158 protein-coding genes and 2 tRNA genes are annotated in these 186,833 nt (G+C 51.9%); 96 read left to right on the forward strand and 64 right to left on the reverse strand.

Annotated elements, in window-relative coordinates; genetic code table 11:
- Positions 1-162 precede the first annotated feature (162 nt).
- Both RDO88_RS05120 and RDO88_RS05125 read left to right on the forward strand, forming a co-directional pair.
- Entirely contained in the window at positions 163-1,974 is a 1,812-nt protein-coding gene (locus RDO88_RS05120) for a family 20 glycosylhydrolase (protein ID WP_307758352.1), read from the forward strand.
- A gap of 31 nt (positions 1,975-2,005) precedes the next feature.
- Complete coding sequence (locus tag RDO88_RS05125; RefSeq protein ID WP_307758353.1) at positions 2,006-4,015, forward strand: helix-hairpin-helix domain-containing protein; 2,010 nt, start codon at positions 2,006-2,008, stop codon at positions 4,013-4,015.
- Between the two features lie 17 nt (positions 4,016-4,032).
- Here RDO88_RS05125 and RDO88_RS05130 read toward each other — a convergent pair whose 3' ends face one another.
- The gene (locus RDO88_RS05130; protein WP_307758494.1) at positions 4,033-4,353 is read right to left on the reverse strand and encodes a cupin domain-containing protein; all 321 of its coding nucleotides are present in this window, start codon (positions 4,351-4,353) and stop codon (positions 4,033-4,035) included.
- Positions 4,354-4,654: 301 nt separating this feature from the next.
- Here RDO88_RS05130 and RDO88_RS05135 point away from each other — a divergent pair, with 301 nt between their 5' ends.
- From RDO88_RS05135 to RDO88_RS05150, 4 genes are all read left to right on the forward strand, one after another.
- Positions 4,655-5,428: a radical SAM protein gene (locus tag RDO88_RS05135; protein ID WP_307758354.1), complete on the forward strand. Its 774-nt coding sequence runs from the start codon at positions 4,655-4,657 to the stop codon at positions 5,426-5,428.
- Positions 5,429-5,573: 145 nt separating this feature from the next.
- On the forward strand, positions 5,574-7,433 hold the full coding sequence (gene ftsH, locus RDO88_RS05140; protein WP_374043906.1) for an ATP-dependent zinc metalloprotease FtsH: 1,860 nt from the start codon (positions 5,574-5,576) through the stop codon (positions 7,431-7,433).
- A 38-nt stretch (positions 7,434-7,471) separates the two neighbouring features.
- Positions 7,472-8,092 (forward strand): DUF308 domain-containing protein, encoded by a 621-nt coding sequence (locus RDO88_RS05145; RefSeq protein WP_307758356.1) that lies wholly within the window; start codon positions 7,472-7,474, stop codon positions 8,090-8,092.
- 25 nt (positions 8,093-8,117) lie between these two features.
- The gene (locus tag RDO88_RS05150; protein ID WP_307758357.1) at positions 8,118-9,002 is read left to right on the forward strand and encodes a helix-turn-helix domain-containing protein; all 885 of its coding nucleotides are present in this window, start codon (positions 8,118-8,120) and stop codon (positions 9,000-9,002) included.
- Here RDO88_RS05150 and RDO88_RS05155 read toward each other — a convergent pair.
- From RDO88_RS05155 to RDO88_RS05165, 3 genes are all read right to left on the reverse strand, one after another.
- Positions 8,999-9,898 carry a DNA/RNA non-specific endonuclease gene (locus RDO88_RS05155; protein WP_307758358.1) on the reverse strand — a complete coding sequence of 300 codons (900 nt, stop codon included), beginning with the start codon at positions 9,896-9,898 and terminating at the stop codon, positions 8,999-9,001. The two genes, RDO88_RS05150 and RDO88_RS05155, sit on opposite strands and share 4 nt — an antisense overlap.
- A gap of 117 nt (positions 9,899-10,015) precedes the next feature.
- Positions 10,016-10,900, reverse strand: a complete 885-nt coding sequence (locus tag RDO88_RS05160; RefSeq protein WP_307758359.1) for a TraB/GumN family protein — start codon at positions 10,898-10,900, stop codon at positions 10,016-10,018.
- 81 nt (positions 10,901-10,981) lie between these two features.
- On the reverse strand, positions 10,982-11,335 hold the full coding sequence (locus RDO88_RS05165) for a DUF3836 domain-containing protein (RefSeq protein ID WP_307758495.1): 354 nt from the start codon (positions 11,333-11,335) through the stop codon (positions 10,982-10,984).
- A 312-nt stretch (positions 11,336-11,647) separates the two neighbouring features.
- Here RDO88_RS05165 and RDO88_RS05170 point away from each other — a divergent pair, with 312 nt between their 5' ends.
- Together RDO88_RS05170 and RDO88_RS05175 are read left to right on the forward strand one after the other, a co-directional pair.
- Positions 11,648-12,130 (forward strand): sigma-70 family RNA polymerase sigma factor, encoded by a 483-nt coding sequence (locus RDO88_RS05170; protein ID WP_307758360.1) that lies wholly within the window; start codon positions 11,648-11,650, stop codon positions 12,128-12,130.
- A 13-nt stretch (positions 12,131-12,143) separates the two neighbouring features.
- Positions 12,144-12,725, forward strand: coding sequence for a hypothetical protein (locus RDO88_RS05175; protein ID WP_307758361.1), 582 nt, complete (start codon positions 12,144-12,146; stop codon positions 12,723-12,725).
- 19 nt (positions 12,726-12,744) lie between these two features.
- Here RDO88_RS05175 and RDO88_RS05180 read toward each other — a convergent pair whose 3' ends face one another.
- From RDO88_RS05180 to RDO88_RS05190, 3 genes are all read right to left on the reverse strand, one after another.
- On the reverse strand, positions 12,745-14,295 hold the full coding sequence (locus RDO88_RS05180; protein ID WP_307758362.1) for an AAA family ATPase: 1,551 nt from the start codon (positions 14,293-14,295) through the stop codon (positions 12,745-12,747).
- A 235-nt stretch (positions 14,296-14,530) separates the two neighbouring features.
- Positions 14,531-16,207, reverse strand: a complete 1,677-nt coding sequence (locus tag RDO88_RS05185; protein ID WP_307758363.1) for a sulfate permease — start codon at positions 16,205-16,207, stop codon at positions 14,531-14,533.
- Positions 16,208-16,301: 94 nt separating this feature from the next.
- Positions 16,302-16,601 (reverse strand): DUF4884 domain-containing protein, encoded by a 300-nt coding sequence (locus RDO88_RS05190; RefSeq protein WP_205094729.1) that lies wholly within the window; start codon positions 16,599-16,601, stop codon positions 16,302-16,304.
- Between the two features lie 245 nt (positions 16,602-16,846).
- Between RDO88_RS05190 and rbr the strand changes: the two genes are divergently transcribed.
- Positions 16,847-17,425, forward strand: a complete 579-nt coding sequence (gene rbr / locus RDO88_RS05195) for a rubrerythrin (protein WP_307758364.1) — start codon at positions 16,847-16,849, stop codon at positions 17,423-17,425.
- Positions 17,426-17,672: 247 nt separating this feature from the next.
- Positions 17,673-19,661 (forward strand): glycoside hydrolase family 97 catalytic domain-containing protein, encoded by a 1,989-nt coding sequence (locus RDO88_RS05200; RefSeq protein ID WP_307758365.1) that lies wholly within the window; start codon positions 17,673-17,675, stop codon positions 19,659-19,661.
- 309 nt (positions 19,662-19,970) lie between these two features.
- Here RDO88_RS05200 and nadB read toward each other — a convergent pair whose 3' ends face one another.
- Positions 19,971-21,563, reverse strand: coding sequence for an L-aspartate oxidase (nadB, locus tag RDO88_RS05205; RefSeq protein ID WP_307758366.1), 1,593 nt, complete (start codon positions 21,561-21,563; stop codon positions 19,971-19,973).
- A 100-nt stretch (positions 21,564-21,663) separates the two neighbouring features.
- On the opposite strand from nadB, the gene RDO88_RS05210 reads away from it, so the two are divergent.
- Complete coding sequence (locus RDO88_RS05210; protein WP_307758367.1) at positions 21,664-22,068, forward strand: PH domain-containing protein; 405 nt, start codon at positions 21,664-21,666, stop codon at positions 22,066-22,068.
- A gap of 118 nt (positions 22,069-22,186) precedes the next feature.
- Positions 22,187-22,930: a LytTR family transcriptional regulator DNA-binding domain-containing protein gene (locus tag RDO88_RS05215; protein WP_307758368.1), complete on the forward strand. Its 744-nt coding sequence runs from the start codon at positions 22,187-22,189 to the stop codon at positions 22,928-22,930.
- Positions 22,931-22,945: 15 nt separating this feature from the next.
- On the opposite strand, the gene RDO88_RS05220 is transcribed toward RDO88_RS05215, so the two are convergent.
- Complete coding sequence (locus tag RDO88_RS05220; protein ID WP_307758369.1) at positions 22,946-24,157, reverse strand: hypothetical protein; 1,212 nt, start codon at positions 24,155-24,157, stop codon at positions 22,946-22,948.
- A gap of 5 nt (positions 24,158-24,162) precedes the next feature.
- Positions 24,163-25,479 carry a DUF4270 family protein gene (locus RDO88_RS05225; RefSeq protein WP_307758370.1) on the reverse strand — a complete coding sequence of 439 codons (1,317 nt, stop codon included), beginning with the start codon at positions 25,477-25,479 and terminating at the stop codon, positions 24,163-24,165.
- Positions 25,480-25,712: 233 nt separating this feature from the next.
- Between RDO88_RS05225 and RDO88_RS05230 the strand changes: the two genes are divergently transcribed.
- Positions 25,713-26,780 (forward strand): kelch repeat-containing protein, encoded by a 1,068-nt coding sequence (locus tag RDO88_RS05230; protein WP_307758371.1) that lies wholly within the window; start codon positions 25,713-25,715, stop codon positions 26,778-26,780.
- Between the two features lie 34 nt (positions 26,781-26,814).
- Positions 26,815-27,144 carry a DUF4907 domain-containing protein gene (locus tag RDO88_RS05235; protein ID WP_307758372.1) on the forward strand — a complete coding sequence of 110 codons (330 nt, stop codon included), beginning with the start codon at positions 26,815-26,817 and terminating at the stop codon, positions 27,142-27,144.
- A gap of 214 nt (positions 27,145-27,358) precedes the next feature.
- Here RDO88_RS05235 and RDO88_RS05240 read toward each other — a convergent pair whose 3' ends face one another.
- The 4 genes from RDO88_RS05240 to RDO88_RS05255 form a co-directional block, all read right to left on the reverse strand.
- A complete protein-coding gene (locus RDO88_RS05240; RefSeq protein ID WP_307758373.1) occupies positions 27,359-27,571 on the reverse strand; it encodes a hypothetical protein in 213 nt (70 codons plus the stop codon).
- Positions 27,572-27,687: 116 nt separating this feature from the next.
- Positions 27,688-28,449 (reverse strand): EFR1 family ferrodoxin, encoded by a 762-nt coding sequence (locus tag RDO88_RS05245; RefSeq protein ID WP_307758374.1) that lies wholly within the window; start codon positions 28,447-28,449, stop codon positions 27,688-27,690.
- Between the two features lie 61 nt (positions 28,450-28,510).
- The gene (locus RDO88_RS05250; protein ID WP_307758375.1) at positions 28,511-29,515 is read right to left on the reverse strand and encodes a zinc-binding dehydrogenase; all 1,005 of its coding nucleotides are present in this window, start codon (positions 29,513-29,515) and stop codon (positions 28,511-28,513) included.
- Between the two features lie 28 nt (positions 29,516-29,543).
- Entirely contained in the window at positions 29,544-29,924 is a 381-nt protein-coding gene (locus RDO88_RS05255) for a winged helix-turn-helix transcriptional regulator (protein ID WP_307758376.1), read from the reverse strand.
- A gap of 194 nt (positions 29,925-30,118) precedes the next feature.
- On the opposite strand from RDO88_RS05255, the gene RDO88_RS05260 reads away from it, so the two are divergent.
- The 3 genes from RDO88_RS05260 to dacB all read left to right on the forward strand — a co-directional run bounded on the left by RDO88_RS05260 (position 30,119) and on the right by dacB (position 34,969).
- Complete coding sequence (locus RDO88_RS05260; protein WP_307758377.1) at positions 30,119-32,017, forward strand: thioredoxin-like domain-containing protein; 1,899 nt, start codon at positions 30,119-30,121, stop codon at positions 32,015-32,017.
- 28 nt (positions 32,018-32,045) lie between these two features.
- Positions 32,046-33,395, forward strand: a complete 1,350-nt coding sequence (lpdA, locus tag RDO88_RS05265) for a dihydrolipoyl dehydrogenase (RefSeq protein WP_307758378.1) — start codon at positions 32,046-32,048, stop codon at positions 33,393-33,395.
- A 104-nt stretch (positions 33,396-33,499) separates the two neighbouring features.
- Positions 33,500-34,969: a D-alanyl-D-alanine carboxypeptidase/D-alanyl-D-alanine-endopeptidase gene (gene dacB, locus RDO88_RS05270; protein ID WP_374043901.1), complete on the forward strand. Its 1,470-nt coding sequence runs from the start codon at positions 33,500-33,502 to the stop codon at positions 34,967-34,969.
- Between the two features lie 3 nt (positions 34,970-34,972).
- On the opposite strand, the gene trpA is transcribed toward dacB, so the two are convergent.
- From trpA to RDO88_RS05310, 8 genes are all read right to left on the reverse strand, one after another.
- Positions 34,973-35,752, reverse strand: coding sequence for a tryptophan synthase subunit alpha (gene trpA, locus RDO88_RS05275; RefSeq protein WP_307758380.1), 780 nt, complete (start codon positions 35,750-35,752; stop codon positions 34,973-34,975).
- 11 nt (positions 35,753-35,763) lie between these two features.
- Positions 35,764-36,759 carry an anthranilate phosphoribosyltransferase gene (gene trpD / locus RDO88_RS05280; protein ID WP_307758381.1) on the reverse strand — a complete coding sequence of 332 codons (996 nt, stop codon included), beginning with the start codon at positions 36,757-36,759 and terminating at the stop codon, positions 35,764-35,766.
- A 276-nt stretch (positions 36,760-37,035) separates the two neighbouring features.
- A complete protein-coding gene (locus RDO88_RS05285; protein WP_307758382.1) occupies positions 37,036-37,620 on the reverse strand; it encodes a gamma-glutamyl-gamma-aminobutyrate hydrolase family protein in 585 nt (194 codons plus the stop codon).
- A 27-nt stretch (positions 37,621-37,647) separates the two neighbouring features.
- Positions 37,648-38,265, reverse strand: a complete 618-nt coding sequence (locus tag RDO88_RS05290) for a phosphoribosylanthranilate isomerase (RefSeq protein ID WP_307758383.1) — start codon at positions 38,263-38,265, stop codon at positions 37,648-37,650.
- A complete protein-coding gene (gene trpC / locus RDO88_RS05295) occupies positions 38,262-39,098 on the reverse strand; it encodes an indole-3-glycerol phosphate synthase TrpC (protein ID WP_307758384.1) in 837 nt (278 codons plus the stop codon). Before trpC ends, RDO88_RS05290 begins: the two co-directional genes overlap by 4 nt.
- Positions 39,099-39,115: 17 nt before the next feature.
- On the reverse strand, positions 39,116-40,513 hold the full coding sequence (locus RDO88_RS05300; protein ID WP_307758385.1) for a chorismate-binding protein: 1,398 nt from the start codon (positions 40,511-40,513) through the stop codon (positions 39,116-39,118).
- Positions 40,510-41,700: a tryptophan synthase subunit beta gene (gene trpB, locus RDO88_RS05305; protein ID WP_307758386.1), complete on the reverse strand. Its 1,191-nt coding sequence runs from the start codon at positions 41,698-41,700 to the stop codon at positions 40,510-40,512. The genes RDO88_RS05300 and trpB overlap by 4 nt, the downstream gene beginning before the upstream one ends.
- 334 nt (positions 41,701-42,034) lie before the next feature.
- Positions 42,035-42,997: a helix-turn-helix domain-containing protein gene (locus RDO88_RS05310; RefSeq protein ID WP_307758387.1), complete on the reverse strand. Its 963-nt coding sequence runs from the start codon at positions 42,995-42,997 to the stop codon at positions 42,035-42,037.
- 295 nt (positions 42,998-43,292) lie between these two features.
- Between RDO88_RS05310 and RDO88_RS05315 the strand changes: the two genes are divergently transcribed.
- The 3 genes from RDO88_RS05315 (at position 43,293) to RDO88_RS05325 (ending at position 49,081) form a co-directional block, all read left to right on the forward strand.
- Positions 43,293-44,402 carry an efflux RND transporter periplasmic adaptor subunit gene (locus RDO88_RS05315; RefSeq protein ID WP_307758388.1) on the forward strand — a complete coding sequence of 370 codons (1,110 nt, stop codon included), beginning with the start codon at positions 43,293-43,295 and terminating at the stop codon, positions 44,400-44,402.
- Between the two features lie 94 nt (positions 44,403-44,496).
- Positions 44,497-47,691, forward strand: a complete 3,195-nt coding sequence (locus RDO88_RS05320) for an efflux RND transporter permease subunit (RefSeq protein ID WP_307758389.1) — start codon at positions 44,497-44,499, stop codon at positions 47,689-47,691.
- A gap of 28 nt (positions 47,692-47,719) precedes the next feature.
- Positions 47,720-49,081, forward strand: a complete 1,362-nt coding sequence (locus RDO88_RS05325; protein WP_307758390.1) for an efflux transporter outer membrane subunit — start codon at positions 47,720-47,722, stop codon at positions 49,079-49,081.
- Between the two features lie 92 nt (positions 49,082-49,173).
- Here RDO88_RS05325 and RDO88_RS05330 read toward each other — a convergent pair whose 3' ends face one another.
- Entirely contained in the window at positions 49,174-50,670 is a 1,497-nt protein-coding gene (locus tag RDO88_RS05330; protein ID WP_307758391.1) for a succinate CoA transferase, read from the reverse strand.
- Between the two features lie 67 nt (positions 50,671-50,737).
- The gene (locus RDO88_RS05335) at positions 50,738-51,151 is read right to left on the reverse strand and encodes a hypothetical protein (protein WP_307758392.1); all 414 of its coding nucleotides are present in this window, start codon (positions 51,149-51,151) and stop codon (positions 50,738-50,740) included.
- Positions 51,152-51,683: 532 nt separating this feature from the next.
- On the opposite strand from RDO88_RS05335, the gene miaB reads away from it, so the two are divergent.
- Both miaB and RDO88_RS05345 read left to right on the forward strand, forming a co-directional pair.
- Complete coding sequence (gene miaB, locus RDO88_RS05340) at positions 51,684-53,057, forward strand: tRNA (N6-isopentenyl adenosine(37)-C2)-methylthiotransferase MiaB (protein ID WP_307758393.1); 1,374 nt, start codon at positions 51,684-51,686, stop codon at positions 53,055-53,057.
- A 329-nt stretch (positions 53,058-53,386) separates the two neighbouring features.
- Positions 53,387-54,070 carry an MIP family channel protein gene (locus RDO88_RS05345; RefSeq protein ID WP_072546439.1) on the forward strand — a complete coding sequence of 228 codons (684 nt, stop codon included), beginning with the start codon at positions 53,387-53,389 and terminating at the stop codon, positions 54,068-54,070.
- 3 nt (positions 54,071-54,073) lie between these two features.
- Here the strand turns inward: RDO88_RS05345 and RDO88_RS05350 are convergent, their stop codons facing one another.
- The 6 genes from RDO88_RS05350 to RDO88_RS05375 form a co-directional block, all read right to left on the reverse strand.
- Positions 54,074-55,027: an acyltransferase family protein gene (locus tag RDO88_RS05350; RefSeq protein ID WP_307758394.1), complete on the reverse strand. Its 954-nt coding sequence runs from the start codon at positions 55,025-55,027 to the stop codon at positions 54,074-54,076.
- A 98-nt stretch (positions 55,028-55,125) separates the two neighbouring features.
- Positions 55,126-55,575 (reverse strand): DUF3836 domain-containing protein, encoded by a 450-nt coding sequence (locus RDO88_RS05355; RefSeq protein WP_307758395.1) that lies wholly within the window; start codon positions 55,573-55,575, stop codon positions 55,126-55,128.
- Positions 55,576-55,852: 277 nt separating this feature from the next.
- The gene (locus RDO88_RS05360) at positions 55,853-56,551 is read right to left on the reverse strand and encodes an outer membrane beta-barrel protein (RefSeq protein ID WP_307758396.1); all 699 of its coding nucleotides are present in this window, start codon (positions 56,549-56,551) and stop codon (positions 55,853-55,855) included.
- A 60-nt stretch (positions 56,552-56,611) separates the two neighbouring features.
- Positions 56,612-57,682, reverse strand: a complete 1,071-nt coding sequence (locus RDO88_RS05365; protein ID WP_307758397.1) for a DUF4848 domain-containing protein — start codon at positions 57,680-57,682, stop codon at positions 56,612-56,614.
- A gap of 30 nt (positions 57,683-57,712) precedes the next feature.
- Positions 57,713-58,105: a DUF3244 domain-containing protein gene (locus RDO88_RS05370; RefSeq protein WP_307758398.1), complete on the reverse strand. Its 393-nt coding sequence runs from the start codon at positions 58,103-58,105 to the stop codon at positions 57,713-57,715.
- 125 nt (positions 58,106-58,230) lie between these two features.
- Positions 58,231-59,973, reverse strand: coding sequence for a hypothetical protein (locus RDO88_RS05375; RefSeq protein WP_307758399.1), 1,743 nt, complete (start codon positions 59,971-59,973; stop codon positions 58,231-58,233).
- A gap of 385 nt (positions 59,974-60,358) precedes the next feature.
- Between RDO88_RS05375 and RDO88_RS05380 the strand changes: the two genes are divergently transcribed.
- From RDO88_RS05380 to tyrS, 16 genes are all read left to right on the forward strand, one after another.
- Positions 60,359-61,261: a methyltransferase domain-containing protein gene (locus RDO88_RS05380; RefSeq protein WP_307758400.1), complete on the forward strand. Its 903-nt coding sequence runs from the start codon at positions 60,359-60,361 to the stop codon at positions 61,259-61,261.
- The gene (locus tag RDO88_RS05385; RefSeq protein ID WP_276828653.1) at positions 61,258-62,139 is read left to right on the forward strand and encodes an ABC transporter permease; all 882 of its coding nucleotides are present in this window, start codon (positions 61,258-61,260) and stop codon (positions 62,137-62,139) included. The genes RDO88_RS05380 and RDO88_RS05385 overlap by 4 nt, the downstream gene beginning before the upstream one ends.
- 38 nt (positions 62,140-62,177) lie before the next feature.
- Entirely contained in the window at positions 62,178-62,441 is a 264-nt protein-coding gene (locus RDO88_RS05390) for a DUF3098 domain-containing protein (protein WP_307758401.1), read from the forward strand.
- Positions 62,442-62,464: 23 nt separating this feature from the next.
- Positions 62,465-63,265: an undecaprenyl-diphosphate phosphatase gene (locus RDO88_RS05395; protein WP_307758402.1), complete on the forward strand. Its 801-nt coding sequence runs from the start codon at positions 62,465-62,467 to the stop codon at positions 63,263-63,265.
- A gap of 30 nt (positions 63,266-63,295) precedes the next feature.
- Entirely contained in the window at positions 63,296-64,009 is a 714-nt protein-coding gene (truB, locus tag RDO88_RS05400; protein ID WP_307758403.1) for a tRNA pseudouridine(55) synthase TruB, read from the forward strand.
- Between the two features lie 34 nt (positions 64,010-64,043).
- On the forward strand, positions 64,044-65,102 hold the full coding sequence (gene queA, locus RDO88_RS05405; protein ID WP_307758404.1) for a tRNA preQ1(34) S-adenosylmethionine ribosyltransferase-isomerase QueA: 1,059 nt from the start codon (positions 64,044-64,046) through the stop codon (positions 65,100-65,102).
- Between the two features lie 79 nt (positions 65,103-65,181).
- Positions 65,182-65,691 (forward strand): 2-amino-4-hydroxy-6-hydroxymethyldihydropteridine diphosphokinase, encoded by a 510-nt coding sequence (folK, locus tag RDO88_RS05410; protein ID WP_307758496.1) that lies wholly within the window; start codon positions 65,182-65,184, stop codon positions 65,689-65,691.
- On the forward strand, positions 65,688-66,716 hold the full coding sequence (locus RDO88_RS05415; RefSeq protein WP_307758405.1) for an endonuclease/exonuclease/phosphatase family protein: 1,029 nt from the start codon (positions 65,688-65,690) through the stop codon (positions 66,714-66,716). Before folK ends, RDO88_RS05415 begins: the two co-directional genes overlap by 4 nt.
- A gap of 226 nt (positions 66,717-66,942) precedes the next feature.
- A complete protein-coding gene (metK, locus tag RDO88_RS05420) occupies positions 66,943-68,235 on the forward strand; it encodes a methionine adenosyltransferase (protein WP_307758406.1) in 1,293 nt (430 codons plus the stop codon).
- 137 nt (positions 68,236-68,372) lie between these two features.
- Positions 68,373-68,963 (forward strand): TIGR00730 family Rossman fold protein, encoded by a 591-nt coding sequence (locus RDO88_RS05425; RefSeq protein ID WP_307758407.1) that lies wholly within the window; start codon positions 68,373-68,375, stop codon positions 68,961-68,963.
- On the forward strand, positions 68,963-69,700 hold the full coding sequence (locus tag RDO88_RS05430) for a DUF4271 domain-containing protein (protein ID WP_307758497.1): 738 nt from the start codon (positions 68,963-68,965) through the stop codon (positions 69,698-69,700). The genes RDO88_RS05425 and RDO88_RS05430 overlap by 1 nt, the downstream gene beginning before the upstream one ends.
- 4 nt (positions 69,701-69,704) lie before the next feature.
- The gene (locus RDO88_RS05435; RefSeq protein ID WP_307758408.1) at positions 69,705-70,454 is read left to right on the forward strand and encodes a uroporphyrinogen-III synthase; all 750 of its coding nucleotides are present in this window, start codon (positions 69,705-69,707) and stop codon (positions 70,452-70,454) included.
- Positions 70,451-70,858 carry a ribonuclease P protein component gene (gene rnpA, locus RDO88_RS05440; protein ID WP_307758498.1) on the forward strand — a complete coding sequence of 136 codons (408 nt, stop codon included), beginning with the start codon at positions 70,451-70,453 and terminating at the stop codon, positions 70,856-70,858. Before RDO88_RS05435 ends, rnpA begins: the two co-directional genes overlap by 4 nt.
- On the forward strand, positions 70,855-71,079 hold the full coding sequence (gene yidD, locus RDO88_RS05445; protein WP_374043905.1) for a membrane protein insertion efficiency factor YidD: 225 nt from the start codon (positions 70,855-70,857) through the stop codon (positions 71,077-71,079). Before rnpA ends, yidD begins: the two co-directional genes overlap by 4 nt.
- Positions 71,080-71,093: 14 nt before the next feature.
- Complete coding sequence (locus RDO88_RS05450) at positions 71,094-71,741, forward strand: TatD family hydrolase (RefSeq protein ID WP_307758409.1); 648 nt, start codon at positions 71,094-71,096, stop codon at positions 71,739-71,741.
- A gap of 78 nt (positions 71,742-71,819) precedes the next feature.
- The gene (gene tyrS / locus RDO88_RS05455) at positions 71,820-73,112 is read left to right on the forward strand and encodes a tyrosine--tRNA ligase (RefSeq protein ID WP_307758410.1); all 1,293 of its coding nucleotides are present in this window, start codon (positions 71,820-71,822) and stop codon (positions 73,110-73,112) included.
- A gap of 124 nt (positions 73,113-73,236) precedes the next feature.
- Here the strand turns inward: tyrS and RDO88_RS05460 are convergent, their stop codons facing one another.
- Complete coding sequence (locus RDO88_RS05460) at positions 73,237-74,670, reverse strand: family 43 glycosylhydrolase (protein ID WP_307758411.1); 1,434 nt, start codon at positions 74,668-74,670, stop codon at positions 73,237-73,239.
- A 10-nt stretch (positions 74,671-74,680) separates the two neighbouring features.
- Positions 74,681-77,929 (reverse strand): S41 family peptidase, encoded by a 3,249-nt coding sequence (locus RDO88_RS05465; RefSeq protein ID WP_307758412.1) that lies wholly within the window; start codon positions 77,927-77,929, stop codon positions 74,681-74,683.
- Between the two features lie 228 nt (positions 77,930-78,157).
- Here RDO88_RS05465 and RDO88_RS05470 point away from each other — a divergent pair.
- From RDO88_RS05470 to RDO88_RS05495, 6 genes are all read left to right on the forward strand, one after another.
- Positions 78,158-78,228 (forward strand) — tRNA-Gln (locus RDO88_RS05470).
- Positions 78,229-78,620: 392 nt separating this feature from the next.
- Entirely contained in the window at positions 78,621-78,905 is a 285-nt protein-coding gene (locus RDO88_RS05475; protein WP_307758413.1) for a LysO family transporter, read from the forward strand.
- On the forward strand, positions 78,895-79,515 hold the full coding sequence (locus RDO88_RS05480; protein ID WP_021848780.1) for a lysine exporter LysO family protein: 621 nt from the start codon (positions 78,895-78,897) through the stop codon (positions 79,513-79,515). The genes RDO88_RS05475 and RDO88_RS05480 overlap by 11 nt, the downstream gene beginning before the upstream one ends.
- A gap of 647 nt (positions 79,516-80,162) precedes the next feature.
- The gene (locus RDO88_RS05485; protein WP_307758414.1) at positions 80,163-81,212 is read left to right on the forward strand and encodes an adenine-specific methyltransferase EcoRI family protein; all 1,050 of its coding nucleotides are present in this window, start codon (positions 80,163-80,165) and stop codon (positions 81,210-81,212) included.
- 4 nt (positions 81,213-81,216) lie between these two features.
- Complete coding sequence (gene dinD / locus RDO88_RS05490) at positions 81,217-82,074, forward strand: DNA damage-inducible protein D (RefSeq protein WP_307758415.1); 858 nt, start codon at positions 81,217-81,219, stop codon at positions 82,072-82,074.
- A gap of 3 nt (positions 82,075-82,077) precedes the next feature.
- Positions 82,078-83,187 (forward strand): DUF262 domain-containing protein, encoded by a 1,110-nt coding sequence (locus tag RDO88_RS05495; protein WP_307758416.1) that lies wholly within the window; start codon positions 82,078-82,080, stop codon positions 83,185-83,187.
- Positions 83,188-83,200: 13 nt separating this feature from the next.
- Here RDO88_RS05495 and RDO88_RS05500 read toward each other — a convergent pair whose 3' ends face one another.
- Complete coding sequence (locus tag RDO88_RS05500; protein WP_307758417.1) at positions 83,201-84,094, reverse strand: EamA family transporter; 894 nt, start codon at positions 84,092-84,094, stop codon at positions 83,201-83,203.
- Positions 84,095-84,247: 153 nt separating this feature from the next.
- Here RDO88_RS05500 and RDO88_RS05505 point away from each other — a divergent pair, with 153 nt between their 5' ends.
- The 5 genes from RDO88_RS05505 to RDO88_RS05525 all read left to right on the forward strand — a co-directional run bounded on the left by RDO88_RS05505 (position 84,248) and on the right by RDO88_RS05525 (position 89,412).
- A complete protein-coding gene (locus RDO88_RS05505; protein WP_307758418.1) occupies positions 84,248-85,087 on the forward strand; it encodes a DUF4595 domain-containing protein in 840 nt (279 codons plus the stop codon).
- Positions 85,088-85,118: 31 nt separating this feature from the next.
- The gene (locus RDO88_RS05510; RefSeq protein WP_307758419.1) at positions 85,119-85,874 is read left to right on the forward strand and encodes an exodeoxyribonuclease III; all 756 of its coding nucleotides are present in this window, start codon (positions 85,119-85,121) and stop codon (positions 85,872-85,874) included.
- A gap of 385 nt (positions 85,875-86,259) precedes the next feature.
- The gene (locus tag RDO88_RS05515) at positions 86,260-86,901 is read left to right on the forward strand and encodes a hypothetical protein (protein ID WP_307758420.1); all 642 of its coding nucleotides are present in this window, start codon (positions 86,260-86,262) and stop codon (positions 86,899-86,901) included.
- A 364-nt stretch (positions 86,902-87,265) separates the two neighbouring features.
- Entirely contained in the window at positions 87,266-88,069 is an 804-nt protein-coding gene (locus RDO88_RS05520; RefSeq protein WP_307758421.1) for a gluconate 5-dehydrogenase, read from the forward strand.
- Positions 88,070-88,182: 113 nt separating this feature from the next.
- On the forward strand, positions 88,183-89,412 hold the full coding sequence (locus tag RDO88_RS05525) for a DUF4861 family protein (RefSeq protein ID WP_307758422.1): 1,230 nt from the start codon (positions 88,183-88,185) through the stop codon (positions 89,410-89,412).
- A 26-nt stretch (positions 89,413-89,438) separates the two neighbouring features.
- Here the strand turns inward: RDO88_RS05525 and RDO88_RS05530 are convergent, their stop codons facing one another.
- Together RDO88_RS05530 and RDO88_RS05535 are read right to left on the reverse strand one after the other, a co-directional pair.
- Positions 89,439-90,062 carry a response regulator gene (locus RDO88_RS05530; protein WP_307758423.1) on the reverse strand — a complete coding sequence of 208 codons (624 nt, stop codon included), beginning with the start codon at positions 90,060-90,062 and terminating at the stop codon, positions 89,439-89,441.
- Complete coding sequence (locus RDO88_RS05535) at positions 90,043-91,950, reverse strand: ATP-binding protein (protein ID WP_307758424.1); 1,908 nt, start codon at positions 91,948-91,950, stop codon at positions 90,043-90,045. The genes RDO88_RS05530 and RDO88_RS05535 overlap by 20 nt, the downstream gene beginning before the upstream one ends.
- Positions 91,951-92,379: 429 nt before the next feature.
- Here RDO88_RS05535 and RDO88_RS05540 point away from each other — a divergent pair, with 429 nt between their 5' ends.
- From RDO88_RS05540 to RDO88_RS05555, 4 genes are all read left to right on the forward strand, one after another.
- The gene (locus RDO88_RS05540; protein ID WP_307758425.1) at positions 92,380-94,590 is read left to right on the forward strand and encodes a hypothetical protein; all 2,211 of its coding nucleotides are present in this window, start codon (positions 92,380-92,382) and stop codon (positions 94,588-94,590) included.
- A gap of 450 nt (positions 94,591-95,040) precedes the next feature.
- The gene (locus tag RDO88_RS05545; protein WP_307758426.1) at positions 95,041-95,913 is read left to right on the forward strand and encodes a hypothetical protein; all 873 of its coding nucleotides are present in this window, start codon (positions 95,041-95,043) and stop codon (positions 95,911-95,913) included.
- 55 nt (positions 95,914-95,968) lie between these two features.
- The gene (locus tag RDO88_RS05550; RefSeq protein ID WP_307758427.1) at positions 95,969-98,089 is read left to right on the forward strand and encodes a BACON domain-containing protein; all 2,121 of its coding nucleotides are present in this window, start codon (positions 95,969-95,971) and stop codon (positions 98,087-98,089) included.
- Positions 98,090-98,122: 33 nt separating this feature from the next.
- Entirely contained in the window at positions 98,123-100,813 is a 2,691-nt protein-coding gene (locus RDO88_RS05555; protein WP_307758428.1) for a M64 family metallopeptidase, read from the forward strand.
- A gap of 106 nt (positions 100,814-100,919) precedes the next feature.
- Here RDO88_RS05555 and RDO88_RS05560 read toward each other — a convergent pair whose 3' ends face one another.
- The 12 genes from RDO88_RS05560 to RDO88_RS05615 form a co-directional block, all read right to left on the reverse strand.
- Positions 100,920-101,582 carry a polysaccharide deacetylase family protein gene (locus RDO88_RS05560; RefSeq protein ID WP_307758429.1) on the reverse strand — a complete coding sequence of 221 codons (663 nt, stop codon included), beginning with the start codon at positions 101,580-101,582 and terminating at the stop codon, positions 100,920-100,922.
- 104 nt (positions 101,583-101,686) lie between these two features.
- Positions 101,687-105,109 carry a DUF2723 domain-containing protein gene (locus RDO88_RS05565; protein ID WP_307758430.1) on the reverse strand — a complete coding sequence of 1,141 codons (3,423 nt, stop codon included), beginning with the start codon at positions 105,107-105,109 and terminating at the stop codon, positions 101,687-101,689.
- A gap of 247 nt (positions 105,110-105,356) precedes the next feature.
- On the reverse strand, positions 105,357-106,115 hold the full coding sequence (locus RDO88_RS05570) for an ATP-binding cassette domain-containing protein (protein ID WP_307758431.1): 759 nt from the start codon (positions 106,113-106,115) through the stop codon (positions 105,357-105,359).
- 60 nt (positions 106,116-106,175) lie between these two features.
- Positions 106,176-107,078, reverse strand: coding sequence for a metal ABC transporter solute-binding protein, Zn/Mn family (locus tag RDO88_RS05575; protein WP_307758432.1), 903 nt, complete (start codon positions 107,076-107,078; stop codon positions 106,176-106,178).
- Positions 107,079-107,153: 75 nt separating this feature from the next.
- A complete protein-coding gene (mnmD, locus tag RDO88_RS05580) occupies positions 107,154-107,825 on the reverse strand; it encodes a tRNA (5-methylaminomethyl-2-thiouridine)(34)-methyltransferase MnmD (RefSeq protein WP_307758433.1) in 672 nt (223 codons plus the stop codon).
- 24 nt (positions 107,826-107,849) lie between these two features.
- Complete coding sequence (locus RDO88_RS05585; RefSeq protein ID WP_307758434.1) at positions 107,850-108,329, reverse strand: VTT domain-containing protein; 480 nt, start codon at positions 108,327-108,329, stop codon at positions 107,850-107,852.
- Positions 108,314-109,309 (reverse strand): hypothetical protein, encoded by a 996-nt coding sequence (locus tag RDO88_RS05590; RefSeq protein WP_307758435.1) that lies wholly within the window; start codon positions 109,307-109,309, stop codon positions 108,314-108,316. The genes RDO88_RS05585 and RDO88_RS05590 overlap by 16 nt, the downstream gene beginning before the upstream one ends.
- Positions 109,310-109,328: 19 nt before the next feature.
- Complete coding sequence (gene purD / locus RDO88_RS05595) at positions 109,329-110,603, reverse strand: phosphoribosylamine--glycine ligase (RefSeq protein ID WP_307758436.1); 1,275 nt, start codon at positions 110,601-110,603, stop codon at positions 109,329-109,331.
- A 114-nt stretch (positions 110,604-110,717) separates the two neighbouring features.
- Complete coding sequence (locus tag RDO88_RS05600) at positions 110,718-112,976, reverse strand: DPP IV N-terminal domain-containing protein (RefSeq protein ID WP_307758437.1); 2,259 nt, start codon at positions 112,974-112,976, stop codon at positions 110,718-110,720.
- Complete coding sequence (locus RDO88_RS05605) at positions 112,960-114,396, reverse strand: THUMP domain-containing protein (RefSeq protein WP_307758438.1); 1,437 nt, start codon at positions 114,394-114,396, stop codon at positions 112,960-112,962. The genes RDO88_RS05600 and RDO88_RS05605 overlap by 17 nt, the downstream gene beginning before the upstream one ends.
- Before the next feature lie 51 nt (positions 114,397-114,447).
- The gene (locus RDO88_RS05610; RefSeq protein ID WP_307758439.1) at positions 114,448-115,350 is read right to left on the reverse strand and encodes a serine acetyltransferase; all 903 of its coding nucleotides are present in this window, start codon (positions 115,348-115,350) and stop codon (positions 114,448-114,450) included.
- 76 nt (positions 115,351-115,426) lie between these two features.
- Positions 115,427-115,903 (reverse strand): pyridoxamine 5'-phosphate oxidase family protein, encoded by a 477-nt coding sequence (locus RDO88_RS05615; RefSeq protein ID WP_307758440.1) that lies wholly within the window; start codon positions 115,901-115,903, stop codon positions 115,427-115,429.
- A gap of 218 nt (positions 115,904-116,121) precedes the next feature.
- Between RDO88_RS05615 and RDO88_RS05620 the strand changes: the two genes are divergently transcribed.
- On the forward strand, positions 116,122-118,326 hold the full coding sequence (locus tag RDO88_RS05620) for a hypothetical protein (protein ID WP_307758441.1): 2,205 nt from the start codon (positions 116,122-116,124) through the stop codon (positions 118,324-118,326).
- A gap of 28 nt (positions 118,327-118,354) precedes the next feature.
- A complete protein-coding gene (locus tag RDO88_RS05625; protein WP_307758442.1) occupies positions 118,355-119,710 on the forward strand; it encodes a zinc-dependent metalloproteinase lipoprotein in 1,356 nt (451 codons plus the stop codon).
- Between the two features lie 221 nt (positions 119,711-119,931).
- Here RDO88_RS05625 and rnr read toward each other — a convergent pair whose 3' ends face one another.
- Positions 119,932-122,088, reverse strand: coding sequence for a ribonuclease R (gene rnr, locus RDO88_RS05630; protein ID WP_307758443.1), 2,157 nt, complete (start codon positions 122,086-122,088; stop codon positions 119,932-119,934).
- A 180-nt stretch (positions 122,089-122,268) separates the two neighbouring features.
- Here rnr and RDO88_RS05635 point away from each other — a divergent pair, with 180 nt between their 5' ends.
- Genes RDO88_RS05635 through RDO88_RS05645 form a run of 3 tightly spaced genes read left to right on the forward strand, consistent with a single transcriptional unit; the run spans position 122,269 to position 125,168 of the window.
- A complete protein-coding gene (locus tag RDO88_RS05635; protein ID WP_307758444.1) occupies positions 122,269-123,195 on the forward strand; it encodes a cation diffusion facilitator family transporter in 927 nt (308 codons plus the stop codon).
- Between the two features lie 6 nt (positions 123,196-123,201).
- Positions 123,202-124,212, forward strand: a complete 1,011-nt coding sequence (locus RDO88_RS05640; RefSeq protein WP_307758445.1) for an NAD-dependent epimerase/dehydratase family protein — start codon at positions 123,202-123,204, stop codon at positions 124,210-124,212.
- Positions 124,203-125,168, forward strand: a complete 966-nt coding sequence (locus tag RDO88_RS05645) for a phosphatase PAP2 family protein (RefSeq protein ID WP_307758446.1) — start codon at positions 124,203-124,205, stop codon at positions 125,166-125,168. Before RDO88_RS05640 ends, RDO88_RS05645 begins: the two co-directional genes overlap by 10 nt.
- A 236-nt stretch (positions 125,169-125,404) precedes the next feature.
- Here the strand turns inward: RDO88_RS05645 and dusB are convergent, their stop codons facing one another.
- Complete coding sequence (gene dusB / locus RDO88_RS05650; RefSeq protein WP_307758447.1) at positions 125,405-126,391, reverse strand: tRNA dihydrouridine synthase DusB; 987 nt, start codon at positions 126,389-126,391, stop codon at positions 125,405-125,407.
- Between the two features lie 69 nt (positions 126,392-126,460).
- Between dusB and RDO88_RS05655 the strand changes: the two genes are divergently transcribed.
- The 3 genes from RDO88_RS05655 (at position 126,461) to dprA (ending at position 129,430) form a co-directional block, all read left to right on the forward strand.
- Positions 126,461-127,744: a U32 family peptidase gene (locus tag RDO88_RS05655; protein ID WP_307758448.1), complete on the forward strand. Its 1,284-nt coding sequence runs from the start codon at positions 126,461-126,463 to the stop codon at positions 127,742-127,744.
- Positions 127,745-127,860: 116 nt separating this feature from the next.
- On the forward strand, positions 127,861-128,280 hold the full coding sequence (locus RDO88_RS05660; protein WP_307758449.1) for a thioesterase family protein: 420 nt from the start codon (positions 127,861-127,863) through the stop codon (positions 128,278-128,280).
- Positions 128,281-128,311: 31 nt separating this feature from the next.
- Positions 128,312-129,430: a DNA-processing protein DprA gene (dprA, locus tag RDO88_RS05665; protein ID WP_307758450.1), complete on the forward strand. Its 1,119-nt coding sequence runs from the start codon at positions 128,312-128,314 to the stop codon at positions 129,428-129,430.
- Between the two features lie 403 nt (positions 129,431-129,833).
- On the opposite strand, the gene RDO88_RS05670 is transcribed toward dprA, so the two are convergent.
- From RDO88_RS05670 to RDO88_RS05680, 3 genes are read right to left on the reverse strand one after another with little or no spacing between them, the layout of a single operon-like run.
- The gene (locus RDO88_RS05670) at positions 129,834-130,589 is read right to left on the reverse strand and encodes a succinate dehydrogenase/fumarate reductase iron-sulfur subunit (protein ID WP_307758451.1); all 756 of its coding nucleotides are present in this window, start codon (positions 130,587-130,589) and stop codon (positions 129,834-129,836) included.
- A 35-nt stretch (positions 130,590-130,624) separates the two neighbouring features.
- The gene (locus RDO88_RS05675) at positions 130,625-132,571 is read right to left on the reverse strand and encodes a fumarate reductase/succinate dehydrogenase flavoprotein subunit (RefSeq protein WP_307758452.1); all 1,947 of its coding nucleotides are present in this window, start codon (positions 132,569-132,571) and stop codon (positions 130,625-130,627) included.
- Positions 132,572-132,625: 54 nt separating this feature from the next.
- The gene (locus RDO88_RS05680) at positions 132,626-133,315 is read right to left on the reverse strand and encodes a b558 family succinate dehydrogenase (Or fumarate reductase) cytochrome B subunit (protein WP_021846984.1); all 690 of its coding nucleotides are present in this window, start codon (positions 133,313-133,315) and stop codon (positions 132,626-132,628) included.
- 411 nt (positions 133,316-133,726) lie between these two features.
- Here RDO88_RS05680 and RDO88_RS05685 point away from each other — a divergent pair, with 411 nt between their 5' ends.
- The 4 genes from RDO88_RS05685 to RDO88_RS05700 all read left to right on the forward strand — a co-directional run bounded on the left by RDO88_RS05685 (position 133,727) and on the right by RDO88_RS05700 (position 138,969).
- A complete protein-coding gene (locus tag RDO88_RS05685) occupies positions 133,727-134,329 on the forward strand; it encodes a phosphatase PAP2 family protein (protein WP_307758453.1) in 603 nt (200 codons plus the stop codon).
- 138 nt (positions 134,330-134,467) lie between these two features.
- On the forward strand, positions 134,468-135,043 hold the full coding sequence (locus RDO88_RS05690) for a helix-turn-helix domain-containing protein (RefSeq protein ID WP_307758454.1): 576 nt from the start codon (positions 134,468-134,470) through the stop codon (positions 135,041-135,043).
- A gap of 105 nt (positions 135,044-135,148) precedes the next feature.
- Positions 135,149-137,308 carry a polysaccharide lyase family 8 super-sandwich domain-containing protein gene (locus RDO88_RS05695; RefSeq protein WP_307758455.1) on the forward strand — a complete coding sequence of 720 codons (2,160 nt, stop codon included), beginning with the start codon at positions 135,149-135,151 and terminating at the stop codon, positions 137,306-137,308.
- 14 nt (positions 137,309-137,322) lie between these two features.
- Entirely contained in the window at positions 137,323-138,969 is a 1,647-nt protein-coding gene (locus tag RDO88_RS05700) for an AMP-binding protein (protein ID WP_307758456.1), read from the forward strand.
- A 412-nt stretch (positions 138,970-139,381) separates the two neighbouring features.
- Here RDO88_RS05700 and RDO88_RS05705 read toward each other — a convergent pair whose 3' ends face one another.
- Both RDO88_RS05705 and RDO88_RS05710 read right to left on the reverse strand, forming a co-directional pair.
- Positions 139,382-139,870: an S-ribosylhomocysteine lyase gene (locus tag RDO88_RS05705; RefSeq protein ID WP_307758457.1), complete on the reverse strand. Its 489-nt coding sequence runs from the start codon at positions 139,868-139,870 to the stop codon at positions 139,382-139,384.
- A gap of 33 nt (positions 139,871-139,903) precedes the next feature.
- Positions 139,904-140,605 (reverse strand): 5'-methylthioadenosine/adenosylhomocysteine nucleosidase, encoded by a 702-nt coding sequence (locus RDO88_RS05710; protein ID WP_307758458.1) that lies wholly within the window; start codon positions 140,603-140,605, stop codon positions 139,904-139,906.
- A gap of 131 nt (positions 140,606-140,736) precedes the next feature.
- On the opposite strand from RDO88_RS05710, the gene RDO88_RS05715 reads away from it, so the two are divergent.
- A complete protein-coding gene (locus RDO88_RS05715) occupies positions 140,737-143,244 on the forward strand; it encodes a YfhO family protein (protein WP_307758459.1) in 2,508 nt (835 codons plus the stop codon).
- A gap of 189 nt (positions 143,245-143,433) precedes the next feature.
- On the opposite strand, the gene RDO88_RS05720 is transcribed toward RDO88_RS05715, so the two are convergent.
- The 5 genes from RDO88_RS05720 to aroQ form a co-directional block, all read right to left on the reverse strand.
- On the reverse strand, positions 143,434-144,663 hold the full coding sequence (locus RDO88_RS05720) for an FtsX-like permease family protein (RefSeq protein WP_307758460.1): 1,230 nt from the start codon (positions 144,661-144,663) through the stop codon (positions 143,434-143,436).
- Positions 144,664-144,672: 9 nt separating this feature from the next.
- Complete coding sequence (gene rbfA / locus RDO88_RS05725; protein WP_021847358.1) at positions 144,673-145,005, reverse strand: 30S ribosome-binding factor RbfA; 333 nt, start codon at positions 145,003-145,005, stop codon at positions 144,673-144,675.
- 77 nt (positions 145,006-145,082) lie between these two features.
- Positions 145,083-145,712, reverse strand: a complete 630-nt coding sequence (locus RDO88_RS05730) for a class I SAM-dependent methyltransferase (protein ID WP_307758461.1) — start codon at positions 145,710-145,712, stop codon at positions 145,083-145,085.
- Positions 145,713-145,793: 81 nt separating this feature from the next.
- Positions 145,794-147,254, reverse strand: coding sequence for a pyruvate kinase (gene pyk, locus RDO88_RS05735; RefSeq protein WP_307758462.1), 1,461 nt, complete (start codon positions 147,252-147,254; stop codon positions 145,794-145,796).
- A gap of 23 nt (positions 147,255-147,277) precedes the next feature.
- On the reverse strand, positions 147,278-147,712 hold the full coding sequence (gene aroQ, locus RDO88_RS05740; RefSeq protein ID WP_307758463.1) for a type II 3-dehydroquinate dehydratase: 435 nt from the start codon (positions 147,710-147,712) through the stop codon (positions 147,278-147,280).
- Between the two features lie 65 nt (positions 147,713-147,777).
- Between aroQ and xerD the strand changes: the two genes are divergently transcribed.
- The 4 genes from xerD (at position 147,778) to RDO88_RS05760 (ending at position 153,254) form a co-directional block, all read left to right on the forward strand.
- Positions 147,778-148,728 (forward strand): site-specific tyrosine recombinase XerD, encoded by a 951-nt coding sequence (xerD, locus tag RDO88_RS05745; RefSeq protein ID WP_307758464.1) that lies wholly within the window; start codon positions 147,778-147,780, stop codon positions 148,726-148,728.
- A 142-nt stretch (positions 148,729-148,870) separates the two neighbouring features.
- Entirely contained in the window at positions 148,871-150,562 is a 1,692-nt protein-coding gene (locus RDO88_RS05750; protein ID WP_307758465.1) for a tetratricopeptide repeat protein, read from the forward strand.
- Between the two features lie 116 nt (positions 150,563-150,678).
- A complete protein-coding gene (locus RDO88_RS05755; RefSeq protein WP_307758466.1) occupies positions 150,679-151,707 on the forward strand; it encodes a thioredoxin-like domain-containing protein in 1,029 nt (342 codons plus the stop codon).
- 8 nt (positions 151,708-151,715) lie between these two features.
- On the forward strand, positions 151,716-153,254 hold the full coding sequence (locus RDO88_RS05760; protein WP_307758467.1) for a YifB family Mg chelatase-like AAA ATPase: 1,539 nt from the start codon (positions 151,716-151,718) through the stop codon (positions 153,252-153,254).
- Between the two features lie 135 nt (positions 153,255-153,389).
- Here RDO88_RS05760 and RDO88_RS05765 read toward each other — a convergent pair whose 3' ends face one another.
- Positions 153,390-155,459 carry an acetate--CoA ligase family protein gene (locus tag RDO88_RS05765; protein ID WP_307758468.1) on the reverse strand — a complete coding sequence of 690 codons (2,070 nt, stop codon included), beginning with the start codon at positions 155,457-155,459 and terminating at the stop codon, positions 153,390-153,392.
- Positions 155,460-156,043: 584 nt separating this feature from the next.
- On the opposite strand from RDO88_RS05765, the gene RDO88_RS05770 reads away from it, so the two are divergent.
- From RDO88_RS05770 to RDO88_RS05790, 5 genes are read left to right on the forward strand one after another with little or no spacing between them, the layout of a single operon-like run.
- Entirely contained in the window at positions 156,044-157,051 is a 1,008-nt protein-coding gene (locus RDO88_RS05770; RefSeq protein ID WP_307758469.1) for a hypothetical protein, read from the forward strand.
- A 14-nt stretch (positions 157,052-157,065) separates the two neighbouring features.
- Positions 157,066-158,373, forward strand: a complete 1,308-nt coding sequence (locus RDO88_RS05775) for a glycosyltransferase (RefSeq protein WP_307758470.1) — start codon at positions 157,066-157,068, stop codon at positions 158,371-158,373.
- The gene (locus tag RDO88_RS05780; protein ID WP_307758471.1) at positions 158,342-158,821 is read left to right on the forward strand and encodes a hypothetical protein; all 480 of its coding nucleotides are present in this window, start codon (positions 158,342-158,344) and stop codon (positions 158,819-158,821) included. Before RDO88_RS05775 ends, RDO88_RS05780 begins: the two co-directional genes overlap by 32 nt.
- A gap of 22 nt (positions 158,822-158,843) precedes the next feature.
- Positions 158,844-160,595 carry an erythromycin esterase family protein gene (locus RDO88_RS05785; protein ID WP_307758472.1) on the forward strand — a complete coding sequence of 584 codons (1,752 nt, stop codon included), beginning with the start codon at positions 158,844-158,846 and terminating at the stop codon, positions 160,593-160,595.
- Positions 160,596-160,618: 23 nt separating this feature from the next.
- The gene (locus RDO88_RS05790; protein WP_307758473.1) at positions 160,619-161,227 is read left to right on the forward strand and encodes a hypothetical protein; all 609 of its coding nucleotides are present in this window, start codon (positions 160,619-160,621) and stop codon (positions 161,225-161,227) included.
- Between the two features lie 85 nt (positions 161,228-161,312).
- Here the strand turns inward: RDO88_RS05790 and RDO88_RS05795 are convergent, their stop codons facing one another.
- On the reverse strand, positions 161,313-161,780 hold the full coding sequence (locus tag RDO88_RS05795) for a PepSY-like domain-containing protein (protein WP_205094815.1): 468 nt from the start codon (positions 161,778-161,780) through the stop codon (positions 161,313-161,315).
- 205 nt (positions 161,781-161,985) lie between these two features.
- Between RDO88_RS05795 and metG the strand changes: the two genes are divergently transcribed.
- The 7 genes from metG to RDO88_RS05830 all read left to right on the forward strand — a co-directional run bounded on the left by metG (position 161,986) and on the right by RDO88_RS05830 (position 171,817).
- Positions 161,986-164,028: a methionine--tRNA ligase gene (metG, locus tag RDO88_RS05800; RefSeq protein WP_307758474.1), complete on the forward strand. Its 2,043-nt coding sequence runs from the start codon at positions 161,986-161,988 to the stop codon at positions 164,026-164,028.
- A 117-nt stretch (positions 164,029-164,145) separates the two neighbouring features.
- Complete coding sequence (locus RDO88_RS05805; RefSeq protein WP_307758500.1) at positions 164,146-165,747, forward strand: RNA-binding domain-containing protein; 1,602 nt, start codon at positions 164,146-164,148, stop codon at positions 165,745-165,747.
- 116 nt (positions 165,748-165,863) lie between these two features.
- Positions 165,864-167,312 carry an oligosaccharide flippase family protein gene (locus RDO88_RS05810; RefSeq protein WP_307758475.1) on the forward strand — a complete coding sequence of 483 codons (1,449 nt, stop codon included), beginning with the start codon at positions 165,864-165,866 and terminating at the stop codon, positions 167,310-167,312.
- Complete coding sequence (locus RDO88_RS05815; RefSeq protein WP_307758476.1) at positions 167,309-168,229, forward strand: beta-1,6-N-acetylglucosaminyltransferase; 921 nt, start codon at positions 167,309-167,311, stop codon at positions 168,227-168,229. Before RDO88_RS05810 ends, RDO88_RS05815 begins: the two co-directional genes overlap by 4 nt.
- A gap of 4 nt (positions 168,230-168,233) precedes the next feature.
- Positions 168,234-169,412: a glycosyltransferase gene (locus RDO88_RS05820; protein WP_307758477.1), complete on the forward strand. Its 1,179-nt coding sequence runs from the start codon at positions 168,234-168,236 to the stop codon at positions 169,410-169,412.
- On the forward strand, positions 169,405-170,577 hold the full coding sequence (locus RDO88_RS05825) for a glycosyltransferase (protein ID WP_307758478.1): 1,173 nt from the start codon (positions 169,405-169,407) through the stop codon (positions 170,575-170,577). The genes RDO88_RS05820 and RDO88_RS05825 overlap by 8 nt, the downstream gene beginning before the upstream one ends.
- Position 170,578: 1 nt before the next feature.
- Positions 170,579-171,817, forward strand: coding sequence for a glycosyltransferase (locus tag RDO88_RS05830; protein ID WP_307758479.1), 1,239 nt, complete (start codon positions 170,579-170,581; stop codon positions 171,815-171,817).
- 58 nt (positions 171,818-171,875) lie between these two features.
- On the opposite strand, the gene wecB is transcribed toward RDO88_RS05830, so the two are convergent.
- Both wecB and wecC read right to left on the reverse strand, forming a co-directional pair.
- Positions 171,876-173,006: a non-hydrolyzing UDP-N-acetylglucosamine 2-epimerase gene (wecB, locus tag RDO88_RS05835; RefSeq protein WP_307758480.1), complete on the reverse strand. Its 1,131-nt coding sequence runs from the start codon at positions 173,004-173,006 to the stop codon at positions 171,876-171,878.
- Positions 173,007-173,084: 78 nt separating this feature from the next.
- A complete protein-coding gene (gene wecC, locus RDO88_RS05840) occupies positions 173,085-174,293 on the reverse strand; it encodes a UDP-N-acetyl-D-mannosamine dehydrogenase (RefSeq protein WP_307758481.1) in 1,209 nt (402 codons plus the stop codon).
- Positions 174,294-174,438: 145 nt separating this feature from the next.
- Here wecC and RDO88_RS05845 point away from each other — a divergent pair, with 145 nt between their 5' ends.
- Together RDO88_RS05845 and RDO88_RS05850 are read left to right on the forward strand one after the other, a co-directional pair.
- Entirely contained in the window at positions 174,439-175,704 is a 1,266-nt protein-coding gene (locus RDO88_RS05845) for a glycosyltransferase (protein ID WP_307758482.1), read from the forward strand.
- A complete protein-coding gene (locus RDO88_RS05850; protein ID WP_307758483.1) occupies positions 175,697-176,443 on the forward strand; it encodes a glycosyltransferase in 747 nt (248 codons plus the stop codon). Before RDO88_RS05845 ends, RDO88_RS05850 begins: the two co-directional genes overlap by 8 nt.
- Positions 176,444-176,622: 179 nt before the next feature.
- Here RDO88_RS05850 and RDO88_RS05855 read toward each other — a convergent pair whose 3' ends face one another.
- Positions 176,623-177,330 (reverse strand): Sir2 family NAD-dependent protein deacetylase, encoded by a 708-nt coding sequence (locus tag RDO88_RS05855; protein WP_307758484.1) that lies wholly within the window; start codon positions 177,328-177,330, stop codon positions 176,623-176,625.
- Between the two features lie 144 nt (positions 177,331-177,474).
- Here RDO88_RS05855 and RDO88_RS05860 point away from each other — a divergent pair, with 144 nt between their 5' ends.
- The 12 genes from RDO88_RS05860 to RDO88_RS05915 all read left to right on the forward strand — a co-directional run bounded on the left by RDO88_RS05860 (position 177,475) and on the right by RDO88_RS05915 (position 186,810).
- Positions 177,475-178,068 (forward strand): FKBP-type peptidyl-prolyl cis-trans isomerase, encoded by a 594-nt coding sequence (locus tag RDO88_RS05860; protein ID WP_307758485.1) that lies wholly within the window; start codon positions 177,475-177,477, stop codon positions 178,066-178,068.
- A gap of 19 nt (positions 178,069-178,087) precedes the next feature.
- Entirely contained in the window at positions 178,088-178,975 is an 888-nt protein-coding gene (locus RDO88_RS05865; RefSeq protein WP_307758486.1) for an FKBP-type peptidyl-prolyl cis-trans isomerase, read from the forward strand.
- A gap of 188 nt (positions 178,976-179,163) precedes the next feature.
- Positions 179,164-179,625: an Lrp/AsnC family transcriptional regulator gene (locus tag RDO88_RS05870; protein WP_021847392.1), complete on the forward strand. Its 462-nt coding sequence runs from the start codon at positions 179,164-179,166 to the stop codon at positions 179,623-179,625.
- Positions 179,626-179,713: 88 nt separating this feature from the next.
- The gene (locus RDO88_RS05875) at positions 179,714-180,025 is read left to right on the forward strand and encodes a DUF4491 family protein (protein WP_307758501.1); all 312 of its coding nucleotides are present in this window, start codon (positions 179,714-179,716) and stop codon (positions 180,023-180,025) included.
- A 92-nt stretch (positions 180,026-180,117) separates the two neighbouring features.
- Positions 180,118-180,191 (forward strand) — tRNA-Ile (locus RDO88_RS05880).
- Positions 180,192-180,331: 140 nt separating this feature from the next.
- Positions 180,332-181,600: a phage integrase SAM-like domain-containing protein gene (locus RDO88_RS05885; RefSeq protein WP_307758487.1), complete on the forward strand. Its 1,269-nt coding sequence runs from the start codon at positions 180,332-180,334 to the stop codon at positions 181,598-181,600.
- A gap of 80 nt (positions 181,601-181,680) precedes the next feature.
- Positions 181,681-182,637, forward strand: coding sequence for a hypothetical protein (locus RDO88_RS05890; protein ID WP_307758488.1), 957 nt, complete (start codon positions 181,681-181,683; stop codon positions 182,635-182,637).
- Between the two features lie 167 nt (positions 182,638-182,804).
- Positions 182,805-183,071 carry a hypothetical protein gene (locus RDO88_RS05895; RefSeq protein ID WP_307758489.1) on the forward strand — a complete coding sequence of 89 codons (267 nt, stop codon included), beginning with the start codon at positions 182,805-182,807 and terminating at the stop codon, positions 183,069-183,071.
- 211 nt (positions 183,072-183,282) lie between these two features.
- The gene (locus RDO88_RS05900) at positions 183,283-183,768 is read left to right on the forward strand and encodes a hypothetical protein (RefSeq protein ID WP_307758490.1); all 486 of its coding nucleotides are present in this window, start codon (positions 183,283-183,285) and stop codon (positions 183,766-183,768) included.
- A 58-nt stretch (positions 183,769-183,826) separates the two neighbouring features.
- Positions 183,827-185,623 carry a DEAD/DEAH box helicase family protein gene (locus RDO88_RS05905; RefSeq protein WP_307758491.1) on the forward strand — a complete coding sequence of 599 codons (1,797 nt, stop codon included), beginning with the start codon at positions 183,827-183,829 and terminating at the stop codon, positions 185,621-185,623.
- A gap of 478 nt (positions 185,624-186,101) precedes the next feature.
- Complete coding sequence (locus RDO88_RS05910) at positions 186,102-186,287, forward strand: hypothetical protein (RefSeq protein ID WP_307758492.1); 186 nt, start codon at positions 186,102-186,104, stop codon at positions 186,285-186,287.
- Entirely contained in the window at positions 186,247-186,810 is a 564-nt protein-coding gene (locus tag RDO88_RS05915) for a hypothetical protein (RefSeq protein ID WP_307758493.1), read from the forward strand. The genes RDO88_RS05910 and RDO88_RS05915 overlap by 41 nt, the downstream gene beginning before the upstream one ends.
- Positions 186,811-186,833 lie beyond the last annotated feature (23 nt).

Below are 186,833 nucleotides of genomic sequence, written 5' to 3' on the forward strand. Positions count from 1 at the left end.
ATTGTTCCCAATCATCCCGAATTTATTTCAATCCGATTAAATAGAATTAACTAAGTGTGTGTTTATAATATATTGAATATTAGTGCATAATGCTTTATTTTTCTTTGATTTTCTATTTAATAGGATTGTTCCCAATTTGTATATTTCAAATGCGGGTCTAACTTGAAGAGCATTCAGTGTCCCGATGAGTGGAAGGCGACGGCTGCCTTGTTTGCCGATGACCTGCGCAAGACTTCTGGTCTGGATGTAGTGTTTGTACAGGAAAATCCGTCGGTAAGTGTTACGAAAAACGTTGATATGCCTGCCGAAGCCTATAAACTGGTTGTCACGTCGGGCGGCGTGAGCATCGAAACAGCCGATGTGGCCGGATTGAACCATGCGTGGAGTACCTTGCACCAGCTGGTACTGACGGCTGTCGATGCCAAGCTGCCGGCATTGACCATACTGGACAAGCCACGCTTCGGTTATCGGGGCCTGATGCTGGATTGCAGCCGCCACTTCTGGACGGTGGAAAACCTGAAGGAAACCATCGACCATCTGGCTTTCTTCAAGTTCAGCCGCCTGCAGATGCATCTTACTGACAACAACGCCTGGCGTCTGGCCATGGACAAATATCCTGAACTGACAGAAAAAGGAACGTTCTATCCCGATTTTCCTGAATTGTCGGGCAAATTCTATACCAAGGAAGACTTGAAGGAGATTGTAAAATATGCTGCCGACCGTGGCATTGAGATTGTCCCCGAAGTCGACCTGCCCGGCCATGCCATCGCGCTGATGTCGGCACTTCCGCAGCTGTCGTGCAATGGCGGGCAGTTCGAACCCTATCCCGAAGAGCGTGCCCTGAACAAGCGCAGGCGGGGAGGAGAGACCATGATCTGTATAGGCAATCCCGCTTCGCTGGAGTTTGCAGAAGAGGTGGTCAAGACCTTGACAGAAATCTTCCCGTCGCGTTACATTCACCTGGGAGGCGACGAAGTGCCTACGGCCGTTTGGGAGAAGTGTCCCAAGTGTCAGGCATTGTTCAAGCGTGAAAACATGAAACATCCGGGCGAGTTGCAGGATTACTTTACGCGCAAGTTGGGCGAGATAGTCCGTGCACATGGAAAGGTTATGGTAGGCTGGGACGAGATAAACGACCGCAATGCCGCGACACCTCAGGACATGCTGACCGTGTGGAGAGACAAGGGTACGCCCAACCAGCTGAAAGCCTTGGAGCGTAACATACCCGTCGTGATGTGTCCGCAGCATGGCTGTTACTTCGATTGGGGCTATGCCGGCAACTCAACCCGAAAAGTATACGAATGGGATCCGGTATCGGAAGAGGTGACGGCCGACAAGTTGCCGCTCGTCAAAGGCGGCCAGGCTGCTCTGTGGACGGAGCGTATCGCCACGCAGGACAGGGTGGAATGGATGCTTTATCCCCGCATGTGCGCCATGGCCGAAGTGCTTTGGTCGCCGAAGGACAAGCGCGATTGGGAGAATTTCTATGAACGCATTACGAACTTTTATCCCGTTATGGAGAAGCTGGGCATCAACTATTATGAAGACGACGCCATGAACGAGAAGGAATTTGTACCGACCGAAGAGAAACCGGCACTGGTGCGTCATGCCTTTATCGAGACCAACATCCCGACAGCCCATCCGTATCATGCAGAATATGCTTTCGACGGCAAGAGCAATACGTTCTTCTGGGGAGGCTTGTCGGTAGGTCCCGAACATTATTTCACCATCAAGCTGGGAGAACCGACAAAGGTGGAAGAAATCCAGGTGATTTCGGGCGACTCGAAAGACTACATCACCAAAGCCGACCTGCTGGTTACGGAAGACGGTGAAAACTTTGTGAAGGTCGGTACATTCAACGATTTGGGCGAAGCTTCGGCCAAGTTGGGTGGAAAGGTTATCAAGGGTGTGAAGATTCAGATTACAGGGCAACATACCTGTTGGCCCATCCTGAAGGAAGTAATCTTGAAGTGATGATTATCCGGCCCGGCGAGGGATTGCCTCTATGAAATACATCAAGATAGGAATCGGATGCATGCTGTGCCTGTGGGGCCTGACCCTGCAGGCGCAGACACCCGACCTGATGCTTTGGGAGGAAAACCTGGAGCAGCTGGCCGCCGAAGCCGAAAGTACCGACTGGGAAGACGAACTGGAGGAACTCTCCCGACGGATGAAGCAGAAGCTGAACCTGAACACGGCTACACGCGAGCAGCTGGAGCAGTTCCCCTTCCTGTCGGAAGAGCAGGTAGAAAACCTGCTGGCCTATGTCTACGTGCATGGAGCGATGCAGACGCTGTACGAACTCCAGCTGGTGGAGGAGATGGACAAGGAAACCATTGACCATCTGCTTCCCTTTGTCTGCGTCCGTCCTTCGGAGGAAGAGACGCATTATCCTTCGTTCAAAAATATCTGGAAGTATGGCAAGCACGAAGCGACAACCCGCTTCGACATTCCCTTCTACACGCGCAAGGGGTATGAGAAAGACTATCTGGGGCCTTCCGTCTATCATTCGTTACGTTACAGTTTCCGCTATGGAGACCGCCTGCAGGCAGGCGTGACGGGCGAGAAAGATGCGGGCGAGCCTTTCTTTGCCCTGCACGACCGACAGGGATATGACTATTATTCGTTTTACCTTCTGCTGAAGGGGTGGGGCAGGCTCGAAGCATTGGCCGTGGGTAACTATAAGGTAAGTTTCGGGCAAGGGCTGGTGCTGGGCAACGGATTCGGGTTGGGCAAGACCTTTTCGCTGGCTACGGCGGAGTATCGCACGGAAGGCTTCCGCAAGCATAGTTCGTCCGACGAGTACAATTATTTCCGTGGAGTAGGGGCCACTGTCCGTCTGGCTTCCCGCTGGAGGGCATCGGCCTTCTATTCGCACCGTAACCTGGACGGCGTGGTGGAGGACGGCGAAATCACTTCCATCTACAAGACTGGCCTGCATCGCACGACCAAGGAAGCGGCCAAGCGGCATGCCTTTGTGATGCAGGCGGCAGGTGGAAACGTTACCTACGAAGGTACACATCTGAAAGTGGGTGCGACAGGGCTCTATTACTTCTTCGACCGTCCCTACGAACCTGCGTTGCGTAAGTATGCCCGCTACAACCTGCGGGGCAATCATTTCTACAACGCCGGTGTGGATTATGCCTACCGTTCGGGGCGTTTCGCCTGGGTGGGTGAGGCAGCCAAGGGCAAGCAGGGATATGCCTTCCTCAACCAGCTCCGCTATCAGGCAGGCGGGCAGTATAAGGTGATGCTTATCCACCGCTACTATTCGCACGACTATTGGGGGATGTTTGCCCATTCGTTTGGAGAAAGCAGTGCTTTGCAGAACGAAAACGGCTGGTATCTGGCCGGCGAAGCATCGCCTTTTGCCCGTTGGCGTTTCTTTGCGTCGGTCGACCTGTTTTCGTTTCCCTGGTGGAAGTACCGCATCAGCAAGCCGTCGCAAGGAGTGGACGGCATGTTTCAGGTAACCTTTACTCCCAACAAACGGTGGTCGATGTACGCCAACTACCGCCTCAAGTGCAAGGAGAGGGATGTGACAGGCAGCGGCGGCGAAACCATTCTGCCTACCCGGCATCACAAGGTGCGCTATCGGCTCAACTATACGCAGGGCTTGTGGAGCCTGCGTACCACTGCCGACTACAACCGTTTTGTCCAGGCACCGCTTCAGTACAGCCAGGGATGGCAGGTCACGCAGATGTGTGGCGTGCAGTTGCCTTCTCTTCCGCTGGCCGCCACGTTGCAGGGCACCTATTTCCATACCGACGACTACGACTCGCGTGTCTATGCCTACGAGAAAGGGTTGCTGTATACCTTCTACACGCCTTCCTTTTATGGCCGCGGCTTCCGCTTCTCCGCCCACCTGCGTTACGACTTCCGCGACTGGCTGATGCTGATAGCCAAGTTCGGGCAAACCCTCTATCAGGACAGGGAGGAGATAGGGTCGGGCAACGACTTGATACGTGGAAACAAAAAGTCGGACCTGCAGGTACAAGTCCGACTGAAATTCTGATGTGTGAGCGATGACACTTATTTCTTCAGGAAATCGTCTCTGTAAGGGCTGAAGCAGTCGATAAGCAGACCTGCTTCGAGGCAGACGCAGCCATGCTCCACGTTGGGCTCCATATAGATTGCATCGCCTGCTTTCACTACCTTTTTCTCGTCGCCGACGGTAAATTCGAATGCACCGCTGGCCACGTATGTCACTTGGGTATGTTTATGCTTGTGGGCAGCTCCGATACCGCCTTTCTCGAATTTTACCTTGACCATCATGATGTCGTCGTTGTAACCCACAATCTGACGGGTGGCTCCTTCGCCGGCAGGTTCCCATTCCATGTCCTTTTCGTACATGAAGACATTGCTGCGATGCGTGATTTCCTTGGCGGTACATGTTTTTTCGGTACAAGCTTTGTCGGATGTTTCCTGATTTTCCTGCTTGGCAGGTTGTGTACAGCTGCTCGTAGCGCACAGAGCGGCAAATGCACAGGCTAGAATCTTGATCTGTTTCATTTGAATAGTGTTTTATGATATTAACTCGTTTGCAAATATACATTCTTTCAGCTGGTTTTTGAAAGAAAAGTGAGATAAATGCTTCGTTTTCTCATAAAAAGTAATCACCTTTGTTAGGAAAAATAGAATTTTGCGTAATCGTATGACTGTTATTTATCCTTCGCCCATCTTCGGGCCTGTTCACTCCCGTCGTTTGGGAGTGTCGCTGGGCATCAACCTGATGCCTGCCGACGGCAAGTTGTGTACGTTCAACTGCATTTATTGCGAATGTGGCTTCAATGAAGATTTCCGTCCGAAACTTCCCCGTCCGACGCGTGAGGAAGTGCGCCAGACACTCGAAGCCCGCCTGCAGGATATGAAGGCCAACGGTCCTGCGCCTGATGTACTGACCTTTGCCGGCAACGGAGAGCCGACGGCCCATCCTCACTTTGCCGAAATTATCGACGATACGCTGGCTCTGCGCGACCGCTATTTCCCGAATGCCAAGGTCAGTGTACTCAGCAACTCTACCTTTATCCACAAGCCTGCCGTCTTTGCCGCACTCAACAAGATAGACAACAACATCTTGAAGCTCGACACGGTGGACGAAGATTACATCCGCGACCTCGACCGTCCGACAGGTCGGTATGCCGTGGCCGACATCATTGAAGGCATGAAGGCATTCAAAGGCCGCTGCATCATTCAGACGATGTTCCTCAAAGGTGGATACATGGGCAGGGATATGGACAACACGTCCGACCGATACGTGCTCCCCTGGCTGGAGAAGGTAAAGGAGATAGCTCCCCGCCAGGTGATGATTTATACCATCGACCGCGAGACGCCCGACCACGACCTGCAGAAGGCTACGCACGAAGAGCTCGACCGCATTGCCGCGCTGGTGAAGGAGGCGGGGATTGAGGTGAGCGTTTCGTACTGAAAAAGAGGCTGTTTAAATACTTTCTTGCTTTCTTTAAACATTAAAAAGAGGCCGTAGGACTTTTAGAACATTCTTGGTCTTTTTTGGATAATCTTTTCTGTAGTTGTATTTGCGATATTTGCGAATAAAAACAGAAGTCAACATGATGAAGCAAGAAAGTCAGAACCAACAACCGAAACGGATGAATCCCTATTGGGGACTTTTGACCGGCGTTTTAATTATTCTTTTCCTTAACGGTTTGCTCGTACCCACACTGACGGGCCGTCAGATAAAGTCGGCCGACTATGGTACGTTCATAGCCAAGGTGGACAGCGGATTGGTAAAGGATGTAGTCATTGAGAGCGGGCAGATTTATTTTACTGTTCAGGAAGGTGACAAGACTTCTGCCTACCAGACGGGAGCCATCAACGATCCGCAGCTGGTAGACAGGCTTTTGGAAGCGAAAAGTCCCAATGAAGGCGGTAAGATAACTTTCAATCAGGTGATACCGCAGGAAAATTCTCCGTTGCTCAACTTTGTATTGATGTGGGTACTGCCGGGACTTATCTTTTACCTTATCTGGCGGCAGACCAGCAAAGTCATCCAGGCGCGAATGGGTAGTGGCGGTGACAACTTCATGTCGTTCGGTAAGAGCGATGCCAAGATTTATGCCGATTCGGATGTGAAGACGACCTTTGCCGACGTGGCAGGTCAGGACGAAGCCAAGGAGACCCTGAACGAAATCGTGGACTTCCTGCACAATCCCAAGAAATATACTGACATCGGAGCTTCTCTTCCCAAAGGAGCTCTGCTGGTAGGTCCTCCGGGTACAGGCAAGACACTGATTGCCCGTGCCGTGGCGGGCGAAGCCAAAGTTCCTTTCTTTGCCATTTCGGGTTCGGAGTTCGTACAGATGTTTGTCGGCATGGGTGCGGCCAAGGTGCGCGACCTTTTCCGGCAGGCTAACGAAAAGGCTCCCTGTATCATCTTTATCGACGAAATAGATGCCATCGGCAAGCGACGCGATACAGGTCTGGGTGGCAATGATGAACGCGAACAGACTCTGAACCAGCTGCTTACGGAGATGGATGGATTTGACGGACGTAAGGGCGTAGTGATACTGGCTGCCACCAACCGGCCTGAAAGCCTGGACAAGGCATTGCTCCGTCCCGGCCGTTTCGACCGTCGCATCCAGATGGAGTTGCCCGACCTCGAAGGGCGCAAAGCCATCATTGGCGTACATCTTAAGAAAGTGAAGTGCGACAAGGTGGATATGGATGTCGTGGCTCGTGCTACAGCAGGTTCGTCGGGGGCCGAATTGGCCAATATCGTCAACGAGGCTGCCTTGCGGGCCGTACGTATGGGGCGTAGCAAGGTGACAACCGCCGATTTGGAGGAAAGTGTAGAAACAGTGATTGCAGGTGCCCAGAAGAAAGGAAAAGTGATTTCGGACGAAGAGAAGAAAATTGTTTCCTACCACGAGATAGGTCATGCCTTGGTAGCCGCTTTGCAGAGTCATTCGGCACCTGTCCACAAGATTACAATCGTGCCCCGCACTTCGGGTGCGTTGGGCTATACCATGCAGGTGGATAAGGGTGAGCAGGTATTGATGAGCCGTGAGGATCTCTTCAACCGCATTGCTACGCTGACGGGCGGACGGGCAGCCGAGGAAGTGGTGCTGGGATGTATCACGACGGGTGCTTCGAACGACATCGAGCAGGCTACCCGCTTGGCACGTGCAATGGTGACCCGCTACGGCATGAGTGAAAAGTACGACATGATGGGATTGGAGACGGTAAACAACGCTTATCTGGGCGGTGACAGTTCACTGACCTGTTCATCGGAAACGGCGGCCGACATTGATCGCGAAGTACTCAAGATGATTGATGAGGCCCATCAGAAAGCTCGTAAGCTCATATCCGATCATTTGGACATCATGCACGAAGCCGCCGCCTATCTGCTGGACAAGGAAACCATTACGGGCGAAGAGTTTATGGCAATTGTATGTAAACATCAGAAGAAATAATTTTTAATATTGGGGTTATGTTGGATTCTATCATTCGTTTGGAAAAGAAGGACATCAGATATTGGTGGATTTCACTGATTATCGGTTTTTTTAGTGTTGCAGTGGGTGTAGGATGTTTTGTTACTCCCAGTGGTTCATTGGCATTGCTTACCGTTTTTTTTGTAACTGCCCTGTTGGCAGAAGGTGTATTGAACATCCTATTTGCCACGGTCAATCACAAGCGTATCAGTTATTGGAGCTGGAGCCTGGCAAGGGGTATCATAGAAGTGTTGTTGGGTATTTGGCTTGTATTGTTACCTCTGCCTGCTGTTACGACAGGATTGATTTTCCTGATAGGTTTTTGGATGTTGTTTCATTCCATCATCGGCATCGGTGAGTCGTGTGAGTTGCAACAATATGAGATCAAAGGATGGGGATGGCTGTTGGCATGTAATATTCTGAGTCTCGTTTTTTCTTTCATTTATCTGATGTCACCAGTGTTTGGAGGATTGTTCGTTGTCTTTTATTTGGGCTTTTCTTTCCTTTTCTATGGAATTTTCCGCTTTGTCCTTGCATTTAAGTTGCGTCGTTTCAACAAGGAGATACGCAGGTTGATGGAAGAAGAGGCAAAGAATGATGATGAAGATGATGGGATAGAGGATGCTGTCATCATCGGTTGAGGTAATGCTGGTAAAGGATTGGAGTGTGAAGAATATAAGTATTGACGAATTGAAGTGTCGCATAGGAGCTGGAGCTTGTTATGCGGATGATTGTCTGTTTGTGTCAGAAAGTCTGCAATACTTGTGTTGTACAGATTCTGTCAGACTGGATTTTTCATTGATGGTGTTCTGTACCTCTGGTTGTATCAGATGGGGACAAAATGGAAACATGTATTCGTTGTACGAGCATGATTTCGGTATTATCCTGTCAGGAAATCCCGTAACAAAGATGTCGGTGAGTAACGATTGTAAGATGAAGGTAGTGGGACTTTCTGACCGTTTTCTGCAACGTTTGTTTCGTAACGGTACGGATGTGTGGCATCTTGTCCGTTTTGTGAAGTCTCATCCAGTGAAGCATCTGGAAGGGAAGAACTTTGAACTCTTGTTACGTTACGTTGATTTGATAGCTACCGAGCTGGCTATCGGCGACATTATCCGTCGGGAGGAAATCATGCAGCACCTGCTTGCCGCCCTTGTTTTGGGAATGATGTCTGATATCGACCGTAGTATGGCGTTATCTTCCCCAAAAGGATCGGAAAAGGTCAGTCCTTCGGCCTATACTTTCCGACGGTTCGTGGAGGAACTTTATGCGGATAGTGGTCATCATCGTTCCGTTACTTATTATGCGAACAAGTTATGTTGTTCGCCTACTTATTTGTCGCGTTTGGTAAAAAGAATGAGCGGAAAGAAAGCACTCTCTTTGATTAATGAACATGCGATAGACCGTATTGCTTTCGAGTTAAAATATACAGATAAAACCATTAAGGAAATAGCGATGGAGTTCGATTTTCCCAATGTTTCCTTTTTTGCAAAATATGTACGCAGGCATTTGAAGTTTTCTCCTTCTATGTTTCGAAGTAAGACGCGTTAGTCTGAAAATTTCCACTCTTTCCAGTCACATGCCGCTTCCACCCGTTTCTCCACATCGTCGGGCAGGGCGGGGAAGAAATCGATGCCTGTGATACGCTCCACCTGGTCGACGGAGTTGATGTAGCTGTCCAATGGGTGGTTACCCGAGGTGTTCTTGTAGATGAAGCCGATGGCACGCGGAGGGCGGCTGTCGGCGCACAGAATGACCTTGAAGAAGGCTTCGGGCACAGTCACTTTGTGCTCTTTTCCGATGGTGCGATGTTTCTGATTGTAGAGGATGGGGCCGCAGACAATGTAGATGCGGCCTTCCTGTTCGGCCCACACGCGGCAGCGGTCTTCCAGTTCTTTCCAGTCGCCACGGTTCAGATTGTGGTGTTGGGGGCAGATGTTGGTCATGTAGAAACTTTCCTGCATGGCGCGCCAATGCCAGCGGTTGTCGGCAGCAGGGCACATGTGGCCGCGGTCCCAACCCGAACCTTTGTAGTCGTCGGTCGTGACGGCCTCGCTCTCGGGCAGGTCGGGGTCGGGCAGGAACTTGTCTGTGCGGCTTTCGCGCTCCACCAGCTTGTCGCGGTTCAGCTCCCACGCCACCCAGTTGGGCAGATTCAATGTACGGTTATAGGATACGGTATATCCCTTCCGCTTCAGGATGGTTTCGTCCGCGCTCTTCATCGGGGCGGGGATTTCAAGGCCTTGGGCGGCAGAGACGTTTGTCTGTGTTTCAGATTTGTCTGTCTGTACGGCAGACTTTATACCTTGCGGCAGACGGTCGAGGCTGATGAGCCCCGATTGCCAGGCATTGCTCAGCGGGCCGTAACCGATGAAGGCGGCACACACCAGCAGGATGAGGTACAGAAGACCTTTGGAGTCTTTCTTCTTCGTTTTTCTTTTGGGCATGACGATGAGTTTGTTCAGGCTCCAAAGGTAGTGAAAGTCGAAAGCAGAAAAAACAAGCTTGCTTGATTTTTTTGCTGAGGCGCATCCTGCCTTATCAAAAGGTAGTGAAAAATTGCGTCACTTCATCGGCTCTACCGTGTATCCTTGCACTTCGAGCAGCTTCAGCAGGCCGCGGGAGCCGGGCAGATGGCCGGCGCCTACCACGAACAGGGTGGGGGCCTGCTTCATGATGTCGGGCAGCTGGCGGGCCCAGTCGGTATTGCGGCCGTATATCAGGGCGTCTTCCTCCTGAGGCGTGCTGTCGCAGGAGTCGTTCTGCTTCTCTTCCATGATTTCAAGCAAGGTGTCGAGGTCCTGGTTCATGTAGGCCTCTGTCATGCGTTGGGCCTGCAGGATGGCATAGTCGATGGTGGTAGCCGCACAATAGAGCAGGTGGGCCTGGCGTTGCAGACTCTGCGAGCGGTAGAGGACGTCTATCTGCTGCTCCATGCTTTCCAGCTCTCCTACCTTCTTTCCAGCCTGCTTGGCCTGTGCCTGAAACCAAGTGTCGAGTTGCTCCTGCGGGTTGAAGCCTTTGACGGACTTGGCGGCCAGCGCTACAGACAGCTGGGTGGTGAGGGCGGCGGGTTTCAGCCGGTCGAACAGGGCGAGGTCCATACCGATGTATGTCTTCACGACCGAAGCGATGCTGTCGTATTCGGCCGGAGCGAAGAGGCTTTTCAGCGTGGTGTCGGCGGGAAGCATCATGGCCTGCTGCATCTTCATCAGCATGTCGGGTTTCATGGCATTCTCCATGACGAGCTCGCCATAGACCTGTTGCGTTTCGTCCATTGCCTGCTTCAGGCTTGCGATGCTGTCCTTGATGCTGAGGGGAGCCAGGTGGTGGGTACCCATGACGTACGAGGGACGGTCGAGGCTGTTGCCCGATACTTTCCATAACAGTTGCGCCTGGGCGCCGAGGGCGATGCAGAGGAGCATCACGAGTGAGAGTGTCTTTTTCATTGCAGTGTTCTTTGGGGATAAATGATTCTTTTTATAAATTGGTCGCAGAAGAGGGAAGTTTCTTGCAACTTCTCCGGCTTTTTATTTCAGCGCTTCGTTCGGGTTGAAGGTTTCCGTCTGTTGGAGAATATAGTTCTGGCGGGCGTCGCTCCACACGTAGGTCTTCTTGTCTGTCACTTGTCCCTGCGCGTTGTAGGTGAAGTCCATCTTGAAGAGGCGTTTCAGGTACTTGCCGTCTTCCACGCTGAACACCTCCTTGTTCGTCAGCCGGTTGTTTTCCATCTTTACGTTATATACTAAGTTGGTAGATACGCCTGCGGCCGAAATCAGTGAGGCCATGATGAGATTGGTAATCATATTCGTTTCAGTTTTATGAGTTAGACATTTCTTTTTCTTTGTTTCGATGTCGCAAAGGTAGGGCGGTGCGGCGGGGATTCGGGTTAACGTTACGTTAAGCTTAGGTTAATACGGGGGCAGTTGTGGAAAACTTATTCCCCAGTTGGAGAAAAAAGAAAGGACTTGCAGGCGTTTTCGGTTGTTGTCTGTGAAAGGCGGCTTTGTTTTCTGCCAGAACATTGCTTTCTTTGCCCTAAAACATTGCTTTCTTTGATGGAAAACATTGCTTCTTTTTCGGGAAGTCATTTAATTTGCCTTGCGGCTTCATGGAAGGGGAAATGATAAAAAATCGCCGGCCGCGTATAGTTTTCGGGCCGCATTGTGGTCTAACAAGTAAAAACAGCAACGGAAATGAATGCGAAAGAACAACAATTCATAACTGTCATCCGAGAGCATGAGCGGACCATCTACACCGTCTGCTACATGTTTTCGAGTGATACGGACGAGGTGAACGACCTCTATCAGGACATTCTCGTCCGCTTGTGGCAGGGCTTCGATGCCTTTGAGGGGAAGAGCGACATCAAGACGTGGATTTACCGCGTCAGCCTGAACTATTGCATCAACTTCAGCAACCGCCAGAAGAAGCGGCGCGAACGGCTGGACTTGGGCGCAGGTTTCCCTTCAGACGGAAGAAGTCTGGAAAAGAACTTGCAGATAAAGCAGCTTTATAAGCGGATCAATGCATTGGGACTGGTGGACAGAAGCGTGGTCCTGTTGTGGCTCGAAGGCCTGAGCTACGACGAGATTGGCGCTATCCTGGGTATTTCTGTCAAGAATGTCTCGTTCAAGCTGGTCCGCATCAAGGAACAACTCAAAAAAATGTCTAACATCTAAAAGTATGAATCGTATGGAAATCAATATCGAAAAAGAAATTCAGACGCTGAAATCGGAGTATAATGTGTTTAAGGAAGGGCTGGAAAAGCAGGAAATGCTGAACGAAAAGTTCTTCAAATCCCTCAGAAGACGCCCTGCGATGGCCGTCAGCAAGGAAATCAGAGACCGGATGTTGGGTGATGTCCTGACGATACCCACGATTATCGTGATTTGTATCAACATAGACTGGCCTCTGCTGTTCGGCATATTGGTGTCGTTGTGGGCTTTGGTCGATTTGGGTGTCAGCCTGTGGGTCAGCCGCAAGCTGGGCATGAACCATCTGCTGGACGACGATGTGCGGACGGTGACAGGCAAGATTGCCGGTTATCGCAAATTCTATGCAGGGTCGCTCATTGCCGCCATCATTCCCCTGACGGCTATGGTCACCTATATCTTTATGCGCCTGTATGCCTTGGCGGACGATGCTGCTACCGTACAGCTCATTACCGTGTCGGGCGTTGTTTCCATCCTTGTTGCCATTGCGATAACCCTATTGCAATATAAGAAACATGTGAGAAGATGCAGGGAACTGCTGGAGCAGTTCGAGGAACAGTAGTCGGTTTCTACATTCTCTCTTAATCTTCTACTATCCAACCTTCTATACCCCTTGTCTCTTTGCTGAAGTTCACGCCGACCTTAAACAGTTTTCGTGAATCGGAGGCAAAGGGCAGGGTATATTGTTTGTCATGAATCTGTTGCAGGGCCTCTTTGGCCGTGCCGTCCAGCTTGAACTCCATGACGTAGATGTAGCGGTCGGTCTTCACCACCATGTCGATGCGGCCGATGGAGGTATGGTATTCGGCCTGCGTATAGAAGCCCAGCAGCTTGAAGACAATGAAGAGCACGTTCTGGTAGTGCAGTTCCAGGTCGCGGGCCAGTTCGTAGGGACTGTCGGCAAAGAAACTTTGCAGACGCCGGAGGAAAGCGTCCGCGTTGCCCTGACGCACGTCCTTGACGAAGCTCATGATTTCGAACGACGGATTGCCCGTCTCCAGATGGGCGTAGCGGGGCAGGAGAAACTTGGTGAAGCCTTCTTCCACTTCCTTGTTGGGAAAGCCTAAGTAGTAGACTTGGAACTCGCGGTCGTAACCTTTGATGGTCAGATAGCCGCTCTGGTACAGGATGGGTATCGGGTTGGTATGCATCGTATCGATGCCCCCCAGTGAGTCGGCGGAGGCCATTTCCTCGGTCAGGCGGTGCAGGTCGTAGCGGCTGTGCTTGAGCAGTTCGACTAGAAAAGTGGGCGTATCGGTTTCGAACCAGTAGCTTCCGAACTTCATTTCAGCAAACGTATTGAGCAGGCTGAAGGGGTTGTAGATATCTTCGCAATCCTCCGCGAAGTGGTAGCCGTCGTACATTTTTTTCAGTTCTGCCTTGGTTTCCTCTTCGGTCAGCTTGTTTTGCTGTCCCAGTTCGATGATGTCTTCCTTGAAGTTGCTGTACAGCTCTTTTTCCGTGATGCCGCACAGGTTGGCAAAGCGGTTGGACATGGAGATGTCCATCAGGTTGTTCAGGTCACTGAACACGCTTACCTTGCTGAACTTAGTTACGCCGGTCAGCAGGGCAAACTTGATGTAGCGGTCGCAGCTCTTCATCACGCCGTAGAAAGCCTTCAGCGTATTGCGGTAGTCGGCCAGCAGTTCGTCGTTGCCGATGGCCTGGAGCATGGGCTTGTCGTATTCGTCGATGAGGACAACCACGTTACGGCCCCATTTCTCGGCCGCACGCTGGATCACTCCCTGAAAGCGTAGGGACAAGCTGGTTTCGCTGGGGCGGGTTTCGTACATGGCCTCCCAGCCGCACAAGGCGTCATTGAGGATACCATACAAGCTATCAGATGTATCATATTTCTGTGCATTCAGGTCCAGGTGCAGGATGGGATATTCCGTCCATTCCTTCTCCAGTACGTCTAGGGCAAGCCCTTCGAAAAGTTCCTTCTTCCCTTGGAAGTAGGCTTCCAGCGTAGAGATGAGCAGGCTCTTGCCGAACCGGCGTGGGCGGCTCAGGAAATAATATTGTCCTGATTTTACCAGTTTGTAAATCAGTTCTGTCTTGTCAATGTAACAGTAGTTTCCACTACGTATCTTTTCAAAGTTTTGTATGCCTACCGGATAGTTTCTTTTCATAACGCACCTGAATTTACTTGCCAATGAATCAGAGATGATATCTGTTACAAAGATAGGAATTTTTATTTCACGGACAAGCGATATTCTTTTTCTTCCTCTTTCCTTGGAGCGATACATATAGGAGGTTGTAGCTCATGGATTTAGTAAGATATAAATAAAAAACGGATGACGTGGCAGGCATTCTGAATTTTATGTCTTGCCGCGTCATCCGTTTGATGGATTGGCTTCCGTCTGTTTACAACAGCTTCTTGGCCCGCTCCAGCGCTACGTTGATGTTGGGGCAGATGTTCTCCTCACCCAGCAGTTCGTAGAAGCCCGATTTCTCCAGTACCTTGTGTACCTTCTCGTTGACACCCGAGAGGACGATGGTAATCTTTTCCTTCTGCGACATGCGGCAGAGGTTTTCCAGATTGTGGATACCTGTAGAGTCGATGAACGGCACCTTACGCATGCGGATGACACGTACTTTGGGTCGGTCGCCCATCTGCGCCATCATTTCCTCAAACTTGGTGGCGATACCGAAGAAGTAGGGACCGTTGATTTCGTATACCTCCACACCCTGCGGGATGATGAGGTGTTCCTCGCTCGTGGCGATATCCGACTCCTTGCTGGGATCTATCTCGTCTTTGATGACTGAGATTTCCGTTGTCTCCATCACGCGGCGCATGAAGAGCACGCAGGCAATGACCAGACCCATTTCGATAGCTACGGTCAGGTCGAAGATGACGGTCAGGAAGAAGGTGATGAGCAGCACCGTGACGTCCGACTTCGGATTGCGGAGAAGCGCCTTGAACGTGCGCCAGCCGCTCATGTTATAGGATACGACAACCAGTACACCTGCCAGACAGCCCATGGGGATATATTGGGCCAGCGGCATGAGCAACAGCAGGATGAGCAGCAGTACGATGGCATGTACGATGCCGGCTACGGGCGACTTGCCGCCGTTGTTGATGTTGGCCATGGTGCGGGCGATGGCTCCCGTGGCGGGGATACCTCCGAAGAGCGGAGTGATGATGTTGGCCGCACCCTGTGCGATAAGTTCCGTGTTCGAGTCATGCTTGTCGCCAATCATACCGTCGGCTACGGTAGCCGAGAGCAGTGACTCGATGGCACCCAGTACGGCAATGGTCACTGCTACGGGGAAGAGGTTCTTTACTGCCTCCCAATCCAATGCAGGGATAGCGGCGTTGGGCAATTCGGCACGGATGCTGAAACGGTCGCCGATGGTGTCGATGCAGGTGATACCGCCGTAAGTCTTCATCAGCCAGACGGCCACGGTCACCACCACGATGGCAATGAGCGAGCCGGGTATCTTCTTCGAGAACTTGGGCGTCAGGGCGATAATGGCGATGCTCACTACGCTCACCAGCGTGTTCCACCAGTTTACCGTGTCGAAGTGGCGGAAGTACACCAGCCATTTGCCCACGAAGTCGCCCGGTACCTTTTCACCACCGAACTGAAGGCCGAATACATCGGCCACCTGTGTGGTGAAGATGGTGACGGCGATACCGCTCGTAAAGCCCACGATGATGGGATAGGGGATGAACTTGATGACTGCCCCCAGCTTGAACACACCCAGCAGCACCAGGATGACGCCTGCCATCAGTGTGGCCACGATAAGTCCCGCTTCACCATATTGCTGGATAATGCCGTAGATGATGACGATGAACGCACCTGTAGGTCCGCCAATCTGCACCTTGCTGCCGCCCAGCAGGGAGATGATGAAACCCGCGATGATGGCGGTCACGATACCTTTCTCGGGCGATACACCCGACGCGATACCAAAAGCAATAGCCAGCGGAAGGGCCACAATACCCACAATGATACCGGCCATGAGGTCGGCCATAAACATTTCTTTGGAATAATTCTTCAGTGCCGTGTAGAGTTTCGGCTTGAATTCGAACGCTTTCATTTTCTGATTAGTAGAACTTTATTTTACCTGTTACGTTTGTTGTCCTTTTGAAAAGAAAGTGCAAAATTAGGTAAAATAACCCAAATGGCTGCTATTATTCCGCTTTTTTTATGAATGTGTCGTTGTTCCGATGACGGTAAGTCACCGTTTGCTGGCGTGTGGAGTCGTTAGGGATGCTGGTTGCGTCACCTTGTGTGGTGAAGTAGACGTAGCTGCCCGAATAGGTGTCATAAAAGCGGTATACGCGGCATCCGTCGTGTTCGAAGAGGTAGCTGACGGTATAGTCGGGATTGTTGACGGCTTTGCTGACCGAAACGGAACGCTGTACGAAACAGGCGGAAAAACTGATGCAGGCCAAAGCCAGCAAAAGGAGAGAACTGAGATGTATTTTCATGACCGATGGAATATTTATGAAGTTTCTATGAACCCAAAGATAGTGATATTTGTTTCTTTATAGCATGTGACCGTCGACAATTATTGTTAATGTCACAAGCTGTCCGGCGTTTGATAGATTTAATTTATGAATCGATAGAAAAATCCGATAAGGTTGGATGCAAGGCATTTGAAGCCTTTTGCCTACATTTGCAACACAGAAATCAACAAGAACAAAATATTAACCCTTTTAAAAACTGAATGATTATGACTAAGAGTATCAAAGGAACCCGCACAGAGAAGAATCTGATGACTTCGTTTGCCGGCGAATCGCAGGCACGTATGCGTTACACTTACTTTGCCAGTGTAGCCAAGAAGGAAGGTTACGAACAGATTGCCGCTATCTTCATGGAGACAGCCGAGCAGGAGAAGGAGCACGCCAAGCGCATGTTCAAGTGGCTCGAAGGCGGCATGGTAGAGATTACGGCCAGCTATCCCGCAGGAGTTATCGGTACGACGCTCGAAAATCTTCAGGCAGCCGCTGCAGGCGAGCACGAAGAGTGGTCGCTCGACTATCCCAAGTTTGCCGACATTGCAGATGAGGAAGGTTTCCCCGAAATCGCCTTGATGTACCGCAACATCGCCGTAGCCGAAAAGGGACACGAAGAGCGCTATCAGGCTTTTGTAAACAACATCCAGAACGCTACTGTATTTGCCAAGGAAGGCGAAGTGGTTTGGCAGTGCCGCAACTGCGGATTCATCTATGTAGGCAAGGAAGCTCCCGAACTGTGCCCCGCCTGCCTCCATCCGCAGGCTTACTTCGAAGTGAAGAAAGAGAACTGGTAAGATTCTGTACAGATAAATAAAGCCAATAAATAGCAAGTCCGCCATTGACAAAACCAACGTCAATGGCGGATTTCTTTTGGGAGGAATCTCAATGTGTTGAGGGTTGAATTAGGATGTTATGGGGAAATATGTATATTTGCATACGAATTAAGAGTAAGATGCGGCTCCTCCGATAACATATTCATAAGATAATGACTTCGGACGGGACTGTTTATATTTGAACCAATAACATAGAATATCAGATATCATGAAAAAAGCATTATTTTTTGCATTGTGCGGAATGTGTATCACTTCCGGCTACGCCCAAAAGCAGTATTCATTGACCTCTCCGGACGGTAATCTCAAGACGACGATTATGACAGGCGACACCTTGTCCTACGATATCCTTTACAAGGATGTTCAGGTGATGCACCGTTCTCCGGCCTATGTCACACTGGAAAATGGTGATGTTTGGGGCATAAAGTCCAAGGTCAGAAAGGTAAAGGAAAGAGAAGTGCGTGAAGTCGTCGCTTCGCCGTTTTATAGAAGTGCTGAGATAGAGGACCACTACAACGAGATTGTGCTCGAATTTGACAAGAAGTGGAAGGCAGAGTTCAGAATGTACAATGACGGTATAGCCTATCGTTTTGTCAATGAAAACAGCAAGCCGTTCAACATCAAGTCGGAATCAGTAGAATACAGATTCGACCATGATGACTTGGCCTATGTACCCTATGTAAACCGGGGCAAGGACGGGAATTTCGAATCGCAGTTCTTCAATTCTTTCGAGAATACCTATACGGAATGTAAGGTGTCGGAAGTAAATCCGGCCCGTCTGGCTTTTCTGCCTCTGATGGTACAGGCAAGCGATGACGTGAAAGTGTGTATCACAGAGAGTCATCTGGAGAACTACCCCGGCCTTTATCTGCTGGGAAGCAAGGGAGGAAGCCTTGTGGGTGTTCATGCTGCCTGTCCTTCCAAGGTGGAGCAGGGAGGGCACAACCGGCTTCAGATGCTGGTGAAGGGCCGTGAAAACTATATTGCGAAAATAGAGGGCAAACGCTCTTTGCCGTGGAGAATAGCCGTCGTGTCGGACGATGACCGCACTATCGCGGCTACCAACCTCAGTTATCTTCTTGGAGCGCCTTCCAGAGTGGATGATATCTCATGGATAAAACCGGGAAAAGTGGCATGGGAATGGTGGAACGACTGGAATCTTGACGGGGTCGACTTCAAGACCGGTGTGAACAACGATACCTACAAGGCCTATATCGATTTTGCATCCAAGAATGGCATAGAATATGTAATCCTTGACGAAGGCTGGGCTGTAAACCTGAAGGCCGACCTGATGCAGGTGGTGAAGGATATAGACATCAAAGAACTGGTGGACTACGGGGCTGAACGCAATGTAGGAATCATTCTTTGGGCAGGTTACCATGCGTTCAACAGGGATATGGAGAACGTATGCCGCCATTATTCCGAGTTGGGAGTGAAAGGCTTCAAGGTGGACTTTATGGACCGCGACGACCAGGATATGACAGCGTTCAATTACAGGGCGGCGGCCATGTGTGCCAAATACAAGATGATACTCGACCTGCACGGTACCTCAAAGCCTGCCGGCCTGAACAGAACTTATCCCAATGTCCTTAACTTTGAGGGTGTGCATGGACTGGAACAGATGAAATGGAGCCCGTCGAGCGTTGACCAGGTGAAATACGATGTCATGATACCCTTCCTCAGACAAGTGGCAGGTCCTATGGACTATACACAGGGAGCCATGAGAAATGCCACCCGGTCCAATTATCATCCTTGTAACAGTGAGCCGATGAGCCAGGGAACTAGGTGCCGTCAACTTGCATTGTACATCGTTCTGGATTCTCCGTTCAATATGCTTTGCGATTCGCCGTCCAACTATGCCCGTGAGCAGGAATGTACCGACTTCATTGCGTCGGTTCCCACCGTATGGGACGAAACCAGAATCCTCAAGGGCAAGATGGGCAAGTACATTGTAACGGCCCGTCGTAGCGGCGATACCTGGTATGTAGGCGGAATCAATGATTGGGATGCTACGGAACTTGATGTGGACTTGTCGTTTATACCGGGCGTACAATCAAAGAAAATCGAAATGTTTACAGACGGTATCAATGCCCATCGTGCAGCCCGTGATTATAAGAAATCGGAAACTTCGGTTTCGGCCGAAGGAACGGTGAAGGTCTCTTTGGCTCCGGGAGGAGGATTTGTGATGAAGATAGACTGATGTAAATTGTCAGTGAAAATAATCAGAAGATAGCAGGCTGCCCGCATTGACTGGATTCATGTCAATGGCGGGCAGCCTGTTTTTTTGATTTTATGTATTGAATTTGTTTTTACAAACTGGGGTTTTCGCCCAATCCTGTCAAAAAACGGGTTTCAACCATAAAGGCCTTATGTTTCAAACCTAAGGGGTCTATGTTTGAAACATAAGCCCCCTATGTTTGAAACATTCCCGTGAATCGTTGCCGAAACCGTCTGAGGCCGGTGAAGGGAATGTTTTTGTCTGATTGCGATTAATGTTTACAACCGGCTGTCATTTCTTCTTTCCGTCGGCCTCGTCGGCATGGTGCGGATAGTCGATGGTGTAGTGCAGGCCGCGGCTCTCCTTGCGCTCCATGGCCTGCTTCGTGATGAGGTAGCCCACGTTGATCATGTTGCGCAGTTCGCACAGCTCGCGCGTGGCCTTGCAGCGCTTGAAGAGGCGTTCGGTCTCCTCGTAGAGGATGTCCAGGCGGTTCCAGGCACGGGTGAGGCGCACGTTGCTGCGCACGATGCCCACGTACGACTCCATAATCTGGTTCACCTCCTTCATGCTCTGCGTGATGAGCACACGCTCCTCGCCCGTGATGGTACCCTCGTCGTTCCATTCGGGGATGTCTTCGTTGAAGTCGTAACGCTCCAGCACGCTCAGGGCATGCTTGGCGGCTGCGTCGGCATAGACCACGGCTTCGATGAGCGAGTTCGAGGCCAGGCGGTTGCCACCGTGCAGGCCCGTGCACGAACATTCACCGATGGCGTAGAGGCGGCGGATGCTGCTCTGCCCGTCGAGGTCCACCTTGATGCCTCCGCAGAGGTAGTGGGCGGCGGGCGCTACGGGGATGTAGTCCTTCGTGATGTCGATACCGATGCTGAGGCACTTCTGGTAGATGTTGGGGAAGTGGCGCTTCGTCTCTTCCGGGTCCTTGTGGGTGACGTCCAGATAGACGTGGTCTTCGCCGCGGAGCTTCATCTCGTTGTCGATGGCGCGGGCCACGATGTCGCGCGGGGCGAGCGACAGGCGCGGGTCATATTTCTGCATGAACTCCTTACCGTCCATCGTGCGGAGCACGCCGCCGTAGCCGCGCATGGCCTCGGTGATGAGGAACGAGGGACGGTCGCCCGGATGGTAGAGGGCCGTGGGGTGGAACTGGATGAACTCCATGTCCTTCACCGCTCCCTTGGCGCGGTAGACCATGGCGATGCCGTCGCCCGTGGCTACCAGCGGGTTGGTGGTGTGGCGGTAGACGGCCTCACAACCTCCCGTAGCCATGACGGTTATCTTGCTGAGGAAGGTGTCCACCTCGCCCGTGGCCTCGTTCAGCACGTAGGCGCCATAGCACTTGATGCCCGGCGTGTAGCGCGTCACGATGATGCCCAGATGGTGCTGTGTGATGATTTCCACCGCATAGTGGTCGGTGAATATGCTGATGTTGGGATGCCGCTTCACGGCTTCGATGAGCGAAGTCTGTATCTCGGCTCCCGTGTTGTCCTTGTGGTGCAGGATGCGGAACTCCGAGTGCCCGCCTTCCTTGTGCAGGTCGAAGGTCCCGTCTTCCTTCTTGTCGAAGTTCACCCCCCAGCTGATGAGCTCCTTGATCTGTTCGGGTGCGTTGCGCACCACCTTCTCCACGGCGGCGCGGTCGCTGATCCAGTCGCCGGCTATCATGGTGTCTTCGATGTGCTTGTCGAAGTTGTCCACGGCCAGATTGGTCACCGAGGCGATGCCTCCCTGTGCAAAATACGTGTTGGCCTCTTCCATTCCGGCCTTACAGATGAGGGCTACCGTCCCCTTTTCCGCCACTTTCAGGGCGAAGCTCATACCGGCTATTCCAGAGCCGATGACGAGGAAATCGAACTTTCTTACCATAACAATATGTATTAGCTGGTTGCAAAACTACAAAATAAGTGCGTTGTTTGTGCGCTTTGCCGCCGAAAATCCATACCTTTACCGCAAAAAAGGAGAAACGATGGACAGAGTATTCCATGCCCGTGTGGGTGCGGCCCGTTATCTGGCGCTGCTTATGTTTACGTTCATGCTGGTTTATTGCTTGTGGGTGAAGTACATCTTGATAGCTGTACTATGGGGTATCCTGTTGCTCCATTTCATCGAAAGGATCATTCATACCACCTATACGCTGACTGCCGACGGGCGGCTGGTCGTTTACGAAGGCCGTTTTTCACGCCGTCGTGAGCGCTCGCTGGCCGAGGTAGTGTCGGTAGAGCGCCGTTCGTCCATGCAGGTGGCGGGCCGTGCGCTGGTGCGCTATGTGCTGGTGGTCTATAAAGATGGCAAGCACGATGCCCTCCAGCCCGTCAACGAAGAAGAATTCATACGTGCGTTGGAGAAGCGGAGGCGGGAAACGGCTTCCTGACGCCCTGACGCAGCACCTGATGGGAATGTTATTTCATAAAGAATTTTAAATTCTTTCCTTGGCCGAGCAGTCTTTTCAAAGTCCGTACGTCTATTGTCCAAAAACAAGTCATACGGATATGAATTTGAATTGTGCCATTTTGCATGCTGATGGAGAGGTTGTACGTAGATTGGAGGAATATATCGGCAAGGTGCCATTTCTTTCCTTACGCGGTACGTATGACAATCCGCTCGAAGCATTGAAAGATTATTATGAAGTGAAGGTCGAAGTCTATTTCGTCGGTATCTGTGACCCCGAAGAGGGCGGGATAGGAGGAATGGATTTCTGCCGGATGCTGTCTTTGCCCACCCGTGTCATCTTTGTGGCCGACACCGACCGCTATGCCGCCGAGTGTTTCCGCCTCGACGCGCTCGATTACCTGGCGGGTTGTTTCGACTTTTCGGTCTTTTTCCAGTCGGTCAGCAAGGCGGCCCGCTGGTTCACCCTGCAGGCTGCGCCGGTAGCCACCGGCGAAAAGAAACGGATGCCCGACGTGCCCCAATCTCTCTACGTAAGAGCCGACAGCCGCATCGTACGGCTGACACTGAAGGAAATCCGCTACATCGAAGCCTTGGGCGACTATGTCAAGATTTATACGCAGACCGATGCGAAGTCCATCATGAGCCTTTGCTGCATGAAGTGTATGGAAGAGCGTCTTCCGGAGGGAGAATTTATCCGCGTACACCGTTCTTTCATTGTACGCAAGAACTGCATCGACACCATCGGTGCCAATACCGTCGTAGTGGGAGGCAAGGAGATCCCCATCGGCAATGCCTACCGCGAACAGGTGAAGCGTTACGTATCGAGGCTCTCCGTGCTGTAATCCTTCTTTATTGCATTATTTCAGTTTCGACCGGAACAGCCGTTCGCCGAACGTCAGGTTCAGGTTCAGGCTGAAGCGGCTTTCCTGCATCAGGTTGTCGCGCAGGTTGACCTGCTGGCGCCAGGTGGCCCCCAGCGCCAGGAATGAGTAGCGCAGGGGGAAGCTTACACCGATGTTACCCTCCAGGTAATACATTTTTCCTCCTTTCAGGTTGATATACGAATTGCTGGCGCCGATGCCTGCCATCAGTTCGGTGGAGCGTGGCTTCCGTGGCTCGGTGAGGTAGATGACACCGAGGTTCAGCTTGTGCTGGTTCTCGTACTTCATCGAGGTATAGGCCGACGTGTTGCGGCTCCAGTCCACGTAGTTGTAGTCCATGCTGACGGTCCAGTATTCGCTGCTGGTAGTCAGGCCGGCCCCGATGTGCATGGGCAGGTATTGCGTACGGCTGTGATAGTTCTTGTCCACGCCCTCGCTGGTCGACGAGTTGGAGTAGGTCAGCCGGTTGTCGTGGCCTATCTTCATCGAGGGAGCAAATACCGCTCCCACTTCCCAGCTTCTGCCCGTTCCGCCGAAACGGTAGTGCAGGCCGAAGTCGGTATAGAATGCCCGTTTGGACGACTCGTAGCGGACTGTGGCGTTTTCCTGTGTTTCGCTTTGCGTCACCGTTCCCATGACCATACCCAGGTTGAATCCTACCGAGAGGCGGCTGGTCAGTGCGAAGGCATTGGTCACGTAGAAACGGTAGAGCCCGCCTGTGCCCTCGAAGGTGGAGTAGAGATATTGGCCCGGCATGCCTTCCACCTCTTCTTCGGTCTGGATGAGGTAGCCCACACTGCTGTAGGGAGTGGCTCCTACCAGTGCATACCAGCGTGGCATGACGCGGAAGCCGAAGCTCAGCCGGTTGGGGTTGCCCGTCAGGTTGGAGCTGCGGTCGCTCAGGAAGGAGTAGCGGGCGTAGGATGCCGTCACGCCGATGTCGAAGGTAAAGCAGGTAGTGTCCATGGCCGTGATGGCGGCGGGGTTCAGGGTATTCTGGAAGCCGGGGCGGTTCAGGGCGATGCCCATGTTGCCCAGGCCGGCATAGCGTCCGCCGTCGGCCGCACTGAGTTCACCGACGCCATACATGGATGTGGGCAGGTTGGTGGTGTTTTGCGACAGGAGGTTCAGGCAGGGCAGCAGGCAGGCGCACAGCCATAGGATGATTCGGTTGTGATTGTGTTCCATCTGTTTCATTGTTCGTTGTAGATTTTGATTCGTATGTCGAGCCGGCACTGACGGTCCTGCTCGGGGTTGTTGGTGAATATCACCTGGTTGAAGGTGGTGGCCATCTCTCCCTCTTCCAGGCTCATCAGCAGTTTCTGCCGCTTGGTACCCCAGGTTCCGAAGTTGTTTCGTATGAATTCGGTCAGGTCAAACGTATAATAGGTTTCGCGGCCGTACATTTCGTCGACGGTCAGGTTGCCGGTCTGTACCGTCACACCGTCGCTGCCGTAGACGTAGCCTTCCAGCACATTGTTCTCGTCGGTGATGTAGAGGCGCAGTTCTTCGGGAAGCTGGCTCACTTCGTTGTAGCTTCGGGCCAGCGGGTAGAGGTAGAGCGTGGCGCTCTCTACGGAAACGATTTCGCCTGCGCTCTGCAGATCGTTGAGGTCGGGGAATTCAATCTGGTTGTAATAGCCTGTCAGCCCTTGCAGATAGGCCCGATAGCCCATGCTGCTGGCATGAATCAGGTTTTCGATGCCGCTTTGCAGGGTGTCAAGGGGAGTACCTGCTCTGTTTTGGTATACGCCTGTATAGGCATATTCGGTATTGACGCTGAAGGTCAGCTTGCTTTCCGTGGTCTGGTTGGAGATGTCGCGGTAGTGCAGGTTGATGCTCATCGAGGAGTCGTTCACCAGAAAGCCCGTGATGCAGCTGCCGTCCGCTTCGGCTACAAAGGCCAGGCCGGGGAAGGTTTTCTTGAAACTTTCCTGTGTGTCGAGGTAATCGTTTTCGGTCAGGATGTCGGTCAGCAGCTGGCGCCCCATGTCGTCGGGCAGGCGCACCTCCACTTCGCGCCCGCGGCCGGGCTGGGGCAGGTAACGGAAACGGGTCAGGGGGACGTCTTCCGTAGCCATGGGGGTCGTGGTGTACAGGTCCTGGTCGTTGTCCAGTACGATGGGCTGCTTCAGGCGGTAGACGGAGATGTATTGGGGTGTCAGGGTGTCGCCCCAGTAATGCCCGCTGGGTATCATGCGCAGCACGAGCGAGTCGAACTGGTAGTCGTGGCCGTCGGAGGTGCTGAAGGTGTTTTTCGTATATTCGGCATAGTAGGTGGCCGTCACGTCGCCCCAGAGGGTATCGGCGTAGTGGCCGAAGTGGCAGATGGTGTCCTCGCGTGTCTCGATGGAGTCCCGCCGGATGGTACTCAGGTCTACGGTGCAGCTGTTGTAGAAGACGTTCTGAAACGAACTCTCCACCAGGCTGCTGCCCAGACTCGAATTGTTGTCCTGGCAGGCGTAGCAGGCGAGGATGCCTGCCAGCAGGCTATACAGTAATTTTCTCATGACGCTTGGTTTTCATATTTTTCCGCAAAGGAAAAGGAAAAACAGGGTATGTTCCTACCAAAATCGGCGGGCGGGGCGTTTTTGCCGTCGAATGCTTTCGGCGGCCCCTGGAAGTGCGTTTGTCGGATATTGGGCCCTGTTGGTCGGTTCTTTTTGCATACATCCGCCGTGTGACCTATTTTCGCCCCCGAATAGTGACGGAAAAACAGTTATCAAACACTTTTAATATGTATATGAATCGATTATTATTGGGAATGATGCTGCCGCTGGTACTGATGGCTGGCAGCAGCTGTACGGACGACGACGAGTACACGCAGGGACAATGGATGAAGCGTTCGGGCTTCGAGGCCGAGCCGCGCGCCTATGCCTGCAGCTTCACCATCGGAGACAAGGGATACCTGTGCGGAGGCTTCCGCGGGGCGAACAAGGAATATATGAACGACCTCTGGGTATACGACATGAACAACAACAACTGGGAACAACTGGCCGACATGCCGACCGTGGGCCGCAAGTATGCCACGGCTTTCGCCCTGAACGGCAAGGGATATGTGACTACGGGCTCCGTGAAGGACGGCAGCTACTCGAACTACGTGGCCGACACGTGGGAGTACGATCCCTCGACAGACGCATGGACGCAGAAGGACGACTTCAAGGGCGGTCCGCGCGACGGTGCCCTGGCTTTCGTCGTTGGCGGCTATGCCTACGTGGGTACGGGTTACAACGAAGACACGCAGGGCAGCTACAAGGACTTCTACCGCTTCGACCCCAATGCGGCGGCCGGCTCGCAATGGACCAAGGATGCGGGCAATGGCGGTGGTCCCGAGAAGCGGGCCTACGGCACGGCCTTTGTCATCGACGACGTGGCCTACGTGTGTTGCGGTACGGACAACAGTACGAACCTGACCGACTTCTGGAAGTTCGACGGCTCGACGTGGACACAGCTGCGCGACATTGCCAACACCAACGACGACGAAGACTATGATGATGATTATGCCATCGCCCGCTACAGTACGGTGTCGTTCGTCATCGACGGCTATGCCTACATTGCCACCGGCTATCGGAGCGGTGTGACGGCCGACTATTGGAAGTACGACCCCGACCAGGACCTGTGGTACGGCGACTCGGACGACGACTTCACGCCGCTGACCGATGTGCACAACAACTACTCGGGTGCCTCCTCGCGCGACGGAGCCGTATCCTTCTCCAACGGTGAGCGTGGCTTCGTCCTGACCGGCCAGTCGGGCGGAAGTTATTTCGACGACGTCTATGAGCTGCTTCCCGACGAGCAGGAAGAAGTGTGATTTCATCCACTGGATATTAGGTATAAATTAGGTTATGGATAAGATTGGGTGGATAACAAGGACAGGCGTGCTGCTCTTCGTGGCGGCATGCCTGTCTGCCTGTCGGGGCGGCACGTCGTCCGATAGGCAGAGTATTTGGAAATGCAGGCTGCTGGAGGTGGAAGGCGGTTATGGCTACGTCATCCTGCACGGGCACGACACGCTGATACGCCAGTCGTGCATCCCCGCCATCGGCGAGCGGAAGCCTTTTGCCACGCGCGAGGATGCCCTGAAGATAGGGCACATCGTCCGCGACAAGCTGGACGCGGGCCAGTCGCCCACGGTGAGCCGTGAGGAAGTGCGGCAGGCCTTGGACGGCGACTGAGCGCATCTTTCCGCCACGAATCACCGTGTCATGTTTTCCGCTCTCCGGCCGGCAAAATGTCGGCAAAAGCGGCTTTGGGCTGACAGCGCCTTTCCTCAGACCGTGTCAACGGGAGGGGAAAACAGGGCGCCGGCAGCCTTTTTTGATGTGAAAACGTTCGTTCAAGCGGGTCAAAGTGTATGTTTCCCCTCGTCAGATGGTATGTTTTCCCTCGTCAAGTTGTATGTTTTCTCTCGGGAAAAGCATTGTTTTCCGAGGGAAAAAGCAATGTTTTTCCTGCTTTCGGGCTTCGGGACTTCTGCTTTCGGGCTTCCGAAGCCTTGAAGGGCGGCTTTCCGCCCCGTTTTTCTTCCAGAATTTTTGTAAGGATTTCGCTATCGGCTTGTCGGTGAGCAGGTAAGCCCTTCCGCGATCCGTTCTTTTCCATCGGCCTTGCCTTCGGGTCGAAACAAGCGATTCTCGGGCGGTTTGAAAATCAAAGTGTCAATCTGTCAATGAAAAATGCAGAGCATCATTCGTCGTGTGATCCGATAGCTTTGCATGTCAAAGATACAGTTCACATTCTTTTCGTGCAGTACACGCCTTCTTGAGCATCCTGTTTACGATGGTAAGGAGCAATCCGTTCACCTTTCTTGCCTGATGAGGACATACTGACACACAACGCATGCATGAGATACAGGCTTTCTTGTCCACCTTCTTCGGGTTGTTTTTGTCGATGGCACCGACAGGACATCTGGAAGCACAGAGGCCGCATTCGGTACATGCTTTCGTCGCTTTAGGTACTATCCCTGCCTTTGCTGTTTTTCTGTAGGGTCTGTTGCCGGGTATGGCAGGAGTCGTGAAATCATTTTTCTTCAGTTTTTCTTTGATTTTGCCGGCAAATTCTTTCAATTGTCTGCAATCATCCTTGTCAGGTCTGTTCGCAGCATATCTATGGGCTATTGAATGTTCTGCAATGGCTGCTATTGCCGATACGACTGAATATCCGGCCTGCTGTACAAGGTCCTGAAGTTCCACTAAAGTGTCCTCATAGGCACGATTGCCATAAACGCAAACTATAATGGCTTTTGCACCGTTGCCCTGTATCCTTGAAATGCGTTCTGCGGCAGTGGAAGGTACTCGTCCGCTATAGGATGGGACAGCAATGATGGCTATATCTTCATTTGTCAATGAGAATCGATGGAAATCTTCGTTACCGTTTGACAAGTCAATGTTTTGGATGTCCCGTCCCAACTCATTTGCCAGGCAGTCGGCTACCTTCTTTGTTCCGCCGGTCGGGCTGAAAGTAATTTCATAAATGTTCATATCTTGTATATCCTTTTTGTTGTTGTTTATTCTGCTTACTTTGCATTCATTTCTGTATCCTTCATTGCATCTGGATGATAATTTTTCCGTTTAGTTTTCCATTCGCCATAAGTTCAAGTGCCTCGTTTATCTGAGACAGAGAGAATATTCTTGGATCGATATCAGGCATGATCTGGTATTTTTCTACGATTTCTGTGACCTGTTTAAGCTGTTCTCCATCAGAACGGACAAACAGGAATCGGTATTCCTTGCCTTGTTTACGAGCTGTTGAATCGAATTTGCTTCCGGCAAGCGTGAACAGTAGGCTCTTTAACCATGAAAAACCATTTCGTTTTGCAAACATCCTGTTGGGAGCAGTTCTCAAACTGAGTAACCGCCCTCCTTTTTTCAAGACAGACAGCTCATGCTCAAATTCTTTTGCCCCCAACGTATCAATCACATAATCTATGTCGGAGAGGACTTCCCAATAATTTTCCTTCTTATAGTCTATGTATTGGTCAGCCCCCATTTTAATAAGTTTCTCTTTGGAACGTTCGTTCCCAGTCACGATAACACGAAGCTCCATGGACTTTGCTATGGGTACAGCTATTTGTCCGAAACTGCCAGAAGCACCTGTGATGAGAAGTGTCTTTCCAGGCTTGACTTCAAGTTCTTCAACAAGTCCCTGATAGGCTGTAAGACCTGCCAATGGTATTGCGGCTGCAGTTGTAAATTCATAACCCGAAGGCATTTTAGCCAGTGCTTCATGGTCAACGGTGACGTATTCGGCAAAGGCTCCTATTTTCTTTATGGGAAGCCGTGTATAAACCCAGTCACCCACATGAAAGTCTTTTACGTTATTCCCTACCTTTTCCACTGTACCTGAACATTCATTTCCCAATGTAAGAGGCATTTTGTAATCCTGTATCAGCCTCACGCTTCCTGTCAGCTGAAGAATTTCCAACGGATTTACAGCAGCAGCCATAACCTTCAGAAGAACTTCATTGTCATTTGGTTCTGGAATAAGAACTTCATTTACGGAAACTTTGATTTCCTTTGAATATTTCTTGATTTGCGCAGCTTTCATTTGATGTCGTCATTGAGTATTAAGACAATTAATCATTAGTGGAAGTTTTCTTTTTACGATCGCTCATAATATCATCCATATTGTCGACAGACCATTGGAGTAGCGAATCGAGAACAGGCTTCAATGATTTTGTTCTTTCTGTAAGGGCGTATTCTACTCTTGGCGGAATCTCCGAGAATATTGTTCTCGTGACATATCCGTCTTCCTCCAATGTGCGGAGTGTCATTGTCAACATTCTTTGTGATATGTCAGGCATTTGTTGTTTCAGTTCCATAAAACGCATGCTTTCTTTGCCTGACCTGTCCAAAATATAAATTGCGAGCAATGCCCATTTGTCACATAGCCTTGCTATGATATTCCTCACTGGGCAACTGGGAAACATAGCATCTTGAATGGTAGATCTTTTCATAAATTGTGATAAAACTATCTGTTTCTGATAAATTGTACCAAGTATTATATTTCAGTGTACAAAGATATGCTACATACTTTAAATTACCAAGTATATTTTTTATATTAATGTAAGACTGAAAAAAATCAATAAAATACCTATTGGCTTATTCAGAATTCACGTTATATTTGTAGCAACATTAAATCAAGACCATTATGCACAACAAGATTGCCTTTCTGACGGTAGCCGCAGCCCTGTGGTTGGCCGCCTCGTGCACGCAACGGGACAAATGCGTGGAGAACCCCCTGATTGAGTCGGCCAACACCATGACGCTCGACATTTCCAAGGTAGAACTGAGCGACACGGCCACCGTGCTCCATACGGATGCCTATTTCCGTCCGGGCTATTGGATCAAGATCACTTCCGAATCCTACCTGCTGGCCGACGGCAAGCGTTACGCCCTGACCGGCACGCAGGGCATCGAGGCCGATTCGCTCTTCTGGATGCCCAAGTCGGGCGAGGCTTCTTTCCAGCTGACCTTCGAACCGCTGCCGCGCGGAACGCGCTCGTTCGATTTCATCGAGGGCGATTGCGAGGATTGCTTCAAACTGTTCGGCATCGACCTGACGGGCAAGAAGGCCTTCGACCGCCCGGCCGATGTTCCTGCCGACGTTGTTCGTGCTTCGGAAACCGCCCCCGATGCCGTGCCCGAACCTCAGTTCAAGGTGGGCGAGACGGTGGTACACATGCACCTTTCGGGCTATCGGAAGGAGCTGACCAAGGAAGCCAATATTTACCTCAATACGCTGATGAACGGCCAGCAGCCCTATACAGCCGCCATCGACTCTGCAACGGGTAGGGCCGAATTCAAGTTCTGGCAATACGGACCTGCACAGGCTTTGGTCAGCGTAGGCATGGTAAATGGACAAATATGGCTGGCGCCGGGCGAGGAGATAGACCTCTACGTGGATATGCGGCGTAGCGGGCAGTATATTCTGAAGCGTCGGGCTGAAAAGAAACAGTTGCCGGCATTCGAGAGCATTCCCTTCTGTTACTTCTCGGGCACATACGCGGGCCTGTCGGCGCCGTCTTTGTATTCGGATAAGTATTATGGTATGAACTTATATACAGGTGAGTTTGCCGACTACAAGATGACGGCTGCCGAATACACACAGCATGTCATCGGCCGTTATCAGGCCCTCTCGGACAGCATCGCCCAAAGCAAGCTGCCGCCCGCAGGCAAGGAACTGGCCTTGATCAATCTGAAGCAGGAGGCGGTCGAAGCCATGGCACAAGGCGACTTCTTCCGCGAACACAATTACAGAAGCGTACATAACCAGTGGGACCGCTCCACACCTCTGGACCTCAAAATCGACCCGCTGACGGCTGAGAACCGTGCGGAGCTGTGCAAGCTCTTCTCCATTGCCGACCCCAAGTTGCTGATGGGGCAGCATGCGATGGAGTATGCATCGGCTGTAGCTAATCCCCGAATCGCATGGCCCAAGGAAGCGGGTCTGGAAGGTACTTTCGCTTCCGAACTGAAGCTGGCGTTGCCTCTGGTACAGAAAGCCTCGAACGCCGCCCTCACCGAAGCCGACCTGAAGACGCTGGACGGCGTACAGAACCCCTTCTGGCGCGAAGCCTTGCTGAAGATGCAGGAGAACACGCAGGCTCTGCTCAAGGCTGTCGAAGGGAAAGCCGTCATCGAGCAGACGCCCGACGTGCCTGTGGAGAAGCTCTTCGACGCCATCATCGCCCCCCACAAGGGCAAGGTCATCCTCGTGGACTTCTGGAATACCTGGTGCGCGCCCTGCCGTATGGCCATCAAGGCCAACGAGCCGCTGAAGGACGGCGAGTTGAAGAGTGACAACCTGGTGTGGATCTACATCGCCAACCAGACCTCCCCGCTCGTCAAGTACAAGGAGATGATACCCGGCATCAAGGGCAAGCACTACCGCCTCACCGACAAGCAGTGGGCTTACCTTTGCGACAAGTTCAAGATAGACGGCATCCCCTCGTATGTGCTGGTGGACAAGCAGGGCAAGTACGGCCTCCGCAACGACTTCCGCGACCACGGGAAGATGAAGGATACGTTGAAGGGAATGATTGAATAATCCTCTATATAAATTAAAGAATAACACCATGGAAAGATATCAAGTTGCCATTATCGGCGGAGGCCCTGCGGGCTATACCGCCGCCGAAGCTGCCGGACGGGCAGGACTGAGCGTTGTGCTCTTCGAGAAAAACAGCCTGGGGGGCGTCTGCCTGAACGAGGGCTGCATCCCCACCAAGACGTTGTTGTATTCGGCCAAGACCTACGACGGTGCGCGCCATGCGTCGAAGTATGCCGTATCGGCCGAGAACGTGGGCTTCGACCTGCCCAAAATCATCGCCCGCAAGCAGAAGGTGGTGCGCAAGCTGGTGCTGGGCGTCAAGGCCAAGCTGACGGCCCACAATGTAAAGATCGTGACAGGCACGGCCGAAGTGGTGGACAAGAACCACGTGCGCTGCGGCGAAGAGGTGTATGAGTGCGACAACCTGCTGCTCTGCACGGGCTCGGAAACGTTCATTCCGCCCATTGCAGGCGTGGACACCGTGCCCTACTGGACGCATCGCGACGCGCTCGACAACAAGGAGCTGCCCCAGTCGCTGGCCATCATCGGCGGCGGAGTCATCGGCATGGAGTTCGCCTCGTTCTTCAACAGCCTGGGCGTACAGGTGACGGTCATCGAGATGGTGGACGAGATACTGGGCGGCATGGACAAGGAACTCGCCGCCCTCCTGCGGGCCGACTATGCCAAGCGCGGCGTGAAATTCATGCTCAGCACGAAGGTCGTTTCGCTGGCCGTGGCTGAAGGCGGGCAGGTACAGGTGGGTTATGAGAATGCCGAGGGTGCAGGCTCCGTCGTGGCCGAGCGGTTGCTGATGAGCGTGGGCCGCCGCCCCGTAACGAAAGGCTTCGGGCTGGAGAACCTCGACCTGCAGAAGACCGAGCGCGGCAGCATCGTGGTGGACGAACACATGCAGACCTCCCTACCCGGCGTCTATGTCTGTGGCGACCTGACGGGCTTCTCGCTCCTGGCGCATACCGCCGTGCGCGAGGCCGAAGTGGCCGTGAACCACATCGCAGGCAAGGAAGACGCGATGAGCTACCGCGCCATCCCCGGCGTGGTATATACCAATCCCGAGATTGCGGGTGTGGGCGAGACGGAAGAGTCGTTGCAACGGAAAGGTATTGCTTGCCGTGTGGTCAAGCTGCCTATGGCCTATAGCGGCCGCTTCGTAGCCGAGAACGAGGGTGTGAACGGCCTCTGCAAGCTTATCCTGGCCGAGGACGACACCATTCTGGGAGCACATGTGCTGGGCAATCCCGCCAGCGAGATCATCACCCTGGCCGGCATGGCCGTCGAGCTGAAGCTCAAAGCTGAGGAATGGAAGAGGGTAGTCTTCCCGCATCCCACGGTGGGTGAGATTTTCCGTGAAGCGTTGTAATTGGGGGCACCACAGAGGACACAGAGTTGCACAGAGGAAGATTCAAAACTTGGTGGAACTCTGTGTCATCCGTGCCCAAGATATAATATTCAATTCCTAAACTGATGAATATGTTTTGGAGATTATTGGTATGGGCGGTCCTGCTGGGACCGCTTTCTTTTGTCTGCGCACAGGCCGACAGCCTATTGCGCGCACGCATCGACACAATTGTGAAGCACGACCTGCCGCTGGGCGGCAACGCGGGTATCTGTATCTACGACCTGACGGCCGGACGTACACTCTACGAACACCAGGCCGACAAGCTGTCGCGGCCTGCTTCGACCATGAAGATGATGACGGCCATCACGACACTGGCCCAGCCGGGCGCCATGGAGCCTTTCCGCACGGAGCTGTGGACTACAGGCCGCGTGGTGGGTGATACACTGAAGGGAGATCTCTACGTGGTGGGCGGCTTCGACCCCGAGTTTGATACGGACGACCTGGAGGAGCTCATCAGTGGCCTGACGAAGCGGGGCATCCGCATGGTGGACGGCCGCATCGTGGGCGACGTGTCGATGAAGGACTCGCTCTACTGGGGATTGGGCTGGCTGTGGGACGACGCTCCGGCTCCTTATCAGCCCTACCTCTCGCCACTGATGCTGAACAAGGGCGTGCTCCAGCTGTCCATCCTGCCCGCCGAGCGGGGACTCTCGGCGCTGGTCATCGGCAACCCTTCTTCCTCTTATTATACGATAGAGAACCACACGCGCAGCCACTGGCCCGCCGCGGGACCGCTGCGCGTGGCGCGCAACTGGATGGAGAACGGTAACTGCATCACCCTGCAAGGCAATGTGCGGGCGGCAGAGGGGCGCTCGTTCAGCCTTTTCGACTCGGGCCGCATGTTCATGCATGTCTTTGTGGAGCGGCTGCTGGAGGCGGGCATCCGCTGTACAGCCGTCATAGACAGCACTCGGGCGGGCATCGAGGCGGCCTACTGCTTTGGCGAGCTGCCCCGCACGAAGGCATGTACGAAGCTGGCTACACACGAGACGCCCCTGCAGGCCGTGCTCGACGAGATGCTCAAGGAGAGCGACAACCTGAACGCCGAAGCCATGCTCTGCCGGGCGGGCGTGCTGGCTACGGGCGGCAAGAAGCGGGTGTCGGCCCGGGACGGGCTGGACGCCATGCGGGCCTTGATCAAGCGCGTCGGGCTGAACCCGAAGCACTACAGCCTAGCCGACGGGTGCGGCCTGTCGCACTACGACTACCTCTCGCCCGAGCTGCTTGTGGCCATGCTCCGCTATGCCTACTCGCGCAGTGACATCTTCTCGCCGCTCTACAAGGCCCTGCCCGTGAGTGGGGTGGACGGCACGCTGAAGTACCGCATGGGCTACGGCACGCCCGCTTTCCGGCAGGTACATGCCAAGACCGGCTCCTATACGGGCATCAATGCCTTGGCCGGCTACCTGAAGACCACGGAGGGGCATTGGGTGGCCTTCGCCATCATGACGCAGAACGTGCTTTTGGGCCGCCAGGCACGGGCCTTTCAGGATGCCGTGTGTCTGGAGGTGGTGAAGGCTTCCATCCGGAAATAAGAACTAATCCTTTGTCAACGCTTCCTTCAGCCGGGCGATGGCCAGAGCCGCATCGCCCCCGGCCTCGCTGAGCAGGGTGACGAACCGGCTGCCGATGATGGCGCCCGACGAGGCCCCGCAGGCTGCCTCGAACGTAGCCTTGTTGGAGATGCCGAAGCCCACCAGCCGCGGATGCTTCAGGCCCAGGCTGTCGATGCGGCGGAAGTAGGCCTGCTTCTGCTCGTCGAACGAACGCTGGGCTCCCGTCACGGCGGCCGACGACACCATGTAGATGAAGCCTCCCGTGTGCCGGTCGATTTCGCGCACCCGTTCGTCGCTCGTCTCGGGCGTGACGAGCATCACTACGTGCAGGCCGTAGCGTTCGGCCGTGGTCTGGTAGTGCTCGCGGTATTCGCGCAGGGGCAGGTCGGGGATGATGAGGCCGTCGATGTCGCACGCCCGGCAGCGCTGGCAGAAGGCCTCGAAGCCGAACTGGAGGATGGGGTTGAGGTAGCCCATCAGCAGCAGGGGGATGTGTACCGTGCGGCGGATGTCGGCCAGCTGGTCGAAGAGGCGGCGCAGGGTCATACCATTGCGCAGCGCGGTGGTGGCGGCCTGCTGGATGACGGGGCCGTCGGCCAGGGGGTCGCTGAAGGGGATGCCTATCTCAATCATGTCCACGCCTGCGTCCTGCAGGGCCTGGATGGTGGCGGCAGTGCCGTCGGGGGTGGGGCAGCCGGCACAGAAGTAGATGGAGAGGATGCGGCTGCTCTTGGTCTGGAAAAGTTGGTCTATACGGTTCATGGTTTTCTTGTCTATCGGTTTATTTCAATGAATTTCTTTAGTGTCTTGAGCGCCTGCCCGCTTTCCAGCGAACGGCGGGCGATGTCGATGCACTCGCCTATCTCCTTGTCCGGCTCCATGAGCTGGATGGCGAAGGCGGCGTTCACCAGTACGCAGTGCTTCTGGGCCGGCGTGGCGCGGTTGGTGAGTACGGCGTCGAAGATGCGGCTCGCGTCCCCGCGGCTTCGGCCCCCTTGCAGGTCGGTGGGGCGGGCCGGGTCGAAGCCCAGCTCCTGCGGGCGGTAGATGCGCTCGTCGCGGCGGGTCATCACCTTGAACTCGTCGGTCAGAGAGATTTCGTCGTAATTGTCGAGGCTGTTGACCACGGCAAACTCGATGCCCGCCTTGCAGAATACATAGGTGTAGAGGCGCATCAGCGACAACTGGCTGACACCCAGCAGCTGGTAGGCCGGGCGGCAGGGGTTGACGAGCGGCCCCAGCAGGTTGAACAGGGTGCGCACGCCCAACGACTTGCGCACGGCGGCCACCGACTTCATGGCGGGGTTGAAGAGCTGGGCGTGCAGGTAGGCCAGGTTGCATTCGTCCATGCTGCGTCGCAGGGTGTCGGGGTCGGCGGTGAAGCGGATGCCGTGCTCCTCGATGACGTCGCTCGCGCCGCTCACCGACGTGGCGCCATAGTTGCCATGCTTGGCCACCTTGTAGCCCGCGCCCGCCACGACAAAGCAGGCGCAGGTGGAGATGTTGAACGTGTTCTTGCCGTCGCCCCCGGTGCCCACGATGTCGATGGGGCGGTAGGGGGCGAAGTCGATGGGTACGCGTGTCTGCATCAGCGCCTCGCGGAAGCCGGTCAGCTCGTCCACGGTGATGTCGCGCATGCAGAAGGCCGTCAGCAGGGCAGCCACCTGTGCGTCGGGGTAGTGGCCGGCCGTGATGTCGAGCAGCAGCTGGCGGGCCTCGGCCTCGCTCAGGTGCTCGTGGTTGAAGAGTCGGGAAAGTATCTGTTTCATGTGCAGTTGATGGTTTATGGTAAATAATATGTACGAATTGGGCGCGTCGCAGAGCACTCGTGACCTGCTGTTGTACCCCACCCGTGGGATATCAGTGCACCCCACTCGTGGGGTATGTTGGTACCCCACGAGTGCCTTCCTATTGTACCCCACTCGTGGGGTCCTGTATCCCCCTTCAGAAGGTGTCCTGAGCGGGGTTCGAGGGAGGTTTTGGGGCGAACGGGGCGAAGGATGGCATGTGTCGGGCTTCGTAAGATTGCTTTACAGATTCCCGGTTCATGACGCGTGCTCTGTCCAGTTGCGGATGATGCGTTCGCCCAGAGGTGTCAGTACCGATTCAGGGTGGAACTGGATGCCGTGCACGTCCAGCGTGCGGTGGCGCAGACCCATGATGAGGCCCTCGTCGCTCACGGCGGTGACGGCCAGCACGTCGGGCAGGCCCTCGCGGCTGACGACCCACGAGTGGTAGCGGCCCACGGCCAGGCGGCGGGGCAGACCGTCGAAGAGGTAGTCGTCGGCCGTGTCGGGACCGTCGAGGCTGATTTCGGTCTGCACGCCGTGGAAGACGTCGGAGAGGTTGCACAGCCGTGCGCCGAAAGCCTCGCCGATGGCCTGTTCGCCCAGACAGACGCCCAGGATGGGTTTGGCCGTGGCATAGGTACGGATGACGGGCATCAGCAGTCCGGCTTCCTGCGGGATGCCGGGACCGGGCGAGAGCAGCAGCTTGTCGTAGGCTGCGAGGTCGGGCAGGGCGAAGCGGTCGTTGCGCAGTACGGTGACCCGTGCGCCTGCCTGTTCGACCAGTTGCACCAGGTTGTAGGTGAACGAGTCGTAGTTGTCTATAATAGCAATGTGGTTCATGTGGATGTAAGTCTTTAAGTCATTCAGTTATTGGGTTAACTCTTGCAGGAAGCCGCGCAGGCGTTCCACGTCCTTCAGGCCGGGAGTCGTCTCGAAGCGGCTGTTGAGGTCGATGCCTGCCAGTTGTGGATGATGGAACTGACGGATGGCATTTGCGCTGCCTGCGTTGAGGCCTCCGCTCAGGAAGAACGGTGTGCGGCCGGCGTAGCGGTGGAGCAGGCTCCAGTCGAACTGCCGTCCCGTGCCGCCCAGCTGGGGCGTCTTGCTCTCGAAGAGAAAGTAGTCGCAGGTGCCGTGGTAGGCTTCTGTGGCGGCCACGTCGCGCAGGGTGGCCAGGTGGAAGGCCTTGATGACCTTCAGCCCGTGGCTTTCGCGCAATGATTGGCAGTACAGAGGCGACTCCTTGCCGTGCAGCTGCACATAGTCCAGTTCGAAGCGGTCGGCATACGTCAGTACGGTTTCCTTGGTCTCGTTGACAAATACTCCGATGCGCCGGGCCTGACGGGGCAGGTAGTCCGGCATCTGATAGACGAAGCGGGGCGAACGGGGGTAGAACACGAAGCCGATGAAGTCCACGCCCAGCTCCTCGACCCGGCGGATGTTCTCGCCGTCGGTCATGCCGCATACTTTGACAAGCAGGTTCATAAGGCGGAGGAGGTTTGAAGGTGAGACATCTGTTGGATGAACGCGTGCAGTTCGTCGCCCGGGCATTCGTTCCGCATGAAGCGTTCGCCGATGAGCAGTCCGCGGTAGCCGTGGCGGCGCAGGAGGCAGGCCGTCTCGGCATCGTGGATACCGCTTTCGGCCACCATCAGCGGGTGAGGGTCCGTGCTTGCCGTGGCTTGCGCCAAGGCTTCAGCCAGGTCGACGGCATGCGAGGCATCGGTGTGGAAGGTACCCAGGCTGCGGTTGTTCACCCCTACGAGGTCGGGGCGGCAGTCCAGGTAGTCCAGTTCGTCGGGTGCATGCAGTTCGAGCAGGACCTCCAGCCCCAGTTCGTGGGCCTGTTGCGCCAGTTCGCTGCACTGACTTCTGTCGAGGCAGGCGGCGATGAGCAGCACGGCATCAGCCCCTGCCGCACGTGCCTGCAACAACTGGTAAGGGTCGATGACGAAGTCCTTGCGCAGGATGGGTAGGGTGGTGAGCGGCCGTGCAGTAGTGAGGTCACCCAGTCTGCCGGCAAAGAAAGCCTCGTCCGTCAGGATGGAAAGGGCGGCGGCCCCTGTGGCTTCGTATTGGGGGACTACTTCGTCGGGCCGTGCCTCGCGGTTGATCCAGCCCTTCGACGGCGAACGGCGTTTGAACTCGGCGATGATGCCCGTGGGCGAGGCTGCCAGGGCCTGTTTCAGGCTATGGGTAGTGCGTTGTTCCTTTCTGTCGGCTGCTGTTGCCAGCTGGTCGGCAGTGAGGTGGCGTTTCTGCGTCTCCACCTCTTCGCGTTTGTGTGCGATGATTTCTTTCAAAATGTCTCTTTCCATTGTCATGTCTTCTTGGGTTAAAAGTTTTGTGCCAGTTCGATGGCGCGGCGCAGGGCCGCCAGCTTGTTGTTCACTTCCTGCAATTCGTTCTCCACATTGCTCTTGGCCACGATGCCACCGCCTGCCTGAAACCATAGTATGCTGTTGCGGCTCACGAAGGTGCGGATGGTGATGGCCTGGTTGAGCGAACCGTCCAGCCCGATGAAGCCGATGCATCCGCCGTAGGCACCGCGGTTGTGCGGCTCCAGCTCGCTGATGAGCTGCATGGCCCGTACCTTGGGTGCACCGCTCAGTGTGCCGGCGGGGAAAGTGTCGAGGAAGGTTTTTACGGCATTGGCTTCCGGTCGCAGGTCACCGCTGACGCGACTGACGAGGTGGATGACGTGGCTGTACAGCTGCGGTTCACGGAAGAAGTCCACGCGCACGTCGGTACAGTTGCGTGCCAGGTCGTTGCGTGCCAGATCGACGAGCATCACGTGTTCGGCGTTCTCCTTGGGGTCGTCCAGCAGACGTCGGGTGGCAGCCTCGTCTTCTTCGCGGTTGCCCGTGCGTCGGGTGGTACCCGCTATGGGGTCGATATAGGCCCGTCCGTCGGCGATGCGGCAGTGCGTTTCGGGTGAGGAACCGAAGATGCGGAAGCCTCCGAAGTCGAAATAGAAGAGGTAGGGCGAAGAATTGACGCTGCGCAGGGCACGGTAGAGGTTGAAGTCGTCGCCTTCGAACCGTTGTTCGAAGCGGCGCGACAGGACCATCTGGAACACGTCGCCCCGCAGGCAGTGGGCAATGGCCCGGCGGATGTTGGCGCGGTGTTCGTCGTCGGTCAGTGTGGAGGTCACTTCTCCCGTAGGGTGGAAACCGTAAGTGGGGAAGTTACGGTTCATTACGGCGGTCTGTACTTGGTCCAGACCGCTGGCCTCGCCCTCGCCCAGCATTTCGACGAGCATCAGTTCGTGGTTGAAGTCGTTGAAGACGATGAGGTATCTGTAGAGGATATAGAGGGTGTCAGGAGCGTCATTCAGCGCTTGTCGGCTGTCCTTCACAGCGATACCTTCAAGGTAGCGCACGGCGTTGAACGAGGTGTAGCCGTACAGACCGCAGTAGCGGCTTCCTTCGCCTGTAACCTGGAAGTGGGACAGGAAGTGGTTCAGGGCCGGAGCCATCCCTCCTTCGGCTTCCAGCGAGTTCTCCTGCCGTGAGCCGTCGGGCATTCGGGTTACGACGATGCCGTGTCCTATACTGATGGAGGCGATGGGACAGAGGCCGATGAAGGAACGGCCGTTTTCGCCTCCGTGATAGTCGGAACTCTCCATGAGGGCACTTTGCGGGAAGAGGTCGCGCAGTTTCAGGTACGTGCTGACCGGAGTGTGGATGTCGCCGGGCAGGGTACGTGTTCGGGTAGTGTAACGGTAAGTCATAAGTTGTATTCGTTTTGATGTTTCAGATAGGTGTCCATGTCTTTGTCGCCACGGCCCGATACGGTGATGACGACCACATCGTCGGGTTTGGTCTGGAGGCGGGGGAGTATAGCCAGTGCGTGGGCGCTCTCCAGTGCGGGGATAATGCCTTCCAGTCGGGTCAGTTCATAGGCAGCACGCAGGGCCTCGTCGTCGTTGACGGCCAGAACGTCGGCGCGCTTCGTGGCGGCCAGGTGGGCGTGCAGGGGGCCGATGCCAGGATAGTCCAGTCCGGCGGAGATGGAGTAGGGTTCGGTCACTTGTCCGTCCTCGTCCTGAATGACGTAGGTGCGTGCACCGTGCAGAATGCCTGTACGTCCCAGCGACAAGGTGGCCGCTGTTTTGCCAGAATCCACACCCAGTCCTCCTGCTTCGGCCAGTACGATGTGTACCCGCGGATCGTCCAGGAAGCGCAGCAGGGTACCGGCGGCATTGCTGCCTCCACCCACGCAGGCCACCAGGTGGTCGGGGTGCTCGCGCCCTTCGAGCTCGGTCAGCTGGCGGGCAATCTCCTCGCCGATGACCGACTGCAGGTGGGCCACCAGTTGCGGGTAAGGATGCGGGCCTACGGTAGAACCTATCAGGTAATAGGTATCGTCGGGGTGGCAGCACCAGTAGCGGATGGCCTCGTTGGTGGCATCCTTCAGGGTGGCATTGCCCGAGGTGACGGGTACCACCTGTGCACCCAGCATCTTCATCTTCTCCACATTGACATGCTGGCGTTCGATGTCGGTCTTCCCCATGAAGACCATACACTCCATGCCGGCCAGGGCGCAGACGGTAGCGGCTGCCACGCCGTGCTGTCCGGCACCGGTCTCGGCAATGATGCGCCGCTTGCCCATGCGGCGGGCCAGCAGCATCTGGCCTACGGCGTTGTTGATCTTATGAGCCCCCGTGTGGTTCAGGTCTTCCCGCTTCAGATATACTTTGCAGCCGTATTTCTCGGACAGGCGGCGGGCATGGTAGAGCGGCGACGGGCGACCTACATAGTGCTGCAGCAGGTCTTCGAATTCGCGTTTGAAATCATCACTGGGCAGGATGGTACGGCAGGCTTCCTGTAGTTGGCTGACACAGCGGTGCAGGATTTCGGGGATGTAGGCTCCGCCGAATTCACCGTAATAGCCGTTTGAATCGATTGAATAGTTCATTGTTGTAATGTATTTTGAAGTTTATTGTTTTCGGGATTGGGATAAAAAGAAAAAGAGCTCCGTCGCAAGTTGCGGCGAAGCTCTTTTCTTTTTGCTTGTCCTTTCCGGCTGTCCTAATCCTTTCGGAGGATAGAAGCGGTGTATCAATGACTGCATATACGAGTGTTGCCCCCTTTACGACTTTGTATGAGTTGTAACGGTTGCCACCACCAATATTTATGCAGGTTGATTGTCATTCTTTGTTTACGTTTTAATGCTTAACGGAGGCAAATGTATGCATTTTAATTGGAAACACAAGCTTTCTCTTGAAAAAAGTTATGTAGTGGGAGCATTTTTAAGATTCGTTTTGTGGGTTGTCTTGTTCTTCGTTGTCCGAATGAACACGATATCGGGCTGGAGACATGCCTATATGAGCCTTTACATATTTGCCAAAAAAAGACTGATTGGGGAAGTTGAACATCTCTGCTATTTCTTTGATAGACTTCTCTGAATGTTTCAACTGGTATTTTATTTGTTCGATGGCATATTCATTGATCCATTCTGTCGGAGTATGTCCACTGACTTCCTTAATGGCTGCCGAGATGTATTTGGCTGAATAGCACAGTCGGTCGGCATAGTGGCTTACAGAGCGGTGTATTCCTCCGTCGGCTGTCAGTTCTTCCATGAACAGTTTGAAGATATGCTTGCTTCGTTTGGCTTCTACTCCCGTCTCTTCGGTTTCATCGGAATGTTTCTGGATTCCTGCCAGCATTTCATAGAACAGGGCAGAGAAGAGATATCCCAAAATTTCCTGGCGATAACGATGTGAGGAATCACTGATTTTGTCCATAATCAGCTGATAATACAGATTGAAATTCTGGCTTTCTTTTGTTTTTTCTTCCGGTGATTTGGCAAAAACAGGATTCTTATAGAGATAATACAAGGCTTTTTCTGCTGCCTTTTCCCGTTTTACCGTCTGTTGCAGGAATTTGGTTGAAAAGCCTATCAGGCTGACTTTGTGCTGTGGACTAAGGAGCATGTTGCTTATAATCATGGTTGGCAGGCAGACAAATGCTTCTCCTGCCTGTAACTGATAGTCCTTTTTGTTGATGTTCAGTTGCATTTTTCCTTCAATGCAGGCAACGATGATGAAAAGATTCAGCCTTATCATCCGGTTGGAGTAGGGAAGTTTTTCCATGTTACGTGCCACTATGACATTATCGTCTACATAATCTACATATTCTCCCTTTGTTTCTTCTTTGTACTTCTTGAAATCATCAATATCGACTGTAATGATTGTTTTTTCGTTCGTATACATATTATATTTATTAGAATTGCATAATTTCATCTGGCCCTGTGAATGACATAATATAAAGGTACTCCAGTTTACGGGCCGGTAATCTGGAAGACTGTTCTTTTCTCCCGTTGCAAAGTTGGGGAATATTGGTAGAATTGAGTTGTTCTATTTCTCATAAAGGCTGTCCTATTATTCGTCCTGTAGTATTTTTTAAGTATGAGGTAGGGAATATGGGACATCTATACGGGAATTTAGATAACATATGGCTTGTTCTATTCTTCTATCTTTGTGCCAATTTTAAATCAATTAGTTGGACATGAAAAAGTTTAAGATCAGACAGGTGCGACTGATGACACTTATCGGTTGTACAGTTTTTGGATTGGCATCGTGCAAGCAGGCACCGAATGCGGTAATGCAATCCTCTTCTTACGAGACTATGACGGTGGGTACCACCGACAAGGAACTTTCTACTTCTTATTCCGCTACCATTCGCGGAAGGCAGGACATTGACATCTATCCACAGGTATCGGGTACTATTGTGCGTCTTTGTGTGACCGAAGGTGAAGTGGTACGTCGGGGGCAGTTGCTCTTTGTTATCGACCAGGTACCCTATAGGGCGGCTTTGAAAACAGCTGAAGCCAATGTGGAAACAGCCCGTGCTTCTTTGGCCACCGCTCAGCTGAATTATGACAGTCAGAAGGAATTGTATACGCAGAAGGTTGTATCGGAATTCAGTCTGAAGACTGCTGAAAACAGTTTCCTCACAGCCAAGGCACAACTGGCACAGGCCGAGGCACAGGAAGTGAATGCCCGCAATAACCTTTCGTATACCGAGGTGAAAAGTCCCAGTGACGGTGTGGTTGGTGCTTTACCCTATCGTGTCGGTGCGTTGGTAAGTTCGGCCATGGCGCAACCTCTTACGACAGTGAGTGATAACAGTACGATGTATGTCTATTTCTCTATGACCGAAAATCAGTTGCTTTCTCTCACCCGTCAGTATGGTTCGATGGACGAGGCCTTGAAAAATATGCCAGAGGTAGCATTGACACTGAATGATAATTCCGTTTACGGAGAGAAAGGTAAGATTGAATCGATCAGTGGTGTCATTGACCGCCAGACGGGTACGGTCATTGCACGTGCCGTGTTCCCCAATGAAGCACGCTTGCTGCATAGTGGAGCCTCCGGCAGCGTTTCTATTCCCAGTGTCTATAAAGACTGTATCGTCATTCCACAGGGGGCTGCCGTACAGATGCAAGACAAGTATTTGGTATATAAGGTAGTGGATGGCAAGGCTGCTTCCGCACTGGTTTCGGTTGCTCCGATAAGCGACGGACGTGAGTTTGTGGTAATGGATGGTCTGAAGCCGGGGGAAGAAATTGTGGCAAAAGGAGCCGGATTGTTGAGAGAGGGTATGCAGATAAAATAATTCAGGTTTCTTCTTTAGGGAAACTTTCGGGAGTTGAAGAAAGGAAAGGAAAAAGTATTCTTTTACTTCCCGACTCTGATAAACTATAAGCATTATGAAAGGAAATATATTTATCAAACGGCCGGTGATGGCAATTTCCATCTCCGTCCTGATTTTTGCTATCGGCCTTATCTCTCTTTTTACACTGCCTGTGGAACAATATCCCGATATTGCACCACCTACGGTATACGTGTCTGCCACTTATACGGGTGCCGATGCCGATGCCGTGATGAACGGTGTCATCATGCCGTTGGAGGAAAGCATCAACGGTGTAGAAAACATGATTTATATGACCTCGACAGCTACCAATAACGGTTCGGCTACCATACAGGTTTACTTCAAGCAAGGTACCGACCCCGATATGGCGGCAGTGAACGTACAGAATCGTGTGACGCAGGCACAGGGATTGTTGCCGGCCGAGGTAACACAAATCGGTGTGACTACGCAGAAACGTCAGACCAGTTTTCTCCAAATCAATTCATTGGTCTGCACCAACGGGCGTTACGACCAGGCATTTATCGGAAATTACCTTGACATCAATGTTGTGCCCCAGATCAAGCGTATTGCCGGTGTGGGCGATGTGATGGCAATGAATGCCCCCTACAGTATCCGTATCTGGATGAAGCCCGACCGCATGGCCCAGTACGGCCTGGTACCTTCGGACATCAGTGCAGTGCTGGCTATGCAGAACCTGGAGGCACCTACGGGCTCATTGGGCGAGAACTCGGATAATGTGTACCAGCTTACCATGAAGTATCGTGGCCGTCTGAAAGAAGTATCTGACTTTGAAAACATTGTTGTACGTGCGCAGGAAGACGGTTCTGTTCTTCGTCTGAAGGATGTGGCCGAAGTAGAGCTGGGTGCATTGAGCTATAGTTACCAGGGTGAGATGGACGGTAAGACAGCCATTGCCTTCATGGCCTTCCAGACAGCCGGATCGAACGCTACTGCCGTAAATGCCGAAATCTCGGCTTTGCTCGATGAACTGTCGAAAGATCTGCCCGAAGGATTGGAGTTTGTCAATCTGATGAGCTCCAATGACTTTTTGTATGCCTCCATATATAGTATTGTAGAGACCTTGGTGATTGCCATTATTCTGGTTATCCTGGTGGTATACTTCTTCTTGCAGGATTTCAAGAGTACGCTTATTCCTTCTATTTCTATCATTGTTTCGCTGGTAGGTACGTTTGCCTGTCTGATTGCCGCCGGATTCAGTTTGAACATCTTGACCATGTTTGCGTTGGTGCTGGCCATCGGTACGGTGGTGGACGATGCCATTGTGGTGGTCGAGGCGGTGCAGGAGAAGTTCGATTCCGGCTACAAGTCGCCTTACCTTGCTACCAAAGATGCGATGGGCGATGTGACAATGGCCATCATTTCCTGTACCTGTGTGTTCATGGCCGTGTTTATCCCTGTGACTTTCATGGGTGGTACATCCGGTGTTTTCTACACACAGTTCGGTATTACCATGGCTACCTCCGTAGGTCTTTCCATGATATGTGCCCTGACACTGTGCCCGGCATTGTGTGCTTTGCTGATGCGTCCTGCTTCGGGAACCAAAAGTGCCAAGAGTATCAATGGTCGTGTCCGTGCCGCCTACAACGCTTCTTATACCGCTTTGTTGGGCAAGTATAAGAAAGGAGTGATGTTTGCTATCCACCATCGTTGGATGTGTTGGGCAGCTCTGGCAGCTGCTGCTGTACTGCTGGTATTCTTTATGAACACCACCAAAACGGGACTTGTACCACAGGAAGACCAGGGTACCATCATGGCCAATGTCAGCACGGCTCCGGGTAGTACACTGAAGGAGACTACCCAGGTATTGGATAAAGTGGATGCCATTCTGACCAATACTCCCGAAGTAGCCCACTTCCAGCGTGTAGCCGGTTACGGTTTCCTTTCAGGACAGGGTACGTCGTACGGTATGATTATCATCCGTCTGAAAGACTGGAGCGAACGTAGTGGCAGTGAACATTCGGCCGAAGCCGTGATGGGACGCCTCAATGCCCAGTTTGCCCAGATAAAGGATGCCCAGATATTCTGTTTCCAGACACCTATGATTCCAGGCTACGGTATGGGTAACTCGGTGGAACTGAACATGCAGGACAAGACGGGTGGCGACATGACCACATTCTATCACGCCGTACTGCAGTATCTCGGTGCACTGAACCAGCGTCCGGAGGTAGCAATGGCTTATACGACCTATGCTGAGAACTTCCCGCAGATTTCGGTAGATGTAGATGCTGCCAAGTGTATGCGTGCTGGTATTTCACCCAACGAAGTGCTGAGCGTATTGGGTAGTTACTGTGGTGGTTCGTACGTGTCCAACTATAATAAGTTCGGCAAAATGTATCGTGTGATGCTTCAGGCCGACCCCAAATACCGTTTGGACCAGATGGATCTGAGTAATATGTTTGTGCGCAACGGTACGGAGATGGCTCCTCTCAGCCAGTTCGTCACGCTGACCAAGACCGAAGGTGCTGAAATCAAGAACCGTTTCAATCTGTTCAGTTCTATCTCTGTCAACGTGAATGTGGCCGAAGGTTATTCTACCGGTGAGGTACAGAAAGCGATATCCGAAGTGGCCGAACAGATGTTGCCTTCGGGCTACAGTTATGAGTATGGTGGCATTTCGCGTGAGGAGGCCAATACCAGCCAGTTCCAGACAGTGTTTATCTACGCTATTTGCGTCTTCCTGATTTACCTGATTCTGGCCTGTCTTTACGAGAGCTTCTTGGTACCGTTTGCCGTTATCCTCTCTGTGCCGTTCGGTATGTTCGGATCGTTCCTGTTTGCCAAGCTCTTCGGGTTGGAGAACAACATTTATATGCAGACAGGTATGATTATGCTTATCGGTCTGTTGGCCAAGACGGCCATCCTGATTACGGAGTTTGCCATCGAGCGCCGGCGCAAGGGCATGGGGCTTATCGAGTCGGCTTATGCAGCCGCACAGGTACGTTTCCGTCCTATCCTGATGACGGTACTTACCATGATTTTCGGTATGATTCCCTTGATGTTTTCTACAGGTGCGGGTGCCAATGGTAACTCTTCATTGGGTACTACCGTCGTGGGTGGTATGCTTGTAGGAACTCTTGCACTGCTCTTTGTGGTGCCGGTGTTCTATATCGTCTTCGAATATATGCAGGAAAAGATCCGTCCGCATCAGGAACTGGAAGCCGATGCCCAAGTGCTGTTGGAGCGCGAAAGAAGCTTGGCCGAACGTAGTGGATTTAATGAGAAGGAGTCGTAATTCTTAAAAAAACAATCCGTCAACAAATATGAAGAAACTTATCTTATTTTCAACCGCTGCTGCGTTGTTAAGCAGTTGCGGTATATACACCAAGTATAAGCCGGCCGAGACTGTACCCGACAATCTTTACGGAGAGATATTCACCACCGAAGATACGACCAGCCTTGGCAGTGTAGATTGGCACGAACTCTTCACCGACCCGCACTTGCAGGCTTATATTGAACAGGGGTTGTCGAACAACACCGATTATCTGTCTGCACAGCTTCGTATAAAGGAAGCGGAGGCTACTCTGCTTTCGTCCAAACTGGCTTATCTGCCTTCATTTGCCCTGGCTCCGCAGGGGACTGTCAGCAGTTTCGACGGCGGAAAGGCTGCACAGACCTATTCGCTGCCTGTTACTGCCAGTTGGGAGGTCGATATCTTTGGGAAGATGCGTAACAACAAGCGGCAGGCACAGGCTCTCTATGCTCAGAGTCTGGATTACAAGCAGGCCGTCCGTACACAGCTCATAGCCGGTATTGCGAATACTTATTATACGTTGCTGATGCTCGACGACCAGCTGCTCCTTTCGCAGGAGACGGCTAAGGCATGGGAGGAAACAGTTCGTTCTACCCGCGCCTTGATGAATGCCGGAAAGGCAGACGAGGCGGCTGTGGCACAGATGGAAGCAGCCTGTTACGAGGTACAGGCTTCTGTGCTCGACCTGAAGGAGCAGATCAATCAGGCGGAAAACAGTCTTGCCTTGTTGCTGGCCGAAACGCCCCGCTCTTATGAACGGGGTACGCTGGCCGATATGAAAATGCCTGATGAACTGTCTGCAGGTGTCCCCATGCAGTTGCTCGCCAATCGTCCTGATGTACGTATGGCCGAACGTTCTTTGGAGGCGGCTTTCTATGCAACGAATGCCGCACGTTCGGCATTTTATCCTTCCATTACGTTGAGTGGAAGTGCCGGATGGACCAATTCGGCCGGATCAATGATAGTCAACCCCGGCAAGTTTCTTGCCTCGGCCGTCGGTTCGCTTACTCAGCCGCTCTTTGCCCGTGGACAATTGCTCGGTCAGCTGAAAATCAGCAAGGCGCAACAGGAAGAAGCTTCGCTCGCTTTCCAACAGACATTGCTGAATGCAGGCAGCGAAGTGAACGATGCATTGACAGCCTGGCAGACCAGCCGTGACAAGAGCCTGTTGCTGGACAGGCAGGTGGCTTCTTTGCAAAAAGCCGTAAAGAGTACTTCACTGCTTATGGAACATGGTACTACAACTTATTTGGAGGTACTTACTGCAAAGCAGAATCTGCTTATGGCCCAACTGACCCAAACAGCCAATCGCTTTAGTGAAATACAGAGTGTGATTACTCTTTATTGTGCATTGGGTGGAGGAAAGGAATAATATACTCTCTTTATACTTATCCATATGAAAATGAGCCATCCTCAGAAGTGATTTCTAGGGATGGCTCTCTTTTTGTCTTTGGTAGAAGCCGGTTATTGATATTGTGCCCAGTCGGTATTTCTCATATCACCGCTCTTGGCCAGTTCGGCGTGCATGCCCAGGGCAGCACGGATGGCGTGCGGAGTCTGCGACTTGCCGTCGGTCAGCTTCAGGTAATCCCACAACAGGTTCTTGTAGTCGGGATGTACACAGTTCTCGATGATGGCCTGTGCACGTTCCTTCGGGCTCTTGCCACGCAGGTCGGCCACACCTTGTTCGGTCACGATGATGTTGACGTCGTGTTCCGTATGGTCGTGGTGTGAAATCATCGGTACAATGGCGCTGATCTTGCCTTCCTTGGCCACAGAGGGACAGGTGAAGATCGAGATGTAGGCATTGCGCGTGAAGTCGCCGCTGCCGCCGATGCCGTTCATCATCTTGGTACCTCCGATGTGTGTGGAGTTGACGTTGCCGTAAAGGTCGGCCTCGATGGCTGTATTGATGGAGATGATACCCAACCGGCGTACCACTTCGGGGCTGTTGGAAATTTCGGACGGGCGGAGTACCAGTTTGTCGCGGAAGAAGTCCATGTCGTCGTAGATGCCCTGCAGGCAGTCGTTGGTGACGGTGAGCGAGCAGGCGCTGCCGAACTTGATGCGTCCTTCACGGATGAGGCCGATAACGGAGTTCTGGATAACCTCGGTGTACATTTCGAAGGGCGGGATGGTCTTGTCGTGACCCAGGGCGCTGAGCACGGCATTGGCGATGTTTCCTACACCGCTCTGCAAAGGCAGGAAGGTGGAGGGGATGATGCCCCGTTTCATATCGGCTACCAGGAAGTCGGCCACGTTCTGTCCGATTTTGTCGGTCAGCGGATCGGCGGCGGCAAACGAACGGGCTTCGTCGGGCCAGTTGGTTTCTACCACGCCCACAATTTTCTTGGGATCTACCTGTATGTAGGGAGTTCCGATGCGGTCGCTGGGCTTGTAGATAGGTATCTCGCGGCGGTAAGGCGGATCGAGCGGTTCGTATACGTCGTGCAGACCCATGGCAGCCTTGCTGTGGGCAGCATTCAGTTCGATAATGATTTTATCGGCCATGCGGCAGACGGTAGGTGCGATACCTCCGGCAGCGGTCAGGTAGATTTTGCCGTCGGGAGTCACTTCGCAAGCCTCGATGATAGCAATGTCTACTTTGCCCATGAAGCCGTAGCGCAGTTCCTGAGCCATCTGAGAGAGGTGAATGTCGTTGTAGGCTATTTCGCCGTTGTTCACAGCCTTGCGGAAGTCGGCGTTGGTTGTATAGGGGGCGCGGTAGCGGATGGCTTTGGCGCGCGACAATACGCCGTCGCACGAGTCACCGGTCGACGCACCTGTAAAGATTCCCACCTGGAAAGGATTTCCTTTGGCATGTTCCGCTTCTGCGATTTTGGCCAGTTCGGCCGTTACGGCCTTGGCTGTTCCTGCGGGAGTAAATCCGCTCAGGCCGATGTTGTAGCCATGTTTGATAAGACTGGCAGCTTCGGCTGCCGAAATGTAGTTGAATGCCATAATTCTATATCATTACTTTCTTTTAAAATATTGTTTTTTTGAGTTTAACTGTATGTCGTATTGTTTCTCAATATTTCCTCTGCAAGATTTCCGACCAGATGATTCCCCTGCGTATTTCTTCTATCGACTGGATGTCGATATCGGGAGATGCATCTTCGGATTCGGGTCTGTTGTTTGTTTGTGGAGTCTGTATTGTCGGCTGGGTACGGGGCGCGTTTGGCTGCGTCTCATGGTTTTTCGGGATGAAAGGCTTGGCAGCCTGCTTGCGTTTTTTGTTTTTGGGTTGTCTCTCTTCAGGCTGTACGGGCGGGATTGGAATGCCTTCCCAACTCTCTGGCAGTGGGTGAGTTGGGCGGGGATGAGGCATGTCATCTTCATCTTCGGGAGAGACCGTCTGGTGCCGGGCTTCCTTTTTGGCCTGTTTGACGAATCCGATGATGATGACACCTGCCACTAGCAGAAATTTTAAGAGATCTTCCATACTCAGGGTGTGTTAATTCTACCGCCAAAGATAACCAAATTATCTGATTATAGCCAATAAAAGGGCAATAAAAAAGGGTAGCTTCACAGCTCCCCTAATTTTTTTAACCTAAACCTTAACTATGAAAAAATCTAATGTTTTTTTTCGATGCATAAATTTGTGAATTTTGCCGATAATCTCCAAACATACTTTCTAAATTGTTCACTGTATTAATTATAATTAACGTTTTTATTCGAAATTATAGGGAAAAAGGTCTTGTGTGGGCACACAAAGAACGGATTTAAGCTTATTCCTGTTTTTTCTCTTGCAAGAAAATTCTCCTTTCAAGTTGCGAAAACGCTTTGGAGGGAGCCGGAAGTCTGAGACTTCGTCAGGAAAGTTGCTGCCGGCTTTCGGTGTGGGCATGGGATGGAAGCATGGTGAAATGCCTGTTTGGTGCCTTCTTTTATCTTTTCTTATTTTAAATAATGTGGTACTTCCCCGGGTTTGCACTATCTTTGTCGCCCGAACGAACTAATATACATTTATTTATATGGAAAAGAAGATGGGAGCAGACTTTAAATCTGCGACTGCCGACAGTGAAAAGAAACTGTTTATCGAGACGTACGGCTGCCAGATGAACGTGGCCGACAGTGAAGTAATTGCCTCTGTGATGCAGATGGCGGGGTATGGTATGGCCGAGACGCTGGACGATGCCGACGCGGTGTTCATGAACACCTGTTCCATCCGCGACAACGCCGAGCAGAAGATATTGAACCGACTGGAGTTCTTCCATTCGCTCAAGAAGAAGCGGCCGCACCTCATTGTGGGTGTCCTGGGCTGCATGGCCGAGCGTGTGAAGGACGACCTCATCGAACATCATCATGTGGACCTTGTCGTAGGTCCTGATGCCTACCTGACGTTGCCCGAACTGATTGCCTCCGTCGAGGCGGGCGAGAAGGCTATCAATGTGGAGCTTTCGACTACGGAAACCTATCGTGACGTCATTCCCTCGCGCATCTGCGGCAACCACATTTCGGGTTTCGTGTCCATTATGCGCGGGTGCAACAATTTCTGTACCTACTGCATCGTGCCCTACACCCGCGGACGCGAACGCAGCCGCGATGTGGAGAGCATCCTGCGCGAAGTGGCCGACCTGCAGCAGAAAGGCTACAAGGAAGTGACCCTGCTGGGGCAGAACGTCAACTCCTACCGCTTCGAGCGGCCCGACGGCGAAGTCATCACCTTCCCCACATTGCTGCGCACGGTGGCTCAGGCCGCTCCTTCGATGCGCATCCGCTTCACTACCTCGCATCCCAAGGATATGAGCGACGAGACGCTGTACGTCATTGCCGAGGAACCCAACGTGTGCCGCCACATCCACCTGCCCGTGCAGAGTGGCAGCAGCCGCATCCTGAAGCTGATGAACCGCAAGTACGACCGCGAGTGGTATCTGGAGCGTGTGGCCGCCATCCGCCGCATCATCCCCGACTGCGGGCTTTCGACCGACATCTTCAGCGGCTTCCACAGCGAGACGGAGGAAGACCACCAGCAGTCGCTTTCGCTGATGGAGGAGTGCGCCTACGACTCCGCCTTCATGTTCAAGTACAGCGAGCGCCCCGGTACCTATGCCTCCAAGCACCTGCCCGACGACATTCCCGAAGAGGTGAAAATCCGCCGTCTGAACGAAATCATCGCCTTGCAGAACCGCCTCTCGGCCGAAGCCAACGCGCGTTGCGTGGGCAAGACCTACGAGGTGCTGGTCGAGGGCGTGTCGAAGCGCAGCCGCGACCAGCTCTTCGGCCGCACGGAGCAGAACCGCGTGGTGGTGTTCGACCGTGGTACGCACCGCGTGGGCGACTTGGTGACGGTGCGCATCACTGGCTCCAGCTCGGCCACGCTGTTGGGCGAAGAAGTTGCTCGATGAACAAACTTTACAAATAAGCGGTTCCTCGGGCCGTGGGTCCCGAAGCCGTGAAAAGATGGGTTTCAATCCCAGGGGGCTTATGTTTCAAACATTCGGGGTCTATGTTTCAAACATAAGCCCCCTATGTTTCAAACATAGAAACATCTTCCTCTAAAAAGGCTTTCCGGCCTGTTTCCTCCATTATTTCTCTTGCCTGGTTATAATTCATTACAAATCGGAAAATGCGGAATGTTAAAGTGTATCCCGCCTGAATCTGTTTATCAGGAAAATGCTTATATTTAAGGGATTTATTCTTGGAAAGATATGTCTAACCCTTAAAATCGAAGTGTATGAGGAAGTATCTGGCAGAGATGATAGGCACGATGGTGCTTGTCTTGATGGGATGCGGCAGCGCCGTATTCGCAGGTAATGCAGCCGACACCGTGGGTGCCGGAGTAGGAACTTTGGGAGTAGCCCTGGCTTTCGGCTTGTCTGTAGTGGCCATGGCCTATACGATTGGAAGTATTTCGGGATGCCACATCAATCCTGCCATTACGCTGGGAGTGTGGATGTCGGGACGCATGAGCAGCCGGGATGCTTCGATGTACATGATTTTTCAGGTAGTGGGCGCCCTTATCGGTTCGTTCATACTGGCGTTGCTGGTGTCGTCGGGCGGATTCGACGGACCTACGACCACCGGCTCCAATACGTTCGATCCGGGCGAGACGGGGCAGGCATTCATTGCCGAAGCCGTGTTTACCTTTATCTTTGTACTGGTAGTGCTTGGCTCGACCGACGAAAAGGGCGGTGCGGGCAATCTGGCCGGCTTGGCCATTGGCTTGACGCTGGTGCTCATCCACATCGTCTGCATTCCCATTACAGGCACGTCGGTCAATCCGGCCCGAAGCATCGGTCCCGCTTTGCTCGAAGGCGGACAGGCACTTTCGCAGCTGTGGCTCTTCATCGTGGCTCCGTTTGTGGGTGCTGCGTGCAGTGCGCTGGTGTGGAAGTTCTTTGCGGCAGGCCGCAAGTAGTCTTTATTTCCCGAAGAAATAGCGCGAAAGCCCCAACCGGTAAATAGCTTGTTCGATGGCGAGGCTGCCGCCCACAGCAAGGGCGGTGGCTGTCGTCAGGAACAGCATGCCCGTAGGGTCGAAGGCCAGCAGGGGCAGGTAGCCCTTGGCCAGCATGGTGAAAATGGGCGAAAAGAGCAGGATGGCCAGCGTGTGGCGTCCGATGTACAGGCTGCCTTGGCGGAGACGGGGCGTCAGCAGGGGGTAGAAGCGGAGCAGCAGGCAGGCGGCCAGATAGGTGATGAGGACTCCGGCCAGCGTGCCGCGCGACAGGTTTTCGGGCACGGCACACAGTAGGACGAGCGGCACGGCGGCCCATAACGACGGGCGGAAGAAGCGGTTCAGCAGTACGCCGCTTTGCGCCAGTATGCACCCGCCCAGGAAGTAGGCGGCGTTCTCGAAGGCCAGCAGGTGCAGACGTGCCAGCCCATAGAAGCCGAGCCCGAGGAGGATGAAGCGGGTAAACGTCTGTCCCCGCACCAGGCGGAAGACGACGTAGTAGAGCAGGGCGCAGAGCATCAGCGTGTGCAGGTACCAGTAAGGACCCACGGGCGAGACGAAGAGCGCCTCGACCACGGCGGGCAGGTTCAGTTCCTCCAGCCCCTGGCGAACGGGCAACAGGCTGGAAGCCACCGCATAGCCCATCTCCATCACGGCATAGGGGATGAAAATCCACAGATATTTCCGCAGGAATTCCCTAGCAGGTTTGCCGATGTGCGTCAGATAGCCCGAGATGAGCAGGAAGACAGGCATGTGGAAGGTGTAGACCACCTGCTTGGCGTAGGGATACTTGTCGCCGATGTAGGCCAGGTGGAAGACCACCATCAGCAGGATGCAGACGCATTTCAGGTAGTCTATCTCGTCCATTCTGCCGGACGGGGTGCGTTCGTTTCCGAGGAACGGAGCCGTTTTCTTCATGTGGGTGCGGGTTCTAAGGATTTATCAGGATGCAAAAGTACACCATTTTGCCGCTCCTCGGAAACGATGCAGGGAGTTTAACAGTCGTCGTCGGCCGTTCAGCGGCGGTCGGCCATCAGGGCCGGAGCTTCTGCCTGCTGGCGGCAGGCCACGGGGATGTTGTTTTCGTTCAGCTCATAGACCGTCTGCTTTACGTCTTTGGTATAACTCCGGTCCGATTCGCTCCAGCGGGCGTAACTCATCACCACTTCGCCGGCTTCGTAGCGGTAGGTCATCTGGAAGTAGGGTGTCCACTTGTCTGTTGCGCCGTCCCATTTGGTGGCCGTCTTGCTGACGAGGCGGTTCTGGTTGTCGTAGGCAAACTCGTAGTGCAGGTGGTTGTGCAGGTAATTGCCGTCCTGTTTGTAGATGGTTCGTGACACGACGAGGTTGTTCTTCACTTCTTCGTTGGTGATGAAGTTGTCTTGTGCCTTTACTTCGGAGCTGAGGATGCTGACCAATGAGATTGCGGCGAATGCCAATGCTTTGAATACGTTCATAGTTTTCATAATGCTGTTCTGTTTTAAAGGGTTCTTGTTATCAGTTTCATTTCTATCGGTTGGACGTTGTCTGCCGGAGGAAAAGTTGCACCGTCGGGGCTTCTTTTTCTGGGGCGTCCATCCGCCGATAGATATTCAAACGTCGTGCCAAAACTATAAACGGCTGAAAATCAGCATCTGTTATGCCGCCGTCCGTGTCCGATATCGGACAAGTGTCCGCTTTTGGCGGACACTTCGGGGCGGCGCTTGTCTTTATTCAAAGCAATTTTGTTGCAGGAGAGCGGATTCAGAATTGGTAGCCCACAGACAGTTGCAGTCCATAGTTTCTCAGGTCATTTTGTTTCTGCCCTTTCTTGATGGATTCGTAATAGTCCAAACTGACGGTGTAGTGCTGACAGATGACGGCTTTCAGTCCGCCCATGTACCCATAAGTCCAGTTGCGGAATGGAGCCAATGTGGCTATATACGGATAAGGTGTATCTATGGGTGGTTCATAACTAAATCCGTCCATAGGTTTCCAATGGGTATGTATTCGCCCGTTACCGTCTGGATGGAAAATTTCCAATGCAGAGCTTCCTGCATTGAAGTCAATGGAACCATACCAGCCGACGGAGGGTATCAGATGGAATCGTTCGTTGAACCGGATGTTGTAGCCTACTTTCAGCGGGATGATGAAGTGATTCAACTCGATGTCTGTTTTGGGGAAATAATACCCGAAGGTGGTTCCGTCGGTCAGGTTCATTGTGTTTCGGGTCTGTGCGAAGGACAGCCCCGACATCAGCATCCAGTGCTTTTTGAATTCATAACTGACGGTTGCTCCAAGCTGAAATCCGGCTTTCATGCCTCCGATTTGTTTTTTGTCGGTATCCTGACTGCTTTTGAAGTGTGAGAGGTTCATACCGGCTTCTACGTCTACTTTGAATTGGGCATAGGCTGCTTGCTGGAAGCAGAATATGCCAATGATTAATACAATAAGCTGTTTCATCTTAATATAATAAGTTGAAGAATTGGTTAAATATGTGAATTAAAATATAGGTTTTTTTTCTTAATTACGTATAAGCACCAGGCTAAAGTCTCTATTGTAGGCTTTTTCATTTTTTAGAATTGGATGGCTGGTATTATCTGCCATTTTCCCATCTACTACAGGAAATCTGTATATTTTAGATTCGGGTTCGACCATTAAATCTGTCCACAGTTGAATGTTACCCTTGATACCTGTCATTCCCGGATCTACACCTCCTATGTATTCATCTACTATCCCTCTGCTTGAATACACAAACATGTCTATATTAACTTTTCCACTTATCAATTGATCATAAGCACCTTTATAGGTATAATAAAGATTGTCCCCTCCAATCTTCATATACGTAGTTCTGTTGTCTCTTTTCCACCACAAAGCTTTCTTTTTCTGGTATCCTACATGAAAATGTACACCAGAACTGGGCATGATAGTGATTGCAACTGTACTTTTGTATTTCCCGTCTTTTATTTCCTGAAAACCGAATTCGTTAGTGTCTCCATTGGGTAGGACATCCCGTGGAGCGAATACGAGTTTGTCGGACGGTGATAGATCCTGTTTCAGATTGAGTTTGATAATTTCATTTCCGATAACTATATTACTTCGAGAGTTGGATACATAGGTTGCCATTTCATCTCCACTAGGTACATAAAGTGAACAGTCGGTAGAATCATAGGGATTGGCAATCAAGATACCTTCATACTTTTTCTTATAATCTTGATAAATATTCATGAAATCAGCATCACTGGTACTTTCCCAAATAGCATCCAGTTCTTCGTCAGCAATTTCTGCAATATCCTGTAGTGATGTCAGGCCCAAAGATTGAATGTAGCTTATTCTTTCTTCGTGAGTTTTATACTTTAATTTTTCCAGAAAAGCCCGATAAATAGCTTTTGAAGGGAACTGAAGTGCCAGTTCTGATTCTTTTGTAGAAGTACGTGTCTTTGCTTGTACTTCTATTATTTGTGAACCGTTTACTATTTCTACTAGTTGAATGCCTTCGTTATTTGTTTGGTTGATTGCAGGCATGTTTAGTTCTTCTTGTTGGCATGAAAATACCATAAGGCTTATAATAGCCATTGAAAATAATCTCTTCATTTCTTTTACATTTTTAATTTGTTGAATTTATTATTGGATTTCGAAATCGCCATAATAACAAATACCTTTATGTTCTATTTCTAACCTGTACTGCCCTTTTTGTGATACTATCATGGGAAAATGATTTTTATGGTTACTTTCTAATGTTGTTATTATAGAATATAGTATGATATTATTTTTATTTTTTATCTTTATCTGAGTTTCTTCCATGATTGATAAAGAATAAATGTAAAAACTTTCATTATTATAAGTCGCTTTAATTGTTATAGATTGTGATCGTTCATCTGCATCATCCCATTGTCCAGGATCTACATTTTCAATCTTTTTTCGAGATAAATCAATGTTTATTTCTTTAGTTTCCCAAGCATTGATTGTTGATGTTGATACAATAATTACCATTAATGTAAAAAATATACGTCTCATATGTCCTTTTTTTGCAAAGTAAATGCATTACAGAATAACTTTAAAGGAAATCAGTACGCAAATAGTACGCAAATTTGAAATAGTAATTCTTTAGACGAAGTGAATGGATTATATACGTTTGTAAATCAGAAGTTTTTTATGAAATTATCCCATTCTTCTGTACTTCCTTTCTGTTTGAAGATTTTAGCATATAATCGTTTCCGAATGGAAGTGATAGCTTGCTTTGAACAACATAAAATGTCTGCCATTTGTGTAGGGGTAATTCCTATTTTGGTAAGGAGACATACTCGAAATTCTTTTTCTGAGAGGATGTACAAATCATAGATTCGTGTTGTGAATGCTGTGTATGTCTCATCAATGATATTTTGTAGGTCTTTCCAATCTTGATTGGTTATTTTGTATGATTCTTGATTGTTCCCAATTTGATGAAATTTTTTATAAACCAATGAATCTAATAAATTTATCTCAGCTTCTTGCTTTACTTTCAATGTCGCTTCAATTTGGATATTGGTTTTTTCTATCAAGTCTTTTTGGGCTATTATTAAGTTTTGTTGTAATATGTTGTTTGATGATTCAGCCTTTTCTAACAATAGTGTAAGTTTTTCGATTTCCTTTTTATTGGATTCGATTTGTTTTTGGCTGATTTTATATTTTTCTATTGCCATTTTTTTGAGGCGTTTTTGCTGTATGATTTTTTCTTTCGACTTTCTTTTTTGGCGTTGCCATAAAATAGTGAGGAGTGTAATTATCACTAATGTGAGCGTTATAAGATGAAATAGGGTTTCTCTTTGCTTGATATTCTTAATTTTCAATCCTTCATTTTCTTTTTTATATAGTTGGTAGTTGTATAGTGAGTTCATCTTGTGAATAACTTCTGTCTGTTTCATTTGTTGCAGACTGTCCATGTACTGATGATATTTGTCAAAGTAGTGACAAGCTTTATCGTATTGCTTTTCTTGTTGTGCTATCTTTCCTAAAATTTTAAATGCCCGGGCTTTGTTATAATAGTTCGGGGTAGCCAGCAGACGATTGTAATAGAGGATTGCAGAGTCTTTCTTCCCTATTTTATAGAAATAATCAGCAAGGTTTCTGTATATTGCAGATGTTGTTTTACCTTGTAAACTTATCTTTAAGGCTTGATAGGCTTCTTTATATTTACCCGTTTCTGTATAATATGCAGCTAATTCTCCGTTAATGCTGAATCGTATTTGCGGATTGTGGATAAATTGAGCCATATCATCGGCTTTTTTATAATAATAAATGGCACTGTCTAATTGTTGTCTGATAGTAAAACTTCGGGCAATGTCTCGTAAATTGTAGATGATTCCTATATGGTCCTTTTGAAATGAATTGTATTGAAGTGATTGTTTATAGGCTTTATATGCATAGACAGGTATTTCTTGATAGAGATATAGTTTTCCTACCTGACTATAAAGTCTGCTCAACAGATTCCAGTCCTGGCTATTTTCCTTTTTCAGTATATCGATGGCTTTCTGATAATACTCCAGTGCCCGTGGTGCGTCTTTCAAGTCACTATAAATCCGTCCGGCATAGTAAAGCGTTTCGGGAAGCCGCTGGCGGTTGTTGTGTTGATAGTATTTTACAAGAGACAGGATAAGGCTGTCTGAGGTATGACGGAGATAAGCCTTGTCGTGTGCCTTGATGCGGAGCAACAGGTAGTACATTTGTATGGGTTCGGAGGCGGAGGTGATGCTGTCTTGTATTGACTCTAACCATGTAATGGCACTATCGGGGCGGGTATTGTACAACGAGTCGGCGGTTGCCAGCAGGGGAGGGCAGTCGGATTGTCGGCAGGCGGTGAATAAGGAGAGGCCTACCCAAAGGATGAGGCAGAAAGTAAATCTCATGCTGAAGCGTTTTTATCATTTATGGATTACAAAGTTAAGTATTAAGCGAGACAGAACGCGTTAATAAAAATGAAAGTCTTGAATTTCCTTTTTCCCTCGAAGGTTCACCTTTCCTGGATGTGCCTATGTTTCCCCTTAGAACAAACCATGTTTTCCCTCAAAAGAAGCTATGTTTTGGGGCAAAGAAAGCAATGCTTTTGGGAGAAGAAAACAATGCTTTCCTTGCGACGGGGCGGTGGGAAAAAGTTTTTCCCGTACGCGCGCATGTCTTAAATCTCCTTAACGGACGGCCTGTAAATCACTTTTTATTTGTTATTTTGCACCAAATTTAGGTGTGCTGTGTCCCGGCTGTTCGTGGATGCGCCGCCTTAGGCCGGATTTGTCGATGAATACACTCACTATAAAAACCTGTCCGTTGTGTGGCGGAACCCATCTGGAGCGGACGCTGACCTGCGTGGACCATTATGCCACGGGCGAGGCGTTTCACCTGTGCCGTTGTGCCGACTGCGGTTTCCTGTTCACGCAAGACTTCCCCGTGGAGGCGGAGATAGGACGCTACTACGAGACGCCCGACTACATCTCGCATTCGGATACCCGCAAGGGGCTGATGAACCGCCTGTATCATCGTGTGCGCCGCTACATGCTGAAGCGGAAGGCACGGCTGGTGATGGGGGAGTCGCACCGCAAGGAAGGCCGTCTGCTGGACATCGGGACGGGGACGGGTTACTTTGCCGACACCATGCAGCAGCTGGGTTGGCAGGTAGAGGCGGTGGAGAAGAATGCCGCCGCGCGTGAGTTTGCCCTCGCTCACTTCGGCCTGCAGGTGCGCCCCGACACGGAGCTGGGCGCCTATGCCGACGGCAGTTTCGACGTCATTACCCTGTGGCACGTGATGGAGCATCTGGAGCACCTGAACGAGACGTGGAAGACGCTGCGCCGCCTGCTCACTGACAAGGGTGTGCTCATCGTGGCCGTGCCCAACTGTTCGTCCTACGACGCCCGCAAGTATGGGGCCTACTGGGCCGCCTACGACGTGCCCCGCCACCTGTGGCACTTCACGCCCGCCACCATGCAGCAGCTGGCCTCGAAGCACGGTTTCATCCTCTCGGCCCGCTATCCGATGCCGTTCGATGCCTTCTATGTGTCGATGCTTACCGAGCGCCACATGCGCCGTTCGTGTGCCTTCGTGCGCGGCCTGCTGACGGGCACACTGGCCTGGCTGAGTTCGCTGGTGCGCAAGGACCGCAGCAGTTCCATGATTTACGTATTCAGAAAGAAGCAGTTATGAACCCTAAGCATACCTCCCGCCAGACGTCGTTCTTCGACATGCAGTTCGTCACCTCGTGCATCAGCACCACGCTGGTGCTGTTGTTGCTGGGCATGGTGGTGTTTTTCGTGCTGGCCGCCCACAACCTGTCGGTGTATGTCAAGGAGAACATCAATTTCTCCATCGTCATCAGCGACGACATGAAGGAGCGCGACATCCTGCGCCTGCAGAAGAGCCTGAACGGTGAGCCGTTCGTGAAGAGCACCGAATACATCTCCAAGAAGCAGGCCCTTGAGGAACAGACCGAGGCGATGGGTACCGACCCGCAGGAGTTTCTGGGTTACAACCCCTTCTCGGCCTCCATCGAGGTGAAGTTGAAGTCCGACTACGCCAACGCGGACAGTATCGCCAAAATCGAGAAGCAGATACGGAAGAACACCGACATACAGGACGTGCTCTACCAGAAGGAGCTGGTAGACGCGGTGAACGACAACATCCGCAAGATCAGCTTCCTGCTGCTGGGGCTGGCGGTGATACTGACCATGATATCTTTCGCACTGATCAACAACATGATACGCCTGAGCATCTACTCCAAGCGCTTCCTGATACACACCATGAAGCTGGTGGGGGCGAGCTGGAGTTTCATCCGCCGTCCGTTCCTGCGCCGCAACTTCTGGATAGGGGTGCTTGCGGCCGGCCTGGCCGACGGGCTGTTGTGGGCGGCGGCCACCTGGCTGGTGGAGCAGGAACCCGAACTGATCAAGGTCATCACGCCCGAAGTCATGCTGCTGGTGTCGGTGGCTGTGCTGGCGTTCGGCGTGCTCATCACGTGGCTCTGCGCCTTCTTTTCGGTCAACAAGTATCTGCGCATGAAGGCCGGTGCGCTTTATCGGATTTGACACAGGTTGGACAATAAAAAACAATTGAATATAGAGATATGGATAAGAAAAAGTTTGCTTTCGACAAGACCAATTTCATTCTGCTGGCCGTGGGTATGCTGGTAGTCATCATCGGCTTTGTGCTGATGACGGGCCCTTCGTCCACGCCGACGCACTTCGAGCCCGATATCTTCAGTGCGCGCCGCATCAAGGTAGCTCCTGTAGTGTGCCTGCTGGGCTTCCTGTTCATGATTTATGGCGTGTTGCGCCGCCCCAAGGACAGCGGTGAGGAGAATGGAAACGGTGAGAAGCCGATAAAGTAACCAATACAAGATAGATAGAAACAATGGAATGGTTTGAAGCGCTTGTCCTTGGGCTTTTGCAAGGACTTACAGAGTATTTGCCGGTGAGCAGCAGCGGCCATCTGGCCATAGGCTCGGCTCTGTTCGGCATTGAGGGAGAGGAAAATCTGGCTTTCACCATCGTGGTGCATGTGGCCACGGTGTTCAGTACACTGGTCATCCTGTGGAAGGAGATTGACTGGATATTCAAGGGCCTGTTCAAGTTCCGCATGAACGACGAGACCCGTTACGTCATCAACATCATCATCTCGATGATACCCATCGGCATTGTGGGCGTGTTTTTCAAGGACGAGGTGGAAGCCATTTTCGGCTCGGGCCTGCTGGTAGTGGGATGCTGCCTGCTGCTGACGGCTGCCCTGCTCACCTTCTCCTATTATTACAAGCCCCGCCAGAAGTCCGAAATCTCGAAGAAAGACGCTTTCATCATCGGCCTGGCACAGGCTTGTGCTGTGCTTCCGGGCCTTTCGCGTTCGGGCAGCACCATCGCTACGGGCCTCCTGCTGGGCGACGACAAGGCCAAGCTGGCCCAGTTCTCCTTCCTGATGGTCATTCCTCCCATCCTGGGAGAGGCGTTGCTCGACGGCATGAAGCTGATGAAGGGCGAGGCTATTGCGGGCGACATCCCGACCCTGTCGCTGATAGTCGGCTTTGTGGCCGCGTTCGTATCGGGCTGCCTGGCCTGCAAGTGGATGATCAATATCGTGAAGAAGGGCAAGTTGGTGTATTTCGGTATCTATTGTGCCATTGCCGGCGTGCTGACGCTGGTGGTGAACTTGCTCGGATGATACTTGTTATAAGATAAGAAAGAAAGAGACGTGAATTTCAAGAAAGGAGAAGTCTTATACCTGAACAAGCCGTTGGGCTGGACATCGTTCAAGGTGGTGGGCCACGTGCGTTACCACATCTGCCGGCGGCTGGGCGTGAAGAAGTTGAAAGTGGGTCATGCCGGCACGCTCGACCCCTTGGCTACGGGTGTCATGATTGTGTGCACGGGCAAGGCAACGAAGCGGATAGAAGAGTTCCAGTACCACACGAAGGAGTACATCGCCACCATCCGGCTGGGTGCCACGACCCCTTCCTACGACCTGGAGCACGAGATAGATGCCGTCTATCCCACGGAGCACATCACCCGCGAGCTGGTGGAGGAGACGCTGAAACGTTTTGTCGGCGAGATACAGCAGGTGCCCCCTGCCTTCTCGGCCTGCATGGTGAACGGCAAGCGCGCCTACGATCTGGCACGCAAGGGCGAGGACGTGGAGCTGAAGCCCAAGCTGCTGGTCATCGACGAGATAGAGCTGCTGGAGTGCAACCTGCCCGAAATAAAGGTGCGTGTGGTATGCAGCAAGGGTACCTATATCCGTGCCCTGGCCCGCGACATCGGCGAGGCGCTGGACAGCGGTGCCCATCTGACGGCCCTGGAGCGTACGCGTGTGGGGAATGTCCGTATTGAGGACTGCCTCAATCCGCTCGACTTCAAGGACTGGATCGACGCACAGGAGATAGAGACGGAAACAGAAGAAGAACAATAAAAAATAACCTATACATATAAAAGAAAGGAAAGATATGAAACTGTCGCAATTCAAATTCAAGCTTCCTGAGGAAAGGATCGCTTTGCATCCCACCAAGTACAGGGATGAGTCGCGTCTGATGGTGTTGCACCGCAAGACGGGGGAGATAGAGCATCGGATGTTCAAGGACATACTGGAGTATTTCGACGACAAGGATGTATTTGTCTTCAACGACACCAAGGTTTTCCCTGCCCGCCTCTATGGCAACAAGGAGAAGACCGGTGCCCGCATCGAAGTGTTCCTGTTGCGCGAACTGAATGAAGAACTGCGCTTGTGGGACGTGTTGGTTGACCCTGCCCGCAAGATACGTATCGGTAACAAACTCTATTTCGGCGACGACGACTCGATGGTGGCCGAAGTCATCGACAACACCACTTCGCGTGGGCGTACGCTGCGTTTCCTCTACGACGGCCCGCACGACGAGTTCAAGAAGGCTCTCTATGCCCTGGGCGAAACGCCGCTGCCCCACAGCATCATCAACCGCCCCGTAGAGCCTGAGGATGCCGAGCGTTTCCAGTCCATCTTTGCCCGTCACGAAGGTGCTGTGACGGCTCCTACGGCCAACCTGCACTTCAGCCGCGAGCTGATGAAGCGTATGGAAATCAAGGGCATCGACTTTGCCTACATCACCCTGCATGCCGGCTTGGGTAATTTCCGCGAAATCGATGTGGAAGACCTGACGAAGCACAAGACCGACTCCGAGCAGATGATTGTAGATCAGGAGGCTGTGAATATCGTGAACCGTGCCAAGGACCTGAACAAGCAGGTGTGTGCCGTAGGTACAACGGTGATGCGTGCCATCGAGAGTACGGTCAGCACCGACGGCCATCTGAAGACCTACGACGGCTGGACAAACAAGTTCATCTTCCCGCCTTATGACTTCACGGTAGCCACTGCGATGGTGTCCAACTTCCACATGCCGCTTTCCACACTGCTGATGATTGTGGCAGCCTTCGGCGGATACGAGCAGGTGATGAATGCCTACGACGTGGCTCTGAAGGAAGAGTACCGTTTCGGTACGTATGGCGACGCCATGCTGATTACAGACAAATAAACTGATTTAATGAAGAGAAAGAATGAAGAATGAGGAATTCTCGGAGAAAGAATTTGCGGGCGAAGAAATAGATAACCCTATGGCTTCTGCATCGCAAGGAGGTACTTCATCCTTCATTCTTCCTGCTTCATTTGTGTACTATTTAGGGTTGGGTACCAACCTCGGCAACAAGGAGCAGAATCTCCGCGATGCCGTTCGGATGATAGAAGAGCGGATAGGAAAAGTAGTTTCCCTTTCCGCTTTTTATGCAACAGCCCCCTGGGGTTTTGACTCTGCTAACGGCTTTCTGAATGCCGCCTGTCGGGTCGATACGGCACTGCAACCCTTGCAGGTATTGGAGGTTACGCAGGCCGTCGAACGCGAAATGGGACGCACTGGCAAGTCGGTGGACGGTGTCTACCACGACCGTATCATCGACATCGATTTGTTGGCTTGTCTGGACGCATCGGGTAGGGACGTTCTGGTGGATGTTCCTCAGTTGAAGTTACCCCATCCGTTGATGCACCTCCGCGATTTTGTCATGAAACCACTGGGAGAGATAGCTCCCGAACTGGTACGTTCAATCCAGTCAAAACGAAAAGAAAAATGAAAAGACTATGGTTGTTCAGTCTGCTTTTGTGGACTGTTTTGTGTGTGAAGGCACAACAGAAAAATGAATTTACCGTGCTGCAATGGAACATCTGGCAGGAAGGTACGCAGGTAAAGGGAGGCTATGACGCCATTGTGGACGAGATTGTTCGTCTGAAGCCCGACTTTGTGACACTCAGTGAAGTGAGAAACTACAAGAATACCCGCTTTTGCGACCGTATCGTCCAGTCGTTGAAGCAGCGTGGTGAAACTTATTATTCCTTTTTCAGTTACGATTCGGGTCTGCTGAGCCGCTATCCCATTACCGATTCGTTGACCGTTTTCCCGTTGAAGGACGACCACGGAAGCATTTACAAGATGGTAAGCTCCATCCGCGGCCATCGGATAGCTGTCTATACGGCCCATCTGGATTACCTGAGCGATGCCTATTACAACGTACGTGGTTACGATGGTTCTACCTGGAAGGAAATTCCCATTCCGCAGACGGTGTGCGAGGTGCTGCAGGTAAACGACGCTTCTTTGCGTGACGATGCCATCCGCAACTTCATTGCCGAAGCGAAGAAAGACATTGCCGAAGGAACTATTGTGATATTGGGCGGCGACTTCAACGAACCCTCTCATCTCGACTGGACACGCGAGACAAAAGACCTCTTCGACCATAACGGCCTGATTGTACCCTGGACGGTTCCTCTGCTTCTGGACAACAATGGTTTTGTCGATACGTACCGCGAACTTTATCCCGATGTCATCAACTATCCCGGCTTTACTTTCCCGGCCGATAACCCGCTTATCCCCGTCGAAAAACTGACGTGGGCACCTAAAGCCGATGAACGCGACCGCATAGATTACGTGTTTTACCATCCGCATCCGACCATTGAGCTGAAAGATGCAGTCATTTTCGGTCCCCGTGGCTCCATCGTCAACAGCAAGCGTATGCCCGAAGAGTCGAAAGACCGCTTCCTGCTTCCATTGGGCGTATGGCCTACCGACCACAAGGGCCTGCTGGTGACTTTCGGGCTGAAATAGTCTTGATGCAACGTTAATTTTGGCGCAAAGCATCGTTTCTTGAAGAAAAAGAGCTATCTTTGCGTCCGAAATAACCATGTGGAAAGATTTGAGTAGCTTGCAACCACAGAAAAAAATGCTAAAACACATACTTTTCTGAACAGTACGGCTTCGTGCCGGTACTTCTACTCGCTGAACTTTCCCATTCAAATTTTGTTTTATTAATTATTACTTAATTGTTATTGAAATGGGATACTTGTTTACATCCGAATCGGTGTCTGAAGGACACCCCGACAAAGTGGCCGACCAAATATCGGACGCTGTACTTGACAAACTGTTGGCCTACGACCCCAGCTCCAAGGTAGCTTGCGAAACGTTGGTTACGACTGGTCAGGTAGTGTTGGCCGGTGAAGTGAAAACCAAGGCTTACGTAGACCTCCAGCTCATTGCACGTGAAGTCATCAAGAAGATTGGCTATACGAAAGGCGAATACATGTTCGAGAGCAACTCGTGCGGCGTACTGAGCGCCATCCATGAGCAGAGTCCCGACATCAACCGTGGTGTGGAGCGTCAGGACCCTATGGAACAGGGTGCAGGCGACCAGGGCATGATGTTCGGTTATGCCACCAACGAGACCGAAAACTACATGCCGCTCTCGCTCGACTTGGCACACCGCATCCTCCAGGTGCTGGCCGATATCCGTCGCGAAGGCAAGCAGATGACCTACCTGCGCCCCGATGCCAAGAGTCAGGTGACCATCGAATACGACGACAACGGTATGCCTGTGCGCATCGACACCATCGTAGTATCCACGCAGCACGACGACTTCATCCAGCCGGCCGATGATACGGAGGCTGCCCAGCTCAAGGCCGATGAAGAGATGCTGGCTATCATCCGTAAAGATGTGATTGAAGTGCTGATGCCCCGTGTTATCGCTTCTATCCATGCCCCGAAGGTTCTCGCTTTGTTCAACGACGATATCACTTACCACGTCAATCCTACCGGTAAGTTCGTAATCGGAGGCCCTCATGGCGATACCGGTCTGACAGGTCGCAAGATTATTGTAGATACTTATGGCGGTAAGGGTGCACACGGTGGTGGCGCTTTCTCCGGCAAAGACCCCTCGAAGGTCGACCGTTCGGCTGCCTACGCTGCCCGCCACATCGCCAAGAACCTCGTTGCAGCCGGTGTGGCCGATGAAATTCTGGTACAGGTAAGCTATGCCATCGGTGTGGCTCGCCCCATCAACATCTACGTCAACACCTATGGCCGCAGCCATGTGAATATGAGCGACGGTGAGATTGCCCGCAAGATTGACGAAATCTTCGACCTCCGCCCCAAAGCCATCGAGGATCGTCTGAAACTGCGTAACCCCATCTATCAGGAAACGGCAGCTTACGGACACATGGGACGTGAGCCTCAGATTGTGACCAAGCATTTCCGCAGCCGTTACGAAGGTAACAAGGATGTTACGGTAGAGCTCTTCACGTGGGAGAAACTCGATTATGTAGATAAGGTAAAAGCTGCTTTCGGATTGTAATCCGGCAGTATTTGTTCTTACCGGGGGTGTGTCAAAGAAGGGGAAATCCTTTTGACGCACCCTCGTTTTTTTGTCTGTAAGCATACTTTTCTGACTGAAATCATGTACCTTTGCCTACAAAACCAATCCGTGTCATCATGATGAATAAGATTAATGCTGTCTGTGTCTATAGTGCGTCGAGTACGAAAATCGATTCTGTGTATTTTGAAACAGCTCGTGAATTGGGTACCCTGTTGGCCCGGAATGATATCCGTGTAGTCAACGGTGCCGGGAATATGGGACTGATGGCCGCTGTTTCCGATGCAGCATTGGCGGCTGGAGGGCAGGTGACAGGTGTCATTCCCCGTTTTATGGTAGAACAGAACTGGCACCATACAGGATTGAGCGAACTGATCGAGGTCGATACCATGCACGAACGCAAGCAGAAGATGGCGGCGCTGAGCGATGCTGTCATTGCTTTGCCCGGTGGGTGCGGTACGCTGGAAGAACTGCTCGAAGTGATTACGTGGAAACAGTTGGGGCTTTACCTGAATCCGATTGTCATTCTGAATGTAAAGGGATATTACGACCCTCTGCTCGAGATGTTCAACCGAGCGGCTGAAGAACACTTTATGGGTGCCCGCCACATGGATATCTGGCGTGTGGCCCGTACGGCTCAGGAAGCGTTGGAACTTGTACGGACCACTCCATTGTGGGATGTCTCTATCCGTAAGTTTGCTGCCTTATGATGCTGGATTTGTGGTTACAGGTGTGGATGGCAGGAACGGCAGATGCAGGGATTCCTCTTCCTTATTCTCCGGAGCGCGACGATTGCGTTTCATGGGTCTTGCTGTGTTGTTTCCTTTTGTCTTCCTATGCCTTGTCACATAGCCATAAATTCCTGTTCCAGTTGGCCCATGATTTTGTTGTCCATCGTGAACGGGCCAGTATTTTCGCCATTTCCACCGGTACCGATTTACGTTATCTGTTCTTATTGTTGTTGCAGACGTGCGTGCTTTCCGGCCTGTTCCTGTTTGTTTGTTCTGGCAGCTTGATATCAGAGTTGGGCGGTTATTCTTCTTCTCTTCCTGTGCTGGGCGGATATGTAGGCTGTTGTGTGCTCTATCTGTTTGTCAAATGGTTGCTTTATTCTTGCCTTGGATGGATTTTTTTTAACAGAAATACCGTCTCTTTTTGGCTGGAGTCTTATTCTACGTTGCTATATTACTTAGGATTTGGATTATTTCTCTCCATCCTGTTTATCGTATATTTCCATATACCGTTGCAAATTTCTGTTATAATTGGTTTGGTTTTGCTCGGTTTGGTTAAAATCTTGATACTTTATAAGTGGATAAAGCTTTTTTGTCATAATTTGTTCGGCGGTTTGCTTTTAATTTTATACTTTTGTGCCCTTGAAATCATACCCTGTGTGATGTTATACAGTGGTTTGACGCAGTTAAATGATTATTTAACAATAAATTTTTAGGACGTTGAAGATTAAAAAAGTGCTTGTGTCGCAGCCGAAACCGGCTTCCGAAAAGTCTCCATACTACGACATAGCTGAAAAATACGGAGTGAAAATAGATTTTCGTCCGTTCATTAAGGTGGAGAGTGTTACAGCAAAGGAGTTCAGACAGCAGAAGATCTCAATATTGGATCACACCGCTGTTATTTTCACTTCCCGTCATGCCATCGATCACTTCTTCCATTTGTGTACGGAGTTGCGTGTGACTATCCCTGAAACCATGAAATATTTCTGCGTGACAGAGTCTATCGCTCTGTATATCCAGAAGTATGTTCAGTACCGCAAACGTAAGATTTTCTTTGGACAGACCGGTAAGTTCGATGATCTGTTGCCTTCCATTCTGAAGCACAAGACCGAAAAATATTTGGTGCCGATGTCGGATGTGCATACCGATGAAATCAAGAATGCACTCGACAAGAACAAGATTCAGCATAGCGAGGCTGTGATGTATCGTACGGTGAGCAACGATTTCCAGCCGGGCGAAGCTTTCGATTACGATATGCTGGTATTTTTCAGTCCTGCCGGTGTGTCTTCTTTGCAGAAGAATTTCCCCAATTTCGAGCAGAAAGACATCAAGATTGGAACGTTCGGGTCGACAACGGCACAGGCTGTACGCGATGCCGGCTTGCGTCTCGACCTTGAGGCTCCTACTGTGAAAGCTCCGTCGATGACTGCTGCCCTCGACATGTTTATCAAGGAGAACAATAAAGAATAGTGAACCGTTTACGTAAGCCCGAGAGGCTGAGTCGAAAAAAGATAATAGAGAAGATGTTCGCGGGAGGCTCGCGTTCCTTCTCTATTTTTCCTTTACGGGTAGTGTGGCTGCCGGTAGAGGAACTCGACGTGCCGGCTTCTCTGCTGGTCAGTGTGTCCAAGCGACGCTTCAAGCGGGCAGTGAAGCGCAATCGTGTGAAGCGGCAGATTCGCGAGGCCTATCGCTTGAACAAGCAGCCTCTGTTGGAGACTCTTGCTGCCAACAACCTATATTTAGCCCTTGCCTTCATCTACTTGTCTGACGAGCTGGTTGATTCGGCACTGATTGCTGAAAAAGTGAAAATAGCCTTGACGCGTATTGCCGAAAAGGTTTCGGCCGGACAGTCGGCTGCTTCTGCCGAATGATCAGAAAGATACTGACATACTTGCTGTTGCTTCCCATTTACTTTTATCAGCGTTGCATCTCTCCGCTGACTCCTCCTTCCTGCCGTTTTACCCCTACCTGTTCGCAATATGCCGTCGAGGCACTGAAGAAACATGGTCCCATCAAAGGACTGTATCTGGCCGTCAGACGCATTCTGCGTTGCCATCCTTGGGGTGGTTCGGGGTACGATCCTGTTCCTTAATCAGACAACTCCCCATGCAGTCTTATCCCATAGACATCCATACTCATCGGCTGGTACCCGTACCGGGTGAATCTATTGTCAGCTGTCTGCCCGATGCTTTCTTTCCGCAAGAGGATGGTTGGTATTCCGTAGGCATTCATCCTTGGAATTTGGATAGTTACGACTGGATGGAAGCAACATTCAGAATGTATTTTGAGTCGTTGATATGTCATCCGCAAGTACTGGCGGTAGGCGAGGTTGGGTTAGACAAGCTTGTATCGGTTTCTTGGGATAGTCAGACAGACGCTCTTCGCTATCAGGCTGATGTAGCTGAATCCATAGGCAAGCCGCTGGTACTCCATTTGGTGAAGGCTACGACGGAACTGTTGGCCTTGAAGCGGGAGTTGAACCCTCGTGTCCCTTGGATTGTTCACGGCTTTCGCGGCAAGGCGCAGCTGGCTCTCGACCTTGTGCGCCACGGTTTGTACCTCTCTTTCGGTGTCCGTTATCAGGAAGAAGCCTTGCGGCAGATGCCTGCCGACCGGTTGTTTCTGGAGACGGACGAGAGCGATGTCCCTATCTCCGATTTGTACGAACGGGCGGCCCTCGTACGTGGTGTGACGTGCGATGAATTGGTGGAAACGGTTTCCCGCAACGTGCAGAGTGTCTTTTTTGGACATTAAGTTTTGTTTCTTCGAAGAAAGGTCGTACTTTTGCGCAGGTATAACTATAAATCAAATCATTAAACAATCAATCATTCGATGAATTTCGTAGAAGAATTAAGATGGCGTGGCATGCTCCACGATATGATGCCGGGCACGGAAGAACTGCTGGCCAAAGAACAAGTGACTGCTTACATTGGTTTTGACCCAACTGCCGATTCGTTGCACATCGGCCACTTGTGCAGTGTGATGATTCTGCGTCATTTCCAACGTTGCGGACATAAGCCGTTGGCTTTGATTGGTGGTGCTACGGGTATGATCGGTGACCCTTCGGGTAAGTCTGCTGAACGTAATCTGCTGACCGAAGAGACATTGCGTCACAACATGGAAGGCATGAAGAAGCAGCTTGCCAAATTCCTGGACTTTGATTCCGATGCCCCCAACCATGCCGAACTGGTGAACAACTACGACTGGATGAAGGATTATTCGTTCCTCGATTTCGCCCGTGAGGTGGGCAAGCATATTACTGTGAACTACATGATGGCGAAGGACAGCGTGAAGAAGCGTCTGAACGGTGAAGCCCGTGACGGACTTTCGTTTACGGAGTTCACTTATCAGCTGCTTCAGGGTTATGACTTCCTCCATCTGTATGAGACCAAGGGCTGCAAACTCCAGATGGGTGGTAGCGACCAGTGGGGTAACATCACGACCGGTGCCGAGCTCATCCGCCGTACCAATGGCGGCGAGGTGTATGCACTGACCTGCCCGCTGATTACGAAGGCCGACGGTGGCAAGTTCGGCAAGACCGAGAGTGGAAACATCTGGCTCGATCCGCGCTATACGTCTCCCTACAAGTTCTATCAGTTCTGGCTGAACGTGAGCGATGAAGATGCCAAGCGTTATATCAAGATATTTACAGCCTTGAGCAAGGAAGAAGTGGAGGCATTGACTGCCGAACACGAAGCGGCTCCGCACTTGCGCGTCCTCCAGAAACGTCTGGCCAAGGAAGTGACCATCATGGTACACTCCGAGGAAGACTACAATGCGGCTGTCGAGGCTTCGGCCATCCTCTTCGGTGGCGGTACGTCCGAGGCTTTGAAGAAGCTGGACGAGCAGACGCTGCTGTCCGTCTTCGAAGGCGTGCCCCAGTTCGAAGTTTCGCGCGACGCACTGGCTGCCGGCGTGAAGGCCGTTGACCTGTTTACCGAAAATGCGGCCGTATTCGCTTCGAAGGGCGAGATGCGCAAGCTGGTACAAGGCGGTGGCGTTTCGCTGAACAAAGAGAAGCTCACAGCTTTCGACCAGGTAATCACGACTGCCGATCTGCTGGATGACAAATACCTGCTGGTTCAGCGCGGCAAGAAGAACTACTATCTGATCATTGCGAAATAAGCGGATACATCATTTTATAATAAAGAAAAGACCGGCCACAAAGTGTGATTTATGTGGTCGGTCTTTTCTTTTAACGTGAAATAAAATCGGGAAATATCCGTTATTGCATATTGAAAGGTGTCGCTTATTCGAACGTCAACCATTCCAGGTTCATCAGGTCAACTCCCGGATCACCCCGAAACACCAGTACAAGGGCGTGGCGGCCGGAAGCGGGTTTTATTGGAATGGAGTGGATACGATAAGCTGTCTCCCCTTTGGAAGGAGAAAGTTCACAGGTCCCTAACAGCAGGCCGTTGGGGCTGTCGAGGCGTACTTCGATACGGGCTGCCCGATTTTCTCCCCAGGTTTTGCAGAGAAAACGGGTTACTTGTACGCGGTCGAAATCATAATATTTCCACCAGGCACAGTCTCCATTGCGAATATCAGACAGATATTCCACTGGAGTATCTTGTATGGGACGATATACGCGAACGGTAATGTTCCCTTTCAGCCGGCAGGCGCGGGCGGCATCCATACGGAGCAATGGAGAGATGGGGCCTCCAGCTCCCTGCGTGGTCATTTCGGCCTGACGGATACTGCCATCGGGATTGAAGAATATGGGTTCAAGGCAAACCTTGCGCATGGTGGAACCGTCGTGTGTGGGACGATGGTAGAAGATATACCATTGTCCGTCTACTTCCAACAGCGATCCGTGGTTATTGACTACATTGCGGTTGCTCTCGTAATTGTCAATAATAACTCCCCGGTATGTAAAAGGTCCGAAGGGTGTAGGGCCGGTAGCATAGTCGAGTGTGGCACAGTTGGACTCGCCGTGTTGCGAGTGGCTTCCGTAAACGTAGTAATAGGTACCGTTTATTTTCCGGACGGAGCTTCCTTCATTAAAGTAATGTTCCTGATAAGTGAGAAGATTGTCATGCACTTCTCCTTCAATGGAACGCATGTCTTTGCTTAGTTTGGCTCCACGGGCATGCCCTTGTCCCCAGTAGAGGTAAGCTTGCCCGTCGTCGTCTATAAAGACAGAGGGGTCAATACCTGTAATTCCTTTGATAGGTTGTCCGTTGCGGAACGGACCGTAAGGTGATTCGGATACGGCCACACCCTCGTTTTCACCTCCGGAGGCAAGGCAATAATAGAGATAATACTTGCCGTTGTGATAGATGCAGTCGGGGGCATATAAGATGTCGTCGGTATAGTCTGTCTGTTTGCCTTTTCCCTGTGTAGCGAAGGAAAACTGATCGAGATCCCAATGTTTCAGGTCGTAGGACGAAAGTACGTGGTAGGCCGTCGAGCACCAAGCTGTACCTGGTACGTCGCGTGATCCGTAAACGTAAATTTTCCCGTTAGGCATTTGCCGTGCCTCCGGGTCAGCGATGTAAATACCGGGAGGAGCGATGGGATTGAGCATACCGGCAGCCTGGGGCGTGGTAGCTTCCAAAATAGGCAAGGTGGATTGTATGGCCGGTTTCGGTTGACAACTGGTCAGTAGTACGGTTGTAAACCATACTACTGCCAGGTCTGTCAATCTTCCGGGATGTGTTGATTCTTTTATTCTTTTCATGGTTCATGTATCATTTTCCGATTTCCTTCAGTAGCTCGTCCACAGCCGTCTTGAGCTGCGTGTCCTCACCCTTGACGATGGTCTCGGGGCTGTTGAGTATCAGGATATCGGGCTCCAGCTGCGAGTTCTCCAGGTAGGAACCGTCGGGCAGACGGTAGCCGATGACGGGGATACCGAATACCAGTGAGCGGTCCTGCAGCGTCTCCCACGACACACTGGTCATGGTACCAGGTACGGGCGCACCCACCAGCTTGCCCAGCTTGCGGTGGCTGTATACCCAGGGCGTGCCGTGAGCGTTGGAGTAGTTGGCCTCGCACTGCAGCATGATGCTGGGCTTGTTCCAGCGGCGGCTGGGCATGTCGCAGGCTTCGCGTCCGCGCACTACCTGTGTGAAGTATTTCTCTCCGCTGAACAGCACCTCGATGTCTTCGTGCAGGCGTCCGCCACCGTTGAAGCGGGTATCGATGACGATGCCGTCGCACTTGTTATACTTACCCAGGATGTCCGAATAGATGGTACGGAAGCTGCCGTCGTCCATCGACTGGATGTGTACGTAGCCCAGGCGTCCGCCCGACCAGCGCTCCACGTCGGCCGCGCGCTGCTTCACCCAGCGCTGGTAGAGCAGGCCGTTCAGTGCGCCGCTGCTGATGGGCTTCACCACTTCGTCCCAACGTTCGCCTGTGGCAGGGCTGTAGAAGGAGACGAGCGTCTTGCGGCCCGCCTTGCCGTTGAGCAGCTGGCTGATGTCGGTCTTGGCATCCAGTGCCTGCCCGTCAATCTTCTCGATGCGGTCGCCGGCCTTTACCTTGGAGCGGGCCGTATCGAAGGGCCCTTTCTCCACCACTTCGTCTATCAGCAGACCCTGTCCGCGGTCGGTCCAGCTGTAGAGCAGGCCCAGGCTGGCGGTAGCGTCGGTGGCAAGCGAGGGATAGTAGCGTCCGCCCGTGTGCGACACGTTCAGTTCGCCCAGCCATTCGCTCAGCAGTTCGGCAAAGTCGTAGTTGTTGTTGATGTGGGGCAGGAACTTGCGGTAAGCGGCCGACATCTTGTCCCAGTCCACGCCGTGCATGTTCAGGTTGTAGAAGCGCTTCTTCTCCTGCTTATAGACATGATCGAACATATAGGCACGCTCTTCGGCCAGGTCCATCTTCATTTCGGCACGGTAGGTGATGGCGTCCAGCTTGTCGCTCTTGGTATTCATCTTCTGCATGCTGCGGCTGCTCAGGATGAAGAGGTTGTCGCCCTTCTTGTCCAGCGTGAGCGAAGCCCATCCGGCATCCATCTTCTTCAGCAGCTTGGTGTCGTGCTTGCGCAGGTCCATCTTCCAGAGGTCGAAGCCCCCTTCAAAGGCCGACATGTAGTAGAGGCTTTCGCCGTCGGCCGAGAGGATGGCGTCGCCCAGGCGCGAGGAGTTGGGCGTGAGGCGCACGATGCGGTCCTCGATGCCGTCCAGCTCTACCTCGATGGCTTTCACGTCGTCTTTCTTTTCGCCGTCCTTCTTGTCTTTCTTGTCCTTGTCGTCGTCCTTGTCTTTCTGGTCTTTGTCGGCTTCGGCCTTCTCCTGCTTCTGAAGTTCATAGTCCTCCTTGCTCAGGCGGTACTTGTCGTAGGCGTCCTGGTTGAGGAACACCAGCATGGCGTCTTCCAACGAACCCCACGAAGCATGGCTGCGCATACCGTAGCGTTCGGTGCTGAAAAGGAGTGCATTGCCGTCCATCACCCAGCGGGGCGAGGAGCTGAAGTAACCGCTGCCCGTCAGGTTGAAGATCTGTCCCTTGCCGTCGGCGCTCACCAGGCCGATATCGGTATAGGGATCGTGGCCGTTGCCGATGAATTCGAGGGCGAACCACCGTCCGTCGGGCGACCAGCGGTAGGTGAAGCCGCCTGCGGTGCTGTACCAGGTGGAGCCGTCGGTTATCTGGCGCACCTTCTTCGTCTCAAGGTTGAGGACCATCAGTCGGTTGCGGTCTTCGATGAAGGCCAGCTCCTTGCCGTCGGGCGAGAAGGCGGGCATGGTACGTTCCACGGTCGTGGAGGGCAACAGCACTTCCTCGTCTATCAGGGTGGCGTTGGCAAAGTTGGGATCTTCCTTGCGGGCTATCTTGGCCAGGTAGAGCTGCCAGTTGCCTCCGCGCTCGCTGGCATAGGCCAGGGTGCGGCCGTCGGGGGCAAAGCAGACGTCGGCTTCGGCTGCCGCGGTATGGGTAATCTGCTTGGTGGTGGCATAGTCGGCCGAGGTAACGAATACCTCGCCACGAACGATGAAGGCCACCTGCTCGCCGTCGGCCGAAGGTGTGGCCGAGGTAGCTCCGCTCGAGAAACTGAGGCGGGCCACGGCGTCGGTGTCATCGTCCGTCAGGCTGATTTTCACCTTCTGCGGCTTGCCGCCCACGGTCTGCGTATAGATCTCGCCGTCGTAGGTATAGCAGAGGGTACCCTTGCCCTGCGAGAGGAAGCGTACGGGGTGGGTCTTGAAAGTGGTGACGGGCAGTACGGCCTGAGGGTTGTTCAGCCCCATGCGCCACACGTTGAACGAACCTCCGTTGCGTTCGCTCAGGAAGTAAACCTCCGTGCCGTTGTCCGACAAGATGGGATTGCGGTCCTCGCCAGCGCGATGGGTCAGGTTGGTGTGACGGCCCGTAGCAGCATCATAGCGCCAGATATCACGCGTGACAGACGACGTGTGGTGCTTGCGCCATTCGTCCTCGAAGCCTTTGCGGTCCTGGTAGAGGAAGGACCCCTTACCGTCGTTCAGGAAACAGATCATCTCGGCAGGCGTAGCCAGTACTTGCTCCGTCCGTCCGCCCGTGACGGGCACGGCATACAGCTCCGTCATGGCCGAGGTGGGGAAGAGGGCGCTCGAAGCGGGGTCTTGCAGGGCGGCGTTGAAATAGACCTTCTGGCCGTCGGGCGAGAAAGCCGTGGGCACTTCGGAGGCCGAGTTATAGGTGAGGCGTCGTGCGCTTCCGCCGTCGGCCGGCATTACATAGACGTCCATATTGCCTTCGCGGTCGCTGGCAAAGGCTATCTGGCGGCCGTCGGGCGACCACACGGGCGACGATTCGTAGGAGGCCTGCGACGTGAGCCTTACGGCTTCGCCTCCCTGTGCATTCACTTTGTAGAGGTCGCCCTTGTAGCAGAAGGCGATCTGCGTGCCGTCGGGCGAGATGCGCACGTCGCGCATCCAGAGCGGGGTTCCGGCCCAGGCCGAAGCCGCGGCCGTGAGGCCCAACAGCAGGGAACATGTCAGTTTCTTCATTTTTTTAAGGGATATTGATGTATTTATTCTGATGAGACAAAGATAGTGCAAACCGAGGGAAGTACAAAACGAAAACTCTGTTTTCGGATTTTATATCCGAGGTGCAGCCTATCTTATGAAGAGATAAACAAAATCGGCAAACCGATTGAAAAAAATGGTTGAATATTTGGAAGCTATCGCCGAAACCCCTATCTTTGCACCGCTTTTTAACAGAAAGCACCTGAAGTTTGGACTATGGTGTAATGGTAGCACAACAGGTTTTGGTTCTGTTTGTCCAGGTTCGAATCCTGGTAGTCCAACGACCAACCGACAAAAGCCTCAAGAGATTTCCTCTTGGGGCTTTTTCTTTTTTCCGCCATGCCCGCAAGCGCTGCATCAGAATGTATGAAACCGACACAACTGCTTTCAATCTATCAATTTATAACTATGCAAATGGACAATATTATAAGTCAATATGTATGCGATGTTCCGATATTGTTACGCATAAAGTTTTTTATTGCATAAAATAGCTGACTTTATGAAAAAAGAAGTACCTTTGTGCCGCTTTTAAAACGAACCTGAACTTATATATTGATAGTAGTATATGAAAATAATCTGGTCTATCCGGTCCTTTAACTTCACGAATGTGCCATAGGAAGCGTCCTGACATCGGAGAATAGCTTTTTATGTATCATTTCAAATTATTATTTTCATGTTTACATTCATTACGATAATGGCCTTCGGAGTCATTATAGGCTACCGTTTGCGCCATACGCACAAGATTCATAAAGTAACCTCACTCATCCAGGCAGTGGTTTGCCTGCTGCTCTTTATTCTGGGATTGTCCATCGGGACCAATAAGCTGATTGTAGGCAACCTCAGCTACTTCTGCCGTCAGGCGGCCGTCATCTCTGCCCTGAGTTTGCTGGGAAGCTCGATGGCTGCTTTACTCGTGTCTCATTTATTTTTCAAGAAAGGAGTGGGAGATGAAAAGTAGTCTGGCTATCCTGTTGTTTTTCCTTTTGGGATGTGTGGGCGGCCTTTATTATACGGCCGATTTCGATTTGCACCTGCTTTCGGTGGACGTGCTGTATGTGCTGATGCTCCTGCTGGGCATCAACCTGGGTTGCAACCAGGACCTGAAAGGGTTTGTCCGTCAGTTCAGTTTCAAGATGCTGCTGGTGCCCCTTGCCACGGTGGCGGGCACGTTTCTGTTCTCGGCCGTGGCGGGTTTCATCCTCAGCCAATGGAGTGTGTTCGATTGCATGGCCGTAGGCAGCGGATTTGCCTATTATTCCATCTCTTCCGTACTGATTACCCAGCTGAAGGCGCCCAGCATCGGCATGCAGCTGGCCACGGAGCTGGGTACCATTGCCCTGCTGGCCAATATCTTCCGCGAAATGACGGCCTTGGTGGGAGCACCCTTCATCAGGAAATACTTCGGTCGTCTGGCCCCCATTTCGGCAGCTGGAATCGGTTCGGCCGATATCCTGCTGGCGTCCATCAGCCGCTATTCGGGTAAGGATGCCATTCCGCTGGCCATCTTGCATGGGATACTGATCAACATCAGTGTGCCTTTCTTCGTGTCACTGTTCTGTAGTCTGTAGGAGGGGGCGTTTTTATTCCTGTTTCGAATTTAATCGGATTCGGTTGCAAAATGACAGGAAAACGCGCTTTCCGCTAACACGCTCCTTTTTTAAATCAGACAAACGGGAGGGAAAAACAGCCCTCCTGCTTCCCTTTCCGGCAGGGGAATGCATGTTTAAGCGGGGCAAAGTGCAGGTTTTCCCACATCAGATTGCATGTTTTCCCTCGGCAAAGTGTATGTTTTCCCTCGGAAAAAGCAATGTTTGGCGAGGGAAAAAGCTATGTTTTCCCCGTTTCCGGACTTCGAAGCCTTCGTTTCAGGGCTTCCGCCTCCCAGAAGAGCGGCTTTCCGCCCCGTTTTTCTTCCAGAATTTTTGTAAGGATTTCGCTATCCCGTTAGGAATGAGCAGGTAAGGACTTTCTCGCTTCGTTCTTTCGCATCAGTCCTGCCATCGGGCCAAACGGAGCGATTCTCAGGCGGTCGGCGTGTCAAAGTGTCAATCTGTCATCCTGATAGATGGTAAGGTATGGAAAAACATTTCTGTTGCACCTGTATTGTTTCGTATATTATCACTACATTTGTATCATGTACCGACATGATGTTCTATAATGGGAAATTTGAATAGTAGAACAACACATGGCTGAAAAATAAACGTATGTAGAAGTTATGGCAAATAAAAATCTGAATAAGGCAAAGGAAGCGAAGAAAGACGAGTTTTATACCCAGCTTGATGACATCAATAACGAGCTGAAGCATTATCGCGAACATTTTCGGGGTAAGACGGTATTATGCAACTGTGACGACCCGCGGGTAAGTAACTTTTTCACTTATTTTGCATATAACTTCGAGTACCTTGGTTTGAAAAAACTGATTACCACCTGTTATAAGAACCGGAATGTGGATTTATTCAGCCAGAACCAGAGCGAACAGGCTGTATATCTGATTTATGAAGGAGACAAGAATGGGAATCATACTCCGGATGCGAACGAAATAGGAGTAATGCCCCTGAAAGGCGACGGCGACTTCCGTAGCAAGGAGTGTATAGAGTTGCTTAAAGAAGCTGACATTGTGGTTACCAACCCGCCATTCTCATTGTTTAGGGAATATGTTGCCCAGTTGATTGAGTACGATAAGAAGTTTTTGATTATTGGACATCAAAATGCAATCAAATATAAAGAGATATTTCCACTTATCCAACAAAATAAGTTATGGCTTGGTTACGGATTCAAGGGCGGTGCAGGCCATTTTATTTCTCATTATGAAGATACGGCTACTGCTGGTGATCATCGTGAAGGAATGATTCGCGTGTCTGGCGTTACCTGGTTTACAAATCTTGAGATAAAGAAACGCCATGAAAACTTAATTCTTTATAAGCACTATACTCCTGAGGAATATCCGACTTATGAGAACTATAATGCAATCGACGTATCAAAAACAGAATATATCCCAATGGATTATGATGGGTTAATGGGAGTTCCTATTACTTTTATGGATAAATACAATCCTGAACAATTTGAAATCATAGGAAATACTTGTGATACAGATTGGATAAGGTCTGTTGGATTTAAGCCGATGGGGCAGGCTACAATTGATAATTTAAGAAAGCAAGGTAATAAAGCTCATGTTACAGCTAATATGAATTCACCATATATCTTGAAAAATGGTCTTGTATCTTTACCATATGCAAGAATTATAATCCGTAAAATCAAGAAGTAAACCTATGAAAGCCGAAGAAATAATAGAACTGTTCCAGCAATTTGAATCCATCGCCAACGAATACGAAGGAGTGGAATGCTGGAGCGCAAGAGATTTATCCACACTTTTAGGATATGCCAAATGGGAAAAATTCAGTAATGTAATAGACAAGGCAAAAGAAGCCTGTATAAATGCAGGAGGAAATCCAGATGACCATTTTCCCGGCGTGGGGAAAATGGTCGTACTTGGTTCAGGTGCTCAGCGTGAGATAAATGACTACATGCTGACGCGTTATGCCTGCTATCTTGTAGCACAAAATGGAGATCCCCGCAAACCACAAGTAGCATTTGCCCAGAACTATTTTGCTGTACAGACGCGTCGGGCTGAACTTGTACAAAAACGAATACTTGATTATGAGCGTGTCATTGCGCGCAACAAATTGGCTGAAACAGAAAACCGCCTGTCTGGCATCATCTATGAGCGCGGAGTAGACAACAAAGGATTCGGCATTATCCGCTCTAAAGGCGACAAGGCATTGTTTCATTTGGACACAGCATTATTGAAGCGCAGGTTAGGCGCTCCCGATAACCGGCCATTGGCCGACTTTCTTCCGACAATCAGCATTAAGGCAAAGGATTTTGCTGCTGAAATGACCTCAGTAAACGTGCAACAGAAAGACTTGCACGGACAAGAACAGATAACCCGTGAGCATGTAGACAACAATGCAGCCGTAAGGAATATGCTGCTTCAACGTGGAATCGTGCCAGAACAGCTACCGCCGGGAGAGGACGTGAAAAAGGTGGAAAGGCGGTTAAAATCAGAAGAAAAATCACTGACCAAGAAACAAAGTACGAAGAAAACCTCTAAAAAAGGAAAGGAGTAGACTATGCAGATAGAGTTGAAGTCCATAAAAATCCGTGATTTGATTGACGGATACATCAATGACCTCGATACGGGTGTTAAAGGTTATCATGGCAAATTGGACATACGTCCACCCTATCAACGAGAGTTCCGTTACGATGAGAAGCAACAACAGGCTGTCATAGACACTATACTTAAAGGGTTTCCTCTCAATATCATGTATTGGAGTGTGGATGATGACGGCAATTTTGAAATGATTGACGGGCAGCAGCGCACTCTTTCAATCTGCGGATTCCATACCCATGACTTCAACATCGTTGACCCCAATCGGGGCACACTGTATTTTTCAACGCTCACCTCTGAGGAAAAGGAAAGATTCCTCAATTATGAACTGACGGTCTATTTTTGTGAAGGAACAGATAAGGAAAAACTGGATTGGTTCCGCGTAATCAATATTGCCGGAGAAAGACTTCTTGATCAGGAGTTGCTGAATGCCGTATATGCCGGACCTTTTGTGACGGATGCACGCAGACATTTCTCAAAGAATGGTTGCCCGGCATATAAAATGGGAGCAGATTTTCTGAACGGCAATGCAATAGAACAGGCCTACTTGGCCACAATCCTAAAATGGGCAGCACGGCATGACGGGGTGGAAAGTACAGACAAGTATATGGCTTTGCACCAGTTCGACCCAAATGCCAATAAACTTTGGGCTTACTTTGTATCCATCATCACATGGATACGCTCTACCTTCGTTAAGTATCGCCGTGAAATGAAGGGTCTGGACTGGGGAGAAATGTTCGACAAATATAGTGACTGCGTCTATGATACGGCTGCGTTGGAAAAACAGATTCATGATTTGATGGAAGATGATGAAATCATGAAGAAATCCGGTATCTACCGTTATGTCTTGAGCGGTGATTTGCGTGATCTAAGTTTCCGTACGTTTGATAAAAAACAGAAACGTGAAGCCTACGAACGCCAGAAAGGTATTTGTGTACATTGCGGCAAACACTTTGAGCTGGAGGAAATGGAAGCCGATCATATCACACCATGGAAAGAAGGGGGTACTACTGTGGCCGAAAATTGTCAGATGCTTTGCAGGAATTGCAATAGGATAAAAGGAGGGAAATAATTTATCCCCCCTCTCATCGCTTGGTCATGGCAATCATGAACGTGATGGCCACCATCGAAATCAGAATGCCGACAACAATGTTCGTCGTAAGCGCTTCGCCGAAGACAAGTGTCCCTACCAGAATGGCCGTGACGGGCTCGAAGACACCGAGCACGGAAGCCTTGGTGGCCCCGATGTTGCGGGTAGCGATGGCCAGCGTGGCGGTGGACACGATGGTGGGCAGCACAGCGAGCCCTACTAGGTTCAGCCAGGCCGTGTGGCCCGTCAGACCTGTCGTTACCCCTGTATCCGACAGTGCAATCTTGCCCAGAAAGACAATCGTACCTACCGAAAGAGCGTAAAAGGTGAGGAGGCTGTTCGATATGTTGCCGATGACCTTGCTGCGGTTGATGATGACGATGAACAGCGCATACACCAGAGCCGAGGCAAAGGAGAGCAGAAGACCCATCGGGTTGACCGTCTGCGACGAATCGCTCTGCGTCATGATGACCACCCCTACGAACGTCATGCCGATGGAGAGCCATACCGGCCACGAGGGGACTACCTTCAGAAAGACCATGATGATGGCCACCAGGACCGGATAGAGGAAGACGATGGTCGTGGCCAGTCCCGAAGCGATGTACTTGTATGCCTCGAACAGGGTGAGGCTGCTGGTCGTATAGAGAAGTCCCAGCACGAGCAGCACGCCCGCCTGCTTCCACGAAACGCGGAAGCTCTGCTTGCGCAGCAGGAGGAATGCCCCCAGAAGCAGTACCGCGATGATGTAGCGGAAAAAGAGGATGGATTCTATCGAAGCGCCTTCCTTCATCAGAGGGACGGCAAATAGAGGGTTCAGTCCATACGTGATGCCGGTGATGATGCCGGCCGGATAACCGATGATGGCATTTTTGCTGAGAGTCTTTATCATTGCTGTATATTGTAAAGATGAATCGGGGCGCAAAATTACAAAATTTCCCCGAAGAGTGTACTCCGCACGGCTTGTAACAACATTTTTTGCCTGCCCCGATGGTTTATCGGCGTATTTTCGCTATGTTTGTGATGGAATAGCAACAAAAGGCATATGAAACTGAAGTGGATGATAGCAGGAATGGCCGTCGCCTTCCTCGTGGCCTGCAACGGTGACAGCGAGGACTGGCAGGGAGCGGACTACCCCGTGACGCCCTGTTCGGAGATTGCTCTCTCGGAAACGGTTCAGGACGATGCACAGGCCGTGACGCTCAGCAAGACCTATCTTTATGCGGGCGGCCGGCTGGAGTCGTACACCATGACCCAGCTCATCCACGCCATCGAGCCGGTGGAGCTCGAGGCACGTACCCGCCTGCATTACGCCGGAGGCGAGGCCGTGGTCACGGACGACTACGGCAATACGTGGACCTACCAACTCAACGAAAACGGCTATGCACAGAGCTGCCTCTGCCAGGAAGGCGGAGGAACACAGCGCAGCTACACCTTCGGCTACCACACCGATGCCGAGGGACGGCATCTGCTGGAGAGCCTGACCGAGGTGCTGGACGACGGAACCGAATATGCCTCGCTCCACATCGACTATACGGACATGAACGCGCTCCGCATTGCGCATCGGGTGGACGGTTACGAGCAGGAGTTCATCCTCTCGGCCGACGCTTCGGAGCCTGTAGCCAATCCCTGGGCCCTGCCCGACCTCTTCCTGTCCGAGCTCTATCCCCTCTCGCTCCACCAGCCCGCCTGGTACGGCAAGCTTCTGGGTGATGCCTACGGACAGCTCTACACCGCCCTCGAGCCCACCGACAATGCGGAGAGCGGCGAACGGACCACCTACAACTACCAGCTGGACGGCGAGGCGCGCCCCACCGCCTGTGTGCAGACCACCGTCAGCTACGGACAGACGTACACGCGGCGGCTGGACTATCGGGTGGAATGAAACGAATGACAAACAATTAGAACCAACGTATATGAAATTTATCTCCTGGAATGTGAACGGGCTCCGCGCCTGTAAAGACAAGGGCTTCATCGAAGCCTTCCACCGGCTCGACGCCGACTTCTTCTGCCTGCAAGAGACCAAGATGCAGGAAGGACAACTGGACCTGCCCTTCGAAGGCTATACCTCCTACTGGAACTATGCCGAGAAGAAAGGCTATTCGGGCACGGCCATCTATACGCGCCACCAGCCGCTGAGCGTCACCCGTGGCATCGACATCGAACACCACGACAAGGAGGGACGCGTCATCACGCTGGAGATGCCGGACTTCTACCTCGTCACCGTCTACGTGCCCAACTCGCAGGACGAGCTGCGCCGCCTGGACTACCGCATGACGTGGGAAGACGACTTCCGTGCCTATCTGCTGGCGCTCGATGCGAAGAAACCCGTCATCGTGTGCGGCGACCTGAACGTGGCCCATCAGGAAATCGACCTGAAGAACCCCAAGACCAACCGCCGCAACGCAGGCTTCACCGACGAAGAGCGCGCCAAGTTCACCACCCTGCTCGAGAGTGGCTTTACCGACACATTCCGCTACTTCTACCCCGACCAGCGCGACATTTATTCGTGGTGGTCCTACCGCTTCCGTGCGCGTGAGAAGAATGCCGGCTGGCGCATCGACTACTTCCTCGTATCCAACCGTCTGCGCGAAAAGCTCACCGACGCCAAGATACATACCGACATCTACGGCTCGGACCATTGCCCGGTGGAAGTGGACATCGAACTATAAAAGACTTTCCGTCCCAAGGAAGGTGTTTTCTTCTTGTGTAAATTAAAATTATCATTGTTCATTCCTTGGGCAGCAACTCCGCTTTTCATGCCTTCCGGCCGTTCCTTAGGGAATGTTTGAAACATAGAGGGGGAATGTTTGAAACATTCGGCCCCTATGTTTCAAACATAAGCCCCTTGGGGTTGAAACCCGTTTTTCGGGAAGACGAAAGCCGGTGGTCGCAGAAATCTCTGTTTTGTAAGATTTATTCATCGCACTCCCCTCTTGGCGGGGACTTCCGGCGTTCTGTGTAATCCGCTGTGAAAATAAGTTAATAGACTCTCTTTCCTTGCTCATGCAACACAAAATTGCTTCCTTTCGACAGTTTAATCATAAATTGTTATCCATGAAAAAGTTATTCATCCCTTTGTTTGCCTCTTTCCTGCTGTTGGCGCTATCCATGTCCGCCATGAGTGCGGAGAAGCCACCCAAAGGAAAGAAAGTGATTGAAAACAAACTGTACAGTCTGGTGATACCCGATGATTGGACTCCTTTTAAATTTCAAAAAGAAGACGGTACTCCTTTTGAGCGTAACGGAGGTCCCTATCATTTGTATGTTTTCCATTGGCAGTCGCCAATAGATAAAAACAATTTCACCGACGGATATAGCATTTTCCTGCAGAGTTATGAACGGCTCAACGGAGAGGCGGCCACTATGGCAGACATGGAGGAAGAAATCCGGCGAAACAATGACATCCCCGGACACGTGAGCAACGTGAAACGTACGGAACTGAAAGCAAAAGCCGGGCAAAAACGGATATTGATTACCCGCAAGGGCGATGCTGTTAGTGCAGACAAAGGGACGTCTTACCGACAGGAACGTATCTATTACTTGATACAACCCGACGGCAAACGGATGCATCTGCTCAGCCTTTCCCTTACGGAGGACTATTACAAGCGGCAACCCGATGCCGACCGTCTGATTCAAGAGATATTCGATTCCTTCCGTGTAAAGGGGGCACCCGTCGGGAAGTGGAATGACAAATAATCTTCCGGTTTCTGTTTTTTGTGCAGCAGGCAGAGAGATACTTTTCGTTTCCTGAAGATGGGGGAATGAATCCCTGAAAGGAAACCGGCATGGCAGGCAAACTCCTTTTTCAGCCCGTTTTGTACAATATTAATAAATAATAAGTATAAAAAAGTACCAAGAGTCCGTTTTCTTTTGCTACATTTGCATCGTGTACGCAAACGGAGGGCATATAGCCCTGTTCCGGATGCGTCGGAAGAGGAGAGCCATGAAGACAAGAAGTGCAGGATTCAGGCCATGCCGAACCGCAGGAAAGGGCATCTTTCGGGGCTTTCCGCTGACCACGGATTGAACAAACCTAAGTTTAATTTAATATTTAAACAGTATGAATCCTTATTTGAATTTTTCTTTGGAAGGTAAAGTAGCCCTCGTAACAGGTGCTTCTTACGGTATTGGTTTTGCAATCGCTTCCGCCTTTGCAGAACAGGGTGCGAAAATCTGCTTCAACGACATCAACCAGGAGTTGGTAGACAAAGGCTTGGCCGCTTATAAAGAGAAAGGCATCGCCGTACACGGTTACGTATGCGACGTGACGGACGAACCTGCCGTACAGGCTATGGTTGCCCAGATTGAGAAAGAAGTAGGCCCCATCGACATTCTGGTGAACAACGCCGGTATCATCCGCCGTATCCCGATGCACGAGATGGCAGCTTCTGAATTCCGTAAGGTAATCGACATCGACCTGAATGCTCCGTTCATCGTATCCAAGGCCGTATTGCCCGGCATGATGGAGAGAAGACACGGTAAGATTATCAACATCTGCTCCATGATGTCTGAGCTGGGCCGTGAGACAGTATCGGCTTACGCTGCCGCCAAGGGTGGTCTGAAGATGCTGACCCGTAACATCTGCTCCGAATACGGTGAATACAACATCCAGTGCAACGGCATCGGCCCGGGCTACATCGCTACTCCGCAGACTGCTCCGCTCCGCGAAAAGCAACCGGACGGCAGCCGTCATCCGTTCGACTCATTCATCTGCGCCAAGACTCCGGCCGGCCGCTGGCTCGACCCGCAGGAACTGACCGGCCCTGCCGTGTTCCTGGCTTCCGAGGCTTCGAACGCCGTAAACGGCCACATCCTCTACGTGGATGGCGGTATCCTGGCTTACATTGGCAAACAACCTAAATAATCAGCATTGATTTAGGCATACCTTTTACAATGGATAATTGGGGCGGAAGGAAGCTTCCGGATTCAATTATCCATTTTTTCTTTTTGGTCTGAAAACATATTGACGATTCTGTTATGAAGAAAATAATTTTATCCTGCCTGGCAGCCTGTATGCTGCTGGCCTGTGCCAACAACCGTCCGATGACGGTGACCGTCAGCAATCCGCTGGGCGTAGACCGTTCCGGCGAGATGGTGGAAGTGTCTATGGACGAAATCAGCAGCCGGCTGAAGCTGGCAGACACGGCACAGATTGTGGTGCTCGACGCCGAAGGGAACGAAATCCCTTATCAGATAACCTACGACGACAAAGTGATATTCCCCGCAACGGTGGCCGCCGGAGCTACAGCGACCTATACCATTCAGGAAGGTGTACCTCAGCCGGTAGAGGTGAAGGCTTGCGGACGTCAGTATCCCGAACGCCTGGACGACATGGCTTGGGAAAACGACCTGGTGGCCTTCCGTGCCTACGGACCTGCCTTGCAGGCCGGTGGTGAGCGTGGTTTTGGCTACGACCTTTTCCTGAAGCGCGGCACCTCCGAACCTGTGCTGGAAGAGATGTATGCCAAGGAGCTGGACAAGGAAGCCCGTGCCCGTGCCGCTGAGCTGCGGAAGACCGACCCCAAGGTTGCATCCGAACTGTTGCGTTCCATCTCCTATCACATAGACCATGGCAATGGCATGGATTGCTATGCTGTAGGTCCGACGCTGGGCGCCGGTGTGGCTGCGCTGGTGGCCGACGGTGAAATCGTGTATCCCTGGTGCTACAAGGACTTCGAAGTGCTGGACAACGGTCCGTTGCGCTTTACCGTCAAGCTGGAGTTCAATCCGTTGACAGTGAAGGGCGACAGCAGTGTAGTGGAGACGCGTGTCATCACGCTGGATGCCGGTTCGCACCTCAACCGTACTGCCGTATCCTATAGCAATCTGAAAGAAGCGATGCCGGTAGTGACAGGCATTGTGCTGCACGACGACGCTCCCGTTGTGACCGATGCCGAGAAAGGTTACATGACTTACGTTGATCCGACCAACGGCAAGGACAATGGCAAGGTGTTTATGGGTGCTGCCTTCCCGGCCAATGTCAAGGAAGCCAAGGTTGTGAAGTATACCGATGAAGAAAAGAAGCAGCATGGCAATGCAGAAGGCCATGTGCTGGCTTTCAGTGACTACGAACCCGGTTCGGAATATGTGTACTATTGGGGCTTCGGCTGGGATCGTTCCGACGTGAAGGATGCCGCTGCCTGGAATACCTACATGGCCGATTTCGCACAAAAGGTGCGTAATCCGCTGGTTGTAAGTGTTCAGTAAAGATACAGGTTTTCAAGGGAAAGAGGTCAGAAATACTCTTTCCCTTTGGAAACCAGTTCTGCTACATTTCTGGCTTCCAGTTTTTCCATCAGGCGTTTGCGATAGGTCTGTATGGTGTTGGTACTGAGAAACATTCGTTCGGCTATTTCGGGAGTACTGAACCCTTCTGATAAGTAATTCAATACTTCTTTTTCCCGTTTGGACAATTCTGGTGCCTGGCAGATGGATGCCGGGAGTGTTTGGTCCAGTTCTGAAAAAGCCTTGCAAAAATATTTGTGTCCTTTCTTGATTTCTTTTATGGCGGTATCCAGTTCCTGTAGACTACTGTTTTTTGAAACAGCTCCGTGAATTTTCAGGTGTGAAAGTTTGGATATGACCCAAGGCTCTTCGTGCATGGTGTATATCAGTATTTTACATTCATGGATCCGGTCACGCAAGAGTTTTATCAGTTCAAATCCGTTTGTTCCTGGAATTTCCAGATCGATGATACAGAAGTCGAAGGTACAGGATGTTATGACTTGTTCCAGTTCCTGGGTGCAGGCAGCATGTTGGCATACGATATCGCCTTGCTGTTCTGCAATGGCTTTGATGCCTTCGGCTACGATGGGATGGTCGTCTATAATCAGCAGTTTATACATGCTTTTCTTCATTGGATTGTATTTCAAATTGTAGTGTAAAGATATTGTTTCCTCCGGCTGATACGGTCTGGCAGGTTGTGGCACGTATTGCTTTGACGCGGTCGTTTACAGTACGTAAACCGATGCCTTCGCTTGTTGATACTGTTGGTGATGTAGGCCGGGTACTGTTGTCGGTAATTTGTAATGTGTATTTTCTATTGTTCTCGGCCTGCAGGCTGATGTGGATATGACTGGCCTGGGTGTGCTTTACAATATTCATGGTAAGTTCCTGTACAATCCGATATAATTCGTAGGCAGTTTTGTTGGGTAGATTTCGTGAAGCATTGTCTGTGGTTGGGGTGTAACAAATTTGTATGCCTGTATTGCCCGCTAAATCTTTCGTATAGCGTGCCAGTATTTCATCCAGGCTGAGTTCGTCGAATTCGGGTGGCATCAGTTCATGTGAAATGTTGCGCACATTGTTACGTATTTGCCCGATGAGGAGGGCCAATTCCTGTATTTTATCCTTTGATGTGAGCGTATGCATTCTCATTTGCAAGGCCAGCAGGTCGTTGGCGATGCCGTCGTGTAATTCTTTTGCGAAATATTTGCATTCAGTTTCCAGTCCGTCGATATATCGGCGTGTTGAGTTGAGTTCGTTTTCCTGCTTCAGCAACTCGATTCTTTTTTCGGCCATTCGTTTTTTGTAGTATACAATCAATAAGATTATGAATACTGCGATTACCAAGATTCCTCCCCCTATGGCGCTTTTTAACAAAAGGGCCTGATGTTCCAGTTGTTGCTGTTTCAGGTGGGCTATTTGTAGTTCTTTCTCTTGAGTCTGGTATTTTACATTGAATTCGGCCATTTGTTGGGTCAGATTATGTTGGGACAGTGTATCAGTCCACATGCGGGCACTATCCATGTATGCGTATGCTAACGTCTGATTGCCCGTCGCATGGTAACATTGTGCAATCTGTGTGAGAAGAGTTTTGGGTTCACTGCCTATGTCCCTTTTCCGTAACCATAGCATGTCTTTCAGTGCCTGTGTATAATTCTTTCGGTTCATTTCTGTAGAAGCCCTTACTTGTATGAATCCGATGGCGGCAATGGAGTGAGGCGGTACTTCTTTCAATAGGCGGTTACCGATTTGCAAGTAATACTCTACGGAATCGGCTTGTTCTTTCCGTTCGAACACCCTCAGTAGCGACGGCATGCACCTGATTTTCCAGACAGGAGCGTTTTCACCGGACTGACAGGCTATCTTCCATGCTTTTTGGATGGATTGTTCGGCATCTTTTATTTTGTTCAGCTCTGCTTTGATAGCTGCACGGAGTTGCCATGTTGAGAACGTGGAAAAGGGATCATCTGTATTTACGGCATGTTCTGCCGACAAATCAATATATTTTTCAGCTTCGTCGAGTTGCCGGATATTGAAATAAAGAACTGATACATTGTTGTAGATGTGGGTTATCCAACCTTCATCTTTGTATTGCAGGGCAGCCTCCAAGGCTTTGTTATAATAATAGATGGTGGAGTCGTTCATGTGCCGCTGTCGGTAAAGGATGGCCAAATCGTTGTACACACTGATATGTTTTTCCAGGTCCTTCATTTTGGGCAAATAGGGAAGCACTCTTTTTTTCATTTCGAAGGCTTGTTCTCCTTTGCCAAGATATACCAATAGAGTGCCTTGTTCGTTGAGAAGTATGGGGTAGACGGGCGATTGTTCTACTCCAGGTACGGCGAAGGCGCTGTCGAAGGTACGTTGTGCTTGTTCATAGTTTGCTTGGCCCCCTTCGCTCATAAGGTTGGCTGCGCGGTTATAAAATTGTGTCAATAAAGTGTCTATGGGTAACTTTTGGGCATAAAGTGGGGATGAGAGTAAAAGAAGTAGAAACAATATTTTGTGATGTACTTTCATGATTGTGGATTGAAAACATATTTGTCGGCAAATATACGTTTTTGTTTTTAATTGTTTGAATAAGTATTGAAAACCTTTTTAAATGGATTCTTTCAGGATTAAAAACGTAGATGTCCATGTGTATTTATTGTTCTGTTGTTTCCTGTTGATTGATAGTTATATTGTCAAGTAAAAGATGAAATGGTTTGAAAAATCACCTTTTTAGGTGACAAATTTGTATTCTTTTTATTTGTTATTTTGAAGAGTCTAAGATTATATGTAAAGAACTTAATTTAAGGATGTAATGCTATGGTAAAAAAGGAAGAATATCAATCTCCGGAAATTGTAATTTATGAAATGGAAACTGAAGGGGTCTTGGCTGCTTCAGGTCAAGTGACAGCACCTCCTTTTACAGAGGATCAATGGTAATATAATTATAAAGTTTAGGTTATGAAAACATTTAATGTATGGTTATGTGTCCTGGCCATGTTGGGAGTGGTTGCAGGGTGTAGTGAAGAGGTATTTCCTGAAGAAGAAGTTGGAGTTACGGACGAAGCGCCTTTTGTGCTTTATGCCACTTGCGGCTCGGATGCCGATACCCGTCTGGCTTTTGGAGAAGGCGGGATTAATCTGAAATGGGAAGACGGAGACCGGTTGGCATTGGTAGAAGTTAGCGATATGGAGCAAAATGTAGCTCCTATTTATCTGACTACCAGTTTGGATGAACCTTCGGCTACGGCTGAATTTCGTTCGGAACATGCGGTTCCAGCAGGGAAGTATTTTGTCAGAGGGGCGGCAGCTGGTGGATACAGAACATCTGAAGAATGGATGAGCTTTGGATGTAATGAAGACGATTGGAGTGATCATCGCTCTGGTTATGCATTAAGAGATTTTTCTGGATATAATAACTGGTTTGGAAATGATATCCTATACGCTCCTGTCATAGAGATTAAGGAAGGGCAGGTGTCTGCCACAATCGAGCTTCAGCATGCTTTTTGCATGTTGAAGTTCAACATTACGGGAACTGAACAATTGACCAATAAGGGTTTTATATCCGTAGGAATGTTGTGCCCTACAAAAGCTTTTCCTGTATATGCCCAGTTGGATGAAAACGGAGAAAGTTTCAGTCAGGTATTGACGGGGACCTCGAGGATAGAATGCGGGTCGGAAATGACTGGAGTGCAAATTATAGAAAAGATTAAGGGGATGGCTGCTCTTATTCTGCCGGTGGATATGACGGGTCATAAAGTCTATTTTTATGTGGAGGAGTCTCATACCGGTGCAGGTGTGGACAATGTGCGTCAGGAGCATATTTATGAATTTGTCAAGGACGGTAAGGACTTGAAGCCTGGAGTTGCTTATACGATCAATCTGAATTTGGCTGAGGCCAGGAAAATTGTGATAGAGAATGGAGAACTTTCCAAGCCGGAGCATTTTAGGGCATTGGCCTATCATCCGATTTCTAGTGATTACAAGGTAACACAGGACATTGACTTCAGTGGTGAAACCTTTTTCCCGATGCGGAGTTTCCTGAAGAATTTCGATGGCCAGGAGCATACGTTAAACAATTTGACGATTGACTGGCCGTTCGATGGGGCAGGGCTTTTTGAGGCTATAAATAACGGTAATGATCTTATTAATTTGAATTTGAAAGATGTAACCATAAAGGGGGTTAACCAGGTTGGTGCATTTTGTGGAGTAATAGGGGAAGGAAGTTCTCTGTCGAATTGTCATCTTTTGGGTACCAATAAAATTAGTGGTACAGGAAGCTATATAGGTGGTATCGTAGGCGGATGTAGTCGTATACCCAATAATATATCTGGATGTAGTGTCAATAGTACAACAACCGTTCTCGGGACCAATTTTGTTGGTGGATTGATAGGTGATGGCAGTGGGGTTTCTAATTCATCTTCTGCAGCTATTGTTGAAGGAGAAAATAATGTTGGAGGTATTGCCGGATATAGTAGTGGAATGGTTTCTGAATGTACGTCTTCTGCTCAAGTGACAGCTATGGGTAATCTGGTAGGGGGAATTATTGGTGGCACAACAACAAAAGATGTGATAGGTTATAGTGCTGGTAAGGTAGCTCAATCTTCTTTTATTGGGAATGTGTCGGGTAAGGATTATGTTGGAGGTATTATTGGTAGAGGCGGCGATGACAATTCAATCATTACCAGTTTCTCTACAGGTACTATCAGTGGTGCTTCCAATGTCGGTGGTATTTCCGGTGCGGGTTGTGTTGTAACGAACTGCTATTCACTGAGTGAAATTACAGGTACGGATGCGGCAACTACAGCCGGTATCACCGGTGGCGAAATATTAAAGACAATGGAAAAATGCTATTTTGCCGGAACCCTGAAGGGAGGTAGTCAGTATGGTATTTCAGGTGGTGGTAAATTGTATCAAGGAACGTATTCCAATATCAAAAATTGTCTTACTACTGCCGCAAAGTTGAGTGTGAGTGATCCGGAATCTGATGCGCAGTATGTAAATCTGACCTCAATACAGGATCACTTGAATATCATCAATGCAGATAAGGTGTATTCGGAAGAGATTGTTTGGGACGAATACCCCAATGAGTGTCCCAAGTTTTTGTGGCAAAACCCTTCGACTAAAACCGAAGGAGTGACTGTTCCTTCGTTTGGAACGGACGAGTGGTGATGTTTGAATAGGTCAAAGTTAGAAAAGTCATAATAAAATCATGGAAGAGAAAAAAGAGACTATCTACTAAATAGTGAAGTGCTAACATTCTGCTATTCTGAACGCAGTGAAGAATCTCGTAAGTATTTGTTTGTGTATTGAGATTCTTTACTTCGTTCCCTTGGATTTGTGTATTGATTATACTTTTCTATTTTGAGACAGTCTCTTTTGGGTTACATTTAATATTAGTGCTACTTTCAGTGCGGGCTGATAAGGATGTGTTGGGATGTAGATAGTCTTGCTGTGATTTTCCTTTCTCTTTCATTGGTTAATAGATGTTATATTTATTCTATTTGTGATAAATAATAAAGAAAAAACATTAACTTAGGAGCAATTTGAAGAAGGATAATGGATTTATTCATACTTCTGACAGAAGTATTGATGCTATTTTATTAACTTAAAAAATTAGCCATGGAAGAAAAAGTGAAGAAGCAGAAATTTCTGCAGTTGCAGTTCAGCATGTTGCTGGTAGTATGTACGTTATTGCCTGATTTAGGTTCTTTGTTGGGTGTTCCTGATTTTGATATTCCTGTATTTTGTTGTCAACTTGTCGGCATTATATTGGGCGGTATGGCATTGCATAGTTTCTATAAGGTTATGGGAACTGCTTTACCGGTGCCTTTCTTGGCTTTGGCCGGTGGTGGATTGTGTTTTGCTTTGCTTTCTTTGTTCCCTAATATGCCCGCTTGGTTGGATTATATTGGCCTGATTGCTTTATTGATTGCTTTATTTATGAGTAAAGGAAGTTTGGGGATACAATGGAAGAATTGGGGGAGTCAGGGAGCTTATTTGATTGTTTTGGCCATTCTGTTGCATGTGTATGACAGTATCGGTGATACTACCATGACAGGAATAGCAGCCTTGATAGGTTTGATTCTCTATTTCATAGGCTTGGGCAAGCTGAAGGATAGTTTGGACGCTGATGGGGCTAAGGGAGCTTCCCGATTGAAGATTGCTGTAATCCTAAGTATCGTGGCGGTGATATTTGGTTGGATTCCTTTGTTGGGAGGTATCATAGCCGGCATTTTGTTGATTATTGCTTTTGTTGTGGAATATATGGGCTATAGTGCCATGAAGCGCTCTGCTTCATTGGGAACTGAAGGACAAAATGGTGCCGGAAAGTTGTGTATCAGTATGATTGTATTGCTGGTAGCTGCCCTCATTGATTTATTCCCTTTGACAGGAATGATTGTGGGGTTGATTTCATTGATAGCTCTTTGGTTTGTATTCCAAGGTTGGAATATGATTCTTTGGGGAATGGAAGATAAAATAGAAAAGCAATAATTATAAATTGGTTAGGATGTTTGAATGGTAGTGCATTTTGTCTGTGCAGAAGGCAATGCACTACCATTTTTGGAAAAAAGCATTTGTGATGGTAATGAAATGTAGATTTTTTGTCTTGACAATTTTGTCGTTTTTCTTCATGGCATGTTATTTGAGTTGTAGCGATGTCGAGAACAATTCGAATTCTGAAGTGCCGTCCATTGAGATGGATGATGAGGTGGACTTGCAACCTGTGATAGGGTCGGAAGGTGGAACGTTTACTATGACGTTTACGGCCTCTGCCGATTGGACGGCCAGTGTCAATGCCGTGACTCGTTCGGTTGATTGGTTAAGCATATCTCCCGCACAAGGGGAGGCGGGCACGGTAACGCTTCAGGTGAGTGCACAGCCCAATGAAACGTATGACGAAAGAAACGCGGCTGTTTTGCTGACTTGCGGAAATGCAAAGCAAACCATTACTGTTACCCAAAAGCAGAAGGATGCTTTGTTGGTTAGCTCCAACAAGGTTGAAATGGATGCTACGGGCGGTACGTTCGGCATCGAATTGCAATCGAATGTCAGCGTCAGTTATGAGATAGAAGAATCGGCCAAGAGTTGGCTGACAGCTTCACCATCTTCCACCACGCGTGGTCTTACAGCTTCTACTCTGAGTTTCCAGGTGACGGAGAATCCGGATAATGCAGTTCGTCAGGCTGTTATAACCTTGCGAGGTAATGACTTGACGGAGCAGGTCACAGTCTATCAGGCGGGTAGCGAGCCGGCCATTCTGTTGTCGCAGAAAGAATATACGGTGCCGTCCGACGGTGAGACCATTCAGGTGGAGCTGAAGAGCAATACGTCGTATAAGGTAGTGATGCCCGACGTTCCTTGGATTACAGAGGCGTCCACCCGTTCCTTTTCAGCCTATACACACTATTTCACGGTAGCGGCGAACGAGGGTTATGATGCGCGGACAGCTGAGATATACTTTGTTGATGAAGAAAATGGTTTGCAAGAGAAGGTGATTGTGACTCAAGTCCAGAGGGATGTTATTTTAGTAGCTCAGAATGAATATCAGGTTTCATGTGAAGCGTCTTCGCTTGATCTTAAGGTCTGTTCTAATATAGAAATAGAGTATGTTACAGATGTTGATTGGATAAAGATAACTCAGGTCAAGACTCGTGGACTTGTAGAGAATATATTGCGATTAGATATTTTGGCCAATGAAATGAAGGGAGAACGTGAGGGACTTGTTACGGTCAGAGATGAGAAGGCAAAGAATATCCAAAATATTCGTATCGTACAAGCAGGACACGGGACTGACAAATTTTTAGTATTGTCTCAAGACATTTATAATGCAGGGTGTGAGGAACATTCCTTTTCAATAAGTGTGGAAACTAATGTATCATATGAAATTGTGATGCCTGACGTGGATTGGTTGTATAAACAATCAGACAATTCTTTCAGTATAAAGCGGAATGATTCGTTTGAAAGTCGTACGGCCGATATATTGTATGTGAATAAGGAAGAAAATCTTGAAGCAAAATTGGTAGTAATACAGGCTCCTCGTGAGGGCTTGGTCTTGGAACAGGCGGAATATCATGTCGCTGCAAGTGGAGGTTTGTTGAATGTGAAAGTACAAACCAATACTGAAATATCAATAAAAATCGATTGTGATTGGATAGAGCAGGTGGTGGAAACAACTCGTTCTTTGGCAGAAAAGACTCTCTGTTTTAATATAAAGACTAATGTTTCTTCGGAGCAGAGGGCAGGAAGTATTATGTTGAGAGGTGCGGAAGGAAGTGTTCAAGAGGAGATATTGGTATTTCAGTTAGGGGCTGATGTCTATATGAAAATGTGTTCTGCTCCTTCTGTCGTTTCATCAACTCAACAGCAATTTGTTGCAACAGTTGAGAGTAATACTCGGTATGTGGATGTCGTGATGGAAGATGATTGGTTGAACAAGATTGACTATACGTATGAAGAGAAAGACGACGGTACGTATATATTATCTTTTTCATTTGAGGTTCGGGAAAATTTGATGAACCGTTCTCGAAGTACAGAGATTTGTTTTCGCTGGTATAATCCGGAACAAGATCCGATAGAATGGAAAACTGGATTAATGTGGGATTTGGAACAAGAGAAAAGTACAAAAGTTGATTCGGGTATTGATGATTTACCTACAGAAGAATGGTAAACGGAATATTGATGGTATATAGATTTTGTGATTATGAAGATACGATTGATTGTCATAGGGTTGTTGTCAATGATGTTGTGTGGGTGTCAAGATCCAGACATGATGACAATACGGAAGAATGGGGCGATTCGAATATTTGCAGATAGCCTTGTGTCGCAAACAAGAATTGAATTTGTTGAAAATGGCTCTTTTACCTCCGTTCAGTGGAAAGATGAGGATAAAATTGGTCTCTTTGCAGGAGAACAACGGAATTTGCCTTATCTGTATGCTGGTTCTTCGGAAGGAAATGTAGAGTTTGTTGTTCCCGATCTGCAGTATGGTGAAAGTCTGAAGGGAGAAGAAGGAACAACGGTTTATGCCTATTATCCTTATGCTGATTGGCTTGAGGAGGAAAACTATACGGTCTCGTTGCCAAATGCCCAGTCTTATGGAAATGTAGAGGATATTCGTCCGTTTGTATATGCAGAAAGTAAAATAGTGAATAAGGAAGTGCATTTCCAATTTAAGCATATATATGCTTATTTGAAATTGACATTGACTACGGATATTTTCCCTGACATAGAAAGGCCTCAAATAGAAAATGTTTCGATTATTTCTGATGATACCTTGGCGTATGTAGCTGCTCTGTTTGATTTGAAAACAAAAGAAGTTGCCGTTACAGAAGCGGATAAGCGTATCTATGTTCATGTGGGAGGATATGATTTGACTCAAAGTCCATTTACTGTTTATATTCCTGTATTACCCCAAAAAGCTGGTACGGTTTTGAGAATAGCTGCAAATGATGCTACTTTTATGGCTAGAGCTGTCCCGGAAACAGGCTTTGTAGCTGGGCATGTTTATTCCATCAGTACGGGTCGGGAGGATATTGTTGAATTGCAAGAACAACAAAGGCAGGCCTTGATTGATTTTTATAATGCAACAAATGGCAGCCAATGGAAGGATAATACAAATTGGTTAAGCGACAAGCCTATTTATCAATGGTTTGGTGTAAACAATGGAGGAGGAGATACAATAAAGAGTCCTTATGTCGTAGAGTTAAATTTACCTGGTAATAATCTTACAGGAAAGTTGCCTGAGGCTTTGGCGACATTGATGAATACTGCAGAGTCTATCAGCCTATCCGGCAATCTTCTATGTGGGAAAATTCCAGAAAGTATTAGACAGCATCCTCGCTGGAATGAATTTGGTTGGGGGATTATTCTGCAGGCTTTTGAACCGGGGCAAGGTTTTGATATGACAGATATTAATTTGCGTTTGAATGATATGGAAGTTGAATATCTTACTGGTGAAAAAACTACATTATATGCCTTGTTGGAGAAATATAAATTGGTTCATATTATGACTGATACTCCGAGTGATGCACGTGCTAATCAGCATCTTTCGTACCATAATAAAGGATTTGGAACGGTTATATCTCATATGGGAAATACTGAACAAGAGAGGAATGAAACTTATGAACGTGTGAAGAATTATCCGATAACGGATATGGAACGTTTATGGCAATCTTTAACAAATAATACGGATCAGTTGATCGGATTGTGGGAAATAGGTTCTACATATCTGATAGATGGTAAAGGTTATCTGGTTGATTATTATAAAAGGTATTGGAGTATTCCGGAAGAATTCTATAATTCGATTGTAGATAGTATTCTTTATGCCCGTTTGGGTGAGCCGGAAGAACATCCCATCTTCTCGTCTGATTATTATATTTCGTCCGATTATTCACGTGATGGGGAAGTGATAACGTTGCAAGAAGCTACTGAAGGGAAAGGTATTGATTTGGTATTGATAGGCGATGCGTACGTAGATCGGGATATGCAGGAAAATGGTAAATATGAAACAGATATGAAAAAGTCAATGGAATTGTTTTTTTCAATAGAACCTTTCAAGACGTTCCGTAATCGTTTTAATGTATATGCAGTGAAAGTAGTTTCTGCCACTGAATATATGAATGTTCCTTTGGAAAAGATGGACTTCCGTTTGGGATGGTTTGATGCTAATGGTGAATATTATGTTAATACTGATACATGTTTTGATTATGTTAGTAAAGTATCGGGAGTAAATATGGATAAAGTGACTGTTATTAATGTGGTGAATAATCCAAACATGTTTTATATAGAAGGATATACCGACATGTTTGCTTCTGGAGCATCTATTGCTCATATAACTGTGGGTGGTCCCTCGGATGTAATTATTCATGAGGCTGGGGGACATGGCTTTGCCAAATTATTGGACGAATATATTTTTAAGGGATATGAAAATAATATCGTATCAGAGATAGATGTGCAGAATTTTGAACAAAATTATAAATCACGTGGTTGGGGAGCTAATCTGGATGTAACAAATTCACCTGAACAGATAAAGTGGGCACACTTCTTATCTGATCCGCTTTATGCCGGTGAAACGGGAATTTATGAAGGGGCTTGGCAATGGGGAAAGGGTATTTACCGTTCTTCAGAGAATAGTGTGATGAATAATGATTATTCATGGTTTAATGCACCGAGTCGTGAAGCTATTTATAAAATGATTATGGAGCTTTCTGAAGATAGTGGATGGGTGTATGATTATCAGGATTTCGTGACTTACGATGCTGTTAACCGTGCCAAGGTTCCTGCTACACGTTCTTTACGGAAGAAAGATACTAGGAAAGTGATTCATAAACCACCAACGTTTGTAGGTGGAACCAGGACTGACAATGTTAAGGGTCGGATTCCTTATAGATAAACAGGTGATGACTGATACTTGTAATATGAAGCTGTATTCCCAAGAAAGAATTTAAGATACTTTCTTGGGAATACAGCTTCATATCAAGTAGGGTATATCGATTTGTTTACAGCACCTTGAACTCATACCCTTCCTCCTTCAGAAAGCTGAGGGCACGGGGAAGGGCGTATTGCAGATTGCCGCTGTCCCACGACTTGAGGGAGTCGTGGAAGGTGATGATGGAGCCGTTGCGGGCATAGCGCATGACGTTGGCCAGTACCTGCGGGCCACGGAGTTTCTTACTGTAGTCGCGGGTGACGAGGTCCCACATCACAATCTTGTATTTCCGCTTCAACACCATGTATTGTGCCCAGCCCATGTGGCCGTGCGGAGGGCGGAACAGAAGCGGGCGGAGAGCCTTGTCGGTCGTTTCGGAGTCGCAGATGGAGAGCATGAAGTCGTGCGCCTCTTCTGTATTCTCCAGATAGCTATAGGAGGTGAAGTATTTGCGGCTGAAACCGCGGATGTGGTTGAAGGTGTGGTTACCGATGCGGTGGCCACGCTCTACGACCATACGGAATTCTTCGGGGTGCTTGCGGATGTTGTCGCCCACCATGAAGAAGGTGGCTTTCACGTCGTGTTTGTCCAATAAATCGAGTACCCAGGGCGTAACCACGGGGATAGGACCGTCGTCGAAAGTCAGGTAAACAGCTTTCTCGTCGGGATTCATCCGCCACAGGGCGCTGGGATATAGTTTCCGGAACAGTTCGGGAGGTTGCTCGATAAACACGGTGGTAGGGGTTAGAGGTGAGTGATTAGCGGTTAACGGTTAGCGATTAGCGGTGAGTAGTGAATTGTTGGAATACTCACCACTCACCACTCACCGCTTACCGCTTATTTCATTCTGTTTACATACAGGTTGTACAGCTCTTCCAGCTTGGCGCGGTAGGTTTCTGCCAGCGGAGACTTGTATTGTTCCATCTTCTTGACTTCCTCGTTGAGCAGAGCCCAGTGGTACTCGAACTCGCGGGTGGAAATCATGAAGCGGCCTTCATCGAGGCTCATGTACCAGGTCATGTATTCCACGGCCTTGTCGGCAAGGGCCTGAATGATGTGGTCTCCCTTTTCAGATTCATCCAGCTTGTACCAGGCCTCGGACAGTTGCAGGGCACCGTTCTGCCAGTCATAGGGCACGTTTACGGCCGGAATCATCTTCTCGGCGTACTCCAGTGCGGCACGGGCTTTGTCGTTCTTGCCTTCGGTCAACAGCTGGCCGATGAGCTGCGAGAAGATGCGGCGGTGCGAGTAGCACATGCGCATGGCGTTTTCGTCGATGTAGATGCCGGGCTTGTCGATGCCGCCGAACTTGAACTTGTTCATCAGATTGTCGTACATCTTTTCGCTGTCTATCTTCACGCCGGTCTTGCTGGTATCGAAGGGTGTGAAACGGTAGGTCAGACCTTCCTGGATGAAGTAGTTGTCCATACCCAGCTGGTTCTCGTTGCCTACGCTGACGGCAATGTAGATGGGACGCTCCCAATTGGCTTCAGCCAGCATCTCGAGCATCATCAGTTCGCTCTTGTAGAGGGCACGCTTGGGATGATAGTTGCCCTGGTTGTCCTTGGTGCGGAGCTTGATGGGCATATAGTCGGGGATGGAATCGCCCGGAATCAGCATACCGCTGCGTCGTACGGCTTCCTTGTCTACCTTGATGACCACACTGTCCGTAGGTATCACTCTCATTTCCTGGTTCTTGTTGCGTACCCAGTACTTCAGGATATTTTTCAGTTCGTAGGGGTTTTCACCGAATTCCTTCTGTACGTTTATCTTGGCTTCGGGGTTACCAGCAAGGGCTTCCTTCTCGGCCTGTGCGTAGAGGGCGTCGATGCTCTTCTTGTATTCGGGATTGACGGTGATGTATTCGTTGGTCCCCTCAACGTACTCCATGCGGTCCCATGTGATGGGGAGCGACGGCGAGTCGTAGGCAGGACGCTTCATCTGGTCGATGTACCAGTCGGTGTTAAGGTACGACAGGTTGCAGGTACGGGCGTCGGTGCGGAAGCCTTCGGTCTCCTGGTTGTACCACAGGGGGAAGGTATCGTTGTCGCCGTTGGTGTAGATGATGGGGTTACCGCTTTCCTGCAAGGACATCAGGTAGTTCTGACCGAAGTCGCGGGCCATGTAACGGTCGCTGCGGTCGTGGTCGTCCCACGTCTGGCTGGCCATCTGGATAGGGATAAGGAGGCAGACTACGGAAACGATGAGGGCAACGGCCAGCGAGGGCTTCAGCTCGGGAGCTTCGCTTTCGTCCGATGTCCCGACCTTGGCGGCTGCCTTGCCCTGCATCCACTTGCTCAACAGCTGGATGAGGCCGGCCACACCCATGCCGATCCAGATGGCAAAGGCGTAGAACGAGCCGGCATAGGCATAGTCGCGCTCACGCGGCTGGCTGGGCGTCTGGTTCAGGTAGAGCACAATGGCAATACCCGTCATGAAGAACAGGAAGAAGACTATCCAGAACTGCTGGATGCCCTTCTGTCCGCGGTAGGCTTGCCACAGCAGGCCGATGATGCCGAGCAGCAACGGCAGGCCGTAGAACACGTTGTGTCCCTTGTTCTCTTTCAATTCGGTGGGGATCAGTGTCTGGTCGCCCACAAGCATGTTGTCGATGAAGCTGATGCCCGTGATCCAGTTGCCGTGCTCTATCTCGCCGAAGCCCTGGATATCGTTCTGGCGGCCCACAAAGTTCCACATGAAGTAGCGCCAGTACATCCAGTTCAGCTGGTAGGAGAAGAAGAACTTAATGTTCTCCCATTGTGTAGGCATCTTCACCATAATCATTTCGCCGCATTGGTCGTAGGGCACTTCGTAGCCCTTGACGTCCTGCCAGGCTTCATACTGCTGGGTGTGCGTACTGCTGTACATGCGGGGGAAGAGCATGTTCTGTGCATATTCGTAGTCGACGCGTCCGGGTATCTCGATGTACGAGTCTTTCTCGTCGGGCGTGGCCTTCTCCTTGCGGATGAACTTGGTACCATTGTACGAGATGCGCGGTTGGCAGTAGCCGTCCTTCACGTCGAGGGCCACCTTCGAAGTATAGGCAGGGCCATAGAACAGCGGGCGCGTTCCATATTGCTCGCGGCCCAGGTATTCGCCCAGCGTGAAGATGTCTTCGGGCGAGTTCTGGTCCATCGGCGTGTTGGCCGTGGAGCGGATGACGATGAGGGCGTACGACGAGTAGCCGATGACCATCATCATGGTACACAGCAGGGCGGTGTTCAGCGTGCGGGCGCTGACGCGGTATTTCTCTTTCATGCTGTTCTGTGCCTTCGGGCTGAGGTAGAACCACAGCAGGGCGATGACTACAAGACCGATGACTACGGCGCTGGCTCCGTGTCCGTAGAACGGGATACCCAGCATGGCGATGGTCAGCACGAACGAAATGGCCATGCGCATCTTGTCTTTCTCCGTATAGCTTTCGTACACACCCCAGATGAGGCAGGCGGCCAGCAGAATGATGTAGACGATAACGCCCGTATTAAACGGCATGCTCAGGACGTTGACGAACAGCAGTTCGAACCATCCGCCCACCTTCACGATGCCGGGCACGATGCCGTAGAGCACCACAGCCACCAGGATCATGGAAGCCAGGAGCGCCAGCAGCGAGCCTTTGGCATTGGCGTTGGGCACTTTCTTATAGTAATATACCAGCACGATGGCGGGCAGGCAGAGCAGGTTCAGCAGGTGGACACCGATGCTGAGGCCCGTCAGATAGGCAATCAGGATGAGCCAGCGGTCGGAATGGGGCTGGTCGGCCACGTCTTCCCACTTCAGTATCAGCCAGAACACGATGGCGGTGAACAGTGACGAGAACGCATATACCTCGCCCTCGACGGCCGAGAACCAGAATGTGTCGCTGAACGTATAGGCCAGCGCACCCACCACGCCGCTACCCATGATGGTAACCAGCTGTCCGCGGGTGATGTGGTTTTCGTCCTTCACCACAAGCTTGCGCACCAGGTGCGTGATGCTCCAGAAGAGGAACAGGATACAGGCACCGCTCATCAGCGCGCTCATGTAGTTCACCATCTTGGCCACTTCCGAGGGGCCGGAGGCGAAGAGCGAGAAGAAGTTGGCCACGAGCATGAAGAACGGTGCTCCGGGCGGGTGTCCTACTTCCAGTTTGTAACCGGTGGTGATGAATTCCGGGCAGTCCCAGAAACTGGCGGTCGGCTCGATGGTCAGGCAGTAGACCGTGGCCGCGATGAGGAAAGTAATCCAACCTGTCAGGTTGTTGACGAACTTGTACTGTTTCATTCAGTTGTATAGATGATATAACGTTATAATCTGTGCGATGTTTCCATCAAAACGCCGCAAATATAAGCATTTCATACTGAAAAGAATGCGGCTCGGGCTGATTATTAGGATTGCTTAAAGGATATATGTGCAAAATGCGGCAATGTTTGGGTGCAAAACATTGCTTTCTTTGGTACAAAACATTGCTTCTTTCGAGGCAAAGCATTGCTTCTTTTGCAGCATGAGGTCGGCACTTGCAGGAAGCAGGTCAGGACGTATGTTCCTTCAGGATGCGATGGGGCAGGTTGCCGTGTCCCAGCAGCTCGATGGGGCAGTTGAAGTTCTGCTCCAGCCACTCGCCCGTGATGCCTGTGTCGGGGTGGTAGTGCAGTGTTTCGTTGACGCAGGCGATGGACTTCACCTGCTGGAGCACGGTGCCGATGTCGTGGCTGACGAGGATGATGGCGCAGTCGCGGTTGATTTCGGCCAGCAGTTCGTAGAGGCGGGCTTCGAAGCGGCGGTCGAGGTAGGTGGCGGGCTCGTCGAGGATAACCACTTCGGGGTCGGACACGATGGCGCGTCCCAGCAGGGCGCGTTGCAGCTGTCCGCCGCTCAGGGCGCCGATGGCCTTCTGTTCCATGCCTTCCAGTCCCATGCGGGCGATGACCCGGGCGGCGCGTTCGCGTTCCTCGGCGGTATAACGTGCGCTGAGGCTTTTGCGACTGCTCAGGCCGGAGAGGATGACTTCGCGGACGGTGATGGGGAACTTGCGGTCGATGCTGGCATACTGGGGCAGGTAACCGATGGCAAGGGGAGCCTGTTTGTCCTTTTGCGGATGGAAGGCGATGGTACCGCTCTGAGGTTTCAGCAGGCCCAGGATGCAACGGATGAGGGTTGTCTTACCGCCTCCGTTAGGGCCGATGATGCCCAGGAAGTCGCGGTCGTAGACGGTGAGGTCCACGTCGCGTAACACGGTACGGCCGTCGTAGCCGGCACTGAGGTTCTGTATTTCGATGAGTGGCTGCATAATGGATAATTGAGAATTGAGAATTGAAAATGGAGAATGGAGGAGTCTAATTTTCAATTTTCAATTCTCCATTATCAATTCACGTACCGTTTTCAGCATCTCCGCCTCCCAGTCGTAAGCCAGCGGATTGATGTCCACTATACGGGTACCTGTCTGGCGGGCAATGAGCTCGGCGTTGCGGCGGTCGAACTCGGGTTGCACGAAGATGACGTGGATGTCTTCCTGCTTGCAGGCGTTGATGAGTTCCTTCAGGTGGGCGGGCGAAGGCTCCTTGCCTCCGTCTTCGATGGAGAGCTGGAGCAGGCCGTAGTCGCGTGCCAGGTAGCTCAGGGCGGGATGATAGATCATGAAGGCATGGTCGGCTCCGGGCTGGGCAAGCATCTGGCGGCAGAGGCTGTCGGTACGGTCGATGACGGTGCAGAGGCTGTCGTATCGGGCCAGGTAGTTGTCGCGGTTCGGATTGTCGAGGGTACAGAGAGCCTTCAGGATATTGGTCGCGATGATACGTGCATTGGCGGGCGAGTTCCATACATGCGGTTCGGGACCGCTGTGTATATGGTAGGGTTCGTCGGCATGCGACTCTTCGTGCAGGCCTTCCTGCAGGATGAGGTCGATGCCGTGTGAGGTGTCAAACACTTGCAGGTGGGGAGCATTGTCTGTCAGGCGGTCCATCCACGTCTGTTCGAAGCCTATGAAACCGATGCGCAGGTAGGCCGTGCTCTTGGAGAGCGACATCAGCTGGGCGGGCGTAGGGTCGTAGGTTTCGGGGCTACTGCCTTTGGGCACCATGCTGACCACGTCGAAGCGGTCGCCTGCAATGGCTTCAGTGAAGTAGCGCAGGGGCTCGATGGTGACGGTGATGACGGGCTTCGTGTCGCCGTCGTCCGCTTCTGCCTTCTGTCCGGCAGGCTTGCAGGCAACCAGCAACAGGGTCAGTATCCAGAGGGTATGTATCTTTTTCATCTTCTGTTAAATCTTTGTGAAAGCTGGGCAAAGATACAAAGAATGTGTTAATTAACGGTAAAGTTCGGGCATATTTTATGGAACGTCGTTCGGCTTCGTGGCACGCAATATTTCGCGTTTCCCTCCCGGCGGGCCGGGCAGACGCTCCATGCGGAAGCCGATGTCCTGCATCAGGCGGCGCACGGCTCCCTTGGCACAGTAGGTGGTGAGGATGCCGCCGGGCGTGAGGCAGCGGTAGAGGTTGCGGAAGACGTCGGGCGTCCACAGGGCAGGTTGTTTCTCGGGTGCGAAGGCATCGAAGTAGACTACGTCGCAACGCAGGGGCGGATGTTCGTCTTCGGCCTGCCACGAGGTCAGGTCGCGGCGGAGCTTCAGCAGGCGGAAGGTGGGGGTGAGCTGTACTTCGGTTTCCCACGGCGCTTCGTGGAGGAGGCGCAGGCGCGGATCATCACTGTAGTGCAGGGCCTCCACCTCGGGCCAGGCCAGCGGATAGAGCTCGATGCCCGTGTAGCGGACGGGGCGTCCGGAGCGTTCGGCCTCCTGCAGGGTGAGCAGGGCATTCAGTCCGGTGCCGAAGCCCGCTTCGAGCACCTGCGGGCAGGATGCGGCAGAGGCTTTCAGCCCCATGTCGATGAAGATGTGCTGCGACTCGGTGCGGGCACCTTTCACGGAGTGATAATGTTCGTTCAGTTCGGGTACGTAGAGCGTGGCGCTGCCGTCTTCGGTCTGTTCGATGATTCTGTGCATGATTTTTCTTTTCTTAACGGGTCGTCAGATGCCGGCTGCGGAGATGGCTCCCTGAAGCGCCCACAGCATGGCGATGTAGCGGAGCAGCTTACCGGCAAACATGGAGAGGGTGGTCAGTACGAAGTTGCTGCGCATGAAGCCCAATGCGATGGCAATGGCCTCGCCCACGAACGGGAGAAAGGCGAAGAAGGCCATCAGCGCGCCTTTCCCCTGAAGGAAGCGCATCATACGCTCTACTTTCTCCTGCTTCACCTTGAAGTATTTTTCTATCCATTCCGTCTTGCCCAGGCGTCCCATGTAGTAACAGGTCAGTCCGCCTACGGTATTGCCCACGGCAGCGGAGAGTACACAGAGCGTCGGGCTCAGGCCCAGCTTGACCAGGGCGACGAGCACCAGTTCGGAACTGAAGGGCAGTATACTGCCTGCCAGCAGCGCCGACAGGAAGAGGCCGATGTATCCCCAGTCGATGAGGAGCTGGAGCAAGGAATCTACAAAAGCGTCCATAGCTGATAGAAGTAAAGGAACAGGGTCCCTGCCAACGTGAAGATAAAGAAGGCATTGGACAAGCGGCTGCCGGTCAGTGCAAACAAGTGTCCGGCCAGAATGCTCGTGGTACATACCAGCAGCGGGCAGAAGCTGGCGAACAGGTAGGGCTGCAAGGCTACGAGCACAAACTGGCAGAAACCGAAGAATACCAGAAAGTACAGATAGGTGCGGGTACGTATCTTGTCCTCATAACCGGCCAGCAGGCAGTGGACGGCGCTGACAGCGTAGACTACAAACAGGAAAGCCAGCGAAACGCTCTGCAACAGGTCGAAGCCCGTCCATAGCGGACGGAAAAGCCGGATGTCGCCGATGTACTGGAGAAAGTCGGCTGTATGGCCTGTCAGTGTGGCATATCCTATGGCCATCCACCAGGGAAAGGCAAAACCCACAACCGAGGCGGCCATGCTCCGGAAGTTCAGGGCAAAGAAACTGAAGGCTCCTATCCAAAGCAGGGGAACCAACAGCATGTATGGCGGTACAATCATTCCCGCGATGCCTGCCAGGGCAAAACAATGGAACAACGTTCCTGAGGTCTGTTCCTGACGATAACCTGAAAAGAGGAGTTGCAGGGCTATCAGGCTGCAGACGGAACACAATAGCCCGGCCAAAGCTTCGTGTACAGCCGGCAGGGCGGCAATCAGCAGGAAGTAGATGGCGCTCTGTATGGAAGCCCGGACGCGGATCAGGGCAAACGTATTGTTCAGGTTGACGAGGAAGAAGGCGACGGCACTGTGCAGGAGGAATCCTGCCAGCGGCAGGAACCAGTGTCCGGCCGGATGTGCTGCCAGGCTTTGCAGCCATTGGGGGCCTGCATCTCCAAGGCCGGTGTCGGGCAAGAGGAGGGCGGCCGCTGTCCAGCAGACAGTGGCTATGAGCATGGCGGCAGGCAGGGTGAACCTGCCTGCCGTCACTTTGTTCTGAAACCGTCGGTTTCTCATCGGCTTGCGGGTGGGTCGGTTAGAGGTCGAAGCCGATGTCGCGGCGGAAGTACTTCTTCTCGAAACTGATCAGGTCGGCCACGCGGTAGCTCTTCTGCAGGGCTTCTTCCTTGGTGTTGCCGTACGAGCAGACAGCGATGACGCGTCCGCCGTTGGTTACTACCTGTCCGTCCTTCAGCGCCGTACCGGCGTGGAAGAGGATGCTGTCCGTGGCGGCTGCCTGCTCCAGACCGGTCATCACCTTGCCCTTCTCGTAGGCTTCGGGGTATCCGCCGCTGACGAGCATCACGCAGGCGGCCGTACGTGGGTCGAGAACCAGTTCCTTGGTGTCGAGGTTACCGTCGCGCACGCCTTCGAGCAGGTCCACCAGGTCGCTCTGGATGCGCAGCATCACGCTTTCTGTCTCGGGGTCGCCCATGCGGACGTTGTATTCGATGACCATCGGCTCGCCCTTCACGTTGATGAGGCCCAGGAAGATGAAGCCCTTGTAGAGGATGCCTTCCTCGATGAGGCCGTTTACGGTGGGCTCGATGATGCGGGTGCGCACTTTCTCCATGAACGTGTCGTCGGCGAAGGGTACGGGTGTCACGCTGCCCATGCCGCCGGTGTTCAGGCCCTTGTCGCCCTCGCCGATGCGCTTGTAGTCCTTGGCTACGGGGAGCACCTTGTAGTTCTTGCCGTCGGTCAGCACGAAGACGGAGCACTCGATGCCGCTGAGGAACTCCTCGATGACCACCGTGGCACTGGCGTCGCCGAACATGCCGCCCAGCATTTCCTTCAGTTCGCGCTTGGCCTCGTCCAGCGTGGGCAGGATGAGCACACCCTTGCCGGCGCAGAGGCCGTCGGCCTTCAGCACGTAGGGAGCTTCGAGGGTTTCGAGGAAGGCGAGGCCTTCTTCCAGATTGGCGGCGGTGATGCTCTTGTAGCGGGCGGTGGGGATGCCGTGGCGCTGCATGAAGCCTTTGGCAAATTCCTTGCTGCCTTCGAGCGTGGCTCCGGCCCGTGTGGGGCCTATCACGGCGATGTGGCGTGTCTCGGCGTCGTCGGCAAAGTAGTCGTAGATGCCTTTCACCAGCGGGTCTTCGGGACCCACTACAATCATTTCCACTCCGTTCTTCAGGACGAAGTCCTTGATGGCGGGGAAGTCCGTGGCCTTGATGTCCACATTCTCGCCGGCGGCTTGTGTGCCTGCGTTGCCCGGGGCGATGTAGAGCTTCTCCACTTTGGGGCTTTGGGCTATTTTCCATGCCAGGGCATGTTCACGGCCGCCCGAGCCTAAGAGTAACAGTTTCATGATGATGTCTTGTTATGTTATACGTTGTTTTATCTACCGTTGGATAGTCTGTCTATCTACTGCTGGATAGCCTGTCTATCTACCGTTGGATAGAGTGTCTATCCAACAGTGTCCTTACAGATAGTCCTCGAAGTATCTTGTAATCTTCTCGTGCAGATGCACGCGGTCGCGGCCCAGTACGTTGTGCTTGTGGCCGGGATAGATGAAGAGGTCGGGATACGTACGTGCGTCCACACAGGCCTTCATGAACGACAGGGTGTGCTGGGGCACGCAGGTGTCGTCGTGGTCGTCGTGGATAATCATCAGATGGCCTTTGAGGTTGGGCGCCAGATTCTTCAGGTTGCATTGCTTGTAGCCTTCGGGGTTGGTCTGCGGCGTGTCCATGTAGCGTTCGCCGTACATCACCTCGTAGTAGCCCCAGTCGATGACGGGTCCGCCTGCCACGCCCACCTTGAAGAGGTCGGGGTAGCGCAGCATCAGGGCCGTGGTCATGTGGCCGCCGAAGCTCCATCCGTGTACGCCGATACGGCTGCCGTCCACGTAGGGCAGCGACCGGAGGAACTCGACGCCTTTCACCTGGTCCTTGCCCTCCTCGATGCCGAGGTGGCGGAAGGTGCAGTTCTCAAACTCCAGGCCGCGGTTCGAGCTGCCGCGGTTGTCCACGGTGAAGAGGATGTATCCCTTGTTGGCCATGTAGAGGTCCCAGCCGCGGGCGGCGTAGTTCCAATTGTTGACAATCAGCTGGGCATGCGGGCCGCCGTAGACATAGACGATGGCGGGATATTTCTTGGTCGGGTCGAAGTCGGCCGGCTTGATGAGGCGGTAGTAGAGGTCGGTCTTGCCGTCGGCAGCCTTGAGGGTGCCCGTTTCCACGCTGGGCATCTTGAAGCCCTCGAAAGGATTGGCGGCGGTGAGCAGGCGTACGGTCTCCTTGCCGTTGGCGGTGGAGGCAATGTTGATGGCGCGCGGCACGTCGGGAGCCGACCAGTTGTCCAGCAGGTACGTGCCCGAGGCGGAGAGTTGCGCGTTGTGCACGCCCAGTCCGTTGTCTATCGGAGTCAGCTTGCCGTTGGCGATGTTCACCTTATACAGATTGCTCTGCAGGGGCGACTCCTTGGTGGCGGCGATGATGACTTCCTTCTTCTTGGCGTTGAAGCCGAGGATGCTCTGCACGAGCCATTCACCCGAAGTGAGCTGTATGCCTGCGGCTCCGGCGGGAGTCTTTCCCTTTCCGGCTTTCTCGATAGTCTTCCACAGCTTCTCTACCTCTCCTTTGGTGAGCTTCTGGGGTTGGATGGCGTGGAGTTGCTTCAGGTCGTACAGATAGAGGTGGTTGTAACCGTCGCATTGGCTCTGGTAAATGAACTTGTTGCTGTCCCACGGCAGGAACAGGATGGGGTTCTGCGGCTCCACGTACTTGGGATGTGTCTCCTCGATGAGCACCTGTATCAGTTCGCCCGATGCGGCGTCGTATTGGCAGAGCTTGCTGTGGTTCTGGTCGCGGTTCAGTTCGATGAGGAAGAGCGACTTCTCGTCGGGTGCCCACGAGATGTTGGTGAAGTAGCGGTCGGTGGGGTCACCCGTGTTCAGGTAGACGGTCTTGCCGTTGGCAGGGTTATAGATGCCCACCTGCACCTTGTGGCTCGTCATGCCGGCCATGGGGTAGCGGATGTTGTTCACCTCACCCACGCGGGCGGTGATGTCCACCAGCGGATATTGGGTCACCATCGACTCGTCCATGCGGTAGAAGGCCAGCAGGTTGCCTGTGGGGCTCCAGAAGGTACCTTTCGAGATGCCGAACTCGTTGCGGTGAACGCTCTGTCCGCAGACGATGCCTTCGGGTTCGTCGGTCACCTGCTTGTTGTCCACGTAGAGGTTGTTCTTCAGGGTGTAGGCCACGTGTCCGCCTGCCACGGTATAGTCCGTGTTGGCGGCTTGCTTGTCGAAGGTCAGGACGTCGGTTGTTTTTCCGGCCTTCCAGTCATAAGTGATGTATCGGCCGGGCAGGGTGATGAGAAGTTTCGTCTGGTTTTCCCACGGCAGCTGTACGTTGTAGAGGTGTGACAGCTTGCCCAGCTTTTCAGCTTCGAGTGCCTGGTTGATGCTTTCGCGGGTAGTGAGCAACGTCTCCTTGCCGTTCTTGGGGTTGACGGCCACGAGGGAGTCGATGCCCGGCTTGATGCACTGGTCGCCCCACCATTGCAGGCCGTAGAGGCTCTCGGCATAGCGGTAGGTTGCCCCGCCGGGGATGAGGTCCTCCAGTGTGGGGTATTTCAGTTCGTTTGTTGCAGTTTCTTGTGCCATAAGGTGGGTACCGGTCAGGGTAGTTGCTGCCATTAGCAGGGCTACCATGTTCTTACTGATTCTTTTCATCTTTTTTATTGAGATTGTCTTTAGGGTTGTTGCGTAGTTCTCTTCTTTTCCTTTCAGGGTACGACTCGCCCGAACGCGGTTTGCGTTCGCTCTTGAAGTCTTTCTTGAACTCCTTCTTTTCACGCGGAGCGAAGTCCTTCCGTTCGCCACGGGGCTTGAACTCTTTCTTCTCGCCGTCGCCGAAGCTGCGCCGTTCGCGGGGCTTGGAGTCCTTGCGGACGGCAGGGCGTGATTCACGCTGTTCTTTTTTCAGCTCTTCGCCTTCGGCGCGGAAATCCTTGTACTTGCCGTCGAAGATTTCGTATTTGCGGAACTGGCATTCCAGGGCACCATTGAAGAGCGGAATGCGTGCGCTGGCCTTCAGGCCTATCTGATCGAAACATTCGTCACGGTAGGAGAGTATCCAGGCGGTGTTGCCCGTAAAGGCGTGTTTCAGGCGTTCGCCTATCATCTCGTAGAGGCCCAGCAGGTCGTCCGTCGAGATGCGCTCGCCATAGGGTGGGTTGGTGATGATGATGGATTTCTCCTGCGGCTGCTCGAATTGCTGGAAGGGTTGCAGCTTCAGGACGATGTCTTTCGTGACACCCGCCGCCTTGACGTTGTGAGTGGCTATTTCGTTGGCTTTCGGATTGTTGTCGTAGCCGTATATCTTGTGGGCGAACTCACGTTCCTGGCTGTCGTCGTTGTAGATGGCGTCGAAGAGGTCGCGGTCGAAGTCGGGCCACTTCTCGAAGGCAAATTCCTGACGGAAGACGCCGGGCGCGATGTTGCGGGCAATGAGGGCCGCTTCGATGGGGATGGTACCCGAACCGCACATGGGGTCGATGAGGTCGCACTCGCCCCTCCAGCCCGTCATCAGAATCATGCCGGCGGCCAGCACTTCGTTCAGCGGGGCTTCGACGGCCTCCTGGCGATAGCCGCGGCGGTGGAGCGACTCGCCGCTCGAATCGAGCGACAGGGTGCAGGTGCTTTCGGCGATGTGGATGTTGAGCAGCACGTCGGGCTTGTTGATGCGCACGTTGGGTCGCTTGCCCGTCTTCTCACGGAAGTAGTCGACGATGGCGTCCTTCACGCGGTAGGACACGAACTTGCTGTGGCGGAACTCTTCGCTGAACACAACGGCATCCACGGCAAACGACTTGTCCGTCGTCAGATAGTCTTCCCAGCGGATGGCTTTCACCTCGTTGTACACCTCGTCGGCGTCGTGGGCGGTGAAGTGCTTCAGCGGCTTCAGGATGCGGATGGCGGTGCGCAGGCAGAAGTTGGCTTTGTAAAGCATTGCTTTGTCACCTGTAAAAGATACCATTCTCCGGCCTATCTCTATGTTATCGGCACCCAGTTCCGTCAGTTCCTGTGCCAGTACTTCTTCCAGACCTTGGAAGGTCTTGGCTATCATCTCAAAAGAAGGTTGTTCGTTCATTTCTATTTATTTCAGATTTCAGAATTCAGATTTCAGTGTTCCTTTGTGCCTTCATTTCTTGGCTTTGGTCTGCACGATGCGTGCGCCGGCGGGCACGTCTTCGGTCACCCAGATATTGCCACCCACGGTCGCTCCGCGTCCCACGGTGATGCGTCCCAGAATGGTGGCGTTGGAGTAGACGATGACGTCGTCTTCCAGAATGGGATGGCGGGGAATACCCTTGATGGGCTTGCCGTCGGCATCGAGGGGGAAGCTCTTGGCACCCAGCGTGACGCCCTGGTAGAGCTTGACGTTGTTTCCGATGATGCAGGTTTCGCCGATAACCACACCCGTGCCGTGGTCGATGGTAAAGTGGTGGCCTATCTGTGCGCCCGGATGGATGTCGATCCCTGTCTCGCTATGCGCCATTTCGGTGATGATGCGGGGGATGAGGGGTACGCCGAGGCACAGCAGCCGGTGGGCCATGCGGTAGTTGCTGATGGCGCGGATGGCCGGATAGCAGCTGATGACTTCGCCGAAGGAGTGGGCGGCGGGGTCGCCGTTGTAGGCGGCTTCGACGTCGGTGGCCAGGATGCGGCGCATTTCGGGCAGGGTGGCGATGAAGCCTGCCGCCTTCTCGGCTGCCTGCTGGCGGAGCTGTTCGGTACAGCAGCCGTCCTCCTGTCCGTCGCCTGCAAAACAGAGGCCGGCCAGTATCTGTTCGGTCAGCTGGTCGAAGAGCTGTTCGACGTAGACGCCGATGTGGTATTTCAGTGTACGGCTGTTCACGTTCGAGATGCCGAAGTAGCCGGGGAAGACGATGGCACGCGTCAGTTCGACGATTTGCTGCAATGCCTTGCCCGACGGGAGCGGATTGCCGTCCGTGTGCTGGTGGAAAAGGCCTTTGTAGGACTCGCTTTCCGAAAGCTCGTCTACCGTCTGTGCCAAGATGTGGGTAAAGTTGAGTGGACTCATCCGAATATCCTTATATGGTTCGTAAAGTGGCAACAAAGGTAGCAAAAACTTGCCAAATATCCTACATCCTCTTCATTTATAGCTCGCTCGGGCGCAAACCGAACGACTTGCCGGTCATCTGCTCCACACGGATGCGCCATACGACCACGTTGCGAACGGCCGGGTCGCCCATTGTGCAGGGATAGTCGGTGTAGTGCTTCATCAGGAGGGTGAGGATGTGTCGCTTCTCGTCCATGTCGTCTACAAATTCGACACGTCCGCGGCAGATGACGCTACGGCTCTTCATGCTGTACGAGCAGGCCACCTGCTGGTGCATCCACACCAGTTCATGTCCGTCGCAGAAGGTGATGCACACGTCGGGACGCTGGCGGAGCATTGCGAGCTTTCCGCCGTCGGGGCCGGAGTGCAGGTAAACGATACCCTCCTCGTAGGCAAAGTTCATGGGGAGGACGTAAGGATGGCCGTCCGCATCGGTGATGCCCACCATGCAATAGGGGCAGCGGCGGATGACGGCTTCCATTTCTTTGGGGTCGGTGATGCTGATTGTTTTCATGTACTTGGTTTTTGGTGGCAAAGTTACAGGTTTGCGGGAAAATAACAAGAAGATTGTCGTGCAATCATGGGGAAAATAGTAAACATTGCTTTTCCGCGCTCTTCGGCTTGCCGTTTCGGGGCTTTTCAGCATTGTGGAGCCGATGCGACTTCTCTACCCTTCCTTTTGTCGCTTTTATACCTTTCTTTTCTGATAAAAAATCATTAAATTAAAGTTACATGAAATTAAAAACCTTTTTACCGCTATTCAGCTTGCTGATGCTGTTCGCCTTTATTTCCTGTAATGAGGAAGACGAAAACAACAGCGCATACCTGGACCTTAGCAAGCAAGTGTTGACACTGACCGAAGGCGAAGCCACGACTTCTACTTTTTCTTTCAGTGTAAAGGCATCCGATGCCAACATCCCCTACCTGTGTCTCTATGTAGACAAGCAAACCGTCGATCAAGTGTCGAAAGGCGAACTGACGGCTTTCCTGATGGATAACCTCAAGAAGCAGGCCGAAGCCAAAGGCACTCCGTTCGAGCAGTATGTCGATTCCATCAGCCTGAAGGGCGACCACACCGACCTGATGGTTGAGAATCTGCTTCCCGGCCGTATCTATGAGTTGGTTGTGTTTGCCGTCGACGGTACGCGTGCTGCCGAACAGGCCGAATATCTGTTCTTCCAGACGGAAATTGCAGAACCGGTTGACTGTTCGTTCGATGTACAGGTATCTGGCATTACAGATAAAACGGCACAGTTTGCCGTGAAACCTTCCAATAAGGAAGTGGATTATTATTTCTGCACCTTCCCGAAAGCTACTTACCAACAGGCAGTAGATATGGGGTGGGACAATCTGCAGATTCTCAATACCTATTTCGGTGAGGAGATGAACCATCGGGTATCTGAACTGGCTCCCGACGGTAACATTACTCCTGAAGTAATAGACCAACTCCTGAAGCAGCTCTTCCATCAGGGCGACTTGACTCTGACGGCATCGGGTTTAATGAACAAAACCGAATATGTATGGATGACGGCTGCTTTCAAGACTGTAGAAGTAGACGGAGCTTTGACTTTCGTTATCGTTTCCGAACCGGCAACCGGATCTTATACAACAGACGAGGGCGACAACAGTATGATTGATATGAAGTTCGACATACAGGTGACCGATGTAACCGCCACTTCTGCCAAAATCAAGGTAGTGCCTGAAGACTTGGAGCAGACTTACATCTGGTGTTACGACCCCTACGACGAGTCGACCAAGGATCTGACGCCGATGCAGATTGCAGAGCAGTTTGTCAAATCGCAAGGTCCGCTTATCGGTTTCGTAGTGACGAGTGGCATTCAGGAAGCACCCGCTGCCACGCTGACTCCCGGCGTGAAACATTATGTATTGGCTTTTGCCTACAAGATTGGTACGGGCATCGTGAGCGAGCCGACATGCTATGAGTTTGATGCCAAGCTTTCGGAAGGCGATCCCTCGAAAATGACATTCTCGTATTATGTCAATTCTTGTCTTCCCTATCAGGTTGATTTCAATATCATTCCTTCTGACGAGACGTTGCCTTATACAAGTCTGATGATGCCCGACGAGGACTATAACGAAGCCGAGGCAAAGGCTGCCATCGAAGAAGAAGTGAAACTGGCTTATCAGGAAAGTCTGCGTTTCGACCCCGAGAAGCCTATGAGTACCTTCCTGTATGAAAGCTATTACCGTCCGGGTTCACGTTATGGCAATGTTTATAAGAACCTTACTCCGGGCAAGTCGTATACGCTGAGCTATTTTGCCTTGAACAACGAAGGAAAGGTGGCTCGCGTGCAGGCCGACAAGTCGTTTATTACGGCTCCGCAATTCTCGGATGCAGAGATCAAGGGAGAATGCCTGGGCTACTTTGACGGTAACGAAGAGGCCGGCAAGATATTCGGTGATTCGGCTGCTACCGCAGGCCGTGCCATTGTCGTGATGCGCTTCACGCCTTCGGAGGGTACGAAGGATCCCCGATACATCCTGGTAGACAAGGTGTACGAACAGATGAGTGACGTGGAACTGTATACATCCTTCAACTGGACCAGCATTTCTGCCGAACGGAATTATTATGCCTATGTCCTGAGCGACTGGAATACGAACTACTCCTGCTTCATGTCTGTAAAAAATGAGGAGGGCGTTGACAGCAAGGTAGAGCGTCTGTCCGTCGGCCAGCTCATTCAGGCCAATGCGGGCAACATTGAAGATCTGAAGAAAATCGTCAATGATGCCAACGCCGGTACCAAGGCATTGAATCTGCCCAACCAGAAGATTGCCGCACAGACGGAAAAAGGAAACAAGAACCAGGTGCAGATACCTTACCGTCAGGCTGAAGTGAAGCAGCAGGCCGTTGCGGGCCAGCCGATGACTTTCGGTCGCGAGTTCTATCTGCCGGTAGTCAACTCTGTGAAGAAATAAACGTGTACAACCATTTAAACAAGAAAACATGAAACTTAAACTGATATATCTGTTGTCATTCTTCTGCCTGCTCATGGCCGGGTGTAGCGATGACGACCCCGCATTGGTACTTTCGCAGACCGAATTCAAGGAAATCGCCAGCGAAGGAGGTGTCTGCAAGATCGAGATTTCGACCGCTAACGAATGGACTGCCACCAGCGACAACGACTGGTGCAAGGTGTCGAAGGAAGAGGGCGTGTTGAGCCACACGCTGGTCGTGGACGTTGAAGGCAACCTGGGAGAGGCTCGTACGGGCCAGGTGACCGTCAGCTCGCTGGGTGTTGACTATGTCATCACCATCAGCCAGCAGGGACTGGAAGAAGGAAAGGAACTGAAATACCGCATTCCCATCGTCTTCCACGTTATCTATGCCGACGAGAAAGACTCAACCCAGAACATTCCGGCATCGACCATCTACGCAATGCTCGACGATGTGAACCAGATGTACCGCAATGCTGGCGGTACCAATACGGTAGACCTGAACATGGAATTCGTTCTGGCTGAAACCGACCCTCAGGGCAACCTGCTGAAGGAGCCGGGCATCGACCGTGTGAAGTGGCTGACTGCCGAACTCGATCCGGCCGACGTGATGGAAGACAATACACGCAAGTATGTGCACTTCCTGTGGGAGCCTAACGACTACGTCAACGTGCTGATATACCGCTTTACGGCCAACAACATCTTGGGTATCTCTACTTTCCCTTATACGACGGCTTCGCATCCGATGGACGGAACCGATGTGCTTCCCGACATGAACATCTCGCTGGCCAACCTTACCTACGTGCGCGGCGTGTCCATCAACAGCTCTTTCGTTGGCAATGTGGACGATGCTCTGACTCCCTATGCTCCTGAAAGCTATAAGGAAATCATCACGAAGCAGGTAGACGACGGCATCACGCTGGCTCACGAGCTGGGACACTACTTCGGCCTGCGCCACGCCTTCTCCGAGGCAAACGTAGGATGCCTGGATACAGACTTCTGCGGAGACACGCCGAGCTACAACTATCAGGACTACACCATGTTTGTACAAGGCATCTACCAGCAGATGGGCGAGGAAGGCTATGCCGCCAGCTTCGACTGGGAGAGCCTCTTCAAGCGTACGAACTGCCGTACCGGCGAAGAGTTCACTTCACACAACATCATGGACTATGCCTACAGTTACCTGGATGAGTTTACGGCCGACCAGCGTCTGCGCGTTCGCCACGTGCTGGACTACAGCCCCATGATTCCGGGTCCGAAGCAGACACGCGCCTACCTGAGCACAAAAGCCGTGTCCGACGGTCCGATGGACCTGCCGTTCTCCGTATCCGACTGCGGTCCGCGCGGCCTGATGCTGAAACACTAATCGGTCAGCCGATTTGAGGAATACAGACAAAGCAGGCGTTTCCTACGGCGGAACTTCAGTTCCCCGCGCAGGAAACGCCTGTTTCTTATACTAGGAAACGCCCGTTCCCCTTAAAGGAAACAGGCGTTCCCTTTAAATGGTAACGGTCGTTCCCTTCAATGGTAACGACCGTTTCCTTATAGGGGATACAGCTCCACCTGCCTTGGGCCGGCGGTATCTCCTTATTCTTCGAGGGCAAAGTCCAGCTGTTTCTTCTCCAGATTGGCGCGGGCCACGCGGATGGTGATGGGGTCGCCCAGGCTGTAGGTGCGGTTTTTGCGGCGGCCGCGCAGGCAGTAGTTCTTCTCGTCGAACTCGTAGTAGTCGTCATCGAGGTCGCGGATGGGTATCATGCCTTCGCACTTGTTTTCGTTCAGCTCCACGTAGAGGCCCCATTCGGTGACGCCTGAGATGACGCCGTCATAGACCTGACCGAGGCGTTCGGTCATGAATTCTACCTGCTTATACTTCACGCTGGAGCGCTCGGCGCTGGCGGCCAGCTGCTCCATGGCGCTGGAGTGTTCGCACAGGGCTTCGTACTTCTTCTCGCTGACCGTGCGGCCGTGCTCGTCGAGGTACTTCGTGAGCAGGCGGTGCACCATCATGTCGGGGTAGCGGCGGATGGGCGAGGTGAAGTGCGTGTAGTAGTCGAAGGCCAGGCCATAGTGCCCGATGTTGTGCACGGAGTAGCGTGCCTTCTGCATGGCGCGGATGGAGACGGTCTCGATGAGGTTCTCCTCCTTTTTGCCCTGTATGTCGTCCAGCAGGTGGTTGATGGATTTGGATACGTCGGTCTTCGTGCCCGTGGTGCGCAGCTTGTAGCCGAAGCGGGCAATGAACTGGGCCAGCGTGTCGAGCTTTTCGGGGTCGGGCAGGTCGTGGATGCGGTAGGGGAACACCTTGGCCTTCTTGCCCTTGGGCACGCGGCCTATCTTCTCGGCCACGGTGCGGTTGGCCAGCAGCATGAATTCCTCGACCAGTTTGTTGGCATCCTTCGACACCTTGAAGTAGACGCTGACGGGTTTGCCCTTCTCGTCTATCTCGAACTTCACCTCGTAGCGGTCGAAGTTGATGGCTCCGGCGGCGAAGCGGCGTTCGCGCAGCTGCTTGGCCAGGCGGTCCAGCTGGAGCACTTCTTCCTTGTAGTCGCCTTCACCCGTTTCGATAATCTGCTGGGCTTCCTCGTAGGTGAAGCGGCGGTCGCTCTTGATGACGGTGTGCACCACGCGGGCATCCTTCACCTCGGCCTTGTCGTTCATCTGGAAGACGACGGAGTAAGCCAGTTTCTCCTCGTCGGGGCGGAGGGAGCAGATGTAGTTACACAGGCGTTCGGGCAGCATCGGGATGGTGCGGTCCACGAGGTAGACCGACGTGGCGCGCTTCTCGGCTTCCTTGTCGATGAGGCCGCCTTCCTTGACGTAGTGGGTCACGTCGGCAATGTGTACGCCCACTTCCCACAAGCCGTCCTTCAGGCGGCGGATGGAGAGGGCGTCGTCGAAGTCCTTGGCGTCCTTGGGGTCGATGGTGAAGGTCGTGACGGAGCGGAAGTCCTCGCGGCGGGCTATCTCTTCGGCGGGAATCTCGTCGGGGATGCGTTCGGCGGCCTTCTCCACGGCTATCGGATAGCTGTAGGGCAGGCCGTATTCGGCCAGGATAGCGTGCATCTCGGTGGTGTTGTCACCCGCACGGCCCAGGATGTCGATAACCTGCCCGATGGGGTTCTTGGCCTTGTCGGGCCATTCGATAACCTTCACTACGGCCTTGTCGCCGCTCTTGCCGCCTTTCAGTTTGTCTTTGGGGATGAAGATGTCGTTGGCCAGCGTGCGGTTTTCGGTGACGAGGAAGGCATACGACTTGGTCACTTCGAGCGTGCCCACGAAGGTGTCGTTGGCCCGCTCCAGTATCTCGATGACCTCACCCTCGGCACTGCGTCCGCGACGTTTGGCATAGAAGGCTATCTTCACGCGGTCGCCGGCCATGGCGTGGGCCGAGTTGCGTTCGGCAATGAAGATGGGGTCGCCTCCGCCGTCGGGGATGAAGGAGTTCTTGCCGTTGCTCTTGCGCTGGAAGATACCCGTCATCTCCACACCGTGGAGGTTGAGCTTGTATTTGTTCTTTTCCGTTTCATTGATGTAGTCGTCGTCCTGCAGTTCGTGGAGCACGTCCATGCAGAGCATTTTCAGCGGATGGGTGGTCAGGTGAAGCTGGTCGAAGATGTACTTCAAGGGCAGCACTTCGCCCTGTTTCTGGTGGAAGAAGTCGAGCAGAGCCTTTACGAGTTCCTTTTTGGTCATGCGTTTGCCGGCCTTCTTTTCTTTCTTTTCTTTTTTCTTTCCCATAATGGTAGGTTGTTTTATCAGGTTTGGCGGGATGAACCCTTGCAAAGATAACAAACTTTTGCATTCGGTAGTTCAGACTGTCTCTAAATTCTTGTCTTTGTGCAGAATTTGCAGGCCAAAAGGAGAGGGATAACAGATTTGTCGTATCTTTGCCTTTCCGTTTTGTAATGGAAGATGTATATGAAATCGCAAGTATTGAATCAGACAGAGAAGTCCGAAGAGGCGGCCCGCGAGGCCGGCATCTATCGGGTGACCCTTGTGGGCAGCGTGGTCAATCTGCTGCTGCTCGTGTTCAAGTTTGTGGCGGGCATCCTGGGGCATAGTGCTGCTATGCTGGCCGATGCCGTCCATTCGTTGTCCGACTTCGTGACGGACATCATCGTCATTGTCTTTGTGCGCATTTCGTCGAAGCCCGAGGACGAGGGACACGATTACGGTCACGGCAAGTACGAGACGCTGGCTACGGCCATCATCGGCCTGATACTGCTGTTCGTGGGCTTCGGCATCCTGTGGAACGGGGCCACGTCCATCTGGGACTTCTGGCAGGGAGGCGAACTGAAAGAACCGGGCATGCTGGCCTTGTGGGCAGCACTGGTATCCATCCTCTTCAAGGAGCTGCTCTACCAATATACCGTGCTGAAAGGCCGCCGGCTGAATTCGCAGGCCGTGGTGGCCAATGCATGGCATCATCGGAGCGACGCGCTCTCGTCCATCGGTACGGCTGTCGGCATCGGCGGTGCCATCCTGCTGGGCGAGCGGTGGCTCATACTGGACCCGCTGGCGGCCGTGGTGGTGAGTCTGTTCATCATGAAGGTGGCCATCCAGCTGCTGGTGCCCTGTGTCGAAGAGCTGTTGGAGAAGTCGCTCCCCGCCGAGGTCGAGGAGAAAATCAAGCAGGAAATCCTTTCTTTCCCCGGCGTTACTTCGCCTCACCACCTGCGCACGCGGCGGATAGGCAGCAGTTACGCCATCGAGGTGCACATCCGCATGGACGGGCAGATAACGCTGGAGGAGGCCCATCATACCGCCACGGCTATCGAGAACCGCCTGAAGAGCGAGTTCGGCAACCGGACTTACATTAATATACATGTAGAACCTGTAAAATAACAGAGCATGAAACAGAGTATCCTGATAACGGGCGCCAGCGGCTTCATCGGCAGTTTTCTGGTAGAAGAGGCCCTGCGCCGCGGCTTCGAGACGTGGGCAGGTGTCCGCGCGTCGAGCAGTCGCAAGTACCTGCAAGAGCCCGGCCTGCACTTTCTGGAGCTGGACTTTGCCCACACCGACTGCCTGTACGAACAGCTCAAGGCCCATCGCGAAGCGCATGGGGCCTTCGACTACGTGGTGCATTGCGCGGGTGTGACGAAGTGCATCGACCCTGCCGACTTCGACCGCGTGAACTGTGGGCAGACCTGTGCCCTGGCCAATGCCCTCCGGAGCCTCGACATGACGCCCCGCCAGTTTGCTTTCATCAGCACGCTGAGTGTCTTCGGCCCTGTTCACGAGGATACTTACGAACCCATCCGCGAAACCGACACGCCCCAACCCAACACGGCCTACGGTCGGAGCAAGCTGAAGGCGGAGCAGGTCTTACTGGCCATGGACGGTTTCCCCTGCGTCATTTACCGCCCCACGGGTGTTTACGGCCCCCGCGAACGCGACTATTTCCTGATGGCCGAATCTATCAAGCGGCATGTGGATATGTCGGTGGGCTACCGGCGCCAGGACCTGACGTTTGTCTATGTGAAGGACGTGGTGCAGGCCGTGTTCCGCGGCATTGAGCGGGGTGTGACGGGGCGTGCCTACTTCCTGTCCGACGGGCAGGTGTATGCCAGCCGTACGTTCTCCGACCTGATACGCCGCGAACTGGGCAATCCGCTGATTGTTCGCATCAAATGCCCGCTGTTTCTATTAAAAGTCGTATCTTTGCTGGCCGAACGGTGGGCTGCCCTGCGCAAGACGACGAGCACGCTCAACCGCGACAAGTATAATATAATGAAACAACGCAACTGGCAGTGTGACATCACGCCCGCCGTCCGTGAGCTGGGCTACCGGCCCGAATACGACCTGGAGCGCGGCGTGAAGGAGACCATTGCCTGGTACAAGAAAGAAGGATGGCTTTAGATATATTCAAGATGGTGGATACCCGCAAGGGGCTGTTTGCAATAGAGAAGGTGTCGCTCATCTACAACCTGCTCACGTCGATACTGATACTGTTCCTGTATCAGCGGATGGACCATCCCCTGCGGATGCTGGGCGACCGTGCACTGATAGCTGCCGTGACCTTCCTGCTGATGTATCTCTACCGCCTGGCGCCCTGCAAGTTTTCTGCCTTTGTGCGTGTCACGATACAGATGTCGCTCTTGTCCTACTGGTATCCCGACACGTACGAGTTCAACCGCCTCTTCCCCAATCTGGACCATGTGTTCGCTTCGGCCGAGCAGTGGCTCTTCGGCGGGCAGCCCGCCATCTGGTTTGCCGAACGCCTGCCCTATATCTGGGTGAGCGAGCCGCTCAACATGGGTTACTTCTTCTACTATCCCATGATGCTGGTCATCGTGCTGTGGTACTTCATCCGCCGTTTCGACCTGCTGGAGAAGGTGTCTTTTGTCATCATCTCCTCTTTCTTCCTTTACTATTTCATCTACATCTTTGTGCCTGTGGCAGGGCCTCAGTTCTACTTTCCGGCCATCGGCATGGAGAATGTCCTGAACGGTGTCTTTCCCTCCATCGGCGATTACTTCAACCACAATCAGGAACTGTTGCCGGGGCCGGGCTACGAGCATGGTTTCTTCTATAATCTGGTGGAGAGTTCGCAGCAGGTGGGTGAGCGTCCCACGGCCGCCTTCCCTTCGTCGCATGTCGGTGTGTCGACCATCCTGATGATTATGGCCTGGCGTGGCAGCCGCTGGCTTTTTGCCTGCCTGATGCCCTTCTATGTACTGCTCTGCTGTGCCACGGTCTACATCCAGGCGCACTACCTCATCGATGCCGTAGCGGGCTTCATCACGGCTTTCGGCTTGTACGTGCTCACCACCTGGATGTTCAAGCGCTGGTTTGCGCAGCCCATGTTCCGCTGACTGTATGCTTCCCTCGGGGTGGAGAGATTTCCCCTCCGCCTTTGAAGGGAGTGTGTCTTCAGAGGCTGTGCGAGCCTTTATGTCGGGCGGGATAGAAAATTATTTCGCCCGACATAATTTTCTATTTCGGGCGAAATAGTTGCCAATTTCGCCCGGAATAAAGACACGCACATAGGCGGGAGAGGGAGTGCTGACAGGTGCGGTGGGGAAGAGTAATCGCCGGAGGAGGGCGGGTGTCACCGCTCCTTCAGCCGTGGGAGGATGGCGTCGAAGATGCGGAACAATTCCTCCTTCGTCTCGGCGCGGAGCATGGCGATGCGCGTGTCGCGGAAGTTGGGCAGACCCTTGAACAGGGGGCTGGCGGCCAGGTGGCGGCGCACGTGGAGGATACCGCGGCGTTCGTCCAGCAGGTTGACACTGTCTTCCACCTCCTGGCGGAGCACGTCCATGCACCATTCGGGGGTGAGCGGGGGAAGCTCTTCGCCCGTCTCCAGGTAATGCTTCACTTCCTTGAATATCCACGGCCGTCCGAAGCTGGCACGGCCTATCATGATGGCGTCCACGCCGTAGCGCTCGAAGCACTCGAGGGCACGTTGCGGGGTGGTGACGTCGCCGTTGCCGATGATGGGGATGTGTATGCGCGGATTCTTCTTCACCTCGCCGATGAGGGTCCAGTCGGCTTCGCCCGTGTACATCTGTGCGCGGGTACGGCCGTGGATGGTCAGGGCGCTGATGCCGCAGTCCTGCAACTGTTCGGCCAGGGTGACGATAATCTTGTGCTCGGCATCCCAGCCGAGGCGGGTCTTCACGGTAACGGGTATCTTCACCGCATCGACCACGGCGCGGGTGATCTCCAGCATCAGCGGGATGTTCTGGAGCATGCCCGCTCCGGCTCCCTTGCCCGCCACGCGCTTCACGGGGCAGCCGAAGTTGATGTCGAGGATGTCAGGGCGTGCCTGTTCCACAATCTTGGCGGCTTCGACCATCGTGGCCGTGTCGCGTCCGTATATCTGGATGGCTACGGGGCGTTCTTCGTCGCTGATGTTGAGCTTCTGCTCCGTCTTGCTGACGGAACGTATCAGGGCGTCGGCCGAAACGAACTCGGTATATACCATGTCGGCGCCGAAGCGCTTGCACATCAGGCGGAAGGCGGGGTCGGTGACGTCCTCCATCGGGGCGAGGAGTACGGGGCGCGGACCCAGGTTTATGTTGGCTATTTTCATATTCTGTTGCGTTTAGGCTGCAAAAGTACGGAAAAATATCTACCTTTGCCACATAACTGATAAAAAGACATGGAACTGAAAGACTTTGAGATAATGGCCCCCGTCGGCTCGCGCGAGTCGCTGGCCGCCGCCATACAGGCCGGAGCGGATTCTATCTACTTCGGCATCGAGAACCTGAACATGCGTGCCCGTTCGGCCAATACGTTCACCATCGACGACCTGCGCGAGATAGCCCGCACGTGCGACGAGCACGGCATGAAGAGCTACCTCACCGTGAATACCATCATCTACGACCAGGACATCCCCCTGATGCGTACCATCGTGCGTGCCGCCAAGGATGCCGGCATCTCGGCCATCATCGCGGCCGACGTGGCCGTGATGACCTATGCCCGCGAGATAGGGCAGGAGGTACACCTCAGCACGCAGCTCAATATCAGCAACGTGGAAGCCCTGCGCTTCTACGCCCAGTTTGCCGACGTGGTGGTGCTGGCGCGTGAACTCAACTTGGACCAGGTGGCCGAAATCTACCGCCACATCTGCGAAGAGAATATCTGCGGCCCGTCGGGCCAGCGCATCCGCATCGAGATGTTCTGTCACGGCGCCCTGTGCATGGCCGTCAGCGGCAAGTGCTACCTGTCGCTCCACCAGATGAACAACTCGGCCAACCGTGGTGCCTGCATGCAGGTGTGCCGCCGCTCCTACATCGTGCGCGACAAGGAGACCGACGCCGAGCTGGAGATTGACAACCAGTACATCATGTCGCCCAAGGACCTGAAGACCATCCACTTCATGAACAAGATGATGGATGCGGGCGTGCGGGTGTTCAAGATAGAAGGCCGTGCGCGCGGCCCCGAGTATGTGCGCACCGTGGTGGAGTGCTACAAGGAAGCCATCCGAGCCTACCTGGACAATACGTTCACGGACGAGAAGATAGAAGAGTGGAACCGCCGCTTGGCCACGGTCTTCAACCGCGGCTTCTGGGACGGCTACTACCTGGGCCAGCGTCTGGGCGAATGGACGAAGAACTACGGTTCGGCGGCCACGGAGCGCAAGATATACGTGGGCAAGGGTATCCGCTACTTCTCCAACATCGGCGTGGCCGAGTTCCTCGTGGAGGCGGCCGAAGTCAATGTGGGCGACAAGCTGCTCATCACCGGTCCCACGACCGGCGCCGAGTATGTCACGCTGGAGGAGGCGCGCGTTGACCTGAAGCCCGTCCAGACCGTCCACAAAGGCGAACACTTCTCCATGAAGTCCGTCAAGATACGCCCCAGCGACAAGCTCTACAAGCTGGTCAGCCTCGAGGAACTGAAACGCTTCAAGGGACTGGATGTGGAACATCAGCGAGGATAATAGGTTCACCACAGAGGAGAATATAAATAGACACCACAGATTACACAGATTAACACAGAACTAATAACAATCTGTGTCAATCCGTGTAATCTGTGGTGAACTTAAAACAATAGACTATGGCAGAAAAATACATCTACGAGCTGGAAATGAAGGTGCGCGACTACGAATGCGACCTGCAGGGTATTGTGAACAACGCCAACTACCAGCATTACTTGGAGCATACGCGCCACGAGTTTCTCACTTCCGTGGGCATCAGCTTTGCCGCCCTTCACGAGCAGGGCGTTGACCCCGTGGTGGCTCGCATCAGCATGGCCTTCAAGACACCTCTGAAGAGCGGTGATGAGTTCGTTTCGAAGCTCTATATGAAGAAAGAAGGCATCAAGTACGTCTTCTATCAGGACATCTTCCGTAAGAGCGACGGCAAGGTGTCATTGAAAGGCGTGGTCGAGGCAGTCTGCGTGGTAAATGGCAGATTGAGCGAGAGCGAGTTGTTCGACCATGTCTTCGCACCCTATTTGACGCCTGTGGTTGATTGAACCTTCCTTTTCACGCTTAAATCTGAAAACCATGAATACCGACGAACGAATTTGCAGTATCGCCCTGACCCTTTGTGCGGGTATCGGACATATTGGTGCCAAGCGGCTGGTGGATACCGTGGGCAGTGCGACCGAGGTGTTCCGTCTCCGCACGGAGCTGCCTGAACGTTATCCGGGTATCATCCATGCTTCTGTCGTAGCCGCACTCGATAACCCTTCTGCCTTCCTCCGGGCTGAGAAAGAACTGGAGTGGGCCGAGAAGAACCGTGTGGACTGTCTGACCTTGGCTGACGAACGTTATCCCTCACGTCTGCGTGAGTGTGAGGATGCCCCTGTCGCCTTGTTCTTCAAGGGAAACACCGACTTGAACCGCCTGCGGGTAGTCAGTATGGTAGGTACCCGTCATGCTACCGATTATGGGAAACAGTTCTGTGCCGATTTTCTTCGTGACCTTTCTGCCTTGTGTCCCGATGTGCTGGTTGTCAGTGGTCTGGCCTATGGCATTGATGTGCATGCTCATAGGGAAGCCTTGGCCAATGGACTTTCTACTGTAGGAGTGCTGGCCCACGGGCTGGACCGTATCTATCCTTCGGTTCATCGGAAAACAGCCGTCGATATGTTAGCCAAGGGAGGTCTGTTGACGGAGTTTCCGACCGATACCAATCCCGACCGTCACAACTTTGTCAGCCGCAACCGCATTGTGGCTGGTATGAGCGATGCCGTCATTGTGGTGGAGTCGGCAGCCAAAGGCGGTTCACTCATCACGGCTGAACTGGCTGAGGGTTATCACCGCGACTGCTTTGCCGTACCCGGACGTACGGGTGATGCCTATTCTGTGGGTTGTAACCAGCTGATTCGCGACAACAAAGCAGCTCTTATCAACGATGCTTCCGATTTTATACGGGCTATGAGTTGGGAGCAGGCTGGTGAAAATGGTAAGGTAATAGCCGTACAACGAAATCTTTTCCCCGAGCTGACTGAAGAAGAACAATGTGTGGTCAGTATCTTGAGTCGTGACGATTTACACATCAATACATTGGTTGTGGAATGCAACATACCTGTAAACCGCATGAGCGCAATCCTTTTCGAGCTTGAAATGAAGGGAGTCGTGAAGGCATTGGTAGGTGGAGTTTACCATCTGTTGGGGTAAGGGCATAAAAAAGGGCTCCGCCGAGCCCAACCTTTGTTAACCTTAAATCTAATACTATGAAAAAAATCACTGCACAAATGTATAGCTTCTTTTCGTATCCTCCAAACCATTCTTCCTTTTCGGCTGCTATTTTAAACTACTTTCACTATTATTTATTGTTTGCGCACACAAAAATCCTATTGATTGCTGTTTGCGCACACAAAATAAATAATCAAAGCAACTTTACCTTGATATATATCAAGTTGTAAATTGCCGGTTTAAAGGTGTGACGAAGTGCTACCCTTTGCCGTTTTATTGGAAATATGTGAGGCCTAATGCTTATGATATAAAAAGAACTCCCCTGCCGGAAGTTTCCGACAGAGGAGTTCGTGTTGATATTAATCAAATGTAGAAAGGAGTCTGATCAGTCTTTCAGCTTGGCACGGATGAAGTCGCGGTTCAGGCGGGCGATGTTGCTGATGGAGACATTCTTCGGACATTCAGCCTCGCAGGCACGGGTGTTGGTACAGTTACCGAAGCCCAGTTCGTCCATCTTGGCCAACATAGCCTTGGCACGGCGCAGTGCTTCGGGTTTGCCTTGGGGCAGCAGGTTGAGCTGGCTTACCTTGGCCGATACGAACAACATGGCCGAACCGTTCTTACAAGCAGCTACACAGGCACCGCAACCGATGCAGCTGGCAGCGTCCATAGCTTCGTCAGCGATAGTCTTCGGGATAAGGATAGCGTTGGCATCCTGCGGAGCACCTGTGTTTACGCTTACGTAACCACCTGCCTGCATAATCTTGTCATAAGCCGTACGGTCTACCATCAAGTCCTTGATGACAGGGAAGCCGGCCGAACGCCAGGGTTCTACAGTGATGGTATCACCGTCGTTGAAGCGGCGCATATAGATCTGACAGGTAGTTGCACCCTGTGCAGGGCCGTGCGGATGTCCGTTGATGTAGAGTGAACACATACCGCAGATACCTTCGCGGCAGTCGTGGTCGAATACAACCGGTTCCTTGCCTTCAGAAATCAGCTGTTCGTTCAGGATGTCAAGCATTTCCAGGAAAGAAGTATCACCGGGAATGTCCTTCATCTGATAGGTTTCAAAAGCACCTTTGGCCTTCGGGCCTGCCTGGCGCCATATCTTCAGTGTAAATGATATATTTTTATCCATTTTCTTTAGTTCTTTAATTGTTCAACATTCCCCAATTAGCTCTTGTAGTTACGAGTCTGAACTTTGATTGCCTCATAAACCAGCGGCTCTTTCAGCAATACCGGAGCTTTGTCGTCGCTGCCCTGGTATTCCCAGCAAGCTACATAGAAGTAGTTTTCGTCATCGCGCTTAGCCTCGCCTTCCTCAGTCTGATATTCTTCGCGGAAGTGGCCACCGCAAGATTCGTTGCGGTTCAGTGCGTCGTAGGCAATCAGCTCACCCATGGTGATGAAGTCGTTCAGGCGGATAGCCTTGTCGAGCTCTACGTTCATGCCTTCCTTGCTGCCCGGGATGAAGAGGTTGGTCTCGAATTCCTTGCGGATTTCTTTCAGCTTGGCCAGACCGGTCTTCAAACCTTCGGCTGTACGGCCCATACCAACGTATTCCCACATGATGTGACCCAGTTCCTTGTGGATGGAATCTACGGACTTCTTACCCTTGATGTTCATCAGGTGGTCAATCTTGTCCTGAACGGCCTTCTCGGCTTCTGCAAACTCAGGCAGGTCGGTAGAGAAGCGGGGAACGGTGATTTGGTCGGCCAGATAGTTCTGGATGGTGTAAGGCAATACGAAGTAACCGTCGGCCAGACCTTGCATCAGGGCGGAAGCACCCAGACGGTTGGCACCGTGGTCGGAGAAGTTACATTCGCCGATAGCGAACAGACCCTTGATAGAGGTCATCAGTTCGTAGTCTACCCAGATACCGCCCATGGTGTAGTGGATGGCCGGATAGATCATCATCGGGTTTTCGTAGGGCGATACGTCGGTGATTTCTTCGTACATGTCGAAGAGGTTACCGTAACGCTGTGCTACAACGTCCTTACCCAGACGGTTGATGGCTTCGGAGAAGTCGAGGAACACGGCCAGACCAGTGTTGTTCACGCCGTAGCCCTTGTCGCAACGCTCCTTGGCGGCACGGCTGGCAACGTCGCGCGGAACGAGGTTACCGAAGGCCGGATAGCGGCGCTCCAAGTAGTAGTCGCGGTCTTCTTCGGGGATATCTTTGCCCTGCAGCGTGCCTTCCTGCAGCTTCTTGGCATCTTCCAGTTTCTTGGGAACCCAGATACGGCCGTCGTTACGCAGAGACTCGGACATCAAAGTCAGCTTGGACTGCTTGTCGCCGTGTACGGGGATACAAGTCGGGTGGATCTGTACGTAAGCCGGGTTGGCAAACCAGGCACCCTTACGGTAGCAGGCCATAGCAGCCGAGCAGTTGCAGGCCATAGCGTTGGTCGAGAGGAAGTAGGTGTTTCCGTAACCGCCGGTGGCGATAACTACAGCGTGAGCGGCGAAGCGCTCCAGCTTGCCTGTTACCAGATTCTTGGCGATGATACCACGGGCACGACCGTCGATGATAACGACGTCTTCCATTTCGTAGCGGGTATAGAGTTTTACAGTACCGGCATTTACCTGGCGGCTCAGTGCAGAATAGGCACCCAGCAGCAGCTGCTGGCCTGTCTGACCTTTGGCATAGAAGGTACGTGATACCTGTGCACCACCGAATGAACGGTTGGCCAGCGTACCGCCGTATTCGCGGGCGAAGGGAACGCCCTGTGCCACGCACTGGTCGATGATGTTGTTCGATACCTCGGCCAGACGGTAAACGTTGGCTTCGCGGGCACGGTAGTCACCGCCCTTTACAGTATCGTAGAACAGACGGTATACAGAGTCACCGTCGTTCTGATAGTTCTTGGCTGCATTGATACCACCCTGAGCGGCGATGGAGTGTGCGCGGCGCGGAGAGTCCTGAATGCAGAAGTTGAATACCTTGAAACCCATTTCGCCCAGCGAGGCGGCAGCGCTGGCACCGGCCAGACCTGTACCAACCACGATGATGTCCAGACGACGCTTGTTGGCGGGGTTTACTAATTTCTGATGGGCTTTATAGTTCGTCCATTTCTCGGCTACCGGTCCTTCCGGTATTCTTGAATCTATCTTGGTCATAATGAATTTACAATTTAGTCATTTACAATCTACAAATTTGCAAGCTTCGCGTTTTTACATCAACGATTTGATGAAGAACACAACCACTACCAGGGCGAAGCAGAGCACTACGATGGTAGAGTAGATGTTGGAGATGCACTGCCAGCGGCTGATCCAAGTCTTGTTGTTCCAGCCCAGTGTCTGCATGGAGCTCCAGAAACCGTGGGTCAGGTGGAACCACAGGGCGCCCAGCCAGATGAGGTACAGAACGACGAACACCGGGTTGGCGAACGTGTTCTCGATGTGATAGACGCCGTTGGCGGCATAAGCCAGCGTCAGCGTGTCGGCGTGCATGCCCATGTTGTGCATCAGTTCGGGCAGCTGCATCTTCGACCAGAAGTTCACCAGGTGCAGACCCAGACCTACGATTACGATGATACCCAGAACGAGCATGTTCTGTGATGCCCATTCCACTTCCTTGCGTCGCTCCGTCACGGCGTAGCGTTCCGTACCGCGTGCCTTGCGGTTCTGCATCGTCAGCCAGAAAGCGTAGATGATGTGGATGACAAACAAGGCGGCCAGACCGACTGTTGCCACCAGTGCGTACCAGTTTGCTCCCAGGAACTCACAAACCATGTTGTAGCCCTCGGCTGAGACAAGCGCAACAAGGTTCATCGCCATGTGAAACGTCAGAAACAGGACAAGGGCGATGCCGGTAACGCTCATCACCACTTTCCTTCCTACAGATGAATTACTTAACCACATAAATGATTGAATTTAAGTTATTTAATAGTTGTAAATATATCCTTGTACTGTTGGCGGACGATATTTCCTTGCAAAAATAGAGGAAATACATTGATTTAGCAAGGGATTAAAGAAATATTTCCGTAATCTGTGCGGATATGGGTTGCAGGAAGGGCGCGCAGGAAGTGCTGGACGGCAGGTGTTGTTCTCCGTCACAAGAAGCAATGTTTTGCCTCGGAAGAAGCAATGTTTTGCATCAGAAAAAGCAATGTTTTCCGCCAAAGAAAGCAATGATTTTCCCCAGACGGAGCAGCCCGCATTCCGTGCCCTTCCGTCCAGAGGGGGCAGAGGGTCGGACAGTTTTATAAGGATTTTTGTGCATACTTGGCAGATTTGCCTTATCTTTGGCGGTGGAAACAAAGTGAATGCGTTATGAAGAGACTGCTTTTGGCTCTGCTGATGGCCCTCGCGTGTGCTCCGGCCCTGCGGGCGCAGAACTGGGACATCGACCTCCTGCACAAGGTGAACGGGTGGGACGGTACGTTCGTCCGCAATTATAATAAGGTAATATCGAAGTCGGAACCCTACGTAGCCATCGGGGTGCCCGTAGCCATGGCCGTGGCGGGCTGGATCAAGCACGACAAAGACCTGCTGAAGGATGCCCTGTACGTGGGTACCAGCGTGGCGGGTGCCTTTGTGGTGACCTACGGCATGAAGTATCTGGTAGACCGCCAGCGCCCCTACGACCGTTGGCCCGACCGTGTGCATGCCTATAGTCGCGAGAGCAGTCCTGCCTTCCCGTCGGGACATACGGCGACGGCCTTTGCCCTGGCCACTTCCTTGAGCATCACCTACCCCAAGTGGTATGTCATCGCCCCGTCGGCCCTGTGGGCCTGCTCGGTGGGTGTTTCGCGCATGAACGAGGGCGTCCATTATCCGTCGGACGTGCTGGCGGGAGCCGTCATCGGCGCAGGTTGTGCCGTGGTCAATGTCTACGTGAACCGCTGGCTCAACAAGTGGCTCTTCGGCGACTGAGTGCAGGGCTTGTCGGAAGAAAAGTCCTTTTTCCCAGACTTTTCCTTGCCAATCGTTGCAAAAAGTAAAAGTTTGTCTTACATTTGCGAACATTAAACATCAGAATCATTACCAAATAAAACGAAAAACATTCGAACCATGGACACAAGCAAGATTGTAGGAGAGAAAATCAAGTCGCTCCGCGAAAGCAAGAATATCAGCCGTGAAGAGTTGGCCGAACGTTCGGGCCTGGCCATCGAGCAGGTGGAGCGCATCGAAAACAACATCGACCTGCCCTCATTGGCACCGCTCATTAAGATAGCCCGCGTGCTGGGCGTACGTTTGGGTACCTTCCTCGACGACCAGGACGAAACGGGTCCCGCCATCTGCCGCAAGGCCGAGGCTACGGACAGCATCAGCTTTTCGAACAATGCCATCCAGAGCCGCAAGCACATGGAGTACCACTCCCTGTCGAAGTCGAAGGCCGACCGCCACATGGAACCCTTCATCATCGACGTGGCTCCTACGGACGACAACGAGTTCGTGCTTTCCTCGCACGAAGGCGAAGAGTTCATCATGGTGATGCAGGGCACGATGGAAATCTGCTACGGCAAGCACACGTACCTGCTCGAAGAGGGCGACAGCATCTACTACGACTCCATCGTCCCCCATCACGTACACGCTTATCAGGGACAGGCCGCCAAGATACTGGCCGTTATCTATACACCGGTTTAATTGATAAAATGGATAATGGATAATTGAGAATTGAGAATAGAGCTTCACGCCCCATTTTTCATTTTCCAATTTTCCATTATCCATTTTCCATTATCCATTCATAGAATGCATCTGTATAAATTCGTATCGGGCGCGCTGCTGCTTGTGGCCGTGGCGTGCGGGCATGTTTCTGCCCAAGATGCCGAGCTGGCACGCGTCAAGCAAAACTTTATCCGACTGATAGGAACCGACGGAAACGGGCAGGAGCGGCTGAATGCCGTCCTGAAAGACCTGCCCCGCGAGGAGTCGGCATCCGACCAGATGGTGGTGGAGCTCTTCCAACGCCAGCCTTCCCGCCAGGCATCCATTCAAAAATATCTGTCCGAACAGACGGCCGAAGGCACTTGGCCGGACATCAACTACCAGGACCGCAAGCGTTCGGGCTGGGAGCCGCGTGTCCATACCGAGCGCATCCTGGAGCTGGCCAAACAATATGCCTCGCCTCAGAGCCCTTACTACCGCTCGGCGCAGGTCGAGGCCTGTATCCACAAGGCTTTGCGCTGGTGGTTTACGACCAAGCCCGTGTGCCCCAACTGGTGGTACAATCAGATTGGTGTACCCAAGACCTTGGGTAACGCCTTCCTGCTTTTCGAATCCCAGCTCACGGCCGACGAACGGCAGGGAGCCATCGAAGTGATGGAGCATGCCCGCTTCGGCATGACGGGGCAGAACAAGGTGTGGCTGGCCGGTAACGTACTGGTGCGCGCCCTTTTGCAGGAAGATAAGGAGCTGGCACGCCAGGCACGCGACACCATCGCTTCTGAAATCGTGACGGGGCAGGCCGAAGGTATCCAGCCCGACTGGAGCTTCCACCAGCACGGCACGCAGCAGCAGTTCGGCAACTATGGGTTGGCTTTTCTGGCCAGCATGAGCTTCTATTCGGGTGTCTTTGCCGGCACGTCCATGGCTTTCGACGACCGCCAGCTGGAAATCCTCCGCCGCCTCACCGACGACGGTTACCGCTGGATCTTGTGGAAGGGTCAGATGGACATCAGTGCTCTGGGCAGACAGTTCTTCCGCGAGGGGCAGACCCACAAGGGCTTGGCTACCGCCTTTGCCGCCACCGAACTGGGAGGCGGCACGTCCGAGGCCTGCAACGAAACGGCCCGTGCCTTGTGCCGCGAAAACTTCTTGCCCGACGCCAAGGACGGACTGACGGGCCACAAGCACTTCTTCTGCTCCAACTACACCGTGCACCGCCGCCCCACGTGGATGGCTACGGTGAAGATGGCTTCGCGCAAGGTCATCGGTACCGAGACGCTGAACGGCGACAACATGAAGGGATTCTATTCGGCCGACGGAGCCACCTATATTTATCAGGACGGAAAGGAATACCTCGACATCTTCCCTCTGTGGGATTGGCGCAAGCTGCCGGGTGTGACGGCTTTCGATACCGATGCCCCCATGCCCATAGTCAAAGGGAACCGCCCTCGCAACAACAGCGACTTTGTGGGAGGCCTCTCGGACGGACGGCAGGGCATGACGGTCATGGACCTCGACCGTGCCGGGCTGCGTGCCCGCAAGGCGTGGATCTTTACCGACGACTTTGTTCTTTGCCTGGGAGCGGGCATTGAGGCCGACAGTACCTTGGCCGTAACAACCGCCATCGAGCAATGCTATCGGCGCGACAAGCTCTATGTGCTGCATTCCTGCGGTGACTGGAGAGAAGTGGACGGGCGCGAGGAGTGCAGCCATCAGCAGGAAGTACGCTACTTCCACCATCATACGGGTTACATAGCCTGGGGAGAAAACCTTCAGGTGACGGCTGCTACAGAACAGCGGACGGGCCAGTGGTACGACATCATGCAGATGTATCCGCGCGAAGATGTCAGCGGCGAGGTGGTGCAGCTCTGCCTGAACCATGGCAAGGCTCCGAAGAATGCTTCCTACCAGTACGTCATCCTGCCTGATGCCGACCGCAGGCAGACCGAAGCCTTCGACCTTTACGCCATCCGCGTGTTGCGCAACGACCGTGCGGTACAGGCTGTCCTGCTGGCCGACGGTACGTGCTGGGTGGCTGCCAGCGAACCAGCCATGCTGACCCTGCCCGACGGTACTGCCGTGAAGACCGCTACCCCCGGCATCTACAAAGTAGCCAAGGGAGCCGGCGGCCGCTACACCGCCCTATGGACCTCGCCCTCGCGGCAGCATGCGCAGGCTGAACTGACCATCGGTACCCAAACCCTGAAACTGACAGATACCTACCATTATACAAACAACGAATAAAGGAAAGAACGCTTATGTTATACGAACGCACCCTAGGCCAGTGGTTGGAACACTGGGCCGAAACAACTCCCGACCGTGAGTACATCGTCTACTCCGACCGTAACCTGCGCTTCACCTGGAGCCAGTTCAACCGCCGTGTGGACCACATGGCCAAAGGACTCATCGCCATCGGTGTGGAGCGCGGCACGCACGTGGGCATCTGGGCCGCCAATGTGCCCGACTGGCTCACCCTGCTCTATGCCTGTGCCAAGATAGGTGCCGTCTATGTCACCGTGAACACCAACTACAAGCAGGCTGAACTGGAATATCTTTGCCAGAATTCCGACATGCACACCCTCTGCATTGTCAACGGCGAGAAGGACAGCGACTTCGTACAGATGACCTACCAGATGCTGCCCGAACTGAAAACCTGCCAGCGCGGGCACCTCAAGAGCGAACGCTTTCCCCGTATGAAGAATGTCATCTACGTGGGGCAGGAGAAGCATCGCGGCATGTACAATACCTCCGAAATCCTCCTGTTGGGCGACAATGTGGACGACAGCCGCCTGAACGAACTGAAATCGCAGGTCACCTGCCACGACGTGGTGAACATGCAGTATACCAGCGGTACTACCGGCTTCCCCAAGGGCGTCATGCTGACCCACTACAACATCGCCAACAACGGCTTCCTCACCGGTGAGCACATGAAGTTCACGCAAGACGACAAACTCTGCGTCTGCGTGCCTCTGTTCCACTGCTTCGGCGTGGTACTGGCCACGATGAACTGCTTGACCCATGGCTGTACGGAAGTGATGGTGGAGCGTTTCGATCCGCTCGTCGTGCTGGCCTCCATCCATAAGGAACGCTGCACGGCTCTCTACGGTGTGCCCACCATGTTCATTGCCGAACTGAACCATCCCATGTTCGACATGTTCGATATGTCCAGCCTCCGCACCGGTATCATGGCCGGTTCGCTCTGCCCCATCGAGCTGATGAAGCAGGTGGAAGAGAAGATGTTCATGAAAGTGACCAGCGTCTACGGCCTGACCGAGGCTTCTCCGGGTATGACGCACACCCGCATCGACGACCCCGCCGAGGTGCGCTACACCACCGTGGGCCGCGACTTCGAGCACACCGAAGTGCGTGTCATCGACCCCGAGACGGGCCTGGAATGCCCCGTCGGCGTGCAGGGCGAGATGTGCAACCGTGGCTACAACACCATGAAAGGTTACTACAAGAATCCTGAAGCTACGGCCGAGGTCATCGACCAGGACGGCTTCCTCCACTCCGGCGACCTGGGCGTGAAGGACGAACAGGGCAATTACCGCATCACGGGCCGCATCAAGGACATGATTATCCGCGGCGGCGAGAACATCTATCCGCGTGAAATCGAAGAATTCCTCTACCAGCTGCCCGGCGTGAAGGACGTGCAGGTGGCCGGCATTCCCTCGAAGAAATACGGTGAGGCTGTGGGTGCCTTCATCATCCTGCACGAAGGCGTGGACATGCACGAGAGCGACGTGCGCGATTTCTGCATCGGCAAGATTTCGCGTTACAAGATTCCGAAATACATCTTTTTCGTCAAGGAATTCCCCATGACGGGCAGCGGCAAGATACAGAAGTTCAAACTGAAAGACCTGGGGCTGCAGCTGTGCAAGGAGCAGGGGATTGAGATTATCTGACGGAAGGCGGCTGTTTCAAGATAGAAAAGTCTGATAAAAAGAGTGTCGGTATCTTTTCATCTTGAGACAGCCGCCTTTCTGTTGAAAGCAGATGTACAGAAAAAGTTTCAAAAGTTGTCTTGACAACGAAACTACTGGTTTCAAGACGGCTTCATTTTTTGAAACCATCGGTTTCATTAAAGGAAACCACTGGTTTCATTGAATGAAACTACCGGTTTCATAGCATGAAACCATTTTGAAGCTTTAAAGGGCAAATAAGCAGAATGGAAGGTTCGTTCTTGTAGAAACTTTCGTTTTTCTGCATCGCATTAAAGAACGGGCACAGATAATGTAATTTCCAAGGCAGGGTAACCCTGCATGGAAACTGCATTGTCTGTGCCCGAAATTATGATTGCCGGCAGGAACGTTTGTATCACTCCGCCTTCTCGGGGTAGCGCATGTTGGCTTCGGTCATCTGCTCGAGCACTTCGTGCAGGTATTTGGCCGACTCCCAGCGGGCCATGGGCAGGTCGTGGAGCAGGTAGTTGCCGCAGTCCTGCGGGGCGGCGCCGGGCACTTCGCCTTCGTAGTGGGCCACGAAGCGGAAGGTGTCCTGCATCAGCGGCAGGATGTCTTCGGGCTGCAGGTCGCCGCGCATCAGCAGGTAGTTGCCCGTGAGGCAGCCCATGGGGCCCCAGTAGATGATGCGGTCCTGCCACCGCGGCTCGTTGCGCAGGTAGGTGGCGGCCAGGTGCTCGATGGTGTGAAGCGCGCCCTGTCCGAGGGCGGGCTCGCGGTTGGGTTCCTTCATGCGGATGTCGAAGGTGGTGATCACTTCACCGTTCACCTCGTCCTTGCGCGACACGTAGATGCCGCGCAGCAGGCGGATGTGGTCGATGGTAAAACTGGGAATTTTCTTCATATCGTTTTTCGTGAATGGTTAATAGTCTTTCTTTTACAGGCCTTCCAGGAACGCCCACGTCGTGCGGAACGACCGTTCGGCCATGGTGGCCCAAAAGTCGCGGTACTGGGCGAAGTTGTCGTCGTGCGCTCCCGGCGTGTCGCTGACGATGCGGAAGCTGAGGAAGGGCACGCCGTAGACGAAGCACGTCTGGGCGATGGCGGCCGACTCCATGTCGACGGCCATTCCCTCGGGGAAGTGGCGCTTGATGGCGGCCAGTTCGGCAGCGTCTTCCACAAAGCGGTCGCCCGTGCAGATGAGTCCGCCGTGAATGCGGCTCTCCAGTCCGGCGCCGTCGTTCAGCTCCAGCGCGTGGCGCAGCAGCCGGGGCGCAGCTTCGTAGTAGAGGGGCATGCCCTGCACCTGGCCGTAGCGGGTGCCGTCGTTGCCGCAATAGACGTCGTGATAGACCAGGCGGTCGCTGGCCACCACGTCGCCCACCCGCAGGCACGTGTCGATGCCTCCTGCCACACCGGTGCTGACGATGCAGTCCGGCCGGTGGCGGCGGATGAGTTCGGCGGCTCCCACAGCCGCGTTTACCTTGCCGATGCCACACTGGGTGAGCACGACGTCGTTGCGGCCCAGGAGGCCCTCCACATAGCGGAAACGGCCTTCGCCGCTCTCCTTTTTCTGCGACAGGCGGCCCGCCAGCTGGCGGTGCTCGCTGTCCATTGCACTGATGATGCCTATTTTCATTGCTGACAAATGCTTAAATATCCGCAAATGTACGACATTTCCTTGGATTACACGGGCCGGGAGCGCGGAAAATGGGAGGAATGTCGTATCTTTGCGGACAATAACCATGCTATAATCAAGACATCAGCCTTATGACACTGAAAAGAATACTCCCCGACCTGGTGGCGATCGTCCTGTTCGCCCTGCTTTCGTTCGTCTATTTCTTCCCGGCCGACATCGAGGGCCGCATGCTCTTCCAGCACGACACGGCGGCGGGCGTGGGCATCGGGCAGGAGGCCAAGGAATACTACGAGCAGACGGGCGAACGTACCCGCTGGACCAACTCCGTATTCGGCGGCATGCCCACCTACCAGATTTCACCATCGTACGACTCCAACAAGCCGCTGCAGTGGGTGCAGAAAGTCTACCAGCTGTTCCTGCCCAGCTACGTCTGCCTGACGTTCATCCTCATGCTGGGCTTCTACATCCTGCTGAGGGCCTTCGGGCTGTCGGTGTGGCTGTCCACGCTGGGGGGCATTCTGTGGGCCTTCTCGTCCTACTTCTTCATCCTCATCTCGGCGGGGCACATCTGGAAGTTCATCACCCTGGCCTACATTCCGCCCACGCTGGCGGGCATCGTGCTGGCCTACCGCGGACGCCTGCTGGCGGGCGGCGTGGTGGCCGCGCTGTTCGTAGCCCTGCAGATTGCGTCGAACCACGTGCAGATGTCCTACTACTTCCTGTTCGTCATCCTCTTCATTGTGGGCGCCTACTTCGAGAAGGCCTGGCGCGAGAAGACGTTGCCGCAGTTCTTCCGGGCCAGCGCGGTACTGGTCGCAGCAGCCCTCATCGGCGTGGCGGCCAACCTGTCGAACCTCTATCACACCTATACCTACAGCAAGGAAACCATGCGCGGCAAGAGTGAGCTGGTGCAGACGGGCGAAGCGGCCAAGCAGACCAGCGGCGGACTGGACCGTGACTACATCACGCAGTGGAGCTACGGCGTGGGCGAGACGTGGACGCTGCTTGTCCCCAACTTCAAGGGCGGTGCCTCCGCGCCCCTGAGCCAGAGCGAGACGGCCATGGAGAAGGCCAACCCGATGTACAGCAGCCTCTACAACAGCCTGACGCAGTACTTCGGCGACCAGCCCATGACGGCAGGCCCTGTCTACGTGGGCGCGTTCGTGCTGTTCCTCTTCCTGCTGGGCTGCTTCATCGTGAAAGGACCGCTGAAGTGGGCTCTCATCGGCGCCACGCTGTTCTCCATCGCATTGTCGTGGGGCAAGAACTTCATGCCGCTGACCGACTTCTTCATCGACTACGTGCCGATGTACAACAAGTTCCGTGCCGTGTCGTCCATTCTCGTCATTGCCGAGTTTACCATTCCCCTGCTGGCTGTCTTCGCGCTGAAGAAGATACTGGAGGAGCCCCAGGTGCTGCGTGACAAGGTGGCGCTGGGTGTCAGTTCTGTCCTGACCCTGGGTGTGTCGTTCCTGCTTTGGATGGCGCCGGGCAGCTTCAGTGCAGGCTTCATCCCGGCCCAGGAAGCACAGATGCTGCAGCAAGCCGTGGACGGCGGCATGATCCCGGCCGGCGAGCTGAACGGCATCCTGGCCAACCTGGGCGAGATGCGTGCCGCCCTGGTACAGGCCGACGCCCTGCGCAGCTTCCTCATCATCGCCATCGGCCTGCTGCTGCTTATGCTCTACGCCACGGGCAAGCTGCGGCAGTCGCTCACCGTGGGCGGCATCGCCGTGCTGTGTCTGGTGGACCTGTGGAGCGTGAACAAACGCTACCTGAACGACGGGCAATTTGTTCCGAAAAGCGTCCAGACCACCACTTTCAACAAGACGCCCACCGACGAAACGATACTGAAAGACCCTGCCCTGGACTACCGTGTGCTGAACCTGGCTTCGAATACGTTCAACGAAAGCAATACCTCCTACTGGCACAAGAGCGTGGGTGGCTACCATCCCGCCAAGCTGCGCCGTTACCAGGAGATGATTGAGCGTCACATCGCTCCCGAAATGCAGGCGGCCTACTCCGAAATAGCCCGTGCGGGCGGCGAGATGGACAGTGTGGATGCCTCGAAGTTCCGTGTGCTGAACATGCTGAACACCCGCTACTTCATCCTGCCTGCCGGACAGCAGGGACAGACCGTGCCCATCCTGAACCCTTATGCCTACGGCAATGCTTGGTTTGTAGACCGGGTGCAGTACGTGGACAATGCCAACGAGGAGATTGACGCGCTGCATACGGCCGATCCTGCCGGGACTGCCGTAGTGCACGCCCGCTTCAAGGAGGCGCTGAAAGGGCTGACGGAAAGCCATCGGGACAGCCTCTCCACCATCCGGCTGACCAGCTACGAACCCAACCGCCTGGTGTATGAGACCCGTAACAGCGGCGATGCCGTGGCCGTATTCTCTGAAATCTACTACCCGGACGGCTGGCGGGTGACCGTCGACGGACAACCTGCTACCCTGGGACGGGCCGACTACATCCTGCGTGCCCTCTACCTCCCTGCAGGCGAGCACACGGTGGAAATGCGTTTCGACCCGCAGAGCCTGCACGTGACCGAAGGCATCGCCTATACCGCCCTGGCGCTGATGGTTGTGGGAATAATGGCCGTCATCTGGAGGCAACGGAAAAAGACGGCCTGACGGGATGGGAATAAAAAAACCGTCCCTATCTTCACAGGCAGGGACGGCACACAAGTCAATAATACATGAAAAAACGCTATTTAGAGAGAGTTCTAACCCTTTTCAGGGCAGCGGTACAAATGTACGGAGGATTTTTGAATTGAAAAAATCAAATCGACCAAAAGGTGAATTTTACCGACGAATTGTCTCTTATTTCAACAGTCGGCGGCTGAGATAGCGCACCGGATACCACACGGAGAGGAATCCGACGGCCAATACCGTGGCAAAGACAAGCACTACATCGGATACGTGGACACTGACGGGATAGGCATCGACTACGAAAGCTCCGCTGCCTCCGCCCAGTGTGATGAAACCGAAATGCTGCTGGGCCCAGCAGAGCAGCAGTCCCGACAGAATGCCTCCCACGGCTCCGAAAACCGAAATGAGGCGCCCCTCGAACAGAAAGATACGGACGACGAGACGGTCGTCGGCTCCGAGGTTGCGCAGCGTCACTACATCGTCCCGCTTGTCCAGGATGAGCATTGAGAGGGAACCGATGACGTTGAAGCACGAAACAACCAGGATGAACGTGAGGAAGAGGTAGGAAATGAGCTTCTCGATTTCCATGATGCGGAACACGTCGGCCTGCTGTTCGTAGCGGTTCTGCACCACAAAACGGTCGCCCAGCAACGTGGCTATGCGCTGCCTGACAGCCTCTGTGTCGGCATCGGGCTTCAACTTCAGCTCGACGGCCGAGACTTCGCGGCCGTAGTCGAACAGGCGGCGGGCAAAGCTCAGTGAGGTGACAATGTAGTGGGCGTCGTACTTTTCCTGATTGACCACAAAGACGGCTCCCGGCGAGAACAGGTATTCGCGGTTGAAGGCGGCCGAGGGGTTGGCCAGATTGACCCGCACATTGCGGCGGGGGGCAAAGACCTGCAGGGGATCGACAAACTGGATGCCCGTGCCGAGCTGCGACATCAGTTCGATGCCCAGGAAACCGTAGTCCACGATGTTGTCTTTCAGAATGAACTGTCCCGTACCGTAGAGCAGGCTGTCGATGGACGTCAGCTGCTCGAAGTTGTCGTCCACGCCCTTAATGACGGCCATCACCTGGCGGTCTTTGTACTGCACCATGGCATTTTCTTCGAGCGTCTCGGTCCAGACTTCCACTTCGGGCAGGGCGCGGACCTGCTGTAGGGCGGGTTCGTCGGGCAGGAATACCTTCCCCTCGCGTACGGTAATCTTTAGCTGGGGGTCGAAGGCGGTGAAGAAGCCGGCTACCATGTCCTGGAAACCGTTGAACACCGAGAGGGTGCATACCATGGCCAGTGTGGCCAGCGCCACCCCGCATACCGAAATGCCGGAGATGATGTTGACCGCATTGTGTTTCTTCCTGGAGAACAGGTAGCGGCGGGCTATGTAGAACGACAGGTTCAAGGCACGGCCTTATTTAAGCAGTTCGTCGATACGTTCCAGGTAGTCCAGCGAATCGTCCAGGAAGAACTTCAGTTCGGGGATGATGCGGAGCTGGAAACGTACGCGGGTGCCCAGTTCGTAGCGGATGGACTTCATGTTGGCGTTGATGTTCTTGATGAGTTCCTCGCCCTTCTCCGAGGGGAAGATGCTGAGGTAGACACGGGCAATGCTCATGTCGGGGCTGATGCGTACGGCGCTGACCGAAACCAGCACACCGTGCATACTCTTGGTCTGCAACAGGAAAATGTCGCCCAGTTCCTTCTGGAGCAGGCGGGCTATTTTGTTCTGACGGGTTGTTTCCATATAAAGCGTAGTTAATGGTTAATGATCAATGGTTAATTCCACTCTCCACTTTCAACTTTCAACTCTCCACTCCCCCCTTAAGTTTTCCGCATGATTGTCAGTCCGTCACGCAGGGGAAGGATGACCTTTTCGACCCGGGGGTCGCGGGCCACAAAGTCGTTGAACTCCTTGATGCGGATGGTCTGGAGGTCCGAGCTGTGCGGATGCTCTTCCAGTACGTGGCCGTCCCACAGCGTGTTGTCGGCGATGATGTATCCGCCGTCGGCCAGGCTGGCCAGTGCCATCTCGTAGTAGTCCAGGTACTTGCGCTTGTCGGCATCCATAAAGACGAGGTCGAACGTCAGCCCCAGCTGTGGAACCAGTTCCAGCGCGTCGCCGATATAGAAGCGGATCTTGTCGGCATACGGCGAACCTTCGAGCCAGGGGCGGGTGAAGTCTTCCTGTTCGTCGTTGATTTCGAAAGTGTGCAGCATGGCTCCTTCGGGCAGGCCTTCGGCCATGCAGAGAGCCGAATAGCCGCTGTAGGTCCCTATCTCGAGCACCTGGCGCGGGCGGATCATCCGTACAAACATCTTCAGCATCCGTCCCTGCAGGTGGCCCGAGGCCATGCGCGGATACAGAAGCTTGAGGTGTGTGTCGCGGTAGAGAGCCCGCAGGTAGTCACTCTCCGGGTCGATGTGCTGCAATATGTATTCGTCTAAATCCAATGGAAAATTGAAAATGGAAAATTGAAAATGGGGAAACGGATGGAATAATTATCCATTCTCCATTCTCAATTTTCAATTGATTTATAAGTATCGGTTGCTGTTGGGCAACACGCTGTCTTCGGCATGTTTCAGGGCATCTTCGACTACGTTGATCTCGAGGAACGAGGTCTGCGTGCCGGCCTTGCCGCTGCTCAGGTAGCCTACCATGTCGGTGGGCTGGAGGCGTCCCTCCTTCAGGAGGCGGCGCAGGGCGGCAAAGTAATATTCCTGTCCGTTGGCCAGCTCGGGCATATAGATGGCCTCTACGCCGTAGGAAAGGGCCAGGTGACGCATGGTCTTCTCCTTGTAGCAGATGGCCAGCACGGGATACTTGCCACGGAAGGCAGCCAGGTTGCGTGCCGTGCGACCGCTGTAGCTGTCGGTGATGATGGCACGTATCTTCAGTTTGGTGGTGGCTTTTACAGCCTGTTTGGCCAGGAAGGCCGTGACGTCGTTGCTGTTCTCGTCCAGCGGGATGCGGATGTCGTTTTCGGTCAGCTTGTCTTTCTCGGCCTGTGCGGCTACCTTGGTCATGGTCTTCACGGCTTCTACCGGGTATTTGCCGTAAGCTGTTTCGCCGCTGAGCATCAGGGCATCGGTGCGGTAGTAGATGGCGTTGGCAATGTCGGTCACTTCGGCACGGGTGGGACGCGGGTTGTTGATCATGGTGTGCAGCATCTGCGTAGCCACGATGACCGGCTTCTTGGCCAGGATGCACTTGCGGATGAGTACGCGCTGGATGCCGGGGATGCGCTCCTGAGCCACTTCGATGCCCAGATCGCCGCGGGCCACCATGATGCCGTCGGCCACTTCCAGGATTTCGTCGATGTTGTCCACGCCTTCCTGGTTCTCTATCTTGGCAATGATGCGGATGTCGCTATGGTGTTCGTCCAGTATGGCTTTGATGTCGAGAACGTCCTGTTTGTTGCGGACGAAGGAATGTGCGATGAAGTCGATGTCCTTCTCGATGGCATACAGAATGTTGTTCTTGTCTTTTTCGGTCAGCGACGGCAGGTTGATGCGCACGCCCGGCACGTTCACGCTTTTGCGGTTGCCCAGTGTGGCTTCGTTCTGTATTTCGCAGTAGAGGCGGCTGTCGTCTTTGTCGGTGACAACCATTTCCAGGTCGCCGTCATCTATCAGAATGTGGTCGCCCACCTGTACATCCTGGACAAAGTGGGGATAGGACACGCAGATACATTCGCGTGTGGTGGGCTGTTCGGGACATCCCGTTACCTGTACCTTGTCACCGGCCTTGAACGGAATGGGTTCGGCAGCCAGGGGAGTCGTACGTACTTCGGGCCCCTTTGTATCCATCAATATGGCAATCCGATTGGAGACCGTGCGGACATTGGCTATCAGCTTTTCGAAACCCTCGCGCCCGGCATGGGCTGTATTCATGCGGACGACGTTCATGCCCGCTTTGAATAATTCTCTGATAAAGTCAACCTCACAACGCTGGTCGGAAATCGTTGCAACAATCTTTGTTTGCTTCAATAACATACTTGATACCTATTATATATATATTATACCTGTTTCTTGTTTTTGTCCAGCAAGGCTTCTATGGCCAGCCGGTAGGAGTTCAGACCGAATCCGCAGATGACACCCATGCAGGCACACGAAATCATCGACACGTGGCGGAACGCTTCGCGGGCATGCACATTGGAAATATGCACCTCGATGACCGGAGCGGTGACTGCCCGGATGGCGTCCTGCAAGGCTATGGAGGTGTGGGTGTAGGCCCCGGCGTTCAGCACGATGCCGTCGGCATCGAACCCCACTTGCTGGATCCGGTCGATCAGCTCGCCTTCGATGTTGGACTGGAAATAATCAATCTGAATGTCTGCATACTCCGCACGCAGCCGGGCCAAATAGTCTTCAAAAGAAACGCTTCCGTAGATGGAAGGTTCACGTTTGCCCAATAAATTGATGTTGGGTCCGTTTATTATCTGTATCCTCATAACTGTTTTTTTTATATATTTGCCCACAGAGAACATTATTTCAAGGTGCAAAGGTAGAAAAAAAAATGAAAACGGAAGGGATTTCACCAGATAAGGAAAGGCGGGAGTTGATTATCAGGAAGTACAAGCAGTATCTCAGGCTGGAAAAAGGCTTGTCGGAAAATACGTATGAAGCCTATCAGATGGACCTGGAGAAGTTGCTTCGCTTTCTGGAAGGCGAGGAAAAGGGGGTACTAGACGTCACTTCCGATGATTTGGAACGCTTCATTGCCGGATTGCACGACATCGGCATTCATCCACGTTCGCAGGCACGCATCCTGTCGGGGCTCAAGTCGTTCTTCCATTTCCTGATATTGGCCGACTATCGCGAAGACGATCCTTGTGAACTGATAGAGGGACCGAAAATCGGTTTCAAATTGCCCGAGGTGCTTACGGTGGACGAGATAGACGCCATTATCGCTGCTGTAGACATGGACAAGCCAGAAGGCCAACGCAACCGGGCGATGATAGAAACCCTCTACAGCTGCGGCCTGCGGGTGTCGGAGCTTTGTGGCCTGAAGCTGTCGGACCTCTATTTTGAAGAAGGGTTCATCAAGGTTACAGGAAAGGGAAGCAAGCAACGGCTGGTACCTGTCTCGCCGCGGGCGGTCAAGGAAGTGAAGTACTGGCTGATGGACAGAAGACATTGGAGGGTGAAGGCCGGAAGCGAAGACAATGTGTTCCTGGCGCGGTGGGGGACGAGCATTTCGCGCATCATGGTCTTCCATCTCATCAAGGAGCTGGCGGCAAAGGCAGGGATAACCAAAAACATCAGTCCCCATACCTTCCGGCACTCTTTTGCCACCCATCTGCTGGAAGGCGGCGCCAACCTTCGGGCTATCCAGTGCATGCTGGGACATGAGAGCATTGCCACGACGGAAATTTATACTCATATCGACCGCCAAATGCTCCGCAGTGAGATCATAGAACACCATCCGCGTAATATAAAGTACCGGAAAGAACAGGAAATTCATTAAATTATAATAAATATCCCTCTCCGGTTAACAAAATGTAGAAAGATTTAATAACTTTGCGACGCCGTATCTTGTGTTGTGCAGGGAGAAAGGCAATAAAAATAGAATAGGCAAATCAATTACAAACTATTAATTTATACCTAAAATGACTAAGAAACTGTATTTGCCATTATTAATGGCGTTAGTTGTTGCATTGTCATCATGCAACAAGAAGATGGGCGAACTGTCATCTGACTATTTCACGGTGACTCCGCAGGTATTGGAAGCCGTAGGTGGTAAGGTTCCCGCTACAATCAACGGCAAATTCCCCGAAAAGTACTTCAACAAGAAGGCTGTTGTGGAAGTTACTCCCGTTCTGAAGTGGAACGGTGGCGAGGCCAAAGGCCAGTCTACTGTATTCCAGGGTGAGAAGGTGGAAGGCAACGACCAGACTATCTCCTACAAGATGGGTGGCAGCTATACAATGAAGACTTCTTTCGACTATGTTCCCGAAATGGCCAAGTCTGAACTGTATCTGGAATTCAAGGCTAAAATCGGTAAGAAGACAGTAGAAATCCCCGCTGTGAAGATCGCTGACGGCGTTATCTCTACTTCTGAACTCGTTAACAAGACTCTGGCCAGCGCAAACGCTGCTGACGGTAACGACGCTTTCCAGCGCATCATCAAGGAAAAGCATGACGCTAACATCATGTTCTTGATCCAGCAGGCAAACGTTCGTTCCAGCGAACTGAAGACTGCCAAGGCCTTCAACGAAGAAGTGAAGAACGTAAGCGAAGCTTCCAACAAGAAGATCAGCAACATCGAAATCTCTGCATACGCTTCTCCGGATGGTGGTGTGAAACTGAACACTACACTGGCTGAAAATCGTCAGGACAACACTGCCAAGGTTATCAACAAGAACCTGAAGAAGGATAAGATCGATGTAAATGTAGACACGAAATACACTGCTCAGGACTGGGAAGGCTTCCAGGAACTGGTAAGCAAGTCCAACATCCAGGACAAGGAACTGATCCTGCGTGTTCTGTCTATGTATTCTGATCCTGAACAAAGAGAACAGGAAATCAAGAATATCTCTTCTGTTTACAAGACTTTGGCTGACGAAATCCTGCCGCAGCTGCGTCGTTCTCGTCTGACTTTGAACTATGAAGTTATCGGTAAGTCTGACGAAGAAATCGCCAACCTGGCCGCTACAGATGCCAAGCAGCTCAATATCGAAGAACTGCTGTATGCCGCTACACTGACTGACGATGCTGCCAAGAAGGAAGCTATCTACACGAAGGCTACTCAAATCTATCCGAACGACTACCGTGCATACAACAACCTGGGCAAGCTGGCTTATCAGGCAGGTAACTTGGACAAGGCTGAGAGCTATCTGAAGAAGTCTCTGTCTATCAAGAACTCTGCTGAAGCTAACATGAACATGGGTCTCGTTGCACTGAGCAAGGGTGACAAGGCTGCTGCCGAGCAGTATCTGGCTAAGGCTTCAGGTGCTCCTGAGCTGAACGAAGCTCTGGGTAACCTGTACGTAGCACAGGGTCAGTATGAAAAGGCTGTCAACGCTTTCGGTGACACCAAGACCAACAGCGCCGCTCTGGCACAGATCCTGGCCAAGGACTACAACAAGGCTAAGACTACGCTGGCCGGTATTGCCAAACCCGATGCTTACACAAGCTATCTGAACGCTGTACTGGGTGCAAGAACCAACAACGATGCAATGGTAATGAGCAGCTTGAAGGCTGCTGTAGCCAAGGATGCCACTCTGGGCAAGAAGGCTGCTACAGACCTGGAATTCGCCAAGTATTATACGAACTCTGAATTCATGAGCATTGCCAAATAAGTAATAGAGCAATCATAAAAGAAGATGCCCGACATGTAAATATGTCGGGCATTTTTTTTTATTCACGCTAAAAAGAAGTACATTCGCAGCTGAAGTTACAGAAACACTCCATGACAATGAAGAAAATCTATTTGGCTGTTTTTACGATGGCCTTGCTGCTGGCAGCCTGCGGAGACAAAAAGAGTGAGAATGTCCGTTTGAGCGGAACTCTTCAGGGGATGGCGGACGATACCGTCTATCTGTATGGTACCGACCGCTACTACAATCGCCTGGATACTATTTTTGTCAAGCAGGGCAAGTTCGTAAAAGACATAGAGGTCGATACGCTGGTTTCGGCCTGGCTCCAGTTTGGCAACGGGATGGAATACCCTCTCTATATGGATAAGGCTGATCTGATTGAAATCAGCGGTTCGGCAGACAAGCCCGGCCTGCTGGCAATCAAGGGAAATCCGGCCAATGAAGAACTGACGCGGTTCCATCAGGAGCTTTTCGGCAAGGACCTTCCTTCGGAGGCGGCAGTGGAGAAGGCGGCGGAGGCTTTCATCCGAAGTCATCCGAACTCGTTGGCCAGTATCTATGTGCTGGACAAATATTTCGTTCAGAAGTCTGTGCCCGATTTCTCCAAGATAAAGGAACTGTCAGAACAGATGGCAGGAAGCCTCAAGGACCGCCTGTATATGGAGCAGTTGTTGGAATATCTTGAAAGCTATGAGAAGGTATCGGTAGGGAAATCGGCCTCTTATTTCCAGATTCCGGGAATGGATGGTAAGGATATACGCCGTACCGACTTCAAGGACAAATATCTCCTGCTGTACTTCTGGGCCTCCTGGAGTGATGCGTGCCGGGAAACCAGCCGGCAGCTCAAGCAGTTGTATAAGGAGAAGAAGAACCGCGAGAAGTTCGACATACTGGGCGTTTCGCTCGATGTTGACAAGGAAGTGTGGAAGGACGCCGTTGTAAACGATACGCTGGACTGGAAACAGGGCTGTGACCTCAAGGGATGGAATGCCAGCCTCGTCGGCCAGTTTGCCGTGCGTACCCTGCCTTACAACGTGCTGCTTGCTCCCAGCGGGCGGATAGAAGGGCGTAACCTGACGCAGAAAGAAATCGAAGAGAAACTGGCGGAAATTGCCAAAAAGAAGTAGGGAGGCCTATGCTTGTCAAAGTTTTCGCGGCGGCCGTCCAGGGAATAGACGCCACGCTCATCACTATCGAAGTCAACAGTACCCGCGGCTGCATGTTCTACCTCGTGGGACTGCCCGATTCGGCCGTCAAGGAGAGCCACCAGCGCATCATCTCGGCCCTGCAGGTGAACGGCTACAAGATGCCCACAAGTAACCTCGTCATCAACATGGCGCCGGCTGATATCCGCAAGGAGGGTTCGGCCTACGACCTGCCACTGGCCATCGGTATGCTGGCTGCCAGCGAAACCATCCAATCCGACAAACTGGAGCGTTACCTGCTGATGGGCGAACTGAGCCTCGACGGCAGCCTGCAACCCATCAAGGGCGCCCTGCCTATTGCCATCAAGGCACGCGAACTGGGCTTCGAAGGCATGATTCTGCCCTGCCAGAATGCCCGCGAGGCAGCTGTGGTGAACAACCTGAACGTCTACGGCGTAGAAAACCTGCGGGAAGTGGTGGAATTCTTCAACGGAAACCAGGAACTGACACCGACCGTGGTGAACACCCGCGAAGAGTTTTATGCCCGGCAGAGCACTTTCGACCTTGACTTTGCCGACGTCAAAGGGCAGGAGAACGTGAAGCGTGCCCTCGAAGTGGCCGCCGCCGGAGGCCACAACGTGCTGCTCATCGGTTCGCCCGGCAGCGGCAAGTCCATGCTGGCCAAGCGCCTGCCTTCCATCCTGCCGCCCCTGTCGCTGGGCGAGAGCCTCGAAACCACCAAGATACACTCCGTGGCCGGCAAGCTGGGGCGTGACGGCGGCCTTATCTCCATCCGTCCCTTCCGCGACCCGCACCACACCATCTCCAACGTTGCCATGACCGGCGGCGGGAGTTTTCCCCAGCCGGGCGAAATCAGTTTGGCTCACAACGGTGTCCTCTTCCTGGACGAGCTGCCCGAATTCAGCCGCAACGTGCTCGAAGTGCTCCGCCAACCGCTGGAAGACCGTAAAATCAGCATCTCGCGCGTGAAGTGCAACGTGGAATATCCCGCCAGCTTCATGCTTGTGGCCAGCATGAATCCCTGCCCCTGCGGCTACTACAACCACCCGACGAAACCCTGCGTGTGCAGCCCCGGCCAGGTGCAGAAGTACCTGAACCGCATTTCCGGCCCCCTGCTTGACCGCATCGACCTGCAAATCGAGGTGACGCCCGTTCCCTTCGAGAAGATGTCCGACGTACGTCCCGGCGAGCCGAGCGCCGTTATCCGCGAACGCGTGGTGCGTGCCCGCCAGGTACAGCAGCAACGCTATGCCCAGGTGCCCGGCGTCTACTGCAACGCACAGATGACCAGCCGCCTGCTTTCCCTCTACGCTCGTCCCGACGACCGTGGCCTTGCCCTGCTGAAAGGTGCCATGGCGCGCCTCAACCTCTCGGCCCGTGCCTACGACCGTATCCTCAAAGTGGCCCGTACCATTGCCGATCTGGAAGGCAGCGAGACCGTCCAGGCCGCCCATCTGGCCGAAGCCATCGGTTATCGCAATCTGGACCGTGAGGATTGGGCGGGATAAACGATTACAGCACTTTGATAATCTAACACATTCATTTACAGATAAAAGAGTTTCTACCCCTTTCTCAAAATCGGGGAAAGTCTTTCACCTAGTGTGTGAATAGGGGTAGAAAAGGCCGAATGTAACAGGAACCTTTTATTGTCGGGCCTTCTCGATACGGATGCGTGCATCCACCGCGATGACGTGCTTGTCCGTGGCAAGCAGGGGGTTGATGTCCATCTCCTTGATTTCCGTGGCGAAGCGCAGCAGGGTAGAGAGGCGAACGATGATTTCGGCAAACTTGTCCTCGTTGACACCCTTCTGACCGCGCGTACCCTTGATAATCTTGTAGGCGCGGAGGGAGCGGATCATGGAGTAGGCTTCTTCGTAGGACAGTGGGGCAAGGCCAGACGATACATCTTTCAGCACCTCGACGAAGATACCGCCCAAGCCGCAGAGCACCACGTGGCCGAATTTCTCCTCGTACTTGGCGCCGATGAACAGCTCTGTACCCTTCAGCATGGGCTGTACCATGACGGCAGTTACTTCGGGCAACTGCATCATGCGGTCGAACTCCAAAGCCAGATGTTGCTCGCTCTTGATGTTGAGCACTACGCCGCCGATATCCGATTTGTGGACGGGGCCTACTACCTTGGCCACCACAGGGAAGCCCACGCGGCGCGCGAAAGCCAGCACTTCTTCCTTCTTCGACGAAACGAACTCGTCCACCAGCGGGATGCCTGCCGAACGTAGAAGGGCCTGTACCTGATGGGGCGGGATGTAACCATCTTCGGCAATGGAATCGATGATGCGGCGGATGCGCGGCACGTCCACGCCAAACAGCTCGATTTCGTTGGCCGCGGGGCGGGGTACGTTCATGATGCGTGTCAGCATGGTGCCCAGCGTCACCTCGTCGGCAAAGTTCACATGGCCCTTCTTCAGGAAGTCGGCCACCTCGGCACCGGCCGTGTTGATGGAGGGCAGGATGGGGAAGATAGGCTTGCGGCACGTCTGCATGGCTTCGTGCAGCACGTCGTACATGTCGAACATCGTCACCAGGCCCGGCGTGCCGAAGATGGCCATCACGGCGTCGATGTTCTCGAACTTGTTCTCACAATAATCCAGACAGAGTTTCAGGTGTTCGGGCGTGCCGGTGGCCAGGATGTCGATGGGGTTGCCCACCGAAGCGCCGGGATAGAGCTGGGCCTTCAGTTCGTCGGCTAAGGGGCCTTCGAGCCGCGGTACGTTCAGCCCGCCTTTGCTCAGGGCATCGGTCAGCATCACGCCCGGCCCGCCGGCATGGGTGATGATGGCGAAGTTCTTGCCCTTCAGTTCGGGCAGGGTGAAGATGCAGCCCACGGTGGTCAGCTCCTCGCGCGAATAGCAGCGCACGATGCCCGCTTTGCGGAAAAGGGCCTCGACGGCGGAGTCGCTGCTGGCGATGGCACCCGTGTGCGAACTGGCTGCACGGCTGCCGCTTTCGCTGCTTCCGCTCTTGATGGCGGCGATGCGGCATCCTTTCTTGATGAGCGACGAGGCATGGAAGAGCAGGCGGTCGGGGTCGCCGATGCTCTCGATATAGAGCAGCTTGATGTGCGAGTCGCGGTCGGGGTCGAAATTCTCGTCCATATACTGGAGCACGTCCTCCACGCCAATCTGCTTGGCGTTGCCCACCGACCAGACGGAACAGAAGGGCAGCCCCTTGGTGACGGCACTCTCGAGGATGAACACCGCCGTGGCGCCCGAGCTGGAGATGAGGTCTACGCCCTGCGGATGCAGTTGGGGGATGGGCTGGCTGAAGACGCTGTGGTGCCACGAGTTCATGTAGCCGATGCAGTTGGGGCCGATGAGCGAGGCGCCGTAGCGGTTGACGGTCTCGAGGATGCGGTCTTCGAGCACGGCTCCTTCGTGTGTTTCTTCGCCGAATCCCGCGGAAAGGATGATGAAGGCACGTACGTGCTTCTCGGCCGCCAGCGTTTCCACGGCGTCGGGACACATCGGGGCAGGAATGGCCAGTACGGCCAGGTCGGTGTCGGGAATGTCCTTCACGTCGGCATAGGCGCGGACGCCCTGTACTTCCTGTTCTTTGGGGTTGACGGCACGCAGCTCGCCTGTGTAGCCGCCGCTGATGAGGTTCTTCAGGATGGCTCCTCCGGGCTTGTGCACATTATTGGACGCACCCACCACGACGATGCTCGCGGGGCGCAGCAGTTGACTTGTTATCATAACCACATGTTTTTATTGGTTTCACCCGCAAAGTTAATAATTAAACCGAAATAGCCAACCATCAACACTCTTTCTGCTTAACTTCAGTTCCGTCACAGCTTAACTTCTCTGCCTTCACGCTTTCACCGCTATCTTTCACGGGAAGCTACTCATAGACAGCAGTTTGTACACCTGTGAAAGCGTGAAGGCAGAAACAAACAAACTGCTTTCTTTGTTTATCCCGGCTTCTCCAACAATCAACTTTAGCCCGCTAACTATCTACTTTGGTCTGCTAACTATCCACTTTAGCGCTCTAAAGTCCATAGTTAGCGAGTTCAAACTGCCCAGTTGGAGAAATCATTTTCTCTAACTGGGGAAAAAGCGCCTGTTTTCTAGTGATGTCACGCTACGCTTCGTGATTCCGCAACGGAAAAGTTTATATCAGAAAGTGCCACCGGAGTTTGGGATTGATCCCTTACTTTAGTTTTTGAGTGAGGATTATCAAGGTGCATATGATACTTTCTTGTAATTATGAGATATTAACCAATAAATGTTGCTTTTATCAATGTTGTTGTCTAAATTTGAGAAATTATAGTTTAAGAGCCATGAAAAACAATGATATTCTCGCAATGGAAACGGACGTAGTACGTAAATTGTGTGATTACATCCTATTGAATGCCTATTCTGTAAACTCTACCGGTTTGTATAATGGGAAAGCGGGATTTGCCTTGTGTCTGTTTGATGTGGCATACAAACTGCACGATGAGTATCTGGAAGAGCAAGCATATGAATTGTTACAGGAAGCTTTATTAAGTCGAAACGAAGATATAAGTTTTGAAAACGGATTGTCAGGTATAGGGTATGTGTTACTTTACCTAATGAGGCAACAGTATGTAGAAGCTGATTTTGAGGAAGTCTTTGGAACGATACTGAATCGGATTGTAGAAAAAGCGACTAAAGAACAGGTGGCTGTAACGGTATGCATCAGGATGATTTGCTTTTTTCAGGACTTAAGCAGACATGGCATTTACCAAGCAGAAAGATTATTATATACATTCCTGAAAGTAGCCACAAGATGGATAGAGCAACTATTTACTCGAACAAACAATACGCAAGTTGTTTCTATTTGCGAAAACCTTCCTTATGTTATTGCTTATTTACAAACACTTTGTTATTGTTTACCCGAAATAAAGATAAACAGTTATCGCAATGCAGTGGACGCTTATACATCTTTTTACACTGTGGAGAAAAGTGTATCCAATCTATTCATAGGACATTATTTGTATCTCTTAGCTCGACATGAAGAGATAGCGGATTGGGAAAACGTTGCATTGCAAAACATGGAGGCAGGAACTGCCAATTTACGACAGATTCCTCTATCACTGGCACAAACAATAGATACATTATCTGTGTTAAAATATTATTCTCAAACCCATACGAAACTTATTACCCAACTTGAAAAGCCTTTTTTCGAAATAACCGCGATGGAAACGTTGCAAACCAACATCGTGAACCGCATCGGAAAAAATTGCCTGATGTCCGGTTATCAATACGGCATAGCCCGCCTGCTGCTATATTGGGCACATCGGGACAATCCTGTCACATTATTATAATGCCCTCGAATATCATGAACGAAATAACCCATATTTATCTGATGGATATGACCTATGCAGGAAACACGTCCGGAGTAGACCGATATATGGAGGAACTTATACAGGCCTTGAAATCATGTAAAAACATCCATCTTTATCGGATACAATTGAGATATGACAAAAATTTGATATTCCATCAGGAAGAATGTACGAATGGAGTAACGGAAATAACGATCCCTATACCACAACAAAAACAGGAAATCATCAGAGAAAGATACTGGTTACGAAAATACAACATACAAGTATTCCGGCTGATTCACCATCTGTTTATAGGAAAGAACCGTTGCCTGCTCCACCTGCATACGGTAAACCTAATAGATCTTGCTCTATTAATACGGGAACAAGTACCTTGCCGGATTGTATCACACCTGCACTGCATTCCGTGGAAAAGTTATTATAATAGCGATCTTATACGTTTCAACCAATTGTATGAACTGGCTAATGGAAAAAAGGATGAAGACTGCCAACCTGAAAAGTTCTTGTCCAACAATTGTGAGTGGCAATACTATACAGAAGCAGACAAGGTAATATGTGTCACCCATTGTGCCGCCCACTTTCTTCAACAGATCATGCAAATACCTGAATCGCGGATAGCCATTATTCCCAACGGAATGCAGGACTTTACTACATCTACCGTCCTTCAAAATTATTCTAAGGAACCTCATAAATTTACATTACTTTATGTCGGATTTATATCGCAAAGTAAAGGGCTTGACTTTATTCTAACAGCTTTGCGTAAAGTAAAAGATTTCGGGTATGATGTTCAACTGAAAGTGGCAGGTTATATGCCACCTCAGTCATGGGAAGCTTATCAACAAAAAGTAAAGGAACTGAATGTCCATTTTTTAGGCAGAATCACCTTCAATGAATTGCAGGAGCATTATAAACAAAGCGATGCGGGAATCATTGCTTCCCTTCAAGAACAATGTAGCTACGTTGCTATTGAAATGTGTATGTTCGGACTTCCAATCATCACGACTGCTGTAGACGGACTGGACGAAATGTTCACCGATGGTATAGATGCTTTAAAAGTAGGAGTACACTTCTCCAAACCAACCGGTTTGCAAGTAGATACAGACAGTATGGCAAAACAAATTATCCGTCTGATAGAAGACGAAGCCTTTCGCAAAGGATTGGGAATACGGGCACGTCAGCTTTATACAAAACATTTTACACAAATTCGTATGCTACAACAAACGATATCTCTATATAAAGAAATCACTAATTGTATAACTATAAAAAAAACATGTTATGAAAACCTTGAAACAAAAAGATTTGGATGAACTGGCAAAAGAAATGCCGATCATCAGCGAGAGAGAAGAACAAATATTTGAAGCAGAAATGAATGGAGAGATGCCGAGTGGAAGTAACACACAACCTTATTCTTGGGAAGAATATCAAGCAATGGTTGCAAGTGGCACTTGGAATGGTGGATATGTAGAAGGATATGGTTATATTTTCCAAGATGTAGATATTACAACATATGATCCGAATAATTTCCCAAGTACAGGAGTAGAAAGTTACGATATAATGTATCGCGGAGGATTCGAAATTGGGTACAAAGCAGGGAAAAGTGGCAAAACTTGGGATGACATATTAGTTTACATTGGTTCTGGCTTAGCAACTATTGCCAGCGGATCAGAACTCGGAGACGTTACTTACGACTTGCTCTATTATAAACAAGGTCTCTTAGACGGACTACGTTTAGGCCGGAAACATAAAACAAATTAGGAAAATAAAACAAATAAATCAAATGAAAAAAACAGTCAGTATATGCTGCTTCATCCTCTTCCTTATTTTCTGTTCTTCGCGGGCAGAAAATAAAGACAGCCTCACCTATACGCAAGCATACAACCTGAACTTTCGGACGGGGCTTCATGAACAGGCGGTTTATCCCTGGATGGAGCACGCAGCGTTTGCCCCCTATAGCCTTGCGTTTGCAGGGGAAAAAGACGGAAGAACTTATTATACGAAAAAGTATTTCCCCGGCACTCCGGGCATGAACCGACTGAAGTTTGAAATCATGCAGCGCATCGCGCTTCCCGCACACGATGCGCAAGAAGGACGGCTCACGCTCGTGTCAAAAGGCGAAAACATCGAATGGATAAGAATCACCGTCAGAGGAATCGACAAGCGGGAGGAAGAGAAAAGCCGGGATACCTTACGTTTCATGCCCGGCATGGAAGAAGAGGCACATACCTTGGACTTCGCATTGGGAAGAAGCGAAATGCTGGACATCCAGATTCATGCGGAAGGAGAAAAGGGGAAAGAAGCAACTATCGGCCTCATAGAGGTACGTATGGAACTGGGAGACAAGCCGCTTGACGCTTATCCGCTACGCATCCCGTCGGATGTACCCCGACCAGTTCGGGCGATGCCTGTCGGGAATCCGAGAAACTTCTCCCCCATAGGCGACAAGAAAATTACGGCACTGGGAGAAAGCCTGCATTACGACAAGGAGGTAAAGAGCGTGGCACACGAACTGTTGTACGGGATGGTTGAACAGGGGAAAGCCCGTCTGTTACTGGTGGAAATGCCTATGGAACTCGCCCTGTTGCTGGACCGTTATGCGCAAGGCGGAGAAGTTCCGGACAGTGTTTTAGGCCAACTGGCCCATCATGAACTGGCCGAAAGACTCCGCAGCTTCAATCAAAAGAAGAAAGCGACAGAGAAAGTTCATCTTTCAGGCGTAGATTATGAATATACCACAGGAAGCGCACAGGGTACGGATATTTCCCTTTTCGATTTTGTGGTGTTGGCAAACCGGGAAGTGAAAACGCTCGCGGCAGATCAACTGGCGGTACTATTGATGGAAAGGCAGGAGTGGCAGAAGGTTGTCGGCTTCATCGATGACAATGAGGAAGCGCTGTCCCGAGTCTTCACGCCCGACGAGCTGGCCTGTATCAGGCATATCCTTGCCTTGTCGGGCAAGATGGGGAAAGACAACATCTGCAGAAAGACAGCACGCGACTCGGTCATGGCGGTCAATGCCCGTTTCCTGATTGAACGTTTCGCTCCCCGTCTCGTGGATGGTGTGGGGATATATGCCCATGCCGCGCATGCTAACGTGCTTTCCACTTATCCGGCCATTCCCTGCAAACCGTTCGGAGCTTATATGCGCCACTTGTATGGCGATGATTATGCCTCATGGTTGTTGCTGACTGACAATCCCATCCAGCCAGCTCCCTCCCATAGTGTGGAAAACAGTTTTCGGGATACTCCATCCAAGCTATCGTACCTGCCGTTGACTCCAGCGTACGATCGTCTGCTGTTCTCGCGCTTCGAAGGAGCAAGCGTATCTCCACAGACATTCTTCCTGTTCAATTTGTACCGCCGTTATGACCATATCCTTTTCATCCGTCAGGAGACTCCTGTCTCCGAAAGGAAACGTCTGACCAATAAGGAATTGATAGACCGTCATATCCGCGTAGTAAAACAGCGCGCCTCCTTACTGAAAGAACTGAAAATGCGCATTCAATCGGAAACGGCCACGCCAGACGTATAAATAAACACCTAATTGACTTCTTTATGAAAAAGACATTTATCATTAGTTTAACATTGTGTGCTTCCCTTTATGCGAAAGCGCAGTATGTAGCTGTCGACACAACGAAGTTGGCTCAGGCCTATGCCGCATGGCAGCAGGAAAGCTCACCAGCCAACCAACGGGTCTTTTTCGATGCTTTCCCCAAGAATTGGATGGAGTTCATCGCGACCTATCAGTACGGAGCACCTTTCTATGACAGGGCCAACAAGCATGTACACGCTTTGGGGGAAATGGCAAAGGCAATACCGACGGATGAATACTGCGAACGTCTGGTAAACCTTTGCATCGGCGGCGAGTTGGATGCGGATGCCCCCAGCTATCTTAAAGAGTTGGTCGGTGAGGCATTGGCTGCCAACGGCGAAAGCCGGAAGGGGATTTTCACCTGTTTATCCCGACTGCGTATCGGGCATCGTTTTCAGTTCTGGTTCTTTTACTGGTCGAACATCGTCCGTTCACGGACATTGGAAGCGGAGTTCGCTGATCTGTATGCGTATGCGAAGGAGGCGTATCCCGCAGAAGCCGTTATCATGGCTGATGCGTATAAGTATGCGTATAACGGAGTAAACTTTATGACGGAGGGCTACCGCAAATAGCAGAAAACAGTGTTTTACCAATCAGAAAAGGCTGCTTTCCCATGAAGAAAACAGCCTTTCTCTATTTCTATCTGACGACAGTCCATCAATCGCGCCTGTCCTGGCTCTGCGACACGTATTCGAACTGGGTGTTGAAGCGCATGTCCCAGTCAATGCCGTCGACCGCCGTCACTTCCACCACATAGCCGCCCAGCTCCTTGTCGACTCCGTTGACATAGCCGTCGGGGTGCAGTTCTTCGACCTTGTCGAGCACGGCTGCCGGCAGGATACCGGCTGGCAACGGACTGAAATAGCACTCAATGCTGGTCCATGCCCCGCTTTCATCGAACTCCATGTCCGTGCCGTCGGACAACTTCACCTGATATTCCTTCCGTCCGTCGTCTTTCTCCTGAATGATGGAAAGAATGTCGGCACCAGGGAAATAGCTTTCTATAAAAGAACGGGCCTCATTGGGCAAATCGCCAAAATCGATTCTCTTTTCGTCGTCACAGCTTGACAACATCCACACTCCCAGCAGAATAGGGAGAAACGCTAACAATTTTCTTACTTTCATAATCACTCTCTATTTTAATTATAATCTTCTCATTTTTTCTTCTCCGGCCAACCAGGCATGAAAGGCTTCCAGCCTCATCGCCACGCACCCTTCGAATTGTTTTCTGCTGCAAAGATAGAGGGCAAAACTGGAAAGAATTGGGAAAATGATGGAAAAACCTTATCTTTGCCGCATATTATTCAGTCACATAAAGAGAAACAACAATATGGAGAAAAAGTTCAAACGTACTACCGTGACATCGGCCTTGCCCTATGCCAACGGTCCCGTCCACATCGGACACCTGGCCGGCGTCTACGTCCCCGCCGACATCTACGTGCGCTACCTGCGCCTCAAGAAGGAGGACGTCATCTTCATCGGCGGAAGCGACGAGCACGGGGTGCCCATCACCATCCGTGCCAAGAAGGAAGGCTGTACGCCCCAGGACGTGGTAGACCGCTATCATACGCTGATCCGCGACTCGTTCAAGGAATTCGGCATCTCGTTCGATGTCTATGGCCGCACGTCGTCGGAGATGCATCACAAGACGGCTTCCGACTTTTTCCGCCGCCTCTACGACAAGGGCGAGTTCATCGAGAAGACCTCCATGCAATACTATGACGAGGAAGCCAAGACCTTCCTGGCCGACCGCTACATTACCGGCGAGTGTCCCCGCTGCCACGCCGAGGGTGCCTATGGTGACCAGTGCGAGAAGTGCGGCTCCACGCTGAGCCCCACGGAGCTTATCAACCCAAAAAGCGCCATCAGCGGCAGCAAGCCCGTGATGAAGGAGACCAAGCACTGGTACCTCCCGCTGGACAAGCACGAAGGCTGGCTGCGCCAGTGGATTCTGGAAGACCACAAGGAATGGCGCCCCAACGTCTACGGCCAGTGCAAGTCGTGGCTCGACATGGGATTGCAGCCGCGTGCCGTGAGCCGCGACCTGGACTGGGGTATCCCCGTGCCCGTAGAAGGTGCCGAGGGCAAGGTGCTCTACGTGTGGTTCGACGCTCCCATCGGCTACATCAGCAACACCAAGGAGCTGTTGCCCGATTCATGGGAGAAGTGGTGGAAAGACCCCGAGACACGCCTCGTCCACTTCATCGGCAAGGACAACATCGTGTTCCACTGCATCGTTTTCCCCGCCATGCTGAAGGCCGAAGGCTCGTACATCCTACCGGACAACGTGCCCTCCAACGAGTTCCTGAACCTGGAAGGCGACAAGATATCGACCTCACGCAACTGGGCCGTGTGGCTGCACGAATATCTGCAGGACTTCCCCGGCAAGCAGGACGTGCTGCGCTACGTGCTCACCGCCAACGCACCCGAGACGAAGGACAACGACTTCACGTGGAAAGACTTCCAGGCACGCAACAACAACGAGCTGGTGGCCGTCTATGGCAATTTCGTGAACCGTGCCCTGCAGCTCACCAAGAAATACTTCGACGGCGTGGTGCCCGCCTGCGGCGAACTGACCGACTACGACCGCGAGACGCTGAAGGAGTTTGCCGACGTGAAGAGCGAAGTGGAGAAGCTGCTCGACGTATTCAAGTTCCGCGACGCACAGAAGGAAGCCATGAACCTGGCCCGCATCGGCAACAAGTACCTGGCCGACACCGAGCCTTGGAAGCTGGCCAAGACCGACATGGGCCGCGTGCAGACCATCCTGCACATCGCCCTGCAGCTGACGGCCAACCTGGCCATCGCCTTCGAGCCGTTCCTGCCCTTCAGCAGCGAGCGCCTGCGCCACATGCTGAACATGGAAAGCTTCGACTGGGCCAACCTGGGCCGCACCGACCTGCTGGCTGCCGGACACAAGCTGGGCACGCCCGAGCTGCTGTTCGAGAAGATTGACGACGAGGCCATCCAGGCACAGGTGGACAAGCTGCTCGCCACGAAGAAAGCCAATGAGGCTGCGAATTATAAGGCCAACCCCATCAAGCCCGTCATCCCGTTCGAAGACTTCGAGAAGCTCGATATCCGCGTAGGTACCGTGCTCGAATGCTCGGCTGTGCCCAAGATGAAGAAGCTGCTTCAGTTCAAGATTGCCGACGGACTGGAGAACCGCACCATCGTGAGCGGCATCGCCCAGCACTACAAGCCCGAAGAGCTGGTAGGCAAACAGGTATTGTTCATCGCCAACCTGGCTCCGCGACAGTTCAAGAACGGCCTCGTCAGCGAAGGCATGATTCTCTCTGCCGAGAACTATGACGGTTCGCTGGCCGTAACCTCCGTGTTGCGCGAGGTGGAGCCGGGTAGCGAAGTGAAATGATAACCAGCGGTTAGCGGTTAGTGGTGAGCGGTGAGTAATCGTCCGCACGGATACTAACCACTAGCTGTTAACCACTTACCACTAATTATGCTCTTAACGATTGAAGACATACAACATATGGTATCCGCTGGAGAGTCCGAATGTTTGGAGTTTAAGGAGACAACCGGACAATTGACCCGAGGAATGGAAACAGGATGTGCCTTTCTTAACTCGGAAGGTGGAGGATATCTTTTTTTTGGTATAACCGACAAGGGTACAATACGTGGACAAGAGGTTACAGACAATACTCGGCGGGATATTGCAGCAGCCATTCGGAAGTTTGAACCAGCCTGTACTCCTCATATACAATATATTCCGTTGCCCTCTTCTTCACGTCAAGTTATAGCAATTCACTTTCTTGACCAACTTGACAGAAAACCTTATTTGTTTGATGGAAAGCCCTATAGAAGGATTGAAAGCAGTACATCCGTCATGCCCCAGCTTTTGTACCATGAATTGCTTCAACGGCAAATACCCCAGCCTGATTGGAGTGCCCAATTTGTGGAAAATGCCACAATTGAGGATCTTGACCCTTTGGCCATTCGGAAAGCCAGGGAATTGTATGCTGCCAAACACAGGGAAAAAGCTCTGGAAGTGGAAAAGTGGGATGACATAACTTTCTTGAACAAAGCAAAAATAACTGTCAAAGGAAAGATTACCCATGCTGCCATCGTGTTGTTGGGTAAGGAGGAAAGTGCTGCTCTTCTTTCGCCAGCTGTAGCGCAAATCCGCTGGATCCTGAAGGATTCGCAAGGTAATGAACGGGATTACGAGATAAAAGGCTGTCCTTTTATTCTGAATGCCGAAGCTATTTTCAAGAAAATAAGAAATCTGAAATACCGGTATATCAATCCTGAATTTCGGACGTTGTTCCCTGAAGAAGTGGATACATATGAGCCTTATGTCATACGTGAAGCGCTTAATAATGCCATTGCTCATCAGGATTATACATTGGGAGGACAAATTAATGTAGTAGAGTACGAAGATAAATTGGTGTTTTCCAATAAGGGTAGTTTTATTCCGCAAAGTATCAGCAATGTGCTTGAAAGTGATGCCCCTGAGGAGGTATACCGTAATTCTTTCTTAGCAAGAGCTATGGTGGATTTGCAGATGGTTGATACAATCGGCAGTGGCATTCGGAAAATGTTCAACTTCCAGCGTCAGCGATTATTCCCTTTACCCGACTATAACCTGCAAAACAACCACGTACAGGTGACTATCATCGGAAAAATTATCAATATGGAATATGCCAACATACTGGCCAACCACAAAAACCTGACGCTGATGGAAGTGGAAGCATTGAACAGGGTTCAACTGGGGCATCCGGTGAGTGATAAGGAAATAGCATGGTTACGTAAAAAACGATTGATTGAAGGACGAAAACCGAATCTGTTCATAGCCAAGCATGTGGCGCAACAATTGAACCAAAAGGTTGATTATTCCAATAATAAAGGATTTGAAGATAATTATTATTGTGACTTGATACTAAAAGCACTGGCTGAACATCATTCGTTGAGTAAACAGGAAATCACTAAGTTGTTGTGGAAAAAATTGCCAGATATACTCAATGAGGACCAGAAACGTTCCAAAATCGGTAACTTACTGACTAAGCTCAGAAAACAAGATAAAATAGTTAATCATTCTAGAGGTACTCATTCTGAATGGTATCTGAAAAATTGATTTTTTAAGAGCAATTTAAGAGCAATTTAAGAGCAATTTAAGAGCAATTTAAGAAAGGTGACAATGTAAATGATTGGTATACAGGTAAATGAATATTCAATCTGTTTGTGGGAAAAATGAAAGGGACTTCTCTGAAAGAAAAAACCGCCAAAGGCCTGTTCTGGGGCGGATTCAGCAACGGCATGCAGCAGGTGCTGAACCTCGTTTTCGGCATTTTCCTGGGGCGTCTGCTGGACCGTAGCGACTATGGTATGGTAGGACTGCTGACCATTTTCTCTGCCGTAGCGGCCGCTTTGCAGGAAGGAGGTTTCATTTCGGCGCTGACCAACCGCAAGAACGCCACGCACCGCGACTACAACGCCGTTTTCTGGTTCAGCCTGCTGTGCAGTGTCACGTTTTATATCATCCTGTTTCTGTGTGCTCCGCTCATTGCCCGCTTTTTCGGTATCGCCGAGCTGGTACCCTTGTCGCGTGTGCTGTTTCTGGGCTTTGTCATCTCCAGCCTGAGCATCGCTCCGCGGGCTTGTCTGTTCAAGAATCTGAAGATTCGGGAGACTACCGTCATTTCCCTCACCGCTTTGGCTATATCGGGTGTGGTGGGCATCACGCTGGCCGCCAACGGATTCGCCTACTGGGGACTGGCTTTCCAGTCCTTGTCCTTTGTCACGATGGTCACCCTGCTCAACTTCTATTTCTCCCGCTGGAGGCCTAGCCTGCACATCGACTTCCGCCCCATCCGCGAGATGATAGGCTTCAGCAGCAAGCTGCTTGTGACCAACCTCTTCACCATCCTCAACAACAACCTCTTTTCGGTTGTGCAGGGTAAGTTCTATTCGCCTAAGGAAGTGGGCGACTTTACGCAGGCCAACAAATGGAACGGTATGGGCCATACGCTCATTACCAACATGATCAATGGCATTGCCCAACCTGTCTTTACCAGCATTGCCGATGACCGCGAGCGCCAGCTCAACGTCTTCCGCAAGCTGCTCCGCTTCACCGCTTTCGTTTCCTTTCCCGCCATGTTCGGTCTGAGCCTGGTATCCAAGGAACTGATTGTCATTACCATCACCGAGAAATGGCTGTCAAGTGCGGTCATCCTGCAACTGCTTTGCGTGTGGGGAGCCTTCATTCCCATCACCAGCCTTTTCTCCAATCTGGTCATCAGCCGCGGGCATTCGTCCGTGTACATGTGGAACACCATCTGCCTGAGCCTGCTGCAGCTGGCGGCCGCCTGTGCGATGTATCCCTTCGGTCTGGAGTGGATGCTCCGTGTTTTTGTGGCGATACACATCGGCTGGCTGTTCGTCTGGCTGTGGTTCGTGCATCGTGAGATTGGCCTGACGCTGAAGCATTTGCTGAAAGACATCTCTCCCTATCTGCTTCTTTCGGCCCTGCTCACCGTGTCGGCCCACTACCTGACGCGTTCCATCGGTAACCTTTACCTCAGCATGGCCGTGAAGGTCGTTGGCGTAGCTGCTGTCTATGCCCTTGTGTTGTGGAAATTGCAGTCTGTAATCTTTCGCGAGAGTGTGCAATTCCTGTTGAAACGAAGTAGGAAACCATGAGACAAATTGCCTACATCCTGTCTGCCTATACCGATGCCCCCCATCTGGCACGGCTGGTCGCCGCCCTGGACGACGGCGGGGCGGACTTCTATGTCCATATAGACCGCAAGGTGGACAGCCGTCCCTTCCATCGGTTGCTCGACGGTAAGGTGACGTTCGTTCCTTCCCATTGGATCAGTTGGGGAGGCTGGCAGCAGGTGGAATACCAGAAAGAGCTGCTGGCAGCCGTGTTGCACAGCGGCCGCGACTATATGCGCGTGGTCTGCCTGAGCGGACAGGATTATCCCCTGTGGAGCAACGGGCGCATCCGCCGCTACTTTGACGAGCATCCCGATACGGAATTCATTATGGGACTGAACCTCACCCGTTGTACCGACCGTGCCCAGCGTTCCAAGGTCTGCTGTTACCACTTCTTCCGTGACCTGCCCTGGCGGAACCTCTGGTGGAAGAACAAGCTGATTGTAGCTTCCCGCCTGCTGATGAAAATGCTGCCCTTGCGCAAGCAGCCTTATACGTTTATCAATGGCCGACGGGTCGATGTATACTTCGGTTCTGATTATTGGGCCGTCACTCTGCCTTGTGCCCGATACATCTACGAGAAACTCCGTTCCGAACGGCAGCTGGTGCGCTACTTCCGTACCAGTTTTGTGCCCAGCGAACTCTGCATACAGACCCTGGTATTCAATTCGCCCTTTGCCAGCCATGCTCTTCTCTACGAAGGCGATTACCTCGGCCTTTCAGGGCTGACCCCGCTGCACTACATCGAATACGGACGTGCCATCAAGAATCTGACTCTGGAAGACTTGCCTGTCCTGTATCGTTCCGACAAGATGTTCTGCCGGAAGGTGGTGAGCGGTGTTTCGGACAGCCTGGCGGAGCAGATTGATCAGGACAGACAAACCTCCAAATCCCAGTAAGCCTATGCATATACTGATACTTCCCATGTATTATCCCGAGCCGGGTGCTCCTCCCCATCGCGGCTACATGTTCCGCGAACAGGCCGTACAGATTGCGCGGACGGGGTGTCAGACAGGGCTGGTCTATGTAGAACAGCGCCTGCTGAAGGATTTGAATTGGAAAACGTTCCGTCAGGAGAATCATTTCCAGGTGACGGAAGAAGAGAGCGAGCATGTGGTTACCCTGCGCATGCACGCCTGGAATCCCAAGCTGTCTACACGGATCGGGGCCATCATTTGGTCGTTGCTGACGTTGTTGTCGGTAGGTATCTACATCCGCCGCCATGGCAAGCCCGATTTGATTCATGCTCATTTCGGCACTTGGGCCGGTTATGCCGCCCGACTGGTCTTCAAATGCTATGGTATTCCGTATGTCGTCACCGAACATGCTTCGTCCATCAACGGCGGAAAGGTGACACCGGGCCAGGCAGCCACCTTGCGTACGGCCTACAAAGACGCCAGAAAGGTTATTTGCGTGGGAACACAACTGAAGCAGAACCTTACGCCCTATCTGGACCGTCCGGACAAGGCTATCGTAATTCCCAATTTTGTTGACATCCGTACGTTCCGTCCCTGTGGGAAGCGGACGGAGAAGGAGAAATCCTTCACCTTTGTCAGTGTGGGAAACCTGAGCAGGCGGAAAGGGTTTGCCGAACTGATAGACGCCTTTGCCCGGCACTTTTCTGACAAGCCCCATGTGTCGCTCGTCATTGCCGGCGACGGTGAGGAAGAAGACAATCTGAGGCAACAGATTCACGGGTTGCATCTGGAAGGGCAAGTCAGCCTGGCCGGGAGGCTTCCGCGTGAAGAGGTGGCCGAGCTGTTGGCCCGCAGCGATGCCTTTGTCCTGGCTTCCTATGCGGAGACATTCGGCATCGTCTTCATCGAAGCCATGGCTGTAGGGCTGCCTGCCATAGGTACCGTTTGTGGCGGCCCCGAAGACATCATTACGCCGGAAAGCGGTTACCTGATCCGGCCCGGTGACGTTCAGGCATTGGGCCAGAAGATGCAGGAACTCTACGAACACTATGAACAGTTTGACAAGGTGGCCATCCGCCGCTCGGTGGCCGAGCGTTTTGATTTCGCTCAGGCCGGGCAAAAGCTGTTGACAGTATATAAAGAAGCGATTCAAGGAAATGAATAATAAGAGAAAACTGAAAATAGCCGTTGTGGACTGCTCCGTATCGGGCCATCGGGAAACGTACTACCGGACTTTTGCCACCGTATGGGCCGGGATGGGACATGAGGTACTGTTGCTGGCTCCGCAACCGTCGGGTACGGAAGAGGTGGCGGCTTTCCGTCGGATCGATATCCGCCCGCTCCGCCCGCTTCCGGCGAACCGGCCGTTGCAGAAAAAGCTGGCCGTCCTGCAGAATGCACTCATCCGTCTGCGCAACCTGAAATCAATACGCAGGCAGTTGGATGATTTTTGCCCGGACCTGGTTTTCTTTCCCTGCCTGGACGACTTGCTGCCCACGCTGGGGCCGATGCGTCTGTTCGACCGCCTGTTGCCTTACTGTTGGAGCGGTCTGCTGGTCCAGTCGGCCTTGCCCCGCTGGCAGAAGGGAATGCCGGACGTCCGTCCTTACCTGGGCAGTTCCCATTGTCTGGGCGTCGGTGTATTGAATGAATATTCGGCTGATGACTTGAAAGCCTTCCAACCGCACGTGTGGTGTATGCCCGATTTTGCCGATCTGTCGGTTCCTGACCCTTCTTATCCGTTGTTGCAGACGCTTCGGCAGCGGGCAGGAGGGCGGAAGATTGTTTCTCTGTTGGGTTCCATCGGTATGCGGAAAGGAGTCACCCTGCTGCAGCAAGTTATTCCGCTGCTGCCCGAAGATGAATATTTCTTCCTTATTGCCGGCCGTTCGTGGCTGGACGAGGCAGAAACTTCCCGCTTGCGGGCGCTGGAATCCGTCCGCACGAATTGCCTTTTCTCGCTGGAACGCATTCCCGATGAAGTCTGCTTCAATGCACTGGTTGCTGCCAGCGATGTCATTTTTGCCGTTTACCGGAACTTTACCGGAAGCAGCAACCTGCTGACCAAAGCGGCTGCTTTCCAGCGGCCGGTTGTCGTCAGTCAGGGTGCCTGCATGGGATGGCGGGCTGAGAAATACGGTACCGGACGCGTCGTTGTGGAAACGGATACCAACGCCTGCCGGAAAGCCATTGCAGACCTTTGTCACGACGCAACAGACCGTACCGAGGCCTACGACCGTTACTTGCAGCAACACAGCCTCGGCCGCCTCCGTTCCTGTCTGGAAACGTTGCAGGAAACTCTGTTTGATAACCCGATTAAAACAACATAAAATGAAAGTATTGCTCACCTTCGGAGGCATTCCCCACTACTTGAATGCCCTGCTCGAGAAACTATATAAGAAAGGTGTGGATATCGTAGCCGTTACTCCGCAGAAAGGGAACGCTACCATCGGCCAGGGAGTGAAGATGGTGGAGGGTGGTACATACCGCCATCTGACTACACCCGAAAAGAAAATGTTCTACGGCAAAAGTGCCTTTCCCGCCTTGCCCGACCTGATAAGCCGGGAGAAGCCTGACCTCGTGGTCATGGGTTGGCCCTACTTCCTGCAACTCTTTTTCCAGCCCGCCCTGAGGCGCGCCCTCAAGGACTGCGGAGCGCGGGCCGTCATCCGCGAAATCCCCTTCCAGACTCCTCCCTACGGAGGCATCCGTACTTACTTCCGCCAGCACCCCATGTACGACGAGAATATGTGCCTGCAAAGTCGTGGAGCGGCTTTCCTGCTGCGCCAGTGGTTCATCGCCCGTCTACGCCGCTATTGCTATGCGCGTTGTGCAGGCATCCTGTGCTACTCCAGCGTGGGACATGAGATTATCCCTTCGTATGGCGTCAAGCCCGAACGGATATACGTCACCTACAATGCCACGGATACCGAAGCCCTGCTCGGCGAACGGCAGGCGGTGGAAGCGGCCCCGGCTTTGTTGCCGCCCTGCCACCGGCGTCTGCTGCACATCGGGCGGTTGGTGAAATGGAAGCGGGTGGACCTGCTGATTGATGCCTTTGCCCGGCTGGCCGGAAAGTATCCCGACGCCGAACTGACCGTCGTGGGCAACGGTCCCGAACTGGAGAACCTGAAACAGCAGGCCCGCCGCCTGAACCTGACGGTGGCCGACAGGGATACGCCTTCTGTTCCGGGTTGTGTACGCTTTACCGGTGCCATTTACGATCCGAAGGAACTGGGGGCGTGTATGCACGAATCGATGGTGTATGTACTGGCCGGTATGGGAGGACTGTCCATCAACGACGCCATGACCTACGGCCTGCCGGTGGTCTGCTCCGTGTGCGACGGAACGGAACGCGACTTGGTGACCGACGGACAGAACGGCCTTTTCTTCCGCGACGGCGACGTCGACAGCCTGACCCGGACACTGGACCATCTGTTGGCTTCGCCCGAACGCTGCCGCGCGATGGGACAGGCGTCCGAACGCATCATCCGCGAGCAGATCAATCTCGATACGGTGGCCGGGCGATATTTGCGGGCGTTTGAGTTAGTGGTTAGTGGTGAGCGGTGAGTGGTTGGTAACCGTCCGCATGGCTACTAACCGCTAACTACTAACCGTTAACCGCTGATTATCGCCTCATCGCCGCGAGGATGCGTTCGCAGGCATGACCATCGCCATAGGGATTGTGCGTCTCGGACATGCGGCGGTACAGATCGGGATTGTCCAGCAGCAGGCTGACGTTGCTTACGATGGCATCGGCATCCGTGCCCACCAGCCGCACCGTACCGGCCTCAACGGCTTCGGGGCGTTCGGTGGTGTCGCGCATCACCAGTACGGGCTTGCCCAGTGAAGGAGCTTCCTCCTGCACGCCGCCGCTGTCGGTGAGCAGCAGAAGCGCGTGGCGCATGGCGTAAACGAAGGGGAGGTAGTCCAGCGGAGCCGTCAGGTATACGTTCGGAAGGTCGGAAAGCAGTTCGTAGACGGGCTGCTGCACGTGTGGGTTCAGATGAACGGGGTAGACGATGTCGAGTTCAGGCCGCTCGGTAGCGATACGGCGGATGGCACTGCAGATATGGTGGAAACCCTCTCCGAAGTTTTCCCTGCGGTGGCCGGTGACGAGGATATAGGGACGTGCACCCACTTCATAGCCCTTGGCACGCAACTCCTGCTCCACCTGCAGGCGTACGTCAGGGCGGCTGTCGATGATGTCGACGGCCATCAGCAGGGCATCGATTACCGTATTGCCCGTCACGAAGATGCGGCTTCCGTCGGCTCCCTCGTCCAGCAGATGGCGGCGCGACTGCCCGGTAGGCGCGAAATACCACGTGCAGATGCGGTCGGCCACCTGGCGGTTCATCTCTTCGGGCCAGGGCGACATCAGGTTGTAGGTGCGCAGGCCTGCTTCCACATGACCCACGGGAATTTGCCGGTAGAAGGCGGCCAGCGCGGCAGCCATGGCGGTGGTGGTGTCGCCGTGAACCAGTACGGCGTCGGGGGTGAAGTCGGCGAGCACGTCCCGCATGCCCAGCAGCACCCGCGAGGTGATGTCGGTGAGGTCCTGACCCGGAGCCATGATGTTGAGGTCATAGTCGGGACGGATATCGAATACCTGGAGCACCTGGTCCAGCATCTGCCTGTGCTGGGCCGTGACGCAGACGCGCGTGTCAAAGTGCTGCGTGTCTTTCAGAAATGCCTTGACCAGCGGAGCCATCTTGATGGCTTCGGGGCGGGTACCGAAGACGAGAAGAATCTTTTTCATAATGGATAATTGAGAATTGATAATTGACAATGAAGAGAATGAAGAATGAATTATCCATTATCCATTCTCCATTTTCCATTACTTCTGCTTTCTCACCCCGCTGAAGTCCAGCTCCACCTTCCCCTCCTCGCGGGCGATGCCGAGGAAAGGCGTGTGGCGCACCAGCCATACCACAATGTCGGCACGGCGGTAGGCTTCCCGGCAGTCGGTCAGGTGGAAGCTGGGGTGGGAAGGAATGTTGGGCTCCACGATGAGCACCTCGGCACGGCTTTCCGACACGATGCGCGAAGCGATGTACTTGGCGGGCGACTCGCGCAGGTCGTCGATGTCGGGCTTGAAGGCCAGCCCCATGCAGGCCACTACCGGCTCGCGTCCGTTGCGTTCCACAAAGGCGTGGCAGGCGTCGAGCACCTTGTTGGCACACCAGTCGGCCTTGTAGTCGTTGGTCTCGCGGGCACGTTTGATGAGCTGCGCCTGTTCGGGATAGTCGGATACGATGAACCAGGGGTCTACGGCGATGCAGTGTCCGCCTACGCCGCAACCCGGCCAGAGGATGTTGACACGCGGATGCTTGTTGGCCAGCTCGATCAGTTCCCAGACGTTGATGCCGGCCTTGTCGCAGATCATGGACAACTCGTTGGCGAAGGCTATCTGGGCGTCGCGGCTGGAGTTCTCCGTCAGCTTGCACATTTCGGCCGTGCGGGCGTTGGTGCGGTGCAGCTTGCCCTGCACAAAGGCCGAATAGAACTCGACGGCCTTGTCGGTCGATGCCGCGTCGATACCGCCGATGACGCGGTCGTTGTGTACCAGCTCGTAGAGCGTATTGCCGGGCAGCACCCGCTCGGGGCAGTAGGCTATGAAGATCTGTCCCTTCAGCTCGGGGCGCTGGCTGAAGATAAGCTCAGCCATCCGCTCGGTAGTGAATACGGGCGAAGTGGACTCGATGACAAACAGATTGCCGGGGCGCAGGCAGGGGATGACCGAACGGGTGGCCGCCTCCACATACGTGATGTCCGCCCGATGGTTCTGCTTGAAGGGGGTAGGAACCACGATGAAAAAGGCGTCGGCCTCTTCGGGGCGGGTCACGGCGCGCAGGTTGCCGCTCTGCACCGCTTCGCGCACTACCCGCTCCAGGTCGGGCTCCACAATATGAACTTTCCCTTGATTGACGGTTTCGACAACCGACGGATTGACATCCACTCCCACGACCTGATAACCATGATGGGCCGCTACAGCCGCCGTTGGCAGACCGATGTAGCCCAAACCTACGAATACAACCTTCTTCATTGAATATCTTTATTTATAAACACGGGCAAAAGTACAAATAATCTGTGTGACTTTGTATCGTTTCTCGCCGAAAACCACTACTTTTGCGCCAAATAACGGGCATTTCGTTGTCTATTCTCTGTTTTACAATTGACAATTCAACAAGATGAGAGTCCTGCTTATCAATACATCCGAACGTATCGGCGGAGCAGCCGTAGCGGCCAGCCGCCTGACAGAAGCCCTGAAGAACAACGGCATCAAGGCCAAGTTGCTGGTGCGCGACAAGCAGACCGAACAGATTACCGTCGTGGCCCTGCGGCGTAGCTGGCGGCTGGTGTGGAAGTTTGTGTGGGAGCGCATTGTCATCTGGAAGGCCAACCGCTTCAAGAAGAACAACCTCTTTGCCGTAGACATTGCCAATGCGGGTACCGACATCACCTCTCTGCCCGAATTCCAGCAGGCCGACGTCATCCACCTGCACTGGATCAACCAGGGTATGCTTTCGCTGAAGAACATCGAGAAGATACTGGCCTCGGGCAAGCCCGTTGTCTGGACCATGCACGACATGTGGCCCTGTACAGGCATCTGCCACCATGCCCGCGAATGTACGCGTTACGGGCAGGAGTGCGGCTCGTGTCCCTTCCTCTACGGCGGAGGCCATCGGCACGATCTTTCCTACCGCATCTTCCGCCGCAAGCAGCGTCTCTATCGTGACTATCCGCTGACTTTCGTGGCATGCAGCCACTGGCTGGAAGAGAAGGCCCGCCAGAGCGCGCTCACGGCAGGACATAAGATTGTATGTATCCCCAACCCGCTGAACATAAACCTCTTCCGCCCGCACGACGGTGAGGCCGCTCGCATGCGTCTGCGTCTCCCGTCGGACAAGCGGCTCCTCCTCTTCGGTTCGGTCAAGATTACCGACAAGCGCAAGGGCATAGACTACCTGATAGAATCGTGCCGCCTGCTGGCCGACAAGCACCCCGAGCTGAAGGAACGGCTGGCCGTGGTCGCTTTCGGCAGACAGTCGGGTCAGCTGGCCGACTTGTTGCCCTTCCCTGTCTATCCGCTGGACTTCGTGCAGGACGAGCACCAGCTTGTGGACATCTACAACGCCGTCGACCTCTTCGTCACCCCTTCGCTGGAGGAGAATCTGCCCAACACCATTATGGAGGCCATGGCTTGCGGAACACCCTGCGTAGGTTTCAACGTGGGCGGCATCCCCGAGATGATAGACCACCTGCACAACGGTTATGTGGCCCGATACAAGGATGCCGACGACTTTGCCAACGGCATCTGCTGGGTGCTGACTGACCCCGACTATCCCAATCTCTGCGAACAGGCCTGCCGCAAGGCGGCCAGCCACTACTCGGAGAGCAGCGTAGCCAAACGATACATTGACCTCTATAACAAAGCGACCGGAAGCAATGCATAATCATCCTACCCCGAAATTCAGTGTCATCACCGTCTGCTACAACGCCGAAACGACCCTCGAAGACACCATCCAGAGTGTCATCTCGCAGACCTACCACCACGTGGAGTACATCATTGTGGACGGAGCCTCGAAGGACCGCACCATGGACATTGTGAACCGCTACCGCGAACGCATCTCCGTCGTTATCAGCGAGCCGGACAAGGGGCTCTACGACGCCATGAACAAGGGCATCCGTCTGGCTACGGGCGACTACCTGTGCTTCCTCAACGCAGGCGACAGCTTCCACGAAGACGACACCCTGCAACAGATGGTGCACTCCATACACGGTACTCTGCTGCCCGATGTGCTCTATGGCGAGACGGAGTTGGTCGATCATGAAGGCCACTTCCTGCGCATGCGCCGCCTCCAGGCTCCCGAGCACCTGACGTGGAAGAGCTTCCGCCAGGGAATGCTTGTCTGCCACCAGGCCTTCTTCGCGCGGCGCGACCTCGTGATGCCTTATGACTTGCGCTACCGCTTTTCGGCCGACTTCGACTGGTGCATCAAGATTATGAAGCAGTCGAAGGTGCTCCACAACACTCATCTTACCCTTATCGACTACCTGTCCGAAGGCATGACGACACGTAACCACAAGGCTTCGCTCAAGGAACGCTTCCGCATCATGGTCCGCCATTACGGATGGGCAAGTACTGTGGCCTTCCACTTGTGGTTCGTCCTGCGCCTGTTGCTGAAGAAGTAAATGGAGGAGAAGCTTCGGGCCTCTTCACGCCCCGCTTTCTGCTTCGGAAAAGCAGGCAATGTTTTGCCTCGGAAGAAGCAATGTTTTGCATGAAAAAAAGCATTGTTTTCCCTCAAAGAAAGCAATGCTTTTTCCACAGGCAATGCCTGGGGCGGAAATATCATCCTACCGCGAGTTTGTTAGGAAGCCCCGCATCCCAGCAGGGCATGCAATTCTTTCACTCCTTCGGACGCTCCCTTGCGGATGACGTGTATCGGGCGCGAGCTGTGCGTGTCTACCGGCTTGGGGTCGATGAGGTAGACCTCGGCACGGGCGGGCACGTAGTGGAGCAGCCCTGCGGCAGGGTAGACGTTCATCGACGTGCCGATGATGACGAAGATGTCGGCCTGCTCCACGTAGCCGATAGCCGTCTCGATTTCGGGCACGGCCTCACCGAACCACACGATGAAGGGGCGCAGGGGGCTGCCGTCGCCTGCGCGGTCGGTGGCGTGTGTCTCATACTCTTCGGGCTTCAGTTCGCGGATGTAGCGCGGGTCGTAGGGATCACGGCTGGAGCACATCTTCGTCAGCTCGCCGTGCAGGTGGATTACCTTTGTGCTGCCCGCCCGTTCGTGCAGGTTGTCGATGTTCTGCGTGACGACCGTCACGTTGAAATCTTTTTCCAGTTGCGCCACGCCGATATGCCCCTCGTTGGGCTTCACGTCGAGCAGCTGCTTGCGCCGCTCGTTATAAAAGCGGATGACCAGTTCGGGGTCGCGCATATACCCTTCGGGCGTGGCCACCTGCTCTACCGGATAGCGGTCCCACAGGCCTCCTGCGTCGCGGAAGGTGCTGATGCCGCTTTCGGCGCTCATGCCTGCGCCCGATAAAACTACCAGATTTTTCATCTTTTACTCCTTTCTTTAAGCATTCATCTAGCAAAGATAGGGAAAGCGGGCGCATATTGTCTCATAAAATAAGAAAAATTAAATACTGCAACCCGTTAACATTCAAATAAAAGCCTTACTTTTGCCACTCATTTGAAAAGAACTATGGACAAATTCAGTTATGCAATCGGCCTGGGTATAGGTCAGAATCTTTTGAGCATGGGTGCCAAGGGCATCTCGGTAGACGACTTTGCACGCGCCATCAGCGACGTGCTCAACGGTAATCCGACAGAAATCACACATGCTGAGGCCCGTGACATCGTAAACAAATATTTCGAAGAAATGGAAGCCCGCATCAATGCGGAGAACATCGAGAAGGGTAAGCAGTTCCTTGAAGAGAACAAGCAGCGTCCGGGCGTGGTGACTCTGCCCAGCGGCCTGCAATACGAAGTGATCAAGGAAGGCAACGTAGGCCATTATGCCAAGATAGACGACCAGGTGCAGTGCCACTACGAAGGTACGCTGGTAGACGGCACCCTCTTCGACAGCTCCATCAAGCGCGGCCAGCCCGCCACGTTCGGTGTCAACCAGGTAATCCCCGGTTGGGTGGAAGCTCTCCAGCTGATGCCCGAAGGTGCCAAGTGGAAACTTTACATCCCCAGCGAGCTGGGTTATGGCGCACACGGCGCAGGCGAGATGATTCCGCCCCACAGCACGCTGATCTTCGAAGTGGAACTTCTGAAAATATTATCCAAATAAAAAATAATCAAAAGACAAAATGAAGAAAGTAACATTTATGATGACGCTGGCCGCAGCAGCTGCCCTGTCATCTTGTACAGCTCAGGCCCCCAAGGCCAATCTGTCAACAGACATTGACTCACTCTCGTATGCTATCGGTATGGCTCGTACCGACGGTATCGACCAGTTCTTTATGCAACAGGGCATCGACAGCACCCAGATGGCCGAGTTCATCAAAGGTTTCAACGAAGGTGCTGCCCGCATCAGCGACAAGGACGTAGCCTATATGACTGGTCTGCAGGTTGGTCAGATGGTAAGCAAGCAGTGGGTTGAAGGTTTCAACCAGCAGATTTTCGGCAACGACTCTACGCAGAGCCTCAGCCGTGAGAACCTGCTTGCTGGTTTCATCGCCGGCGTGCTTGGCAAGGGCCAGATGGACAAGATGTTCGCTCAGGGCTACATGCAGACTCAGATGGAGGCTGTAAGAGAGAAGTCTCTCGAGAAGCAGTATGCCGACGTTATCGCCGAAGGCAAGAAGTTCCTGGAAGAGAACAAGAAGAAAGAAGGCGTGGTAACGACAGAGAGCGGCTTGCAGTACAAGATCCTGACCAAGGGTACAGGCGAGATTCCTGCCGACACCAGCTACGTACAGGTGAACTACAGAGGTACGTTGATTGACGGTACTGAGTTCGACAGCTCATACAAGCGCAAGGACAAGGACGGCAAGTCACAGCCCGCTACTTTCCGTGCCAACCAGCTTGTTAAGGGTTGGACCGAGGCTCTGACCATGATGCCTGTTGGCTCGAAGTGGGAAATCTACGTTCCCTACGATCTGGCTTACGGCTCAAGATCCATGGGCGCAGATATCAAGCCTTTCTCTACTCTGATATTCGAGCTTGAACTGGTAGGTATCGGCAAGAAGAAATAAGCGGAAGCCCCTTCTGCTGTCAAAATGACAAACGGAGCGGATGAGACAAATGATGCAAAAGCATCGGTCTCACCCGCTTCTTTTTTTACTTTTCCCTATTTTTTCTGCCTTTTCTATAGATAAAATTAAAATAAAGTTCTATATTTGCTTACTATTTGATAACAACAAGTATTTTACAAACGTATATTATGGAGAAAATAGACAATCTGGACCGTCAAATTTTGGAGATTATTTCCCAAAATGCCCGCATTCCGTTCAAGGATGTGGCAGCCGAGTGCGGTGTGTCACGCGCCGCCATACACCAACGCGTACAACGACTGATTGACTTGGGTGTCATTGTAGGCTCCGGTTACCACGTCAATCCCAAATCGCTGGGATACCGCACCTGCACGTACGTGGGAATCAAACTGGAGAGAGGCTCCATGTACAAGACCGTAGTGGCCGAGCTGAACAAGATTCCCGAAATCGTGGAATGTCACTTCACCACAGGCCCTTATACCATGCTGACCAAGGTATATGCCCGCGACAACGAGCATCTGATGGACCTGCTGAACAACAAGATGCAGGAAATACCCGGCGTTACGGCTACCGAAACTCTGATTTCGCTGGAGCAGAGCATCAAGAAAGAAATTCCTATCTGCCAGGAATAATCTGTAATCCGTCTTCATGACAACGGGTGGTGTGGCCGTTGCATCGCTACGTCCCCCTTGCCATGGAGGCTTTATGCCCGATGTATATATGGAATTCTTGAGTGAATTTGGCCTTTCAGGCCTCTTTATCGGTATCTGCACGTTCCTGATTATCGGTCTTTTCCATCCCGTGGTAGTCAAGGCCGAGTATTATTGGGGTACCCGTTGCTGGTGGATTTTCCTGTTGTTGGGTATAGCTGGCGTAGTCGCATCTGTTTGCGTGGACAACATCCTGTTCTCTTCGCTGCTTGGTGTGTTCGCCTTCTCCTCCTTTTGGACCATCAAGGAAGTGTTCGAGCAGGAAGAACGTGTCAAGAAGGGCTGGTTCCCCAAGAACCCGAAACGCACATACAAGTTCTGACCCCTGCCTTTTTGTGGCATTTTTTTTCGGAACCCCTTGCATATATCAATGGAATATGCTAATTTTGCACCGCTATCCCCAAAGGATACACCGGACTTGTAGCTCAGTTGGTTAGAGCAACAGACTCATAATCTGGAGGTCCCTGGTTCAAGCCCAGGCTGGTCCACTGATAAATGCCTCATAAACAGTAGTTTATGGGGTTATTTTTTTATTGTACCGTATCTTTTGATTATTGAAAATCTGATAAAAACAGCCAATTTCTCCTTGTTGTTGACCTATTGTTGACCCCAAAAATTATAGGTTAAAATGCTGACAATTAAAGCAGAAGTCCAACAGGACAAGCAAAGAAGTGATGGTACATACAACGTAAAGATGCGATTTACGCTAGACAGAAAGGTCAAAAGGTTATCAACTAACCTGTTTGCAACTCCCCAAGACCTCACTAAATCTTTCAAATTTAAAGAAAACACTCCTATAAAAAAGGAAATAGATTGTCTTGTACTCTATTACAGAGAACAGTGTGAAAAACTCCATTTAGACCAGAACAAATACACATTGGAAGAAATTATTAACTTCCTGAATGGTGAACAAGAAAAGCAACAAAATATTGATTTTATAAAGTTCAGTCGTGAATGGATAGCTTCAGCAACTATAAAAGGTGCTCCTAATTATACTACTGCCATTAATGCTTTGGTACGGTTTGTAGGCAAGGAAGAATTGGATATAAACCTTATTACCTTAGATTTCTTGGAACAGTTCAAAGCATTCTTGATAGGAGAGCGTGATGTACGTACCAAGAAACTAATGCAGCAGGGTAAACGTGTTACTTCTAATCGTACCCTCTCCCTCTATTTGGTAAGCATTAAAAGGCTGTTCAATGAAGCCAAACACAAGTACAATAAGAAAGACAAGAATCTCATCCTCATTCCTAACTCCCCATTTGAGGACTTCAAAATACCTAAACAGGAGGCTACCCGTAAGAGAGCTATTCCAGCCGACATCATTAAAAAGGTGTGGGAGCTACCCTATAAAGACATGAAGAAAGGCTATAAATCCACTTGTCGCTACAATTTGGCTAAGGATTGTTTCATTCTCTCATTCTGCCTTATGGGAATCAATTCAGCAGACCTTTACAATGCTACTGAAATGAAAGGGAATACTATTATCTATAATAGAACCAAGACTAAGGCTCGCAGATTAGATGCTGCAAAGATGATGGTAGATATTCCTAAAATCGTGCAACCTCTCATAGAAAAGTACAAAGACAGTACAGGCAAACGGCTGTTTAACTTCTACCAATACTATGGGGATGAAAAGACCTTTAACAAAGCTATCAATTATGGTTTGAAAGAGATTGGTTCATTGTTAGAAGTGGATGATTTGGAATATTACGCAGCCCGCCATAGTTGGGCTACCATTGCATTGAATAAGGCGGGCATAGACAAATATATAGTTCATGCGGCTTTGAACCATATAGATGATTCTATGAAAGTGACTGATATTTATATTGAACGTGATTTTGTGAACGAAAATAAAGCTAATGCCAAAGTGGTGAAATACGTGTTTGGTAAGTAGATTTGCAATTATCCCACTTGCAGCTATTGTGAGTGGGATTTTCTTTTTTTAATTTTGCTCCAAATATAAATTATGACATCATGCTTGAAGTTGCATTTGACATACCAACGATAAAGAAGCTATATCCAGAACTTAATAGATGTTTTGGCTTTACTTATGCCGACATATCCAATGAACTAACCCAAGTCTATACCAAGAAAGTCTTCAATCTAACACCAGAAGAAAAAGAACTTGCCAACCAGTGTAAATCAGAAAATGGTTGGGGAGTGGATGCAACAAAGTTTGCTTTGGCTACCAATGAGAATATAGTAGTAACCGTTCCAGATAATTTTAATCCTGCAACAATCATGGAATCGTATGTTACGGAACTTCATAATGATAATTTGGTTTCATGTGCATTGATATTCATGGCTGCACTTCTTTACAGGAACAGAATAACGGAGATTCCAATATCAGAGGGAGAATACGAGGAGATGCAATATCAACAATATATCCATGAAGTCAGACCAGATATGTTAAAACTCTACATTGCACTCAATCAGCCCAAACAGAAAAATGGGAAAGACCTTATTACCGATATCAGAATTGCAGCAGGTGGTAATTCTCCGATACTTATCAATAATAAAGATGGTTGGTTAGAAAACAGCTTGAATGAATATCTGCACCAATATTTAGGAGTAAGCAGTGTGGAGGAAGCTCAAAAGGAGCTGGATATTATCTACGGAAATAAAAAAGTAGGCAATAAAATGATTGACCCCACTCAATCACTCTATATATGGGGAACATACCAATTGCTACAAAACACCCATTTAAAATCCACCAAAGAAAAAGTTCCAACAAGACCACAAGCCAATTTAATAGAATCATATTTGAGAGCTATTGAATTGATAGACGCTGACGACGTTACAACAGATGCCAACAATATAAGAAGCAGATTAAATTCATTCCTCAAAAAATATGATACGGTAGAAGCTCTATTAGATTACAAAACATTCAAATCATCACCTTATAATATAGGTGGAACAAAACTTTGGTAAATAATACTTTTCCTACTTAAAAGGCGATTCTTGCAGTGGTAAAGAATTGCCTTTTTCTTTGTTCCCTTTTTTACCAATTTGCCCTATTCAAATGCTCTACTTTTGCAGCGCTTTCAGAAAGCTGATAGGCATGTTGCCACAGACTAATCCCTGAAAGTAGAAAAATCATGCAAAAAATAGAATTTCAAAAAGAGATTGAAAAGAGCCTTGAAGCCCTGTCCATCATTAATTCATGCGTTCAAAATGTCAGCTATGACAAAGAAGTAACAAAAGAGGTCATTAAAAAGTTGAAAGAAGATTATGGGGATCCCGACAGCTCATTTGAGGATGTAGTAGAGGATTTTATTTTCAACATTGAAGATGATTGGAACGGCATTGTTAACAATTTGAAAGAAGTGGCTTTTGAGATGCGACAAGAGCAGCCAGAATTGTAAGTCCTTTAAATTAACAGTCCTCCCCATAAAGGGGAGGCTTCTTGTGGTAAACAATACATTTAAACTTGCAGATATTCTTTACCAACTCACCCCCAAAGAACATCATACCTTTGCAGCGTAATCAGAAACAAAACGGTGCGCACCATTTGTAGATTACCTGCGAGCCCTTGCAGGATAAGGGTAATAACTAATAACAATAAAACGAACAGAGATGAACTTTAAGATTATCGGGACATCAGTCCCACAGGTAGAGAAGTACGATAACCAAGGTGCGCACAATGCCATCAAGTCAATGATGCAGAGAAAAGAAACCCTAAGCATCAGACTATACACCGACAAGGAGAACTATCCTTGCATCTGGATTGAATCCTACAATGTGGCTGGCTTCAAGTACTATGTCAACCCATCTTCTTTCAAATGGATATACACTTATCTGACAACAGGTGAGAGTGAAGATGGAGGAGTTAACCCTACGGAACTCAATCCGTACACTGCGGATGAGGACAGCAATTTCCAGCTATCCATTCTGAAACAGCTTATTGAGGCGGGCAAACGTGTGCAGTTTGTTCCTTTGTTCCGTGAGGTCAACAACTACATCAGTGCGACAAGTGCTTTCTTACGTGGTAAGATATACTTCCGAGTAGAACGTACGGATGAACTTTTGGATTACCTGCGTGAAAAGGAGGCTATAATCTGATTATTACCAACCAGAAGAGCGGGAGTTAAAGCTCCCCTCTTCTCAAACAGAAACCAAGATGAATACTACATATATCAATATTGAAAAGGAACAAAGCGGGAAGATTCAATATCTGACAGAAGTCTTACCTCAAATTCCTACCAACACTATTCTATACAAGAAACTAACGGGGCTTGGAGCGACTTATGGAGAACTGAAAGCTGATAGAAACTCCATCATATTAGAACCAAATGTTCCAGTGATAAAAGGCAAATGCAAAGACCCGAAACATACGGGCGACAACCTTTTTGGAGTTTACGAGAATGTGACTGTGGAGAGAATCGTAAAATACCTGCAAGCAAGTAAGGACAAGCATATAAAACTACTATCTACTCCAGAAAGCTTCTCTAAGATTAAATCTGCATTTGACGAGTTGGATATGGATATTTACTCAACCTGTTACCTATTATTCGATGAATGCCATAAGATAGTAAAGGATGTCGATTACAGAGAGGATATAACATTACCTTTCGATGATTTCTTCATGTTCGAGAACAAAGGGCTTGTGTCTGCCACTCCGCTGGATTTCACCGACCCCAGATTCTTTAAGCAGAAATTTCAGATAATGGAGATTCAACCTAACTTCGAATATGCCCAGCCATTAAACCTTTACCATACTAATAATGTGCTACAGGAATTAAAGAAACGAATCGGCAATGTAGAAAAACCGATATTTCTCTTTATCAACTCTACGGAAACTATTTATTCAATTATGGATAAACTGGATATTCTGGAGCAATCAACAGTTTTCTGTGCATCCAATAGCGTAACAAGTTTGAAGGACAAGAAGTTTACCAACGCATATTCAGACTGGGATGCTGGCAAAATGAAGCGGTTCAATTTTCTTACGAGTAGATTCTTTAATGCTCTGGATATAGAACTGGATTTTCTTCCAGAAGTGTTTATTGTAACTGATACTACCATGGCAAGCCAAAGCATGGTTGACCCATTTACTGACACAATACAGATAATCGGTCGTTTCAGAAATGGAATTGCATCTGCAAACCATATCACCAATACTGACTACAATTTCTCTGTAAGGTCTAAAGCGCAGTTACAATATATGATAGGTGTGTTTGAGCAGGTTTATGGGATGATGAAAACCTGTTACGATAATGCAACAACAGATGAAGCAAGGGATGCTTACAAAGCCATATTAGACACCCATCCCTTTAAATTCATGCTGAATAGAAACGGTGAGAAGAACTGGTTCAAGATAGACAACTATATTACAGATGCAATTGTACAAGGTTACTATAACAGCTTCGATATGCTGGCCAAGACATATAGGCAATGTAAATCTTTCAAAGCCAGTTGTGAATCGCAAATCTATCCCTTAGGTGATTTGGAAAGATTGAAACGAGAAAATAAATCTGCCAGCATCAAGGCAAAGCGTAAAGAAATAGTTAAGCAATTGGAAATGTTGAAAGGAGACGAAACCAGCATAGCAATGGAACATAAAAGAGAACTTATCCGAACTGACGCTTTCATAGTAGAAGCCTATGAAGAGTTGGGGAGAGAGAAGATTGAAGAATTGAATTATTCCCAATCCAAAATCAGAGAAGCCATGATTCTTAAACGATACAATGAAAAGCGCAAAGGTTCAGAGTTTGTTGAAATGGTAAAGAACAGGTTCAAGGCAGGACAGGCATACGAGCTGTCCGACATAAGCAAAACAAGGGATGAAATATATAAGCTAATGAATATGCCATCTGTAAAGAAGAAACCTAAAGACTTTCTCGGAGAGTTTTTCAAATGCAAGGACAGTTGGAAGAACAGGCAGCGGGCTTTATTCTTAGAATATGAGAAGCTTTAGACAGATACAACATTTTATCATAAAACCTCTTATTATAACCCCTTTTCTAAAAATGTTGTACTTGCCCGAAATGAAAGTCCAGATTCAATTTATCTGGATTTTCTTCTGGGCTACAATACAGGCATACCAATAGTTTGAAGTCTGAATATCCTCAAATTAGAAATTCCAATGTGTGACCCTAAGATTAGTTCCCCACCTATAAAGTAACTACCTTTATACTACCTCAAGCAGATATTCCCGCTAACAAGATTTCCCCATTTACAAACCATTCAATATTTCTAAAATGCAGGAATTTACTTATGAGCAAATCAGAGAAAAAGCACTAAGACAAGGAGTAAAAGATAACAGAGTTCATATAGGTTTATGGGCTAATATTAATAACTATCTAAAGACAAGGAGAAAGAAAAATGGAAAGGTTACTATCTATTATATCTCATTGCAGAAACTGGCTTATTAACTTACTAGTGTTTGAATTGATATGATAATTCATTTGCCAACTGGAAAGAAGTTCAACAACCGAAAGGAAGCCAAGATTTATTTTGGCACAGCCTACTATTATAAGATGGAACGAGAAAAGAAAGATTTATTGTTTACCCATAATGTTCAATCAGCTACTAATGAATATGAAGATACCCCAAAGACACCTGCAAAACAGAACAAGTAACATAAGGCAGGAATATGCCACCATCAATAAATCCATTTTGGACAAACTCAACCCATCCAATCTATACAGATTCTTCTGCTTGTCCTTATATAGAAATGACTATTATAAAGTCAGATGGAGAATAAAGGATTTAGCCAAACATACTGGAGAAAGCGAGGACGCACTAAAGAACTTCAATAAAGACATGGAAGCCGTACTGGTTAGAAAGAGATATTCAGAACCAATAAACCATCCTGTTTACAAGTTCACGGTGAGAAGTCTTTACTGCATACCACCCATAGAGCACCCCAATTTTATAACCATATCCTGCCTCTTTATGAAAGTGAATTTGAGTGTAAAAGTGAAAGGATATTATATCAAGCTCTTATTGATAGCAGACAATAACAAGATCTTTCTTTCAACTAACAAGCTGGCAACTAAATTGGGAATGGGCAAAAAGAATATTGAAAGTTACAATCTGGATTTATATAATGCAGGACTATTAAAATTTTGGCAGTTATATACTATTCTACACAACTGGTAGTATATAACTGCACTTGTTGTTAA

This window comes from uncultured Mediterranea sp. (assembly GCF_902493215.1).
Lineage (GTDB): Bacteria > Bacteroidota > Bacteroidia > Bacteroidales > Bacteroidaceae > Bacteroides.

What these genes read in the sequence shown, in the direction of transcription:
- RDO88_RS05125 (WP_307758353.1), top strand. Translation starts at nt 2,006, where the DNA reads ATGAAATACATCAAGATAGGAATCGGATGCATGCTGTGCCTGTGGGGC.
- RDO88_RS05130 (WP_307758494.1), bottom strand. Translation starts at nt 4,353, where the DNA reads ATGTACGAAAAGGACATGGAATGGGAACCTGCCGGCGAAGGAGCCACC.
- RDO88_RS05135 (WP_307758354.1), top strand. Translation starts at nt 4,655, where the DNA reads ATGACTGTTATTTATCCTTCGCCCATCTTCGGGCCTGTTCACTCCCGT.
- ftsH (WP_374043906.1), top strand. Translation starts at nt 5,574, where the DNA reads ATGAAGCAAGAAAGTCAGAACCAACAACCGAAACGGATGAATCCCTAT.
- RDO88_RS05155 (WP_307758358.1), bottom strand. Translation starts at nt 9,898, where the DNA reads ATGCCCAAAAGAAAAACGAAGAAGAAAGACTCCAAAGGTCTTCTGTAC.
- RDO88_RS05160 (WP_307758359.1), bottom strand. Translation starts at nt 10,900, where the DNA reads ATGAAAAAGACACTCTCACTCGTGATGCTCCTCTGCATCGCCCTCGGC.
- RDO88_RS05170 (WP_307758360.1), top strand. Translation starts at nt 11,648, where the DNA reads ATGAATGCGAAAGAACAACAATTCATAACTGTCATCCGAGAGCATGAG.
- RDO88_RS05175 (WP_307758361.1), top strand. Translation starts at nt 12,144, where the DNA reads ATGGAAATCAATATCGAAAAAGAAATTCAGACGCTGAAATCGGAGTAT.
- RDO88_RS05180 (WP_307758362.1), bottom strand. Translation starts at nt 14,295, where the DNA reads ATGAAAAGAAACTATCCGGTAGGCATACAAAACTTTGAAAAGATACGT.
- RDO88_RS05185 (WP_307758363.1), bottom strand. Translation starts at nt 16,207, where the DNA reads ATGAAAGCGTTCGAATTCAAGCCGAAACTCTACACGGCACTGAAGAAT.
- RDO88_RS05190 (WP_205094729.1), bottom strand. Translation starts at nt 16,601, where the DNA reads ATGAAAATACATCTCAGTTCTCTCCTTTTGCTGGCTTTGGCCTGCATC.
- rbr (WP_307758364.1), top strand. Translation starts at nt 16,847, where the DNA reads ATGACTAAGAGTATCAAAGGAACCCGCACAGAGAAGAATCTGATGACT.
- RDO88_RS05200 (WP_307758365.1), top strand. Translation starts at nt 17,673, where the DNA reads ATGAAAAAAGCATTATTTTTTGCATTGTGCGGAATGTGTATCACTTCC.
- nadB (WP_307758366.1), bottom strand. Translation starts at nt 21,563, where the DNA reads ATGGTAAGAAAGTTCGATTTCCTCGTCATCGGCTCTGGAATAGCCGGT.
- RDO88_RS05210 (WP_307758367.1), top strand. Translation starts at nt 21,664, where the DNA reads ATGGACAGAGTATTCCATGCCCGTGTGGGTGCGGCCCGTTATCTGGCG.
- RDO88_RS05215 (WP_307758368.1), top strand. Translation starts at nt 22,187, where the DNA reads ATGAATTTGAATTGTGCCATTTTGCATGCTGATGGAGAGGTTGTACGT.
- RDO88_RS05220 (WP_307758369.1), bottom strand. Translation starts at nt 24,157, where the DNA reads ATGGAACACAATCACAACCGAATCATCCTATGGCTGTGCGCCTGCCTG.
- RDO88_RS05225 (WP_307758370.1), bottom strand. Translation starts at nt 25,479, where the DNA reads ATGAGAAAATTACTGTATAGCCTGCTGGCAGGCATCCTCGCCTGCTAC.
- RDO88_RS05230 (WP_307758371.1), top strand. Translation starts at nt 25,713, where the DNA reads ATGAATCGATTATTATTGGGAATGATGCTGCCGCTGGTACTGATGGCT.
- RDO88_RS05235 (WP_307758372.1), top strand. Translation starts at nt 26,815, where the DNA reads ATGGATAAGATTGGGTGGATAACAAGGACAGGCGTGCTGCTCTTCGTG.
- RDO88_RS05240 (WP_307758373.1), bottom strand. Translation starts at nt 27,571, where the DNA reads ATGGAAAAGAACGGATCGCGGAAGGGCTTACCTGCTCACCGACAAGCC.
- RDO88_RS05245 (WP_307758374.1), bottom strand. Translation starts at nt 28,449, where the DNA reads ATGAACATTTATGAAATTACTTTCAGCCCGACCGGCGGAACAAAGAAG.
- RDO88_RS05250 (WP_307758375.1), bottom strand. Translation starts at nt 29,515, where the DNA reads ATGAAAGCTGCGCAAATCAAGAAATATTCAAAGGAAATCAAAGTTTCC.
- RDO88_RS05255 (WP_307758376.1), bottom strand. Translation starts at nt 29,924, where the DNA reads ATGAAAAGATCTACCATTCAAGATGCTATGTTTCCCAGTTGCCCAGTG.
- RDO88_RS05260 (WP_307758377.1), top strand. Translation starts at nt 30,119, where the DNA reads ATGCACAACAAGATTGCCTTTCTGACGGTAGCCGCAGCCCTGTGGTTG.
- lpdA (WP_307758378.1), top strand. Translation starts at nt 32,046, where the DNA reads ATGGAAAGATATCAAGTTGCCATTATCGGCGGAGGCCCTGCGGGCTAT.
- dacB (WP_374043901.1), top strand. Translation starts at nt 33,500, where the DNA reads ATGAATATGTTTTGGAGATTATTGGTATGGGCGGTCCTGCTGGGACCG.
- trpA (WP_307758380.1), bottom strand. Translation starts at nt 35,752, where the DNA reads ATGAACCGTATAGACCAACTTTTCCAGACCAAGAGCAGCCGCATCCTC.
- trpD (WP_307758381.1), bottom strand. Translation starts at nt 36,759, where the DNA reads ATGAAACAGATACTTTCCCGACTCTTCAACCACGAGCACCTGAGCGAG.
- RDO88_RS05285 (WP_307758382.1), bottom strand. Translation starts at nt 37,620, where the DNA reads ATGAACCACATTGCTATTATAGACAACTACGACTCGTTCACCTACAAC.
- RDO88_RS05290 (WP_307758383.1), bottom strand. Translation starts at nt 38,265, where the DNA reads ATGAACCTGCTTGTCAAAGTATGCGGCATGACCGACGGCGAGAACATC.
- trpC (WP_307758384.1), bottom strand. Translation starts at nt 39,098, where the DNA reads ATGGAAAGAGACATTTTGAAAGAAATCATCGCACACAAACGCGAAGAG.
- RDO88_RS05300 (WP_307758385.1), bottom strand. Translation starts at nt 40,513, where the DNA reads ATGACTTACCGTTACACTACCCGAACACGTACCCTGCCCGGCGACATC.
- trpB (WP_307758386.1), bottom strand. Translation starts at nt 41,700, where the DNA reads ATGAACTATTCAATCGATTCAAACGGCTATTACGGTGAATTCGGCGGA.
- RDO88_RS05310 (WP_307758387.1), bottom strand. Translation starts at nt 42,997, where the DNA reads ATGTATACGAACGAAAAAACAATCATTACAGTCGATATTGATGATTTC.
- RDO88_RS05315 (WP_307758388.1), top strand. Translation starts at nt 43,293, where the DNA reads ATGAAAAAGTTTAAGATCAGACAGGTGCGACTGATGACACTTATCGGT.
- RDO88_RS05320 (WP_307758389.1), top strand. Translation starts at nt 44,497, where the DNA reads ATGAAAGGAAATATATTTATCAAACGGCCGGTGATGGCAATTTCCATC.
- RDO88_RS05325 (WP_307758390.1), top strand. Translation starts at nt 47,720, where the DNA reads ATGAAGAAACTTATCTTATTTTCAACCGCTGCTGCGTTGTTAAGCAGT.
- RDO88_RS05330 (WP_307758391.1), bottom strand. Translation starts at nt 50,670, where the DNA reads ATGGCATTCAACTACATTTCGGCAGCCGAAGCTGCCAGTCTTATCAAA.
- RDO88_RS05335 (WP_307758392.1), bottom strand. Translation starts at nt 51,151, where the DNA reads ATGGAAGATCTCTTAAAATTTCTGCTAGTGGCAGGTGTCATCATCATC.
- miaB (WP_307758393.1), top strand. Translation starts at nt 51,684, where the DNA reads ATGGAAAAGAAGATGGGAGCAGACTTTAAATCTGCGACTGCCGACAGT.
- RDO88_RS05345 (WP_072546439.1), top strand. Translation starts at nt 53,387, where the DNA reads ATGAGGAAGTATCTGGCAGAGATGATAGGCACGATGGTGCTTGTCTTG.
- RDO88_RS05350 (WP_307758394.1), bottom strand. Translation starts at nt 55,027, where the DNA reads ATGAAGAAAACGGCTCCGTTCCTCGGAAACGAACGCACCCCGTCCGGC.
- RDO88_RS05355 (WP_307758395.1), bottom strand. Translation starts at nt 55,575, where the DNA reads ATGAAAACTATGAACGTATTCAAAGCATTGGCATTCGCCGCAATCTCA.
- RDO88_RS05360 (WP_307758396.1), bottom strand. Translation starts at nt 56,551, where the DNA reads ATGAAACAGCTTATTGTATTAATCATTGGCATATTCTGCTTCCAGCAA.
- RDO88_RS05365 (WP_307758397.1), bottom strand. Translation starts at nt 57,682, where the DNA reads ATGAAGAGATTATTTTCAATGGCTATTATAAGCCTTATGGTATTTTCA.
- RDO88_RS05370 (WP_307758398.1), bottom strand. Translation starts at nt 58,105, where the DNA reads ATGAGACGTATATTTTTTACATTAATGGTAATTATTGTATCAACATCA.
- RDO88_RS05375 (WP_307758399.1), bottom strand. Translation starts at nt 59,973, where the DNA reads ATGAGATTTACTTTCTGCCTCATCCTTTGGGTAGGCCTCTCCTTATTC.
- RDO88_RS05380 (WP_307758400.1), top strand. Translation starts at nt 60,359, where the DNA reads ATGAATACACTCACTATAAAAACCTGTCCGTTGTGTGGCGGAACCCAT.
- RDO88_RS05385 (WP_276828653.1), top strand. Translation starts at nt 61,258, where the DNA reads ATGAACCCTAAGCATACCTCCCGCCAGACGTCGTTCTTCGACATGCAG.
- RDO88_RS05390 (WP_307758401.1), top strand. Translation starts at nt 62,178, where the DNA reads ATGGATAAGAAAAAGTTTGCTTTCGACAAGACCAATTTCATTCTGCTG.
- RDO88_RS05395 (WP_307758402.1), top strand. Translation starts at nt 62,465, where the DNA reads ATGGAATGGTTTGAAGCGCTTGTCCTTGGGCTTTTGCAAGGACTTACA.
- queA (WP_307758404.1), top strand. Translation starts at nt 64,044, where the DNA reads ATGAAACTGTCGCAATTCAAATTCAAGCTTCCTGAGGAAAGGATCGCT.
- folK (WP_307758496.1), top strand. Translation starts at nt 65,182, where the DNA reads ATGGCTTCTGCATCGCAAGGAGGTACTTCATCCTTCATTCTTCCTGCT.
- RDO88_RS05415 (WP_307758405.1), top strand. Translation starts at nt 65,688, where the DNA reads ATGAAAAGACTATGGTTGTTCAGTCTGCTTTTGTGGACTGTTTTGTGT.
- metK (WP_307758406.1), top strand. Translation starts at nt 66,943, where the DNA reads ATGGGATACTTGTTTACATCCGAATCGGTGTCTGAAGGACACCCCGAC.
- RDO88_RS05425 (WP_307758407.1), top strand. Translation starts at nt 68,373, where the DNA reads ATGATGAATAAGATTAATGCTGTCTGTGTCTATAGTGCGTCGAGTACG.
- RDO88_RS05430 (WP_307758497.1), top strand. Translation starts at nt 68,963, where the DNA reads ATGCTGGATTTGTGGTTACAGGTGTGGATGGCAGGAACGGCAGATGCA.
- yidD (WP_374043905.1), top strand. Translation starts at nt 70,855, where the DNA reads ATGATCAGAAAGATACTGACATACTTGCTGTTGCTTCCCATTTACTTT.
- RDO88_RS05450 (WP_307758409.1), top strand. Translation starts at nt 71,094, where the DNA reads ATGCAGTCTTATCCCATAGACATCCATACTCATCGGCTGGTACCCGTA.
- tyrS (WP_307758410.1), top strand. Translation starts at nt 71,820, where the DNA reads ATGAATTTCGTAGAAGAATTAAGATGGCGTGGCATGCTCCACGATATG.
- RDO88_RS05460 (WP_307758411.1), bottom strand. Translation starts at nt 74,670, where the DNA reads ATGAAAAGAATAAAAGAATCAACACATCCCGGAAGATTGACAGACCTG.
- RDO88_RS05465 (WP_307758412.1), bottom strand. Translation starts at nt 77,929, where the DNA reads ATGAAGAAACTGACATGTTCCCTGCTGTTGGGCCTCACGGCCGCGGCT.
- RDO88_RS05475 (WP_307758413.1), top strand. Translation starts at nt 78,621, where the DNA reads ATGTTTACATTCATTACGATAATGGCCTTCGGAGTCATTATAGGCTAC.
- RDO88_RS05480 (WP_021848780.1), top strand. Translation starts at nt 78,895, where the DNA reads ATGAAAAGTAGTCTGGCTATCCTGTTGTTTTTCCTTTTGGGATGTGTG.
- RDO88_RS05485 (WP_307758414.1), top strand. Translation starts at nt 80,163, where the DNA reads ATGGCAAATAAAAATCTGAATAAGGCAAAGGAAGCGAAGAAAGACGAG.
- dinD (WP_307758415.1), top strand. Translation starts at nt 81,217, where the DNA reads ATGAAAGCCGAAGAAATAATAGAACTGTTCCAGCAATTTGAATCCATC.
- RDO88_RS05495 (WP_307758416.1), top strand. Translation starts at nt 82,078, where the DNA reads ATGCAGATAGAGTTGAAGTCCATAAAAATCCGTGATTTGATTGACGGA.
- RDO88_RS05500 (WP_307758417.1), bottom strand. Translation starts at nt 84,094, where the DNA reads ATGATAAAGACTCTCAGCAAAAATGCCATCATCGGTTATCCGGCCGGC.
- RDO88_RS05505 (WP_307758418.1), top strand. Translation starts at nt 84,248, where the DNA reads ATGAAACTGAAGTGGATGATAGCAGGAATGGCCGTCGCCTTCCTCGTG.
- RDO88_RS05510 (WP_307758419.1), top strand. Translation starts at nt 85,119, where the DNA reads ATGAAATTTATCTCCTGGAATGTGAACGGGCTCCGCGCCTGTAAAGAC.
- RDO88_RS05515 (WP_307758420.1), top strand. Translation starts at nt 86,260, where the DNA reads ATGAAAAAGTTATTCATCCCTTTGTTTGCCTCTTTCCTGCTGTTGGCG.
- RDO88_RS05520 (WP_307758421.1), top strand. Translation starts at nt 87,266, where the DNA reads ATGAATCCTTATTTGAATTTTTCTTTGGAAGGTAAAGTAGCCCTCGTA.
- RDO88_RS05525 (WP_307758422.1), top strand. Translation starts at nt 88,183, where the DNA reads ATGAAGAAAATAATTTTATCCTGCCTGGCAGCCTGTATGCTGCTGGCC.
- RDO88_RS05530 (WP_307758423.1), bottom strand. Translation starts at nt 90,062, where the DNA reads ATGAAGAAAAGCATGTATAAACTGCTGATTATAGACGACCATCCCATC.
- RDO88_RS05535 (WP_307758424.1), bottom strand. Translation starts at nt 91,950, where the DNA reads ATGAAAGTACATCACAAAATATTGTTTCTACTTCTTTTACTCTCATCC.
- RDO88_RS05540 (WP_307758425.1), top strand. Translation starts at nt 92,380, where the DNA reads ATGAAAACATTTAATGTATGGTTATGTGTCCTGGCCATGTTGGGAGTG.
- RDO88_RS05545 (WP_307758426.1), top strand. Translation starts at nt 95,041, where the DNA reads ATGGAAGAAAAAGTGAAGAAGCAGAAATTTCTGCAGTTGCAGTTCAGC.
- RDO88_RS05550 (WP_307758427.1), top strand. Translation starts at nt 95,969, where the DNA reads ATGCACTACCATTTTTGGAAAAAAGCATTTGTGATGGTAATGAAATGT.
- RDO88_RS05555 (WP_307758428.1), top strand. Translation starts at nt 98,123, where the DNA reads ATGAAGATACGATTGATTGTCATAGGGTTGTTGTCAATGATGTTGTGT.
- RDO88_RS05565 (WP_307758430.1), bottom strand. Translation starts at nt 105,109, where the DNA reads ATGAAACAGTACAAGTTCGTCAACAACCTGACAGGTTGGATTACTTTC.
- RDO88_RS05570 (WP_307758431.1), bottom strand. Translation starts at nt 106,115, where the DNA reads ATGCAGCCACTCATCGAAATACAGAACCTCAGTGCCGGCTACGACGGC.
- RDO88_RS05575 (WP_307758432.1), bottom strand. Translation starts at nt 107,078, where the DNA reads ATGAAAAAGATACATACCCTCTGGATACTGACCCTGTTGCTGGTTGCC.
- mnmD (WP_307758433.1), bottom strand. Translation starts at nt 107,825, where the DNA reads ATGCACAGAATCATCGAACAGACCGAAGACGGCAGCGCCACGCTCTAC.
- RDO88_RS05585 (WP_307758434.1), bottom strand. Translation starts at nt 108,329, where the DNA reads ATGGACGCTTTTGTAGATTCCTTGCTCCAGCTCCTCATCGACTGGGGA.
- RDO88_RS05590 (WP_307758435.1), bottom strand. Translation starts at nt 109,309, where the DNA reads ATGAGAAACCGACGGTTTCAGAACAAAGTGACGGCAGGCAGGTTCACC.
- purD (WP_307758436.1), bottom strand. Translation starts at nt 110,603, where the DNA reads ATGAAACTGTTACTCTTAGGCTCGGGCGGCCGTGAACATGCCCTGGCA.
- RDO88_RS05600 (WP_307758437.1), bottom strand. Translation starts at nt 112,976, where the DNA reads ATGAAAAGAATCAGTAAGAACATGGTAGCCCTGCTAATGGCAGCAACT.
- RDO88_RS05605 (WP_307758438.1), bottom strand. Translation starts at nt 114,396, where the DNA reads ATGAACGAACAACCTTCTTTTGAGATGATAGCCAAGACCTTCCAAGGT.
- RDO88_RS05610 (WP_307758439.1), bottom strand. Translation starts at nt 115,350, where the DNA reads ATGAGTCCACTCAACTTTACCCACATCTTGGCACAGACGGTAGACGAG.
- RDO88_RS05615 (WP_307758440.1), bottom strand. Translation starts at nt 115,903, where the DNA reads ATGAAAACAATCAGCATCACCGACCCCAAAGAAATGGAAGCCGTCATC.
- RDO88_RS05620 (WP_307758441.1), top strand. Translation starts at nt 116,122, where the DNA reads ATGAAATTAAAAACCTTTTTACCGCTATTCAGCTTGCTGATGCTGTTC.
- RDO88_RS05625 (WP_307758442.1), top strand. Translation starts at nt 118,355, where the DNA reads ATGAAACTTAAACTGATATATCTGTTGTCATTCTTCTGCCTGCTCATG.
- rnr (WP_307758443.1), bottom strand. Translation starts at nt 122,088, where the DNA reads ATGGGAAAGAAAAAAGAAAAGAAAGAAAAGAAGGCCGGCAAACGCATG.
- RDO88_RS05635 (WP_307758444.1), top strand. Translation starts at nt 122,269, where the DNA reads ATGAAATCGCAAGTATTGAATCAGACAGAGAAGTCCGAAGAGGCGGCC.
- RDO88_RS05640 (WP_307758445.1), top strand. Translation starts at nt 123,202, where the DNA reads ATGAAACAGAGTATCCTGATAACGGGCGCCAGCGGCTTCATCGGCAGT.
- RDO88_RS05645 (WP_307758446.1), top strand. Translation starts at nt 124,203, where the DNA reads ATGGCTTTAGATATATTCAAGATGGTGGATACCCGCAAGGGGCTGTTT.
- dusB (WP_307758447.1), bottom strand. Translation starts at nt 126,391, where the DNA reads ATGAAAATAGCCAACATAAACCTGGGTCCGCGCCCCGTACTCCTCGCC.
- RDO88_RS05655 (WP_307758448.1), top strand. Translation starts at nt 126,461, where the DNA reads ATGGAACTGAAAGACTTTGAGATAATGGCCCCCGTCGGCTCGCGCGAG.
- RDO88_RS05660 (WP_307758449.1), top strand. Translation starts at nt 127,861, where the DNA reads ATGGCAGAAAAATACATCTACGAGCTGGAAATGAAGGTGCGCGACTAC.
- dprA (WP_307758450.1), top strand. Translation starts at nt 128,312, where the DNA reads ATGAATACCGACGAACGAATTTGCAGTATCGCCCTGACCCTTTGTGCG.
- RDO88_RS05670 (WP_307758451.1), bottom strand. Translation starts at nt 130,589, where the DNA reads ATGGATAAAAATATATCATTTACACTGAAGATATGGCGCCAGGCAGGC.
- RDO88_RS05675 (WP_307758452.1), bottom strand. Translation starts at nt 132,571, where the DNA reads ATGACCAAGATAGATTCAAGAATACCGGAAGGACCGGTAGCCGAGAAA.
- RDO88_RS05680 (WP_021846984.1), bottom strand. Translation starts at nt 133,315, where the DNA reads ATGTGGTTAAGTAATTCATCTGTAGGAAGGAAAGTGGTGATGAGCGTT.
- RDO88_RS05685 (WP_307758453.1), top strand. Translation starts at nt 133,727, where the DNA reads ATGAAGAGACTGCTTTTGGCTCTGCTGATGGCCCTCGCGTGTGCTCCG.
- RDO88_RS05690 (WP_307758454.1), top strand. Translation starts at nt 134,468, where the DNA reads ATGGACACAAGCAAGATTGTAGGAGAGAAAATCAAGTCGCTCCGCGAA.
- RDO88_RS05695 (WP_307758455.1), top strand. Translation starts at nt 135,149, where the DNA reads ATGCATCTGTATAAATTCGTATCGGGCGCGCTGCTGCTTGTGGCCGTG.
- RDO88_RS05700 (WP_307758456.1), top strand. Translation starts at nt 137,323, where the DNA reads ATGTTATACGAACGCACCCTAGGCCAGTGGTTGGAACACTGGGCCGAA.
- RDO88_RS05705 (WP_307758457.1), bottom strand. Translation starts at nt 139,870, where the DNA reads ATGAAGAAAATTCCCAGTTTTACCATCGACCACATCCGCCTGCTGCGC.
- RDO88_RS05710 (WP_307758458.1), bottom strand. Translation starts at nt 140,605, where the DNA reads ATGAAAATAGGCATCATCAGTGCAATGGACAGCGAGCACCGCCAGCTG.
- RDO88_RS05715 (WP_307758459.1), top strand. Translation starts at nt 140,737, where the DNA reads ATGACACTGAAAAGAATACTCCCCGACCTGGTGGCGATCGTCCTGTTC.
- rbfA (WP_021847358.1), bottom strand. Translation starts at nt 145,005, where the DNA reads ATGGAAACAACCCGTCAGAACAAAATAGCCCGCCTGCTCCAGAAGGAA.
- pyk (WP_307758462.1), bottom strand. Translation starts at nt 147,254, where the DNA reads ATGTTATTGAAGCAAACAAAGATTGTTGCAACGATTTCCGACCAGCGT.
- aroQ (WP_307758463.1), bottom strand. Translation starts at nt 147,712, where the DNA reads ATGAGGATACAGATAATAAACGGACCCAACATCAATTTATTGGGCAAA.
- xerD (WP_307758464.1), top strand. Translation starts at nt 147,778, where the DNA reads ATGAAAACGGAAGGGATTTCACCAGATAAGGAAAGGCGGGAGTTGATT.
- RDO88_RS05750 (WP_307758465.1), top strand. Translation starts at nt 148,871, where the DNA reads ATGACTAAGAAACTGTATTTGCCATTATTAATGGCGTTAGTTGTTGCA.
- RDO88_RS05755 (WP_307758466.1), top strand. Translation starts at nt 150,679, where the DNA reads ATGAAGAAAATCTATTTGGCTGTTTTTACGATGGCCTTGCTGCTGGCA.
- RDO88_RS05760 (WP_307758467.1), top strand. Translation starts at nt 151,716, where the DNA reads ATGCTTGTCAAAGTTTTCGCGGCGGCCGTCCAGGGAATAGACGCCACG.
- RDO88_RS05765 (WP_307758468.1), bottom strand. Translation starts at nt 155,459, where the DNA reads ATGATAACAAGTCAACTGCTGCGCCCCGCGAGCATCGTCGTGGTGGGT.
- RDO88_RS05770 (WP_307758469.1), top strand. Translation starts at nt 156,044, where the DNA reads ATGAAAAACAATGATATTCTCGCAATGGAAACGGACGTAGTACGTAAA.
- RDO88_RS05775 (WP_307758470.1), top strand. Translation starts at nt 157,066, where the DNA reads ATGAACGAAATAACCCATATTTATCTGATGGATATGACCTATGCAGGA.
- RDO88_RS05780 (WP_307758471.1), top strand. Translation starts at nt 158,342, where the DNA reads ATGAAAACCTTGAAACAAAAAGATTTGGATGAACTGGCAAAAGAAATG.
- RDO88_RS05785 (WP_307758472.1), top strand. Translation starts at nt 158,844, where the DNA reads ATGAAAAAAACAGTCAGTATATGCTGCTTCATCCTCTTCCTTATTTTC.
- RDO88_RS05790 (WP_307758473.1), top strand. Translation starts at nt 160,619, where the DNA reads ATGAAAAAGACATTTATCATTAGTTTAACATTGTGTGCTTCCCTTTAT.
- RDO88_RS05795 (WP_205094815.1), bottom strand. Translation starts at nt 161,780, where the DNA reads ATGAAAGTAAGAAAATTGTTAGCGTTTCTCCCTATTCTGCTGGGAGTG.
- metG (WP_307758474.1), top strand. Translation starts at nt 161,986, where the DNA reads ATGGAGAAAAAGTTCAAACGTACTACCGTGACATCGGCCTTGCCCTAT.
- RDO88_RS05805 (WP_307758500.1), top strand. Translation starts at nt 164,146, where the DNA reads ATGGTATCCGCTGGAGAGTCCGAATGTTTGGAGTTTAAGGAGACAACC.
- RDO88_RS05810 (WP_307758475.1), top strand. Translation starts at nt 165,864, where the DNA reads ATGAAAGGGACTTCTCTGAAAGAAAAAACCGCCAAAGGCCTGTTCTGG.
- RDO88_RS05815 (WP_307758476.1), top strand. Translation starts at nt 167,309, where the DNA reads ATGAGACAAATTGCCTACATCCTGTCTGCCTATACCGATGCCCCCCAT.
- RDO88_RS05820 (WP_307758477.1), top strand. Translation starts at nt 168,234, where the DNA reads ATGCATATACTGATACTTCCCATGTATTATCCCGAGCCGGGTGCTCCT.
- RDO88_RS05825 (WP_307758478.1), top strand. Translation starts at nt 169,405, where the DNA reads ATGAATAATAAGAGAAAACTGAAAATAGCCGTTGTGGACTGCTCCGTA.
- RDO88_RS05830 (WP_307758479.1), top strand. Translation starts at nt 170,579, where the DNA reads ATGAAAGTATTGCTCACCTTCGGAGGCATTCCCCACTACTTGAATGCC.
- wecB (WP_307758480.1), bottom strand. Translation starts at nt 173,006, where the DNA reads ATGAAAAAGATTCTTCTCGTCTTCGGTACCCGCCCCGAAGCCATCAAG.
- wecC (WP_307758481.1), bottom strand. Translation starts at nt 174,293, where the DNA reads ATGAAGAAGGTTGTATTCGTAGGTTTGGGCTACATCGGTCTGCCAACG.
- RDO88_RS05845 (WP_307758482.1), top strand. Translation starts at nt 174,439, where the DNA reads ATGAGAGTCCTGCTTATCAATACATCCGAACGTATCGGCGGAGCAGCC.
- RDO88_RS05850 (WP_307758483.1), top strand. Translation starts at nt 175,697, where the DNA reads ATGCATAATCATCCTACCCCGAAATTCAGTGTCATCACCGTCTGCTAC.
- RDO88_RS05855 (WP_307758484.1), bottom strand. Translation starts at nt 177,330, where the DNA reads ATGAAAAATCTGGTAGTTTTATCGGGCGCAGGCATGAGCGCCGAAAGC.
- RDO88_RS05860 (WP_307758485.1), top strand. Translation starts at nt 177,475, where the DNA reads ATGGACAAATTCAGTTATGCAATCGGCCTGGGTATAGGTCAGAATCTT.
- RDO88_RS05865 (WP_307758486.1), top strand. Translation starts at nt 178,088, where the DNA reads ATGAAGAAAGTAACATTTATGATGACGCTGGCCGCAGCAGCTGCCCTG.
- RDO88_RS05870 (WP_021847392.1), top strand. Translation starts at nt 179,164, where the DNA reads ATGGAGAAAATAGACAATCTGGACCGTCAAATTTTGGAGATTATTTCC.
- RDO88_RS05875 (WP_307758501.1), top strand. Translation starts at nt 179,714, where the DNA reads ATGGAATTCTTGAGTGAATTTGGCCTTTCAGGCCTCTTTATCGGTATC.
- RDO88_RS05885 (WP_307758487.1), top strand. Translation starts at nt 180,332, where the DNA reads ATGCTGACAATTAAAGCAGAAGTCCAACAGGACAAGCAAAGAAGTGAT.
- RDO88_RS05890 (WP_307758488.1), top strand. Translation starts at nt 181,681, where the DNA reads ATGCTTGAAGTTGCATTTGACATACCAACGATAAAGAAGCTATATCCA.
- RDO88_RS05895 (WP_307758489.1), top strand. Translation starts at nt 182,805, where the DNA reads ATGCAAAAAATAGAATTTCAAAAAGAGATTGAAAAGAGCCTTGAAGCC.
- RDO88_RS05900 (WP_307758490.1), top strand. Translation starts at nt 183,283, where the DNA reads ATGAACTTTAAGATTATCGGGACATCAGTCCCACAGGTAGAGAAGTAC.
- RDO88_RS05905 (WP_307758491.1), top strand. Translation starts at nt 183,827, where the DNA reads ATGAATACTACATATATCAATATTGAAAAGGAACAAAGCGGGAAGATT.
- RDO88_RS05910 (WP_307758492.1), top strand. Translation starts at nt 186,102, where the DNA reads ATGATAATTCATTTGCCAACTGGAAAGAAGTTCAACAACCGAAAGGAA.
- RDO88_RS05915 (WP_307758493.1), top strand. Translation starts at nt 186,247, where the DNA reads ATGAAGATACCCCAAAGACACCTGCAAAACAGAACAAGTAACATAAGG.